Annotated in this window: 197 protein-coding genes and 20 pseudogenes (2 of these 217 cut by a window edge); 98 read left to right on the forward strand and 119 right to left on the reverse strand. The window is 68.0% G+C overall.

The annotated features are described in order from the left end of the window. Both OG381_RS47180 and OG381_RS47185 read right to left on the reverse strand, forming a co-directional pair. Positions 1 to 1,371 carry the 5' portion of an AlbA family DNA-binding domain-containing protein gene (locus OG381_RS47180; protein ID WP_327722144.1) on the reverse strand. 132 nt of this gene lie to the left of the window's left edge, so the window shows 1,371 of its 1,503 coding nt (coding positions 1-1,371); the start codon lies at positions 1,369 to 1,371; its stop codon lies beyond the left edge, outside the window. A gap of 247 nt (positions 1,372 to 1,618) precedes the next feature. After that, positions 1,619 to 1,768, reverse strand: a complete 150-nt coding sequence (locus OG381_RS47185; RefSeq protein ID WP_327722145.1) for a hypothetical protein — start codon at positions 1,766 to 1,768, stop codon at positions 1,619 to 1,621. Positions 1,769 to 2,677: 909 nt separating this feature from the next. Here OG381_RS47185 and OG381_RS47190 point away from each other — a divergent pair. The 3 genes from OG381_RS47190 to fxsT (OG381_RS47200) all read left to right on the forward strand — a co-directional run bounded on the left by OG381_RS47190 (position 2,678) and on the right by fxsT (OG381_RS47200) (position 6,121). Continuing rightward, on the forward strand, positions 2,678 to 2,869 hold the full coding sequence (locus OG381_RS47190) for a hypothetical protein (RefSeq protein WP_327722146.1): 192 nt from the start codon (positions 2,678 to 2,680) through the stop codon (positions 2,867 to 2,869). 424 nt (positions 2,870 to 3,293) lie between these two features. Then, positions 3,294 to 3,455 carry a hypothetical protein gene (locus tag OG381_RS47195; RefSeq protein ID WP_327722147.1) on the forward strand — a complete coding sequence of 54 codons (162 nt, stop codon included), beginning with the start codon at positions 3,294 to 3,296 and terminating at the stop codon, positions 3,453 to 3,455. A 197-nt stretch (positions 3,456 to 3,652) separates the two neighbouring features. Continuing rightward, a complete protein-coding gene (gene fxsT, locus OG381_RS47200) occupies positions 3,653 to 6,121 on the forward strand; it encodes an FxSxx-COOH system tetratricopeptide repeat protein (protein ID WP_327722148.1) in 2,469 nt (822 codons plus the stop codon). Between the two features lie 25 nt (positions 6,122 to 6,146). Here fxsT (OG381_RS47200) and OG381_RS47205 read toward each other — a convergent pair whose 3' ends face one another. After that, positions 6,147 to 6,380 carry a helicase associated domain-containing protein gene (locus tag OG381_RS47205; protein ID WP_443062074.1) on the reverse strand — a complete coding sequence of 78 codons (234 nt, stop codon included), beginning with the start codon at positions 6,378 to 6,380 and terminating at the stop codon, positions 6,147 to 6,149. A 15-nt stretch (positions 6,381 to 6,395) separates the two neighbouring features. Between OG381_RS47205 and OG381_RS47210 the strand changes: the two genes are divergently transcribed. Further along, the gene (locus OG381_RS47210) at positions 6,396 to 6,557 is read left to right on the forward strand and encodes a hypothetical protein (protein WP_327722150.1); all 162 of its coding nucleotides are present in this window, start codon (positions 6,396 to 6,398) and stop codon (positions 6,555 to 6,557) included. 364 nt (positions 6,558 to 6,921) lie between these two features. Continuing rightward, positions 6,922 to 9,249 (forward strand): FxSxx-COOH system tetratricopeptide repeat protein, encoded by a 2,328-nt coding sequence (fxsT, locus tag OG381_RS47215; RefSeq protein WP_327722151.1) that lies wholly within the window; start codon positions 6,922 to 6,924, stop codon positions 9,247 to 9,249. Positions 9,250 to 9,275: 26 nt separating this feature from the next. On the opposite strand, the gene OG381_RS47220 is transcribed toward fxsT (OG381_RS47215), so the two are convergent. Together OG381_RS47220 and OG381_RS47225 are read right to left on the reverse strand one after the other, a co-directional pair. Then, complete coding sequence (locus OG381_RS47220) at positions 9,276 to 9,506, reverse strand: helicase associated domain-containing protein (protein WP_327722152.1); 231 nt, start codon at positions 9,504 to 9,506, stop codon at positions 9,276 to 9,278. Between the two features lie 714 nt (positions 9,507 to 10,220). Further along, positions 10,221 to 11,243, reverse strand: coding sequence for a LacI family DNA-binding transcriptional regulator (locus OG381_RS47225; RefSeq protein ID WP_327722750.1), 1,023 nt, complete (start codon positions 11,241 to 11,243; stop codon positions 10,221 to 10,223). 109 nt (positions 11,244 to 11,352) lie between these two features. On the opposite strand from OG381_RS47225, the gene OG381_RS47230 reads away from it, so the two are divergent. From OG381_RS47230 to OG381_RS47250, 5 genes are all read left to right on the forward strand, one after another. After that, positions 11,353 to 12,531, forward strand: coding sequence for a phytanoyl-CoA dioxygenase family protein (locus OG381_RS47230; protein WP_327722153.1), 1,179 nt, complete (start codon positions 11,353 to 11,355; stop codon positions 12,529 to 12,531). A gap of 16 nt (positions 12,532 to 12,547) precedes the next feature. Next, positions 12,548 to 13,000 (forward strand): hypothetical protein, encoded by a 453-nt coding sequence (locus OG381_RS47235; protein WP_327722154.1) that lies wholly within the window; start codon positions 12,548 to 12,550, stop codon positions 12,998 to 13,000. 48 nt (positions 13,001 to 13,048) lie between these two features. After that, positions 13,049 to 14,017 (forward strand): hypothetical protein, encoded by a 969-nt coding sequence (locus tag OG381_RS47240; protein ID WP_327722155.1) that lies wholly within the window; start codon positions 13,049 to 13,051, stop codon positions 14,015 to 14,017. A 226-nt stretch (positions 14,018 to 14,243) separates the two neighbouring features. Further along, positions 14,244 to 14,672, forward strand: coding sequence for an effector-associated constant component EACC1 (locus OG381_RS47245; RefSeq protein ID WP_327722156.1), 429 nt, complete (start codon positions 14,244 to 14,246; stop codon positions 14,670 to 14,672). A gap of 2 nt (positions 14,673 to 14,674) precedes the next feature. Continuing rightward, positions 14,675 to 19,351 (forward strand): caspase, EACC1-associated type, encoded by a 4,677-nt coding sequence (locus OG381_RS47250; RefSeq protein WP_327722157.1) that lies wholly within the window; start codon positions 14,675 to 14,677, stop codon positions 19,349 to 19,351. A 162-nt stretch (positions 19,352 to 19,513) separates the two neighbouring features. On the opposite strand, the gene OG381_RS47255 is transcribed toward OG381_RS47250, so the two are convergent. Continuing rightward, positions 19,514 to 19,990 carry an rRNA adenine N-6-methyltransferase family protein gene (locus OG381_RS47255; protein WP_327722751.1) on the reverse strand — a complete coding sequence of 159 codons (477 nt, stop codon included), beginning with the start codon at positions 19,988 to 19,990 and terminating at the stop codon, positions 19,514 to 19,516. Positions 19,991 to 20,296: 306 nt separating this feature from the next. On the opposite strand from OG381_RS47255, the gene OG381_RS47260 reads away from it, so the two are divergent. The 3 genes from OG381_RS47260 to OG381_RS47270 all read left to right on the forward strand — a co-directional run bounded on the left by OG381_RS47260 (position 20,297) and on the right by OG381_RS47270 (position 23,768). Continuing rightward, positions 20,297 to 21,619 (forward strand): XRE family transcriptional regulator, encoded by a 1,323-nt coding sequence (locus OG381_RS47260; protein WP_327722158.1) that lies wholly within the window; start codon positions 20,297 to 20,299, stop codon positions 21,617 to 21,619. A gap of 264 nt (positions 21,620 to 21,883) precedes the next feature. After that, entirely contained in the window at positions 21,884 to 22,390 is a 507-nt protein-coding gene (locus OG381_RS47265; protein WP_327722159.1) for a helix-turn-helix domain-containing protein, read from the forward strand. A gap of 133 nt (positions 22,391 to 22,523) precedes the next feature. Further along, positions 22,524 to 23,768 carry an IS256 family transposase gene (locus tag OG381_RS47270; protein WP_327722100.1) on the forward strand — a complete coding sequence of 415 codons (1,245 nt, stop codon included), beginning with the start codon at positions 22,524 to 22,526 and terminating at the stop codon, positions 23,766 to 23,768. 461 nt (positions 23,769 to 24,229) lie between these two features. Here OG381_RS47270 and OG381_RS47275 read toward each other — a convergent pair whose 3' ends face one another. The 11 genes from OG381_RS47275 to OG381_RS47325 form a co-directional block, all read right to left on the reverse strand. Next, a complete protein-coding gene (locus OG381_RS47275; protein WP_327722160.1) occupies positions 24,230 to 24,712 on the reverse strand; it encodes a hypothetical protein in 483 nt (160 codons plus the stop codon). Positions 24,713 to 24,998: 286 nt separating this feature from the next. Further along, positions 24,999 to 26,261, reverse strand: a complete 1,263-nt coding sequence (locus tag OG381_RS47280; protein WP_327722161.1) for an acyl-CoA dehydrogenase family protein — start codon at positions 26,259 to 26,261, stop codon at positions 24,999 to 25,001. Between the two features lie 52 nt (positions 26,262 to 26,313). Further along, positions 26,314 to 26,880: a GAF domain-containing protein gene (locus tag OG381_RS47285; RefSeq protein WP_327722162.1), complete on the reverse strand. Its 567-nt coding sequence runs from the start codon at positions 26,878 to 26,880 to the stop codon at positions 26,314 to 26,316. Between the two features lie 104 nt (positions 26,881 to 26,984). Continuing rightward, on the reverse strand, positions 26,985 to 27,599 hold the full coding sequence (locus OG381_RS47290; RefSeq protein WP_327722163.1) for a GTP-binding protein: 615 nt from the start codon (positions 27,597 to 27,599) through the stop codon (positions 26,985 to 26,987). Then, positions 27,592 to 27,978 carry a DUF742 domain-containing protein gene (locus OG381_RS47295; protein ID WP_327722164.1) on the reverse strand — a complete coding sequence of 129 codons (387 nt, stop codon included), beginning with the start codon at positions 27,976 to 27,978 and terminating at the stop codon, positions 27,592 to 27,594. The genes OG381_RS47290 and OG381_RS47295 overlap by 8 nt, the downstream gene beginning before the upstream one ends. After that, positions 27,975 to 28,469 carry a roadblock/LC7 domain-containing protein gene (locus tag OG381_RS47300; RefSeq protein WP_327722165.1) on the reverse strand — a complete coding sequence of 165 codons (495 nt, stop codon included), beginning with the start codon at positions 28,467 to 28,469 and terminating at the stop codon, positions 27,975 to 27,977. The genes OG381_RS47295 and OG381_RS47300 overlap by 4 nt, the downstream gene beginning before the upstream one ends. 37 nt (positions 28,470 to 28,506) lie before the next feature. Continuing rightward, positions 28,507 to 29,922, reverse strand: coding sequence for an ATP-binding protein (locus OG381_RS47305; protein ID WP_327722166.1), 1,416 nt, complete (start codon positions 29,920 to 29,922; stop codon positions 28,507 to 28,509). Positions 29,923 to 30,058: 136 nt separating this feature from the next. After that, complete coding sequence (locus OG381_RS47310) at positions 30,059 to 30,856, reverse strand: hypothetical protein (RefSeq protein ID WP_327722167.1); 798 nt, start codon at positions 30,854 to 30,856, stop codon at positions 30,059 to 30,061. A 40-nt stretch (positions 30,857 to 30,896) separates the two neighbouring features. Continuing rightward, positions 30,897 to 31,094, reverse strand: a complete 198-nt coding sequence (locus tag OG381_RS47315) for a hypothetical protein (protein ID WP_327722168.1) — start codon at positions 31,092 to 31,094, stop codon at positions 30,897 to 30,899. A gap of 98 nt (positions 31,095 to 31,192) precedes the next feature. Beyond that, on the reverse strand, positions 31,193 to 32,380 hold the full coding sequence (locus tag OG381_RS47320; protein WP_327722169.1) for a helix-turn-helix transcriptional regulator: 1,188 nt from the start codon (positions 32,378 to 32,380) through the stop codon (positions 31,193 to 31,195). Between the two features lie 94 nt (positions 32,381 to 32,474). Further along, complete coding sequence (locus tag OG381_RS47325) at positions 32,475 to 33,128, reverse strand: HAD family hydrolase (RefSeq protein WP_327722170.1); 654 nt, start codon at positions 33,126 to 33,128, stop codon at positions 32,475 to 32,477. Between the two features lie 214 nt (positions 33,129 to 33,342). Here OG381_RS47325 and OG381_RS47330 point away from each other — a divergent pair, with 214 nt between their 5' ends. After that, positions 33,343 to 34,041 (forward strand): hypothetical protein, encoded by a 699-nt coding sequence (locus OG381_RS47330; protein ID WP_327722171.1) that lies wholly within the window; start codon positions 33,343 to 33,345, stop codon positions 34,039 to 34,041. Between the two features lie 422 nt (positions 34,042 to 34,463). Here the strand turns inward: OG381_RS47330 and OG381_RS47335 are convergent, their stop codons facing one another. Both OG381_RS47335 and OG381_RS47340 read right to left on the reverse strand, forming a co-directional pair. Continuing rightward, complete coding sequence (locus OG381_RS47335) at positions 34,464 to 35,153, reverse strand: class I SAM-dependent methyltransferase (protein WP_327722172.1); 690 nt, start codon at positions 35,151 to 35,153, stop codon at positions 34,464 to 34,466. Between the two features lie 104 nt (positions 35,154 to 35,257). Then, positions 35,258 to 35,722 (reverse strand): glycine-rich domain-containing protein, encoded by a 465-nt coding sequence (locus OG381_RS47340; RefSeq protein ID WP_327722173.1) that lies wholly within the window; start codon positions 35,720 to 35,722, stop codon positions 35,258 to 35,260. A gap of 186 nt (positions 35,723 to 35,908) precedes the next feature. On the opposite strand from OG381_RS47340, the gene OG381_RS47345 reads away from it, so the two are divergent. Next, entirely contained in the window at positions 35,909 to 37,201 is a 1,293-nt protein-coding gene (locus OG381_RS47345) for a helix-turn-helix domain-containing protein (RefSeq protein ID WP_327722174.1), read from the forward strand. Positions 37,202 to 37,675: 474 nt separating this feature from the next. After that, positions 37,676 to 38,290 carry a hypothetical protein gene (locus tag OG381_RS47350; RefSeq protein ID WP_327722175.1) on the forward strand — a complete coding sequence of 205 codons (615 nt, stop codon included), beginning with the start codon at positions 37,676 to 37,678 and terminating at the stop codon, positions 38,288 to 38,290. Positions 38,291 to 38,326: 36 nt separating this feature from the next. Here OG381_RS47350 and OG381_RS47355 read toward each other — a convergent pair whose 3' ends face one another. After that, positions 38,327 to 39,577: an MFS transporter gene (locus OG381_RS47355; RefSeq protein WP_327722176.1), complete on the reverse strand. Its 1,251-nt coding sequence runs from the start codon at positions 39,575 to 39,577 to the stop codon at positions 38,327 to 38,329. A gap of 549 nt (positions 39,578 to 40,126) precedes the next feature. Here OG381_RS47355 and OG381_RS47360 point away from each other — a divergent pair. Continuing rightward, positions 40,127 to 41,812: an ATP-dependent nuclease gene (locus OG381_RS47360; RefSeq protein ID WP_327722177.1), complete on the forward strand. Its 1,686-nt coding sequence runs from the start codon at positions 40,127 to 40,129 to the stop codon at positions 41,810 to 41,812. A gap of 511 nt (positions 41,813 to 42,323) precedes the next feature. Here the strand turns inward: OG381_RS47360 and OG381_RS47365 are convergent. Continuing rightward, a pseudogene (locus OG381_RS47365) lies at positions 42,324 to 42,696 on the reverse strand (NAD(P)/FAD-dependent oxidoreductase); the annotation flags it as partial. Between the two features lie 479 nt (positions 42,697 to 43,175). On the opposite strand from OG381_RS47365, the gene OG381_RS47370 reads away from it, so the two are divergent. Next, a complete protein-coding gene (locus tag OG381_RS47370) occupies positions 43,176 to 44,594 on the forward strand; it encodes a NucA/NucB deoxyribonuclease domain-containing protein (RefSeq protein WP_327722178.1) in 1,419 nt (472 codons plus the stop codon). Between the two features lie 40 nt (positions 44,595 to 44,634). On the opposite strand, the gene OG381_RS47375 is transcribed toward OG381_RS47370, so the two are convergent. Then, positions 44,635 to 45,072 carry a hypothetical protein gene (locus tag OG381_RS47375; protein WP_327722179.1) on the reverse strand — a complete coding sequence of 146 codons (438 nt, stop codon included), beginning with the start codon at positions 45,070 to 45,072 and terminating at the stop codon, positions 44,635 to 44,637. Positions 45,073 to 46,292: 1,220 nt separating this feature from the next. Between OG381_RS47375 and OG381_RS47385 the strand changes: the two genes are divergently transcribed. Genes OG381_RS47385 through OG381_RS47400 form a run of 4 tightly spaced genes read left to right on the forward strand, consistent with a single transcriptional unit; the run spans position 46,293 to position 53,133 of the window. Next, a complete protein-coding gene (locus OG381_RS47385) occupies positions 46,293 to 46,694 on the forward strand; it encodes a CU044_2847 family protein (protein ID WP_327722180.1) in 402 nt (133 codons plus the stop codon). Between the two features lie 3 nt (positions 46,695 to 46,697). Further along, positions 46,698 to 48,851 carry a VMAP-C domain-containing protein gene (locus OG381_RS47390; RefSeq protein ID WP_327722181.1) on the forward strand — a complete coding sequence of 718 codons (2,154 nt, stop codon included), beginning with the start codon at positions 46,698 to 46,700 and terminating at the stop codon, positions 48,849 to 48,851. Beyond that, positions 48,848 to 49,798 carry an AAA family ATPase gene (locus OG381_RS47395; protein WP_327722182.1) on the forward strand — a complete coding sequence of 317 codons (951 nt, stop codon included), beginning with the start codon at positions 48,848 to 48,850 and terminating at the stop codon, positions 49,796 to 49,798. The genes OG381_RS47390 and OG381_RS47395 overlap by 4 nt, the downstream gene beginning before the upstream one ends. Positions 49,799 to 49,800: 2 nt before the next feature. Continuing rightward, entirely contained in the window at positions 49,801 to 53,133 is a 3,333-nt protein-coding gene (locus OG381_RS47400; RefSeq protein WP_327722183.1) for an SAV_2336 N-terminal domain-related protein, read from the forward strand. A 332-nt stretch (positions 53,134 to 53,465) separates the two neighbouring features. Here OG381_RS47400 and OG381_RS47405 read toward each other — a convergent pair whose 3' ends face one another. Beyond that, the gene (locus OG381_RS47405) at positions 53,466 to 54,041 is read right to left on the reverse strand and encodes a hypothetical protein (RefSeq protein ID WP_327722184.1); all 576 of its coding nucleotides are present in this window, start codon (positions 54,039 to 54,041) and stop codon (positions 53,466 to 53,468) included. 173 nt (positions 54,042 to 54,214) lie between these two features. On the opposite strand from OG381_RS47405, the pseudogene OG381_RS47410 reads away from it, so the two are divergent. Further along, positions 54,215 to 55,031, forward strand: a pseudogene (locus OG381_RS47410) (IS5 family transposase). A 508-nt stretch (positions 55,032 to 55,539) separates the two neighbouring features. Here the strand turns inward: OG381_RS47410 and OG381_RS47415 are convergent. Then, positions 55,540 to 57,144: a hypothetical protein gene (locus tag OG381_RS47415; protein ID WP_327722185.1), complete on the reverse strand. Its 1,605-nt coding sequence runs from the start codon at positions 57,142 to 57,144 to the stop codon at positions 55,540 to 55,542. A 577-nt stretch (positions 57,145 to 57,721) separates the two neighbouring features. Next, positions 57,722 to 58,192, reverse strand: a complete 471-nt coding sequence (locus tag OG381_RS47420; RefSeq protein WP_327722186.1) for a hypothetical protein — start codon at positions 58,190 to 58,192, stop codon at positions 57,722 to 57,724. A 97-nt stretch (positions 58,193 to 58,289) separates the two neighbouring features. On the opposite strand from OG381_RS47420, the pseudogene OG381_RS49815 reads away from it, so the two are divergent. Then, positions 58,290 to 58,805: pseudogene (locus tag OG381_RS49815) on the forward strand (hypothetical protein); the annotation flags it as partial. A gap of 85 nt (positions 58,806 to 58,890) precedes the next feature. After that, positions 58,891 to 59,190 (forward strand): annotated as a pseudogene (locus tag OG381_RS47425) (hypothetical protein); the annotation flags it as partial. 169 nt (positions 59,191 to 59,359) lie between these two features. Here the strand turns inward: OG381_RS47425 and OG381_RS47430 are convergent. Beyond that, positions 59,360 to 63,172 carry a hypothetical protein gene (locus OG381_RS47430; protein WP_327722187.1) on the reverse strand — a complete coding sequence of 1,271 codons (3,813 nt, stop codon included), beginning with the start codon at positions 63,170 to 63,172 and terminating at the stop codon, positions 59,360 to 59,362. Between the two features lie 1,118 nt (positions 63,173 to 64,290). Here OG381_RS47430 and OG381_RS47440 point away from each other — a divergent pair. Beyond that, a complete protein-coding gene (locus tag OG381_RS47440; RefSeq protein WP_327721961.1) occupies positions 64,291 to 65,535 on the forward strand; it encodes an IS256 family transposase in 1,245 nt (414 codons plus the stop codon). 575 nt (positions 65,536 to 66,110) lie between these two features. Here the strand turns inward: OG381_RS47440 and OG381_RS47445 are convergent. The 3 genes and pseudogenes from OG381_RS47445 to OG381_RS47455 all read right to left on the reverse strand — a co-directional run. After that, the gene (locus OG381_RS47445) at positions 66,111 to 66,761 is read right to left on the reverse strand and encodes an HAD family hydrolase (RefSeq protein ID WP_327722188.1); all 651 of its coding nucleotides are present in this window, start codon (positions 66,759 to 66,761) and stop codon (positions 66,111 to 66,113) included. A 162-nt stretch (positions 66,762 to 66,923) separates the two neighbouring features. Further along, positions 66,924 to 67,070: pseudogene (locus OG381_RS47450) on the reverse strand (transposase); the annotation flags it as partial. A 176-nt stretch (positions 67,071 to 67,246) separates the two neighbouring features. Then, positions 67,247 to 67,358: pseudogene (locus tag OG381_RS47455) on the reverse strand (IS5/IS1182 family transposase); the annotation flags it as partial. Positions 67,359 to 67,553: 195 nt separating this feature from the next. Between OG381_RS47455 and OG381_RS47460 the strand changes: the two are divergent. Continuing rightward, entirely contained in the window at positions 67,554 to 67,853 is a 300-nt protein-coding gene (locus OG381_RS47460; RefSeq protein WP_327722189.1) for a hypothetical protein, read from the forward strand. Positions 67,854 to 67,993: 140 nt separating this feature from the next. Here the strand turns inward: OG381_RS47460 and OG381_RS47465 are convergent. Further along, a protein-coding gene (locus OG381_RS47465) for an IS5 family transposase (protein ID WP_327722190.1) occupies positions 67,994 to 68,802 on the reverse strand; the annotation gives its coding sequence in 2 pieces (ribosomal slippage) (positions 67,994 to 68,482 and positions 68,485 to 68,802; 807 coding nt in all). 180 nt (positions 68,803 to 68,982) lie between these two features. Continuing rightward, entirely contained in the window at positions 68,983 to 69,315 is a 333-nt protein-coding gene (locus OG381_RS47470) for a type II toxin-antitoxin system PemK/MazF family toxin (protein WP_144314455.1), read from the reverse strand. 153 nt (positions 69,316 to 69,468) lie between these two features. Here OG381_RS47470 and OG381_RS47475 point away from each other — a divergent pair. Continuing rightward, a pseudogene (locus OG381_RS47475) lies at positions 69,469 to 69,846 on the forward strand (transposase); the annotation flags it as partial. Here OG381_RS47475 and OG381_RS47480 read toward each other — a convergent pair. Further along, a pseudogene (locus tag OG381_RS47480) lies at positions 69,846 to 70,321 on the reverse strand (ISAzo13 family transposase); the annotation flags it as partial. The pseudogenes OG381_RS47475 and OG381_RS47480 sit on opposite strands and share 1 nt — an antisense overlap. Positions 70,322 to 71,012: 691 nt before the next feature. On the opposite strand from OG381_RS47480, the gene OG381_RS47485 reads away from it, so the two are divergent. Beyond that, the gene (locus OG381_RS47485; RefSeq protein ID WP_327722191.1) at positions 71,013 to 71,549 is read left to right on the forward strand and encodes a hypothetical protein; all 537 of its coding nucleotides are present in this window, start codon (positions 71,013 to 71,015) and stop codon (positions 71,547 to 71,549) included. A gap of 143 nt (positions 71,550 to 71,692) precedes the next feature. Here OG381_RS47485 and OG381_RS47490 read toward each other — a convergent pair whose 3' ends face one another. Both OG381_RS47490 and OG381_RS47495 read right to left on the reverse strand, forming a co-directional pair. Next, entirely contained in the window at positions 71,693 to 72,025 is a 333-nt protein-coding gene (locus OG381_RS47490) for a hypothetical protein (RefSeq protein ID WP_327722192.1), read from the reverse strand. Positions 72,026 to 72,086: 61 nt separating this feature from the next. Beyond that, on the reverse strand, positions 72,087 to 72,305 hold the full coding sequence (locus tag OG381_RS47495) for a hypothetical protein (protein WP_327722193.1): 219 nt from the start codon (positions 72,303 to 72,305) through the stop codon (positions 72,087 to 72,089). A gap of 79 nt (positions 72,306 to 72,384) precedes the next feature. On the opposite strand from OG381_RS47495, the gene OG381_RS47500 reads away from it, so the two are divergent. Together OG381_RS47500 and OG381_RS47505 are read left to right on the forward strand one after the other, a co-directional pair. Continuing rightward, positions 72,385 to 73,080 carry a hypothetical protein gene (locus OG381_RS47500; RefSeq protein WP_327722194.1) on the forward strand — a complete coding sequence of 232 codons (696 nt, stop codon included), beginning with the start codon at positions 72,385 to 72,387 and terminating at the stop codon, positions 73,078 to 73,080. A 238-nt stretch (positions 73,081 to 73,318) separates the two neighbouring features. Beyond that, positions 73,319 to 74,440 carry an IS630 family transposase gene (locus OG381_RS47505; protein WP_327722195.1) on the forward strand — a complete coding sequence of 374 codons (1,122 nt, stop codon included), beginning with the start codon at positions 73,319 to 73,321 and terminating at the stop codon, positions 74,438 to 74,440. Positions 74,441 to 74,470: 30 nt separating this feature from the next. On the opposite strand, the gene OG381_RS47510 is transcribed toward OG381_RS47505, so the two are convergent. The 3 genes and pseudogenes from OG381_RS47510 to OG381_RS47520 all read right to left on the reverse strand — a co-directional run. Then, positions 74,471 to 76,147 carry a RecQ family ATP-dependent DNA helicase gene (locus OG381_RS47510; RefSeq protein ID WP_443062075.1) on the reverse strand — a complete coding sequence of 559 codons (1,677 nt, stop codon included), beginning with the start codon at positions 76,145 to 76,147 and terminating at the stop codon, positions 74,471 to 74,473. Positions 76,148 to 76,671: 524 nt separating this feature from the next. Next, complete coding sequence (locus OG381_RS47515; protein ID WP_443062007.1) at positions 76,672 to 77,937, reverse strand: IS701 family transposase; 1,266 nt, start codon at positions 77,935 to 77,937, stop codon at positions 76,672 to 76,674. A 303-nt stretch (positions 77,938 to 78,240) separates the two neighbouring features. Further along, positions 78,241 to 78,604 (reverse strand): annotated as a pseudogene (locus OG381_RS47520) (3-beta hydroxysteroid dehydrogenase); the annotation flags it as partial. Positions 78,605 to 78,659: 55 nt separating this feature from the next. Here OG381_RS47520 and OG381_RS47525 point away from each other — a divergent pair. Together OG381_RS47525 and OG381_RS47530 are read left to right on the forward strand one after the other, a co-directional pair. After that, positions 78,660 to 79,163, forward strand: coding sequence for a hypothetical protein (locus OG381_RS47525; RefSeq protein ID WP_327722197.1), 504 nt, complete (start codon positions 78,660 to 78,662; stop codon positions 79,161 to 79,163). Between the two features lie 98 nt (positions 79,164 to 79,261). Then, positions 79,262 to 79,807: a hypothetical protein gene (locus OG381_RS47530; RefSeq protein ID WP_327722754.1), complete on the forward strand. Its 546-nt coding sequence runs from the start codon at positions 79,262 to 79,264 to the stop codon at positions 79,805 to 79,807. On the opposite strand, the gene OG381_RS47535 is transcribed toward OG381_RS47530, so the two are convergent. Both OG381_RS47535 and OG381_RS49820 read right to left on the reverse strand, forming a co-directional pair. Further along, a complete protein-coding gene (locus OG381_RS47535; RefSeq protein ID WP_443062008.1) occupies positions 79,755 to 80,399 on the reverse strand; it encodes an IS5 family transposase in 645 nt (214 codons plus the stop codon). The genes OG381_RS47530 and OG381_RS47535 overlap by 53 nt on opposite strands. Positions 80,400 to 80,405: 6 nt before the next feature. Then, the gene (locus OG381_RS49820; protein WP_443062009.1) at positions 80,406 to 80,549 is read right to left on the reverse strand and encodes a transposase; all 144 of its coding nucleotides are present in this window, start codon (positions 80,547 to 80,549) and stop codon (positions 80,406 to 80,408) included. A gap of 333 nt (positions 80,550 to 80,882) precedes the next feature. Between OG381_RS49820 and OG381_RS47540 the strand changes: the two genes are divergently transcribed. Further along, on the forward strand, positions 80,883 to 82,085 hold the full coding sequence (locus OG381_RS47540; RefSeq protein WP_327722198.1) for an IS110 family transposase: 1,203 nt from the start codon (positions 80,883 to 80,885) through the stop codon (positions 82,083 to 82,085). Between the two features lie 281 nt (positions 82,086 to 82,366). Here the strand turns inward: OG381_RS47540 and OG381_RS47545 are convergent, their stop codons facing one another. Further along, positions 82,367 to 82,852, reverse strand: a complete 486-nt coding sequence (locus tag OG381_RS47545) for a WapI family immunity protein (protein WP_327722199.1) — start codon at positions 82,850 to 82,852, stop codon at positions 82,367 to 82,369. A 100-nt stretch (positions 82,853 to 82,952) separates the two neighbouring features. Beyond that, positions 82,953 to 84,347 carry an MFS transporter gene (locus OG381_RS47550; protein ID WP_327722200.1) on the reverse strand — a complete coding sequence of 465 codons (1,395 nt, stop codon included), beginning with the start codon at positions 84,345 to 84,347 and terminating at the stop codon, positions 82,953 to 82,955. Between OG381_RS47550 and OG381_RS47555 the strand changes: the two genes are divergently transcribed. The 4 genes from OG381_RS47555 to OG381_RS47570 all read left to right on the forward strand — a co-directional run bounded on the left by OG381_RS47555 (position 84,348) and on the right by OG381_RS47570 (position 87,150). Further along, entirely contained in the window at positions 84,348 to 85,235 is an 888-nt protein-coding gene (locus tag OG381_RS47555; protein WP_327722201.1) for a transposase, read from the forward strand. A 56-nt stretch (positions 85,236 to 85,291) separates the two neighbouring features. Further along, positions 85,292 to 85,720 (forward strand): DUF4259 domain-containing protein, encoded by a 429-nt coding sequence (locus tag OG381_RS47560; protein WP_327722202.1) that lies wholly within the window; start codon positions 85,292 to 85,294, stop codon positions 85,718 to 85,720. Positions 85,721 to 85,921: 201 nt separating this feature from the next. Then, on the forward strand, positions 85,922 to 86,332 hold the full coding sequence (locus OG381_RS47565; RefSeq protein WP_327722203.1) for a hypothetical protein: 411 nt from the start codon (positions 85,922 to 85,924) through the stop codon (positions 86,330 to 86,332). A 239-nt stretch (positions 86,333 to 86,571) separates the two neighbouring features. Further along, complete coding sequence (locus tag OG381_RS47570) at positions 86,572 to 87,150, forward strand: GNAT family N-acetyltransferase (protein ID WP_327722204.1); 579 nt, start codon at positions 86,572 to 86,574, stop codon at positions 87,148 to 87,150. Between the two features lie 20 nt (positions 87,151 to 87,170). Here OG381_RS47570 and OG381_RS47575 read toward each other — a convergent pair. Further along, positions 87,171 to 87,440 (reverse strand): annotated as a pseudogene (locus tag OG381_RS47575) (ATP-binding protein); the annotation flags it as partial. An 89-nt stretch (positions 87,441 to 87,529) separates the two neighbouring features. After that, entirely contained in the window at positions 87,530 to 88,117 is a 588-nt protein-coding gene (locus tag OG381_RS47580; protein WP_327722205.1) for a DUF4240 domain-containing protein, read from the reverse strand. 287 nt (positions 88,118 to 88,404) lie between these two features. Here OG381_RS47580 and OG381_RS47585 point away from each other — a divergent pair, with 287 nt between their 5' ends. The 5 genes from OG381_RS47585 (at position 88,405) to OG381_RS47600 (ending at position 91,095) form a co-directional block, all read left to right on the forward strand. Next, positions 88,405 to 88,713 (forward strand): immunity 53 family protein, encoded by a 309-nt coding sequence (locus tag OG381_RS47585; protein ID WP_327722206.1) that lies wholly within the window; start codon positions 88,405 to 88,407, stop codon positions 88,711 to 88,713. Positions 88,714 to 89,044: 331 nt separating this feature from the next. Next, the gene (locus tag OG381_RS49825; RefSeq protein ID WP_443062010.1) at positions 89,045 to 89,338 is read left to right on the forward strand and encodes a hypothetical protein; all 294 of its coding nucleotides are present in this window, start codon (positions 89,045 to 89,047) and stop codon (positions 89,336 to 89,338) included. Positions 89,339 to 89,453: 115 nt separating this feature from the next. Further along, a complete protein-coding gene (locus OG381_RS49830) occupies positions 89,454 to 89,855 on the forward strand; it encodes a DUF6896 domain-containing protein (protein WP_443062011.1) in 402 nt (133 codons plus the stop codon). 252 nt (positions 89,856 to 90,107) lie between these two features. Further along, a complete protein-coding gene (locus tag OG381_RS47595) occupies positions 90,108 to 90,401 on the forward strand; it encodes a hypothetical protein (RefSeq protein WP_327722207.1) in 294 nt (97 codons plus the stop codon). 106 nt (positions 90,402 to 90,507) lie between these two features. Then, complete coding sequence (locus OG381_RS47600; RefSeq protein ID WP_327722208.1) at positions 90,508 to 91,095, forward strand: Imm21 family immunity protein; 588 nt, start codon at positions 90,508 to 90,510, stop codon at positions 91,093 to 91,095. Between the two features lie 27 nt (positions 91,096 to 91,122). Here the strand turns inward: OG381_RS47600 and OG381_RS47605 are convergent. The 6 genes and pseudogenes from OG381_RS47605 to OG381_RS47630 all read right to left on the reverse strand — a co-directional run. Then, positions 91,123 to 91,245 (reverse strand): annotated as a pseudogene (locus tag OG381_RS47605) (IS5/IS1182 family transposase); the annotation flags it as partial. Positions 91,246 to 91,748: 503 nt separating this feature from the next. Beyond that, the gene (locus tag OG381_RS47610) at positions 91,749 to 92,144 is read right to left on the reverse strand and encodes a hypothetical protein (RefSeq protein WP_327722209.1); all 396 of its coding nucleotides are present in this window, start codon (positions 92,142 to 92,144) and stop codon (positions 91,749 to 91,751) included. 70 nt (positions 92,145 to 92,214) lie between these two features. Next, the gene (locus OG381_RS47615) at positions 92,215 to 92,772 is read right to left on the reverse strand and encodes a hypothetical protein (RefSeq protein WP_327722210.1); all 558 of its coding nucleotides are present in this window, start codon (positions 92,770 to 92,772) and stop codon (positions 92,215 to 92,217) included. 1,278 nt (positions 92,773 to 94,050) lie between these two features. Next, positions 94,051 to 94,575, reverse strand: coding sequence for a hypothetical protein (locus tag OG381_RS47620; protein WP_327722211.1), 525 nt, complete (start codon positions 94,573 to 94,575; stop codon positions 94,051 to 94,053). Positions 94,576 to 94,634: 59 nt separating this feature from the next. Continuing rightward, a complete protein-coding gene (locus OG381_RS47625) occupies positions 94,635 to 94,826 on the reverse strand; it encodes a hypothetical protein (RefSeq protein ID WP_327722212.1) in 192 nt (63 codons plus the stop codon). Then, positions 94,805 to 94,966 carry a hypothetical protein gene (locus OG381_RS47630; RefSeq protein ID WP_327722213.1) on the reverse strand — a complete coding sequence of 54 codons (162 nt, stop codon included), beginning with the start codon at positions 94,964 to 94,966 and terminating at the stop codon, positions 94,805 to 94,807. The genes OG381_RS47625 and OG381_RS47630 overlap by 22 nt, the downstream gene beginning before the upstream one ends. A 55-nt stretch (positions 94,967 to 95,021) precedes the next feature. On the opposite strand from OG381_RS47630, the gene OG381_RS47635 reads away from it, so the two are divergent. Beyond that, on the forward strand, positions 95,022 to 95,810 hold the full coding sequence (locus OG381_RS47635; RefSeq protein ID WP_327722755.1) for a recombinase family protein: 789 nt from the start codon (positions 95,022 to 95,024) through the stop codon (positions 95,808 to 95,810). Positions 95,811 to 96,085: 275 nt separating this feature from the next. Here OG381_RS47635 and OG381_RS47640 read toward each other — a convergent pair whose 3' ends face one another. Both OG381_RS47640 and OG381_RS47645 read right to left on the reverse strand, forming a co-directional pair. Further along, a complete protein-coding gene (locus OG381_RS47640; RefSeq protein ID WP_327722214.1) occupies positions 96,086 to 96,733 on the reverse strand; it encodes a hypothetical protein in 648 nt (215 codons plus the stop codon). 714 nt (positions 96,734 to 97,447) lie between these two features. Beyond that, positions 97,448 to 98,737: a cellulase-like family protein gene (locus OG381_RS47645; protein ID WP_327722215.1), complete on the reverse strand. Its 1,290-nt coding sequence runs from the start codon at positions 98,735 to 98,737 to the stop codon at positions 97,448 to 97,450. 159 nt (positions 98,738 to 98,896) lie between these two features. Between OG381_RS47645 and OG381_RS47650 the strand changes: the two genes are divergently transcribed. Beyond that, positions 98,897 to 100,945, forward strand: a complete 2,049-nt coding sequence (locus OG381_RS47650) for a glycoside hydrolase family 2 protein (RefSeq protein WP_327722216.1) — start codon at positions 98,897 to 98,899, stop codon at positions 100,943 to 100,945. A gap of 70 nt (positions 100,946 to 101,015) precedes the next feature. Here OG381_RS47650 and OG381_RS47655 read toward each other — a convergent pair whose 3' ends face one another. The 3 genes from OG381_RS47655 to OG381_RS47665 all read right to left on the reverse strand — a co-directional run bounded on the left by OG381_RS47655 (position 101,016) and on the right by OG381_RS47665 (position 104,261). Further along, positions 101,016 to 101,945 (reverse strand): carbohydrate ABC transporter permease, encoded by a 930-nt coding sequence (locus OG381_RS47655; protein ID WP_327722217.1) that lies wholly within the window; start codon positions 101,943 to 101,945, stop codon positions 101,016 to 101,018. Continuing rightward, positions 101,942 to 102,847 carry a carbohydrate ABC transporter permease gene (locus tag OG381_RS47660; RefSeq protein WP_327722218.1) on the reverse strand — a complete coding sequence of 302 codons (906 nt, stop codon included), beginning with the start codon at positions 102,845 to 102,847 and terminating at the stop codon, positions 101,942 to 101,944. The genes OG381_RS47655 and OG381_RS47660 overlap by 4 nt, the downstream gene beginning before the upstream one ends. A 64-nt stretch (positions 102,848 to 102,911) precedes the next feature. After that, complete coding sequence (locus OG381_RS47665) at positions 102,912 to 104,261, reverse strand: ABC transporter substrate-binding protein (protein ID WP_327722219.1); 1,350 nt, start codon at positions 104,259 to 104,261, stop codon at positions 102,912 to 102,914. Positions 104,262 to 104,429: 168 nt separating this feature from the next. On the opposite strand from OG381_RS47665, the gene OG381_RS47670 reads away from it, so the two are divergent. Genes OG381_RS47670 through OG381_RS47695 form a run of 6 tightly spaced genes read left to right on the forward strand, consistent with a single transcriptional unit; the run spans position 104,430 to position 109,598 of the window. Continuing rightward, positions 104,430 to 105,173, forward strand: a complete 744-nt coding sequence (locus OG381_RS47670; protein WP_327722220.1) for an SDR family NAD(P)-dependent oxidoreductase — start codon at positions 104,430 to 104,432, stop codon at positions 105,171 to 105,173. A 43-nt stretch (positions 105,174 to 105,216) separates the two neighbouring features. Beyond that, positions 105,217 to 105,939 (forward strand): FadR/GntR family transcriptional regulator, encoded by a 723-nt coding sequence (locus OG381_RS47675; RefSeq protein WP_327722221.1) that lies wholly within the window; start codon positions 105,217 to 105,219, stop codon positions 105,937 to 105,939. Beyond that, positions 105,936 to 107,081 (forward strand): galactonate dehydratase, encoded by a 1,146-nt coding sequence (gene dgoD, locus OG381_RS47680; protein ID WP_327722222.1) that lies wholly within the window; start codon positions 105,936 to 105,938, stop codon positions 107,079 to 107,081. The genes OG381_RS47675 and dgoD overlap by 4 nt, the downstream gene beginning before the upstream one ends. A 41-nt stretch (positions 107,082 to 107,122) precedes the next feature. Continuing rightward, positions 107,123 to 107,743, forward strand: coding sequence for a bifunctional 4-hydroxy-2-oxoglutarate aldolase/2-dehydro-3-deoxy-phosphogluconate aldolase (locus OG381_RS47685; protein ID WP_327722223.1), 621 nt, complete (start codon positions 107,123 to 107,125; stop codon positions 107,741 to 107,743). A gap of 32 nt (positions 107,744 to 107,775) precedes the next feature. Further along, positions 107,776 to 108,696, forward strand: coding sequence for a sugar kinase (locus OG381_RS47690; protein ID WP_327722756.1), 921 nt, complete (start codon positions 107,776 to 107,778; stop codon positions 108,694 to 108,696). A 14-nt stretch (positions 108,697 to 108,710) separates the two neighbouring features. Beyond that, on the forward strand, positions 108,711 to 109,598 hold the full coding sequence (locus OG381_RS47695; RefSeq protein ID WP_327722224.1) for an SMP-30/gluconolactonase/LRE family protein: 888 nt from the start codon (positions 108,711 to 108,713) through the stop codon (positions 109,596 to 109,598). 25 nt (positions 109,599 to 109,623) lie between these two features. Here the strand turns inward: OG381_RS47695 and OG381_RS47700 are convergent, their stop codons facing one another. Genes OG381_RS47700 through OG381_RS47715 form a run of 4 tightly spaced genes read right to left on the reverse strand, consistent with a single transcriptional unit; the run spans position 109,624 to position 114,897 of the window. Next, positions 109,624 to 111,639: a beta-galactosidase gene (locus OG381_RS47700; RefSeq protein WP_327722225.1), complete on the reverse strand. Its 2,016-nt coding sequence runs from the start codon at positions 111,637 to 111,639 to the stop codon at positions 109,624 to 109,626. Positions 111,640 to 111,686: 47 nt separating this feature from the next. After that, positions 111,687 to 112,571: a carbohydrate ABC transporter permease gene (locus tag OG381_RS47705; RefSeq protein WP_327722226.1), complete on the reverse strand. Its 885-nt coding sequence runs from the start codon at positions 112,569 to 112,571 to the stop codon at positions 111,687 to 111,689. Next, positions 112,568 to 113,548 carry a carbohydrate ABC transporter permease gene (locus OG381_RS47710; RefSeq protein WP_327722227.1) on the reverse strand — a complete coding sequence of 327 codons (981 nt, stop codon included), beginning with the start codon at positions 113,546 to 113,548 and terminating at the stop codon, positions 112,568 to 112,570. The genes OG381_RS47705 and OG381_RS47710 overlap by 4 nt, the downstream gene beginning before the upstream one ends. Before the next feature lie 38 nt (positions 113,549 to 113,586). Continuing rightward, positions 113,587 to 114,897, reverse strand: a complete 1,311-nt coding sequence (locus OG381_RS47715; RefSeq protein WP_327722228.1) for an ABC transporter substrate-binding protein — start codon at positions 114,895 to 114,897, stop codon at positions 113,587 to 113,589. Positions 114,898 to 115,401: 504 nt separating this feature from the next. Here OG381_RS47715 and OG381_RS47720 point away from each other — a divergent pair. Both OG381_RS47720 and OG381_RS47725 read left to right on the forward strand, forming a co-directional pair. Then, positions 115,402 to 116,439, forward strand: coding sequence for a LacI family DNA-binding transcriptional regulator (locus OG381_RS47720; protein WP_327722229.1), 1,038 nt, complete (start codon positions 115,402 to 115,404; stop codon positions 116,437 to 116,439). Between the two features lie 224 nt (positions 116,440 to 116,663). Next, positions 116,664 to 118,724 carry an RICIN domain-containing protein gene (locus tag OG381_RS47725; RefSeq protein WP_327722230.1) on the forward strand — a complete coding sequence of 687 codons (2,061 nt, stop codon included), beginning with the start codon at positions 116,664 to 116,666 and terminating at the stop codon, positions 118,722 to 118,724. A gap of 24 nt (positions 118,725 to 118,748) precedes the next feature. On the opposite strand, the gene OG381_RS47730 is transcribed toward OG381_RS47725, so the two are convergent. After that, positions 118,749 to 120,482 carry a cellulase family glycosylhydrolase gene (locus OG381_RS47730; RefSeq protein ID WP_327722231.1) on the reverse strand — a complete coding sequence of 578 codons (1,734 nt, stop codon included), beginning with the start codon at positions 120,480 to 120,482 and terminating at the stop codon, positions 118,749 to 118,751. Between the two features lie 293 nt (positions 120,483 to 120,775). Between OG381_RS47730 and OG381_RS47735 the strand changes: the two genes are divergently transcribed. The 3 genes from OG381_RS47735 to OG381_RS47745 all read left to right on the forward strand — a co-directional run bounded on the left by OG381_RS47735 (position 120,776) and on the right by OG381_RS47745 (position 122,407). Next, positions 120,776 to 121,804, forward strand: a complete 1,029-nt coding sequence (locus OG381_RS47735) for a LacI family DNA-binding transcriptional regulator (RefSeq protein WP_327722232.1) — start codon at positions 120,776 to 120,778, stop codon at positions 121,802 to 121,804. 163 nt (positions 121,805 to 121,967) lie between these two features. Further along, positions 121,968 to 122,159 (forward strand): hypothetical protein, encoded by a 192-nt coding sequence (locus OG381_RS47740; RefSeq protein WP_327722233.1) that lies wholly within the window; start codon positions 121,968 to 121,970, stop codon positions 122,157 to 122,159. Beyond that, a complete protein-coding gene (locus OG381_RS47745) occupies positions 122,156 to 122,407 on the forward strand; it encodes a hypothetical protein (protein WP_327722234.1) in 252 nt (83 codons plus the stop codon). Before OG381_RS47740 ends, OG381_RS47745 begins: the two co-directional genes overlap by 4 nt. Here the strand turns inward: OG381_RS47745 and OG381_RS47750 are convergent. The 4 genes and pseudogenes from OG381_RS47750 to OG381_RS47765 form a co-directional block, all read right to left on the reverse strand. After that, a pseudogene (locus OG381_RS47750) lies at positions 122,379 to 122,825 on the reverse strand (winged helix-turn-helix domain-containing protein); the annotation flags it as partial. The gene OG381_RS47745 and the pseudogene OG381_RS47750 overlap by 29 nt on opposite strands. Positions 122,826 to 122,968: 143 nt before the next feature. Further along, on the reverse strand, positions 122,969 to 123,340 hold the full coding sequence (locus OG381_RS47755) for a hypothetical protein (RefSeq protein ID WP_327722236.1): 372 nt from the start codon (positions 123,338 to 123,340) through the stop codon (positions 122,969 to 122,971). Between the two features lie 437 nt (positions 123,341 to 123,777). Continuing rightward, positions 123,778 to 124,568 (reverse strand): IS5 family transposase gene (locus OG381_RS47760; protein ID WP_443062076.1). Its coding sequence is split into 2 segments (ribosomal slippage): positions 123,778 to 124,266 and positions 124,269 to 124,568, totalling 789 coding nucleotides; the frame shifts between segments, so codons are not numbered across the junction. A 416-nt stretch (positions 124,569 to 124,984) separates the two neighbouring features. After that, positions 124,985 to 125,419 (reverse strand): LysM peptidoglycan-binding domain-containing protein, encoded by a 435-nt coding sequence (locus OG381_RS47765; protein ID WP_327722238.1) that lies wholly within the window; start codon positions 125,417 to 125,419, stop codon positions 124,985 to 124,987. Between the two features lie 240 nt (positions 125,420 to 125,659). Between OG381_RS47765 and OG381_RS47770 the strand changes: the two genes are divergently transcribed. The 3 genes from OG381_RS47770 to OG381_RS47780 are packed head-to-tail and all read left to right on the forward strand — an operon-like array spanning position 125,660 to position 127,131. Further along, positions 125,660 to 126,001, forward strand: a complete 342-nt coding sequence (locus OG381_RS47770; protein WP_327722239.1) for an ArsR/SmtB family transcription factor — start codon at positions 125,660 to 125,662, stop codon at positions 125,999 to 126,001. Between the two features lie 3 nt (positions 126,002 to 126,004). Continuing rightward, complete coding sequence (locus OG381_RS47775) at positions 126,005 to 126,511, forward strand: SRPBCC family protein (RefSeq protein WP_327722240.1); 507 nt, start codon at positions 126,005 to 126,007, stop codon at positions 126,509 to 126,511. Beyond that, positions 126,511 to 127,131, forward strand: coding sequence for a dihydrofolate reductase family protein (locus OG381_RS47780; protein ID WP_327722241.1), 621 nt, complete (start codon positions 126,511 to 126,513; stop codon positions 127,129 to 127,131). The genes OG381_RS47775 and OG381_RS47780 overlap by 1 nt, the downstream gene beginning before the upstream one ends. Positions 127,132 to 127,717: 586 nt before the next feature. On the opposite strand, the pseudogene OG381_RS47785 reads toward OG381_RS47780, so the two are convergent. Beyond that, positions 127,718 to 128,395, reverse strand: a pseudogene (locus tag OG381_RS47785) (IS701 family transposase); the annotation flags it as partial. A gap of 123 nt (positions 128,396 to 128,518) precedes the next feature. On the opposite strand from OG381_RS47785, the gene OG381_RS47790 reads away from it, so the two are divergent. The 3 genes from OG381_RS47790 (at position 128,519) to OG381_RS47800 (ending at position 131,076) form a co-directional block, all read left to right on the forward strand. Then, positions 128,519 to 128,770 (forward strand): hypothetical protein, encoded by a 252-nt coding sequence (locus OG381_RS47790; RefSeq protein ID WP_327722243.1) that lies wholly within the window; start codon positions 128,519 to 128,521, stop codon positions 128,768 to 128,770. A 108-nt stretch (positions 128,771 to 128,878) separates the two neighbouring features. Then, the gene (locus tag OG381_RS47795) at positions 128,879 to 129,574 is read left to right on the forward strand and encodes a DUF6308 family protein (RefSeq protein WP_327722244.1); all 696 of its coding nucleotides are present in this window, start codon (positions 128,879 to 128,881) and stop codon (positions 129,572 to 129,574) included. 560 nt (positions 129,575 to 130,134) lie between these two features. Next, a complete protein-coding gene (locus tag OG381_RS47800; RefSeq protein WP_327722245.1) occupies positions 130,135 to 131,076 on the forward strand; it encodes a ribosome-inactivating family protein in 942 nt (313 codons plus the stop codon). Between the two features lie 280 nt (positions 131,077 to 131,356). On the opposite strand, the gene OG381_RS47805 is transcribed toward OG381_RS47800, so the two are convergent. The 5 genes from OG381_RS47805 to OG381_RS47825 all read right to left on the reverse strand — a co-directional run bounded on the left by OG381_RS47805 (position 131,357) and on the right by OG381_RS47825 (position 136,582). Continuing rightward, on the reverse strand, positions 131,357 to 132,322 hold the full coding sequence (locus tag OG381_RS47805; RefSeq protein WP_327722246.1) for an alpha/beta fold hydrolase: 966 nt from the start codon (positions 132,320 to 132,322) through the stop codon (positions 131,357 to 131,359). 141 nt (positions 132,323 to 132,463) lie between these two features. Continuing rightward, positions 132,464 to 133,228, reverse strand: coding sequence for a 3-oxoacyl-ACP reductase family protein (locus OG381_RS47810; RefSeq protein ID WP_327722247.1), 765 nt, complete (start codon positions 133,226 to 133,228; stop codon positions 132,464 to 132,466). Positions 133,229 to 133,400: 172 nt separating this feature from the next. Next, entirely contained in the window at positions 133,401 to 134,681 is a 1,281-nt protein-coding gene (locus tag OG381_RS47815) for a glutamate-cysteine ligase family protein (RefSeq protein WP_327722248.1), read from the reverse strand. Positions 134,682 to 134,747: 66 nt separating this feature from the next. Next, a complete protein-coding gene (locus OG381_RS47820) occupies positions 134,748 to 135,665 on the reverse strand; it encodes a hypothetical protein (RefSeq protein ID WP_327722249.1) in 918 nt (305 codons plus the stop codon). Positions 135,666 to 135,772: 107 nt separating this feature from the next. Beyond that, a complete protein-coding gene (locus tag OG381_RS47825; protein WP_327722250.1) occupies positions 135,773 to 136,582 on the reverse strand; it encodes a glutathione S-transferase family protein in 810 nt (269 codons plus the stop codon). Between the two features lie 166 nt (positions 136,583 to 136,748). Here OG381_RS47825 and OG381_RS47830 point away from each other — a divergent pair, with 166 nt between their 5' ends. Continuing rightward, positions 136,749 to 137,342 (forward strand): TetR/AcrR family transcriptional regulator, encoded by a 594-nt coding sequence (locus OG381_RS47830; protein WP_327722251.1) that lies wholly within the window; start codon positions 136,749 to 136,751, stop codon positions 137,340 to 137,342. A 489-nt stretch (positions 137,343 to 137,831) separates the two neighbouring features. Here the strand turns inward: OG381_RS47830 and OG381_RS47835 are convergent, their stop codons facing one another. After that, a complete protein-coding gene (locus OG381_RS47835) occupies positions 137,832 to 138,530 on the reverse strand; it encodes an alpha/beta fold hydrolase (RefSeq protein WP_327722252.1) in 699 nt (232 codons plus the stop codon). Positions 138,531 to 139,177: 647 nt separating this feature from the next. Then, complete coding sequence (locus tag OG381_RS47840; RefSeq protein ID WP_327722253.1) at positions 139,178 to 140,080, reverse strand: AraC family transcriptional regulator; 903 nt, start codon at positions 140,078 to 140,080, stop codon at positions 139,178 to 139,180. 131 nt (positions 140,081 to 140,211) lie between these two features. Between OG381_RS47840 and OG381_RS47845 the strand changes: the two genes are divergently transcribed. The 6 genes and pseudogenes from OG381_RS47845 to OG381_RS47870 all read left to right on the forward strand — a co-directional run bounded on the left by OG381_RS47845 (position 140,212) and on the right by OG381_RS47870 (position 145,769). Further along, positions 140,212 to 140,991, forward strand: coding sequence for an MBL fold metallo-hydrolase (locus OG381_RS47845; protein WP_327722254.1), 780 nt, complete (start codon positions 140,212 to 140,214; stop codon positions 140,989 to 140,991). A gap of 46 nt (positions 140,992 to 141,037) precedes the next feature. Further along, complete coding sequence (locus tag OG381_RS47850) at positions 141,038 to 142,054, forward strand: SMP-30/gluconolactonase/LRE family protein (protein ID WP_327722255.1); 1,017 nt, start codon at positions 141,038 to 141,040, stop codon at positions 142,052 to 142,054. Between the two features lie 32 nt (positions 142,055 to 142,086). Continuing rightward, entirely contained in the window at positions 142,087 to 142,740 is a 654-nt protein-coding gene (locus tag OG381_RS47855; protein WP_327722256.1) for an NADPH-dependent F420 reductase, read from the forward strand. A gap of 449 nt (positions 142,741 to 143,189) precedes the next feature. Further along, a complete protein-coding gene (locus tag OG381_RS47860) occupies positions 143,190 to 144,461 on the forward strand; it encodes a multidrug effflux MFS transporter (protein WP_327722257.1) in 1,272 nt (423 codons plus the stop codon). 577 nt (positions 144,462 to 145,038) lie between these two features. Continuing rightward, positions 145,039 to 145,200 (forward strand): annotated as a pseudogene (locus OG381_RS47865) (NF041680 family putative transposase); the annotation flags it as partial. Between the two features lie 92 nt (positions 145,201 to 145,292). After that, entirely contained in the window at positions 145,293 to 145,769 is a 477-nt protein-coding gene (locus tag OG381_RS47870; protein WP_327722258.1) for a hypothetical protein, read from the forward strand. Between the two features lie 647 nt (positions 145,770 to 146,416). On the opposite strand, the gene OG381_RS47875 is transcribed toward OG381_RS47870, so the two are convergent. The 5 genes and pseudogenes from OG381_RS47875 to OG381_RS47895 all read right to left on the reverse strand — a co-directional run bounded on the left by OG381_RS47875 (position 146,417) and on the right by OG381_RS47895 (position 150,378). After that, on the reverse strand, positions 146,417 to 147,019 hold the full coding sequence (locus tag OG381_RS47875; protein ID WP_327722259.1) for a TetR/AcrR family transcriptional regulator: 603 nt from the start codon (positions 147,017 to 147,019) through the stop codon (positions 146,417 to 146,419). Next, the gene (locus OG381_RS47880) at positions 147,016 to 147,348 is read right to left on the reverse strand and encodes a non-heme iron oxygenase ferredoxin subunit (protein ID WP_327722757.1); all 333 of its coding nucleotides are present in this window, start codon (positions 147,346 to 147,348) and stop codon (positions 147,016 to 147,018) included. The genes OG381_RS47875 and OG381_RS47880 overlap by 4 nt, the downstream gene beginning before the upstream one ends. 308 nt (positions 147,349 to 147,656) lie before the next feature. Next, positions 147,657 to 148,648: pseudogene (locus OG381_RS47885) on the reverse strand (IS5 family transposase). A gap of 46 nt (positions 148,649 to 148,694) precedes the next feature. Further along, positions 148,695 to 148,955 (reverse strand): hypothetical protein, encoded by a 261-nt coding sequence (locus OG381_RS47890; protein ID WP_327722260.1) that lies wholly within the window; start codon positions 148,953 to 148,955, stop codon positions 148,695 to 148,697. Positions 148,956 to 149,523: 568 nt separating this feature from the next. Continuing rightward, on the reverse strand, positions 149,524 to 150,378 hold the full coding sequence (locus OG381_RS47895) for a helix-turn-helix transcriptional regulator (protein WP_327722261.1): 855 nt from the start codon (positions 150,376 to 150,378) through the stop codon (positions 149,524 to 149,526). 101 nt (positions 150,379 to 150,479) lie between these two features. Here OG381_RS47895 and OG381_RS47900 point away from each other — a divergent pair, with 101 nt between their 5' ends. After that, positions 150,480 to 151,058, forward strand: coding sequence for a YceI family protein (locus OG381_RS47900; protein ID WP_327722262.1), 579 nt, complete (start codon positions 150,480 to 150,482; stop codon positions 151,056 to 151,058). 28 nt (positions 151,059 to 151,086) lie between these two features. On the opposite strand, the gene OG381_RS47905 is transcribed toward OG381_RS47900, so the two are convergent. The 4 genes from OG381_RS47905 to OG381_RS47920 all read right to left on the reverse strand — a co-directional run bounded on the left by OG381_RS47905 (position 151,087) and on the right by OG381_RS47920 (position 155,210). Next, positions 151,087 to 151,668 carry an ATP-dependent DNA ligase gene (locus OG381_RS47905; RefSeq protein WP_327722263.1) on the reverse strand — a complete coding sequence of 194 codons (582 nt, stop codon included), beginning with the start codon at positions 151,666 to 151,668 and terminating at the stop codon, positions 151,087 to 151,089. 182 nt (positions 151,669 to 151,850) lie between these two features. Next, positions 151,851 to 153,998: an NACHT domain-containing protein gene (locus OG381_RS47910; RefSeq protein ID WP_327722264.1), complete on the reverse strand. Its 2,148-nt coding sequence runs from the start codon at positions 153,996 to 153,998 to the stop codon at positions 151,851 to 151,853. Between the two features lie 394 nt (positions 153,999 to 154,392). Then, positions 154,393 to 154,518 carry a hypothetical protein gene (locus tag OG381_RS47915; RefSeq protein WP_327722265.1) on the reverse strand — a complete coding sequence of 42 codons (126 nt, stop codon included), beginning with the start codon at positions 154,516 to 154,518 and terminating at the stop codon, positions 154,393 to 154,395. Positions 154,519 to 154,631: 113 nt separating this feature from the next. Next, the gene (locus OG381_RS47920; protein WP_327722266.1) at positions 154,632 to 155,210 is read right to left on the reverse strand and encodes an acyl-CoA dehydrogenase; all 579 of its coding nucleotides are present in this window, start codon (positions 155,208 to 155,210) and stop codon (positions 154,632 to 154,634) included. Between the two features lie 72 nt (positions 155,211 to 155,282). On the opposite strand from OG381_RS47920, the gene OG381_RS47925 reads away from it, so the two are divergent. Beyond that, complete coding sequence (locus OG381_RS47925) at positions 155,283 to 155,435, forward strand: hypothetical protein (RefSeq protein ID WP_327722267.1); 153 nt, start codon at positions 155,283 to 155,285, stop codon at positions 155,433 to 155,435. A 496-nt stretch (positions 155,436 to 155,931) separates the two neighbouring features. Here the strand turns inward: OG381_RS47925 and OG381_RS47930 are convergent, their stop codons facing one another. From OG381_RS47930 to OG381_RS48015, 18 genes are all read right to left on the reverse strand, one after another. Continuing rightward, positions 155,932 to 156,429 (reverse strand): hypothetical protein, encoded by a 498-nt coding sequence (locus OG381_RS47930; protein ID WP_327722268.1) that lies wholly within the window; start codon positions 156,427 to 156,429, stop codon positions 155,932 to 155,934. A gap of 66 nt (positions 156,430 to 156,495) precedes the next feature. Then, positions 156,496 to 157,218, reverse strand: a complete 723-nt coding sequence (locus OG381_RS47935; RefSeq protein WP_327722269.1) for a peptidoglycan-binding domain-containing protein — start codon at positions 157,216 to 157,218, stop codon at positions 156,496 to 156,498. After that, complete coding sequence (locus OG381_RS47940; RefSeq protein WP_327722270.1) at positions 157,215 to 157,877, reverse strand: hypothetical protein; 663 nt, start codon at positions 157,875 to 157,877, stop codon at positions 157,215 to 157,217. The genes OG381_RS47935 and OG381_RS47940 overlap by 4 nt, the downstream gene beginning before the upstream one ends. Then, entirely contained in the window at positions 157,874 to 158,422 is a 549-nt protein-coding gene (locus OG381_RS47945) for a DUF2589 domain-containing protein (RefSeq protein WP_327722271.1), read from the reverse strand. Before OG381_RS47945 ends, OG381_RS47940 begins: the two co-directional genes overlap by 4 nt. A 3-nt stretch (positions 158,423 to 158,425) precedes the next feature. Beyond that, entirely contained in the window at positions 158,426 to 159,139 is a 714-nt protein-coding gene (locus OG381_RS47950; protein ID WP_327722272.1) for a hypothetical protein, read from the reverse strand. Between the two features lie 16 nt (positions 159,140 to 159,155). Further along, positions 159,156 to 159,779, reverse strand: coding sequence for a DUF2589 domain-containing protein (locus OG381_RS47955; protein ID WP_327722273.1), 624 nt, complete (start codon positions 159,777 to 159,779; stop codon positions 159,156 to 159,158). 331 nt (positions 159,780 to 160,110) lie between these two features. Continuing rightward, a complete protein-coding gene (locus OG381_RS47960) occupies positions 160,111 to 163,950 on the reverse strand; it encodes a WD40 repeat domain-containing protein (protein WP_327722274.1) in 3,840 nt (1,279 codons plus the stop codon). After that, entirely contained in the window at positions 163,947 to 164,318 is a 372-nt protein-coding gene (locus OG381_RS47965; RefSeq protein ID WP_327722275.1) for a hypothetical protein, read from the reverse strand. Before OG381_RS47965 ends, OG381_RS47960 begins: the two co-directional genes overlap by 4 nt. Positions 164,319 to 165,007: 689 nt before the next feature. After that, positions 165,008 to 165,811 carry an aminoglycoside phosphotransferase gene (locus tag OG381_RS47970; RefSeq protein ID WP_327722276.1) on the reverse strand — a complete coding sequence of 268 codons (804 nt, stop codon included), beginning with the start codon at positions 165,809 to 165,811 and terminating at the stop codon, positions 165,008 to 165,010. Between the two features lie 71 nt (positions 165,812 to 165,882). Continuing rightward, positions 165,883 to 166,023, reverse strand: coding sequence for a hypothetical protein (locus OG381_RS47975; RefSeq protein WP_327722277.1), 141 nt, complete (start codon positions 166,021 to 166,023; stop codon positions 165,883 to 165,885). A 9-nt stretch (positions 166,024 to 166,032) separates the two neighbouring features. After that, the gene (locus tag OG381_RS47980) at positions 166,033 to 167,133 is read right to left on the reverse strand and encodes a radical SAM protein (RefSeq protein ID WP_327722278.1); all 1,101 of its coding nucleotides are present in this window, start codon (positions 167,131 to 167,133) and stop codon (positions 166,033 to 166,035) included. 264 nt (positions 167,134 to 167,397) lie between these two features. Further along, positions 167,398 to 168,648 (reverse strand): acyl-CoA dehydrogenase family protein, encoded by a 1,251-nt coding sequence (locus OG381_RS47985; protein ID WP_327722279.1) that lies wholly within the window; start codon positions 168,646 to 168,648, stop codon positions 167,398 to 167,400. Between the two features lie 102 nt (positions 168,649 to 168,750). Further along, entirely contained in the window at positions 168,751 to 169,317 is a 567-nt protein-coding gene (locus tag OG381_RS47990) for a GAF domain-containing protein (RefSeq protein WP_327722280.1), read from the reverse strand. Between the two features lie 83 nt (positions 169,318 to 169,400). Continuing rightward, the gene (locus OG381_RS47995; protein WP_327722758.1) at positions 169,401 to 169,949 is read right to left on the reverse strand and encodes a GTP-binding protein; all 549 of its coding nucleotides are present in this window, start codon (positions 169,947 to 169,949) and stop codon (positions 169,401 to 169,403) included. Between the two features lie 76 nt (positions 169,950 to 170,025). Next, a complete protein-coding gene (locus tag OG381_RS48000) occupies positions 170,026 to 170,409 on the reverse strand; it encodes a DUF742 domain-containing protein (RefSeq protein WP_327722281.1) in 384 nt (127 codons plus the stop codon). After that, entirely contained in the window at positions 170,406 to 170,828 is a 423-nt protein-coding gene (locus OG381_RS48005; protein ID WP_327722282.1) for a roadblock/LC7 domain-containing protein, read from the reverse strand. The genes OG381_RS48000 and OG381_RS48005 overlap by 4 nt, the downstream gene beginning before the upstream one ends. Before the next feature lie 112 nt (positions 170,829 to 170,940). Then, on the reverse strand, positions 170,941 to 172,350 hold the full coding sequence (locus OG381_RS48010; RefSeq protein ID WP_327722283.1) for an ATP-binding protein: 1,410 nt from the start codon (positions 172,348 to 172,350) through the stop codon (positions 170,941 to 170,943). 137 nt (positions 172,351 to 172,487) lie between these two features. Beyond that, positions 172,488 to 173,285 (reverse strand): hypothetical protein, encoded by a 798-nt coding sequence (locus OG381_RS48015; RefSeq protein WP_327722284.1) that lies wholly within the window; start codon positions 173,283 to 173,285, stop codon positions 172,488 to 172,490. Positions 173,286 to 173,473: 188 nt separating this feature from the next. Here OG381_RS48015 and OG381_RS48020 point away from each other — a divergent pair, with 188 nt between their 5' ends. Beyond that, positions 173,474 to 174,700 carry a helix-turn-helix transcriptional regulator gene (locus OG381_RS48020; protein WP_327722285.1) on the forward strand — a complete coding sequence of 409 codons (1,227 nt, stop codon included), beginning with the start codon at positions 173,474 to 173,476 and terminating at the stop codon, positions 174,698 to 174,700. Here the strand turns inward: OG381_RS48020 and OG381_RS48025 are convergent. Next, positions 174,681 to 175,343, reverse strand: a complete 663-nt coding sequence (locus OG381_RS48025) for an HAD family hydrolase (RefSeq protein ID WP_327722286.1) — start codon at positions 175,341 to 175,343, stop codon at positions 174,681 to 174,683. The two genes, OG381_RS48020 and OG381_RS48025, sit on opposite strands and share 20 nt — an antisense overlap. A gap of 28 nt (positions 175,344 to 175,371) precedes the next feature. Between OG381_RS48025 and OG381_RS48030 the strand changes: the two genes are divergently transcribed. Together OG381_RS48030 and OG381_RS49835 are read left to right on the forward strand one after the other, a co-directional pair. Beyond that, positions 175,372 to 176,028, forward strand: a complete 657-nt coding sequence (locus OG381_RS48030; RefSeq protein WP_327722287.1) for a DinB/UmuC family translesion DNA polymerase — start codon at positions 175,372 to 175,374, stop codon at positions 176,026 to 176,028. Further along, positions 175,976 to 176,218, forward strand: a pseudogene (locus OG381_RS49835) (hypothetical protein); the annotation flags it as partial. The gene OG381_RS48030 and the pseudogene OG381_RS49835, both read left to right, overlap by 53 nt. Here OG381_RS49835 and OG381_RS48035 read toward each other — a convergent pair. Then, positions 176,149 to 177,249: a serine/threonine-protein kinase gene (locus OG381_RS48035; protein WP_327722288.1), complete on the reverse strand. Its 1,101-nt coding sequence runs from the start codon at positions 177,247 to 177,249 to the stop codon at positions 176,149 to 176,151. The pseudogene OG381_RS49835 and the gene OG381_RS48035 overlap by 70 nt on opposite strands. A gap of 102 nt (positions 177,250 to 177,351) precedes the next feature. Next, a complete protein-coding gene (locus tag OG381_RS48040; protein WP_327722289.1) occupies positions 177,352 to 179,118 on the reverse strand; it encodes a hypothetical protein in 1,767 nt (588 codons plus the stop codon). A gap of 115 nt (positions 179,119 to 179,233) precedes the next feature. Here OG381_RS48040 and OG381_RS48045 point away from each other — a divergent pair, with 115 nt between their 5' ends. The 7 genes and pseudogenes from OG381_RS48045 (at position 179,234) to OG381_RS48075 (ending at position 185,847) form a co-directional block, all read left to right on the forward strand. Continuing rightward, positions 179,234 to 180,013, forward strand: a complete 780-nt coding sequence (locus tag OG381_RS48045; protein ID WP_327722759.1) for an SAVMC3_10250 family protein — start codon at positions 179,234 to 179,236, stop codon at positions 180,011 to 180,013. Positions 180,014 to 180,114: 101 nt separating this feature from the next. Next, positions 180,115 to 180,417, forward strand: a pseudogene (locus OG381_RS48050) (transposase); the annotation flags it as partial. Further along, complete coding sequence (locus OG381_RS48055; RefSeq protein WP_327722290.1) at positions 180,414 to 180,767, forward strand: hypothetical protein; 354 nt, start codon at positions 180,414 to 180,416, stop codon at positions 180,765 to 180,767. The pseudogene OG381_RS48050 and the gene OG381_RS48055, both read left to right, overlap by 4 nt. Before the next feature lie 167 nt (positions 180,768 to 180,934). Beyond that, positions 180,935 to 181,300, forward strand: a complete 366-nt coding sequence (locus OG381_RS48060; RefSeq protein WP_327722291.1) for a hypothetical protein — start codon at positions 180,935 to 180,937, stop codon at positions 181,298 to 181,300. Positions 181,301 to 182,664: 1,364 nt separating this feature from the next. Further along, positions 182,665 to 183,777 carry a hypothetical protein gene (locus OG381_RS48065; RefSeq protein WP_327722292.1) on the forward strand — a complete coding sequence of 371 codons (1,113 nt, stop codon included), beginning with the start codon at positions 182,665 to 182,667 and terminating at the stop codon, positions 183,775 to 183,777. Further along, positions 183,774 to 185,246: a hypothetical protein gene (locus OG381_RS48070; protein WP_327722293.1), complete on the forward strand. Its 1,473-nt coding sequence runs from the start codon at positions 183,774 to 183,776 to the stop codon at positions 185,244 to 185,246. Before OG381_RS48065 ends, OG381_RS48070 begins: the two co-directional genes overlap by 4 nt. Before the next feature lie 115 nt (positions 185,247 to 185,361). Then, positions 185,362 to 185,847, forward strand: coding sequence for a hypothetical protein (locus tag OG381_RS48075; protein ID WP_327722294.1), 486 nt, complete (start codon positions 185,362 to 185,364; stop codon positions 185,845 to 185,847). Between the two features lie 273 nt (positions 185,848 to 186,120). Here the strand turns inward: OG381_RS48075 and OG381_RS48080 are convergent, their stop codons facing one another. The 3 genes from OG381_RS48080 to OG381_RS48090 form a co-directional block, all read right to left on the reverse strand. Further along, positions 186,121 to 188,799, reverse strand: a complete 2,679-nt coding sequence (locus OG381_RS48080; RefSeq protein WP_327722295.1) for a hypothetical protein — start codon at positions 188,797 to 188,799, stop codon at positions 186,121 to 186,123. A 217-nt stretch (positions 188,800 to 189,016) separates the two neighbouring features. Continuing rightward, the gene (locus tag OG381_RS48085) at positions 189,017 to 190,528 is read right to left on the reverse strand and encodes an ISL3 family transposase (protein WP_443062012.1); all 1,512 of its coding nucleotides are present in this window, start codon (positions 190,526 to 190,528) and stop codon (positions 189,017 to 189,019) included. Between the two features lie 308 nt (positions 190,529 to 190,836). Next, a complete protein-coding gene (locus OG381_RS48090; RefSeq protein ID WP_327722296.1) occupies positions 190,837 to 191,796 on the reverse strand; it encodes a hypothetical protein in 960 nt (319 codons plus the stop codon). 637 nt (positions 191,797 to 192,433) lie between these two features. Between OG381_RS48090 and OG381_RS48095 the strand changes: the two genes are divergently transcribed. Then, positions 192,434 to 196,129, forward strand: a complete 3,696-nt coding sequence (locus OG381_RS48095) for a CHAT domain-containing protein (protein ID WP_327722297.1) — start codon at positions 192,434 to 192,436, stop codon at positions 196,127 to 196,129. A gap of 207 nt (positions 196,130 to 196,336) precedes the next feature. Here the strand turns inward: OG381_RS48095 and OG381_RS48100 are convergent, their stop codons facing one another. Continuing rightward, entirely contained in the window at positions 196,337 to 196,594 is a 258-nt protein-coding gene (locus OG381_RS48100) for a DUF397 domain-containing protein (protein WP_327722298.1), read from the reverse strand. Next, positions 196,591 to 196,923: a DUF5753 domain-containing protein gene (locus OG381_RS48105; RefSeq protein ID WP_327722763.1), complete on the reverse strand. Its 333-nt coding sequence runs from the start codon at positions 196,921 to 196,923 to the stop codon at positions 196,591 to 196,593. Before OG381_RS48105 ends, OG381_RS48100 begins: the two co-directional genes overlap by 4 nt. 25 nt (positions 196,924 to 196,948) lie before the next feature. Here OG381_RS48105 and OG381_RS48110 point away from each other — a divergent pair, with 25 nt between their 5' ends. After that, the gene (locus OG381_RS48110; protein WP_327722299.1) at positions 196,949 to 197,443 is read left to right on the forward strand and encodes a DUF6233 domain-containing protein; all 495 of its coding nucleotides are present in this window, start codon (positions 196,949 to 196,951) and stop codon (positions 197,441 to 197,443) included. On the opposite strand, the gene ku is transcribed toward OG381_RS48110, so the two are convergent. Further along, positions 197,444 to 198,355, reverse strand: coding sequence for a non-homologous end joining protein Ku (gene ku / locus OG381_RS48115; protein ID WP_327722300.1), 912 nt, complete (start codon positions 198,353 to 198,355; stop codon positions 197,444 to 197,446). Positions 198,356 to 198,466: 111 nt separating this feature from the next. Between ku and OG381_RS48120 the strand changes: the two genes are divergently transcribed. Further along, positions 198,467 to 198,973 carry a hypothetical protein gene (locus OG381_RS48120; RefSeq protein ID WP_327722301.1) on the forward strand — a complete coding sequence of 169 codons (507 nt, stop codon included), beginning with the start codon at positions 198,467 to 198,469 and terminating at the stop codon, positions 198,971 to 198,973. Positions 198,974 to 199,110: 137 nt separating this feature from the next. Then, entirely contained in the window at positions 199,111 to 199,317 is a 207-nt protein-coding gene (locus OG381_RS48125) for a hypothetical protein (protein ID WP_327722302.1), read from the forward strand. A gap of 82 nt (positions 199,318 to 199,399) precedes the next feature. On the opposite strand, the gene OG381_RS48130 is transcribed toward OG381_RS48125, so the two are convergent. Further along, positions 199,400 to 200,611 carry an IS110 family transposase gene (locus OG381_RS48130; protein ID WP_327722303.1) on the reverse strand — a complete coding sequence of 404 codons (1,212 nt, stop codon included), beginning with the start codon at positions 200,609 to 200,611 and terminating at the stop codon, positions 199,400 to 199,402. Positions 200,612 to 200,989: 378 nt separating this feature from the next. Between OG381_RS48130 and OG381_RS48135 the strand changes: the two genes are divergently transcribed. From OG381_RS48135 to OG381_RS48150, 4 genes are all read left to right on the forward strand, one after another. After that, positions 200,990 to 201,718 (forward strand): hypothetical protein, encoded by a 729-nt coding sequence (locus OG381_RS48135; RefSeq protein ID WP_327722304.1) that lies wholly within the window; start codon positions 200,990 to 200,992, stop codon positions 201,716 to 201,718. A gap of 76 nt (positions 201,719 to 201,794) precedes the next feature. Beyond that, on the forward strand, positions 201,795 to 204,551 hold the full coding sequence (locus OG381_RS48140; RefSeq protein ID WP_327722305.1) for a serine/threonine-protein kinase: 2,757 nt from the start codon (positions 201,795 to 201,797) through the stop codon (positions 204,549 to 204,551). A gap of 105 nt (positions 204,552 to 204,656) precedes the next feature. Beyond that, positions 204,657 to 204,902, forward strand: coding sequence for a hypothetical protein (locus OG381_RS48145; RefSeq protein ID WP_327722306.1), 246 nt, complete (start codon positions 204,657 to 204,659; stop codon positions 204,900 to 204,902). Between the two features lie 392 nt (positions 204,903 to 205,294). Further along, positions 205,295 to 205,900 (forward strand): hypothetical protein, encoded by a 606-nt coding sequence (locus tag OG381_RS48150; RefSeq protein WP_327722307.1) that lies wholly within the window; start codon positions 205,295 to 205,297, stop codon positions 205,898 to 205,900. Positions 205,901 to 206,247: 347 nt separating this feature from the next. On the opposite strand, the gene OG381_RS48155 is transcribed toward OG381_RS48150, so the two are convergent. Next, entirely contained in the window at positions 206,248 to 209,157 is a 2,910-nt protein-coding gene (locus OG381_RS48155) for an ImmA/IrrE family metallo-endopeptidase (protein WP_327722308.1), read from the reverse strand. 106 nt (positions 209,158 to 209,263) lie between these two features. Further along, positions 209,264 to 209,468 (reverse strand): annotated as a pseudogene (locus OG381_RS48160) (3-beta hydroxysteroid dehydrogenase); the annotation flags it as partial. Here OG381_RS48160 and OG381_RS48165 point away from each other — a divergent pair. Further along, positions 209,469 to 209,612, forward strand: a pseudogene (locus tag OG381_RS48165) (IS5/IS1182 family transposase); the annotation flags it as partial. A 20-nt stretch (positions 209,613 to 209,632) separates the two neighbouring features. On the opposite strand, the gene OG381_RS48170 reads toward OG381_RS48165, so the two are convergent. After that, entirely contained in the window at positions 209,633 to 210,649 is a 1,017-nt protein-coding gene (locus OG381_RS48170; protein WP_327722309.1) for a toll/interleukin-1 receptor domain-containing protein, read from the reverse strand. Positions 210,650 to 210,858: 209 nt separating this feature from the next. On the opposite strand from OG381_RS48170, the gene OG381_RS48175 reads away from it, so the two are divergent. Beyond that, a complete protein-coding gene (locus tag OG381_RS48175) occupies positions 210,859 to 211,713 on the forward strand; it encodes an IS5 family transposase (protein ID WP_327722310.1) in 855 nt (284 codons plus the stop codon). Then, positions 211,710 to 212,108 carry a hypothetical protein gene (locus OG381_RS48180; protein ID WP_327722311.1) on the forward strand — a complete coding sequence of 133 codons (399 nt, stop codon included), beginning with the start codon at positions 211,710 to 211,712 and terminating at the stop codon, positions 212,106 to 212,108. The genes OG381_RS48175 and OG381_RS48180 overlap by 4 nt, the downstream gene beginning before the upstream one ends. Positions 212,109 to 212,115: 7 nt before the next feature. On the opposite strand, the gene OG381_RS48185 is transcribed toward OG381_RS48180, so the two are convergent. The 3 genes and pseudogenes from OG381_RS48185 to OG381_RS48195 all read right to left on the reverse strand — a co-directional run bounded on the left by OG381_RS48185 (position 212,116) and on the right by OG381_RS48195 (position 217,283). Then, positions 212,116 to 212,961 (reverse strand): WD40 repeat domain-containing protein, encoded by an 846-nt coding sequence (locus OG381_RS48185; RefSeq protein ID WP_327722312.1) that lies wholly within the window; start codon positions 212,959 to 212,961, stop codon positions 212,116 to 212,118. Then, a pseudogene (locus OG381_RS48190) lies at positions 212,961 to 213,899 on the reverse strand (transposase); the annotation flags it as partial. The pseudogene OG381_RS48190 and the gene OG381_RS48185, both read right to left, overlap by 1 nt. 195 nt (positions 213,900 to 214,094) lie before the next feature. Beyond that, positions 214,095 to 217,283: a hypothetical protein gene (locus tag OG381_RS48195; protein ID WP_327722313.1), complete on the reverse strand. Its 3,189-nt coding sequence runs from the start codon at positions 217,281 to 217,283 to the stop codon at positions 214,095 to 214,097. Positions 217,284 to 218,220: 937 nt separating this feature from the next. Between OG381_RS48195 and OG381_RS48200 the strand changes: the two genes are divergently transcribed. The 3 genes from OG381_RS48200 (at position 218,221) to OG381_RS48210 (ending at position 221,053) form a co-directional block, all read left to right on the forward strand. Further along, positions 218,221 to 218,628: a hypothetical protein gene (locus OG381_RS48200; RefSeq protein WP_327722314.1), complete on the forward strand. Its 408-nt coding sequence runs from the start codon at positions 218,221 to 218,223 to the stop codon at positions 218,626 to 218,628. Between the two features lie 151 nt (positions 218,629 to 218,779). Continuing rightward, positions 218,780 to 219,157 (forward strand): hypothetical protein, encoded by a 378-nt coding sequence (locus OG381_RS48205; RefSeq protein WP_327722315.1) that lies wholly within the window; start codon positions 218,780 to 218,782, stop codon positions 219,155 to 219,157. 525 nt (positions 219,158 to 219,682) lie between these two features. Beyond that, positions 219,683 to 221,053, forward strand: coding sequence for a hypothetical protein (locus OG381_RS48210; protein ID WP_327722316.1), 1,371 nt, complete (start codon positions 219,683 to 219,685; stop codon positions 221,051 to 221,053). 187 nt (positions 221,054 to 221,240) lie between these two features. On the opposite strand, the gene OG381_RS48215 is transcribed toward OG381_RS48210, so the two are convergent. From OG381_RS48215 to OG381_RS48225, 3 genes are all read right to left on the reverse strand, one after another. Then, positions 221,241 to 221,687, reverse strand: a complete 447-nt coding sequence (locus OG381_RS48215; protein WP_327722317.1) for a hypothetical protein — start codon at positions 221,685 to 221,687, stop codon at positions 221,241 to 221,243. 254 nt (positions 221,688 to 221,941) lie between these two features. Further along, positions 221,942 to 222,388, reverse strand: coding sequence for a hypothetical protein (locus tag OG381_RS48220; protein WP_327722318.1), 447 nt, complete (start codon positions 222,386 to 222,388; stop codon positions 221,942 to 221,944). Between the two features lie 152 nt (positions 222,389 to 222,540). Further along, positions 222,541 to 224,115 (reverse strand): hypothetical protein, encoded by a 1,575-nt coding sequence (locus OG381_RS48225; protein ID WP_327722319.1) that lies wholly within the window; start codon positions 224,113 to 224,115, stop codon positions 222,541 to 222,543. Between the two features lie 182 nt (positions 224,116 to 224,297). Here OG381_RS48225 and OG381_RS48230 point away from each other — a divergent pair, with 182 nt between their 5' ends. Beyond that, positions 224,298 to 224,498 (forward strand): hypothetical protein, encoded by a 201-nt coding sequence (locus OG381_RS48230; RefSeq protein ID WP_327722320.1) that lies wholly within the window; start codon positions 224,298 to 224,300, stop codon positions 224,496 to 224,498. Between the two features lie 60 nt (positions 224,499 to 224,558). Here the strand turns inward: OG381_RS48230 and OG381_RS48235 are convergent, their stop codons facing one another. Continuing rightward, positions 224,559 to 225,632 carry a hypothetical protein gene (locus OG381_RS48235; RefSeq protein WP_327722321.1) on the reverse strand — a complete coding sequence of 358 codons (1,074 nt, stop codon included), beginning with the start codon at positions 225,630 to 225,632 and terminating at the stop codon, positions 224,559 to 224,561. Between the two features lie 539 nt (positions 225,633 to 226,171). Here OG381_RS48235 and OG381_RS48240 point away from each other — a divergent pair. Both OG381_RS48240 and OG381_RS48245 read left to right on the forward strand, forming a co-directional pair. Beyond that, complete coding sequence (locus tag OG381_RS48240; RefSeq protein WP_327722322.1) at positions 226,172 to 226,474, forward strand: hypothetical protein; 303 nt, start codon at positions 226,172 to 226,174, stop codon at positions 226,472 to 226,474. Further along, positions 226,471 to 226,842, forward strand: coding sequence for a type II toxin-antitoxin system death-on-curing family toxin (locus OG381_RS48245; RefSeq protein ID WP_327722323.1), 372 nt, complete (start codon positions 226,471 to 226,473; stop codon positions 226,840 to 226,842). Before OG381_RS48240 ends, OG381_RS48245 begins: the two co-directional genes overlap by 4 nt. A gap of 596 nt (positions 226,843 to 227,438) precedes the next feature. On the opposite strand, the gene OG381_RS48250 is transcribed toward OG381_RS48245, so the two are convergent. After that, positions 227,439 to 230,186, reverse strand: partial view of a caspase family protein gene (locus tag OG381_RS48250; protein ID WP_327722324.1) — the 3' portion only. It continues 1,707 nt past the right edge of the window; 2,748 of the gene's 4,455 nt are visible here — the last part of the coding sequence; the start codon falls outside the window, past its right edge; it ends in the stop codon at positions 227,439 to 227,441.

A 230,186-nucleotide genomic window follows, 5' to 3' on the forward strand; every position in this document is an offset into this window, starting at 1 on the left:
GAACAGGGTGATCGCAGGCAGAGACTCTGAGGCGTGGGCACGCAGGTCGACTGGTGGGAAGCGGATGGACAGACCTTCTGCAGACTTGAGGATCTCGGGTCGCTCGGTCACTGGTCGGCGGCTCGCTTCGGCCGTACCCATCAGCGAGCTCAAACCCGGCGTTTTCGGGAAAGCGCCCAACGACATCGGGGTCTTCTCGCCGTAGGCGGGCGGTGGCTCCGGCCAGGGAATCACAACAGGATCGGACACGGTGCTCTTGCGCGCGACGCCCATGACGGGGATCTGGTCCGGACTCAAAGTGGCGATGACCTGCACTTTATGAAGCATCAGGTCTGTTCGGTTGTCGAGACGGAGCAGCAAGGGCGTACCGCGCAACGCCGCTGTGACGCAGAGTGCAGACGGAAGCTGCTGCCGGCACTTCTCGATGTAGGCGTCGACTTCCGCCCGATATTCATCGTGCGACCGCACGTCCCTGGACACCACCAACTGCATGGCCATCGCTGCGATGTCCAGGCGCTCCTGATGCCGGTCGAAAGCCTGCTGCTCCTCATCGGAAAGTGCCTCGCCTTCACGTCTCCGACGTTCCATTTCCTCCAGGTCCTTCACCGACAGGCCGTACTGCCCGCTCAACTTGGCGCGGGGGCGACCATCACGGGATTCGATCCTGATCACCCCGTCTGTGGAAGGCACGCGCCTCGGCGGAGGCAGTGACGACAGCAGCACGCGCCGCTTCGCATCCAGAGTGTCTTCGAGTTGGCGTTCGTCAACGTGAAGATCGAGGACGGCTCCGTCGGCAACGGCAACCTCGATGTCCATCTGCTGCTCGCGATGTATCAGCCTCGCGGAGAGTGCCTCGATGTCGACAGCGCGGGCGGGAATGGTCTGACTCGGCCGCCGGACGAAGATCGTGCCGTTCTGGAAGTCCGCATAGGTCTTCTGCAAGGTATGCAGGGGATCTCCCCACCGTGGAGGGACTACATCAACGAACATGACGTGCGCAGTACCTGATCCAGCGTCAAAGGGAACGTACGTCACGTCGAAGCGCACTGCCTCACCTGCGTATTTACTCAGCCAGGGAAAGAGGTTCGCGCCGTCATGCTGGGGAGTCCCGCAGAGATTGCCCGGCTCTACGCCCACCAGAAGATAGGCATGGCCCTCGGTCCACCTGCTGGCAACGTCCGGCATGCGATTGGCGAAACCGAGGATCGCTTTGGCCACTGTGAACTGCCCATGTGCCTTATCCATCTCAAGCGACGACTTCCACTCCAGCCACTGTGTTTCATCAGCGGCCGATGCACTCAGTACGGCCTTGATCAGGAGCTGCCGCTCGAGCAGGCCCACCACAGCCCGGGAGGAGTCGAAATCGAGCATGCCGTTCTCCGTTCATCGCATGTGAGGCCAGCATGCCCGACCCATGGACCACGTTCATTGCCCTTTTCCCACCTCGTCCTGCGCCGCAGAGAGGCAAGGGGCGGCTGACCAGTCTCGCCGCGCGATCTGTCGCAGGCTCCACGGCCGGACCCGGCGGACCCGAACGCCGAGCGGGGAACAGCCGCTGTCCCAGGACCTTCCTGACAGGGAAGATCGGCTCAGGTCCTGGCAGCGCGCGGTGTGCCGGCTATGGGTGAGGGCTGTCGTCGGTGTCGGGGGGTGGGGTGTGGCCGCGGTGTCGGATGCGGGCCCACAGCCATTGAGTGGTCAGGCTCAGGGTGGTGACGGTGAGGCCGGAGAGGACGTTGGCGGCGAACTCGCGTGCGAAGTCATCCACGGGGGGCCTCCGCCTGTGTGGGAGAGGCCGGGTGAATGTGCCGGATTGAACGCGGAGAGTAGCCGTCGTTGGCCATGCTGGTCTCCTCATGACGTGGTGGGCACCCGAGGTTCGACCCGGTGCGGCACCACTGTTGGAGACCGAAAAATCTTGCACAAGGCTAAATAGATGCAGGTCAGGGGTGAAACAAAGAGGTTGCCTCTGGCGTGTGGTGGGGGAGCGGGATGACCACAGGGTCAGCGGATGGTGTGCCGGGACGGCAGCGGGGGCGGGGCCGGCCGCGGAAAGCACTGGACGGGGCCGATCTGGGGCCGGAGCGGCTGGCGTTCGTCGCAGCGCTGCGCACCGTCTTCTTCGACCGGCTCAAGGACGAGGGAGTGACGTACGCGGAGATCAGCCAGCGGCTGGGCGCGGATTACAGTCTGACGACGCTGAGCCGGATCGCGTCCGGGCGAAAGCTGCCGGAGTACGAGCAGTTGGTCGCGCTGGTGGCGTTGGTGCCGCATCTGGTGGGCCAGCCGCTGACGGAGAAGGCCGAGGAGCATCTCTGGCAGCTGTATCTGCGCGCGGTCGGCGTCAAGAACCCCGAGCACGTGCCGTACTACCAATATCTGCGGGACGTCGCCCGCGCGCGCGAGCGGCAGCAGGCCATGGTCGCGATCCGGGCCTCGCACCCCTTACCCGCAAACGGTGAGGAGGACGACCCCGATGCCGTCCAACTGCGCGACGACGCAGCCGCCCTGCTCCACCAAGTGGCCCGCGCCGGCATCCCGCTACCGCCCCAGCCACTGGTCACCCCGCCTCCCGGCGCGAGCAGGCCCCCCGCCGTGGACGCCCTGCTGGACCAGACCGACCACGCACTGCGCCGCCACCTCGCACCGCTGGAGTCCGAAGGCTTTGTTTCCGCGGATGAAACAGACCCAAGTCCCCCTGAACCGGCCGGGGTATCCCAGCCGGCACCCTCCCCTTCCGGGCCCCTCTGGGGATTCAGCACCGGCGCCGCGGGCCGGGCATCTGCACGCGCAGATCTGGTCGGTGGTCCTGGCGGTCGTCTGCGTCGTGTTCGCGGTGGGCTATCTCCTCGAGCGCCTGCCCCTGTAGCGCGACGACGACCCCCAGGCCGACGCCAGCAGCGCCGCCACCAGCCCCCAGGCTGGGCCGTACCCTGGTGGTACGACAACAGGTGGCAACGGCGGTGGCGTTCAGCCTCAGCCCAGCGAGAAGGCACCGAAAACTGCCGACTCTTCCACCGGTCCCGGCGCCACCCAGACCGACACGGGCCAGCAGTCGCAGACCAGCACCGACCCCACCGTGACCATCACCGATCCCACCACCGACCAGGCAGAAGGCCCGGTCCTGGGCGGCTGGGGCGTGAACGCCTCCCCACGCCTGGACGCGGCAGATTGCTCGCAGCCGATCGTCTTCACCCTCAGCGCGGCCGCCCAGCGCCCGGGCACGGTCGAGTACACGTGGCATCCCGACGACCAGCTGATCGCCCGCGGAGTCCAGGACCGCCACAGGCACGATGACCTTCACCACCACCAACGAGCAGCACGAGGAGTTCACGGTTCAACTGACCGGAACCCAGCCCGGCGAGCGCGTCCAGGGCGGCATGACCGTGGAAGTCACCTCGCCAGACGCCAACCGCGGCACGACCGGCGACGTCTTCGACATCACCTGCACCTGACAGGCCAGCCACACCACGCTTCGCCGTACGCAGCACGGCCCTTGTCCGTTGCCACGGCCAGCCACGATGGTCTCGGATCCGGTGCCGGGGGCGAGTGCACCCCGCCGTGGACGGAGGACCGTGAAGACCAGGTCCCGGCAGGCACGCGGGCCATACGCTGGAACGCAGCACGGGGAGCGTGGTTTCGGGGGGACACGATGAGCGCGATCGATGGGTCCGGCACGGCATCTGACGGCACGTCGGACCGGCAATGGTTCATCAGTCATGCGGGTGCGGACCGGGCATGGGCGGAGTGGGTCGGCTGGCAGCTCCTGGACGCCGGGCACCAGGTCGAGCTGGACTACTGGCACTGGGGTGCGGGCGACAACTTCGTTATGAAGATGAACGCCGCCCTCGAGCGCGGTCGGCTGCTGGCGTTGTTCTCCCCGGCGTACTTTGAGCCGGAGCGGTTCACCACGCCGGAGTGGACCGCGATGGTGGCGACGCGGGAGAAGATCACCCCGCTCCGGGTGACCGCGGTGGAGCCGCCGGCGATCCTGCGCCCGCTGCTCAGCCGGGACCTGTTCGGCCTGAGCCCGGTAGAGGCTCGTCGGGTGTTGCTGGAGGCGGTCGACGGCCCGTCCCGGCCGGATGAGGAGCCGCCCTTCCCTGGCCCGGGTGGGGTGTTGCGGCAGGTCGGAGCCAGCGGCCCGCGTCTGCCCGGGAGTCTTCCCAGAGTGCGGAACCTGCCCGCCCGGAACGCGGCTTTCACTGGCCGCGACAGTCTCCTGGTGCACCTGCGTGAGGCGCTGGCGTCCGGGCAGCGGGTGGCGGTCCAGGCCTTGTACGGCCGGGGCGGGGTGGGCAAAACTCAGCTGGCGGTGGAGTACGCGTACCGGTTCGCTGGCGAGTACGAACTGGCCTGGTGGATTGCCGCGGAAGATCCGGCTTTGATCCCCGACCAGCTTGCCGCTCTCGCCGCCCGGACCGGCGCTGCCCCAGTCGGCACCCTGGCCGCCGCTGCGGTCGAGCTGCTGCTGGGTGAGCTGGGGGAGCGCTCGCGCTGGCTGCTGGTCTTCGACAACGCCGAAGACCCCGACGCCTTGGCCCCGTTCCTGCCCGGCGGCCCCGGGCATGTGCTGATCACCTCCCGCAACCCCCACTGGAACAGTTACGCCGTTCCCCTCGACGTCGACACCCTGTCCCGTACCGAGTCGGTGGCGTTGCTGCGCGCCCAGGGTGCCGTCCTGACCGATGCGGACGCGGACGACATCGCCGCCACCCTGGACGATCTGCCGCTCGCGCTGGCGCAGGCGGCCGCGCTGCTTCTTCGGGGTTTGTCGGCGGCGGATTTGAAGAAGGAGCTGGCGGCGAACCTGGTGGCGGTGATGGCTCAGAGGCATCCGCCCGGCTACCCGGCCGCGCTGGCCGCGCAGGTTCGGCTCACCCGTACCCGCCTGGAAACCGACCATCCCGGAGCGGTCGCGGTGGTGAATGCGCTGGCCCTGCTGGCACCCGAACCCTTCCCCCTCACCACCTGCGCCAGCCACCTCCCCGACCAGGCCTCCACCCTCCTGAAAGAAGTGGTTGATTCACGGTTGGCGGTGGTGGGTGCGGTGGAAGCGGTCGCCCGGCACGGTCTGGCCCGCGTCCAGGGCGGCACCCTCCAACTGCACCGCTTCACCCAGGACATGCTCAAGGGCCAGATGGCCAGCCAGGAGCTCGACCAGGCCGTGGCCGATGCTGAAGCACTCCTGACCGCGGCCGACCCCGGCTGGGCCGGTGAGCCGCGGTTCTGGCCGGCCTGGCAGGTTCTGCTCCCGCACGCCCTGGCCATCGACCCTGCCCGGCTCACCACCAGCCGGGGCCGGGACGTGGTGGGGGTGGCGTGCTGGTATCTGATGGACCGCGGGCAGGCCCGCCCGGCCCGGGAGCGGCTGCAACGGCTGCATGACACCTGGCTGCAACAGCTGGGCCCTGACGACGTGGACACCCTGCGGGCCGCCCACAGCCTGGCCCGCGCCTACGACGACACCCAGGACCACGAACGCGCCCGCGCGCTGGACGAAGACACGCTCGCCCGCCTCCGACGCCTCTACGGCGAGGACCACCCCGACACCCTGGCCAGCGCCCACAACCTTGCCGTCCGGCTGTGGGCGCTGGGACGGTACGAGGAAGCCCTCGCCCTGGACCAGAAGACGTTGGAGACGCGCCGTCAGGTGTTGGGGTCGGAGCATCCGGACACGCTGAACACGGCAGCCGCACTGGCCATCCGGCTAGCGGCTGTGGGTCGGGTGGGGGAGGCGGTGGTGTTGGGGGAGGAGACGCTGGAGGCGCGGCGTCGGGTGTTGGGGTTGGAGCATCCGGACACGTTGATCACGGCGTCGAACCTGGCCATTTGGTTGGCGTCTGTGGGTCGGGTGGGGGAGGCGGTGGTGTTGGGGGAGGAGACGCTGGAGGTGCAGCGTCGGGTGTTGGGGTTGGAGCATCCGAACACGCTGAACACGGCGTCGAACCTGGCCGTCGACCTGGCGGATGCAGGTCGAGTGAGAGAGGCGCGTGTGCTGGGTGAGGAGACGTTGGAGGCGCGGCGTCGGGTGTTGGGGTCGGAGCATCCGCACACGCTGGGCACGGTCGGTCTGCTGGAGTGGCTGGAGCGCCAGCAGGCCGAGGGCGAAGAGTCCTGACCTCGTTGTCCCGGCCTGCGGACGTCTACCAGCGCATCCCCAACGCGTGGAGGGCTTCACGGCGTTCGGGGCTCAGCTTTGCGGCCCTCCTGCGGGCGTTGGCGATGAACGACCCCAGCCCGAGCAGCTCGCCCTCAACAATCTCGCGGTGCTGGCGAGGTACACGCAGGTGTCCTTCGCGGGCGTGGAACTGTCGGGCTGCGGTCATGTTCCGCTCCCACAGTTCGTCCTGCGAGCGCCGCGTCGGCACCACCGGCATGCCGACGCTCTCGGGGTGCAAACCGATCGTCTCAAGCAGGTACTGCTGGACGGGCACGAGCCGGTCCCATCCGGCCACCTGCCCGGCGATCCACACCCCGAGGTCCTCGCCCTGGACGACAACGTCCCCCGGCCCGGCCGGGAGCGCCCCGCCCACCTGCACATGCGCGAGCGCTAGCCGATACGAGGGTGGCCAGCCGATCTCGCACCCCTATGGGCCCACCCGGGTTCGATATCCGGCAGCGCCGTCATAGGTCTTGGTCTCGGCGCGGCTGCGCTGCTCGTTCCGGGAGAGTAGTTGGCCGTTGCGTGCCACACTGTTCGTGCGCCCGCCAGGCTCCCCCGTCCTGGCGGGCGCAGCATTGTCGAGGCGCTCCTCTCTTTCGCGGAGCAACGCGGCGGATCCGCGTCGACGGCATGCAACGCGGGCCCGCCCGAATCCTCCCGGTGCCTGGGATGGATGCTGGTGAACGCGGGGCCGGTCAAGGGCTGCTGGTCATAGGGTGGTTGGTGACGTACGGCGGCACGGTGCGGGGGCACGGATGAGCGATACGGGGGCGTCGGACGGCACGTCGGACCAGGTGTGGTTCATCAGTCACGCCGGGGCGGACCGGGCGTGGGCGGAGTGGATCGCCTGGCAGCTGACGGAGGCCGGGCACCGGGTGGAGCTGGACGACTGGGACTGGGGTGCGGGCGACAACTTCATCCTGAAGATGAACGCCGCCCTGGAGCGGGGCCGGATGCTGGCGTTGTTCTCTCCGGCCTACTTCGAGCTCGAGCGGTTCACCACGTCGGAGTGGACCGCGGTCCTGGCCCGGAAGGAAAAGATCGTCCCGGTCCGCATCGAGGAGGCCACCCCGCCGCCGATCCTGAGTTCCCTCCTGGCCCCGGACCTGTTCGGACTGCACGACCACGAGGCCCGCCAGGCGCTGCTGCGCGCGGTGAACGGCCCCACCAGACCCGGCACATCACCACCGCGCCCGCAGGGAATGCGCGCCCGGGCAGGCGACGAGAGTGGGCCGCGGCTGCCCGGCAGCCTGCCTGAGGTATGGAACCTGCCGGCCCGCAACGCGGCCTTCACCGGCCGCGACACCCTCCTGGCCCATCTTCACCAGCAGCTTGTACCAGCCAGTCGGGTCGCCGTCCACGCCCTCCACGGCCGGGGCGGGGTCGGCAAGACCCAGCTGGCGATCGAGTACGCGCACCGCTTCGCCGGCGCCTACGAATGCGCCTGGTGGATCGCCGCGGAAGACCCCGCCCTGATCCCCGACCAGCTGGCCCGGCTTGCTGCGGACAAAGAACTCGTACCCGCAGCAACACCCGCGGCTGAGGCGATCGCCGCGCTCCTGCGCGAGCTGCGCACCCGGGACCGCTGGCTCCTCATCTTCGACAACGCCGAAAACCCCGACGCCCTCGTCCCGTTCCTGCCCGGCGGAAGGGGCCACGTCCTGATCACCTCCCGCAACCCCCACTGGAACAACTACGCCGTCCCCCTCGACATCGACACCCTCTCCCGCACCGAATCGGTGACCTTGCTGCGCGCCCAGGGCGCCGTCCTCACCGACGCGGACGCCGACCACATCGCCGCCACCCTCGACGATCTCCCGCTGGCGCTGGCGCAGGCGGCCGCGCTGTTGACCCGGGGTTTGTCGGCGGCGGATCTTAAGGAGGAACTGGAGGCGAACCTGGTGCAGGTGATGGCGCAGGGGCATCCGTTCGGCTACCCGGCCGCGCTGGCCGCGCAGGTCCACCTCACTCGCACCCGCCTCAAGACTGACCACCCCAGTGCCGCCACGGTGGTGGATGCGCTGGCCCTGTTGGCACCCGAGCCCTTCCCCCTCACCACCTGCGCCGGCCACCTCCCTGACCAGACCTCTCCGCTACTGAAGGAGACGGTGGGTTCGCGGCTGGAGGCGGTGGGTGCGGTGGAGGTGGTCGCCCGGCATGGTCTGGCCCGCGTCCAGGGCGGCACTCTGCAACTGCACCGCCTGACCCAGGACATGCTGAAGGGGCAGATGACCGGCCAGGAGCACGACCGGGCGGTGGCGGATGCCGAAGCACTCCTGACCGCGGCATACCCCGGCCGGACCGGTGAGCCGCGGTCCTGGCCGGCCTGGCAGGTTCTGCTCCCGCACGCCCTGGCCCTCGACCCCGCCCTGCTCACCACCAGCTGGGGACGGTACGTGGTGGGGGTGGCGTGCTGGTATCTGATGGACCGCGGGCAGGCCCGCCCGGCCCGGGAGCGGCTGCAACGGCTGTATGACACCTGCCTGCAGCAGCTGGACCCGGACCACGACGACACCCTGCATGCCGCCCACAACCTGGCTCGCGCCTACCACGACACCCAAGACCATGAACAGGCCCTCGCTTTGGACGAGGACACCCTCGCCCGCCGCCGACGCCTCTACGGTGACGACCACCCCGACACCCTGGTCAGCGCCCACAGCCTTGCCGTCCGGTTGTGGTCGCTGGGACGGCACGAGGAAGCTCTCGCCCTGGACGAGAAGACGCTGGAGACGCGCAGTCGGGTGTTGGGATCGGAGGATCCGAACACACTGCTCACGTCGACCGCACTGGTTGTCCGATTGGCGGATGTGGGTCGGGTGGATGAGGCGGTGGTGCTGGGGGAGGGGACGTTGGAGGTGCAGCGTCGGGTGTTGGGGTCGGAGCATCCGGGCGCGCTGCTCACGGCGTACAACCTGGCCATCTGTTTGGCGGATGTGGGTCGGGTGGATGAGGCGGTGGCGTTGGGGGAGGAGACGCTGGAGGTGCGCCGTCGGGCGTTGGGCTCGGACCATCCGGACACGCTGAACGCATTCGGTGCGCTGGAGTGGCTGAAGCGGAAGCAGGCTGAGGGCGAAAAGTCCTGACCCCGTTACCCCCGGCCTGTGATCTTCTACCAGCGCATGCCGAGGGCATCGAGATCCGCACGCCGCTCGGCCGGCAGTCTGGCCGCACGGCGCCGCGTGTTGTCCAGGAAGGACCCGAGCCTGATCTCCTCGCCGTCGACGACCTCGACGTGCTCGCGCGCCGGCGGCGAGTGCCGTTCCCGCGCGTGGAACTGACGGGCGGCCGCGAGGTTGGCCGTCCACCGGTCGCTCTGCGAACGCCGTACTGGCACCGCCACGGCCTGGCTCTCGGAATCACACCGAGCGTCTCCAGCAGGTATTGCCGGCCGGGCAGGAGCCGGTCCCACTTGGGAAAGCCGCACCGATCGGAACTCGCGTCCGCGCTCAGGGGCGACGCCCAGGCTCTCCAGGCGGTAGCGCTGGGCCGGTGTCAGCTCGTCCCACCTGGCTACATGCCCTGCCCTTCGAGACCGGTCGGCTTTGCTGCGCCAGCACTGCATCCTCGAGCAATCCACATCACGTCGCCTCCCTTCAGTACCGTCCCAAAGCCCGCTCTCAGCGACCGAGACGGATCCTGAACGGTCCGATGTAAAGGGCCGTGCCCTCAAAGGCGTTCGCCACTTCACGGGGGAAGGAAGCGGGAGGCATGGTGGACTGCTCTACATCGATCAGCGGAAACTGCGCACATCGCACCGGCTTCTCTTCCCCATCGACGAGGACCGTCACCGTGACGGACTGGCCCCGTCGGAGAAGAGCCGGCTTGATGATGAGGCCTCCGCGGTGCCTGCCTCCGGTGCCTGGGATCAGCGTCTGCCATGTTGCTCGCTCGCAGGGACGCCCTTCGGGGTGACAGCCACTGCGACGGCCCTCGATGCCCCGGAGGGCCTGTCACATGGCAGCCGGGAGGCCGCGAACACCGCAGGGCGGTCTGGGAGCCGACTGCCGACTTCTGGCGGCAACACCGGCCCATTCATTCGAGGAACATTCCCCCGTCACGCGGGCGGCAGGTTGAACGGCGTGACCACGTGGATCGCCGAGGGCAGGGGCGGGCCGCCGTCCGGCAGTGCCTTGTTGGCGCGCATGATGGTCTGGCAAGCGCGGCGCACGTCCTGGCGCAGATCGTGGTGGAGCACCGCAGAGAGACGGCGCTCGCGCAGGAGACGGGTGTTGTCGTGATCGAGATCGTGCGCGATGAAGACGGCACACGGCCTGCCCAGCGCGTCGAAGGCGTCCAGCGTGGCAAAGTTGCCCCCTCCCATCGAGTAGACCGCGACGATGTCCTCGTCGCGCTTGAGCGCCTCGAGCACCAGGTCGCGCTGGGTGGCGTCCAGGCCGTCGCTGTCGGTGACCTCCACCAGTGAGCGTCTGGGCTGCGCGAGGCGCATCGCGCTGCGGAATCCCATGTCGCGTTCCTCCTCGCCTCGGAAGGAGCCCCGGCTGATGGTGGTGAGCACATTGCCGGGTCGGCCGCCGAGCCACTGTTCGAGAAGGTAGGCGGCGGTGGCGCCTGCCGCGCGGTTATCGATGCCGACGTAGGCCAGGCGCGCGCTGTGGGGCAGGTCGGTCACCAAGGTGACCACAGGGATGCCGGCCGCGGCCAGTCGCCCTACGGCGGCGGCGACCTCAGGCACGTCGGGAGCCTTGAGGATCACACCCTGCGTGCCACGCTTGGCGATCTTGTCGAGGATGCCGGTCATCTCGCCGGGCGGGCAGGTCTCGCGGAAGTGGAAACGTGAGCGGACGACGGCGGGGTGCAGGGCAGGCAGTTCGGCCTCGAGCGCCTCGCGTACGGCGGCGGAGAACCGCTCCGGTGCCTGCATCACGATGTCGATCATGAAGGTGTGGCCCCCGATGCGGACCTGGGTCTGCTGACGGTCCAGGTCTTTGATCGCTTGATGCACTTCCCTGATCGTGCTTTCGGTGACGCTGCCCCGGTTGTTGAGCACCCGGTCGACCGTCGCGGTGCTCAGTCCGGCCTGCCGGGCGATTTCCCTGATGGGGTAGGGGTGGCGCATGACGGTTCCCTGAAGACGATGATGGACTTTTGATTTATTCGAGAGGATTGATTGATGGGCGTGATCCCTCAAGACTGGCAGAAATGCAGGCACTGCGAAAGGACCCCGCATGTCCCTCACCGCTGCGCGATCACGGACTTGGCTGACCGAGGACGACTGCGATCTCGACGCGTTCCGCTTGCTCGTCGAGCAGGACGCCGACCCGGCCGACCACCCTCTGGCAGAGCGAGTCGAGCAGAATGTTCCCCTCTACGACAGCGACCGGCTCCGTAGCCTGACGGCTACCGCTGACGGCCGACGCGAGGTACAGACCGAGCTGATCAGGGCGCTCCTCGACGGACCCGGCATCGTGCTCTTCAAGGGCGCCTTCCCCGACGCGACGGTCGTGGACCGGGCTTCCGAGGCCTTCACCGCGCTGATTGAGGAGGAGCGCGCGGGCGGCACCGCCCGCGGCGATCACTTCGCCAAGCCGGGCGCCAACGACCGAGTCTGGAATGCACTGGACAAGGTGGCCGTACGGTCCCCCGAGGTGTTCGCCGACTACTACGCCAACGACATGCTGGCGCTGATCTCCGAGGCCTGGCTGGGCCCTGCCTACCAGGTGACCTCCCAGGTCAACGTCGTCAACCCGGGCGGGGCCGCGCAAAGCGTGCACCGCGACTACCACCTCGGTTTCCTCACCCAGGAACGCGTCGCGGCCTATCCGGCGCATGTCCACCGCTTGTCGCCCGTGCTCACCCTCCAGGGCGCCGTCGCCCACTGCGACATGCCCGTCGAGTCCGGCCCGACGCTCTACCTGCCGCACTCGCAGAAGTACGAGCCCGGTTACCTCGCCTGGCGACTCCCGCAGTTCGTCGAGTACTTCGATGCCCACCATGTCCAGCTCCCCTTGGCCAAGGGCGACGCGGCCTTCTTCAACCCCGCGCTCTTCCATGCCGCCGGACACAACCGCTCGCACGCCATCCGGCGCATGGCCAACCTGCTGCAGATCTCCTCCGCATTCGGCCGCGCCATGGAGACAGTGGACCGCGAGGCGATGGCGAACGCGCTCTTCCCGGTGCTGCTGCGGCGCAAGGCCGAGGGGGTTTCGCAGGACTGGCTTCGCCGCGTGGTCGCCGCCACTGCTGAGGGCTACCCCTTCCCCACCAACTTGGACCTCGACCCCCCGGTCGACGGTCTCGCACCGCCCTCCCAGGCGCACACTGTCTGGCAAGCCGTAACCGAGGGCTGGACCCACGACCGACTGCGCCAGGAACTGCAGGCTGGCGCCGAGCGCCGCCGCGGCTGAAAGGGGCACAGCACTCTTGGCACTTCTTCAGAGCAAGATCGTTCTGGTCAACGGTGGCAGCCAGGGCGTCGGAGCCGGCATCGTGCAGGCCGCCGTACGGGAAGGTGCGACCGTCGTCTTCGCCGGCCGCCGGGTCGAGGAGCTCGCCGGATCGATCATGATCGCCGCGCTCACGTTTTCCTTCCTGGCCAGCATCGGGGCGAATCCGGCGGCCCCCGACAGCATGACGAGCCAGGCGACTGTCCAGCTCCAGAGCGGTACACCGTTCCTGTCCGACACCCAGCTGGAGACCGCCCTCAATGAAGCCAACGTGAGCCCGCAGGTGTCCCAGGCGGCACTGGACGCGAACGCCGCCGCCAGGCTCGACGGCCTGAGCGCGGCGCTCGCCATCCTGGCCTTTGCTGCGCTGCTGGCCCTCTTCTTCACCCAGAGGATTCCGTCGGCCCAGCTGCGCTCGAAGGAGCGGTAACCGCTGCTTGCGCATGCGGGAGCCGGTTCGGGCGGCCAGCATGGAGGCATGGCTGTCATCCCGCTGTCACGGACCCGCTCAGCGGCTGTCGCGGCCCTTCTGGCAGCGGCCCTGAGCGCCGTGCCGAGCGGGCCCGCCCACGCCTTCACCGGCGGCAACCACGAGGACATCACTCGGGCCGCACTGCCCTGGGAGCCCGTCACGCTGACCGCGATGGCCGACGCCCGCGACGGGGCGGTCAATGCCAACGACCACCGCCCCTACTTCGACGTTGGTCCCCTGCACTGCGACAACGCCGACTACCTCGACCCCCGCCATGCCCCCGGCTACCCGCGCACCCGGGATGAGGCCACCACCGAGCTCCTTGCGTGCATCCGTACCTCGGTCGCCCGCTTCCGCGGCGCCGTCCGAGCCGCCGACGGCCTCGTCGGCGCGGACGGCACGGTGCGCGCCGACCAGAGCGATCTCTCCTCCCCCTGCACATGGGATGGGAAGGCCGGGCGAGCCAAATGCGCCGTCCTCGAACAGCTGGGCCGCGGCTGGCACCAGATCGAGGACTTCTACTCGCACTCCAACTGGAGCGACCGGGCCGCCCGCGGCCCGATCGGCCTCGACAACCCGCCCGGCCTGGAGCGTACGGGCCTCGCGCCGTTCCTTGACATCCGCCGCTACAGCGCCATGGACGACGCCGATTGGACCCGGGACGCGCGGGCTCGTATCCCCTCGGATCTCGCCACCGGCTGCTACCCAGACTTCGATTCGGCCGGCGTCAAACCGGCCGACTGCGAGGGCCGTGTCTCCCACAACCGTGCCCTGAACAAGGACACCTCCGCCTCCGCCCGCTCGAAGACCGGCGACAACTTCCGCCGCGCGAGGGCCGGGGCCACCGCCGAGGTCACCCGCCAGTGGAACGACTTCAAGGCTGAACTGCTCGCGGCGTACCCCGATCACGGGCGCGGCGCACACATGATCTGCGCGCTCGTCCACGACGACCCGGCCACCGCCTGCCGCTCCTGACCTGCCCGGAGCAGGCGATGAGCTCGTAGAGGCTCCTGCCCACGGTCCACAGCCCGAGGGCGAGGCACGTAAGGACGATCCCCTGCGGACGGGTCGCACGCCCGCCTCGAAGACCATGAAAGCCGTGTCGCCCAACGGCCGTTTCGTTGTGGAACATTGCTCTCGCTCCGGGCTCTGACAGCTACGATATGTATGCGGCTGGTCACAGGTGCGACACGGGGGAAGCATGCGGATCATCATCACCGTGCGGGACGACAATGCTCGGCGTGATGGAGCGGCCCCGTGCGTGCTGCTGCGGCAATGGTTGGACGAGCAGCCCGAGTTACGCGGCCGGACGCGGCGGCAGACGGTCGCGATTCCCCCTCCGGGTGAGATGGGAGTGGCCGCCGACGCCCTGCTCGCACTCCTCGAACCCGGTGGTGTGGCGGCGGCGTTCGCCGGGGCGGTGGTGGCCTGGGCCCAGACCCGCAGGGGCAGTCAGACGATCACGGTCCGGCAGAGTGATGGCCGGGAAGTCACCATCGTGTCCACGCATGTCAGGGGCATGGACGCCGAGCAATCCGCGGATCTGGCACGGCGGTTGGTCGCCGACCTCATGACCCCGACGCAGGAGCCGACCGACACTCCTGGCGTCAGCCTCCAGCCGCCTGAGTGACCGTGAACTGGCCTGCGGACAGGGAGCCGCCGGGGCTCGGCCTCGCTTCACCGGGCGCGTACGCCGTTCTGGTCGGCACCGGGCACCACTGCGAAGGTTCGCAGCTGTCCCGACTGCCCGGAGTCGACACCACGCTCGACGATCTCCAGTCCCTTCTGGCGGACGCCTGCCGGATGGCACCGGAGCGCATTCTCCGGATGCCTGCCGACGCCTCACCGCCGGAGGTCGTTGCGGCCTTGGAGAACACCGTCGAACACGCCGAGGGCCTCGTCCTCTTCTACTACGTCGGCCACGGTTTGCTCGGCCCGAGGGACGATCTCTACTTCGCCACGCACGGCAGCCGCAACGCGGACAGCATCTCTCACGCCGTGCCTTACCGAACTGTCCAGGACCTGCTTGGCAGAGCGGTCGGCGGCAGTGCCGTCATCCTCGACTGTTGCTTCTCCGGCCGTGCCGGCGGTCCGCGAGTCCGACGTACTACGGACCCCTTCGCCTCCGCCCGGCCCGACGGCAGCTTCCTGTTGACCTCCGCGTCCTACTTCGGCGCGTCCTTCGCGCCCATGGGCGCACGGCACACCCTCTTCAGCGGCCGACTGTTGAAGCTGTTGCGCGACGGCGATCCCGGCGGGCCACCCGCGCTCACCCTCGACGACCTGCACGACGCCCTCGTACGAGCCTTCGCTGACGAGCCGGTGACCCCTCGCCAGTGGAGCGAGGGCACGCTCGGCCGCCTCATGGTCGCCGCTAACCGCGCTTACGTCGCAGCAGCCGATCCCTCCCGGACGCCGCCCGCGAAGGTGCCGTGCCCCTATCCCGGTATGAAGCCCTTCGCCGCAGCGGACCACATCCACTTCACCGGCCGCGACGACGCGATCGCGGACCTCGTGACACGGGTGTGCCGGACACCCGCCCCCGGCCCTGTAGTACTGGTGGGGCCGTCGGGTGTTGGGAAATCCTCGCTTCTACGGGCGGGCCTTCTGGCCGAGTTGCAGCTGCGGCACGAAGGCGGCTCCACCCCCTCCGTGCCCTGGCCCGTTCTGCTGCTTCCCGCGCCCGGTGCGATGCCGCTGCAGACGTTGGCACGGCTGTGGTCGGAGGCCGTCGGTCTTCCCTTCGACGACGTGCTCGCCGACTTCGTCAAGGGGTGTTTCCCTGCGCCTGGGGACGGCCGGTCGCCGTGCGGGCTCCTCGTGGTCGACCAGTTCGAGGAGATCTTCACCCGGGCCGCTGATCCCCAGGAGCGCCGGCAGTTCATCCGCCTGCTCTGTGGCCCGGACCCTGAATCCGCGACGACCGGACGACGGCGAGGTCCCCGTGTCGTCATCGGCGTCCGTGCCGATCACTACGGTAGCTGTCTCGCCGAGCCTCCACTGGCCCAGGCCCTCGCCCGCGGGCAGGTCTCCCTCACGCCCATGTCCGCCGAGGCCCTGCGCACGGCGATCGAAGAGCCCGCTCGCCGTGTGGGCCTCACCCTGGAGGCCGGCCTGGTCCAACGGCTCCTGCACGACCTCCGGAAGCGGGACACCGCGGGCAGGGCGCACGGCGCGGTGTCGCCGGAAACCGCACCCGACACGGCCCTGCCCTTCCTGGCCCACGCCCTGCGTGAAACCTGGCTCGCCCGGGACGGCGCCGTCCTAACCCTCGCCGGGTATCAGGCCACCGGCGGCATCTGGCAGTCCGTTGCCACGGCCACGGAACGGTTGTACGCCGAGCTGGATGAACCAGAACGGGCGGCGCTGCGCCCCTTGCTCCTGCGGATGGTGGAGATCACCAGCGGCGGCGAGGTGGTGCGGCGTCCGCTGCGCACCACCGAGGTGGGCGGCACAACGCACGAGCCCTCCGGGCTCACGCCAGGACAGCGGGGCGACGAGAACAGTGGCGCCCCTTCCGAAGCAGGATCGGGGGCGGACACGCCACCACGCCGGTCCGCCCCGGACGCCCGGGTCCTGGACCGTCTGGCCCGCGCCCGTCTGATCACCGTGGACCGCGACAGCGCCCAGATCTCCCACGAGGCCCTGCTGGACACCTGGCCGCGGCTGAACACATGGATCCGGGACGCACAGCACGAACTCCCCGTTCACCAGCAGCTCACCAAGGACGCCGCCCTCTGGCTGCGCCACGGACAAGGCGCCGCCTATCTGTACACGGGAGCCCGGCTCGCCAGCGTCCGGCCGTGGCTGACCTCCGGCTCTCTTCCGGCCATCCCCCTCGGCACCACTGCCCGCGCGTTCCTCGAAGCAAGCGTGTCGGCCAGCAACCAGAAGTCACGGCAAAGGCGCATATACCTCAGCGCCGTGCTGTGCGTGCTGCTGGTCGCTTCGGGGACGTTTGCCGGTCTCTGGAACAGCGCGGCGAAACAGCGCGAACGAGCGGAGGAGCAGCAGCGCAGGTCGGTCGCCCGCAGCCTCGTCTTGCAGGCGAACGCCCTGCGCGACACCCAGGCGGACGACGCCCTGCGGTTCGGCGCGGCCGGCCAGCGGCTCTTCCCCACCCGTGAGGGCCGGGCCGGGCTGGTCTCCACGCTCGTGGAGCGCCATCACGTCACGTTCCTCACCGGCCACACGGGGGCGGTGAAATCGATCGCGTACCGGCCGGACGGACGGGTCCTCGCCACGGCGAGCACCGATCGCACGGTCATCCTGTGGCACGCGCCCAAGACGGTCGGTGCCGGGGCCGCGGCAGGCCGGACTGACCCTCACAGGATCACCCGACTGCCCCGGCAGCAGGCCGCGTTGACAGCCGTGGACTTCAGCACCGACGGACGCACCCTCGCCGTCGGGAGCCAGGATCACTCCGTCACACTGTGGAACGTGGCCGATCCCGGCCGTCCACGCCGCGTCGCCGAACTCCAGGGACTCACCCGCGAGGTGGAAGCCGTCGTTTTCAGCCCGGACCGCCGTTCACTGCTCACCGGCGGGGCGGGGACCGACGCGGTGCTGTGGGACGTGACGAAGCCAGAGTCGCCGCGACGGCTGAGTGTGCTGAAGGGTGGAAGCAGCGGACCGGTCCACGGGGTGGCGTTCAGCCCGGACGGCCGCACGGCCGTGGTGGACGGCGCGGGACCGGCGCCGACGATCTGGTCCCTCGCTGACCGTACGGATCCCGTCAATGTGGGCTTCGTACCGATCCGCGGGAGCGCGCAGACCGAGGTGTTCTCGGTGTCGATCGCCGCCGACGGAGACACCCTCGCGGCCGCCACCAGCGACAACGGCGTGAGCCTGTGGAGCATCGCGCAGCTCGTCAACACCGACGACCAGCAACCCCTGGCCACGCTTTCCGAGCACGCCGGTCCCGCGCGAGGGGTGGCGTTCAGCTGGGACGGCCGACGGCTGGCCACGGTCGGCAATGACGGAGCGGCCCAGTTGTGGGACGTCCACGAGCCGTTCTACCCCCGTCTGCTGACACGCTTCACCGACCACCGGGACACGGCCACGTCGGTCGCCTTCGCGCCAGACGGCCGTACGATCGCTACGTCCTCCGACGACCATCGCGCCGCGGTGTGGGAGCTCGCCGACAGCCTCAACCTGCGCCGGGAGGCGTCAACGTCCGCACCGAACATCCGAGTGCCGGCTGCGGCGTTCACGCCCGACCGGCGCCTGGTCACCCTCACGCAGGCGTACGCCAAGAACGATCTGGACGGCCCGATGCTGCCGGCTGAACTCTGGGACGCGACACGGCCGACTGCTCCCAGGCGGTTGTCGTCTCTCGACATCGAGGACGTCTCCACGGCCGCGTTCAGCCGTGACGTCCGCCTCTTGGCAACCGGCTCCTCGACCGGAACGATCCGGCTGTGGGACATCGCCGATGCCGATGACCCGCACCTATTGGACACGGCGACGACCACGGGCGGCGTCCTCACCCTCGCTTTCAGTGCCGACGGCCACGCCCTGGCAGTGGCGAGTGACGACTTCAAGGGCCGCTACGAGGAGATGGAGCTATGGGACATCGGCCGTCGCGGCGCTCTGCGCCGACTCGCCCGGCTTCCCCTCAGCCAGGTCAACGCCATGACGTTCAGCCCCGTCGGCCCCACTCTGGCCGTGGCGACCGAGGAACAGGGCACGTCGCTGTGGGACATCAGCAGGCCTTCGCACCCACGGCGCCTCGCCTCCCTGGGCGCCCGCGAGGTCTCCGGCGTGACAGTCGAGTTCAGTCTTGACGGCCGCCGCCTGGCGCTGGCGGACGCGAGCCAACAGATCACGTTGTACGGGATCACCGAGCCTACGCGCGCGACGTCGCAGCCCCGGCCGCTGGGCTCCGTCGGCGGGAACATCGGCAAGGCCACCGCGGTCGCCTTCGACTCCACCGGCACGATGCTTGCCGCGTCCACAGGGGGCGAGGGCGACAGAACCCTGCTGTGGGACATCACCGACGCCGCTCGCCCGCTCTCCCTCGCCTCGGTGGCGGGCGACTGGGAGACGATGGGGGAACGCGTTCTCTTCACCCCCGGCCGGAACAGGCTGATCACCGCAGGCGAGGCGACGACCGAGCTCGACTCATCCGAGACAGCGGAGAAGGTGCGCCCGGCACAGCTCGTTCACTGGGACATACGGCACGCCGTGGCCCTCGTCGACGACCCGGTCAGGGCGGCCTGCGCCGTAACGGGACAGGGACTCACTGACGCGGAATGGAACCGGTATGCGGACGGCCTGCCCTGGGAGCGGACCTGCCCCGGAGAGTGACGCGCACGGCCCTCTGACGGACCGACTCAACGACGGTTCGGCCACCATCTCACGGGCTGGGAGATGACGACGACCTACGGATCCTCGCCTACCAGTTGATGGACGCCGCCGGCCTGCAGCGCGGCTGCCTGACCGGACTGTCCCTCAGGGGCGGCCCTTTTTTCAACTCGTTGACCAGGTACGCGGGAAGCAGGCCCACCGGCCGCTGGCTGGGTGGTCCGCCAGTTGCTCGGCGCCGAGGCTCGGCATGACCACCAGGCCGCGCACCAGCAGCGGGGAGCCGAACACATGGCGGACCAGAGCGGCGGCCAGCTCCGAAGCGAACGGCATGATCGACACAAGAGTGCTGCCGGCCTCCAGACCTTGGGAGAGGTCGACGCGGCGGACGTCGGCGATCGTGATCCGGGCGCTGTCGCCGAACTCGCCAAGCTGCTTCTCCAGCGGGCGCCGCAGCCGCGCGTCCTTCTCCACCGCCCAGATGCGGTAGCCCGCCCCGGCGATCGTCGCGGACGGCGGGCCGAGGCCCGCGCCGACCTCGAGGACCTGGGCCCCGCTCGGTATCTCCGCCCGATCCAGGAGCCGGCGGGCTGATTCGGGCGACCGGAGGAAGTGTTGTCCCAGGTCCGCGCGTACCGGCAGCCCGTGGCCGCGAAATCGTCGGCGAGGATCGGGGCCGGGGCAGGGCCGAGGAGTGGTGAGTGCTGCATCACTGAGTTCCCTTCACGATGCATGCGCGCGACGCCGGTGTCCGGCGTACTGGTGATGGAGAGAATTCCGAGCTTGTGGGTGCTGGCCCAGATCGTCTTGAGGGCCGGCACCTGGTCGCTGGGGTGACCGAGTGTCGGCCAACCGTTCGTGCAGCAAAAGGAGTTGACGGTCATCCCCCGGTAATCCCGGTGGGGTCGCGGCTACGCTCAGTGCAGGCACCGGTGATTGGATGACAGCGTGGCCGAGAAGAGGCACCCGCTGGCGCAGGCCCGGATCGCGCGCGGGATGACAGGAGTTGATCTTGCCCGGGAGATCCGCCGGGCCGCCGAACGCCGCGATCTGAGATCGGGTGCGACCAAGCAACGCGTCTACAAGTGGGAGACAGAGGGCGTCATCCCCGATGCCGGCTCGCAGGCCTACATCGCCGAAGTATTCGGCGTTCCTGCCGGAGCGGTGGATCCTCGCTCGTGGCCGCACTGGCTGCCGGGCGTCGGCGGCATGGTGATCCCCCTCGGTCCCAGCCCGGTGCCAGCCCTCCGAGAGGCCTTGCGAACGACTATGGAACGCTCCCGCCGCACCTTCCTGACCGCGATCTCCGGCACTGCTCTGGTCACGCTGGCCAGCACCTGGGCGTCGACCGATATCCAGGCCCTGACGGGCGAGTCGCTGCACGACACCAAAGCGGTCGGGGAGGATCTGGTCGCACTGCTCGAAGACACCAGCGCCCGGCTGACTGTGCAGGCAACCGAACAGCGCCAGCACACCGCACCCTTGATCGACGCGCTCCTCACCACGGTCACGGACCTCATCGATGGCAGCCGGTACAGCCAGCCGGTCAAAGTCCGCCTCCACGCACTCGCCGCAAGCCTGAGCCAGACCGTCGGCTGGCATCGCTTCGACCACGGGCTGCACGACGAGGCGAGCCAGTACTGGATCGCCGGCCTGCACAGCGCTCACACCGGAGGCGACCGAGACATGGGCGCCGCCCTGCTCGGCGACCTTGCTTATCAGGCCTCCTGGCGGGACGACCCGCCCACAGCCGCCGGCATCCTCGAACGAGCGCTTTCCGGGACCCGGCACCCGGCCGCCCAATCCCTTCTCCAGCTCCGGCTCGCGCGGGCCCTGGCGGCACAAGGCGAGCGGCGCGCCACCCTGCGGGCCCTCGGCGCCGCCGAACACCTTCTCGATGTTTCGTCGCGTGACCCTGTACCGGCATGGTGCGCCTGGATGTCCCAAGCCGACCTGGCTGTCGATTCCGGGCAGGCCCTGCTCGACCTCGGGGACACCCGCCGCGCGCACGAGCTCATCCGGCAAGGCCAGAACTTGCTGCCAACCAGCCGCGCCAAAACTCACGGCGTCTTCCTGACCTATCAGGCCAGGAGCCACCTCAACCTGGAGGAGCCCGAACCCGCGGCAGCCGCCGCCCTGGAGGCTCTCCAAGTCGCCCACCGAATCGGCGCGCCCCGGTGCGTCGAGCTGGTGCAAGGACTCATTCCACGTTTCGAGGCTCACGCCGGCGTCGAAGGTGTGCCCGAGCTGTTGGCCCTCGCCGCCGCGTGAGGCACCCGCAGCCTCCGCAAAGGCTGCCAGCCCGACGCGTGCTGCGGATCCCGGGCCAGTGGCAAGTTGACCTGATGCGAGGCGTGCCCAGCGCTTCAAGTACCCGACCTCCCGCGACGACGAGTGAAGGAAGGCCGCTCGCGCGCGCCGACCACGACACAACGTCCGCCAGCTAGCGTCATTGAGCTCTCGCCGGGCAGGACGAGGCGATGGTGAGGGGCACTCACTCCCGTTTTTGCCGAACTCCTGCAGAGGGATGGCACCTTGGAGGGCGAGGAGCGCGGTACGTTCCCCGCTGAAATCACGCATTGGCGCACCGCCCGTGGTCTGTCCAAAAGGGCTTTGGCGGCTCGACTCAACGTTGACCCCTCGTACGTCAGCCATCTCGAGGCCGGTCGCGAGCATGGCAGCGCCCATCTCGCTCGCCGGGCGGATGCGAAACTCGCAGCCGGCGGGGCCTTGTGGGGTGCCTGGCAGCGGACCGACACCTCTTCGACGAAGGCTGAACCTGCCGGGCTTCCCTCCAGCACGGCACAACTGCTGGTACTGGAAGACGATGCGGCTCTGGAGTTCGACGGAAGCACGTTCCACCTGCGGATGCGCCGATTGCTGCGCAATGACGGCGCTGACCCCGTCAGCCGCTACCTCTTACGCATTGCCGTGGACCGCTACCCCGCGGAACCGGAACGCTCCAACGCTCTGTACCGCAGCAACCCTCTGACCTGGGGTGAACTCGGCCTTCTGGCGATGGCGTCCCTTGAAGTGGTGTAGCCGGGCTTGGCCGCGGAACGCGCTGGTGTCTGCCCGGGGCGTGCATCCGCTGACCGTGCATGCTCCCTGAACAAGGGCAGGCCATCGCGTAAGTCTCCCTGGTGAACGGGCAGTTCAACCGGAGGAGCACGCGATGGCCTTGTCCCAGTCTGAGCTGATGCGGCTGCTGGAGTCACTACGTCGGGCCGATGGAGTTGAAGCAATCAGGGTGGTGTGCGAGCGCATCCTGCAGGAGCTCATCGAGGCCGAGGCCACCGAGGTGATCGGTGCCGCCCCGCGTGAGCACTCCGAGTCGCGCACGACCTGGCGCAACGGACACCGCGACCGTCTGCTGACCACCCAGGCCGGCGACCTGGACCTGAAGATCCCGAAGGTGCGGACCGGGTCGTTCTTCCCCTCGCTGCTGGAACGTCGGCGGCGCATCGACCGGGCACTGTTCGCCGTGGTGATGGAGGCATACGTGCACGGCGTCTCCACCCGCAGCGTGGATGACCTGGTCAAAGCACTCGGTGCGGACACCGGGATCTCCAAGTCCGAGGTCTCGCGGATCTGCGGCGAACTCGACGAGGAACTGACCGCGTTCAAGGAACGGCCGCTGGATCACACCGTCTTCCCCTACGTCTTCCTGGACGCCACCTACTGCAAGGCCCGGGTGAACCACCGGATCGCCTCGCAGGCCGTGGTCATCGCCACCGGCATCTCCGCCACCGGACACCGCGAGATCCTCGGCGTGATGGTCGGCGACAGCGAATCGAAGCCGTTCTGGACGAAGTTCCTGCGCTCGCTTCGGGCCCGCGGCCTGGAGAACGTCCAGCTGGTGATCTCCGACAGCCACAGCGGGCTGGTGGCCGCGATCCGCACCGTCTTCCTCGGTGCGGCCTGGCAAAGGTGCCGCGTTCACTTCGTCCGGGACGTCTTCAGCGTGATCGAAAAGGGCTCGGGCGAGATGGTGGCAGCGACCATACGCACCATCTTCGCGCAGACCACCGCCGAGCAGGTGCGCACCCAGCTGGACGTGGTGGCCGACATGCTCGGACGACAGTTCCCGCAGGTCAAGAAGATGCTGCTGGACGCCGCACCGGACATCACGGCGTTCGCGGACTTCCCTCCGACGCACTGGAAGAAGATCTGGTCGACCAACCCGCTGGAACGGCTGAACCGGGAGATCAAACGACGGGCCGACGTCGTCCAGGTCTTCCCCAACCCCGCCGCCCTGGACCGGCTCGCCGCCGCGGTCCTGGCCGAACTCCACGACGAATGGCAGGTCTTCGACCGCCGCTACCTCTCCGAAGCCTCCATGGCCGAACTCCTCACCACCCAGCCCACTCCACCCGAGCCGCAGATCACCCCGCAACCGGAATCGAAACAGCTGCCGTGACTACACCACCCCGCGGGACATGACCCTTCTGGCTCACTGCGGCGACGAGCCGGTGGAGTGGACCGTCAAACACGACCGAGACGCCGTCAAGGAACTCTGGTTGAAGTTCCAGAGCCCCACCCGCCGGATTGGAGGCGCTCCGTCAGCGAGTCGAACCTGGGGCCGGCTTCGTGGCGTATGACAACAGAAGGCATCGTGAGCTGCTTTCACGGGACGAGAGGAACGAATTGACGGAGGGCCTCGCTGCCAGGCGGGGCTGGAACCGCGTGTCCCTGAGACGGGCGTGAGGCCTTGTGCATGGCGAGGCAGCGTCAGGCATGGGCGAACCCTCGGCGGTCATGGCCGTGTTGCGAAACGCGACTTCGTGCGTGGCGGCAAGGCCGTAGTGAGAGGCGACGCCTTGGCGAGTAGCCGTGCTAGAAATCACCTGGGGAGACAGACGGGGCCGAGCCGGACCCCTGTCAGCGGTTGCGGCTGCTTCTGGGGCCACGCCGCCGGATCGTCACTCCGTTCTTTTTCAGTAGCTGCTTTATCGTGAGTCGAGACGGGCCGTAGCGGGCAGAGAGAGTGTCGAGTGTCGTCCCGTTTTCGTACTCCTGAGTCAGGGCGCGGATCCCTTCAGGGGTGCTGATCCGGGCGAGGGGGCTCATGGCGCCCGCGTCCTGCAGCCTTCTCTTCATCGTGTTCGTGCCGACCCCGTACTCGTCGGCGAGGACGGCTGCACTCTCTCCGTTTTCGTACCGGGGCACGATCTCGTCCATCGGCAGGTCCTTCCGCAGGGTGCTTCCGCCCGACTTCCGGCGCTCGTTCTGCGGGATGGCCTTGAGGATTGTCTTGTGCGTGACGCTGTACCGCTCGGCTAACTCGGTCGAGCTGAAGCCATGGGCGTAGAGGGCGCGGACCTCTCTCTCCTGTTTGGCGGTCAGAGCGCGGTGGGCCGGCATGGCGTCCTCCTGTGTGGTGTCTGTCTCCCGGAGAACGCCGAAGGCTCCACCGTGAGGCGAATTCCAGGGTCGCTGCGACACGTGGCGAGTTGATCAAGCCGAGAGCCGATGGTGGTGGCGCCCGGCGCGGGGGCGGGGGCGGCGTCTTCGTAGGGGAGGAGAAGCCGCGCCGTCTTCCCCGCGCCGGGCTGGTGTCTCGCGCTCGGCCACGGGGGATGCCTGGCGTGAGACGGGGGACCCGCGCACGGTCCTTGTAAGCCACGGGGGTGACCGTGCGCGGGCGTTCCTAGACGCCGACTGGCTGGTCGACGATGGGGGGCTGGAAGCGTCGGGCGTGCACCACGGACCACGGGGTGCGTGTACCGGTCTTGTCCTGCTGTTGGAGGAGGTTCTCGGCGAGGCGCCGGCGCTGGACCTCGCCGGTCCCGGCGGGTGCGTAGGTGCTCTGCATGTCGCGCCAGACGCGTTCGATGGGGAAGTCCACGTCCAAGCCGTTGGCGGCATGCAACTGCATGGCGTCGTTGCCGGTTTCGGAGGCGAGATCGTGGCCAAGGGCCTTGGCCGCAAGGAGCTCGTCATCGCAGGGCAGGCCACGATCGAGCATGTCGACCGCGTGATACGCCAGGATCCTGGCCATGAGCAGGCGGGCGGACATCTGGCCGAGCCGGTCCTGTATGACGCTGAGGTCGGCCAGTGTGCCCTGGTAGCGGGGGCGCTGGCTTATGTACTGGGCAGTCAGACAGACGGCCCTCTCGTGCAGCCCCAGGGAGAGGGCGGTCAGGTTGGGCCGCCCGTACAGGATGCTGCTGGACTGGGCGACGTCGAAGCCCTGGCCGACTTCCCCCAGAATGTCATGGGGGGAGATGCGCACGCGGTCGAAGGTGATCTGACCGTAGCTGAAGCCGCGCAGTCCCAGCTTGGCGCTGTGCGGCACGATGTGCACCCCACGCTGATCGCCCTGGACGAGGAACGCCGTCAAGGCGCGCGAGGTGCGCGTGCCGGTGGGGCAGGTGCGGGCGACGACGACGTGCAGATCCGCGAGGTGGCTGTTGCCGACATGGGCCTTGACCCCGGTGAGCACCCAGGCCCGCCCGTCCCACTCGGCAGTCGTCGTCATGCCGCCGAGGTGGCCGCCCTGGTCCGGCTCGGTCACAGCGATCGACATCAGCACACTGCCGTCGGCCACGCCTGGCAGCAGCGCAGCGTGCTGCTCGTCGGTGGCGTAGTACAGCACAGCGGCAACGGGGATCAGGCTGGCTTGGAGGATCGCGGCGGCCGCGCCGGAGACACGGGCGAGACGATGAATCAAGATCGTCTTGGCGACGTGCCCGGCCGCCATGCCGCCGAAGGCCTCGGGCACGGTGACGCCGAACCAGCCGCGACCGGCCAACAGCCGGGCGATCTTCCGGTCCACACGCTGCGCACTTTCCATGCGCTCCACGCGAGGCTGGATTTCTTGGGTGGCGAAGTCGTCGACGGCTTCCCAGAGTGCACGGTGGGCAGGCGTGAGGAACCTGTCGAGGCTGTGGGGTGGGGCGGGCATGGACATGGGCGGGTCCCTCTCCCTGAAGGCTCACCTGACGGCTGCGGCTGGAACGGGATCAGCGGGCTGGCGCTGTGGCGGTCAGGGTCTGCACCACGGTGGTGCCGGTGTCCTTGACGATGTCGAGGAGGTGCTGGGCCTGGGCCAGGGGGCGGGGTTCGGGGTCGATGACACACACCGTCCCCCACGCGACACCAGATTCCGGGTCGATGAGGGGTGCGCCGAAATAGGAGCGGATGCCGAGGGCGTCGGTGACGTGGTTGCCGGCGAAGCGGGGGCTGGCGTACACGTCGGGTAACGGGAGGGCTCGTTGGCGGGCGATGACTTCCGGGCACCAGCCGTGCCGTCGGCTCATGCTGCGGCCCACCGGGATCAGCCCACTGTCCGGGGGCGGCTGATGCAGACCGATGAACGTCTGCTGGGGCCAGAAGATGTTGACGAAACCGTAGGCGAGCCCGGTCCGTTCGGCCATCTGACGCGCGAGCCGGTCCATGCGATCGTCCGGCCCTGGGGCGATGCCGAAGCGTGCGATTGCCTCCTGCCGCGCCTGCTCCACGGCGAGCAGCTGCGCGGTGGCGCCGCTGATCGACGCGGGTTGGTGGGGCAGCAGGCCGGGCGGGGCCATGACCGCCTCCCTAGGGGAGGGCAGTAGGCGAGCTCCGGTGCGCCCGGCGGCTGCGGGGGAGGGCATAAGGGGGTGCTGGTGGGTCATCACATGTCCAACGGGGCTCAGGTGGTGAGGCAGATAAGGGCGTGGTCGACGAGGGTGACCAGGGCGGCGGCGACCTGGGTGGCCTCGCGGGCGTCGCAGCGCACCATCGGGATGTCGGGGGCGAGGTCGAGGGCCTGGCGGACATCCTCGTGAGGGAAGCGGACAGCGCCGTCGAACGGGTTGATCGCGATGATGAACGGCAGTCGGATCTGCTCGAAGAACGACACCGCCAGGAAACTGTCCTCCAGTCGGCGGGTGTCGACGAGGACGATGGCGCCGATGGCTGCGCTGCAGACGTCGTACCAGAGGTGGGAGAACCGCTGTTGGCCGGGCGTGCCGAACAGCAGCAGTTCAAAGGGGTGCGGATCGGTAAAGCCGACGCGGCCGAAGTCGAACGCCACCGTGGTGGTGGTCTTGGAGGCCACGTGGTCGAGGCGGTCGACCGGCACGCTCGCCTCGGTGAGGCGTTCCTCGGTGGTCAGTGCCGGGATGTCGCTGATGGCGCCGACTGCGGTGGTCTTCCCGGCCCCGAACCCACCGGCGATCACCACCTTGAACACGGTGCGGCCTGCGCCGGTCTCGGCGTGCCCGTGCGCTGCGGGACCGTCAGGGCGGCAGGTTGGACTATTCATCGAGCCACTTCATCGTCAGGGCGGCGCGGAGCCGCAGGAGTAGATCTTGGTCGGGGTCGGACGCTGCGTCGGCGGTGCCTGGCACAAGGACGTGGGCGGCCAGGAGGTCGCTGATGAGGATCTTGGCGGGGGTGAGGCCGCAGCCCAGGGTGCCGGCGAGTTCGGCGACGGAGCGCGGCCGGGCGCGGCACAGGGCCGTGATCCGCCCGCACTCCTCCGGCAGCCCGGGGCCCGGGCGGCCGGTGCCGGGGTGCAGCACCGACTCCAGGCGCAGCCGGTATTGCGGCCGGGTACGGCCCCGGGTGAGTGCATACGGTCTGACGAAGGCCGTCGTGTCCGGATCGGCCGCCACCGACAGGCGCCGCGGGGCCGGTGTCATCGTGTGGTGTCGGCGGGGCGGGTACGGGCCGGGGTCAGCATGTGCGGTTCGAACGCCGTGACCAGGCGCCCCATCTCGAAGCCCACGGTGCCGGCGTCGGCCTCCGGTGTGGTGACCACGCACAGCACGGTGTCGACGAACTGTTGCCCGATGCCGTTGTGGCTGTTGAAGGCGGTGCTGCGGCCGGCGAACTGAATGAAGATCAGTGAGTCCGGGCGTTCGATGATGATCTGCCGCGGCAGGTGCTTCTCGTGCCGGGGTCCGGTGATGCTGCCGCCCAGGGACGCCAGCCCGCACACAGCCGCAGCCAGTTCATCCGCCCAGTCCTTGTCGATATCGCTGTCCAGTAAGGCCACGCCGTCACGCGAAGCCAGCACCGCATGAGTGGCACCAGCAACCTCGTTCACGAACTCACGCAACAGCCAGGCCATCGACTCCCGGTGCTCTCCGGTGCCGTCAGAGGTGGGGGCGGTATTGCTGTGCGGAAGCATGCGAGGGACTCCAATCAAGAGGGGGGTGGGGGAGGGGTTAGTGGGATGCCGGAGGCTGGTGCGGCGGCACAGGGGTGGTGGGGCTGGCGGCGCGGTAGGCGCTGCGGAAAGCGCCCGCCAGCCCCGCCGTGGCAGCCCCAGTGGGCGCCGCCGCGGACGTACCCGGAGCAGGCAGGCCTGCCCCCTTCTTCCGCTGCGGCAGCCCGGTCGGACCCACGGCCGCAGTTGAGGCCGCGGCCGCCTCCGTACGGGGCGCGGCGGGAACTGGTGCGGGTCCCGACACAACCTGGGGGACGGGGGTGGGCGTGCTGGGGGCTGCCTGGTCTTCGGCGTCGTCGGGCTGGATGGGGATGAGGAGGCGGCGGGGGATGACGACCAGGGCTGTGGTGCCGCCGAGGACGTTTTCGGACAGGGTGACGGTCAGGCCGTGCCGTTGTGCGATCTTGGCTGCGGTGAGCAGGCCGAAGTGGCCGCGGCGTACCTGGTCGCTGACGTCGATCGTGTCCGGCGCGGCCAGCAGCTGGTTGAGCTGCGCGCGCACCGGTGGCTGCATGCGCAGGGCGCGGTCCTCCACCTCGATGGCCAGCCCCACCGGAACCGGCTGCGCCCGCACCATCACCCGCGTTTCGGGGGCGGAGAACCGGCAGCCGTTCTCGATCAGTTCGGCCAGCAGGTGCGACAGGTCCGGCCCCACCTGCTGCGCCAGCCCGATCGAAACCCCTGCCTGGCCGGCCACCACGTCCACGCGAGGGTAGGCCACCACCTCCGAGACCGCGCCGCGCAGCACCACCGACACTGACACCGGCCGCCTGGTGGCGCGCAGCGACTGTCCTCCCAGCACGCCCGTGCTCTCCACCTGCCGCCGGATCCGGGTCACCAGATGGTCCAACTGGTAGATCCGGTGCAGGAGTTCGGCGTCGTCGGTCGCGCCCTCCAGATCCGACAGCGCCGCCAAAGCCTTCTCCACCAGCGCATGCTCACGCTGCGCCAGGCGGCGCAGCACCTCCAGCAGTACCGCCGACTGACGACTGGCATGCACCTCGGCCAGAGAGCACACCACCCGCTCCTGCAACTCGATCAGCAGCCGCTTCACCTCCGACGTCGCAGGCTCATCGCCCACCGCCGGCACGAACACGAACGGCGAAGGGATCCCCTCCCCGCGCAGCAGCGCATCGACCGCCGCCTGCGTCGCCTTCTCCACGTCGGCGATGGCACCCTGCACGCCCGCCAACTGACCGGCGTAGTGGTGCTGGACGGCCCGGGCCGCTGCCCTCGTACGGCCCCAAGCGATCAGGCCACTCACGCCGAGACCGCAGGCCATCGCGCCGAAGATGGTCCCCGGCGGTACGGGCGCCGTCCACCAGGCCAGGGCGGCGGACCCGAGTAAGGCGCCGTCCACCAATCGTGGCGGTAAGACCGCGGCGCGGATCTGATCGTGCAGGCCGTGGTGCACCGGAGTGCCCCGTCTCCTCCTGTGCCGGCGGGGGGTTGCGGCGGTGGCGGGGGATACGCCGTCAGACATGACAATCCTCAACAACGGGTGCGGATGAATGGCGAGAGGCGGTGCGGTGCGGAAAGCGTTTCGGCGGTCAGGGCGAGGGTGGGAGTACGGCCTGCACGGTCTTGCCGATGACCTCGCCGCCGTCACTGCGCAGCAGATCCCAGGCCAAGTGGCCCTTGGCGTGGGCGACCCACCACAGACCCGTCACCGGCGGATAGCCGTCGGTGCCCTGACCGACGATCTCGTCAAAGCCCGGAAAGTCCGGGAGGGCGTCGTCGACCTCGATGATCAGCTCGCCGTGTCGGCTCGGGCAGATCAGCCGGATGGGCACCATGCGGTCCGGGAAGAGCTTCGCGTGCCGGACCACGTTGTCCATGAGGTGGCCGCAGACCCGCGTGGCGACGTCGATGTTGCCCGGCCAGCGCGCCACCGTCAGCCGCGGCCGCACCCGCAACCGAACATTGGAACCGACGAACTCATCCCCCTTCAACCGGTCCTCCCACCGATACGCGGGCTGACCGCCGAGAGCGCGGCAGTCCTCAAGCGCCGCGCGCAGGGCGCGCGCATCTGTCAGCCAGCCGCCGTCCCCCGGGCAAATCCGCCAGTGCGGGCCCGGGCCGCTCGTGCAGCGCACGGGCGGAATCGCCACCGCGCCCCCACTGCCGATCGCGCGGGTGTGCTCCACCTCCCACTGGCCTGCGGTGCCCGCAGGGACGAAGTAGTACACGACGTTCGCGTGGGGGTCCTCGACGACGGCACCGCAGCGGCCACCCAAGATCGTCATCGCGGCGACGCCGAGCGGCTGCGGCACGCGGATCGCATCCCAGTCCTGGCCGGCGTCGTACAGCGCGAACCCGGCTGCGATCGAGAGAGGATTGGTCAGCATCACGGCTCCCTGGCACTTTGGCATTCAGGGGTTGTGGCGTTCACGCTGCGGCCGCCTTGCTGTGGCAGCCGCACGTGACGACGGGCCAGACGCGGGTGCTGCCGCGGAGCATGATGTGCCCGGCTGCGCGCAGTGCCTTGGCGACGGCCCCGCAGTCGAAGCATGCCTCACCGTGCAGGCGGGCGATGCTCACCTGTCCGTCGATGACCGTCGGCGCGGCTGCGTGTGCGTCGGGCATCTCCGCTTCCCCTCTGCTGGTTTTTGTACGCGTGCAACAGAGGATGGGGGCGAGTAGGCGTCACAAGTACCCCGGGCAGGGGTAGTTGGGCCGTTCGCTCAGGTAGCGGCACACCATTCGGCAAAAGCGGTGAGGGTTTCCGCATCGGACCGTTTGAGCCGGCGCAGGGTTGCGGTGTCCTCTCGGACCCACGGGTGCTCGCGGGTGTGCTGGGGGGCGATGCGCCGGGCGACCTTCAATGATTCGAAGGCGTCGTCCGCGAGCCCGGACCACAGCTGCGCGCGGGCGAGGTCGATGTAGAAGCCGGAGCGTCGTTCGGCCGGCAGACCGGGGGGAGGCTTCCACTCGGCTGCGACGTCGAGGGCGCGGCCGACATGCTCGTCTCCGAGGCTCACCGCTACGGACACCTCGTGGACGCGCACGGAGTCGGGGCCGAACGCGGTGCCGTAGTACACGCCTTCGGTGACGTGGTCTGCCAGGCTGCGGGCCCCGTCGAGGTGAGTGGCTGCGGCGGAGGGATTGCGGTCCCGGCCGGCGATGACTGCGGCGCGCATATGGAGTGCGCCCCGTGCCGCGATCTCGGACGGCTTGGCTGGGGCGGGGGCCGTGTCCAAGGCCTGTTCCAGGGCGCGCAGTCCGGTGGCGTGGGCGTGCGCGGCGAAGAACGTCTCGGTGCGCACGTAGGCGACGGACGCGGCCAGCAGCGGGTCGCCGGTCTCGGGGGTGGCCCACCGCATGAGCTCGATCAGCCGGGCGGACAGGTCGAGGGCACCGAATTTGTAGGCGACGGCATCGGCCGAGCGGTAGGCACGCACCGTCAGCCCGGCCAGTTCCTGACGTTGGTGGCCGGGGGCTTGGTGGTAGGCGCGCGAGAGTTCAGTCAGAAGGTCGGGCAGTTGGCGCACGAGACGCGTGTACTGGGCGCTCAGACGCCAGCCGGCGGCCTGCTCCACAGCCGCGCTGAGCTCGTTGAGAGTCCGTGTCGGGCCGTCCTCGGGCATGTCATAGGCGGCGATCGATGCGGACAGTGCAGGCAGCGCAGCGTGCACAGCGGTGTGTGCGGGGCCGCGGTCAGCGCGCAGCCGGGCAGGGTCAATGCCGATAGCGTTCGCGATGGCTTCGAGGGTGGCGTCGCTGACTCCGCGCTCACCGCGCTCGATCTTGCGGATGGTTCCCAGAGCGACGCAGGCGGCATCGGCTAGCTGCTGCTGCGTCATCTTCGGGCGGACGACGCTGCGGTAATAGGCAATCCGCGCGCCGACGCCACCCTTGACAGGTGCGGGCATGCTGGCTCCCGTTCGGTGCTTCCCTTGCGTACCGTACCCGCGAGGAGACTGTGAGTGGACACGAACGACCGCACCAGCGGCAGTTGGTGGATCCTTATCGGCTCTCTCGGCCCTCGACGATCGATGCCAGCTGCGTAAGGCTGTCGATACGCCAGTCCGCCACCGAGACAACCTCGGGATCATCCGCCCACAGGTGCCCCCACGGTCCGCGCCGGATGTGAGCGACCCGCAGCCCGGCCGCCTTGGCGGGGAACACGTCGTTGGCAGGATGGTCACCTACGTACACAGTCTCGCTCGGCGCGGACTGCGCCACCTCCAACACCCGCTCGAAAAAGCCTGGCTGCGGCTTGGCCACCCCCCACTCCCCGGACGTGACAATCAGGTCAGCGGGCAGATCCAGGCCGCGCAACAGCTCACCGGCGCGGGCCGTCTGGTTCCCAGCGACGACGACACGGATGCCCAGCGTGCGCAGTGCAGCCAACGCCGGGCGAACGTCGCCGTACAGGTCGCCCTCATCCAGATACTCGCCGCACCCCGCGGCCTCACGAGCGGCGTACTCGACAGCGACATCAAGACCGGGACGAAGCAGGCGCAGCGCTTCCGCATTGTCCTGGCCACGGGCGACCACAGCGCCGATCAGCGCAGAGAGGGTATGGCGGGGAACGTCCAGCCAATCGGCCCATGCCTGCCAGTACCGGTCGTCCCGGGTGATCGTCTCGCCGACGTCGAACACGATGGTCTCAATCACCCTGTGAGCCTATGCCGTTGCAGGGAAGCCTCGGACCCATGGTCGTGGCAGGTGTCGAGCAACCGTGCAGGAGGCTGTCAGTCGATCTTCGCCCAAGGCTCACAACCTGCTGACTGGAATGCTTTGTCTCCGTCCTTGATCTTGACGATGGCGGGGCCTTCGGCGCTGCCGTTGGCGATGATGGCGTCGCTTTCGCCCGTGGTGTCGCTCAGGCGTGGCAGGCGCGCCGACCCTTGCGGCGGAGCAGAAAGCGGTGGCACCGGGCAGCCTGAGCCGACAGGATCCAGGTATGTCAGATGAATGGCCCCCGCCCGGGCACTCCTTCTCCTACCGGATGAGCACCCAACTGGACGGTGGACCGTCCTTCGACCTGGACATCACCACCCCCATAGCCCGGTCGAGCGTGGACATCTCCACCTTCAGGGTCGGGCGTCATGGAGGCCCGGACGAAGCCGACCTCGCTTTCCGTGAACGCCTCCACGGGCTGATCGGCGCCATCGTGGTCGCCGGCGGGCATGTCGAGGCGGCCATGAAGCGGCTCATCCTGCTACTGAGAGACGAGCAGGGCGGCTTCTCACTCGTCGACAAAACATGGTCAGACCTCCACAAACTGCTCGTGGCGCAGTCTCGCAGGAGCATTCCACAGGCCGCCGCACTTGCCGAGATCCTTGAGTGGGGCGAGGCCCACGAGCTCAAGCGTCGCCGCGACGATGCCGTTCACGCTTCCTGGTGGAACTGGGACGGCGTGGGCGTCATGCGCTCCCGCTTCTTCAGGAAGCAGGATGGCGCCAACATCGTCTGCACCCTTGAGGACCTCGAGGAGGATGCGAGGCTGCTCTTCGCGTACGCCGAGAAGCTCGACCTGCTTCTCGGGGCGGACTGGCCGCAGGCGAGACTGCCACGCCGGACCTGAGCACCTTCTCCTGCCGGTCCCCGTCGGAACGCGGACGTTGATCAACCTACGGGCACACGACTCTGGGCGGGCGGCGGAGTCCGCCAGCAGGCAATGCGACGTCACCCGGTGTCCCAGGATCGCCTGTTGTTGAGTTCGTGCTGCCGCCGTGGCTGCCGGTGCTTCCACGGTCCTGGGCCAGGCCCGGCCCTGTAGGGAAATCTTTATCGCCGTGATGCACTACGTCCTCGGCGCCAGCGAGGCACTGCACGCATCCCGACTCTTGTTCCCGAACCCGTGCGACACATGTTTTGGCCACGCTTGAACCGGCCGGGAGGCAGCCCAACGGCAGACCGGTGACAGGCTGTTTACACCCGGGTGCGGCTCGCTGGCCGCGTCCGGCATCCGCGCGCAAGGCGTCGCTCTACAGGGAGCGCCGGCGGTCAGGCAGTGCGGTGGGCCGTTACCAGGAGGGTGGCGGCGCAGCGAGGGCCAGCGGTCGGCGAGGGCAGTAGGTCGATGTCGATGCCGGTGAATCCGGCCTCGTCTAGGAGCTTCACCCACACGTGTTCCTGAAGCACCCAGCGGCGCATCGTGGTCTCCTTGCCCTGGGGGGTTCGCGCTGGGATGTCGGCAGCGACGACGTCCGGCTGCGCGGGCCGGCCGCCCAGATAGTGCACCAGAGTGGAGAACACCAAGCGTCCGCCCGGCCGCAGAGCGGCTGCTGCCGCCGGCAGCAGCGAGTGCGGGTCGGTGAAGTCGACAGCGCCGAAGACGCTGTACAGCACGTCGTAGGTGTCAAGATGCGCCGTCAGGTGGCTTACGGCGTCGGATGAGACGATGCGCAGCCGCGGTGCGAGATGGCCGTACAGCGTGGCGGCCATCTCGCACTGGGCGGGTGAGCCGTCGACGGCGACGATGCGGGCGGGGGAGTGGTGAACCGTCAGATGGGCGGCGTGCCGGGCAGACCCGGCACCCAGGTCGCCGACGGTGCGGTCCGTCAATGTGCCGAGGACCTCCGGGCCGGGACCGCCGTCTTGGCTCCAGATCCAGTGGAAGGCCTGCGGGACGGCGCGGTCGCGTTCGGCGCGGACGCGACCGTAGTGATGCCAGAGGTCTGCGGTACTCGTCACCGGCTCATCCTGGCGGCGATGGCCGGCCGTGTGGCCGAGTTCGGGGAATCTCACCCGGACGATGCTGGGGCCCGACCGGAATCCGGCCGGGCCCAAGAGCGGGGTCAGTGCGAGTCGCTGCCCGGGTGGCACGGGCCGCAGTCGGCGGCGTCCTGCCAGAGCGACAGATCGACCTCCCAGCCGTCGGCGGCGACGAAGTGCGCCGTCTTCATCACTGAGCCGTCGTTCTTCATGTCGACCTTGGGCACGTGATGCAGGAAGTGCCCGCCGTTGAAGCGCGCGCACAGTTCGGCGTAGGCCACGGTGTCGAGGATGATCGTGTGCACGCCGATGTCCACGAGCTTGCTCGGGGCCAGGCCCAGGCACTCGCCCCGGTGGGTCATCGCGGTCAGCAGGTAGGCGTAGCCCTGGTCGAGGACCCTGGCCGCCATGATCGTGTCGTATGGGTAGTCCCGCACGAGGAGCTGGACCTGCTTCTCCCACAGCTGGGGCGGGACGACCTCGCGGGCGGAACGGACCGGGCCGAGCACCGAGTTGATGGCCAAAGTGGCCGCGGCTGCGCTTGTCATGATGCCTCCCAGGGACGGGCCCCGCACGGTCGGGGCGCTGCACCCAGCACACCGCGCCGACGCGCCCGGTGGTGGTCAACCATCCTGCTGCGCAAGGCATTTGCACGTCGTGCAAGCCGCCTCGACGGCACCTGCCAGCGCCCGTAGCGTGGGAGGCCCCCGGTCGTGCGGTGTGGGAGGGACCAAGTGCCCGTTGACCCGCTCTGGAACACTCCCAAGGCGCGCGCATTAGCCGCACAGCGGCTGCCCGGCGCGCTGATCCGCCTCGGCCGTGAACACCGCTCCTGGTCTCTTGCCGCCCTCGGCGACCGGCTCGGCTGCTCGGCGGCCACCGTATCCCGGCTGGAGCGGCGCAGCCGGGTCTTCGACCTGACCCTCGTCCACCGTGCTGCGCGCGAAGTGGGGATTCCGCTGCCCATTTTGGTGAGTTCTCTTGCGCCACCGGCCCCGTCGGCACCTGCGGACACTAAAGTGACGGCCAGTCCGCACGCGCAGGAGGACCCGATGCACCGCCGCACGCTGCTCACCGCCACGGCGACCGCCGGGCCCGTCGTCCTGGTGCTCGGCGTGGACCAGGCGCTGGCCGCCACTCCGCCCCCAACCGGCAGGGGATCGCTGGACGCCCGCATGGCCACCGCCCGCGACCTGTACGACCACGGCACACACGCGAAACTGCTCGCCGCCCTGCCCGGACTGATCGCGGACGGACACGCGGCTGCTTCCTCCCGGCGGGAGCTCGACCAGGCGCGGCTCTCCTCCGTGTACAGCCTCGCCGCCTCCGTGCTGAACAAGCTCGGCTCCTACGAGCAGGCCCGGCTCGCCGCCGACCGCGCCCGGACCTGGGCTGAAGTGTCCGGCTCGCCGCTCGCGTCGGCGTCCGCCGCCCGGGCGCTCGCCGTGGTGCTGCGCCACCAAGACCGTACCGAGGAAGCCCAGCACCTGATGATGGCTGCCACCGCGCAGGTCGAGGCGACGGGACTACGGACCGACGCCCTGGCCTCCGCCTACGCACAAATGCTCTGCACCCTCGCCTACACCGCAGCCCGGGGCGGCCGACGCGCCGAGGCCTTGGCGATGACAGAGGAGGCCCGCCGCGCGGCCCGGGCTCTTCCGCACATCGCCCCGGCGGGCCGCCTGTTCCCGATCAGCCCGGCCGGCGTCGACCTCTATGCGGTCGGTGTGCACTGGGCGCTCGGCGACGCAGGCGCCGCACTGGAGGCCGGGAAGAACCTGCGCCCGGATCAGTTCGCGACCGCCGAGCGAAAGGCGAGGCTGGGAACGGACATGGCACGCGCCTGGTGGGCCTGGGGACGGCCCGCGCAGACCGCCAGCGCCCTCCTCGATGCCTACCGGGCGAGCCCCGGAGAGGTACGCGATCGTCCCGCGATCCGCCGCGTGGTCACCGAACTGGCCGAGCGACACCCGCAGACCGCAGGGGTTCGCGACCTGCAGGCTGCCGTGGCGAAGGCCGCAGGCTGACGCCAGCCTGCAGGTTCACCGTGTCGAAGGCCCCAAAAGCTGCGCCCAGGAACGGCGCTGCAGCGCCGTACGGGACACACCCCCGACGGACAACCCCTCGGCGAGCCCCTGGTCAACCTCCGGCACACGCTCGACACCGCGAGCAAGGACGGCATCATCAGCGGGGCGGACACGGCCCGGCTCGGCGGCCTGGCGCGGTCCCTGCACTACAGCTGTCGCTCCTGGACCGCCGTACGCCGCGCCGCACAGCATGACCCGCACCTCGTCGAGGCCGTCGACGCCGTCACCGACCGGTACGCCTGCCGATCCCGGTCGACCGACCTCAAGCACCGCGACGCCGTCGCCGCCCTGCACGCTGCCACCGGCCCCCTGCCCGCGCCGGACACCAGCAGCTGGGCCAACACGCGCTGGCGGACATCGTTCCTTCGGCACTGGACCACCGCCTACACCGTCCGCGACATCGCGGGCGCCGCAGTGCCCTTCCGCGCCGAGCTCCAGCACCAGCAGCTCTACGACCCCGGCTTTCCCGGACGGTGGCGGACCCGCGTCCTGGCCTGGATCACCGCATTGCCCGCCGGGGACGCCGGCATCGAGGCGGCCGCCCTGCGCACGGCGGCCGGGCGCGGCATCACCCCCGACACGCTCACCCGGGACCAGATCCAACACTGGATCACCAAAACCGAGGCCGAACGGTACGACGCCCACGAGCAGTTGCTGCGCCTGCTCGTCCGCTCGGCGCGCATCGACGCCGCCACCCTGGTCTGGCCCTCCACCCGCGACGAAGCCGCGGGCCTGCTCAGCCCCCGCATCGACAGCGGGCAGCACACAGCCGAGGCGTGGCTCCTCAATGGCACGATCGCCCGCTCCGGACCCGGCCGCCAAGTCCACCTCCTCGACACCGCACGGCTGCGCGCGCACCTTGCCGAGACCTGGCAGACCCCGGACGCACCCGGGGAACTCGACGCCACCGCCCGCGACCGCGCGTTCCCCAGCATGGACGCCGCGGTGGAGGCGGCCCGGCCGTTCTACCTCCACGCGATCGGCGCCCGCCGCCTCCTTCCCCGGCCGGTGTCCGCGGCCGCGACCTGACCGGGCGGCAACAGGGCCGGGGGACTTGGCGGCAGGTCAGCGGCGGGCGAGGGTCTTCGCATCGGCTGTCGGCAGGGTGAGCGCACGAATCCGGCGCAGACACAGTGGCGCTCCCGCCGCCACCACGGTGACCACCGCGCACACCGCCAGTCCTGGCCGCACGCCGGTGTGCCCGGCGACGGCACCCGCTACCAGCGCGGTGAGCGGGACTGGTGCGAGCTGGGCGAGCGTGCTGATCGACGACACCCTGCCGTACAGGCCCTCGGGAACCTGCCTTTGCACGAAGGAGATCCACACGGTCGACCCGAGGGTCTGCCCGCACCCGGCGACGGCCGCCCCGGCGACGACCAGGGCCAGCCCGCCGCCCGCCGCCATGGCTGCCATGGGCGCCGCCATCGCCGCTGTCCCTCCGCACACCAGCCATCCGACCCGGCGCGGTGTCCACACCAGCGCCACCGACGCCCCGGCGATCAGCCCGCATGTGAAGCCGGACATCACTAGCCCCCACCCCGGCGCCCCGCCAAGATGCTGCTGCCCATACACCGGCCCGAACGTCTGGTAGGAGACCAGCCAGCACGGCACCACGAGCGCGCTCTGCCCCACCATCAGCCACAGCCACCGGCGTGCGACGAACGCCCGCCAGCCCTCGGCGATCCCCCCGCGCATGCCCGGCGGGCCGACCCTCACCCGCTGCGCGGGCAGCCGCAGACGCGCGTACAGCGCGGCCGCGACCAGATAGGTCAGCGCATCCCAACCGATTGCCCACGCCGGACCGAGAACGGCGACCAGCACGCCGCCGAGCGCGGGCCCACCGGCCTTGACGGTGTTCTGGGCGAGCCGCAGCAGGGCGTTCGCCTGCTGGAGTTCCTCGACCGGCACCACCTCGCGTACCACGCCGGAAGCGGCGGGCCCGCTGAACGCGCTGGTGACACCGCCGACAACGGCCAGGACGACCAGGTGCCACACCTCGGCCCGCCCCGACGCCACGAGCAGTGCCGCCATTGCCTGACCGGTCCCCGCTCCCGCGTTCGCCCACGCCAGTACGCGCGTACGGGAGACCTGGTCGGCGACAGCCCCGCCGATCAGCAGCATGAGCAGGAGCGACCCCATCTCGGCAGCGAGCACCAGGCCCAGACCTCCGGGGCCTCCGCCGATGTGCAGCACAGCGAAGGCCAGCGCCACGGGGGACACGGTGGTGCCGGTCCACGACAGGACACGCGCCGTGACGTGCCGTCGGAACAGGGGAATTCGCAGCGGCCGGCAGGCCGTCACCATGCGGTGGAACAAGGACGGCACCCCACACTCGTGCACCTCGCAGGACACCGATCCCCACGGGATATGCAGCCCCGGAGGTCTCCGAAGGCACACAAGACCCTAGAGGCCCCACGAAGCCGTGGGGCGGAGTCTGGCCGATTCCATCCGATCTCGATTCGTGGGCTCTGTCTCAACCGGGCGTCCTGACGGCGGCTGCACGGACCTGCAACACAGGAATCCACCCGATGAAGCGCCTCGCCGGTTCACCTCCGCTTGCGCGGAGAGCACGCGTTCATCGGCAAGCGCGGCGAGTCGAAGAACGGCTCACCTCCGCTCGGGCGGAGGTGAATCGCGTGTTGGCGTGTGGACAATGACGCAGCCGCAGCCTGCTCTCCGCGGGAGCGGAGGTGAGTGGTGCAGAGGCACCTTCGCCGCGAGTTGTCAGGAGAGTGGCGTCCCTGAAATTCGAGGAATCACTCATCTGGGGAATTTGAATGATGGGGTGTCAGCGCGGCTGCTAGCGTCCACAAACGTCACACGAGGTCTCATATGCCTCGACCGCACCAAACGTTCAGGACGACCGTGAAGATCAAGCGCGTGCGCATCGAGAACTTTTGCTGTCTGCACAAGGTGGACGTGTCCTTCGAGGAAATAACCTCCTTCATCGGCCCGACAGGCGTCGGTAAGTCCACTGTGCTCCGTGCGCTCGACTGGTTCTTCAACGGTGAAAGGGGCGTCGCCCTCAGCGATGACGACATCCACTCGGCGGCCGAGGACGGCCGGATTTCCGTGGAGGTGGAGTTCGACGGGCTCACCGATCATGATCGCCAGACCCTCGGGCGGTATGCCCCCGACGGTGTCGCGAGCGTGAGCGTCTGGCGGACCTGGCAGAACGGCGAGGACAAGATCACAGGCAAGGCACTCGCATACGGGCCTTTCGAGGAGGTGCGCCGGAACGACAAGGCGATGGAACTGCGCCGTGCCTACGACCAGTTGAGGGAGAGCGATCCCAGCTTGGGGCTGCCGTCTGCCGGCACCAAGGACAAGGCCCTGGAGGCGATGCGCACCTGGGAGTTGGACAACCGCGACCGGCTCACCGAGGCAGAGGTCGAGGACACGCACTTCTTCGGCTTCGCCGGGCAGAGCAGGCTGGCTCAGCTGATCGACTTCGTGTTCGTCTCCGCAGATCTGCGGGCGTATGAGGAGGCCGACGACCAGAAGGCGACCGCACTCGGCCGCATCCTCGACCATGCTGTGGACCGATCACAGGCGAGTGAGCAGCTCGGCGAGATCGAGGAGAACGCGCATCTGGCCCGCCAGGAAGTGCACGCCAAAGTGTACGGTCCCGTGTTGGACGAGGTGTCGGCCGCGCTCTCGTTGGAGGTCTCGAAGTTCACCACAGGACGCGAGGTGGTGGTGACCCCCACAGTGCAGACTCCGAGGCCCGCCCGAACCACGTTCCAGGTGAGCATCCGTGACGGTGCCGCTCATACCTCGGTGCACCGGCAGGGACACGGCTTCCAACGCGCCCTGATCATCGCGGCACTGAAGTACTTGGCCGACCGGCGGCGTCCGGCCGATGGGATGCGGACGCTGTGTCTGGCTATCGAGGAGCCCGAGCTGTTCCAGCATCCGCCTCAGGCGCGCACTTTCGCGAAGGTGCTCCGCGAGCTGGTCGCCACCTCGCCGCAGGGGCGTACGCAGGTCATGTATGCGACCCACAACCCGGTCTTCATCGACCCGAAGGGCTACCACCAGATCCGTCGGCTGTGCCGTGCAGCTGGTGAGGCGCATCCGGCCACCGAGGTGTCGCAGGCTACGGAGGAAGACCTCTGTAGGGCCCTCGACGGGCTCGTGGACAAGAGGTCGATCCGGAGCAGGACTGAGGGAGCGCTAGGAGGTGCGCTGGCGGAGGGCTTCTTCGCCCACGCCGTGGTCCTGGTCGAAGGGCGAGGGGACGAGGGAGTGATCACTGGCTGTGCCGAGCGGTCCGGGATCAACCTGGGCGCGGAGGGCATCAGCGTCATCGAGGTCCATGGCAAGGACAACGTCATGATCTCCGATGCGCTCTTCAGTGCTTTGGGCGTGCCCTGCTACGTCGTGTTCGACGGGGACTCCGGCATGGAGGAGCGCAAGCGGGAGTCGGTGCGGCATTTCATCCCGGAGCAGCGGCAGGAAAAGGAGCGGGAGTTCGAGCGGCAGGCGCGGACGAACCGGAGCAAGAACACGAACCTGCTCCAGTATCTGGGTGCGACGCCGACACCTTAGCCCGCCGACGGCTCGACCGGCCGTTACACCGTCTTCGAGGACACCCTGGAGACCTACCTCGATCAGCATTGGCCCACCTGGGAGGAGCGACGGCAGGAGCTCATCCGTGTCGGCGAGGGCATCGACGGGAAGAATGCGGCGACGTATCTCGAGACGACGCGGACGGCCGCTGCGGACCCGCCGTTCCTTCTGCACGCCTTGTTGGAGAACATCCGCGCGATGGCCGGACGACGGTAGTCACACGGTCAATTCGTCGTGCCAGACGCCGCGACCTCGACAGAGGTGCGGTGATCACCATCAAGGCTTGTTCCGTTACGGAACAACAAGGGCGTTCCGTAACGGAACAAGATGGCCGTTCCGAGAAGGAGCAGGCAAGACCGACGCTCGATTCTGGCTTCGCGGCCTTGCGTGTTCACTCACTGAACAACTCCTCCGTTTATTCGGTGAACGGCAGAGCGGTCAGGCCGGGCAGGCGGAGTGGCTCTGTGATCGGGGCCGTTGGAGGTGGAGGTCAGCCGGCCGGTGCAAGGGTCTCCGCCTGCACGTCGGCCGGTGCGGCCAAGTACCGCTCGGCGTCCAGTGCGGCCGCGCAGCCGCTGGCTGCGGCGGTGATGGCCTGGCGGTAGGTGTGGTCGACGACGTCGCCGGCGCCGAAGACGCCCGGGATGTTCGTACGGGTCGACGGCGCTTGCACCTTCAGGTAGCCGGCGTCGCCCCAACTCCAGCTGGCCGGTGAAGAGTTCCGTACGAGGGCTGTGGCCGATGGCGATGAACAGGCCCGTCACGTCCTGGTCGCGGGTCGTGCCGGTGAAGATGTCGCGCAGCACGACGTCGGCGAGCTTGCCGTCCGTTTCCTTGATCTCCGAGATCTCGCTGTCGAAGGCTGCCTGCGACCTGATCGCCGAGCACTACGGCCGCCGCCTCGACCTCGCCTCAGATCCCGCCGGACGACCCTGACGTGTACGCCATGATATCGAGACTCCAGCCGGCCTCGAACGTGGGCCCCTGGTTGTCGGATGGGGAGTCCCTCATCTGCTGCGCCATCCGTATCGGCGGCCAGGCGCTTCTCTGTTACGGCGAGCGGCAGGCATGGGGAAGAACCAGAGATATCAGATCGCGCCCTTGAGTAAGGGACGGCGGAGATCCCGAGGGCATCGCCGTCAAGTTCGATAGAAAGCTGCTCCAGGACCACAGGCACTCACCAAGCTCAGAAGCTATGAACGAACCCCCACACTGAGGGTTTCTGCGGTTACCGGGGCTTCCAGCTTGGTGGGTTGGCTGAGATCTGCGTTGCGCGGGAGGCACTTTCCATGATCAATTCGGTGACGTTCCATCACGGATCCACCACAACCATGGAGATAATGTGCGCCCTAGATCTGCGGCCCAGGCGGCCGCAACTGCTCTTGTTTCCCTGGGGTTGCTCGTCGGAGCAGGGCTGGAGCCTGCCGGTGCGACCGGCCCCTCCGAGGAAGAACTTCAGGTCGTCTCGGCTGTCGGCACTCTGGGCACCTCGTTGCCCAGCCTGAGCGAGCTGCGGCAGGACTGGACCCATCGCCGCACCATCGCTGACGACCACACTCCCAAGGCCTCGCCGACGACTGGGAGAACACCGCTGGAGACGGTCGGCCCGGCGGCGGCGTGGGCATCCGAGTCGGACGAGCCCGCCGCAGTCGCATCGAACGGTTCCGGCGCGCAGCGCCCCCGAACGCTCGCCGCCGACAGCCTGTACGACGAGCCGGCGCACACCATGACGGCGCAGGAGTGCCGTGACGGCCTGGGCTCCGACAAGAAGTTCTTCATCAAGTCGCGTTTCGCCGTGTGCTCCGGAGCCTCGTTCACCCAGGAATGGATCAAGGACAACAAGCCCGTCGGCGCGAGCACGTTCGGTTTCCTGGCGATCGGCACGATCGCCAAGGGAAGCCGCACGATGAACGTGCAGTACCGGTATGTCCAGATGCAGACGATAGGTACGACGGGCGTCTCCACGTTCATGATCACGCCTAGTGTGACCATTCCTTCGATCTGGCCGGCTACGGCCAAGAGCTCCCAGGATGGGAGCATGCCTGCAGCTCAGAGCTTCGCCGCGCTGCAAGCACAGACCGACCCCGGTTTCCAGCACAATCTGACCGTCGCCAGCGGGCAGGGCGACACGCCCGACGACACCGTCTTCGCCGTCTACCAACCCAAGCTGAAGCTACGCGTGGACGGTGGCTGGAAGATGAACGGCGCGCTGTCCGGTGAGCCCTTCTTCCTGGCACCTCGCTGGGACAAGGCCCAGTACGTCAGCGCCAACGACGGCGCGGCTGTCATGAGTTACATGGTGGCGATGCCCTTCAGCACGAAGACCGGCGCTCCCGAGCGGCTCGCAGCCCAGCACATCAAGGACGCCTACGAGAAGCCGGGAACGACCAAGCCGGACAACGCCAGCAAGAACATCCCCGGCCAAACGGCCGACAGACCACTCACGCGTCTGTACAGCGACACGTCCCGACGCAACGCCAACCGCCGTGCCGCGATCGCCACCTGCAAGAGGTACTGGGGCGACAACTACGCCGACGGCGGCAACGAGTGCGACGAGTTCCCGTTCTCCACCACCTATGAAGGTGCGGCGCAAGCGTCCGCCACGTACGACCCGCAGGGCAAAGCCCCCAAGAGTAACTATTCGGCCCGGCCGATCCCGAAGACGGACAACGGGGCGGGCGGCTCCTTGATGTCCCTCTTCTACAAGTACAACCGGATCATCGACGGCCCCAACGACGGATTCCTCATCGAGGTCAGCTGACACGCCCCGACGTGACGGTGCACCACATGGTGATGCACCGTCACACGGGCCAGAACTGCACCAGATAGTGCTCGATCCCCTCCGGGACATCGAGCTCCGCGAGCCTGCGCACCTCTTGCCTGCCGCGCACATGCACCCGCACCCCCCATGTCCGGCCGGGCTGGCCCAGGACAATGTCTTCCTTGGTCATCCCCGCATAGGTCCACAGGCGTACCTGCCCGGCGGGGGCGTCGATCTGCGTCTGTGTCAGCTCTTCCCACGGCCCGGGAACCGCAGGGGGCTTCTCATCCCAGACCTCCGCGCAGAAATCGGCAGTGTGCGTGTGGCCTCCGCTGTGAATCACCACTCGGCCACCGGAAGACGAGCCGAAGGGCTCATCAGGTCTCGGCTCGTCATCGAATGACGCCCCGACGTCCTCCATCCACAAGCCATAGAACATGACTTCGGCGTCGAGATGCTGCCTAGCCAGCAAGCCCATCCTCTCGCTCCTTCACCAGCCGCCAGCGATCGACGGAACTTTCCAGGGGACGTGGCGATCAGCATGACCTCGGTGGCCTGTCGAGGCAACCTGCCCCACGGCAGACGATCACCTGCTACCGATCACGCCACCGACCAGCACGAGCATGATCAGTCACACCAGCCCCATGACCAGCAACTTACGCCCGCGTCCACCGCTCCCACACCGCCCGCTCGTCATCAGACAGCAGCAACGGCTCCAGCTTCGGGCTGAACCGTTCCGGGCTCGGTAGGGGGAGCGGAGTGTCCAGTGAGCGGCCCTGGCTCACTTTCGGTGGTGACAGAAGGTGATGCTCGATACTTGTAGTGATTTGCCCACGTCAGCCTGCAGGTCGACGCCTGAGCAATTAGTTCGCCCCAGGCAGGAAACGAGGTCCTGGGCGAGCAGCCGCATGACTCAACCAGGCGTTTCTTCCATGACTATCCGTCACCACCGGAAGCGAGCCAGGGCCGTCAAATTGACACCCCCGTCGTGCTGACCTGAGTGTGCGGCCGGTCCGAGTTACTTGACAGCGGGGAGTTGTTCCGGTCGAGCCTTTGGGACGAGCGAGTCGCGACCGGCCACCAGCTCCGGGACGTACTTGTAGAGCGTCGTACGGGAGACGCCCCTCACCGTCGGGCTACCGGCCGCCCCGCCGGGGCGCCGCCTTCGGCCGGTCCTGGATCGGAATATCTGAGACCCGCTCGCTCCAAAGCGGGCGCAGCTGGAGGAACAGCCTGCCTGTGCTCGCGAGCCCCTGAAACGCCTGGGGATTGCCTCAGATCGAGCGCTAGCTACAGCCCTACTCCCTGCGCTACGTCGTCCGCCCCTGGCGCGACGTGGTTCGCCGCGAGCATTCACCCAGCCCCTCAGCGGTGTCGTGCCGCAGCGGCCCCTTCGGGGTCGGAGGCAAGTTGCAGGAGCGCGGCACGAGTGTCTGGATGGTCGGGCCAGTGCTTCACGGCGCGTGGTGCTCCCGACGCGGTGCAGCAGCTCGCCCCGCACCGGCCGGGATCGCCTATGTCGCCGATGAGGCCAGGACCGTACAGAAGGTCCGGCAGGTGCTCGTGCGGGAGTTGGGATGGGAGTGCCGGGCGGTGCTGACGAAGCCGTTCTGGGCGCCGGGGAAGTAGGGGCTGGAGTAGCAGATCCGTGACTGTGAACTAGCTGTCCTGCAAAGCGAATTGGTCCACAATGTGATCGTGGCCACTGCACTGCAGTCAGAGTTCAACGACGGTACGCCCGTCAGATTCCTGCTCTCTCCCGTCCCGCCCAGTGGCGCCGCCGGACGGGACGACGATCTCCCCGCGGGGATGGGGACATCGACGCCCGTGGCCGCCGGGCGGCGGGGCGTCGCCGAATTCGCGACCGGTGCCCTGCGCAGTGCCCTGGCACCGCTCGGCGTGCTGCTCCAGGAGGTGCATGGCACCGTCAACGCCGTGCCGGAGCCGCCCAGCGAGATGAGTGTGACGTTCGGAGTGCAGGTAGGGCACGACCTGAAGCTCGGGATCGTGAGCGGCAACGGGCAGGCGCATCTCACAGTGACCGCGACCTGGCAGCCGCCACGGGCCGACGGAGGCACGGCTGCACCGGGCGCGGAGTGACCCATGGGCTGGTTCCTCCTGGCCGAGACGGTCCCCGACGACGACCCCTCCCACCACGTGGTGACCGTACGGCGGACGAACGACGGCCTGACCGCAGGAGCGGGCCTGGTCGTGGGTGTGGACACCGTGCTCACTTGCGCCCACGTCGTCAACGATGCGCTGGGCCGGCCCCTGTTCGACCCCCGTGATCCGGAGCGGCGGCCGCTTCTCGTCCAGCTGCACGGGAAGCTCGGCTCCCGTCAGTACTTCGCGCACGTCGAGCACTGGATCCCACCGCGTTCCGAATCTGGCGGGAGAGTACTGGAGGGAGACACAACCTGGCTCGGCGACCTCGCGGTGCTGCGGCTCCAGGCGGCATCCGGTGAATTGCCCGCACCGCCGCGCAGGACCACGATGTCGCAGCAACAGAAGGTGCAGGCCTGGCACGGCAGCGGGAAGGAGGCGACGTTCGCAGACCTCACCGTCACCCTGCTCGCCGGCCCCATCGGCTACGTCGACGGAGCGCCGACCGGTATGGCGGTGGGCCCCGGTTACAGCGGCAGCCCCTTGTGGTCCCCGCACCACCGGGCTGTGGTCGGACTGGTGGCCGCCGCCTTCCTGCTGCCCGGCCAAGACCCCGACTCCGGTGCCCCGCTCCCGTACCACCCCCAGCAGATGAACCGGCGCGGCTGGGCCATCCCCTGGCAGCGCGTCGAGGCCGAACTGCGGCCGCTGGGTGTCCTGGACGCCCGGTCGCCCGAGCCCGGCGATCCCGAAGACCCCGCGTTCGGGGTGCTCGCGGACCTCGTCGCGGACCTGCTGCCATCGGGGAACAGGCGCGTCGACTTCGGCCGCCGGCTGGCCCGGGCGTGCGGTGTCGGGTACAGCAGCGACGTCACTCCGCCCACGCCCGAGGAGTTCGCCGCGTTCCTGCTCTCGCACCCGCGTGCCGTGGCCGCCCTCACGGCGGTGCTACGCCGCGAGCCCGGCGGCGCCTCCCGGCGCGTCCTGGCCGTCGCCGGTCTGGTCCGCGCCGCCCGGCTGCTGACCCCGCAGGAGTACCTCGAACTCCGCGACCGGCTGCGGATCCTGGACCCCGGTGTGCTCGCCCGGCTGCCCGAGACGGTGCGGGCCGCGCTACCGCACCTCGCCGTTTTCCCGGACGGCACAGATCTGGACGCGCTGCTCGACCAGTTGGAGGCACTGCCGGGTGACGGCCGCTCCGCCGACGGGGAGGCCAGGGTCCCGGCACTGCTGCGGGTCATGGAGTACGTCGCCGCGCTGTGCGTGGAGCCCCGCCAGTCGGAACTGCGCCTGTGGGCGAACAGAGTCGTGGCGCGGCTCGGCGTCCCACAGGCCGCGCTGGCCGAGCGGCGCTGGGACGCACAGGTGTGGGCCCGCTCGGTACGGGACCGGTCCCGGCGCGCGCGGGTCCTGGTAGAGGTGACCCGGGCGGAGCGCGACCGGCACCGGCTGGGCATCTGGTGCGACGAAGGTGCCGGGCCCCGGCGGGTGTCGGCCGAGAGCGTCGGGTCCTACTCGGCCTCCGAGGCGGCCCGGGAGGTCCTGCGGGTGGTCACCTCGCTGACGCCCGACGCCGTGGACGCCCGGCCGCCCCTCGTCGAGGTGCTCGTGGACCGCAAGAGCCTGAACCTGCCCGTCGACGAATGGGAGGCACAGGTACCGGGCGAACTCGTCCCCGGCGTGCTCGGCGTGGAGTTCCCTCTCGTCGTGCACTGTCCCGAACTCCTGCGCAGGCACGGGCGGTTCCTGCCCCACTGGCGCATCAGGTGGAACCGGCTCGACTCGGGGAAGACTTTCGTCATCGACGAGTCCATGGACCCGGACACGCTCTACCCCAAGCTTGTCAACCAACTCGACACGGTGCGCGTCTCCGTGGACGTACCGCCCGGTTCGCCGCGGGACAGCATCGTGCAGACTTGCCTTGTCCTGGGCATTCCGGTGGTGGTGTGGGACCGCGGACCAGACGGCAGGTCCCACGCCGTCAAGCACATGGCGGACGTCGCCACCCGTGAATTGCCCGAGGGAGTACGCGGATACCGCGCGGGCTCCCTGGCCAGTCCGCCCGAGTTCCCCGGGCGGCCTGTCCTGGCCTGGGCCGACGCCGACCGCACCACGCCTCGACTACAGCTGACCGAACCACAGGAGAGCGCATGACTTCGGCTCCCGAGGCGGACTGGCGCCTCTTCCGCGGTGACGGCGTCCCGAGGGCCGTCGCCCTCCCGTCCGCCCCACCGTGGCGCCGCTTCACCCCGGTGCGGACGATGCGCGCCGAACTGCCGTATCTCATTGAGCGGCAGCACGCGGACGTCGTCAACGCCGCGCTGCACCTGCGCCGTCCCCTGCTGGTCACCGGGCCGGCTGGCACCGGCAAGTCGTCGCTGGCCCGGGCGGTCGCGCACGAGTTGCGCCTGGGCGAACTTCTGCGCTGGTCGGTCAACAGCCGCTCCACCGTCAAGGATGCGCTCTACCAATACGATGCGATCGGTCGGCTGCGCGAGACGACACTCAGCCGGGACAGCGGTGAACGCGAGCCGTCTATCGGCACGTTCGTCCGGCTCGGCCCGCTCGGCACCGCCCTGGTCCCGTCGGCCACCCCGCGCTGTCTCCTCGTGGACGAGATGGACAAGGGCGACGTCGACCTCCCCAACGACCTGCTCACCGTCTTCGAGGAAGGGGTCTTCGACATCCCGGAGCTGACCCGACTCCCGGAGGACATGGCCGACGTCGAGGTGCAGACCTACGACCACGGGGGCACGATCCGGGTGCACCAAGGGCTCGTCCAGTGCGCGGAGTTCCCCGTCGTCGTCATCACCAGCAACGGCGAGCGGGACTTCCCGCCCGCATTCCTGCGCCGGTGCATCCGGCTCCAGCTGCCGGTGCCGGACGAGCGGCGGCTGCGGGCCATCGTCGAGGCGCACCTGGGAGCGGACGCGCTGCGGGCGGCCGACGATCTGATCGAGGCGTTCCTGCGCCACCGTGCCCCGGGTGAACTCGCCACCGACCAGTTGCTCAACGCGGTGTTCCTGCGCACCGGCGGGGTCGACCTGAACGCGGAGGGGCTGCTCGACGCCGTACTGCACCGGCTCACCGGGGCGATGTAACCATGCCGGGCGGGGCCCGCGAGCGGTTCGGCGAGATGCTGCAGGTGCTCGCCGCCTGCGGGCACGACCTGGACGCCGATGAGGTCCTCGACGTGTTGTGGCTGGCGCGCCGGCTGCCCGGGGGCGAGGACGCGCCGCTGCACCTGAAACCGTCCGCCGAGCGGCCGCACCCCGCTCCGACGCCAGTCGCCCCACCGGACCCGGCTGCTCCCGAGCCACCGCCGCCCGATCCCGACGACCCGGGACTGCCCGACCTCATCCCGCCGACCCTGTACGCGGCAGCCCGCCAGACCCCGGCCCCGCAACCGCGCTCCGGGTGGCCCGGCGCGGAACACCGCCGGGCCATGTCGGTCAGGGTGCCCGAGAGCAAGGCCCTCGCCGACGGACTCGCCGTCAGCCGGGCGTTGCGGCCTCTCCGGCGCCGTCTGGACAGCCGGCACCGCCTGGAGATCGACGAGGAGCGCACCGCCGCCCGATTCGCCGAGGCCGGGCTGCCCGACATGGTGCTGCGCCCGGCACGGGAGCGGTGGCTGCATCTGGTGCTGCTCGTCGACGACGGTCTGTCCATGCTGCTGTGGCACCGGCTCGGGGCCGAACTGCGGTTCCTGCTGGAGCGGTTGGGCGCCTTCGCTACGATCAGGGTGCTCGGCCTCGACACCCGCGCGGGACGCCGACCTCGGCTGCACGCGGGCCCGTTCCGGCCCGACAGCCCCGAGCTGCCGCTCAGCACCGTCAACGACCCCTCCGGCCGCACACTTGTCCTTGTCGTCAGCGACGGCATGGGCCCCGCCTGGCGGGCGGGCGTGATGCACGAGCTGCTGACCGAACGGGCGGCGCACGGACCCGTCGCGGTGCTGCACACCCTGCCGCCGGAGATGTGGGAAGCGTCCGGCATCGCCGCCGAGCACTGGCAGGTCACCACCCGGCGGATCGGCGGCGCCAACACGTCCTGGGAAATCTCCGACCCCGTGCTCCCGGCGGGGCTGGGCGAGTTCGACGGCGTACCCGTGGCGGTACTGGAGCCGACGGCCGCGTCACTGCGCCCCTGGGCGGACCTGCTCGCCTCGCCTGGTACCTCCGCGGAGTTGCCGCTGCTCACCCGCCCCGGCCGGGCTGGCGCCGTCGCCGCCTCACTCGATCCGGACAGTACCCAGCACTTCCGCGACGCGGCCACTCCGGAGGCCTACCGGCTCGCCGCCCATCTCGCGGCCGTGTCCCCGCTGTCGGTGCCGGTGATGCGGCTCGTGCAGGGCGAGGTGCTGGCGGCGCGGCCCTCGCATCTGGCGGAGGTCTTCCTCGGCGGTCTGGTACGGCCGCATCCGGCACCCGTGCCGGGCCCGCTGCCGGCCAAGCACCGGGTGTTCGACTTCTCGGAGGAGGCCAAGGCAGTGCTCTTGGACGCGGTGCCGCAGGCCGAACTCCTGCGCACCGGGCGACTCATCGGACACCGCCTTGAGGAACTCGCCGGAAACTCCCCCGACTTCCCCGCCTGGCTGGCCCATCCGGACGGCTCCGCACAACTGCCCGCCTCGCAAAAGCCGTTCACCAGCGTCGAGCGACGGCTGCTCGCCCGGTTCGGTGTGTCCTTCGACCGCGTCTCCCCGCTGCCCGGACCTCGGCCTGAGGCGGTGGACGCCGGGAACGCGGACGACTGGGTGCCGCTGACCGCCCAGGACCCCGTCCGGCTCGGTCCGTACGAACTGCGCGGGCGGCGCCGAGGCCGCCGTACGGTGGTCTACCGCGGGGTCACCGCGGACGGCGCGGCGGCCGTGCTGCGGGTGCCGCGGCCGGATCTGCCCGCAGCCAACATCCGGTTGCTGGAGGTGGAGGCAGAGGCGCTGGCCCGGCTCCAGGGACCGTATGTGCCCGCGCTGCTCGCCACCCGGTTCGACGACTCGCCACCCTGGCTGGCGATGGCGCCGATTGCGGACACCGAGGCACCGCGCGCACGGCCTCCGCAACTCGTCGACTTCGTCAACGAGGCGATCCCGACCGGGGCCGCGCCCTTCGACACACTCCGCGGGCTCCTCGTCGCCTACCACCTGGCCAGCGCGCTCGCTCTGTGCCACGCCTCGGGACTGGTCCTCGCGGACCTCAACGCCGACGACGTGTACGTGCTGCGCCGCACCGTCGTCCTCGGCGGCCTCTCGGACTGTGTCGTCGACGGACGTCACCTGGGCTCCGGACCGGTCCCGACGGCCGCGGACAACGTCCGTTCGCTAGGCGGGCTGCTCCAGCTCGTCAGCACCAAGGCGGGGTTGCGCCTGGCGGGCCTGGCCGAGGGCATGCACCTGTGGCAAGGCACCACCTGGGAGCCGCTGCGGAAGCTGGTGCTGCGCTGTCTCGACGACGATCCCGGACTGCGGCCGACGGCGAGCGAGGTCGCTGACCTGCTGGCCCGGTACATCGCCCAGAACCGACTGACCGGCCCACGGAGCGGCGCAGGCGTCGACGGCGGTGTGCGCGCGGCGGCCCGGGTTCACCTCACCCCGCCCCGACGCTCCGGACCACTTTCCCCCGAACCACCCTCGCTGCGGCTGCCCCGTTTCGGCGCGGGCCGCCGGGAGGGCGAGGCCCGGCTGGAGCGGCTACGCGTCCCGCTGAGGTACAGCAGACGGCTGACCTTGGTCGGCGCTTACCACTACAGCGGGCGGGCCACGACGACGGTCGCGCTGGGCTCCCTGCTGGCCGTGGTGCGCGGCGAACCGGTGCTGGCCCTCGATGGTGCCGCCTCGGAGGGGGCGCTCGACGAGTTACTCACTGACCGTAACCCGGCCACCGTGCGGGATCTCGCCGACCTGCCACCGAACCCGTCGTACGCCTCGGTGAGCGCTCTCGCCACGAAGCTCCCGTCCGGTCTTGAGGTGGTCGCCCACCGCGCGGGCCGCTACGGCCCGAACCCCCTGCACGCCCAGGAGTACGCGCGCGTGCTGGAACACACGGCGCCGTACTACCCGTTGGTGCTGACCGACTGGTCGCCCCAGCGTCTGGACCGGTCAGGCGACGTGGTGCTGGACCACACGGACCAGTTGATCCTGTGCTGTGGCACCACCGATTGGTTCCTCGACGCGGCGCTGCGCCTGCTCGACGGAATGCGGGAGGAAGGACGCCGAGAGCTGGCCGACACAGCGATCCTGGTGGCCGGTCAGATCGACGGTTCGTACCCTCCGCGACCGCGCGGCAGCTTCGCCCCGCGACTGGGTATTCGGTCGGACCGGATCGTGCACGTCCCCTTCGACAGCGCGCTGCGCACGCCCCGCTGGGAGGTGGACCAGCTGCGGGTGGCGACGACCAACGCCTTCCTGGATCTGGCGGAACTGGTCGTCACGCCCTGACCCGCGAATGTGGGAATACCCGGCCACTGCTTCGGCGGCCGGGGATCCCGGCGGAACGTCGGACGAGAACGGAAGTGAGATGGGGCCGAGGGTGCGGACCGTCTCGCGCTCCTCCTCCAGGTCCTTCACGGAGGCGTCGAATGCGGTTCTGTGGTCGGGGCGGTGAGGGCCCTGGTCGGGGTGGAGGACTGGCGTTGAATCTCTTTGTGGCAGGGGGGCTTCGGCGTGGTTTGGGCTGGGGGTTGGTCAGCTGAGGATGCCGGTGATTTCTTTGCCGGTGAGTGCTTGGGCGATCTGCCATGGGTGCGGCTCTTCCTGAGTGAGATCGCTGGTCAGGCCAGGGGTTCGTAGTTGCTCTGGTCGGGCTGGGGGTAGAGGCGTTCGCGTTCTCTGTGGGTGTGGAAGGCCCAGTACTGCGGGAAGTCGCCGTTGCTGATGAGGGCCCGGAGGGTCAGGACGGCTTCGGCGCCGGGAACGCTCCATCGGCTGCCGGTGATATCGAGTCGGTCGGCCACGAGGTGACGTGCTGCTCCTTCGACGATGCCGCTGGCGATCGGCCATCCGGCCGCGAGGGCGTGGTCGTAGTAGAGATAGGCGGCGTTGTTCTCCAGGTAGCGGCAGGCCCGGTCGGCTGCGGCCCGTTGATCTGCGGACAGGCCCAGCCGGTCGGCTTGGGCGCGGATGCCGGTGACGGCGCCGAGGGTGTCGCCGGCCAGGATCCGGGCGGCTTTGGCGCCGACCCAGGTCTCGGCATCCGGATCGGTGGCGGTGTGGAAGCAGCGTGAGGCCGCCCAGAGTTTCTCGATCACGTGGACGATGTCGAGGACGACGTGGATGGTGACGCCTCGTCGGGCGGCCTCCGCATGGATCAATTCGAGCTGGTATTCGGCGCCGTCGACCAGGACCACCCAGCACCGGCGGTGCTGGGGATCACGGGCTTGGGCCTGGTCGAACGCGGCGGCAATGACGTGGTCCGCGTCGTGTTGGACCGAGGCGGTGAGCCACTTCGCGCGGGCCTTAGAAGCCCTAACAGAAGCCGATGATCATGTGACTGTCGGTCTGGTCGGTCGTTGCTGTTGTCGTGGGAAAGAGGGAGTCGCGTCCGTGGATTGTCTCGGACGAACTGTGGTCGCTGGTCGAGCCGTTGCTGCCCCAGCCGGGTCCGAAGCTGGTGGAGGCCGGCCGCGGGTCCCGGACCGGCAGGCGTTGTGCGGGATCCTGTTCGTGCTGCACACCGGCATTCAGTGGGAGTACCTGCCCCAGGAGCTGGGCTTCGGCTCCGGCATGACGTGCTGGCGGCGCCTGGCCGCATGGAACGAGGCCGGTGTGTGGGACGAGTTGCACCTCGTGCTGCTGAAGAAGCTGCGGGCCGCGAAGAAACTGGACTGGTCGCGGGCGGTGATCGACTCCTCGCACGTACGGGCCGCTCGGCGCGGCCCAAAAGCGGGCCCAGCCCGGTCGACCGCGCACGGCCGGGCAGCAAGCACCACGTCCTCACCGACGGCCAGGGCATCCCGCTCGCGGTGTCGCTGACCGGCGGGAACCGCAACGACGTCACGCAGTTGCTGCCCCTGCTGGACAAGGTTCCGGCCGTGGCCGGCGTCGTCGGCCGGCCCAGACACCGGCCCGACGCGCTCCTGGCTGACCGCGGCTACGACCACGACAAGTACCGCCGCCTGCTCTGGGCCCGCGGCATCCGGCCGGTCATCGCCGAACGAGGCCAACCACACGGCTCCGGCCTGGGCATCTTCCGCTATGTCGTCGAGAGAACGATCGCCTGGCTGCACGGCTTCCGCCGCCTGCGGATCCGCTGGGAACGACGCGACGACATCCACGAAGCTTTCCTCGGCCTCGCCACCTGCCTCATCACCCACCGGCATGTACAGCGCCTTTGTTAGGACCTCTAAGTCCGAGGATGGAGCCGGACTATTCGTCGCGAGGATTCAGGTGTGGGGTAGAATTCACGCGCTCTGGGTTTGACCGATCGGGTGATGATCGGTCAAACCCAGAGCGCGAATTTTCTGCTCTACAGGGCTCGCTCTGATAGTGGAAACGTGCTTACGGGGTCGGGTACCGCTGCGCCGACTGCACTGCTGCATTGTCCCATTCCGGGTGCAGAAAATTCGCACTTTCGTATCCGTGGACACGGACTGTGCTTGCGCAAGCAGTGAGGTCTTTCAGCGGTACTCACTCTGGAGCGGCAACGCTGAAAGACCTCAATGACTGCGATGGCAGATCAACTACCGGTTCGTCGGCCGTTGTGACGGGGCCTGGTCCTATCGACTGAAGACGTCCAATATCCTTTAGGGCTCTGCGATGCCCGACGTGTTCCTTGGTGTGCCGACGCGCCGTGTAGACGAGCGGCAGTCCCTGCGCTGAACTCCGCGGTTGCTGTGCGTGAGGATTCTATTCATAGGGGTCTTTGAAATCTTCGTTGTTCCTCATCGCCGAGGCATCCCTCATCATTTGAAGCCCCTCACCTCCCATGTAGCACCCAACGTTGACTTCGCTGTCAGTTATTACAGTTTGGAGTTCGGCGTTGCCCCCGAAACTCCGCAGGGATCCGTCAGGGAGTGTCAGGAATAGACTCACTCCAACGAATTTTCCTTCCTTTGCTATTTGAAGGCATAGCGATGCTGCTTCGCGACTTGAGTTGAGCAATCTGTGCGCTTCTTCGATAGCGAAGAAAATGCCGGGAGTGTCACTTTGGGGCGTCTCGTACCCGCCCTTTTCTTTTCTTATTTCGATGATCCGCACAAGGCCGCGCAAAGCAGCTAGCGAGGAATTTAAATTATTGCCTGAAAGGTGATAGGCCACCTTATTGCCCTTGAATGCCTCAAAGTGCTTCTGCTCCGGGGACCAATCAATAAGGAAGAGTGTGTACTTCTGGCTCTGTAGTGCACCAAGAAGGATTAGTAGGAGGTGATTGCTCTTTCCGACCCCTTCCGCTCCTGCGATGATCCCGTGCATCGCTCCTACGCCGGGCTTATGTAGGGGGAAGCCGACTCTCCTTCCATCCCTGTATGCCCCTGTGGAGATATATCCTGTCTCTGGATCGTATAGGGGGACCTCGGGGTTGTAGGTGATTCTACTGGTGTGGAATTCATCTTGGGCTTCCATGTATTGCCAGTAGCGCGCTCTCTTTCGGTCGCCCATCTCTAACGCGATTATCGCAAGGTTTGATGCGGCGCTACCGTTTCCATTTAGAGCGAGTGGTTCCCAGGCTGCTATGGCGTACTCGTTGATCCCGGCCATGTAAGCGCGCATTCCGATGAGCCATCGATCGTCCTCGTCTGGGCATAGTTCCAATGCTTCTTGCCAGATGAAATCAGGGATTTCGCCTCCGCCCTGCTCGTTTCGCTTGGCAGCGTCTGGTAGGTAATCGAAGGCGCGCCAAGTTTCTTCGTATTCACCACGAACCAAGAGGCCAGCTACACCGAACCGAACCTTCGTTGCCCATCTCTTAGCATCATCCCAGCTTTCGGTTATGAGCGTTGGGCTACTTAGATACCTGTGATGCACCTCTTCGAGCACGCTGATGTCGACGGCTTCACTGAACCCGGCTCGCGCAAGATCCACCGCTGCCTGGACTAGCGCTGCTCCTCGTGGATGGCCGTGCACCCGATGCGCTCTCTGCCAGTCCTCCATTAGGGCAGGGCCAGCCGCGAGGTACTCGGATATGCCGTACACAGCGCTATGCGCTATGGCCTCCGTGATTCTCTCATCGTCAGAATCTGAGGCACGCTTGATTTCGCTAGCACTCCATAGTCGGGATATGAAGATCGGTTCCACTGTCCTGAGCAATCGATTCCCGATGCGTCGAGACGCTTCCGAGCTTGGATGAGGGTGTGAATTTGCGTAGACCTCAAAAAGCTCATCTCGCATAGTCGCTACGATCGCAACGCCTAGACTCTCCAGAACCTGAAGTGTCGTCGTATTTAGCCCTCTCTCCCCAAGGAACCCCTCCAGATCGTCCAGCCAGAGAACAAGAGGGTTCACCTCAGAATCCATTAGGTGATCACACAACTGGTCGATTCTAGCTCCGTGCGGCGGGGCGTATATCGTATGACTCGGCATGCATCGCTGAATTGCATGATACGCCGTTCGACTTTTTCCCGAGGTGGAGTCTCCAGTGAGAAGGATCATTCCGCCATTGACTGAAATATGCTTCATTCGCTTCGCGATGTCTTTATCTATGTCGCGAAGAATGTACGGCGGAAGAGTTAAGCGATCTCCTACCGTGCGGGTCCTATGGATGCCTAGTTTGAGAGCATCAACAGCATGAACCTTGGGCCATCGTGTGGAGCTAAGGATAGGTTCACAATTTAGGTCTATGTGTATCTCGGAGTTAGTAAATACTGGTCCCTGAATGTTGCCGCCTGCCGCGACTGAGCCGTCCCCGGATGCGGTTACCTCATTTCGCTGCATTCTCTACCCATCCGCCCTTCGGTATTCGTTGACAGATCAGCGTTAGTTTCACCTGCCGGTAAGAATCGTCTCGATCCTGACTCCGCAGGTAGTGCAACGGCAGTGCCCAACAGGAGTAGTTTGCCCGGTCCGCGCGGTCGGTGGAGTCCTAATGGGCCGGTCAAGCGGTCTGGGCTCGGTCGCTGCTGGGTAGTGCCCATTGGGCGTCCAGGTCCTGGCAGAGGATGCGGATGCTGCCGGTCGTGAGTCTTAGCTCATGGCTGCATCCGGACTCGTGGGGCAGGAGTTCGTCCAGGCGGACGGTGTTGAAGTCGGACAGTTCAGGCACGCCGCCCCCGTCGGCTTCCACCTGGACGCTGGTGACGCCGTAGTAGTGAACTGTCAGCACGTGGTCTTGGCTGGCTGGCCAGGTGAAATGGATCTGGAACTGATCTGCGGCGCTGGCAGTCGGGGGCAGCGCGGTGGGTCTTAGGTCTTTCACACACCGCAGGGCCGAGAAATCGTAGTGCTCAGGGTGTGTGGCAAAAGCGCGCGCCCCGGGCGGGAGGGCCGGTGCGAATCGGGGCAACTCGGCAAGGTATGGGTTGGGATCGTGCCAGTAGATGCCGTGAGCTTGCTGTTCGATGATCACGTATCTCATGCTCTGCCCCCTGTGTCGACGGCTCAAAGTACCCAACTGGTCACCGGATACGGGCAGAGCAAGGCCTGGGATGTCGGCGTACAAGGTCATGCGCAGAGCTCTGTACGGGGTCACGTACAAAGGCCGGGTGCCACTCGTTGGGGGCCGGCTGATAGCTGCCAATTTGGGGCCGGGACGAGTTGTCCAGGGTGGGCGGCGCCCAGCGCGGAGTGCCGCCTTCGACGAGCTTTGCGTTCCAGCACGGACCGCGTGCCCGAGGCCCTGGAGCGACCCGCGCGAACAGGGCGGCCACCCTGACCCTTACATCCCGGTGGGACTGGCCGCCAAGAACACCGCCGACCTGTACGGCATCACCCGCACCGACATCGACGCCTACGCCGCCCGCTCCCACCACCTCACCCAACAGGCCATCGACCAGGGCTTCCACTTCGGCGACATCGTCCCGATCAAGACCCCGGACGGCACCACCACCACAGCCGACGACTGCCCGCACACCGGAGTGACCCAGCAGAGCCTCGCCGCCCTGCCCCCGCGGTTCCGGCCCGACGGCAGCGTCACCGTCGGCAACAGCGCCCCACTGTCCGACGGAGCCGCAGCGGTCGTCGTCATGTCCGAGACCTACGCCCGCGCCCACATCCCGCTCGCATCCGGGCCACCGCCGTCAGCCCGGCACTCCCGGACCGAGGGCCCCCGTCCCCGTCGCCGCTACCCGCGCCGGCGTGGCCCTGGCGGACATCGGCACCGTCGTCGGCAACGAGCCCTTCGCCGCCCAGACCCTGGCCTACTGCACCGAACTGGGCCTGGACCCCGAGCGGATGAACCCGCACGGCGGCTCGATCGCCCTGGGCGAGCCCTACGGCGCGGCCGGCGCCCGACTGACCACCACCGCCCTGACCACTCTGCGCCAGGACGACCTCGACACCGCCCTGATCAGCGTCGTCGCCGCAGACGGCCAGGGCATGGCCATGCTCCTGGAACGCACCATGTAGAACCATCACCCCACACCAGCGATCCCGTACCCGCAAGCCTGGCCGTGCACCCGACGAAAACACCGCGGTACCCAGCGCAACGGTCCAGGTCTGGCCTAGCAGTCCTGCCTTACTCGCGGTGGCGGACGTCCCACTGGCTGTCGGGGTCGGGCACGTCAAGGTGGAGGCCTCAGTACAGGGGCTCGTATTCCAGCAGTTGCTGCCAGCCGCCCTTCCTGCCCTGCGCTCGGCCGTGCAGCCAGTTGCTTCCCCGGAGGCGTTCGCGCAGTTCGTCGGGGGTCTTCGACTCCAGGAAGATGACATCGAGCCACTGTGGCTTGGGATGGAGCTGGGCCGCAACCGACACCACCGGAGCACAGAAGGCCGGCTCGCACATCATGCGGCGCACCCAGCGCTCTTGCTGCGCAGGAGTGAGCTCCAGGCAGAGTCTGCCCAGAAAGGGGGCCCAGGGCCGTGAGATGTCGCGCTTCCATTTGACGTCCTTGGGCTGGATCCTGTGCAGCGCCTTGACGGTGCTCGCGGTCAGTTCCGCCGCCGCTGACGGGTCCGTGAGGATGAGTCGTTCCATGGCGAAGCCGAGGGGCTCGATGATCTGGCTGATTCGCCCGCAGTCTTGTTTGGACGACACCTCGTATCCAGCTTCTTCGGCCAGCGAGATCACGGTCGCGACAAGCTCGTCCGGTCGGTCGAGGGCGCCGAGGTGCGCGTTGGCCATGGCGAGCAGGACCCGCGCGGTGGCTTCGTGATTGATGATCTGCTCGGTGGCCCGTCGGCGGGGCAGACGACGTGCTTCTTGGCCCGCCAGGACGAGGGGGTCGAGGATCACCCGCAGGGAAGCCGGAGCGTCCGCATCCCAGGTGCGCCTGGGGATGGTCAGTTCGACCAGTTCGAGAATCGCGTTGCGGAGGTCCTGGGCTGAGGCGTTGGTCCAGGCTTCGAGGATTTCCTCCAGCGTCGGGAGAGTGTCGATCGCCAACTCCAGGAGGACTTTCCACAGCATGAACCCGTGTTGCCGCATGTGAGGCTTCCGGTGCGAGACCAGCTCCTTGCGGTAGTCCACGAGGCGCTGCCGGTACGGCTGGAATCCCGGCAGGGAAAGTTCGGCAGGGTTTTGCGACGAGCCTTTCAGGGTCCGGTGGAGCACTTCCGGCGCCGCCGCGTTCTTGGCGTAGGCGATCAAATACTCGATTACCTCGGGCTGGTCGGAGAGCGTGTACTGCATGGCTCCTAGGATGTTCTTGGTCGCCGCTTGCCCGGACTCGTCCTGCTGCAGTCGCAGTTGGGTGTCCCGGTCGGCGACGAACGCGTCCAATGCGTCGACTGCTTCCGGCTGGCCGGCGAGGGCCGCAGGAACTGTGAAGACACACAGGCCGAAGCTGTTCAGCCACGGCGAGCTCGCCATGTCGTCGAGGTCGTTGTGTGTGGTGGGCAGCAAACTGAGTAGAACGTCGGGAGCCGGCTTGGCTTCCTGGAGCGCTTTGCGCCAGAGCCAGGCCGAGTTCTTGCCGCCGTCGGGAGAGCTCTCCGCGCAAGGCAGGGAGACGAGAGCTTTCCTGCAGCGACGCCGTGCTTCGAGGGTGAGAGGGTGTTCAGCGGCCGACGGGGAAGGGACCCTGGACGGGGCTCCTTGCAGGTCGCGCTGGAAATTGGAGGACCGGCCGGCCAGCGACTCCGCGAGGACCGCGTAGCAGACGGCTAGCTGGTGCGAGGGAGCGCGCGCGGACATGACGGTGTCGAGGAGTTCCGCGGGATCGACCGGAAGACCCTTGATGATGGCAACGGTATGCATTCTCAGCGTCGCACGGCACACCAGCACACCTGGGAGAGGGGGCGGTTCGGCCCGTCCGGCGGAGTCGTCCTGCTGAGCTGGCGGCAGTCCGAGGACCGAGCGGATCTCCGCGAGCGAGTCCTCCGCCCGGGGCCGACTCAAGAGGAACAGCCGGCACAGAGCTTGCTCGAACGCGATGCTCTCCTGCCGGTCGGGGTGGAGGCCGCCGAGCCCGGACATGAACTCCTTGAGAGTCGTCCGGATGGTCCGGGGACTGAGACCCCAGGTCGACATCTCGATCAGCAGCTCCGTCGGCAGGCTGAGCTGCCCTGTGGTCAGCGCTTTCTCCCAGAAGTACAGGGCATGTTCCAGCATTCCGTCAGGGTCTGCCGAGGCAACCGCGCTCAGCACACGAAGCGGAAGCTTGTCATTGTGATGCCATTCGCTCGGTTCCAGGGATTTAAGCCATTCGAAGCAACCGTGCTTCCGGAGGAAGCGTTCGACGGCGGTCGGGTCGTCGGTGGCAAGACGGACGAGCGCCTCCAGGACATGCTTCCTGATCCTGGTGCTGCTCGGTTCCATGTTCCACACACAGGCCAGGTCCGCCAGCGGTCTGCCGAGATCCGGGTGGGTAACGGAGGGAAGGAGCAGGAGGAACCGGTCGATCACCGAGGGGTTCGCGCCCTTCAACGCCGCCGGCGCATGAGCAAGCACCAAGCGCCCGGGGCATTTGAGCTTCGCATAGACACGCAGGGCCAGCCCGAGGAGGGCTGAATCGGGGGATGCGAGCCAAGAGGCCAACGCCGCGTCGGCCCTTTCCAGCGTGTACGACGCCCCGCGCGTCTCCGAAATTCGGCCGGCCATGAGCAGGACTTCGCTGGCGACTTCACCGAAGTAGAGGTCCCCCGGGTTGCCCGCCACCCGTTCCATCAGCGCGTCTACGGCCGCCCCTCCGCAGGCCAGTACGCCCCGGGCCGCGGCGTGTTCGAAGAAGGTCTGGTGGAAGAACCACAGGTAGCCGGTGAGTTCGCGGATGGAGAGAACACCGCGCGAGCGAAGCATCTCCATGACAGCGTGAACGTCCTCCCGCCCCACGTCGTCCGGACCCGCCCTTCGGGCCAGTTGATGCCGGACACCGCTCTCCAGGTCGGAACGTCTGGCGTCGAGTTGTCCGGAGGCGAGGATGACGCGCGCGGCGGCTCTCGTATGCGGTGAAAGGTCGACAGAGCCATGCGTCGCCGAGGAGTTCCGGGACCGCAGGTCACGGACGATCCGGTCGCTCCAGAACATGTCGTAGAGGTACGGGGTGTCCACGTCCTCTTCTGGCACGTCGGGGGCGTAAAGATCGAACAGCAGCCGCAGGGCGAAGGGATTGGCGCACACTTCTCTCAACGCTCTGCCGCGAGAGGCTGCGTGGGTGACCTTTCTGACGACGGTTTCCAGTGGCGGCGCGTCGGGCAAGCCCTCGTAATAGGCGCGGGCGTAGCTCTCGACTGCCGCACGCCACTCCTGAGCGCTGTAGGCGGAGAGCGTTCTCCGCTTGATCGTCACCTCCGCCGCCTTCGCGGCAGCCATCAGGCGCTGAGCCTCCACCGGTCGGCACGTCAGCAGTGTGGGCATCTGCAGCCGACTGGCTGCGCGTACTGCATCGACCACGAAAGCGATGGCGTCGTCGCTGTGCATGAGCAGGTCGACGGTGTCGATCAGGAGGGCGAAGGGCCGCCCGGTGTGGAAGCACTGCTCCAAGGCAGCCATGGCCGAGTGGGGAGACAGAGCGGCCTGGCCCTGAGCGGCAGCTCCCTCCTGTCCGGCGCGCATGCCCAAGAGCAGCGCGCTGGCTCGCAGGAACAGCGGATACCGTCCCCGGTCCAGAAGCCGACGGTGCATGCTCCACAACAGGCTGGTCTTGCCGAAGCCCGCCTCTCCCACCAGAACGCTGCACCCCGCGGACTCAAGGCCCGACAGGACGTCCCGCTCCACACTCCGTTCCACATACAAACCGCCCGACAGGCGCAACTCGTGACCCGAAGGGTGCAGGCCCACGACGTCGGCATCGGACGCCGCAGCCCGCGAACTCTTCCAGAGGGCCTCCAATTCCGTCGGCAGAGCTGCAAGTGCCGCCGAATCCCCGGCCACCAGGGCCCGGCTAACTGCCCGGCCGGTCTTGGTCCGGGACCTGGACGCCGACCGGGCGCGCTCCAGGGCTTCGGACACGGCCTCCTCGTCAAAGCCCGCGCACCGGCAGCCGATGACTTCGCGCAGGAGACGGAGCCTCTCAAGGTCGGGGTACCTGCCCTCCGTTGTCCGCCAGGCGGACAAGGCCGTGCTGCTCAACTCGGAGCCGGAGCTTCGGGACCGGTCGACGATCTCGGCGAGCGTCCAGCCCGCATGTGTGCCGTCAACAGGGCTCCTCCCTTTAGGTAAGAGGTGGTCCATCACCTGTTGCCAGGACACCTTGCCCGGATCCCACACAACGTCCGCACTCTCCTCGGTGGTCAGCTTCCTCGTCTCCTTCCGCGCGGTGCGGGAATCCCGCCCGATGCCCTGCCCCGACGCCCGTTTCCCGCGCCCGCGTCCCACAATCCCGCGCCGCGGCAGTGCGCTTGGCGGGCGGATTCCCCGCACTGCCAAACCTACTGACGACGGCGCGAACGCCGCGCCGGAATCACTCTGAAGGGGGCCGCCATGGCCTGGGTCTGGCTGCAGCACGCCTGGCTCGTGTATTCGATCGGCGATCTGGTCGTGAAGGGCGTCATGTGGTGGCGACGGCGGGAAGAGAACTGACCGTCGCTCCACCCTCGGCGCGGAGGGAACCACTCGTGATTGCCCGTCAGCCACGTCGCTGACGGGCAATCACGTTCTGTGGTCTGGGCGGCGCGGTGACGGACGTGTCGACCGCCTTGCTCCCGGGGGCTGGCACCACCGACAGAAAGGCGGCGTGGACTGCTCACGTCCAGCTCGGCGCGGATCGGACGGGCCACGGGCGAGCGCCTCGATGACCTACCACAGCAGTTCGTGGAGCTGCCCTGACCACAGGGAACACCTCGAACATGCAGTGGGCGTCCGCGGAAACTCGTGCGCCATTCCCGCCCGCTGAACGTGACCTGCTGCCCGGCGCCGAAGCAGTAGTAGACCATGCAGTCGGTGTGAATCCTTTCTGCCAGAACCTGGATGGATGGCGTCCCTTGAAGTGGTGTAGCCGGGCTTGGCCGCGGAACGCGCGGGTGTCTGCCCGGGGCGTGCATCCGCTGGCGGTGCATGCTCCCTGAACAAGGGCAGGCCATCGCGTAAGTCTCCCTGGTGAACGGGCAGTTCAACCGGAGGAGCACGCGATGGCCTTGTCCCAGTCTGAGCTGATGCGGCTGCTGGAGTCACTACGTCGGGCAGATGGAGTTGAAGCAATCAGGGTGGTGTGCGAGCGCATCCTGCAGGAGCTCATCGAGGCCGAGGCCACCGAGGTGATCGGTGCCGCCCCGCGTGAGCACTCCGAGTCGCGCACGACCTGGCGCAACGGACACCGCGACCGTCTGCTGACCACCCAGGCCGGCGACCTGGACCTGAAGATCCCGAAGGTGCGGACCGGGTCGTTCTTCCCCTCGCTGCTGGAACGTCGGCGGCGCATCGACCGGGCGTTGTTCGCCGTGGTGATGGAGGCATACGTGCACGGCGTCTCCACCCGCAGCGTGGATGACCTGGTCAAAGCACTCGGTGCGGACTCCGGGATCTCCAAGTCCGAGGTCTCGCGGATCTGCGGCGAACTCGACGAGGAGCTGACCGCGTTCAAGGAACGGCCGCTGGATCACACCGTCTTCCCCTACGTCTTCCTGGACGCCACCTACTGCAAGGCCCGGGTGAACCACCGGATCGCCTCGCAGGCCGTGGTCATCGCCACCGGCATCTCCGCCACCGGACACCGCGAGATCCTCGGCGTGATGGTCGGCGACAGCGAATCGAAGCCGTTCTGGACGAAGTTCCTGCGCTCGCTTCGGGCCCGCGGCCTGGAGAACGTCCAGCTGGTGATCTCCGACAGCCACAGCGGGCTGGTGGCCGCGATCCGCACCGTCTTCCTCGGTGCGGCCTGGCAAAGGTGCCGCGTTCACTTCGTCCGGGACGTCTTCAGCGTGATCGAAAAGGGCTCGGGCGAGATGGTGGCAGCGACCATACGCACCATCTTCGCGCAGACCACCGCCGAGCAGGTGCGCACCCAGCTGGACGTGGTGGCCGACATGCTCGGACGACAGTTCCCGCAGGTCAAGAAGATGCTGCTGGACGCCGCACCGGACATCACGGCGTTCGCGGACTTCCCTCCGACGCACTGGAAGAAGATCTGGTCGACCAACCCGCTGGAACGGCTGAACCGGGAGATCAAACGACGGGCCGACGTCGTCCAGGTCTTCCCCAACCCCGCCGCCCTGGACCGGCTCGCCGCCGCGGTCCTGGCCGAACTCCACGACGAATGGCAGGTCTTCGACCGCCGCTACCTCTCCGAAGCCTCCATGGCCGAACTCCTCACCACCCAGCCCACTCCACCCGAGCCGCAGATCACCCCGCAACCGGAATCGAAACAGCTGCCGTGACTACACCACCCCGCGGGACATGACCCCTGGATGCCGCAGCGGTGATCCTCCTAGAGGTTGCGGCAGGGCGTACCGGCGGCCTTGTCGACCGCGAAGTCGGGCGAGGCAGCGAAGGCAGGGTGACGCAGCACAGCCCTATTAGCGGCACCTCACGAAGCACTGCTACAGGCTGGGTGCCTGTGGGTTCCGCAGAGTCAGCGCCTGGCCTGCGGTGTCGGAGGCGGTGCGCACTGCTGCCCGCAGGCCCGCCGCTGATCATGAGCAGTCGGGCCCGGTGGGAGCAGACTTCGCAGACTGGTGCCATGACGGCACCGCTGGTCGCGAGATCCGCTGCTCACCGAGCCGCGGAGTTGCTCGGACCGTGCTCATGATCGCGCGGATTTGCTCACGGAGTCGCGGATCGGAGATGGGTGTAGGTTCCGCGGATTCGTGAGCAGCGCCGGACCTGCGGCTTGCGGTGTTGGTGGTGGTGCGCCGTGTGGGGAGTGGGTGCTGTCGGCGTTCGGTGAGCAGTCGAGGGCTGGTTGATGCCGGCGGGTGTGACGTTGAGTGAGGTGGCGTCTGGGTCGGTGTGGTCATCTTGAGGTGCTGAGGATGTAATCGATGGCGGTTGCGGCGTCGTCAGCGACGTGGGTGGGCTGGTACGCCGCTTCGGTCCAGGGCCGGCCGCCTGACACCCACACGCTTGGGGTGTTGAGTCCCCTCGCGCCGCCGATGTCCGCGTGCGGCGAGTCGCCGATCATCCAGGCCCCGTGGAGGGACGCCCCGACGACTGCCGCTGCCGCGTGGAAGATCTCTGGTGCGGGTTTCTTGTGTCCGATCGCCTCGGAGATCACCCAGCCGTGGACGATCCTGTCGAGCCGGGTGTTGCGGATCTTCGCCTCCTGCTGTGCAACGCGCCCGTTGGTGACAATCGCGCACGTCCATCCATCGGCGATCGCTTTGCCGAGCGCGTCGCGGGTGGCCTCGGGCAGGACGACGCGATCGGCGGCGCCCCGGTCGAGAAGGGTCCGGATGGCACTCTCGGGAAGGGCCTTGCTGTAGCGGTTGGTCATGGCCCGGGCGACGTCCTGTCTGGGTGCGTAGCCGCTGGCGTCAATGGACATCAGCCATGCGAGGTCGTCTTCCGGGAGTGCGTGCGAGGCCAGGAACGTTGTCATCGCGTCCCGGAAGGCGGCATCACGGTCGACCAGGGTGTTGTCGAGGTCGAGCATCAGCAGCGGCATGCCAGGCAGTAGATCATGTCCAGTACGGCTAAAGCAGGTCGGCTTCACCACGCAGATTGAGGCCGTCGACGAGGTGCGGCGCCCCGGTCTCCTGCGGGGATTGTCTCGGCGATCCACAGGATCTCGGTCGCCCCTCGGAGGAAAACGCGGCCGGGTTTTGTGGGCACGGCGTTCGTAGACGGTCTTCCACGGCCCGAGCCGTTCGGGCAGGTCACGCCAGTGAACATCGGTCCGAACCCGGTGTAGATTCCCGTCGATCACCTGCCGATGATCCCGCCATCTGCCGCAACGTCTGTTGTTGACCGGCAGGAACTAGCCACGCGGACAAGGAGCCCCTCGGCGGGCAGGCCGGCACGAGTCGTTCGGGGTTGGCGGTCCTCGCGCGAAGTCTGCTGCTGTGTGTCCTTGCCTTCATGGAACCAGGTGCCCAACCCAGAAACGGATGGCCAAGCAGCGCCCGTCCGGCTGCGCGTGCGGCCAGCCACGCCGCGGCTCGTCCGCGACTTCGCGGCGTACCACGCTCATCAACTTACTGAAGCAGCGAGGGCTCAGCCCGGTGAACGGGGCTATCCAGGAGGGCTCCGACGCCGTGATCACACCACCACACCAAGATCATCTCATCACAACCAACGTGACCGCGCGCACATTGAGCCAGACTTGATGGATGGAGACGAATGCCCCGTGGTCAGTCGCTGGCTGATGCCTGGGACTGGATGGAGGAATGCGCGCGGTCCGACGACGCTACGGTGCGAGGAACAGACTCGTGGGTTCCCCCCCGTCGCAGAGGAGTTGGTGCTGGCCGCCAGGGCGAGCGCGTTGAGCCAGTGGTATCCGTTCACCAGCCACAACTACCTTCGGTTCGTGGACAGCCCGGCGTTGTGGATGCCTGGCACACAAGACGTGAACGAGCTGGCAGGGTCCATCTCCTTCGACGCGGGCGGGACGGAGGGCCGACCCGCCTTCCGTGTCTGGAGCGGCTTCCTGCTCCGGGAGCCCGACCCCGTACTCGTACTCGCCACTCCGAACGCCGTCGAGGCCGTAGACGCACTGGTAGGGCTTTTACCGGCTCACGGCATGGAAAGCCGACCGTAGCGGCATCTTCTCGCACAGCGATTTTCGGGACAGCCCCTCTAGACATCTCTCTCAGCGGCACGGGAGCCCTGACCGTTGCCTACGGTCCCGTCGTCACCCGTCCGGGGCCACCCTGAAAACCCTAAGAGCTCGTAACACGATCATGAGCGGGTCCTTTTGAGGCGTCGCCAGCAGATCAGACTGCAGGCCAGAGCGACGAAAGCGTCGTGGAGTTCGGTGCGGCGTTCCCATCGGACGGCGAGTCGTTTGAAGTGGTGGAGCAGGGCGAAGGTCTGCTCGACGACGTAACGGAGCTTGCCCATGCCCTGGATGTTCGGGGCGCCCTTGCGGGAGATGACAGGCAGGATCCGCCGCTTGCGGAGCTCTTCGCGGTTCGGATTGGAGTCGTAGCCCTTGTCTCCGAGCAGGGCCTCTGGGCGCCTGCGAGGACGGCCGGGGCGGCCGGCGACGGGTGGAATGCCGTCGACCAGGGCGAGGGTCTGGGTGACGTCGTTCACGTTGGCCGCGGTAGTGATCACCTTGAGCGGAGTTCCGCGTCCGTCGCAGATCAGGTGGTGTTTGCTGCCCGTCTTGCGCCGGTCGACCGGCGACGGACCGGTGTCGGCACCCCCTTTTTCGCGCGGACATGGGAGCCGTCCACGCAGGCCCGTGACCAGTCGAGTTGGCCGGCCGCGTGCAGCTCGGCGAGCAGGATGCGGTGCAGTTGGTCGAAGACTCCTGCTTGCTGCCACCGCTCCAGGCGGCGCCAGCAGGTCTGTCCGGAGCCGAACCCCAGCTCCAGCGGCAGGAGTTGCCAGGCTATGTCGTTATAGAGGACGTAGAGGATACTCTGGAGACAGAGCCGATCTGCCACCGGACGCGGACCCGGCGACCGCTCGGGCCAGGGCGGCAACAGCGGTTCGATCAGCGCCCACAAGTCATCGTCCACGATCCACGGTCGAGTACTCACAGCATGACGAACGGCCGAATCATCAGACCGGTCACGCCCAACCAGCGCATCTCAACAAGATCGTGTTATGAGCTCGTAGATCGTGATCTTGTCAGTGGGGGCGCCGCTGATATGGCGCGGCCACCATTGACCATCTCGACGAGACCGGCCGCGCCATCGGCGGCGTCCATCCCTCTCTGCCTACTTGAGTCCACCGAGACGAAGGGCATCCTCGATCTCGCTGAGCTTCGCGGACGGCAGGACGCCCGCCTGCCCGGTCAGGTCTTCCCTGGCCAGGGTGACCAGCCAAGTGCAAGGGATGAGGTCGGGACGTGGAAGTGCGACTCTCAGGACGCCTTCGAGAGGCAGTCCTTCGGGGGCACCTACTGCCACCTCAACGGCCACGCCGCTGAGATCGGTGCCCGCGGGAGCGACGACCTGCATCGCCAAGAAACCGGACGCCTCTTCTCCCGACAGCAGTACGACTGCCCGCTGCTCGTTGAAATCTGCCCACCAGACTTCGCCACGTCGCATATGTCCTCCTGATACGGGACGGTGCGCCTGCGTCGCCCCTTCGACCGCCGCCTACTCCAGGCACAGATCGTAATGTTGGCTGGTCAGGGCCGACGATAAGACGGCTGCGGCCACCGTTGATCATCGTGAGTTGTGTGGACTGACGAAGAGACGGTGGCCGCAGGTCACAGCATAGAACCCGCCCGTTGGCGGGACGCGTTCGAGGGTCTGATTGGCCGGATCGCGGGGCGCTTCGCGCGGGTCGAACCCCGGCGTAGGGCGGCGCGGTTGGTGCTCGGTCTATTGGCCGACCTGCCACGCAAGAACTGCTGGACAATCGCGGAGTGGGCCGGCGAGACCACTCCGGACGGTATGCAGCACCTGTTGGGCCGGGCCAAGTGGGATGCCGATGTGGTACGCGATGACGTACGGGAGTACGTGGTGGAGCATCTGCACGACGACCGGGCGGTACTGGTGGTCGACGAGACCGGGGCCGTGAAGAAGGGCACCAGCACGGTCGGGGTGCAGCGCCAGTACACCGGCACCGCTGGGGCCCGTATTTCAATAACTGTCAGCGACGGGGTTCTGCGGGGGTTGTTCGGGCCTGTAGCTGTTCCAACGTGCGGGCGGGCGATCCGGGTATCGGCGTGACGAGGATCCGGTGCAGGTCCAGGAGCCGTTTTGCGTCCTGGTACTGGATGGACAGGTTGGTGCGGTTGACGCCCAGTAGTTGGGCCAGGAACGTCATGGTCACCGCTCTGCGGCGGCGCAGGATGGCTGCAAGGAGCCGGTGGGTGTGGTCCACGCTGCTGGTCTGTGGGTGGCGGTAGCTGCGCGGGCGATGGAAGCGTCGCTGGAATGCTGCCTCGGCCAAGGCGTCCCAGAAAGGCTCCGAGACCGCCACCAAATACTCGAAAGCGGTCCGTGACATGCCGGTCAGGGCCGGATCGGTGAGCATCGCGGTCAGGGCCGGGTTGGTCCGGTGTGTCGTGGCCGGCGCGACCGGCGCTCGCGGTGGAACGGGAGACGGTCCGATCCAGCAGAGCAGGAAGCGCAGCTGCGCGAAGCAGTGGAGGACATGGATGCGCTGCGCTTCTACACCCTGAGCCCTGATGGCTCGCTGATCGAGCGCGACGGCCTTTAGCTCAGGATCTTTTATCCGAAGCAACTTGGGTGGGGGCTCGACCTTGGGCCCGGGCTGCTCTGAGCTGCTGCGATGGTCCGCCGGTGTGCGTGGACGTTCGCCGCTGTCTGCCTGCGTTGTCCCGCAGGCAGATACTCAGTGCGTCTCGCACGCGGAGCCGTGGCGCGAGCTCCTAGAGGCCGCGTAGCGCCTCGTGCAGGTCGCCGTAGGCGGTCCAACAGTCGACGCTGCCGTTGTCGTACAGGCTGCCCATGTACCAGTCGTCGTCACCCACAGGCTTCACGAGACACAGGCCGTGGAACCCGAGAATGATCTCTGGACGTGGCATTTCGAGGGCCTCGCCGACGCTGACCCACTTCACTGGCCGATCGGGATCCAGGACGACAGCCTCTCGGTCCCCCGATACATCGCGGATCTGCTGCAGAGTCCATCCCTGGGGAAGTCGCGCGTCGGCCATCTACGGATGATCTCACTCGCCCGGTGTAGAGCACCGCTGCAAAGGTCGCTTCTTCTGGTGCCCTTCCGGCTACCGTGCCCGAGGGGACCCTCCATCGGGGTGGAGAAGGGACCGAGGATGGTGGACGAGACATTTGACGCCGTGGGAGAAGCACTGTGTTGCGCCGCAGCCATTCGCCTGGGCGGAGCCGTCCAGGTACTGACGGAGCGATCTGGCCTGCTTGATCACTACATCCCGATCATGGCGGGAGTGGAGAGCATCACGGCGTTTCTTGACGGCCAGGAACTCGACGACGACTTGCTTGGCTCTGCGTTTGCCGAGAGCTGGTCCCTGGGTGCCAGGTACCCGACAGGGCTCGCGGGCCGTGCCTTCGTTAACGACTGGTCGTCTCTGGTGTTCGGCACGGTGGGGCTGACCAAGGCAAAGCAGCAGAACTTCGGGGCAGCTCAGGCGCTGGACTTCGCCTCGCAGGCGGCGGCGGCTTGGCCGTCCGCCGCCCGTATCGGCTCCTTCGACAGCATGGCCCGCTTCGAGCTGGCTTGCCAGCAGGAGGCGGAGGACCGGCTGCGGAAGAACGGTCTGCCCGTTCTGTGGAAACTGGCGGAAGTCAGCTCGAAGCAGTATCGCCAGGCGGCGGAACAGCTCATCGGGTAGTCGGTGAAGCAGCAGCCGCGAACCGGTCTTCCCGGCCAGCGCCGTTGCGACCGTCACGATAATCGCCTGCAGTCCGGGGGTTCGACGCTGGTATCGCACCGTCAGCCGGTGGGCGCACGCCACATCAGAGTGATGCCGGCAGGTCAGGTGTCGTCGGTGATGGGTGTGAGGGTGTCGAGCCAGACGTCGAAGACGAAGCGTGTGCTGTTGGGGCCGCCCTCCAGCCACCAGGTGCTGACCGTGGCGACGTCGTCAGCGATCTCTTCGATCGTGCACTGGATGCTGGTGGGGCAGGGGTAGGGCGCGGTCGGGTGCAGCTCTCCGCCGAAGTAGGCGGTTTTGCAGACGAGTTGGTGGGGGCGGTCGTAGACGTCGGCGAACTCCACCAGGATGATGCCCGGGAACGCGTCGGTGAGCCAGCAGACAGCGGTAGCGGGCAGTTCGCAACCATCACCCTCGCCCAGATTTGTCCCCATGTCCGCACCCTACCCATCGGGTGTCGCACGGCACTACCGGTTTAGCGGCACCAACGAAGCACTACTGCAGGCTGGATGCCGCCGTTGTCCCGGGGGTGTTGAGGAGTTCGCGGATGAGGTCCTCGGTCTCTGCCTCAAGATCGCAGTCGAGTGTCTGGTTGATCTGCTGGATGCGGGTGATGGCGGTGTGCAGGCCGGAGCGGTTCCCGGCCGCGTGCTCGATACGCATCAGGTCCCGGTAGAGCAACTCGGCGCTGTCGTCGGCACTGAGGCCGATCACGGCGGCTCGCCGGGCCGTGCTGAGGTCGTGCAGCGGGCCACGTGGGTACGGCGTTCCGGCCGCCTCGTATGCTGCGAGGATGAGCGATCAGAGGATGCACGCGCCCGTGGCGGGCGGCGTCGGGGACGCGGCCGGGGCCGGAGTGCCCGCTCCAGGTGGGCAGCGCACGGGAAGGAGCGCCGGGGCGTCCGTACTCGCCACGCTCTGGGTGCTGCTGGTCGCCTGGGGGATCGCCGCCGGCAACACCGCACTCGCCTACGTCACGCTGGGCATGGACTTCATCCCGATCGTGGCGGGCGTGCTCGGCTGCCTGGTCTTCGTGATCGTGCTGCGGCTGCTCCACAGGGCGTGGTGGCTCGCCGTCCTGTCCGTGGTCCCCGCGCTCTTCATTCTCGTCGGGTCCGTCCAGTACGCCCCCGAGGCGGCGCTCGACAGGCGTGGCGTCCGCGAGACCGTCCTGATCACCGCGGACAGCGCGGCGGGAACGGCGAGCAAGAACCACCGGTTCACACTGGTCGGGCCGGGCGGTGAACTCGACGAGACCCTCGAGTACCGGGGGAGCAACCCCGGTTACCGGGTGGGCGACCGCATCGAGATCCTCCGCGACCCGGAAGGCGCCGTCCCCCTGGAGGACGCCGTGGACGTCGACCCCGAAGGCAGGCTCGGCGGCCTCGTCACGGGAGTCGCCGCATGGACGGGCATGACGCTGCTCGCGGGCTGGCGCGGCCATGTGCGCCGACGGGAGAACCGCCGGGCGTGGAGCGGCACGATCTAGGAAGGCACGGGCGACCGGGGGCCCCGTGCAGGACAGGGACTTGGGGACGGCGCCGTCGCAGCCCACCTCGCCGGCCTCCACCTGCGCGCCTCGATGATCTGGCTCAGAGAACTCACCCGGACCACCTGGTGATCGCAACCACATACGCTCCCTAGTGCTGTGACGGCGTTGGTTCGCCGGGTCGGTGGTCGTGGCGGTTGGATGTGCGGTGACATCCGATCCGACCGCTGGAGGCACGGTGGCCGAGCCCGTCCATGTGCGCAGACTGACCGACCAGGAGGGGCAGAAGCTGCAGCAGATCGTGCGCCGGGGCAGCACCAGCACGGTGCGTTACCGGCGGGCGATGATGCTGCTGGCCTCGGCCGGCGGGAACCGGGCGCCGGTGATCGCCCAGCTGGTGCAGGCCGACGAGGACACCGTCCGGGACGTGATCCATCGCTTCAACGAGATCGGCCTGGCCTGCCTGGACCCTCAGTGGGCGGGAGGCCGTCCCCGCCAACTCAGCGATGACGATGAGGACTTCGTCATCGCGACGGCCACCACCCGCCCGGTCAAGCTCGGCCAGCCGTTCACCCGCTGGCCACTGCGCAAACTGGTCGCCTACCTGCGGAAAGTCCACGGCCGGGTGATCCGCATCGGCCGCGAGGCATTACGGTGCCTGCTCGCCCGCCGCGGCATCACCTTCCAGCGCACCAAGACGTGGAAGGAGTCCCCGGACCCCGAGCGCGACGCCAAGCTCGACCGCATCGAGGAGGTGCTGGACCGTTTCCCGGACCGGGTCTTCGCCTTCGACGAGTTCGGCCCGCTCGGGATTAGGCCCACTGCGGGCTCGGGCTGGGCCGGACAAGGACATCCCGACCGGCTGCCGGCGACCTATCACCGCACCCATGGAGTCCGGTACTTCCACGGCTGCTACTCGGTCGGCGACGACCGCCTGTGGGGCGTCAACCATCGCAAGAAGGGCGCCGGGAACACGCTGGCCGCGCTGAAGTCGATCCGCGCCGCCCGCCCGGACGGTGCCCCGATCTACGTGATCCTGGACAACCTGTCCGCCCACAAGGGCACCGACATCCGCCGCTGGGCGAGGAAGCACAAGGTCGAGCTGTGCTTCACCCCGACCTACGCCTCCTGGGCGAACCCGATCGAGGCCCACTTCGGGCCGCTGCGGCAGTGCACCATCGCCAACTCGAACTACCCCAACCACACCGTGCAGACCCGGGCCCTGCACGCCTACCTGCGCTGGCGCAACGCCAACGCCCGCCACCCGGGCGTCCTGGCCGCCGAACGCAAGGAACGCGCCCGCATCCGCAGCGAGAAGGGCATCCGCTGGGGCGGGCGCCCCCTCACCACCGCAGCCTGACCAACCCGGCGAACCAACACGGTCACAGCACTAGGAAGCGGCTGTGAGCAGGTTCTTCTCCAGGATCACCGGCAGTGACAGGGTTCGGTAGCCGACCGAGGCGAACAGGACGGTGATCCGGTTCTCCTCCTCGCTGAGGACCTCGCCGTCACCCCACTGCGGGTGGTGGACCGCGGTGCCGGGCGGGAACGGGTGGTCGTGGCGCGTGGGTGAGGCGGTCCGGGGGCGGGACAGGCCAGGGACGGTGCCGGCTGCGGCTTCGGTGCCGGTGGGCCGCTGTTCGCATCGGTCGCAGTTGCCGCAGGGGGAGTTGAGGCGCTCGCCGAAGTAGCCGAGCAGGAAACGCCGTCGGCAGCCGGTGGTCTCGGCCAGGCCGCGCATCATGTCGACCCGGGAGCGTTCCATGCTGTCGTGCGCGGTGCCCAACTCCACCGCCCGCGTGGCGGTTTCCTGCGCATCGGCCCCGGGGACCGGGGCCACCTTTCCGCGTTCCGTGGTGAGGGCTCCGGCACTCTCCAGGAGGTTGAGGACGGCGGTCAGCCGGGCGGCGGACAGGCCGGTCTCCTCCTGGAGTTCAGTGGGTGTCATCGGGGTCGCACGGTCCCGTACGAGGCGGGAGACGTCGGCGATGGTGTCCGCGTCCGGGCGGCCGGTGGAGAAGAACTTCTGCAGGCCCAGGTCCTCGACGCGGTAGTGCAGGATGGCCCGTGACGGCTCGCCGTCCCTGCCCGCCCGGCCTATCTCCTGGTAGTAGGCGTCGAGCGACCCGGGCACCGAGGCGTGCAGCACGAACCGTACGTCGGGCTTGTCGATACCCATGCCGAATGCCGAGGTGGCCACCACCACGTCCAACTCGCCGCCCAGAAAGCGGTCGTGGACCGCGCTGCGGTCGGCCGACCGGCTGCCCGCGTGGTAGGCGGCGGCGCTCAGGCCGAGTTCGCTCAGCTCGGCGGCGTACGCATCGGCGTCCTTGCGCGTGGCGACGTAGACGATGCCCGGCTTGGGCTCGGCCGCAGCCCGCTCCACCACGGCGCGCCGCTTGGCCGCGTTGTCCAGGAAGTGGGTGACCTCCAGGCGGATGTTGGGCCGGTCGAACCCGGCCACCACCTCGAGGGCCTTGCGCATGCCGAGCTGCTCGACGATGTCGGCGCGCACCGGTGCGGCGGCGCTGGCGGTGAGGGCGAGGATGGGAGGGCGCCCGATGCTCTCGGCGGCCTGCCGGAGCCTGAGGTAGTCCGGCCGGAAGTCGTGGCCCCAGGAGGACACGCACTGCGCCTCGTCCACGACGAAGAGGGACGGTCTCAGCGCGGCCAGCCGCTCCAGCACGTCCTGCTTGGCGAGCTGTTCCGGGGCGAGGAAGAGAAACCGGGCCGTTTGGTCGCTCACGCTCTCCCATGCCTGCTCGTTCTGCGCCCTTGACATGGACGAGTTGACGGCGACGGCGGTCTGGCCGCTGCTGCGCTGCAGTCCGGCGATCTGGTCCCGCTGGAGAGCGATCAACGGTGACACGACGAGCGTCGGACCGGGGAGCAGCATGCCCGGCACCTGGTATACCGCCGACTTGCCCGAGCCGGTCGGCATCACCACCATGGCGTCCCTGCGGCGCATGACCGCTTTCATCGCGGTGAGCTGGCCGGGACGCAACTCGTCCCATCCGAAAGCCACCCGCGCGGCTCTGCGGAGACGGCGGGCGACGAACAGACTGATCGGCAAAGGGACTCCCGAAGCGGTTGCGCGCGACCGGACGGAACCGGACGGGCGGTGGTGGGTCTAGTGCCCGCCCCGGCCCGAAGCAGTCCGATCGCCAGGCGCGGACTGCGACGGCACGGTCGCGGCAGGCCCGCGAGCGTCACGACTGCCTTCAGGGGCTTTTGCCTCGACCGTGTTGCCGGACACGGTCAGCACGTCCTTGCCCATCTGCGCGACGCAAGGCGCCCCGGCTGCGGCTTGCGGAGACCGCCCGGGAACGGCATCTCGCCCTGGCGCGGGGCTGGTAGGAGACGCGCGGCTCGTACGAGAGGGGCGCGGTCGAGGAGTTGCGGCGCACGACGGGCGCGCCGGGCCCGGCGGTGCGTGAGGGTGCCAGGCATCCCTCACACACTGTGCCGCACCGGTTCTAGTAGGGCTTGGTCAGGTTCGTAGTGGTGTGGGTATGTCGCGGTGGCAGGTGGGGCAGGCGCCGGTCCAGGTGGTGAGGAGGGTCTGCAGGTCGCGGACGACTTGGTAGAGGCTCAGGCCTGCGTGGCGTCTTTTGGGTCTGGTGTCAGTCGTTGCAGGGTGCAGAAGGCGTGGGCGGCGGAGACGAGGGTGACGTGGTGGTGCCATCCGTTGAAGGTGCGGCCTTCGAAGTGGGCCAGTCCCAGGGCCTGTTTCATCTCGCGGTAGTCGTGCTCGATGCGCCAGCGGAGATTGGCCAGCCGCACCAGTGTGGCCAGTGGCATGCCGGAGGGCAGGTTCGAGAGCCAGAACTGGACCGGCTCGGGCTCGGTCGCGGGCCATTCCGCCAGCAGCCACCGCACGGGTAGTTCAGGATCGTCGGTGGCCTGGCGGATGCCGCGGCCGGCCGGGCGGATGCGCAGGGCGACGAACCGCGAGTACATGCGCTTGAAGCCGCTGTGGCTCTTGCCCGGTCGGGAGCCTTCCCGCCAGGACACCGGCCGTGCGGCCGCCCGGCCGGCGGCGATGACCAGGTCTTTCATGGTCTGTGCGGGCTCGGGGTACTGCATTGTGGGTGGCCGGCCGGTGCCCGCATAGTCGGGCTGGACGGGTTGGGCGTCGGCGGGCTGGGCGGTGTGGCGCGAGGAAATCCCCACCGCGTAGGGCTGCTTGCGTTCCTCCAGGCCCAGCCGGAAGGCGGCGGCATCGCCGTATCCGGCGTCCGCGACGACCAGGGGGACGTCGATGCCCCACGACCGGGTCTCGTCGATCATGTCCAGGGCCAGCTGCCACTTCTCCACATGCCCCACCTGGGCGGGAATCCCGCACCGGCCGCGGCGGGCGATCTTGTCCGGGTCGGCCTCCGGCGCGTCGGGATCCCAGGATGCGGGCAGGAACAGCCGCCAGTCGATCGCGGCGGAGGCGCGGTCGTTGGCCAGGTGCAGCGAGACGCCCACCTGGCAGTTGGTGATCTTGCCTGCGGTTCCGGTGTACTGCCGCGACACACACGCCGAAGCATCCCCGTCCTTCAAAAAGCCGGTGTCGTCCACGATCAGCGCCTCGGGGCTGATCGCCTCGTGCATCTTCCAGGCCAGCCGGGCCCGCACGTGCGCGGGATCCCACGGGCTGGAGGTGATGAAGTGCGCCAGCGCCTGCCGGTTGCCGTCCTCACCCAGCCGGGCCGCCATCGGCTCCACCGACTTGCGCTGCCCGTCCAGCAGCAGGCCGCGCACATACGCCTGCCCCCACCGCCGCTGATCCGCACGAAAGAACCCGTCGAACAACTCCGCCGCAAACGCCTCTAAGTCCCCCCGGACCGAGGCCATCTCCTCAGGTGTCACCCCCCTCCAACGACACACACCCAGCATCAGACACGCATACACGAGTGAAGATGACCAAGCCCTACTAGGTCCTGTCTCGGTCGAGTGGGTGCGGCGTTTGTCCTGCCGCGCGATTGTGCCGCCGCCTGTGGCTGGCCGCGCGGAGGGGTACGTGATCCGGGTGGGCGCGCCCTAGGAGGGCGTTGTACGGCCGCGCATCTTTCGATCTCCCCGCTTCCGCATTCTCGCCCTGCTGTGAGATGCACGGATCAGGGGCGCAGGGGGGCTTCGGTAGGGGGCTTGTGCGATCCTCGTGGTCGCCGGTCAGGGCTGGATGTTTTCCAGGTCCTGCAGGAGGCTGGGGTGTTGGGGCTTCCAGCCGAGCTCTTGGCGGGTGTGGGTGCTGGTGGCGGGCTGGTCGCTTGCGAAGATCGGGCCGAGGGGGCCGAAGGTCTCGGTGGGTACCGGCTGGACGGGCAGGCCCAGCCGTCGTCCGATGACGGTGGCGATGTCGCGGACCTGGTCTCCTTCGTTGGCCACAGCGTGCCAGGAGGTGCCGGGTTTTGGCGTGTTCCAGGGCGAGCCGGAAGAGGACGGCGGCGTCGAGTGCGTGTACGGCCGGCAATGCGGCGAAAGCCCTGCACTGGGCTTGGCCGCAGTTGGGTGAACCACGACGCCTGGTGCGTCGGCACAGACTGATGCGCTGATCGCCTCGTCTGTCGACGGTAGGGCATGCTGTGGCGGTGAGTGATCCTCAACAAGCATGGCAGGAATGGCTGAACAGCCTGGACGCCCCACGGAAGACTGCCGCACAGTCGCTGCGTGCCCAGTACAGCGCCCTCGGCGTGACCGATCCTGTCGACTTGATCAAGTCGGAGGTGATGGAAGGCCTTCCACAGCTCGCGCGATTCGTGCTGCTGCGGAGCCTGTGGCACGGTGCGATCGACGCCTGGGCCGAGCCGGGCGCGCTCGCACAACTGCCGGCCGCGCAACGCCTTCTTGCCGCCGGTGCGGACCGGGCGGACCTGGTGCGCCTGGTCCGAGCCGTTGCCTATGAGGCGGTGTTCGCGACGCTCGACGAACTGGACACCGGCGGTGATGCCAACGTGTCGAGTGTGGGGCCCGGCTGGGTGGTCATGGAGGCGGGCAACGGTGGTGGTCCCACTGGGCGCGCCCTGTCGGGCCTGCACGAAGACCTCCTGACCATGGACCCCATCGGCCGCGACGGAGCTGACCTGTGGCAATGAGAAGCCGTCTCTCAACCGAACTTGATCGTGTGATTCCTGCTGGTCAGGCATGGTCTCGCTCGGGGTGAGGCAGGCATGCGGCGTCTTGTGTCGGCTTGATGGTCGAGGGGTGCGCGGTGGCGTCGGTGCTGGGAATGCTGGAGGAGCGGGAGGCTGCTGCCCGGGTGCGGGTGGAGGGCCTGCGGGAGGAAGTCGCGCGGCTGGCCGGGGTGTTGGAGGCTGCGGAGATCGAGCTGGACCGGAGGGTGATCGCGAGGGAGGAGCTGGTCGAGGCCCTGGCGGTCTCTGCGGCCGGGTCGCCTGCCGTGACCGAGGCCGGGACGGAGCGGGGAGCCGCGTCCTCACCCGTGCCGGGCTCGACGGTGCCGCCCTGGCGGGAGGGGTTGCCAGAGACGGTTCTGGCACCGGACTATCAGCGGCTCCTGGGTGTGCTGGAGGAGGGGCGGTCATCGGGCAGGGACCCGCTGAAGGCCAGGGAGATCGCGGTGGAACTGGGCTTGGAGACGACGCCGGCGAAGGTCGAGGGAGTGCGCTCGAAGGCCCGGCGCCTGGCGGAGCGCGGGTGGCTGGTGCAGGAGTCGTCGGGGGCGTTCAGCGCCGGTCGGCGGCCGGTGGCCGTGCCAGACGCCGGCTCATCCGCGTGATCATCGACCATCGGATCATCGCTTCGCTGGTGGCGGGCAGGGTTTCGTAATCTCTCGCCAGGCGGCGGGAGTTCATCAGCCAGGCGAATGTGCGCTCGGCCACCCAACGCCTGGGGAGCACCACGAAGCCCTTCGTGTCGTCGGTGCGCTTGACGATCTGCAGAGTGAGGGCGAGTTTCTGTCGGCACCAGTCGACCAGGTCGCCTGTGTAGCCGCCGTCGGCCCAGACAAGGCAGATGTCGCGACGCAGACGGCGCAGCCGGGTCAGCAGGCCCGCCGCAGCGTCCCGGTCGCCGATGTTCGCGGCGGTGACCGCGACGACCAGCAGCAGACCGAGCGTATCGGTCACGATGTGCCGCTTGCGGCCCGGCACCTTCTTCCCGCCGTCGTAGCCGCGTGAGGCGGCCGGCACTGTCGCGGCGGCCCGCACCGACTGCGCGTCGATGATCCCCGCCGTGGGCTCGGCCTCCCGGCCCTCACGCTCACGCACCTGTCCGCGCAGCCGGTCATGGAACTCGGCGATCAGCCCGTGCTCACGCCAGCGGCGGAAGAACGCGTAGACCCGGCCCCAATCGGGGAAGTCCGCGGGCATCGCCCGTCAGGCGATCCCGCCCGCGACCAGATACCGGATCGCGTCCAACATCTGGCGGTGGCAGTAGCCCTCCGGCTGCCCGCCCCGCCCCTGAAGCCAGGCCGGCACCGGCAGCAACGACCGGATGGCCGCCCACTCCGCGTCCGTCATGTCCGACGGATACCGCCGCACCCGATCGGGATGATCGGCCGCATTCCCGTACACGTGCGCGAGGCAATCACACGATCGAGAGCCCGAGTTGAGAACTACGGGCGTGAGCGCGTACAACTGCGACAACAGGGCCTCCGTAAGTTGTTGGGCGGCCCGGGAGGGTCGGATGTGGCTGAACAGGGCTTGCCTTCAGTGGTTCCCCAGGAGTGGCCGTCCGGCTCTCTTGGGCACCCTGGCTACTGATTGAAAATTGCGGATTGGTCGCTGTTTACGGAGCTGATGGCGGGGTGTCCCTCGGGCCGACGGAATGTTGCGCGGGACGAGGAGTGGCGAGTGAACCAGCGGCACGACCGAGTGTGGGCCGGCATCGACGCGGGCAAGGGCCATCACTGGGCTGCGGTAGTCGACGAGACCGGTACGACGCTGTGGTCCCAGAAGATCGATAACGACGAGACCCCGATCCTGGCAGCCATCGGCGAAATCCTGAACCTGGCCGAGGAAGTCCACTGGGCAGTGGACATCTCGGGCACCGCCTCCGCCCTGCTGCTCGCTCTGCTCGCCGCGCATGGCCAGCAGGCCGTCTACGTGCCCGGCCGCACCGTCAACCGCATGTCCGGCGCCTACCGGGGGGAGGCCAAGACTGACGCACGCGACGCCTACGTCATTGCCGAAACCGTCCGTCACCGACGGGACTTCACCGCCATCGCGGTGCCTGCTCAGCTCGCCGCAGACCTGGCCCTGATGACCGCCCACCGATCCGATCTGGTCGCCGACCGAGTACGGATGATCAACCGGCTGCGGGACGTGCTGACCGGCATCTTCCCCGCGCTGGAGAGGGCCTTCGACTACTCGGCGCAGAAAGGCGCACTCGTACTGCTGACCGGTTATCAGTACCCGGCCGCGATCCGCCGCCGGGGCCGGGCCCGGCTGACCGCCTGGCTGGCGCACCGCAGCGTGCGCGGCGCGGAAACCGTGGCCGACACCGCCCTGGAAGCCGCTGAGGCCCAGCACACCGCATTGCCCGGCGAGGATGTCGCCGGCCAGATCGTCGCCGACCTGGCGACTCAGATCCTGGCGCTGGACGATCGGATCAAGCACCTCGACAAGCAGATCCGCGAAGCCTTCCGGACGCATCCCCAAGCCGGGATCATCGAGTCGCTGCCCGGCATGGGGCCGGTTCTGGGAGCCGAATTCATCGTCGCCGCCGGGGACATCGCGTCGTTCGCCGATGCCGGGAACCTTGCCTCGGCAGCCGGCCTGGTGCCCGTCCCGCGGGACTCCGGGCGCCGCACCGGCAACCTGCACCGGCCCAAGCGCTATAGCCGCCGCCTGCGGCGAGTGTTCTACCTGTCGGCGCAGACAAGCATCATCCGCGAGGGACCCAACCGCGCCTTCTACCTCAAGAAGCGCGGCGAGGGACTCAAGCACGTCCAGGCGATCATCGCCCTGGCCCGCCGACGAGTGGACGTGCTGTGGGCGCTCCTGCGCGACAACAGGGTCTTCACCCCCGCCCCGCCGATCGCGCAGGCAGCTTGACACAGTCATTGAAACTCCTGGTACTGCTCGGTTCGGTTCGCACCTCCGAGCTACCAAGGGGCCCTGCCCTCATGCACCGACCGTCAGAAGACCACCCCAGCGAGAAGCCTGTTCGACTCGCCCGTTCCATGATCGGTTGAGATACGGCTTCTGAGGGCAGTGCTGTGCGCTGATTGATACAGATCAGGACTGAGACGGGACATCTGCCCGGGTCCGTCCTTCCTCAGGCGACACTGATGTCCGTCGTCAGCCAATCAAGGCGTTTGACACCGAACCAGACGTCAGCGGGAAGGGAAGGACATCAGGGCGAGATCCCACTGGTCAGCTGCGTGGAGCAACGCGGCCGTATCCATGTGCACCTCCACGACGTACTGGTAGACGTCGGCCCCGTCGTTGTCCTGCTGCCAAGGAGGTGACGCCGCCAAGGAAAGGTGAACGCGAATGACCGCGGCCCCGTCTTCGCTTCGGTCAGCGAGGCTGAAGGCCAGGAGCGGTTCGATGAACTCTATGTCCGGAGACAAATCGCCTTCGCTATCGGGCTCGGTTGCAGACACGGTCCCGGCAGCCACCGTGCGCAGCCACGAGGTCACCTGACGAGCTTCATCGGTCAGCAGACACGGATCGGTGAAGGACCAATCACCCTCGGGGGTGGTGACCATGGCATCGATGACCAGCCAGTTGTCGTCGTACGAGTCGCGCCGAACCACAGCGAACTGATAGCGCACCGGGTGGAGTTCGACGCTTCTTACACGATCACTCAAGAGCACTGCGCCAGGATGCCATGCGCAAGCCGGCAGGACGGAACGGTTACCACCCAACCTAGTGCCGCATCCGGCACAGAACAACGTAGGGATCAGTAGGAATCAGTCAGGAAGAGTCTCTGCCCCGCAGCGGGACCTCCCGGATCAGCCAGGACACCGCGAACGTCACGACGCACAGTGCCGCCGTGCCGAGCGCGACACCGTGCAGCCCGTCGATGACGCCGGCCCGGAACGCGTCCTGGACTGGGCTCGGCAGGTCCCGCAGCAGCGCGGGAGTGAGTTCCCCGTCGGTCAGTCGCTGGCCGTCAGCGCCGAGCCGGTCCGTGACAGTGGCGGTGAGACGTTTCGTATAAACGGAACCGAGGACTGCGACGCCGAGCGATCCACCGATGGTGCGCAGCAGTGTCTGGGTGCCGCTGGCCGCGCCCATGTCGCGGAGTTCGGCGCTGTTCATCGTGATCAGCATCATCGGCTGCATCAGGCAGCCGATACCCACGCCGAGCACGAGGGTCAGACCGGAGGCCAGACCCGGGGTCGTGCCGGTGCGGAGCGTCAGCAGGGCCAGCGCACCCACCGTGGCCAACGCGCCGCCCGCGATCGGGTAGTGGCGGTAGCGGCCGCCGTTGCTCACGCGCCGCCCGATGAAGAGCTGCGCGCCGATCATGCCGAGCGTCAGCGGGATGAGCAGCAGGCCGCTCTCTGTGGACGACATGTCCTGCACGAACTGCATGTACTGCGGCAGATAGCTCGCCGTCGCCAGCATGGCCTCACCCGTGACGAAGCTCAGGACCTGCGCCACCGTGAAGTTGCGGTCGCGGAACAATCGGGGCGGGATCACCGGCTCCGGGGCGCGCCGCTCCACGCGCACGAAGGCGGCGAGCGTCGCCACGAACACCACGCCGAGCCCGATGATCTGCGGTGATGTCCAGGCGTACGTGGTCCCTGCCCAGCTCGCGAGCAGTGTCAGGGCGAGGATCGCGACGGTCAGCAGCCCCGCGCCGGCCAGGTCGATCTGCGCCCTGACGCGTTCGCCGCGCAGTCGCACCCCGAAGCTGACGAGGGCGAGTGCCGTGACGCCGACCGGCACATTGACGTAGAACACCCAGCGCCAGTCCCACTGGTCGGTGAGGAATCCCCCGACCAGCGGCCCGCCGATCGTCGCGGCGGGCAGCAGCACCCCGATGAGCGACTGGGCCCGCCCGGCCTCCGCCGGAGCGAGCAGCGTGCCGATGAGGGAGAGAGCTCCCACGAACAGGCCGCCCGCGCCGAGGCCCTGCAGCGCCCGGAAGGCGATCAACTGCTGCATGTCCTGGGCGATTCCGCACAGTACGGAGCCGACGAGGAAGACCGTGATGGACGCGAGGTAGCTGCCTTTGCGGCTGTACAGATCGCCGAGCTTGCTCCATATCGGGGTGGAGACGGCCATGGTGAGCAGATAGGCGGTGAGCAAGGCGCTACTGCCGGGGCACCCCAGGCGACGCAGGTCGCCGACCGTTGGCACTTGTGGCACAACCTCGGGGAAGCCGCCGAGCGGGCTGTCGCCCGACACCGCCAGTGCCTTCGCGTCCTGGTCCCCGATCGCGAGGCGAAGGCCGAACCACCGGCGCCGCCCGAGGAGAAGGCGGACTCTCCATGGCGGAGCGAGCGGTTCGCCAACCGTGTCCGAGCCAGGCACGCCACGGTCCACGCGCTGCTGGAAGCCGGCCACAGCCGCCGTTCCATCGGGCGTCAGCTCCAGATGACCCACCGCACCGTCAAGAGCCTCACCGACGCTGCGAAGCCGGAAGACCTCTTTCGCGGCCAGTGGAAGCACAACAGGACCTCCGTCCTCGACGAGTACAAGGCCTACCTGGACGAACGTTGGGACGAGGGCTGCACCAACGCCTGGAAGCTCTGGAAGGAGATCGTTCCCTTGGGCTATCGCGGCAGCTACGGCCGGGTCAGCGCCTACCTGCGAGAGAAGCGGACCTCGCCACGGCCGGTCGCCGCGCAGCAGCCGGCACCCCGCGTGGTGACGAGATGGATCCTCAGCCGACCCGAGACGCTGACCGAGATCGAACAGCTCCGGCTCAAGACCGTCCTGGCCAACTGCCCTGAACTCGATGCCCTGACCGGTCACGTCCGGTCCTTCGCCCGCATGCTCACCGAGCGCCAGGGTGAACGACTCCCGCAGTGGCTCGACGCCGTCCGCCAGGACGACCTGCCCAGCCTCCACACTCTCGCGGCCAGCATCGACCGAGGCCGCGACGCGGTCATCGCCGGCCTCACGCTGCCCTGGAACTCCGGAGTCATCGAAGGCCTCGTCAATCGGATCAAGATGCTCAAGCGCCAGATGTTCGGCCGCGCAGGCTTCGGCCTTCTTCGCAAACGGGTCCTGCTCGCCCCGTAGTCGTGTTGTCAGTGCCTGATGCGAGGATCCGGGCGACCATACGCAAGGAGATCAGCATGGGCACCTGGGATACCGGTCCCTTCGACAACGACACAGCCGCGGACTTCGCCAACGCCCTCGACGATGCCGAGCCCGAAGCGCGCGAAGCCCTGATCCGAGGCGTCCTCATTCGGACGATCGACGCCACCGGCTATCTCACGGAAGCAGAAGAGGCGGTGGCCGCCGCCTTGATCGCGGCGCAATGTCCCGGAGGCGAACCCGTCGACATGTCCTACGGCCCGGAAACACCCATGCCCGTGTTCCCTTCCGACCTTCGGGCACTCGCCGACGAAGCCCTCGCCCGCATCGCATGCGACGAGGATGGGCCGGACTCAAACTGGGTCGACCCGGAGGACTGGAAGCAGTGGCGGTCCATACTCACGCGCCTTCGCGCAGTGCTTGTTCCGCCGCCACCTTCCATCGCTCTCTTCGACATCCAGCCATAGCGGAGCGTCACTAAGCACGAAAGCTGAGCCAGAACCCGAGTTACGGCGGCAGATATGCACTACTTCGGGAGGTGCCCCGCCCGGGTCGCAGTCGATGTTCACGAGAACGGAAGACACCTCGTGGACCCGCCCGCCCACCGGGTGAAGGCAGGCGTCGACTGGGCCACGCGCCGACGTCACCGCGCCCCGTAGGGTGATCTCATGTTCGATCGTTTGGAGATCAGGGTGTTGCCGCCGGGACCCCGGTTCGCTGCTCAGTTGCGGTTCTGGGTCAACGGCGAGGATCTGGTCGAAGAGGCGGTCGGTGAAGGCGGCCGCGGACCGTACGCGGCTGATGCGCTGCCGGCCGGCCGCCCCAGCCCTCTCCGGGCGACCGGCGAGGCGCGCCGCCTGGAGCTGGGGGAACCAGACTGCACCGGTGGCTGCTGCGGCTTCTTGACCGTGGTTGTGCAGCGGTTCGGAGAGATCGTGCAGTGGTCGAACTGGGAGGTTCCGTCGGAGGCGCACACCCGTGTGCCCAACCCTCCGCCCGGGCTCCACTTCGACGCGAGTCAGTACGACGCCGAAGTGGCTCGCTCTGAGGCGGACCGTTGGTGGCAGATGCACCCGTAGCCCAGCACCGCGTGCCTCCGCCCGGCTGCGGGCTCGTGCCAGCCACGTGTCCTTGGTCAACCGAGAACGCCTCCCCAGGGCCAGGTGCTGTCGAAGCTTTGACGGCATGGAGGGGGTCGTGTGTCGGTGGCCAGAGTGACCGTGCGTTGTCTGACGCAGCTGAGGCGTAGCCGGCGAAAGCGCGCCAGGGAGCCTTCTGGCTCTGGAGTTCGACTCCCTGGCAGGGCAAGATCGGGCGCATGCCCAGCCGAGATGAGATCGTTCTGCCGCCAAGCATTCGGTTATCAGGAGACGGGATACTGCTCAGAGAGTGGGCCGAGTCCGACCTGTCCGCGTTGATTGAGCTCTATGACGATCCCGAGATCGACCGCTGGACTCCAGTGCCCTCTCCGTTTGACTCCAGGGCGGCGCGTGAGTACCTGACCAAGGCTCGCGAAGGCCGCGAGGAAGGGCGCAAGAAAGCGCAATTGGTGATCACTACCGACGGTGAGAAGCCGCGCGGTGAGGTCCTCCTCTTTCGCAGCGCGCTCGACGCGCGGGACATCGAGCTCGCTTATGGCGTCGGCAGCCAACATCGGCGACAGGGCCTGGCCTCACGAGCTGTCACGTTGACGGCTGACTACGCCTGTCGCCAGCTGGACGCAAGGCGCGTGCTGCTGCGCATTGAAACAGGGAACTCCGCGAGTGTGGCTGTCGCTCACGCAACTGGCTTTCAGCTCACCGACGACGAGCCCATCACGCGCGAGGCTAAGGGCCGCCAGGTGACATTGCTTACCTGGTGTTATCAGAACGGCGGAGCAGATTCTCTCTCGACTTGAGCGGCTGGGACGCCTTGCCTTCAGCCCGCCTCGGCATGTTCAGCCCGTGCCAGGGTGCTGGCAAGCCGGTAGGAGTCGGTGCCGGTTTCGATGATGGTGGCGTTGAAGGTGAGGCGGTCGACGATGGCCGCGCAGAGGCGGGGGTCGGTGAAGGTCTTCGTCCAACCGCCGAACGATTCGTTGGAGGCGATGGCGACGCTTTGCTGCGCCTCGCGCTCGGTCAGGACCTGGAACAGCAACGCGGTGCCGTGCCGGTCCAGTTCCATGTATCCGAGTTCGTCGATGCACAAAGATCGACGCGGCCGCAGACCAGGCCGCCAGCCATGCCCCGCTTCAGGCAACGAAGGGAAGTCGACCGGCGGGCGACCCTGCCGCCAGCTCATGGTTGCATTGTGATCGGGAACCTGGAACTCAGCTGCGGCAGCCTACGCGAGGCTTCAACCTCATCTCGCACGTCCCAGCGCTTCCCGAGCGGGTCCCGAACCACTTCGTCGTCACTTTGCAGAGCGTCCACTGCCTCATAGAAGGTGGCGAACTCGTCGGACACCTGGGTCGCCTGTTCGTAGGCCTCGGCCGCGACATAGTCCAGTTCCTCCCACTCCGGCCAGTGATCACCCCACTCACCTCGTGATCGGCCTGCCAAGCGCCCTACCTCAGGCGCCTCGGCCAGAGTGTCGGGATCCTGGACAGCTCGCTCGAACGTGGCCTGGCCCAAGCCGACTGCCCACAGACGGAAGTAGCAGAAGCCGTCATCCGAGCACCAGCCGCCGAAGATCCTGTCGGCGGCAGCCCAAAGGTCCCAGGTGAATGCCTGCTCACACAGACGGTCAAGGCAAACCTGGAACCCCACGATCTCCTTCACGGGCCTTCGCGCGAGTTCGTCCTTCAACCACGCCAGTCGCTCAGCCCTGCCATGAGCCTCCTCCCGGCATTCCTCGATGATCTTCCAGAAGGAGTCGATGTCCACGACGGCACTATCGCAGGTGCCTATGACAGACCAATGGCAGCGAGTGGGAGAGCAGCACGGTCAATGGTCGCGATACCCGCTACCGGCACTCAGTTCGGCAGGCTGCCGCCATGCTGGCCGACGCCACCTCAGTCGGGCTGGAGGAGCTGACAGATCGCTGGACCGCGAGGCTCAGGTCCGCCGACGGGGCCGCCGATTCTGGCAGACACCGACAGAACCCCACTGCGTGAACCATGTCCCCAACTGCGAGGCCGAAGTTGTCTGATGTGGCACTAACATCCCCTGTCATGGGCGATTCGGAGGATGTTCTTGACTGGCTGCAGCGCTGGTACGCCGCGCAGTGCGACGAGGACTGGGAGCACGAGTGGGGCGTGAAGATCGCGACGGTCGACAACCCGGGCTGGGCCGTCACCATCGATTTGGAGGAGACGGACCTGGAGTCCCACGAGTACCCCCGCCAGGACGTCAACCGCAGCGCCCACGACTGGGTCTGGGCATGGACGTCCGAGAAGACCTTTGAGGTCAGATGCGGGCCCGGCAACCTCACCGAAGGCCTCGCCTTGTTCCGCTCCTGGGCAACCGCGAACACTCCCTGAGCAATCGGACAGCGACCCGTGAACCTATGTGGTCACAGCAGTAACTGCGATTGAGCGCAGGGATACGCGGAACGCGTCTGCCCCTTCTCGCCACAGGTCTGGACATCCTCGGTCCTGAGGGGTTTGCGGTGTGCCGACGGGGTCCTCAGGATCGGCGGCGGCGGGAGGCTGTCGGCGGTGTGTGGGGAGCGGGGCTGAGGCTGATGGAGGCTGAGGGAGGCACACGTGGCGGGCAATTGGGCGGCTGCGAACGCGTCGTGGAGTGCTTTCGGGGACTGGGGTGGGGGAGTGCACGCGGTGTTCGTCGACCGGTAACTGGAGGCGGGGCCCGGTGACGGCCGGAGGCGGTGGGCTGGCGACCGGCGCCAGGCTCGCCGAGCTGGTCGGCATGTCCCCCACCGTGTTCTCCCGCACCTGGCGCGAGGTCGTGGAAGCTGGCTGGCTCGAGGAATCCGAGCGGCTCGCGCACATCAGCTTCTACCGGCTCAGCGTGCAGGGCACCGGCGAGGGCGTCGTCGTCCCCCCTGCGCCGCGCAACCTGACCAGGCCCGAGAGCCAGCACTCTGTACGGGAGGTCGACGAGTACAGATCCCTCGGCCGGTACTCGTTGACCTCACGTACATGAGCAGGGTGGCGCGTTTCCGGGCTCACTTACTGATCGTTTCAGAATGCCGTCCCGCGGAGACATTGGCGGCCCATGGAACAATCCCTTCAGTCACGGGCTCAGGGGGGTACGCCGTATGGAACGGGTTGGGGCTGCGCGAGACCTCGTGCTCGGTTACGTCCACGCGCTGAACGCGATTAGCGAGGCCATGAGGGTGGCGATTCCCTCGCGTGAGCCACTGGCAGATGTCCTTGGCCTGGCCCGTTCGCGGCGGATCAGCCGGAGTGGGCACATCGGTACCTACTCCTACACGGTTCATGGGGCGGGATGTCGATTCGTCAGCGGCAACGGCACTGAGGTCGATGTGGACTTCGCAGCCGACGGGAGTGAAGTCTTCGATCTCTGGCGGCTGCGCTGGTATGGGCTGAGCCTGCCGGAGCCTGTTGACGTCACGGATGAGGACCTGCGGTCCGCAGTGCGGTCGCTGCAACCGCTTCTGGCCGAGGTGCGACCGGGGTGGTTCAGCGTTGCTAGCTGATCGCTTCAGGATGATGTCCGCAGACGGCGGAGGCATATGAGGCTGCAGGCCGTTCGAGCAGGCCCTGATGGAGATCGGCGCGTCGCTCGTAGCGCCGTGGGCGACGCCGCGTCGGGCGATCAACGACAGTGTTCTTTCAGAACCGGTCTTTGCAGCCGTCCATTACGGCCTGAAGACCTGGTGACCAAGATTTGGCGATTGTCTGCACCCTCCGACTGATGACTCGGGAGTGCAGTAATGGAACATTGAAGCGTGGAGGAATTGATGGCGGTTACAAAGCGCATCGCGTCCGTGATTGCACAACAGTACGGGAATGACGCGGATACGGTCATCTGGCTAGTCGAGGAGGCTGAGCTGAAGACATTTAAGAAGCCAGCCCATGAGAGGATAGCGGCTGCCGTCATCATTTACGCTGACGGAGACGTGGACCGCCTATTTGGGGCGCTCCGCGAGATGCAGATAGATTGGCGTGATCTGCTTATGATCGCCCATATTGGAAATCCTGGTTGGCAGTCCAGGGTGGACGATTATTTTGGTGCAGGCTGAGGCTGTCCCGGAGCTGCTGGTTGCGGCAGGCGCTGAGCCGTTTTTGGCCCAGGCACCGAAGCACGCGCGGGTCGGCGTTGTCAGTGGGCGAGGGCACACTGACGGCATGAGCGCCTTGTCATCTACCGCAGCCGATGCGTCGCACGCCTCCCCTGTCTGGGTGGAGTCGATGGGCGGCCCTTTGATCGTCATCCCCGTCTCCGAGTTGGCTGCATGGGGTGGATGCACGGAGACCGGGGTCATGGCTGGAGACGCCACCGCTCCAGACGACTACGACCGGGCCTGCGCGGTGGACGATCTGGCCGGTGTGATCACCGTTGGCGACAACGGTGCGCAGGCACTGGTGCTGGCGGACGAGCCAGCCACCAGCTGCTATTTGCCCGAGCGCGGAGCATTCCTGCGGTGGCTTGCGGCCGACTCTGAGGCCGGTCTGAAGGCCGCAGCAGAGGCTGTCCTCGCCGACCCCGCCACCGAGTGGGAGGAGTGCGGCACGTGGACGTCGGAGGGCCCCGCCGTGCTCATGGACTCCGCCGAAGCAGGCGCCGAGCTGAACACCGAGTATCCCGGCGGTGGGATGCCCGAGCAGGCTTCAGTCCCGCTGCCCGCCGGCCGCTGGAAGGTCCGCGCCATCCACACCAAGGTGGACGAGGAAAACTGGGTCGGGTTGGTTCAGATCCTGCCCACCGAATCATGAACGGGCAGCCCCTTCGGCTGAGCGCCGTCACGCGCTGCGCACAAGGCTGTACAGATGGGCAATGCCGAGTATCGCGTGGTGGACGCCCTCGCCCTTCAGTCGGCAGTCGCGGAGGATCTGCCAGGCCTTCATCCGCACGAAGGGCGTCTCGGTCGGCAGATGATGACAGATCTCACCGACCAATTGCACAGCAGCCCGAGCGACACTGCAGAGGTCAGCAGCAGCCAACGAGCCGGCGGCATAGCTGAGTTGCTCCTTCTGTCCGTCTGGGTGTGGTTCTACGTCCTCGCCCAAACGACTTCGTGAGGCCCCGCCAGCACACCTCCTCCCTTACCGGTCCAGGCTCTGCGGAAGGACACGGAAGGAAGGTCTGGACACGGCTGAAGGGGCGGCCGGTCAGATCCCGAGCCGCAGCGCTGCACGCCGCCTGCCAGACGGCCGAGAAATGCGCCCGCCCGCGCAAGGGATGGGGACCGTCGCACACTCCGGATCGCGTAGATGCCCCTTGCGGGCATGGAACTGCCGTGGCGGCTATGTTCCGTTCCCACAGTTCGTCCTGGGAGCGCGCTGTGCGAGGCTCTCCAGGAGGTAGCACCGGACGGTCACCGTGGCCGCGATCCGCCTATGGCGCCGCCCGAAGTGAAGCTCCCCGTTCAGAGATCCTCGGCACCCGGGTAGTGGAGGCGAAGTTCGCTAAGTACGCGCTCGTCGACAGCCCTGACATCCCACAAGGAGCTGTCGAACTCGGTCAGGACAAGCACCAGCTCGTCCCCGGCGAACCCACATACTTCAGCGTCGATCAACTGAAGGAAGGGGGTCGTCAACGACAACAGCGTCAACGTGTCCATGCCGGAGTCTGCGGACCGTCTCTCGATCTCGACACAGCGGGGATCGACGATCTCGTCAAGTTCGACGCGCCAGGTCAGGTCCAGGCCGAAGCTGCCGAGCCGAACCAGCAGCTCGGCCAGGGTCACGTAGTGCTTTCCGCGCCAGGCAGGAAACGTGATCCCTTTCATCCCCGCCTCTGCTTCGGCTGTATAGCGCGACATGCGCTCCCCCTTCGTTCAGCGAACACTAGGTCACAGCCCTGATCGGCTCACACGACCCATCGGACAGTCCCTAGGCCAGACGCCGACCGCCAAGGCCCATCCGTTTGACGCCACGAGGTGAGAAAGTCATCGGCCCTATCCATCCCTGGCGGACGAGGATGATCTGGGAGGGCAGCGGTGACACCGGGTCGACTGCCCTCCCGCGTGCCCAGTTCGCGAATAGCCCCTCGGTCGTCTCGACCGCGGACACCACCATGGTCACCTTCAGATCCCCGTCGCTCCAGGTGTTCCACAGCGCCCAGCCCTCCGGCCTGGGGTCGACACCGATCCGTGCACACACCTCCTCATAGGCTTCCTCCACCCCGGCTGGCATGGCCCCGGGCCTCAGCACCGAGGCGCCGACGAGGCGGACCAGAGGCCGTTCCTCGTCCAGGCAGCCATCGCCCGCGAAGTGGTAGTGGCGCAGAGCCCCAGCAAGCGCCTTCACGCTGCGCTGCAGCGGTGTCGGATCATCCGGGTCCACCTGGAACGAGAGCCATCCTTCGCTGGACGCTTCCACGCTGACACGCTGGGCGAGGCGCTCGATCTCCCGGAGATAGTCCAGGTCACTGAGCTCGGGTGAGGTCATGGCCCGAAGTTTCGCACCATGCCACCGACGCCGACACGGGTTATCGGTCCAGCAGGCGACACCGTGCGCCCCGCACTTGCAAGAAACAGGCTCAGTCCGCCCCCGCCGTGGACGGACGAACGTGAAGACCAGATCCCGGCTGGCTTCCGCCCTCTACGCTGGAACGCGCAGCACGGAAGCGTGGTTTCGGGGGAACACGATGAGCGCGATCGATGGGTCGGCAAGGCACCTGACGGCACGTCAGAGCGGCGATGGTTCATCAGCTACGCCGCAGCGGATCGGGCGTGGGCGGAATGGGTCGCCTGGCAGCTCCAGGATGGTGTCCCGCCAAGTGGCGTAGAGAGCCGGGCCGCTTGAGCCCGGCCGCAGCTCGCCACCGCCTGGGCTGACCAGGGAATGGCGCGTACTACAGTCCCAGCTCGTGACCGATGCTGCGCACCGCACTGCGGCGGACGACGACGCGCTTTTGGAGAGGCTGCACGCACTCGCGTGGGGCTCGGGGGGTGTGCCTGCCTCTCTTGGGTGTCTCCCGGATCAGCCGTTCCCGCCTCTCACGAGCACGGAAGTGGACCTTGCTGAACGCAGCATCGGGTATCCCCTGCCTGGACTGCTCCGCCGCATCTACACCGAGGTCGGCGACGGGGGGTTCGGGGCCGGAAGGCGGACTTGCGTCGCTGACGCCGCGCCGTATTCCGCATTGGCATCTGCCGGACTGGCATTGCGCGACGGCCATCCACGCCAATCGGACGGAATGGGGGCCGCCGACGTCATGGCTCTTCTTGACGGGTGGCGGTTGCACCATGGAGTGGTACGTCTCGCTGATAGCGGTTGATCACCCGGTGCTGCTCTGGGACGCCGACGGCTGGGAACCGGACTGGGCCAGGACCCTCATGACGGCCTGCGTTACGCGGCGCCATCACTGCGCCAGTGGCTGTGGACCTGGGCAGACGGCGGCAATGTCTGGGACGAAGTGCTGGCACTGCCCGATTAGTGAGTAGTGGCAGAGCAGACACATCCTGTTTTGCCGGTCGTCTTGCCCGGCGGGCTTCGTTCACGTGAAGTGGTTCTGGCTCAACTTGTGTGGCGCGGCCACTCTGAGTGACAGCCGGGCACCTTCGAGCCGTACGTGAAGTCGCCCGAGCGGATGCCTGCCCGTCCACTTTGCCGCCCGCCGTTTCGAGGAAGTACTCGGCTGGGCACCGGGCAGCATCCCGACCGAGTCGCGCGAGACGACGGATCTCGAGCGTCCGCCGGACTCCGGCGCTGTCACTGGGTAGGTCATGCGGTCCAGATCGGGTCGTCGGGTGCAGGGCGCCCGGAGAAACGCCGAAGCGGACCTCCGGCAGGCGAGAGCCGGCGGCGCGCGGTGATGATGAAGTCGTTTTGCGCTGACTCCACACTTGAACGCAGAACGAACCAGTTCTCCTCGGGGAGCAGGCCGCGTCTGACCTTGGTGTGGAGGCGCCATATCTGCTCGTCCAGGAGGTGGGCGGCTTCCGCGATCTCCTTGTCAGCGACAAGGTTCACCATGCTCAGGGCTTCATTCCATGGCCGCCAGTCAATGGTGGTCCGGTGGACGACACCTTGAGGGACGGAGCTGGGGCGAGCTGATTCCGCTTCACTGAGGCTCACCAGTAACCCTGACGATTCGCGGAGCAGGCGTGCGCAGGTTGCCGCCAACTGCTCCCGGGCCCAATGTCTGTCTTGCGCTCTCCTACTGACCGTGCTTCCCGCGAAGACACCGATCAGCGTGGTCGCAACGGCACCGGTGGGGGCGGCAAGCAGGCTCCAGAGCGCAGACATGCGACCTAGTCTGAGGCCCACTTGGTCGTCCTGGCCCGCTGAATCGAACAGCGCGCTGCCTAGACCCAGATCTCGTGCTCGTTGCGGTAGTGCGGCCACGGCTGCCCGGCCTGCCGTGCGGCGAGGACGTGTTTGATACCCGCGACCCACATGCCCGGCTGCAGCAACTCCATCAGAGAGCGGTCCAGCTCAGAGCGGCGTATCTGCAATGTCCAGCCCGGCGTCATCGTCACACCGCCCGGCAGTGCCACGGCCCGCAGCTGTTCCTGCTGGTGGACTCCATGATGACCTCGCCCTGCTGGAGGTCTCCCTTGCCCGGCGGGCTGACCCAGCGCGCGTCCAGGCCGGACACCTGCAGCAGGCGGGTCAGCAGAGGACCGGAGGTCTCCACGGTCTCCACGGAGTAGTCGCCGATCCGGGCCGGGACCTCCAGCCGCCTTCACCCGCTGGAGCGGCCGAAGTTCGGCGAGCTGCTGGCGTACGCGCGGCCGGGCGACGCCGTGCACATCTCCGAGATGTTCCGCCTCGTGCGCGGCACCGGCCACATCCTCGACGTGCTCGACGTCCTGCACCGCGACCGCCTCGCCCTGCGCATCCACGACGGCGCGTTCTCCGCGATGGACCTCACCGCCCGCCACCCACGTACCGGGGAGTTGCTGGCCACCGTGAAGTTCATGGTGCAGACCCTCGCCGCCGCCGGCGAACTCCAGCGCGACCTCCAGCGAGAGCTGACCTACGACGGACTGCGCGCCGCCGAGGCGAAGGGCAACAAGGGCGGACGCCGCCCCGCCGTCGCGGCCGACAAGACCGACGCTGTGCGCACCGCGTACCTGGAAGGCCGCTCCATCGCCGCCCTCGCCCGCGACCACCACGTCAGCCGCGGCGCCATCCGAACCGCCGTCGCCGAGCTGCTGCCCGAGTACACCGCCGCCGCCCCGGACGCCCTGACCCCGGAGGTACCGGTCGTGCTCGACATGCCGGGCAAGGTCGCCGACTTTCTCCGCGCGTCCGACCTCGACGCCGCCGAGCGCGCCACGCTCGATCAGGGCGTGACCGTACGGCGCGGCCAGGGCTACACCCTGCGCGTCACCGCCGCGCCCGCGATCCACCGCCGACTCCTTGACCTCTGCCAACCGCTCGATGGCGCCCCTAGGACCTCGGCGGTCCCGGCGCAGCGCAAGGCTCGCCGCGAGTACGAGAACCGCGTCAACGCCCTCGCGACCGACACCCTGTAGCGAACGCCCCGGCCTCCAAGATCATCCCGTGGCGGGTTTCTGGCGTATCTGGGTCATGCCCCAGACCCGTCACGTTGAGACGATGTTCCGCGAGCGCTTCAGGTACTACGAGGTGACGCAGCAGCAGAACTTCAGGCAGATGGAAGTGTTCGAGCTCCTCGGCAAGGTCAATTCAGCACACCAGTTCAAGGTCGACGTCACGCGCATCACGGAGTCGATCCGGGCAACACGCGATGAGGCAACCACTGTCGGGCCTCAAGAGTGGACAGGCCGTCCTATTTCACATCTCCAGCGAAGACTGTCTGTGGTAGATCCGATGAGGGTGTGAACTCGATCTGCAGGTAGCTCTCGTCCTTCGGCATCTCGCATGCCATGGTCGCCTTCGCTGTCCGTCCTGGTCGCAGTCGCAGGTCGGGCAGTCCGTGGAGCCGTTCATCGAAGATCTGCTCGGATTGCTGGCTTTCCTCGCCGTGGAAGCAGCTGAGGTAGCCGGTTTCGACGTCGAAGGCCGACGTGGACCCGTTTTCGATCTTAATGGTGAACGACACGTACGGGGTGTTCGCCGGTGAGGCGTTCGCCGTCGATGTGCCGCGCTGGTAGTCGGACAGGGATACTGCGGTGCCATTCGCGTACACCGCTCGCTCCTGCAGTTTCTTGATCTGCGGATCCGTGTCCTGCGGCGTCGGCTGCTGTTCTTCCTCGGTGTTCAGCGTGGCATCTGATGCTGTGGCGCGCGGTGCCGGGCTGCGGGGACTGTCTTTGTCGTCGCGAGTCTGCACCACGATGATCCCCGTGGCGATGACCGCGGCGATGACCGCTGCAGCCGACCCGATGATGATCAGGTTGGTGCGGTGTCTCTTGGGGGGTGTGGCCAGCGGGCCGGGCGGCGGGGCGGCGGGCGGCGGTGGCTGCTTGTCACTCATGGCTTTCCCCCAGGGACGTGGCGGTGAGCCGGATCGTAGACGCGGCCACCGGGCACGCACGGATGAAAGGCGGGCACTCCCCCATCAGGGGAGCGGAGTTCACTGCCACGCCCTACATATCCGCCTCCTCATCGGCAATCAGTTCCCTTTCCACCGCGGCCCGCGGCGTCAGGCCGAGATGAAACAGCAGGACGACCGGCGAAGCAGCCACGTGCACGCGGGCGGCTCAGCCGGTCATCGGTGTGGGCGGGGGAGTGCGCAGGAGGCCTCGCGCTCTTCTGATGGGACTCTCGGGACCTCGGGCGAGGCCGCCATCACGGACGGTGGATGAGGCGGTGCGCCGATTGCCGGAATGGGCGCACCGCCTTACGCCTGGGAGTGATCAGCACTCAGTGTGCGCCGACGTGGTCTGGCATGCTGCCGGCTCGCCGCGGTCGCTCTGCGAACGCCGCACTGGCACCACCGCCACGGTCTCGCTCTCGGGTTCCACCCCGATCGTCTCCAGCAGTACTGCTGGCCGGGCAAGAGCCGGTCCCACCCGGCCACCTGCCCCGCGATCCACACCCCGAGGTCCTCGCCCTGGACGACGACGTCCCCGGCCCGGCCGGGAGCGTCCCGCCCGCCTGCACGTGCGCGAGCCGCAGCGGCGGCTGACCTCACCGCCGCGCCCTGACCTGCCGATGTGTTGTCGTGCGGGCCGCCTTCGAGTCCCGTTCAGCCCGCGGTGATACGGGAGTTGACGCGCCGCATCCAGTCCGCGTCGGTGTGCCACATGGGGTGGTGCGGGGCCGCGTTGGAGGTCAGGACGACGCCGCGGAAACCGGCATCGAGGCAGCGGTCGACGACGAACTCGGCGATGTCCTTGCCGACGGCGTCCTCCTCGAAGCGGGTCAGGAGCGGGGTGTACCCGACGACGCCTTCACCGAGGACAGCGGGAACACCGCGCCGGCGGGCGAACTCGGCCACCGAGTCGACCCAGGAGGCCAGTGTGTCCCGCATGGCCTGGCGGTGTGCCGCGTAGTTCTCGTAGAGCCACAGGTCCCAGCGGTCGGGGTCCACCCAGTCGTGCGCGTAGAACAGTTCGCGCGGGATCCCGGTGGCCGCCAGCCGCCAGGGTTCGTCCGGCTGGTAGTCGGCGAAGGCGGGCGCGTCGGGGCGCAGCATGGCGGCCAGTTCGGGGGTCGGCCAGGCGGCCGTCTCGGGCGCCGCCTCGGTGCCGTGGCCGAGTCCGACCGCCTCGTACAGCGCGCCGAGCACGCCGTAGACGTAGAAGTGGAAGTGGGCGATCTGCGCCTGCTCGGGCAGGTCCTCGAGCTCGTCGGGCCACGGCTCGCCGAGCGAGTAGGTGACGGGGACGGCGGGGTGGCGTGCCTGCAACAGTTTCACGGCGCGTTCGAGGGGGCCGCGCAGCCGGGCGTAGTGGCCGGGGGTGCCGTCGGCCGGTACCAGGTCGCAGTTGTCGACCTCGTTGTGGACCTCGACGTAGGCGACGGCGTCGGTCAGTCCGCGCTCGTTGAGGAAGTCGAGCAGCCCGGCGAGTCCTTCGGCCACCGCTTCGGCGCGGTCCGGGCCCGGAACTTCGGCCAGGGCGCGGTGCCAGGTGTCGGTGTCGGCGAAGCTGGGGGACTGCTGGTACTCCCAGGAGGACACGATCACCTTGCAGTCGTGCCGGGCCGCGGCTTCGAACAGCTCGGCGAGCCGTCGGCGGCCGTCCAGCGGGTAGCCGCCGCGCACGTCGTACCAGCGGGTGCGCTGTCCGAACTGCTCGCCCAGGCCGCGGACCTGGATGGAGTCCGGGTCGTGGACGCGTCCGGAGAACAGCAGGAAGGGCATGGCGCAGATGCGCACGGTGTTGAAGCCGCGCTCCACCGTCTCGGCGAAGGCGCGGTCGATGTCGGCGAACGGCTCGCCGGGTCCTGCCTGTGTGTACCAGCTGAAGTCCCACAGGGTGATGGCGAGTCGGCCCGTGGTCTCGCCCGGGGTGGGCTGCTGCTGTGCGGTCATGAGGTCACCCGTCGTTCGTGTGCGGTGGGACGCCGTCGGCGGCTCGGCGGCACCACGCTAACTCAATTCATTATTTATGAATAATCCTTGACGAGGGTAACCGGGTTGTCCAGGCTGTGGGGCGGACGAACACGTATGCGCATCGAGGAGCCGCCCGCCATGACCCCATCCATCCATCCGTCCCGGCGCACCGTCGTCACGGCACTCGGCGCCGTCGCAGCCGTCGCTCTGCCGGCCTGGCCGCAGACCGCGCGAGCGGCGGACGGCGAGGCCGTGGCCGCGGCTAACGGCCCGGTGCTCGACACCCACCCGGCCACCGAGCCCTCCGGCACCCATGTGCGTGACGTCGGCGGCACCGATGTCGTCTTCCAGTACGGCACCGTGCTCCCCGCCTTCGACGGCTGGCGCACCCATGAGCCCACCCGCGACTACCTGTCCCTGGACAAGCGCTGGCGTTTCCGCTTCGACCCCGCCGACCAGGGGACCGACGAAGGGTGGCAGTCCCGGCACCATGACGACCGGGCGTGGGACCGCATCGAGGTGCCGGCCGCCTGGGACCTGTTGAACACTCCCGGATTCGGCTCGGAGACCGCCCCCTTCGCCAAGGGCACCGCGTTCACCGACGGCTACGCCTGGTACCGCACCACCGTCGACGTACCCGCGTCCTGGCGTGCCCGGCACGTCCGCATCGCGTTCCTCGCCGTCGGCTACAGCGCCGAGGTCTGGCTCGACGGCGTGCATCTCGGCAAGCACGAGGGGGCCAACTCGCCCTTCGCGCTTCCGGTGGCGGGGGCGCTCCGGCCGGGCACCCGCCAGACGATCGCCGTGCGGGTCTTCCGCCGGGCGAGCTACACCGACTACACGGCCTCGCCCCCGCAGCCGGTCACCGACGACCACGAGATCCCGTACAAGCCGGTCGACTACTGGCCCTACGCGGGGTTGACCCGGTCGGCCTGGATCGAGGCGGTACCGCAGGTCACCGTCGCCAAGCTGCTCGTGGCCGCCGCGGACGGGCACCTGGAGGCGCGTGCGGTCGTCGAGAACCACGGTACGTCCGACTTCGAGGGCTGGCTCACCCTGGATCCCGGCCGGAAGAGCGGTGGCCGGCCCGCCGTGGTCCCCGCCCGGATCGCGGCCCGATCGGCGGGCGTCGTACGCCTTTCGGTGCCCGTGCCCCGCGCCCCGCGATGGAGCCCGGCCGCACCGCACACGCTCACCGCCCGCGCCACCCTGAGCGCCGGCAGGCCGTCAGGCCCACGGGTGGACACACTGTCCACCCGCTATGGAGTGCGTGAACTGACCGTGGCCGACGCACAGTTGCGGTTGAACGGCGATCCTCTCTTCCTGAAGGGCCTCAACTGGCACGAGGAGACGGCCGCGCACGGCAGAGCGATGACACCCGCCGAGTACGACCGGGAACTGGGGCAGCTCAAGGTCCTGGGCGCCAACTTCATCCGCAACTGCGTCTACAACCGTCACCCCTACGTCTACGACTGGGCGGACGAACACGGCGTACTGGTGATGGACGACATCGACACCATGTGGCTCAACACCGCCCAGGAGAAGCTCCAGACCGAGCGCTACGGCCTCGCCCGGGCGCTGGCCCTGACGATGGCGTGGAACCAGCACAACCACCCTTCGGTGATCCTTTGGGGCCTCCAGAACGAGTCGGAGATCGACGCCGCCGGCGCTCCGGTCTACCGGGCCTGGCTCGCCGACCTGAAGGCGGCAGTGAAGGCGGTCGACCTCACCGCCCGTCCCGTCACCTGGGCCTCCAACACCAGCAACGACCCCGCCTTCGACCTCGCGGACGTGATCGGGTTCAACGAGTACTTCGGCTACTTCTACGGCAAGGACGCCGACCTCGGCCCCACGCTCGACGCGGTGCACGCGAAGTACCCCGACAAGCCGATCCTGATCACCGAGAACGGCACCTGGTCCGTCGCCGGCACCCACGGCCCCGACACCACGCAGGGCACGGAGGAGTGGCAGGCGGCGAGCTTCAGCGCGCACTGGGCCCAAGTGACCGCGCGCAGCGCGTTCGTCGCCGGGTTCACCTACTGGGTACTCAAGGACTACAAGGAGCGGGCCGGGTACAACCAGGACTACAACGGGATCTCCGTGATGGGCCTGATGACGTTCGCGGAGGAGCGGCCCAAGCTGGTCTACGACGCCTTCCGGAAGGCGGCGGTGCCGGGCGGCGAGTGAGCAGAGAACGGCTGGAGGGGGGAGGGGCAGACTGCCCCTCCCCCCTCCAGCCGTCGGGCTCTCAGCGACGTCAGCCCTTCACGCTGCCCTCGGTCAGACCGCTGCGCCAGAAGCGCTGCAGGACGACCATGGCGATCATCAGAGGGACGACGGAGACCAAGGCGCCTCCGACGGTCATTTGGTAGAGCTGCGGTTGGCGGTCGGCGAAGGACTGCCACGACGTCAGACCCAGCGTGATGGGGTACAGCTTGGAGTCGGACAGCATGACCAGCGGCAGGAAGTAGTTGTTCCAGATGCCGACGAACTGGAAGAGGAAGATCGTCACCAGGGCGGGCGTCATGATGCGCAGAGCGACGACCGTGAAGATGCGGATCTCTCCCGCGCCGTCGATGCGGGCCGCCTCCAGTACCTCGTCCGGTATGGACGCCGCGGCGTAGATCCGGCACAGGTACACGCCGAAGGGACTGACGAAGCTCGGCAGCAGGACGGCCCAGTAGGTGTTGGCCAGGCCTGCCTCGCTGAACAGCAGGTACATGGGCAGTGCCAGCGCCGTGGCGGGGATCAGGACGCCGCCCAGCACGACGTTGAAGATCGTGTCACGTCCGGCGAAGGAGAACTTGGCCAGCGCGTAGCCGCACATCGCGGCCAGCAGCGTCGCCACGGCGGCGCCGACGCCCGCGTACAGGATGCTGTTGGCGGCCCAGCGCAGGTAGATCGCGTCGTCGTAGGTGACCACCTTGCGCAGGTTGCTCAGGAACTGGGGATGGGAGAACCACAACCCGAAGCTGCCGAACAGGTCGCCGGTGGACTTGGTGGATGCCACCACCAGCCAGTACACCGGGAGCAGGAAGTACCCGGCGGCGGCCACCAGCAGGCCGGTGACCAGGATGCGGCTGCGCGGGGTGACCCCGGTGATGCCGCCGTGCGGCGTCGTGTTCTCGTCGGAGTCCGGCTTCCCGCCCTTCGGCGGGACTGTGCGGGCCGGTGTCTGAAGACTCACGCGTCCCCACCTCTCTTGTTGATCAGCCGCAGGAAACCGAAAGAGAGCACGAACGCGGCGAGCGCGAGCAACACGGCCTCGGCGGCGGCGAGGTGGTAGTTGTCGTTGGTGAACGCCTCGTTGTAGGCGCTGAGGTTGGGTGTGTAGGCGCTGTCGATACTCGAGGAGACGGGCTTGAGCACCAGTGGTTCCGCGAACAGTTGCAGCGTGCCGATGATGGTGAAGACCGTGGTGAGGATGAGCGCCGGGCGCAGCAGCGGCAGTTTGACGTGCCGGACCGTCATCCACGCACTGGCGCCGTCGATGCGGGCGGCCTCGTACAGTTCTGCGGGGATCGTGCGCAGCTGGGCGACGAGGACCAGCACGTTGTAGCCGGCGAACTCCCACGTGACGATGTTCGCGATGGACCACAGCACTGTGTCGCCGCCCAGCAGGTCGACCGACACCCCCAGGTGGCGCATGCCGTCCACGAGGGGGCTGACTCCCGGTACGTACAGGAAGCCCCACAGGATGGACGCGATGACGCCCGGAACGCCGTAGGGCAGGAAGAAGGCGGCGCGGAAGAACCGCACGCCTCTGGCCGAGGCGCTGTCCAGCAGCAGCGCGAGCCCGGCGGACAACGCGACCATCACCGGCACCTGGACGGCCGCGAACAGCAGTACGCGGCCGATGCTGCGGACAAAGGCGTGATCGGACAACGCGTCGGAGTAGTTGCGCAGCCCTGCGAAGACGGTATGGCTGCCGCCGAGCCCCAGGGCTCCGGTGTGTTCGACATCCATGACGCTCTGATAGACGGCGTAGCCGATGGGGAGGGCGAAGGTCAGTAGGAACAGCAGGAGGAACGGCGCGACGAAGACGACGGGCGCCAGGTTTCTGCGGCGGCGGGGCGCTCGGGTGGGCATCAGGGGTCCTTCTGGAGTCCGGAGGGGAGAACGGCGGCGGCCGTGTCGTGCCCTCCGGAGGCGGTCACTGGCCGGTGGAAACCTTCAGACCCTTCTTCTTCAGGTCCTCGACGGTCTGCTTCTGCGCCTGCTTGACCGCGGAGACGAACGAGCCCTTGCCGGCCAGGGCGGCCTGGAAGCCGTCGTTGAGGTGCTGGTACGTGGCGTCGATCGTCGGTATCCACTTCCACGAGTTGTCGATGTTCTTGTCCGCTTCGGCGAAGACCTCGTTGTACTTCTGGCCTGCGAAGAACGGTGACGGCTTGTCCAGCGAGGTGCCCTCGTACCCGTCGGCCGCCGCGGGCCAGCCGTATCCGCCCTGCAGCAGCAGGTCGACGCTCGCCGGGTCGGTGTTGAGCCACTCGGCGAACTTCAGGGCCTCGGGGATGTGCTTGGCCCCCTTGAGGACAGCCGTGGAGGATCCTCCCCAGTTCGCGGACACGTTCGCGCCCTTCGTCCACTGCGGCATGGGTGCGACCGCCCACTTGCCACTGGTCTTAGGAGCGTTTCCGCTGATGATGGCGTCGCCCCACTGGGCGCTGACCCACGAGGTGATGGCACCGCTCTGCAGGTCCTTGTACCAGCCGTTGGCGAAGTCGGGTTCGGTCTTGATGACCTTCTTGCCGCGCAGGTCGTCCCAGAAGGCGGCGACCTTGAGGGTCTGCGGGGAGTCGATGTTCACCGACCAGGTGTCGCCGTTCACGCCGAACCACTTGGCGCCGGCCTGCCAGGCGAGGGCGGTGAACCAGGCGGAGTTGCCGGCGGGGAAGGTGCTGATGTAGGCCTTCGGGTCGGCATCGTGGATCTTCTGCGCGGCCTGGGCGAACTCCTCCCAGGTGGCGGGCGGTTCGATGCCCCACTTCTTGTACAGGTCAGCGCGGTAGAACAGGCCCATCGGACCGGACGCCTGGGGGATCGCGTAGACGGACTTGTCGAAGACCCCCTGCTGCCACTGCCAGTCCACGAACTTCGACCGGTCCTTGTCCGCGCCGTACTGGGACAGGTTCACCAGGCCGTTCTCCAGCAGGAACGAGGGGATCTCCTGGTACTCCACCTGTGCCAGGTCGGGCGCGTTGCCGCTCTTGAGGGCGGCGCGCATCTTGGCGTAGCCACCGCTGCTGCCCGCCGGGATCTTCTCCAGTTTGACGTGGATGTCCGGGTGGGTGGCGTTCCATTTGTCGACGGCCTTGTCGACCCCGGGGACCCATGACCAGAAGCGCAGGTCGACCTTCTGGCCGGGCTTGGCGGGCTCCTGGAGTGCCGGGTCGTCCTTCGAACCGGTCGAACCCCCGCAGGCGGAGATCATCAGGGCGGCGGCGGCAAGGGTCACGGCGAGTGCGCCCCGGCTTCGGTGGCGGGGTGTGGTGCGGCTCATGGGAGGAGGTCCTTCCTAGCTTCGTACGGGAGGTGCCTGGTGCATGCCGGTCAGTTTCGGAGCGGTGTCACCACCCCGTCAAGATATATTCATAATTAATTGAAACAGCTATGGTGGGTGCGTAGACAGTCACGAGGGGAGACACACGCGATGACGGAATGCCGCAGGATGAGCGGCCGCGTGGCGGTGATCACCGGCGCCGCCCACGGGATCGGCGCGGCCACGGCTCACAGACTCGCGGCCGAGGGGGCCCAGGTCGTGGTCACGGACGTGGACGACACCGCGGGCAAGGAGGTCGCGGCCGCCATCACCGGCCAGGGAGGCCGCGCCGAGTACGTACGCTGCGACGTCACCTCCGCCGCCGACTGGGAGCACCTGGCCCGCCACGTCCAGGAGCACCACGGACGCCTGGACGTGCTGCACAGCAACGCCTTCGCCCAGCTCAACAAGCCCGCCGACGAACTGAGCGAGGCCGAGTGGGACGGTCAGATGGCCGTGCTGCTCAAGCCCGCCTGGCGGGCGATGAAGACGTTCGCGGCCATGCTGCGCGAGGCCCGCGGCTCCGTCGTGCTGACCTCCTCGGTGCACGCGGTCATCGGGCTGCCCGGCCATGCCGCCTACGCCGCCGCGAAGGGCGCGCTGTGCTCGCTGGGACGGCAGCTGGCCGTCGAGTACGGTCCGGACATCCGGGTCAACACAGTGCTGCCGGGCCCCATCCTGACCGCCGCTTGGGACGGCATCCCGGAGTCCGACCGCGAGCGCAGTGTCGCGGCCACGGCGGCCCGGCGGTTCGGACAGCCGCAGGAGGTGGCGGCCGCCGTCGCGTTCCTGGCATCGGAGGATGCCTCCTATGTGACCGGCGCCAGCCTCGTGGTCGATGGAGGATGGAGCGTCATGAAGGAGTCCTCGTGAGCGACGCACACCCCGCTTGTGGACCTATACGGAAACGGAGAACGTGGTGACCCATCCCCCCAAGGGGCTGCACGGCCAGGCCGTGGAGGAACTGGGCCGACGCATCATCCGCGGCGACTACCCCCCGGGCTCCGTGGTGGACCCGGTCAGCTTCGAGACGGAACTCGGCGTCAGCAAGACCGTGATCCGCGAGGCCATGCGCGTGCTGGCCTCCAAGGGCCTGCTCGAGTCGAAGCAGAAACGCGGCACGACCATCCGCCCCCGCGCCGACTGGAACCTCCTCGACAGCGACCTGCTGCGCTGGCAGGGCAGCAGCGACCCGACCGACGGCTTCCTGGAGGACCTCGCCGAGGTCCGCGCGATCGTCGAACCCGCAGGAGCCCGGTTCGCGGCGGCCCGCCGCACCCCCTCCGACCTCGAGGCGATGCGGCAGGCGCTGGAGGCGATGGCGGCGGCGGGGACGGACGCCGACGCGATGGTCGAAGCGGACCTCGCCTTCCACCGAGCCCTGCTGGACGCCGCCCACAACGAACTGCTCAGCCGGATGGAGGTCGTCATCGAGGCCGGCCTGCGCGTACGCGACCGGATCGTGCACGGCGCCCGGCACTTCTCCGACTCCATCCCCGTGCACCAGGAACTGCTGGACGCGGTCGAAGCGGGTGATCCCGACGCCGCAGTGGCCGCCGTCGAATCCCTCCTGGCGCAGGCCTCCGACGACCTGGCGGCCGTCCGGGCGACCGACCCGTTGCCGAAGGAACTTCCTTGAAGATAACCGGACTTGAGACGTTCCTGGTGGCTCCGCGCTGGCTGTTCCTGCGCATCGCCACCGACGAGGGCGTCACCGGCTGGGGCGAACCCGTCATCGAGGGCCGCGCCGACACCGTACGCGCCGCCGTCCACGAACTGGCCGACTACCTCATCGGCCGGGACCCGTTGCGCATCGAGGACCACTGGCAGGTGCTCACCAAGGGCGGCTTCTACCGTGGCGGCCCCATCCTCTCCAGCGCGGTCGCCGGCGTCGACCAGGCACTGTGGGACATCGCCGGCAAGACCTACGGCGTCCCCGTCCACCGCCTCCTCGGCGGCCCCGTACGCGACCGCGTGCGGATGTACGCCTGGATCGGCGGCGACCGCCCCAGCGAGGTGGCGGAGCTGGCCGAGGAGCAGATGAAGGCGGGCTTCACCGCGGTCAAGATGAACGGCTCGGCCGAACTCGCCCCGATCGACACCCCGGCGCGCACCGCCGAGGTCGTCGAGCGCGTCGCGGCCGTCCGTGAGGTGCTCGGCGACGAGCGGGACATCGCGGTCGACTTCCACGGCCGGGCCTCCACCGCGATGTCGCGCCGACTGCTCTCCCGACTGGAGCCACTGCACCCGCTGTTCGTCGAGGAACCCGTCGCGCCGGAACACTCGGGCAACCTGCGCAGCCTGGTGGAGTCCACGAGCATTCCCCTCGCGACCGGCGAACGCCTCTACTCCCGCTGGGACTTCCGCGAGGTACTGGCCAGCGGAATCGCCGTTGCCCAGCCCGACCTGTCGCACGCCGGCGGCATCTCCGAGGTGCGCCGCATCGCCGCCATGGCCGAGACGTACGACGTCACGATGGCACCCCACTGCCCCCTCGGCCCGATCGCTCTGGCCGCCAGCCTCCAGATCGCCTTCTCCGTGCCCAACTTCCTCATCCAGGAACAGAGCATGGGCATCCACTACAACCAACAGGCCGACCTGCTGGAGTACGTGATGGACCCCGAACCCTTCCGGTTCCAGAACGGGTACGCCATCGCCTCCACCCGCCCCGGTCTCGGCGTCGACATCGACGAGAAGGCGGTACGCCACGCCGCCGAGACCGGACACCGCTGGCGCAACCCCATCTGGCGAGGCGCCGACGGGGCCTTCACCGAATGGTGACCGCCGCCCGCACACCGCACCCGCAAGGAGAGCCCGCCCCCATGAACCTGGTGGAATCGCTCGGCGCCCACCGCCTGTTGGCGATCGTCCGCGGCAAGGACCCCGCCGCCGCCCTGAACACCGTACGCACCCTCACCGAGGAAGGCATCGCGGCCGTCGAGGTGTCGCTGACCACCGCCGACGCCCTGACCGTCATCCGGCAGGCGCGCGCCGAACTCGGCCCCGACGCGCTGCTCGGCGCAGGCACCGTTCGCTCGGCCGAGGACGCCGCCCGCGCGGTCGACGCCGGCGCCGCGTACCTCGTCACCCCGGCACTGGTCGACGGACTCGAGGCGTACGGCGTACCCGTGCTGATGGGCGCCCTGACACCGAGCGAGGTCGAAGCCGCCCTCGCCCGAGGCGCCGACGCGATCAAACTCTTCCCCGGCTCCTTCGGCGGACCCGCCTATCTGAAGGCCCTGCGCGACCCGTTCCCCGAGGTGCCCTTCGTACCCGTCGGAGGAGTGGACGCACAGGCCGCCCGCGACTACCTCGACCGGGGCGCCCTGGCCGTCGGCGTCGGCTCACCCCTCGTCGGCGACGCGGCCGACGGCGGCGACCTGGAGCAACTGCGCGCCCGCGCGGCCGAGTTCCGTAAGACGGCCGCCGGGGAGCGGCCGTGACAGCACCTGAAGTCGTGACCTTCGGCGAGACGATGGCGGCGCTCCGGGCCAACGGCGCGCTGCGCCTGGGCGGCAGCCTCGGTCTGTCCGTCGCCGGAGCCGAGTCCAATGTCGCGATCGGCCTCGCGCGGCTCGGCCACCGGGTGCGCTGGGCGGGCCGCGTCGGCGCGGACGAACTCGGCGCGCTGGTCCTGCGCACGCTGCGCGCCGAGGGCGTCGACACCGGCCACGCGGTCACCGACGACACCGGTCGGCCCACCGGACTGCTGCTGACCGAACCTCGCCTGGGAACGCTGACCCGCGTCAGCTACTACCGCACGGGTTCCGCGGGTTCAGCGGTCACACCGGACGACGTCCTGTCCGCGCTGGCCCCCGAAACCCGCGTGCTGCACCTGACCGGCATCACGCCGGCGCTCGGCCCGTCGGCGGCCGAGGCGGTCCTGGCCGCTGCCAAGACCGCCCGCGAAAGCGGGGTCACCGTATCCCTCGACGTCAACTACCGCTCCCGGCTGTGGTCATCCGACCGCGCCCGCACCGCACTGCGGCCGATCCTGGACCACACCGACCTGCTCATCGCCTCCGAGGACGAGCTGCCGCTGGTGCGGGAAGCGCGAGGTGCGGGCGAGTCCGAGGCCGTGCACGGCGTGCTGGCGGCAGGCGTCACCGAGGTGGTCGTCAAGCGGGGCGCCCGCGGCGCGACCGTCTTCACCGCCGACGGCGCAACCGACCGTGCTGCGCGAGCAGTTGACGCCGTCGACCTGGTCGGCGCGGGCGACGCCTTCGTGGCCGGATACCTCTCCGGCCTCCTGGACGGCACCGACATTTCCGCCCGGCTGGACCGGGCTGTCACCACCGCGGCCTTCGCCGTCGCCACCCGGGGTGACTGGGAGGGCCTGCCGACACGGGACGAACTCGGCCTGTTCGACGAGCCCGACGGCACGACCATCCGCTGACCGGAGAACTCCTCATGACATCTGCAACTGCGCCGACTGCGGTCGTCGTGGACGGCGCGTACGAACTCGCCGAGGGCGGCCGCTGGGCCGACGGCCGGTACGTGTACGTCGACATCCTCAGCGGCCGGCTCTTCGAACTCTGCGACGGCACCGACCCGGCGGTCCCGCACCAACTGGCCCGGCTCGACGTGTCGTTGGGTGCCGTCGCGCCGGTGGCGGACCGGCCCGGGGCGTGGATCGCCGCCGCGGGCACCGGCATCGCGCTGCTCACCGCGGACGGCGCACTGGAATGGCTGGACTGCCCCGAGGACCGCACCCCTGTCCCCAGCCGCATGAACGACGGTGTCGCGGACCCCGCAGGCCGCTTCTGGGCCGGCAGCATGGCCTACGACGGCACCCCCGGCGCGGGCTCCCTGTACCGAACGGACCACGACGGCACGGTGGTGCGCGTTCTCGACGGCCTGACCATCGCCAACGGCCCGGCCTTCACCGCCGACGGCACGACCATGTACCTCGCCGACACGGCCGTCGGCACCATCCTGCGCTGCCGGGTCGACCCCGCCTCCGGCGACCTCGTCGCCGACCCGGAGACCTTCGCCCGGCTGCGCGACGGCGAAGGCAGCCCCGACGGGATGACCGTCGACGAGGAGGGCTGCCTGTGGGTCGCGATGTGGGGTGCCGGCACAGTCCGCCGCTACCACCCCGACGGTCACCTGCTCCACACCCTGACCGTGCCCGCCCCCCACCCCACGTCGGTGTGTCTGCACCCCGGTGACAACCGCCTCTACGTCACCACGGCCCGCTACGGGGTGCGGAACCCGACCGCGGCCTCGGGCGCGGTGCTGAGCGTTCCCGCACCGGTCGCGGGAACACCGGCCTGCTCCTGGCGGGCCCGGCACTGACCTGCTGGGCGCACCGGCAGGTGGATCAGCGGGGCTCGCGGACCACGGCGACGCCTCCCGGTGGGACGGTGACCGTTCCCTTGACCGGTGTGCCGGTGAGGAGTTCGACCCCTGCGGCAGGTACTTCGGCGCCCTTTCCGGCGTGATCGATGAGGAACAGGAAGTCGGCCTCCGCGCCCCGGCGCCGGACGACCTCGATCCCGGCGGGCGCGTCCTGCTCCGGCGTGACGCCGGCCTCCCGGCGGACGCGGTCGAGCAGGGCGGCGAGCGTGTCCGGGTCGGGACGGGTGGCCAGATACCAGGCGGAGCCGTCGCCGTGCCGGTGGCGGGTGACGGCGGGGTGGCCGGCCAGCGGGCCGTCGGCGTGGGAGACCACGGCCTGCGCGCCGGTCAGCCGGATGCGCTCCGACCACAGATCGGCGGTGGCACCCGGCGCCACGCCGCCGGTCAGGCCGGTCGTCTCGCCGGGCAGCAGAGGGAAGAGCTCGTCGGTGACCACGCCGAGGACATCACGGAATGCGCCGGGGTAGCCGCCCAGGTACACATGGGCGTTCTCGTCGACCATGCCGCTGTGGAAGCCGACAGCCAGCGTGCCCCCGCGTTCGGCGAACCGGGCCAGGTTGGCCGCGGCGGCCTCCGCGACCAGGTACAGCGAGGGTGCCAGGACGAGCTTGTAGCGGTCGAGTCCGGGGTCGTCGGGGCGTACGAAGTCGACGGCGACCCCGGCCCGCCACAGGGGGGTGTACCAGTCCCGGACCAGGTCCTGGTAGCGCAGCTCGCCGCTGGGCTGGGAGGGCAGCTCCAGTGCCCAGCGGGCGTCCCAGTCCCACACGATCGCCACCTGCGCCGTGCTGGTGGAACCCCGCACCTCGGCCAACGCCCCCATTTCCGCGCCGAGTTGGACGACGTCCTGCCAGATCTGGCTGTCGGTGCCGGCGTGCGGCAGCATCGCCGAGTGCCACTGCTCGGCGCCGGCCTTGGCCGCCCGCCACTGGAAGAACGCGATACCGTCGGCGCCGTGGGCCACGTGTGCGAGCGCGTTGCGGCGCATCTCTCCGGGGAGCTTGGCGCGGTTGACGGGCTGCCAGTTGACGGCGCCGGTCGAGTGCTCCATGAGGAACCACGGGCCGCCCGCGAGCGAGCGCATCAGGTCGCCGTGCAGGGCGATGTCGACCTCGGCCTCCGCGTCGTCGGACAGCAGGTAGTGGTCGTTGGAGAGGATGTCCAGCTCCGGTGCCCAGCGCCAGTAGTCGAGGGCATCGATGGTGCGCAGGACCAGGAAGTTGGTGGTCGCGGGGGTGTCCGGAGCGGCCCGGAGCAGTACCTCGCGTTCGGCGGTGCACAGGGAGAGCAGTTCGTCGGAGCAGAAGCGGCGCCAGTCGAGCCGGTGGGTGGGGTTCGGGGGAGCCGAGGTGGCGCGGGGCGGCAGGATCTGGTCCCACGAGTAGTACCACTGGCTCCAGAACGTGGTGCCCCAGGCATGGTTGAGGGCGTCCAGGTCGTCGCCGTAGCGGGCGCGCAGCCAGGTGCGGAAGGCGGCGGCGCTGGTGTCGCAGTAGCAGGCGTCGTTGTGGCAGCCGTATTCGTTGTGGATGTGCCACATGGCGACGGCCGGGTGGTCGGCGTAGCGCTCGGCGAGCGCTCCGGCGATCCGCAGCGCTGCTCGGCGGTAGGCGGGGCTGGACGGGCAGAAGGTCTGGCGGCTGCCGTACGACAGTGTGCGGCCGTCCTTGTCGACCGGCAGCGCCTCCGGGTGCTTGCGGAAGAACCAGGCCGGCGGTGCCGCCGTCGGTGTCGCCAGGTCGGCGGCGATGCCGTTCTCGTGGAGCAGGTCGAGGATCTTGTCCATGCGGGCGAAGTCGTAGACGCCCTCGGCCGGTTCGAGCAGGGCCCAGGAGAAGATGCCGACACTGACCATGCTCACCCCGGCCTCGGCCATCAGACGCATGTCCTCGGCCCAGACCTCTTCGGGCCACTGCTCGGGGTTGTAGTCACCTCCGTAGGCGATTCCGGGAATGCGAAGACGGCGTGCGGTACTCACTGGTGGTACTCCGGAAGGGGTGTAGGGGAGGGGCAAGTAGGGGTGTGTCAGCCCTTGTTGGCGCCCAGAGTGAGGCCGCTGACGAACTGGCGCTGCAGCACGAAGTACACGATCAGGGTGGGGATCGCGGTGAGCAGGGCACCGGCGGCCACCAGGTTGGGGTCGGTGAAGTACGCCCCGGTCAGGTTGTTCAGCGCGGAGGTGATCGGCATGTTCTCGCCGGTGGAGATGAGGACCAGGGCCCAGAAGAAGTCGTTGTAGATCCAGATGGACAACAGCGTGCCCAGCGCGGCCATCGCCGGTCGGCACAGGGGCAGGACGATCTGCCAGTACATGCGCCACACGGAGGCGCCGTCGACGAGGGCGGCCTCGGTGAGCTCGTGCGGGAGCGAGCGCATGTAGTTGGCGAGCACGAAGGCGCAGAAGCCGGACTGGAACGCGACGTGGATGAGGACCAGGCCGAGCGCGGAGTCGTAGAGCTTGCCGGACATGGTGATGCCGGGCAGGTCCACCAGGAGGTACAGGCGGTACAGCGGGGTGATGATGACCTGCTGCGGGAGCAGGTTGCCGGCGGTGAAGACCAGCAGCAGGGCGAGGTTGAGACGGAAGTCGAAGCGGCTGACGTAGAAGGCCACCATCGAGGACAGGAACAGCGTCACGAGCACCGCCGGCACGGCGATGATCATCGTGTTGACGAAGTAGTGCCCCATGTCCGACTGCGTGAACGCGTCCGTGAAGTTGTCGAAGCTCAGCTTGTCGGGCCAGGAGACATAACCCTTCTCACTGGTTTCCGCGTACGGCCGCATCGCCGAGTACATCGCCCACAGCAGCGGTGCGAGCCAGGCCAGCGCCGCGCCCGCGAGGAAGAGGTGCAGCAGGACCCGGGCGGGGCGCACGGGCGTACGGACCTTGGTCATGACGGTGGTGCTCATGCGCGCCGCTCCTTCCGGAAGGTGGACACCAGATACGGGATGATCACAACGAGCGAGATCAGCAGCAGCACGACCGCGATCGCGGAGCCGTAGCCGATGCGGCTGGACTCGCCGATGATGTTGTTGGTGACCAGGATCGACAGCAGCTCGGTGCCCTCGGCGCCCTTGTTGAAGACGAAGACCAGGTCGAAGGCGCGCAGTGCCTCGATGATGGTGACGACGAGGACGACGGTGTTGGTGGGGCGCAGGGTCGGGAAGATGACGTTCTTGAACGTCTGCCACTCGTTGGCGCCGTCCAGCGAGGAGGCTTCGCGCAGGGACGGGTCGACGCCCTTCAGGCCGGCCAGGTAGAGGATCATCATGTAGCCGGTGTGGCGCCAGGACGCGGCGATGAGGATGGCCCAGAGGTTGAGGTCCGGGTCGCCGATCCAGTCGATGTACTTTCCCGGTTCGTTGGCCCCGATGACGCTGTTGATCAGGCCGGTGTCGGGGTTGTAGACGAGCTGCCAGACGAACCCGATGACCGCCATGGACAGCACGACGGGCAGGAAGAAGGCCGTCTGGTAGACCCGGCTGAACCGGATCTTCTTGTCCAGTTGCACGGCCAGGAACAGGCCGAGTGGCGTGGGGATCGCGATCAGGACGACGAACCAGATCACGTTGTGTTGGAGGGCGGGCCAGAACTGCGGGTTCTGCTCGAAGAGCTCCTTGAAGTTCTGGAGCCCGACCCACTGGATGGAGTCGAAGCCGATGCCGTCCCAGGTGGTGAAGGCGAGGGCGATGGAGGCCAGCGCGGTGACCCAGACGAGGGCGACGTGCAGGATCGTCGGAACGCCGGCCATCAGGCCGAGTGTGATCCGGTCGCGGCGGGTCAGCAGGCGCTGGTGGCCCTTGGGGATGCGCCTCTTCGCCGTCGCGGTGCCCGGAGGCGGCACCGCGGCCGCCTCCGGGATCTTCGTGGTCGTTTCGGAGCTCATGGTGTTGGTGTTCATCCGCTTCAGAAGGGGGGTCGGGCTCAGCCGGAGGCGAAGATCGTCTTCTTCTGGCGCTCGATCGAGGACAGCAGGCTGTCGATGCCCTTGGGGTCGCGGATGAACTTCTGGAGCGCTGGCTGCATCACGGTGGAGGTGAAGTCCGGGCGGCTGTCACGGTCCATGAACTGGGTGAGGTGCTTCGCCTGGGTGATCATTTCGTAGCCCTTCTTCTGCAGGGCGCTGTAGCCGGAGGTGTCGGCCTTCGTGGAGGCGGCGATCAGGCTCGGGTCGGCCTTGAGGTAGATCTCCTCGGCCTGGGCGGTGCCCAGGAATTCGAGCAGCTTGACGGCACCGGCGTGGTTCTTGGGCTTCTTGCTGAGCATGATGCCGTCGGTCGGCGCCTCGACGGTGTCCTGGCCGTACGCCGGGTCGATCTCGGGGAAGGGGAAGAAGTCGAGGTCGTCCAGGTCGGCCTTGTTGCTGAACTGCTGGGCCACGAACATGCCAAGCATGTACATACCGGCCTTCTTGGCCACCAGCGTCTGGGCGGCGTCCTGCCAGGTACGGCCGACCGCGCCCTCCTGGTGGTAGGGCAGGGTCTCGGCCCAGGTGTCGAAGACCTTGCGGACCTTCGCGTCGGTCCAGGAGGCCTTGCCCGCCATCAGCTCGACGTGGAAGTCGTAGCCGTTGACCCGGAAGTTGATCTGGTCGAAGGAGCCCATCGCCGGCCAGGCGTCCTTGTCGCCGTACGCGATCGGGACGAGGCCGTCCTTGTTCATCTGCTTGCACAGGGCGACGTACGCGTCCCACGTGGTGGGGACCTCGTAGCCGTACTTCTGGAAGACGCTCTTGCGGTAGAAGACCGCCCACGGGGACGTGGTGAGGGGCACCAGGTAGTACTTGCCGTCCTGGCCCTTGCTGAGGTCGTGCATGGCACTGGGGAAGTTGTCCCCGATCGTCTTCCATACGTCGTCGATCGGGGAGGCGAGGCCCTTGGCCGCGAAGAACTGCATCCGGTAGCCGGCGAACCACTGGAACACGTCGTCCGGCGTGCCTTGCAGATAGGTGTTGATCTGCTCCTGGAAGGTGTTGTGGTCCTTGGTGTTGATGTCGACCGCGATCCCGGACTGCTTGGTGAAGGCCGCGTAGACGTCGCCGTATCCCTTCTTCGGGACGGCGTCGGACGCGTTGGAGCCCACGGTGACGGTCTTGGTGTCCGACGAGGTGGAGCCGCCGGCGCAGGCGCTGAGCAGGGGGATGCCGGCACCCAGGAGCGCGGCTCCGCCGAGTCCGCGGAGCACGGTGCGGCGGCTGGTGGCAGGCATGGGCTGGCCAAGGGATGAATGGTGCATTTTGACTCCTGACAGGGCTGGCGGTACCCAGGCGTGGCGCGTCAGCCGGAGGGGGGTGGCGGAGAGACAGCCGCTGAGTGACCAGAATCAAACACGATCAAACAAGCTCGATCGGTGGATGCCAGGAAGCGTGAACTCTGTGTGTGCTCCCTGTCAAGACTGAGCGTCCGGCAATTCGTGGGGGATGAGGTCCGATCGGAAGCCCGACCTGCGGGCGGCCGACGTGGACGGACAGCGCTGAGATGGTGGGCCGCCGCGTCGTCCCGTATGTAATGAATGCCACTTGAGCTGCTGAAATGCGCTCCGGAGACGCTTCGCCGGACGCCTGCGGCGACTCCCTTTGCCCGGTCACGGCCTTGACGCCCGTTCCCGTCGGAGCCGATTGGCGTTGCGGGAACTCTTGACGTGCGCTCGGTGGATGCGTACACATTGACCGCGCGGTCAGACCGCGCGGTCATGTAAATGACCTCGTTCGATGGAGAACACACGGCCATGGGAGACGTCATGACATCAGGCCTGGAGCGCGGTGCCGGCTCCTCCGCGCCGCGCAGCGAGGACGTGGCCAGGCTGGCCGGCGTCTCACGCAAGACGGTCTCCCGTGTCCTCAACAACGAGCCGTATGTCTCCGAGGAGTCCCGGCGACGTGTCTTGGCGGCCGCCGAGGAACTCGGCTACCGGCTGAACCACGCCGCCAGGGCACTGGCCTCCGGCCGTACCCGCTCCATCGGTGTGGTCGCTCTGGGAACGGCCGGATACGGCACGGCCTCCCTGCTCGTGGGCATCGAACAGGCCGTACGAGACGCCGGCTACGCCCTGCGCGTGCTCAACACCCCCGACGGCAACCCGCAAAGCATCGCCGCCGCCCTGGAATCACTCCTGGAGCAGGGCGTGGACGGCATCGTGGTCTCCGAACCCATCGTCGAAGGTGAAGTCCCGCTCGGCGTCGACGTGCCGGTCCTCTTCCTGGGAGCCCCACCCGCCTTCAGTGCCGCCCGGACGTTGAGCGTCGGCGTCGGCGCCCACCAACTGGCGCGCACGGCCACCGATCACCTCCTGGACCTGGGGCACGCGACCGTCCACCACCTCGCCGGACCGCGCCGCTGGTACGCCACCACGGACCGCATCGAGGGATGGCGGGCGGCACTGGCGGACCGGGGCGCCCACGAACCTCCCGTTCTCAACGGCGACTGGTCGGCGGCATCCGGGTACGCCGCGGGTCGCGAGCTGGCCGCCTACGGCTCGGTGACCGCGGTGTTCGCCGGGGGCGACGAGATGGCCATCGGTCTGATCCATGCCCTGCGGGAAGCGGGCTGCCGGGTGCCGGAGGACATCAGCGTCGTCGGTTTCGACGGAAACCCGGTCTTCGCCTACGTCTCCCCGCCGCTGACCACCGTCCGCCAGCCCTTCGAGGCCGCCTCGAGCGAAGGAATCCGGCTGCTCCTGCACGCCATCGAGAAGCCCGACACCGCCTTGCCGCCGGCCAACGACCCACCCGTCGAACTGATCGTCCGCGGCTCGACGGCGCCGCCGCCCTCCCCCTGACCCACCCCACGCCGTACGACCGCTCCGGCGCACCCACACGCCGGAGCGCTGCACCTCCGCCATTCCGCACTTGGCGCGCAGAGCCCCCCGCGCTCGCGCGCCGCGCCCGGCAGCGTCGCCCCACTGTCCCCGCACGACGCGCCCACGAACTCCGCCGCGTCACTCCGAGCCGTTCCGAGCCGGCGGAACCGAAACACACCTTCCCCCTTCTCCCGGGAGCCGCAATGTCCCCAGCGCAGACAGGCGCCAGATCCGGCGCCGCTCCGCGTTCCCGTCCCCTCTCCCTCCTCTCCCTGGCCTTCGTCCTGCTCGTCGCGGCGATGACCATGGTCATTCCCGCCGGCCGGGCGGACGCCCTGGCCCGTCCCTCGCAGACGATGTACACCCCGCCGTCGGGTGCGCCCTCGCCCGGGTCGCTCTACCCGCGGGCGATGCGCATGCAGCACAACGGCTCCGCCAACGGCACCATCCTCGCGACGTTCGAGCAGTACACCTCCGGCACACCGGTCCTCCCGATCTACCGCAGCACGGACAACGGCAACTCCTGGTCGAAGATCTCCGAGGTCGCCGACACACAGAACGGCTGGGGCATGCGCTGGCAGCCCGAGCTGTACGAACTGCCCACCGCGGTGGGCGGCTTCCCGGCCGGCACCATCCTCGCCGCCGGAGCCTCGGTCCCCGCCGACCGCTCCGCCATCAAGATCGATGTCTACGCCAGCACCAACCGCGGACAGACCTGGACGTTCGTCAGCAACATCGCCACCGGCGGCCCGGCATACGACCAGAGCGGCAACGGCAACACCCCCGTATGGGAGCCCTTCTTCCTCTACGCCAACGGCAAGCTGATCGTCTACTACTCCGACCAGCGTGACCCCGACCACGGCCAGAAGCTCGTGCACCAGGTCACCACGAACCTCACCACGTGGGGTCCGGTCGTGGACGACGTGGCGATGCCCACCTTCAGCCAGCGCCCGGGTATGGCCACCGTCGCGAAGCTGCCCAACGGCAACTACGTCATGACGTACGAGTACGGCGGTTCGCCCTCGGGCAATTTCGCCGTCTACTACAAGATCTCCGCCGACCCGGAGGCGTTCGACTCCGTCACGGGCATTCCCCTGCGGTCGACGGACGGAGCGGTCCCGACCAGTACTCCGTACATCACGTGGCTGCCCACCGGTGGTCCGAACGGCACGCTCGTCGTCGGCGCCTACAGCACCAGTGATCTGTTCCTCAACACCCAGAACGGCGCCGCGAACACCTGGACGCGTATCACCTCCAACGTCGCCAACGGCTACAGCCGCGGCATGGTGCCCCTGTCCGACGGCCACAGTCTGCTCGTGCTCAGCGGCGGGAACGGAGGCCCCGACCTCTCCAACCCCGTCACCTACAGCACCATCGACCTGGGCGGAGGCATCTCGGACGGTGCCACCTACACCGTGTCGAACGCGGGCAGCAATCTCCTGCTGGGCATCGCGGGCGGCTCCACCACCAACGGCACGAGCGCCACCCAGCAGAACGCCGACAACGCCACCGACCAGCAGTGGCGGTTCGTGCAGCAGCCCTCCGGCTACTTCAGGATCCTCAACGTCGCCAGCGGCAAGGTCCTCGGTGTCGAGAACCAGTCCACCGCCGACGGTGCCAAGGTCCTCCAGTGGGACGACAACGGCACTCTGGACCACGAGTGGGCCGTCTCCCCGCACCAGGCCGGCGGGTTCAGCATCACCAACCGTGTGACCGGCAAGTACCTGGAGATCCCGAACGCCTCCACAGTGGCCGGCACCGCCGCCGTCCAGTGGAGCGGCACCAACTGCGCCTGCCAGCGCTGGAACCTCACCCAGACCGCGCTTCCCCCGCTGGGCACCGGGCAGTACGTCCTCGTCAACAAGAACAGCGGAAGGTACCTGGACATCCCGCAGGGCTCCACCGCCACAGGTACGGCCACCCAGCAGTGGCAGAACTCGGCCTGCTTCTGCCAGCTGTTCACCTTCCAGTCCGCCGGCGGTGGAGCCTGGACCATCAAAAACGCCAACAGCAATCTGAACCTGGACATCCGTAATGGCTCCACCACCGCCGGAGCCGCCGTCGTCCAGAACACACCGTCCGCCGCAAACTCGCAGAAGTGGACCCTCACCGACGCGGGCAACGGCTACTACAAACTGAAGAACGTGGGCAGTGCCTTCAACGCCGCCGTCGCCCAGTCCTCCACCAGCAACGGCGCGGGAGTCGTGCAGTGGAACGACCTGAGCATCGACGACCAACTCTGGAAGATCGTCCGCATCAACTGAGTTGATCGTCCGCAGCCGGACGTGTCAGGCGGTCGTACCGGTCACCGAGTTCCCGAACTTGGTGACCTGGTACGTCACCGTGGCACCGCTCCAGAAATGGAAGGTGAGCGTCACCGTCGAGTCGTCCTTGAGCGAGTCGAAGAACGCGGGGGTCAGTTTGATGGCTTCGCCGGTGTAGGCGGAGAAGGCGGCGTCCCATTGCTGGTACGACGTCCAGCTGGCCGGCCCCGCGTTGCTTCCGTCGTCGTACCGGGCTTCCATCGTGGCCAGGAGGTCGCCGCGGAACTGGGTGGGGACGGCGTACGAGTCCGTGGTGCCGGTGGCGTTCGACAGGACCGGAGTGTCGGAGGAGATGACGTCGATCGGCCACGGGACGCCGCGGGAGAACCTGGCCTCCAGCGTCGCCCTGACCCCGTACGCCCGGTCGCCGGCCAGACGGGTGAGGGCGGAGGACGCCAGTGTCAGCTCGTTGCCGGAGAGGGTGTAGTCGGAGCCTTTCGCCAGCTCATGGCCGTCATACCAAAGGCCCTGGAAATTGGTCGTGTTCGGATTGAGGGTGAGCGTCCGGTCGGTGATGGCGCCCGACTTGGGGAGGAAGACCTGGTCGCTGGAGGCGGTTCCGGAGCGGGTGGTCCAGCTCGACTTGATCTGGGCGAAGAGCTGCGGGTCGCGCCATTGCAGGGTGTTGCGGTTGAGGAACTGGCCGGCGTCCCAGAGCATTGTGGTGAGCTTGCGCGTACGGGCGTAGTTCCCCAGGAACTCGAAGTACTTGAGCTGCTCACCGCGCTCGATGATGCCCGGCCGGTTGTGGTCGTAGGCGAGGAGGGCGTACTCGCCGATGATGACCGGGATGCCGTGGGCGACGAAGGTCTCGTACGCGCGGTCGAAGGTGCCGGTGAGATCCTGTTCCGAGGTGGCGTCGAAGCGCGTGTAGCCGGCGATGTTCACGCTGAACGGCCACCATCCGTAGAAGTGGATGGTCGTGGCCACCATGGGGTCGTTCAGGGCGGTCAGTTCGGCGGCCAGGGCGTCCAGCCGCCCCTGGTCGGCGTTGGTGTAGAGGGTGGGGAGCACGAGCAGGCGCGTGGCGTTCTTGCCCCCCGAGGCACGGACGATCCGGTGGAAGTCGCTGTTGAGCTCCTTGAGGAGACGGTAGTTCTCGTCGTCCCCCGAAGTGCCGCTGAACGTCGGCTCGTTGATGCTCTCGAACACGAGTCGCGGCGAGGCGTCCCGGAACGTCGCGGCGATCTGGGCCCACGTCGCGTCGTACCGGGCGAGGACGGTGTCGTGGTCGGTCGCCAGGTTGTTGACCCACATCCATGAGTCGTGGTGCATGTTGAGCAGGACGTACAGACCCTCTGCCTGCGCCCAGTCGGCGACCTGCTTGACCTTCGCCATCCAGGCCGGATCGATGGTGTAGTCCGGCGCCCCGCCTTGGTGGATGCCCCAGGTCACGGGGAGCCGGATGCTCTTGAACCCCTGTGACCTGACCTTCTTCAGCAGCGCCTGGGTCACGGGCGGGTTGCCCCAGGAGGTCTCGTCGGGGATGGCGTCGTAGGTGTTGCCCATGTTCCAGCCCGGCTGCATGGCGGCGACCATGGAGCGTGCGGCGGGGGTGCTGGATGGCGGTGGCGTGTCCGCGTGCGCGGCCATCGGTGTCAGGGGGAGCAGAACGATCGCCAGGGCGAGCGCCGCCAGACGCCGTACGGGCCGCCTAGGTTGGTGTCGCCGGGCCAGGAGTCTTGCCAGTCTCGTCATCGCGTCGGCCTTTCACGGTGGGGAGCGAAGGGCTTGCGGGAGGTGCCGTACTGACGCCGGGGCGGTTCTCGTTCCGGTTCTGAACCGACCGGTGGTGCAGGAAAGTTTCTTGGGATGCGGCGGAGAATGTAACAAGGAGTGGCGCCGGAAGCTACCGCCCTGCTCACGCGAAGTGCCAGAATGCTGCGGTACACGCAGGTGAGTTGTCCGGCCGGCTTTCACCCGCGGTCCGAGCGGGGGAAGCGGGCCGGTGAGGGGGAAGGCAGACCTTGGCGGACCGCGGAGTTGACGGAGTGGCAGATCGCGAACGTCCGCGGGGCGGCGACGGCCCTCGGCCGGTCACCATCGCGTACATCGCCGAGTCGGCGGGTGTGTCGGTCCCCACCGTGTCCAAGGTGATCAACGGCAAGTCAGGGGTGTCTGCGGACACCCGCGCGCGTGTCGAGGAGCTGGTCAACAGGTACGGCTACCGCAAGCCCGCCGGTGCCAACCGGAACAATGTCGTCGAGCTGGTGTTCCGGGAGCTCAAGCACATGTGGGCGGTCGAGATCATCCGGGGCGTCGAGCGGGTGGCCAGGCAGCACGGTGTGGGCGTCATGGTGTCCGAGTTTGGCCTGCACGAAACGGCCTCGGTCACCTGGGACGACACCGTTGCCCGGCGCCCGAACTGCGTCCTGTCCGTGGCCCAGCTCTCCGAGGCAGAGCGCGAGCAACTGACCGCGAAGGGCATCCCGTTCGTCGTCTTCGACCCGGCCACGGAACTGCCGGACGACGTTCCGTTCGTGGGTGCCACCAACTGGTCCGGCGGCCGTGCGGCGACCCGTCACCTCACCGACCTCGGGCACCGCCGTATCGCCATGATCAGCGGCCCCGAGGACCAGCTGTACTGCGCCGCCAGACTGGACGGATACCGCTCCGCGATCCAGGCGGCCGGCCTGCCGGCCGATGCGGAACTCATCGTGCACGCCCTCCTCACCCCGGAGGGCGGGAGCGCGGCCGCGCGTTCCCTGCTGGCGGTGCCCGACCGGCCGACAGCGATCTTCACCGCCAACGACCTTCAGGCGCTCGGCGTCTACCAGGCGGCACGCGAGGCGGGACTGCGGATTCCCGAGGACCTCAGTGTGGTCGGCTTCGACGATCTGCCCGTGGTGGCGTGGGTGGACCCACCGCTGACCACGGTGCATCAGCCGCTCACCGAAATGGCCTCGGCGGCCACGGAGTTGGCGCTCGCCCTCGGCCGTGGCGAGAACTCCGCGCAGGCCCGGCTGGAGATCGGGACGACTCTCACCGTCCGCGCCAGCACCGCGCCGCCGAAGAACTGACCCGTCTCCGCACCGCACTTGAGGAAGAAGTGGCCCGAGAGGCCATTGACCTGTGCCGTGGGTCTCGCTAACTCCCAGAAGAGACTGTCGCACTCAAAGTAGCGAAACTTTCTGTCGCTTCGGCAGACAGTCACCCGGCAGGTCACCCTTCCTGGAGGTGCCCGTGCGCCACCTGATCCGCAAGTACTGCGCCCAGCTGATCGCCTTAGGCGTGGCGGTGCCGCTGCTCGCCTTGGGCATCCCTGCAGCCTCCGCCGCCACCACCGCCTCCGTGTCGATCGACGCGGGCCGGACCCTGGCGACGTTTCCGGAGACCGGCGTCGGCATGAACGTCGCGGTGTACGACGCAACATGAGCCACCCCGCGATCCCTGGGCTGTTGAGCGCTGCCGGCATGAAGGCGGTCCGCTACCCGGGGGGTTCCTACGCGGACATTTACCACTGGCAGACGCACACCACCGAGGGCGGCTACGTCGCGCCCAACACCGGCTTCGACACGTTCATGGGCACCGTGCGTGCCGCCGGGGCGCAACCGATCATCACCGCGAACTACGGCTCGGGCACCCCGGAGGAGGCGGCCTCCTCTCCTTCACCCAGCCGGTGACGGCTTCCTCGTCGCGCTCGATCGCCCGGCGGGCCGAGACCTGATGGCTGAAGCCGTGCCGGTGCAGCATCTGCGCGATCGCCGACAGCGTCATGCTCATGTGGAACCGGCGCCCGATCAGCATCTTGATCCGCGCCAGCGTCCAGGTCTGATCCGGCCAGCCGTGCGCGACCGGCCCCCTGGCCAGCTCCTGCTCGAGCACGGCGAACTGTGCCTCACCCAGCTTTGGCCTGGACGCCGACCCCTTCAACTCCAGGGCCGGTGTTCCGCCGTACTCCCACGCCTGGTGCCACCGCTGTACCGACCGCACGCTGACACGTAACTGCTTGGCGATGGCGGCATTGTCGTGTCCCAGGGCGAATAACTCGGCCGCCTGCATCCGGATGTGCTTGCGAAACGCCTGCCGTTCCGCGGTCAGCCCACCCCCTTGCGGACCTCATGTCACCGACCTACTGCGACAAGCACAACTCGTCGATCCCCACGACATCACGCCAGCAAGGTCAGTAGCCGATGAAGAACCTGCCTGTCGGTGTGGTCAACTCAGACAAGAGGGCTGCACGATCAGTTCGCTGATGACTGCTGCAGAGCGATTCTGATGCCTTCCTTGAAGGCATCCAGATCATCAAATTGGTATCCCCGTTCGCTCGCCATATCTGCGAGCTTCAACAGGTCGTGTTCCTTCCGCGCCCAGAGCCAGATGCCATGGTTAATGTGGTTCCTGGAGTCCTTGCCTGTGAACTTACCGATCAATCCTTGTCCATTGGGGGACCACCACAGTTGGAACGAACCCCACTGGTACCGCTCTCCGGTGTGGTCGTACCACGTGCCGGTCAGGAACGTTTCGTCTTTGAGACTGGCGGTGATCCCGGCTGCTGAGCGCTCAGTGTCCGTGCCCGTCACTCGGCTCCGCAGCCGCTGGAGGTCAAAGGTCATGATCGTCGTAGTGGTCACTCGGGCCGTGGGGGACGACGTCGGGTCGGATTCAACACCCCAGTAGGTCGCCCACTTGCCGGCAATCTCTCTACTGGGTCGACGTATTCGCCCCACGAAGCGAGCTGCCGTGTCCTTGAGGAGATCTTCGAATAGCACAGCCAGGATGAGACCTACCACTGCGCCTGGTAGGGAGGTAAGTATCAAAGTAGTCAAAGGTGCTGCCTTCCGCTTCGTCATGTCCCGCAACGCGCGCAGGCAGCCGCACTATAGGGGCTGGCCGTGGGAAGGGGACGGAGATTTGGTATTTCCTTGAGGCCAGGCGGCGGTAGAGCAGGTTCGAAATGTGCGCGGGTGCTGACCGGCCAGCGGATGCGTTCGACGGCGCGGGTTCCTGCCGGACCAGGCTCTGCGGATGGTGCTTGGAGCTCGTAACCCGATCATGGCCGGGTCTTCTTGAGGCGTCGCCAGCAGATGAGGCTGCAGGCCAATGAGACGAAGGCGTCGTGGAGTTCGAGGCGTCGTTCCCATCGCACGGCCAGGCGTTTGAACTGGTGGAGCAGGGCGAAGGTCTGCTCGACGACGTAGCGGAGTTTGCCCAGGCCCTTGATGTTCGGCGAGCCCTTGCGGGAGATCACCGGCAGGATCCGGCGACGTCGCAGCTCACGGCGCACGGCCTTCGAGTCGTATGCCTTGTCGCCCAGGACGGATTCGGGTCGCTGTCGCGGACGGCCCGGACGTCCGGCCACCGACGGGATGCCGTCGACCAGGTGCAGGGTCTGCGTGATGTCGTTGACGTTGGCCGCGGTCGTGATGACGTGGAGCGGGGTGCCCCTGCCGTCGCAGATCAGATGGTGCTTGCTGCCCGTCTTCCGCCGGTCGACCGGTGACGGGCCGGTCGCGGCACCCCCCTTTTCGCGCGCACGTGGGAGCCGTCCACGCACGCGCGGGTCCAGTCGAGTTCGCCGGCCGCGTTCAGCTCAGCGAGCAGGATCCGGTGGAGTTGCTCGAAGACCCCGGCCTGCTGCCAGCGGTCCAGACGGCGCCAGCAGGTCTGACCGGAGCCGAACCCCAGCTCCAAGGGCAGGAGTTGCCAGGCGATGTCCTGGTGAAGGACGTACAGGATGCCCTGCAGGCACAGCCGGTCGTCCACCGGTCTCGGCCCCGGTGACCGCTCGGGCCAGGGTGGCAGCAACGGTTCGATCAGCGCCCACAAGCCGTCGTCCACGATCCACGGTCGAGTCGTCACACGACGCGAACGGTCGAATCATCACATCGGTCACGCCCGACCAGGACACCTCAACAAGATCCTGTTACGAGCTCTTATGAGGCTATTCGATCGCGTCGGAGTAGCCACGAGGACTGGAGCTCAGCGTCACGCGCCGTCACCGGTGCCGCACAGTCCACTGCCTCAGAACCTGTCCGCCTCTGCCGACCCCCGAGCTCAGCGGCCTCTTACGCGTGGTCGGGAAGTAGCCATCCCTCTACCCCACGCGAGACAACGACGGGACAAGGGAAGGGCGGGGACGGGTGGGGGGTGTGCTTCGGGGGATCGGGGCGCCGTCCTCTGTGTGGCGCGTCGGCGAGGCCTCCGCGCTGGGCGCCGGACACAGCCCCTAGCTCGGGGCGGGCCGAACCTCATGAGGCTCAGGGTGACTCAGTGCCTTTGGCGAGGCGGTGCAGAGTGTCCCATGCCTTGTGCGTGATCCGTGGATCGTCGTCGGGGGCGGGAGATTGCCCCAATAGGTGCTCTCGGTTGAGGCGTGCGACCGCTTGGCAGGTTTGAGGGCCGTAGTGGTCGCTCTCGGTGATGCTCGGGTCGAGGCATCCGGTCTGCTTCAGGAGTCTCTGCAGCCGTCGGGTGTCCGGGTCAATGCGGCCCGGTGCCAGGCGTCGCGGGAACGGCGGAAGCATGAAGCGTCTGCCGTCGGACTGTAGGGGGATGCTCAGGGTTTGCCCCTCGTGGATCGTGTACGGGGCCCGGAGGTTCTTGCCGTCGATGATGCCCGCCGGGCGCACGCCGAAGCGTTTGGCCACGTGCTGGAGGGTTTCGTCAGCCTTGACCAGGTACATCACGTGCATGTGCCGAGATGGCTGGTACTCGGAGCGCTTGCGAGGCCACCAGGGCTCCGGGGCTTTGGGCTGCGTGCGCAGGGTGCGTAACGCTCGCCGACCGCGGCTGGCTGCACAAGCGCCCTGACGGGCGGTTCACCGCGCGTCCATAGCTGGGCAGGGCCGGGGGGTCTGCAATCGTCATCCGACAAGACTCGCCCGATTCCCCACCGCCTTGACGCATTCCGATATAGGCATACGATGGCTGCCATGGCACGAGCAGCGACGACGTCGGACGTCTTCAACGCGATCGCCGAGCCGCAGCGCCGGGACATCCTGGCGCTGCTGCGGGCGGGTGAGCGGCCGGTGACCGACCTGGCCCAGGAGCTGGGGATGAGCCAGCCGGGGGCGTCCAAGCACCTGCGGGTGCTCCGGGAGGTGGGACTGGTGCGGGTCCGCGTTGCGGGCAAGCAGCGCCTCTACGGCCTGGACGCCCGCGGGCTGCGGCCGATCCACGAGTGGGTCGGCGGATTCGAGCGGTACTGGAACGAGAGTTTCGACCGGCTGGACACCTACCTGCAGGACCTCAAGCAGACACGACAGGAGGAATGACCGATGGCAGGGGCAAGGCAAGAACCGCGGCCGGAGCCGGCGACGGCCGACCGGGAGATCGTGATCACCCGGGTCATCGACGCCCCGCGGGAGCTGGTGTTCGAGGCGTTCACCGAGGTCCGGCACCTGTCGCGGTGGTGGGGTCCGGAGGGGTTCACCACCACCACGCGGTCCTTCGAGTTCCGCGAGGGCGGGGAGTGGGACTTCGTGCTGCACGGGCCGGACGGGACCGACTACTCCGAGTGGATCCGCTGGCTGCGGATCGCCCCGCCGGAGCGGATCGCGCTGCTGCACGGTGAGTCCCGCGACGACCCGAACGCCTTCGAGTCGGTCCTGACCTTCGAGTCCGACGGCGCGGCGACCCGGATCGTGATGCGCACGGTGTTCCCCACCAAGGAACTGCGCGACGAGGCGGTCGAGAAGTACCACGCGATCGAGGGCGGCCGGCAAACCCTGAGCAACCTGGCTGCGTACGTCACCGAGACCGTTCGGAAGGGAGCGGAGGGCTGATGGCCGGGAAGGTGTTCTTCAGCGTGTCGATGTCGCTGGACGGGTTCATCGCGCCCGAGTCCCCCGAGGAATTGATGGGGCAGCTATGGATGGAGCTCCAGCAGTGGGCCTTCCCGCTGCGGTTCTTCCGGGAGAACCTGAAGCTGGGCGAGGGCGGCGAGGAGGGCCGCGATAACGACATCGCGCGGGAGACGTTCGAGCGCACCGGCGCAAGCGTCATGGGCAAGCGCATGTTCGACGCCGGCGAGCAGATGTGGCCGCAGGAGGCGCCGTTCCACACGCCGGTCTTCGTCGTGACGCACACCAAGCGTGACCCCTGGGAGCGGCCTGGCGGGACCACCTTCCACTTCGTCAACGACGGCATCGAGACCGCGCTCGACCAGGCCCGCGAGGCCGCCGGCGACCGCGACGTCCGCATCGCAGGCGGCGGCGCGACGATCCTGGAGTACGTGAACGCCGGCCTGATCGATGAGTTCTCGATCGCGCTGTCACCCGTGCTGTTCGGCTCCGGAATCCGCCTGTTCGAGGGCGTGGACGCGTCCAGGGTCGCGCTGGAGCCGGTCCGTTCGGAGCCGTCGTCGCGGGTGACGCACCTGACCTACGCCGTGCACCCACGGTAGCCGCGCCGCCTGCCGTCGATCAGCGCGTGATACGACTCGGCGTTGAAGGCGGCCCGGCAGGCGGCCGCGAAGTGGTGGCGGAGCCCGGCGAGGTCGGCCGTCCGCCAGGCCTGATGGAGATCGGCGGGGCTGCCTACATGCTGCGGGATGTTCGGGGCCCTGCCGCACGAGGATGCGGACTGGCACTACTGCCTGCTCCGACCGACACCACGGCCGTAGTGGCCTTGTGCGCGATCTCGAACCCGAACCCGAGCCCCATGCGGACCCGGACCAGGCCCCTCGACCAGGTCACGCGATGGTCAGTCACTTCCGGCGCCGTTGGAGAAGCGCTCCCGGACCGCCTCCGGCCCTTGGCCCACCACCGGCCGATCCCACCCATCACCGATCCTCAGGATCTCCGGCTGTAGTACTAGTACTCCAGCAGCGGTTCGCTATCTGGCCTGGTCAGAGGCGTCGTCGGGAGTGTAGTTGGCTGATGTTGTATCAGGGGTGGTCTTGACGGACCGCCCCTCCAATGAGTGGATTCGTCGGCGATAGTGGCAGTGGCGGGCGACTGCTTGGCGTCTGCGCCGCCACCGCGACCAGCTCATGGTGTGGATGCGAAGCGGTGGTCGGGGCCGGGTTGGGTGAGTTGCCAGGAGCCGGCGGACCTCCGCCACGGTGAGCGGAACCAGGGTGTCGGAACCGTTTCTGCATCCCCTTTTGTGGCCGCCTGGGCTGTCGTGCCGGCGAGGAAGGCGTGGGCGAGCATGGACAGGGTGACGTGCCGCATCCAGCCGACGTAGCGGCGGACTTCGTACTGGTCCAGGCCGCATTCGTTCTTCGCGGCCTGGAAGCATTCCTCGATTGCCCACCGCCGCCCGGCGACCTGCACCAGTCGGTTGACGTCGGTGTCTGCCGGGGCATAGCCGAGGTAGTAGGCAATCTCGTCGGGTCTGCTGATGCTGCGGCGGGCCGGTGCCCAGCGTTGGTGTGTGGGTCTGTCGCCGTCGAAGTCCTCGATCGTGGGAAGCTGGAGGGCTGCCCAGTGGTAGACGCGCGGGCCCTTGGCGTCGTCGCCGCACGAGCGTTTCTCCCACGCCTCGTTGGGGGCTTGGGTGAAGAGGTGGTCGATGCGGCCGAAGCGCGGCACCTGCTGGGATTTCGGGACGGCCAGGACGTAGCCGATGGCGGTCTCTTCCAGCATGCGGCGAAAACGCCACTCCTGGCCGTAGGCGGCATCCGCGGTCACCCAGGCGATCGGCAGCGGCGAGGCGAGTGCGCGCCACCGTCGCTTCCTGCCGCTGCTCGTGCTGCCGGAGGACTTCCCCGTCAGCCCCATCACCCTGACCGGATCCGTGAACGCGGCCGAAGGAAAGGGCTGTTCACGAAGCCGGACAGGGATCCGGTGGAAATCGTCGACATCGAAGAACTGGAGATGGTCGAAGCCCTACAGGAAGCCTCCGGCCCCAGCCTCCTCGACATCCTGCGCAGCAAGCAGTCCGACAGCTTGCGCAACGCCGCCGTACGCGACCACATCCTGCATGTCATGCGAGTACAGCCCGACGCACCAGCCCGGCACGCTGCGCTGCTGGACAGTGCCCTCAAGCCACTCGTCAACGCCCTGCCGCAGCCGCAGCAGAGCTCCTCCACCAGCTGATGGTCGGTGCCTCTGCGCGACCCATCGACCGATTCGCCGCATGCTTCTCAGACAGGGCATTCTGGTGCCGCTCACCCGCTCACGATCTCGATGAAGGACTGAGTTCTCATGGCCGCTTCTACCGCAGCGTCCGGTGCTTCTGATGGGGTGTTGTCGCCGTTGGGGCAGCGGTTGCGTGTCTTGCTGAGTTCCGAGCGTGTTGCTGGTGATCTGCGGCGCTACTTCGGCATCGGAGGGTCGCCCGGCGGTATGCCGTTCACCGGGAGCCGGTTCGAGCACCTAGCGGGTGGGGGAGACCGGCCGGAGGTCGCTGACCAGATCACGGCGGAGGACCTGGTAGCGGTGCAGACTTTGTCGATCACCGTTCCGGCGCCTGTTGCGCTGGACATTCTGGAGGGCCGCCTCGGCGTGCAGCTGTCCGGTCTGTTGCACGCCATTCCCAGGGACATCGACATGGTTGACGCCGACGCGGTCGTCGTGGCCGACGGCTCGCCAGCGGATCAGGCCTGGAACCTGCTCTGCGAACAATATGGGGTCAACTGGGTCATCGCCGGAAAGGTCCTGGCCCGCAAGCGTCCCCGACTGCTCCCGGTCTACGACCGAATCGTCCGTTGTGCCGTCGGCTGGCCGCCGTCCTTCTGGCTCGCTCTCCATGCCGCGCTGCATGAGGATGAGGCCGCGTTGCACCGCCAACTGCTGAAACTGAGGCAGGCCGCGGGGCTACCCGAGACGGTGAGTGCGCTGCGGGTGTGCGATGTGGCGGTATGGATGAACCACCGGGCCCTCAGCCATGCCTGCCCCTGAGGATGCCTACCGCCAACGTGACCAGAGGGGGCGTTCTGGCCTGTGAGGGTGACGGACTTTACCAACCGTGACGTGTGTGGGACGTTCGCGCGGAGCGGTCTACGGGTGGGGGGACTGCGGGCTGAGATGCCGCTACGAGCGGTTCCCGGCTCGCAGGGGACGGCGTGCGGATGGGTGGCCGGTTGATGGTGGGCGAGTTACGCGTGCAGGAGATCGTCCGCGGGGATGGCCGGGCGGGGCCCACGTAGATCAGCCAGCATCTTGGCGCGAACCTGCCATCGCGGCCAGCAGGCGTTCGGCGCACTGCGCCCGGTTCCATCGGTGTGATCCACGCAGATCTCGGCAGGTGTGCCACGGCGCCGACCCTGTACCGCCGGGAAGCATCCCGAGATTGATTGCCCTGACGAAAGGGCGTGCCAATCAACGTTCCGGTTGCGAATGTCGGCTCGACAGGCCGGATCCCGGCACACTGAGCAACTGGAGAACAGCGCATGTCCGCTACCGATGTCGCAACCGCGAGACCCGGACACGGCACCCGCAAGGTCACTGCCGTTTCCGTCGTGACCACACTCGTCCTGTCCTTCTTCATCGCCCTTCTCGGCCCGCTCGGCGCGACGACCGCGAGCGCGGCGAACCCCATCCGCACCAATGGCCCGCTCTTCCGGGTCGGAGCCATGGACCGCTGGGGCTACTGGGGGTTCATCAACGAGATCCGTCGGCAGGTCAATGTCTCGAACAACGCGGTGCCGGGATCGCACGACACGATTGACCACACACCCATCGCGGACCACGGGGAGTACATCGACGTGCGCATCCAGATGTGGGGCAACGAGCACTACGTCCCCATCCGGCTGCGCCGCTCGGACCTCTACGTCATCGGCTGGTGGTCGAGCGACGGGGTCTACAACCACCTGGACACGGTGGCGGAGTCGTTGACGCCCACCACCAACCTCGACGAGAACGGCCGCGTGATGCGCGACCGCAACGGCAGGGAGATCTTCCGGTACGTGGCCCACCGGCAGACTCCGTTCACCGGGGATTACCCCACCTTGGAGCACGCTGCCCGCGCCACCCGCTCGGAGATCGGCTTCAGTCGCGAGGCTTTGAGCAGCGCGGCCTGGGACCTCTACAACGCCCGTCACCCCGAGGGCCGGCACGCCGCGACGGAGACCCGCCTCCAGGCGCACGCGGTCCTGATGATGACCCAGTTCATCTCGGAGGCGACCCGCTTCAGGGGCGTCGCAAACACCCTGGGCTGGGCGAACGAGGCCAGTGCCGACCAGCCCAACCGTGAGATCCACCTCCCGTGGCAGCTCGTCGGTGAGGAGAACAACTGGGGCCGGCTCAGCTCCCTCTTCAACACCCTGCTGGGCGGCCGCGGAGGCAGCTCCCATCCCGACAGGGCCTACACCGCGGACTACTGGGGCCACCTCGTCACGGTGACGCTCTACACCCTGGCGGACTACGCCCGCGTGCTGAACACGGCCAAGGGGCACCCGTAAGCACAGGGACCCGTACACAAGGGTCACGAGTAAAAAGGGGCCACGTGTGGAGCCCGTGACCTGAAGAAACCGCGGAGCGCGGGCAGCGGCTACGGATGCTGCCCGCGCTCCAGTACGGGTTCCGCCGGGGTTTGGACTCCGTCGGCGTTTCCACGTTCCGCACCAGTAAGACGCGGCTGGGGTGGGCGCCCCCTCTACCCCGGGACCAGCGGTGTCCTGCCCTCGGGCTCAGTTGCCCGAAGGTCGCCTACACCAGCCAGCCAGCCGGACTGGCGGCGCGTCATCCCTGAATCGCAACGGTCGGCCTACCTGGATAGAAGGCGTTGATCTCGGCCAGGACGCGGTCGGGTGCTTCGTGGAGGAGGAAGTGTCCGGCGCCGGGGACGTCGGCGGACGTGGCGTGGGGGGCGGCGTCCTGGAGGGGTGGCAGGACCATGTCGGCGAGGCCGGCCTGGGTGATCATGCGGACCGGGATGGTCAGTGGGGTCTCCTGGAGTTTGGTGTTGTCGGCCTCGTCCTGGGTCTCGGTCCGGTAGAGCTCGAAGCCGGCGTGCAGGACCTGGGGGCGGGAGTACAGCCGGACGAATTCGGCGAGTTCGTCGGCGGAGATGTTCTCGCCGGCGGTCTTCATCCCGTGGAAGAAGTGGGTGAGGAAGGTCTCGACCCGGCCGGTGACCAGTTCCTCCGCGAGGGGACGCTGCTTGTTGAAGGAGAAGTGCCAGAACATCGACTCGATGGCGGCGAACTTGAGGTTCTTGCCGGTCAGGCCGTAGTCCATGAGGAACAGGCCTGCTATCTGCTCGCGGTACTGGGCGGCCAGCGGGTAGGCGACGCTGACGCCGAAGTCGTGGGCGACGACGTGTACGTTCTCGTGGTGGCCGAGGTGGTTGAGCAGCTTGTGGACGTAGGTGGCCAGGACCGTCTTGGCCCTGGAGGTCGGGTTGCCGGTCGAGTCGCCCAGGCCGGGCAGGTCGATGGCGATGACGGTGCGGCCGGGCAGCAGTGAGGGCATGATCTGGCGGTACTCGTACCAGCTCTGCGGCCAGCCGTGCAGCAGCACCATGACCTGAGGGCCGTCGCCGCCGATGACGTAGTGCATCTGCACGTCGTCGATGGTGGTGAAGCCGTGCCGGAAGAGCTTGTTGAACTCGGCGTCGTCCTTGGTCGCCGTGTCGTAGCCGGGGCTGAGCGGCTCTTCCGACGCGACGGCCGCGGCGGTCGCGGGAGCTGTGGTGGAAGCGTTCATGGTGGTGCGTCCTTTGTCATAGGTGGGTGTCGTCGTGCGTGGCGGTGCGGCTGGAGGCCGGTGGCCTGCGGTCGAGATGTCTGCGCCGATTGCGAGCGCCGGGTGGTTCAGGGGAGTGCGGCCGCTCGGGGTGGACGGGGGTCAGACAGCGATGCCGCCGTCGACGTTCCAGTTGGTGCCGGTGATGAAGTGGGCTTCGGGGCCGGCGAGATAGGCGACGGCGCTGGCGATGTCGGCGGGCTCGGCGAAGTGGTCGAGCGCCATGAGCTGCTTGAGGGACTCCGCGTACGGGCCGGAGGCAGGGGTCATGTCCGTGGCGGTGGGGCCGGCCTGCACGTTGTTGACGGTGATGCCGTGCGGACCGAGTTCGCGGGCCAGGCCGCGGGTGAGGCCGGCGACGGCGGCCTTGGTCAGTGCGTAGACGGTTGCGCCGGGGAAGGGGACGCGGTCGACGATGACGCTGCCGATGGTGATGATGCGACCCCCTTGGCCGAGGTGGGGAGTGGCGGCCTGGACGGCGCTGAACACGCCCCGGACGTTGACCGCGATGAGCCGGTCGAACTCCTCCAGGGGGAAGTCCTCGATCGGCGCGGCGTGGGAGATGCCGGCGTTGTTGACGAGGATGTCCAGTCCGCCGAAATGCTTCGTGGTGCGGCTGACCGCGGCCCGGACGGCCTCGTGGTCGGCGCTGTCCGCCTGTATGGCCAGGGCGCCTGTTGCCTCGGCCACGGTGTCGGCCTGTTCCTTGGCGCTGGCGTAGGTGAAGGCGACCCGGGCGCCGTCGGCGGTCAGGCGGCGCACGATGGCGGCACCGATGCCCCGGGATCCGCCCGTGACCAGGGCGGTTTTGCCGTCGAGGGGTCGTACGCCGGATCGGGTGGTGCCGGGGGTGGGCTGGGTGCTCACAGGGAGGTCTCCGACTTCTTCAACACTTCACTTACGAACCGAACCGCTCGGTTACTATATCAACGATGACACTAACCTGAGCAACCACGGGATTCCTTCCGTAGCGGCGAACTTTTTTCGATGAGGCTTTCCGCGTCGCTGCGGGATCTGCAGGCAACTACGAAGAGCCGGTTCAGGTCGTGCAGGCGAGGCCGGGCGCGGTGACGAGAGTCGTGGTCGGTGGCGTGGACGGCGATCGCCGCACGCCGGCGCCGGTCAGGTCGATGGGCAACGGCAACCACGCGCGCGAGCCGGGGGCGAGGTGCCGCGCGGTGAACCTCTCGAGGAACGAGTCGAGCAGGTCGACATGCTCGCGGGTGTCAGCCACCTCCGGCGCGTATGCCGACAGGACGCTCGACAGGATGGTCGCAGCCTCGGCGAGCCGCGGGTGACGCAACCCGTGCCGGGCCGCGTCCAGCCACAGGTCGCTCGTGTCCGGCAGTCGTTCGTGGAGCTCCGCGCGGACGCCTGCCTGACCGATGGTCGCGACCGCCAACGCAGCGGCGGCGCGCTCGGCGCGGGGCAGCGCGTCCAGGACCCGCAGCTCCATCCAGCCTCGGGGGCGGATGGGCGGGAAGAGCGTGGTGAGGTGGTACCGGAAGTCGTCGGTCGTCGGCCACCCCAGCTCGTGTCCGCGGTGCATCCACTGACGGAAGGTCATCGACTCGCTCACACCGGCGCCGCCCGGACGTCCCGGCCCCTCGGTGGGGATGAAGAACACGAGTGCGTCGAGCGCGTAGCGCAGCCAGCTGCCGCTGGGGTCGTCCGACATCGGGACCGGCCGGGTGCGCGTGGGGTCGATGTTCCACCAGATGCCCTGCCGCGCCGATTCCCACGTGGCACCGGAGGCGTCGACGGCGCGGGAGTTCGCGAACATCGCAATCAGCACCGGTGAGGTCAGGTTGAGGACCCGCCACCGGCCGAGCGGGTCCGCGGGGTCGTTGCTGATGTTGACCTGCACCGACGAGGTGTTGGTCATCATCCAGCGGCCCGCGACCCCCTGGCGGTCGAAGTGCTCGTTCATGGCCCGGTATCGGGGCTGGTCGAGAATGCGGACGGGGTCGCGGACGTCCACGGCCCTGCTCTCACCCCGAAGGCCGAGTCGCGACAGCCTCTGCTCGAGCACGGCGGCGTCGGTGTCCACGGCGCGGATCGCGTCCGAGACGGATGGCTGAGGGGCCGAGGACAGCTCGATCTGGCCGCCCGGCTCCACGGTGACACGTCCTGCCTCGGGCAGCGGGGAGTCGGCCAGGGTCAGCAGCCGACCCAGGTCGGGGCGGGTCACCGGGTCCGCCACCGGATGGACCGCCCATTCGGTCTCGAGCCCCAGCAGATCGTCCTTCGTCGCGGCGAACATGGCGTCCGTGACCTCACGCAGCTTCTCGTACGTGATCGAGCGGTGTGCTGCCGGCATGGCCGGCTCCTTTCGGAGTCCATGGTGAATGTCGGGTGTGACGACCTGCTGACGACCGCTGCGCGCCTACGCCGTCTTCTCGATGAGGTCCCAGAGGGCGATCTGAGGCTTCTCGCCGTACAGCTCCTCGATCTGGGAGAACCCCACGGAGGAGGTGATGTTGATCTCGGTGACGTGACCGTCGATGACGTCGATGCCGCAGATGTAGATCCCTCGCTCGACCAGCTTCGGCCCCAGCAGTCGTGCGAGCTCCTCCTCGCGCGGGGTGATCGTGGTCCGGTGGATCGAGCCGCCCTGCGCGATGTTGGCGATGTAGCTGCCGTGCTTCGGGATCCGGACGAAGGCTCCGGCCACGTCGCCACCGATGAAGAAGATGCGCTTGTCGCCCGCCGTGATGCCGGGCAGGAATGCCTGGGACACGAGCGGGGGGCTGCCATCGGCCAGCCGGGCCCTGACGAGCTCCTCGTCGAACGCCGCCGACGTCACCCGCGCGATCCCGCGTCCGCCGTACTCGTAGAGCGGCTTGATGACGACGTCCTGGTGACGATCGGTGAAGTCGCGGATCTCGTCGAGGTCGCGGCTGATCAAGGTGGGCGGCGTGAACGCGAGGAACTCGAGGGGGAAGATCTTCTCCGGGAAGCGGATGATGCTCTCCGGGTCGTTGATGACGAGGACCTTGTCCTTTATCCGGTCCAGCAGGTACAGCGTCGTGAGGTAGGACATGTCGACCGGTGGGTTGGGCCGGAAGTGGATCACGTCCATGTCCTCGAGGTCGATACGGATGTGCTCCTGCCCGTCGGCCGCGTCGGCACCCGTGTACGGGCGCGCCTTGGCGATCAGGCGCCCCTCGACCTGGCTCACATCGGCGGGACAGACCTCGTGGACCGTGTGGCCTCGCACGAGCGCCTCGTCAGCGATCTTGGTCGTGTCCTGCGAAGCGTAGGTCCCCAGCTTCTCGGAGATGACGGCGACGGCGAGCGGCATGGCACCTTCCTGTTCACGGGACACCCGGACGTGTCCGGGGTTCCGGTGGGCCGGCGCGCACATCGCCGTGTTCGTCGGCCCACCGGGACGGTTGAGCTCGTGGCGCCTCAGGCGGGGGCGAAGGCCAGCTTGAGCTCGGGGTACCAGGTCTCCTGGATGTTCTGGATGTAGCGGCCCAGGTTCGGGATCGTCCGCACGAAGTCGGTGATCTCCGGGTGCATGCCGCGGGCCTGGAAGAACGCCTGCGTGAAGCCGAACAGCGTCGCGTCGTAGGAGCTCGGGGCGTCGTTGCCGAGGAGGAAGCGGTTCTCGCCCAGGATGACCGAGATGGCCTCGAAGTCCTTCTTGGCCTTGTCGATGATCTCCGCCGGCGTGTACCGCGCGATGCCCTGGTCGTAGCAGCGCTTGCGGAAGTCGTCGCGGCGCACCTGGATGGCCTCCTGGACTTCGGCCGGCAGCGCCGACGTGTCGCCGAGCGTGTTGCTGACGATGAAGTCGAAGCCCTGCTGGTCGAAGAACTCGAAGTAGATGATGATCCAGTAGAGGTGGTCCTCCAGCGTGCGCTTCACGGCGTGGCCGACGGCCTTCTGCTCCTCGGTGAGGTGCGTGTCGGGATCGGAGACCGTCCGCTTCAGCCAGTCGATGACGAGCTGGGAGTCGGAGATCCTGGTCTCCCCGACGGTGACGTACGGCACCTTCCCGCGCGGCCCGACGTCGGGGACGGGCTCGGCGACGACCTTGTGCTTGACGTCGAAGAGGCGGAAGTACGCCTGCAGCTTCGCGACGTACGGCGACAGGGTCGTCACGTAGGCCGCCAACTCGCTCTCGCCGAGCGTCAGGGCGTGCAGCTCGAACTCGGTGTCGCTGTCAACCTGGAGGTCGTCGTAGGGGTTCGCGTAGAGCGGGTACTGCGTCACTGTCGGCTCCATCAGTAGTGCGCCGGTCTGGGCGGGGTCGGGGACGGGCTGGTGCCCATGAAGAGTTACGAACCGAATCGATCGGTTACTATAACCATGATGACACTAACCTGAGCAACCACGGAAGTCCTTCCGCGGCGGCGCACTGTTTCTCAAGGAGGCTTCGATGCCCAGCACGGGACGGCCCCGGTCCTTCGACACCGACCAGGCACTGGAGGTGGCGATGCGGCTGTTCTGGGCCGAGGGCTACGAGGGCGCCTCGCTCGCCGCACTGACCGAGGCCATGGGAATCAACCGGCGCAGCATCTACGCCGCCTACGGCAACAAGGAGGAACTGTTCCGCAAGGCCGCCGACCGCTACGTGCAGGGCCCGGGAGCCTTCGTGGGCCCGGCTCTTGAGCTGCCCACCGCCCGGCAGGTGGCCGAGGCGATGCTGCACGGAGGCGTCAACGCCCACACCCTCCCCGGCTGCCCGCGCGGCTGCCTGCTGGTGCAGTCCGCGCTGGCCGCTGGCCCCGACAGCGAACCGGTCCGCCGCGACCTGGCCGAACGCCGCGAGGCCGGCGTGGCCGCCCTGCGTAAACGGTTCGAACAGGCCCAGGACGAGGGCGACCTGCCCCCCACCGCCGACCCGGAGACCCTCGCCCGCTATGTGCACACCGTCGGGCAGGGACTCGCCGTGCAGGCCGCCGGCGGCGCCAGTCCAGAAGACTTGCATCGCGTCGCCGACCAGGCGCTCAGTGCGTGGCCGAGCGCCTGATCCGACTATCCGGTCATCAGGTCTTCCCCAAGGGGGCGACGGTGGCACGATGCTGGTCGAGGGGGATTCGTACAGCTCAGCGCTGGTCCCGTTGACGCTGCCAGGTGCAACAGGTGTCGTTGTATCGCATGTTCAGGTGAAGCCCGGCTGCAACTGGCCCGGCAGCTCCTCTTCCGGGTCCGGTAGGACCGTGTGGCGATCTGTCGCCGCGGTTTGTCCATTCATCAGTTGGCTCCGCCCGGCGCAGGGGCCGGGATGCGGGCCCGTCACCAGTGGTGCGCCGTGACCAACACGTCGGTTAACCGGCCGAGGGCCGTCATCGTTCGCGAGGGCGGAGCCGGACAACTGCTTTTGGCGGCGGCCGTCGTTGATGCACGCCCGGCACGGCGGTGGCCGGCGCCGCAGGAGAGGCCGTGCGGCACGACTGACCCCGCAGGCGTGGTGCTGGGGAGGCCTGGAGTCGGCTCGCCCGTCCCGGGCCGCCCGGGGTCAGCCGGCGGTGCCGGCCCGAGCCACCGCTTCGGCGAGGATGGCCGTCACCTCGTCGGTGTGGGACAGGTGCGGGGAGTGCCCGGAGGGGATGCGCGCGCTGTGGGCGGCGCGGGCAGCCCACTGTTCCTGGACGGCGGGCGGCAGCGCCGGGTCCTCGGTGGCCACGATGTACGTGAGCGCAATGTCTGTCGGCGCGGCACCCAGCTTCTCGGTGAAGGCGCGCGTGCCCTGCCAGTTGAGGCGCTTGACGGCCTCGGCGGTCAGGGTGGGCTCGACCCCGCTGAAGATGGACTCTTCCGCGTCGCCTGCCTTGACGGCGAGGCCGTCGGCGGAGCGGATCCAGGTGGGCGGGAAGTCGCCGCCCATCCACTCCATCATCGAGGTGCCGGCCTCCAGTGCGAAGGCGGCGATATACACGAGTTCGGTGACCTGGTCCGCTTCGGCGGCGGCCCAGGTGGCGGGGACACCGCCGTAGGAGTGGGCGGCGAGTACGACGGGGCCGCTGACGGCGTCGATCGCGGCGCGGACCACGGCGACGTCCTCGGCCAGTCCTTGCGCGGCCGCGCTGTCGGGGTTGCTGCTGGGCAGTTGCACTGCCTGTGAGGCGATGCCGCGGGCGGTGAGCTGCTCGCTCAGCGGGGTGAAGATCCACGGGGTGTGCATCGCCCCGTGCACGAGCACGACGGTGGGGTTCATCAGGAGGGTCCTCGGGTGCCGGAGGCGGTCTGGGTAGGGGTGTCCGGGCGTGGGCGGTGCCGACGAATGGTCTGCAGCACGCAATGAGCGCGTCCCGGATCGTGAGGTGGTGTGTGAGGCGGACATCGATCGGTTGTCCGTCGTCTCGTTGCCGCAGTGTACTGGGCCAAGATGACCATGCTCTGTGCATCAACGGCGTAGGTGTCGTGCCAGGGGTTGGCCGAGGCCAGGGGTACGCCTTGTCCGCCTTGATGGTCAGGCGGGATTCCAGGCGCAGCGCGCCGGGAAGTTCGTAGAGCTTTGCCGTGAGGAAGGCTTCGTAGGCGGCTTGGTCGCTCGATAGATCGCGCAGGCCACCAGCCGACCGGAGATGGCGGCGCTCATCGAGTCCTTCGCTGGAGGCGGCGCGGTGCGGGCATGACCAGGGTCCGTGGCGGCGGTGCCACGGACCCTTACCGCGCGCAATTCTGCGGCTCAACGCAGCGACACGTCATTCGAAATCGGTTGACACGGCCGGTTTGTCGGCGGGCGGGTCTGTGCGCAGGCAGCCTCGGCAGCCAGAGCCGCAGAGCAGCCGGGTGGTCTCTGTCCATCATGCCGCGCTGCTCAAGCGCCAGGCCGGCCGGTCGGCGCAGGCTGTCACGGGTTCACTGCTGGCCCTGATGGGCCAGGCGGAAGGCGCCGGGTGTCACACCGGTGTGGCGGGTGAAGAACTTGCCGAAGTTGGTGGGTTCGGGGAAGCCGAGGTGGCGGGCGATGGTCGCCACTGGTTCGTCGGTGTGGGCGAGCAGCCGTTGGGCCTCCAGGGCGACGCGGCCGTCGATGACGTGCTTCACGGGCTGTCCGGTGGCGGCCGTGCAGGCGCGCGTGAGTGTTTTGACGGTGTATCCGAGGCGGTGGGCATAGTCGGCGGCGCGGCGGGTGGTGGCGTAGGAGTGTTCCAGCTCGGTGCGGAAGCGGGTGTAGACCTCCCCGCCGGCGTGCGGGTCGGTGCCGGCGTCGGGGTGGGGGAGTCGGTCGATCTGCAACAGCACGGTGGCGAGCAGGAGTTGGAGGATCTCCGCTGACACGGTCTGTTGCGGCCGGCCGTACTCGGCCCGCAACTGGCCCAGCAGGGTGGCCAGTACGGCGTAGTCGCCGCTGGCCCCCAGTTGCCAGCAGGTCGGCCCGTACCACTCGTTGACCAGCCGGTCGGCGCTGCTGGAGTGGGGCGGGAAGGCCGGCGTGAACAACAGGTGGGTGCCGTTTGCGGTGCCCGGTCGCACAAAGCGTTGCACCTGTCCGGGGCGGATCCACAGCAAGGTGCCCGGGCGGCAGGGGTAGGTCACGAAATCCACGGCGTGTTCGCCGCTGCCCTCGGTGACCAGGGTGAGGGTGTGGAAATCCACCCGGTGCACCGCATCCGGCCGTCTGCGCCGGCGCCGCTCGTGCAGGGTGGCCAGATCGATGATCTCGAAGCCGGGGATCCGCTCCTCGGGTGGGTTGAAGTCCAGCCGGAGGATGCCGCCACCCCGGGAAGGATCAGCCTCGCCAAGAGCCGCGGAGTTCATCACGCCTCTCCTGGATGTCCTCGATTTACCACACCGGGTCTCCAGGCTACCTCGTCTGCCTGTGCTTTTGTGGCCAGAGTGGATGACGTCAGGGCGGCGCACGGCCGCCCCCACCACAAGGGGCAACCTGCATGAACGGCACGGTCACGGTCCTCGACAAGGGCGCCGTCCGCATCCACAGCTACATGTCACCGGCGGGCACCTTCCACACCACCACGCAGCTGATCGAGACCCCGGCGCGGGTCATCGCGGTCGACGCCCAGCTGATGCCCGCCTACGCGGACGAGGCGGTCGCCTATGCCAAGGGGCTCGGCAAGCCGCTGGACCGGCTCATCATCACCCACGCCCACCCGGACCACTACAACGGTGCCGCCCGCTTCGGCGTCCCCGTGCATGCGCTGGCCCAGGTGCGCGAGCAGATCATCGCGCGCGGCGACAGCCGGCTGCCCACCGGCCTGGTCATCCCGGTCACCGACTTCACGCCGAGCGTGGAGATCACCGCCGGCACCGAGGTCGTTGACGGGATCCCGTTCGTCTTCCAGGCCGTCTCCGGTGGCGAGGCCGCCGACGAACTCCTCGTCAAACTCCCCGAGCAGGGCGTCCTGATAGCCCAGGACCTCGTCTACCACGGCGTCCACCTCTACCTGGGCAACAACGACATCGCCGGCTGGCAGCAGGTGGTCGACGCGCTGGCCGCCGAATCCGGCTACGACACGATCCTCGCCGGCCACGGCCTGCCCGCCGGGCCGGAGATCTACGCGGAGGTGCGCCGCTACCTCGCGGACGCCCGAGAGCTGCTCGGCGACGACGGCGAGGCATACAAGAACGCGATCGTGGACCGATACCCCTCCCATGTCGGCCCGTTCATCATCGACATCGCCAACCGGTCCCTCTTCCCCGCCGACCACTGAACCCCGCCCTTCTGCTCCGCAGCGCACGCCTCCAGAAAGACTCGCCATGCCGTCAGCTCGTATCCGCCATGCTCGCGTCGCGGCTGTCGCGGTGGTCTCACTGGCCGTCATAGGCGCAGCCACAGCCCCGGCTCTCGCCACCCCTGACGCGACCGGGAGGCCTGCCGCCTCTGTTCAGCACCGCGCCCACCTGCCCGCCAGCTACTCGATCCCCGGCAGCCGGACCTACCCCGAGGGCATCGCCCGCCAGCACGGCACGCCCTACTTCTACGTCGGCAGCACCAGCGACGGCACCGTGTACCGCGGTGACGTCCACCAGAGCGCGACCGAGGTATTCCTGCCGGGCGGCCAGGACGGGCGCACCTCCGTCGCCGGCATGAAGACCGACCCCGCAGGACGCCTCATCGTCGCGGGCGGCGCCACCGGCAAGGTCTTCGTCTACGACACCCGTACCCGCGCCCTGCTGCACGTGTTCGACACCGGCCGCACCGACGTCTTCCTCAACGACGTAGCCCTCGCCCCGAACGGCGACGCCTATATCTCGGACTCCGTCCACCCGGTGCTGTGGCACATCACGGCCGCGGAGTTGACGAGCAAGCACGTCCAGCAGCCTCTGCACGTCGGTGCGGACCTGGCCAAGTCCCCGATCGACTACAACGCCGGCTTCAACGGCAACGGCCTGGTCGTCACGGACGACGGCCGCTACGTCCTGCTGGCCGACTACAACGACTACGCCTTCTACCGCATCGACACGATCACCCACAAGGTCGTTCCCATCGACCTCGGCGGTGCCAAGGGTGTCTCCGGCGACGGTCTGCTGCTGCGCGGCAACACCTTCACCGCCGTGACCGAACTCGACCATCCCGAGGGCCAGATCACGATCCTGAAACTGAGCCACGACTACACCAGGGCCAAGCTCGTGCGCACTATCCACGGTCACGGCATGCACAGCCCTTCCACGGCGGCCTTCGACGGACGCGACCTGCTGATCGTCAACTTCCAGTTCCAGGTAGCCGACCCACAACTGCCGTTCAACGTGGTGCGAGTCCACGCGAACCGATGACCGGACACAGCACAAAGAAGGACGACAGCAGCATGAAGATCACCATCGTGGGTGCGGGCAACATGGCCCGAGGCATCGCCACCCGTGCCCTGAAGGGCGGCCACGCGGTCACCATCACCGCCAAGGACCCCGGAAAGGCCATAGGACTCGTCGACGAACTGCGCATGCGCGACCATGGCCATGGCCGCATCGGTGCCGCCGACGACTCCGCGGTGGACACCGCGGACATCGTGGTCCTCGCAGTGCCCTTCGACGCGGCCAGGCAGCTCGCCGCCTCCTATGGGGCACGGCTGAGCGGCAAAGTCCTCGTCGACATCAGCAATCCCGTCGACGCCTCACTCGACGCGCTCGTCGTCACCCCGGGCAGCTCGGCCGCCGAACAGATCGCCGGGGCTGTCGCACCGCAGACCCGAGTCGTCAAGGCGTTCAACACCACGTTCGCCGCGACCCTGGTCGCCGGACAGGTGGCCGACACTCCGCTGGACGTCTTCATCGCAGGCGACGACGAAGACGCCCGCAAGCAGGTCGCCGACCTCGTCACCTCCGGCGGGCTGAACCCGGTCGACGTTGGCGCGCTCAAGCACGCGCGCGAGCTGGAGGGCTTCCAACTGCTGCACATGGCCCTGCAGATCCGGGAAGGCGGCCACGGCTGGGCGAGCACGATCAAGATCGTCACCGCCCCCTGAGCCGCGCGGACACCGCCTTCCCTCCCGTGCCGACCGGCAACCCCCGCGGACGGCAGCGGGCCCTCGCTGATCCCCAGCTGGGCCCCGCTCCACCGCCACCGTCGCGACCACCCCGGTCTCGGCACCCGGCATCGCCAACCGCTTCGACCTGGCGGCCCACAGCAGCCCGAGAACGTCACCGTCGACCGCGCCGGATCGGGGTTTCTGACCTTCTCCTTCGCCCGGCAGGTCGTCCGACTCCTCCCGGGCGGCAGGGTGCACGTCCTGGCCACCCTGCCGGCCCGGCGAAGGGCCAGCACCCCCCATCTGGGCAGGGCGTTCGTCGGCGGCATCGCCGAGGGACGTACCTCGCCCGTGCCGGTGGCGTGCCGACAGAGCCGGCACCGGCACGCCGAACGGCAGGAAAGCCGTCCGCACACTCTCCTCGCCATCGACGCCCTGGAACCGACATGTCCGAAACCCCGCAGCCCAGCACCGCCACCACGGACGACGTGCCCCGTACTCCAAGGCAGGGCCACCGCTCCAGCCGTCTGTCCCTCGTCCTGGTCCTGGGCTCCCTGACCGCACTCGGGCCGCTCACCATCGACCTCTACCTGCCGGCCCTGCCCCAGGTCAGCACAGACCTGCACGTCTCTGCGGCCGTCACCCAGCTCACCTTGACCGCCGTCATGCTCGGGATCGCCCTGGGACAGCTGGTCCTTGGCCCGCTCAGCGACACCCTCGGTCGACGCCGGCCTCTTCTGGTCGGCCTGGCGGTGTACGTGGCGGCGAGTGCCGGATGTGCCCTCGCCCCGAACCTTGATGCGCTCATCAGCATGCGCCTGGTCCAGGGCCTGGCGGGCGCCGCCGGCATCGTCATCGCGCGGGCCGTGGTCCGCGACCGGTACGACGGGCTCACCGCCGTCCGCCTGCTGTCCTCGCTGATGCTGATCTCCGGCACGGCACCGATCCTTGCCCCCGTGATCGGCGCCCAGCTACTGCGGCTAACCTCCTGGCGCGGCGTGTTCCTCACCCTCACGTTGCTGGGCCTGGCTATCCTGGCCGCCACCGCCGCTCTGCTGAACGAGACCCTGCCGACCGCACGTCGCCGCTCCGGCGGACTCCCCACCACCCTGCGTACCATGCGCGACCTGCTCCGCGACGGCCACTTCACCGGCTATCTGCTCACCGGCAGCCTCGCCTTCGCCGCCCTGTTCGCCTACATCGCAGGCTCGTCCTTCACCCTGCAACGGCTCTACGGCGCCTCCCCGCAGACCTACAGCCTGCTCTTCGCCCTCAACTCGATCGGCATGGTCGCCACCGGCCAGCTCATCGGCAAACTGCTGCTCGGACGCTTCTCCTCGCACCGCGTACTGGCGACGGGCCTGACCGTGCTCGGCGCCGCGGGAACCGCCTTGGTCCTCCTGGTCACCACGCACGCGGGCCTGCCCTGGATCGCCGCCGCGCTGTTTCTCACCGCCTGCCCGGTCGGCATGATCCTGCCCACGACCACGGCCTTGTGCCTACAGCGGGCCCCGCACGCGGCGGGCAGCGCCTCCGCACTGCTCGGCACCACCCAGTTCCTCATGGGCGCCCTCGCGCCGGCCCTGACCGGTCTCGGCGGCCAGGCCACCGCCCTGCCCATGGCCGCATCGATTCTCGGCCTCGCGCTGGCCGCAGCGTGCTGCTTCCTTGTGCTCTGCCACCCCTGGCGGTCCGCTCCCGACCCGCTGGCCTATTGAGCCAGGGCAGATATCCGCACCGGTGGAATCAAAACTGGGACCACAGTGTCGTACATGGCTGGAGGATCGGTGATGTAGGCAGTCGGAGGGCCGAAGCGGCAGCAGCGTACGGGCCGCGAGATCGGCCCCGACGAGGACGAACGCGTCGGTCAACGCCGAACACACCAGAGGTAGTCGGGGCGCACGGGCCAGCCTCCGGCAAGGTGATCGGTAGGAGACGTCGTCGTTGTCGGCGTGCAGGCGGACGGTGAGCTGGGTGATTTCGAACGGGCGTCGTTGCTGCTGCGCGGGGGCATCGGCGAGATGGGCGGCCAGGCAGGGGAGAGCGTCGAGAAGCTCCGCGAGGGTGTCGGCTGTCGGTGGGAGTGGCGGTACCGAGAGTTCGGAGCGCATTGCAAGCCGGCCTGACCGGCGTCGGTCGCTTTCCGGTCTGCGCTTAGCTTGACGCTTATGGTCCGTAGTCGAACATGGCCTCGAACTTGCTGGCGTTTTCGGCTGGCTGCCGGACGTGAGAGCCGCTTTCGCCTGATCCTGTGCTCCGTCACAGAGGCACTTGACCAGTGCGAAGGCCGTAGCCATGGGTCTGCTGCAGCGGGATGTCCCGCAGGATGCGTCTGCTGAACTGTCATGCTTCCAGATGGAGTTCTATGCCTGCCTGGCCCAGCGACCCGACGCCTTGTTCGAGCTGAGTGACGCCCTGCTCTGTGTGGACGGCCCGGTAAGGACGTTGGTCGAGCTGAAGTCCGGCTGGAGTACCTAGTGCTTTGTTCCGAGGCAGGCTGAGCCGAAAGACCGATCCGTTTCCGTGCGGGCGCTCCTAGGGTGATCTGCATGAGCGACGCAGCGCACAAGACCTCCAGCGACCGCGCGATGGACGTGGTCCGGGGCTACGTGGACCACGACGGCGGCGCGGTCCGTGAGGCGCTGGACAGTCTGGACACGGCCGGCTCCTTGGAGGTGTACGCGATCTTGAACAGCCTGGTGCGCTCCACCATCAGCATCATGGAGCTGACCGGCAGGCCGTTCGGGCTGGAGGACCTGGTTCGGCAGGCCGACGATGTCGCCACAGTTGCCCCGCTCCACTACGAACTCGCCGTGTCTGAGGCGACGCGAGCGTGGGCTCGCGGTGACCAATCGGCGATACGCGCGGTTTCGTGCCGGGACCTGACCGGGGCCGTGCACATCACGGCCGTGGGCGTCGTCGTTCTGGGGCTGGCGCTGTGGGGCAGGACCGGATTCCTTGACGTTCTCGCGGAGTTCCATGAGGCAGCGACCGCGCTCACGGAGGAATGGCCCTCCGGCGCCTGACCGCTCAAAGCGGCGCCCCGGCCTCCAAGATCCTCGTCGGCTTCGTCGTCGGTGCCCACCTGCCTGCGAAGCCGGCGAGAACCTCCACCGAGGACGGAATATGAACCTCGGATCCCCGCTGGCTGCCCTGTTCCCCGGCGCCTCGGGCCCGCTGCTCACTGCCTTCGTCGGCTATCACAGCGCCGACGCGGTGGGGCCGCTGCCTCTCGACGAGCTGTCCAAGAACGACGCGGTGAAGTCGGCCCAGCTGGAAGCGGCACTCTTCCGGCTCGGCCCGCTCGGCCTCGTCGCGCCCAGGCGCAGAGGCCCAGCCACACATCTCGCGCCCGGCCATTCGCCCGGGGCTCCCTACCTCAGCTGGCAGACCTGCGCGACGCTGTCATCGACATGGTCGACAGGCATCCCTCGAACCGGCACCGGACTACCTGGCCGTGAACGGTGCCGTCGTCGAGGGAACAGCCAAGCGTCCCGCGGACGTACTGGAGCTGATCGTCGTACCTCCGCCGACCGCCCAGGCCGACTGGCACGGCGACCTTCGTGATCCACCGCATCGCCCAGGACAATGAAGAGCCAGGACAATGAAGAGGCGGAGGCCATGGGTGAGCCGAACGCCGTGCGCGTCTCCTCGCGTGACAACGGAGGAGCGTTCATCGTTCGTCGGAGCCGGTCACCCGTCGTACCAGATCCGACCATGTGCTCTGTAGGCGGGCGGTGGTGACCTGGTCGTCGTTGCGCAGGTGGTCGAGGGTCTCCAGGTCCACGAAGGCGAGCAGGGCGTGGGCGAGCATGGTGTGGTCGCCCACGACTCCCGCCTCCCGCAGCAGCGAGGTGACGTGGTGGCGGAAGGCCCGGCCGTAGGGCGACGTCCGGCGGCGCTCGATGGGGACCCGACGGCCCAGCGCCGGGCCCAGGTCCGTCTCGTCCGCGACGCGCTCGATCAGAGCACAGCCGAAGGCCGTCAGCCGGTCCTGCGCCGATACTCCCGGCCCCAGAGGGGGCGGACCTGAGGTGTATGCGTCATAGAACTCCGCCTCGACGTCGTCGAGCAGAGCCAGCAGAAGTCCGTCGCGGTCGCCGAACCGGCGGAAGAGCGTGCCCTTGCCCACCCCGGCGACCTGCGCGACCTCGTGCATCGTCACGTGCTCGGCGCCCTGCTCGGCCACCAGCCAGGCAGCCGCTTCCAACAGCCGGGCACGGTTGCGGACGGCGTCGGCACGCTCCCCCTGAAACTCGCCCGACAGCTCGGTCATCTATCGCTCCGCGGTACAACATCGACGTATACGCATCCACCCTCGATCCGCACCGGATACACCGGGACGGGCCGCGTGGCCGGCGGGTCGAGCGGCTTGCCGGTGCGCAGGTCGAAGCGGGAGCCGTGCAGCCAGCACTCGACCGTGCACCCATCCACCTCTCCTTCGGAGAGCGAGACCGCACTGTGCGAGCACACGTCGTGGATCGCGAACACCTCATCCCCGGTCAGGACCAGCGAGACCGGCACGCCCTCCACCTCGAACCGCCGGGCGACGCCCTTCTCCAATACGTCGAACGTGCAGAGATAGGCGTAGCCGTCGGTGGGCATCGAACTCCTCGTGTGCGTCCAAATAGCGATCATCTGCTCCACCGGGGTCATCGGTCGGACATGGAGCGTCACGCGCGTGATCGTGGCTCACCGCCCACGCTAGCGACGTGGCCGGGCGTGGAAACCCGCCCTCGGCCCGATCCGACCTCAGCACATGGACCTAGGGCTGGCCGCATACACTGCTCGGAGGCCGGTGAACTCGGCGCGCCGAGGTGGTGATCCACCCCGCCACCATGGCGCCGCCTCCGCCGCCGTGAGAACCCGACGGCTTTCGGCTGACTACACGACGTTGGCACTAGGGACTGTCTTCAGTTGCGATCAATCGGCTTCAGGAGACTGCTGATCCAGATGGTCGCTGCGCGGAGATGCAGCCCGGCGAGGTAGCTCTCGGGCTTCTTGTCGTAGCGGGTCGCGATACCCCGCCAGTCCTTCATCTTGTTGATGGCCCGCTCGACAGTGTTGCGGTCGCGGTACAGAACGGTGTCGTGGGTGACGGGCCTGCCGCCACGGCTGCCCTTCTTCCTTCGGTTGGCGGCTTGGTCCTTCTTCTCGGGAATGACCGCCTGGATGCGGCGTTTGCGCAGATGGGCGCGATTGGCGCGGGAGGAGTAGGCCTTATCGCCGGCTACGGCGGCCGGCCGGGTGCGGGGACGGCCGACGGGCAGGCGGACCCGCACCTTGTTCAGGACGGGGATGAACTGGGGGCTGTCGGCGGCCTGCCCGGCGGTCAGAAGGAGTGCCATCGGCCGGCAGTGTCGGTCGGCGGCCAGGTGGATCTTGCTGGTCAGCCCGCCGCGGGACCGCCCGAGCAGGGCGGCCTTCAGCCGGGCTCGCCGTCTGCGGCGGACGCGTCGGCGTTCGGCGCGACCCGGATCGCTTTCGCTGTCCTGTCCGCCTTGTTCCTCGGACGGTCCCCTTTTTGCGAGGCCGCCTCCTCCAGCGCTGCCAAGGTCTGTTCACTGACCCGCATGCCGGCCGCATCATGATGAGCCCGTGCGGTGGTGGAGTCCACGCTGACCAGCGACATGTCGATTTCGTCCCGGCGGGCGGCCTCGGCGATCGCCTCCTCCAGCAGGGCCCCAAAGACGCCCGCGTCGCGCCAACGCATGAAGCGGTTGTAGACGGTCTGCCAGGCGCCGAACCGCTCGGGCATCTCCCGCCACTGACTGCCGGTCCGGAACCGCCAGATCACCCCCTCGAACTGCTCGCGCAGCCGCTCGGGGTATGGGCCGAACCTGCCGACCGGCAGATGCGGCCCGATGAACTCCCATTCACTGTCAGTGAGTTGTGCACGCGTCACAACACAGTCCTACCGGACCGACACCCGATCTCGGGCTTGATCACAACTAAAGACAATCCCTAAAGGCGCGCCGGTCCCGGAGGTACAGCAGGTCGGGGTTGTAGACCCTCAGCAGCTCGAGCTCCTCCTCGGTTGCCGGCGCCTCCCAGGCGACGTCGCCCGCGACCTCGACCGGCCAGCCCGTGCGCGACCGAATCAGCGCTATCGCCGCCTCGACGTCGTCGCCCGCGGCCGGCAGCAGCGCGGTGACTACGAAGCGTGTGTCCTGGCGCTCCAGGATGCACAGGTCACTCACGATCGTCGACACCCACTTGCCACACGAGGAATCTCCGAACGTTCGTGACGCCCGAGAGCTGCCCCTGCTCGAACCGGTCGGCAGGTGGGGGCTGGCGAACCGGTGAACTGCCCATGGGGGACCAGCAGTCCGCAGGCCTCACACTGTTGAGGCCCTTCGCGCAGACCACGCCGTAGGCGCGAAGGGCCTCAACTCCCGGCCGCCGGCGAAATCGTATGGGACTCGGACGTCCGCACTGCCAACACTGTCCCCGATCAGCGCGCCTGACCGTCTACAGTTCCACAAGATCTTTCTGTCCATGCAGCTTGAGGCTGGTCCGCGTGGGGTGTCTCGTCCCCGACGAGCGTGCCATGCCGGGCGGGAGGGCGGCCTACGAGCCTGCGGACCTGTATCTTCCGCAGCACAGGGATGAACGAGGGCCGTCTACAGCCTGGCCCGCAGTCCGTGCGAACGCCGACGCCATGTGCGGGCGGCGGCAAGGCAAGTCAATCAAGTCCGCAAGTTTGTGAGCTGGGTGAACGACGGTGCATGTGGCAGACGGCGACGGGGTCAGCGGGCCGACCGGGGCGACCCCGTGACGTCAGCCGCTCACCGCCCGCAGGGCTCCGGGCCTGCGGCCGTTGAGGCGGTCGAGCGCGGTGGCCGTGGCTTCGTCGGCAGGGAAGTGCACCACCAGGCGCTGGCCCTCGTCCGAGAACGTGAGCGTCTCGTACGACAGGCGCAGGCGGCCCGCCTCGGGGTGGTCGACGAGGTCGGTCCCGAATCGGGTGGGCAGGGCCGGGACGGCGAGCCGGTCGCTGAACGGCGCCCCCACCGTCGCGGTCAACTCCTCCGCGAGGGCGGTTACATACGGGTCGTGCGGTGAGGCTTCGTTGCGCAGATGGGCGACCTGCTCGTCGGCCAGCCTGTCCCATCCCGGGTACACCGCGCGGGCCCGGGCATCGGTGAACAGGTACCGCATCATGTTGGGCGGGTCGCCGTCGAGCAGGCCGAGCGGGCGGGCGTACCGCTCGTAGCCCTGAGTGCAGGCCACGATGTCACCGATCCAGTTGAGCAGGACGGCCGGTGCGGGCTCCAGGCGGTCGAGCAGCGCCTGGACGGTGGGGCGCACTGTACGTACCGGCGGTACGGTGACCGACTGACACACCACCTTGGCGTCGCCGTGGTCCTTGGCCAGCCGGTGCAACAGGAGACGGTCCGCGTGCGACAGGCGCAGGGCGTCGCCGAGGGCGCCGAGGACCTGGGGCGAGGGGTTGCGGTCGCGGCCTTGTTCGAGCCGGGTGAGGTACTCGATGCTGATGCCGGCGAGGGTGGCCAGCTCGGCCCGGCGCAGCCCCGGCGTGCGGCGGCGCAGGCCCGCGGGCAAACCCACCTCGGCGGGGGTGACAGCTTCACGGCGGGCGCGCAGGAAGATGCCCAACTCGTTGTCGTTCACCTGCCGAACCGTACAACGCCTGCCGTCGCGGAGGATGGCCCCGTCACTACTACCCTTCGCCCGGCCTCCCTCACCCGCCCCGAAGCTCGCACGATGAAGCCATGAGCAATGAAAACTCCGCGAACACCACCGCCGCTTCCGTCGCCGCGCTGCCCCTCTCCCCGGGCGACTGGGAACTCGACCCCTTCCACTCGGCGGTCAACTTCACCATCCGCCACCTCGGAATCGCCAAGGTGCGCGGCCGGTTCACCGAGTTCAAGACCGGGCTGTCCGTCGGCGAGAGCCTCGACGACGTGCGGGTGAGCGCCGAGATCGCCCTCGCCTCCATCGACACCGGCAACTCCGACCGCGACGCGCACACCCGCTCCGCCGAACTGCTCGACGTGGAGAAGCGGCCGACGATGACGTTCCGCTCAACTCGGGTGTCCGGAGAGGGCGAGGACTGGACGATGGCGGGAGACCTGACCATCGGAGACGTCACCCGCCCGGTCACGCTCGTCGTGGAGTTCGGCGGGGTGGTGGACTCCCCCATGGACCAGAGGAAGCACGCCGGGTTCGAGGCATCGGGCGAGATCCGACGCAGCGACTTCGGACTGGACTTCGGCGCCGGGCTCCTCGGCGATGCCGTCAAGCTTCACCTGGATATGCAGTTCGTCGGACCGCAGGGCCAAAACGGCTGACCGAAGACAAGCCGCGCCTCACTGGGAGTCACCGTGGGCACGGCCCGTCTTCGGTCGGCGTCGTCAGGGCTTGGCACGTTCTGTTCCCGCTCCGGAGCCACGCCGCCGCTTGCTCGGGGTCGGTCGTGGTCGGGCACAGCGACCACGGCGCCGCCAGACCCTCATCGAGGAACAACACCTGAAGCGCGGCGTGCTGTTCGCTGAACGGGCGCCTGGTCAGATCCGAGCCGTGCACGCGCAGCTGGTCGAACGCGACCAGCTGGGCCCGGAACTCGGTCGCCGCGCGGGCCGCGGCCGTGCCGCGGTGGTGCATGCGCTGCTGGTGACGCTCGAACGCGAGCCGGCCCGCCTCCCACACGATGCGCTCGCAGTCGAGTGCCGTATCGTCCGGCAGCCGGCGGACGGCCTCCTCGATCTCCGGGAATGCCCGGGCCAGGTCGCTGCCGTTGCGGCTGCGGACGGCGACGCGGCCATCTGCCCACCGGCCGGCCAGTGCGCGGTAGCCGTCCCACTTGGGCTGCGCCGCCCAGCCCGCGGTCAACGCCGGGTCGTTGACCGGTACGGCGCGCATCGGTTCGGGCAGCGACCATGCGGGGGACGGTGAGGACATAGTCGACCTCTTCCACCACCGCAGCTGCGGCGCTGCATGCCGTCTGCCAGACGGCCGGGAAGTGCGCGCGCCCGCGCGAGGGTTGGAGACCGTCGTGCACGGGTCCTTCGCGGCGGCTATGCGCCAGTGGCAGAGCGGTTCGCCGCCGCTTTCCACTGCAGTACTACGTCGACGCCGGGTGATCAAGCTTGGCGTTCTGCGAGGTGGCGTTGCAGTTCGAGATGGCGGAACTGATATACCGCTCCCACCTGTCGTAGCACGCCTCGTTGTTCGTGGGCATCGGCCAGGAAACTCATGAGACGCCAGGGCACACGCCCCGATAGTGCCAGGGCGACCCGTGCTACCAGGAATTCCAGCCACACAGACCGTGTGAGTCCGAGGATGAGCCCGACCACGAGCCCTGACGCGAGACCGAACGGGAGTCCGAACGTGACCGCGACCGCGAGCCCCATCTTGTTTCCTCCGTTCAAGAGGTCGAGCACGAGTCCGAGCGCAAGTGCGCCAGTGAGGCCGCTTGTGAGCGTCGTGGTCAAGAACGTGCGCCGGTCCCGAGCGAGGACCGCATAGGGTCCCACCGCCTTGTCCAGGTCGGGGGGTAGCGACCTGAGCCCGCCCATCAGCCCGCCCGCGAGTCCCGCCGCGAGCCCGACGGCGAGCCCGTTCGCGAGCCCGGCGGTGAGCCCGAACAGCAGCCCGAAGGCAAGCCCGGCGGTGAGCCCGGTGACAAGCCAGGAGGTCCCTCTCCAGCTCCAGCGGAGCCCTGCACTGGGGTTTCTGTCTCTTCTGAAAAGGGTGATGCATGCTGCTACTACTGCGCACGGGAGTCCGAAGAGGAGACCGAACCAGAACCCGGTACGTGTGAAACCGATCGTGAGCCCGACTCTGTCTCCGCCGCCTGCCATGTAGATGGGCCCGAAGCCGAGCACGTTCGCGAGCCCGAACCCGAAGCCGAACGAGAACTCGAACGCGCACCAGGCTGCGAGTCCGGCTGTGAGCCCCACGGCGAACGCGGATCGGCGTCTGGGGAGAGCTGTGCGGAGGTGCCACCAGGCGAGGTTGGGCGTGCCGTTGAGGCCGTGCTGCAGGTGGCCGGCAAGAAGGGTGAGGGTGCCCTCGGCCTGCTGGGCGCTGTAGAGCGGGGACGGGGGACCGTGAGGGTGGGGGCGGTAGGCGGAGGCAATGAAGGCGGCGAACAGGTGGGTGTCGATGTCCTCCCGGGTGGGGAAGCAGGCTTCGTCGAGGAGTTCGTCGGGGTGGCCGAGGCCGGCCAGGTTCTCGTCGGGGCGGGGGTTGTAGATGGTGCGGGCCAGGAACAGCCCGAGCGGGGTGCTGAGCGCTTGAGCTGCGGGGCTGCCAGTGCCCAGCGAAGCCGTGACCCGGCTCCAGCGGGCCGCGGCTGCAGTACCGGAGCCTCCGGCGTCGCGCTCCAGGTAGGCAGCCGCTTTCGCGGCATCCAGCGGGAGAAGGCGGATGCCGGCAGCTCCGTTGAGGAGGATGCTCGTACCCGCTGGTGGCGTCAGCGCGTGGCGGTACTCGTCGGTGCGGCTGGAGAGCACCAGAGGTTGCCCGGCCGGTAGTACCCGGTTGATGGCATCCAGCGCCTGGGAGCGCACCGCGTCGGGGAGTTCGTCCAGGCCGTCCAGGACGGGCAGGATCAGCCGCTGCTCAAGCAGAGAGCGTGCCTGAGTCCAGGGGCTGTGCCCTGGGGGACTCGCGGGGGCGGGAGTACGCAGCGCGGGGTGGTCTCGCGCGAGCTGGTCGGCCATCCATGGGAACAGATCCTGGTGGGCGGGGTCCCACGACGCCAGCGGGAACAGGACCGGTAAGGGGCCGCCGGGCTGTCGGTGGTCGAGCAGAGCAAGAAGGAAGCGGATCAGCAGCATGGTCTTGCCCGTGCCGGGCTCACCGATGATCACTAGGCGGCGGGTGGGAACGCGCTCGAATACCTGAGCAATCTCGACCCCCTGACCAGCGAGCTCCGTTGGGCAGGCAGCCCACAGGGAGCCGGTGGACGGCTGCCCCGCCCACGTCTGTGCCAACTCGTTTAGGTGGGGCCATGCCTCGACCAGCTCTGCGTCGGCCGCTTCCCATGCCACCGGCAGAGGGAAAGGATCGTTGAGGCGGCGTACCTGCGCCTCGGCCTCCCACTGCTGGCGTACCACTGGGGCGAGTTGGTCGGCCAGCTCTTCCAGCGGGGCTAGCGCCTGTTCTCTCTTGCCGAGGTGGAGCACCGCGATCACTGCGGCGGGCAGCGCCAGCAGACCGGTGAATGCCGACACCACGGTGGCCGGATCCCAGAGCTGGTGCCCACGCGTGATGTACCACGCCAAAAATACTGTTGTCAGGACCACATGCAGCGGTCCAACCCACCTCGGTACACGTCCCACAAGGTGAGCATGCTGGACCGGGGCAGCTTCCCCAGGGTGTTCGCCACGTATCACCCGCAGGGGTTACCCCAAGACGGGTGACAGGCGGCCGCGATGGTCCGCAGCACGCGGCCGTGGCTGGTCAGAAACGTCCACCGGCTGCCCTGATGATCCATGGCGTCAACTGTCCCTTCCCGCCCGAGCGGATAGGTGTTGAGGAATACCGGAAATCCTCATCACCCATTCTGGTAGCCGTGGCCAGTCGTTGCTGTGGATCTGGCCTGCGGGTGCTGACGTGCAGGGACCTTTCCCATCAGGTTCTCGTCGGCGCAGGCACTCCACGACGGTCGCCGGACTATCAGGGGTACCAGTTGTCGTTCCAGGCCGGGTGGAGTTCGTAGGGCAGCGCGAGGGCCTTCATGGACTGGAAGGCAAGGAGCGAGTCCCATGGCCGGTGCGGCCCGAGGTCCTGTTCCCGCGTCATCCTCTGCAGGGCGTGGTTGAGGATCTGGCGGCGCAGGGCGTCGTGGTGGCGGATCCGGGCAGGTCAGGGGCTCGTCACCTGACAGGCTCACAAGGAGAGGACATGCCAAGCGGTTACCCCTTGGGGATGCGCTGGATGGGAGAGTCCTCGGCCAGGCCGTTCGCAGCATGCAACTGCGGCGCGTCGTTGCCGGTTTCGGAGGCGAGGTCGTGGCCGAGGGCTTTGGCGGCGATGAGGTCGTCGTCGCAGGGCAGGCCGCGGTCGAGCATGTCGACGGCGTGATAGGTGAGGATCCTGGCCGTGATCGCCCGGGCGGACATGTGGCCGAGCCGTTCTCGTATGACGCTGAGGTCGGCGAGTGTGCCCTGGTAGCGAGGGCGGCTGCTGACGTATCGGGTTGTCAGGGATACCGCGGCCTCGCGCAACCCGAGGGAGAGCGCGGTGTGGTAGGGCCGCCCGTACAAGATGCTGCTGGACTGGGCGACCTCGAAGCCCTGTCCCACGTCCCCGAGGACGTCGCTGGGCTGGACCCGTACGCGGTCGAAGGCGATCTGGCCGAAGCTGAAGCCGTGCAGCCCGCGTTTGCTGGTGTGTCGCATCACTGTCACGCCGCGCTGGTCGCCCCAGACCAGGAACGCCGTCAGCGCCTGGGAGGTGCGGGTACCAGGCGGCGCGGTCCGGGCGACGACCATGCTGAGCGCCAGCCCCGCTCGCGGAGGACTTCGGCATCGAGGTGCCCGAGACCTGACGCTACGGTGGCCGAGTTGTCACGGCCGCCCGCGTTCGCCGGGGTGCTGGCCTGGAGCGAGCTGGACAACCGGCCCTGGCACCGGGCGCTGCGCGGACTCGGGCTCGCATGGTGGCGGCTGGGCGAGAACACGAAGGCAGCTGCCGTGTTCGGCAACGGCCCTCTATGACCACCCCCGACGACAACCAGAGCATCCGCACCCTGATCGGACCGGTGCTGGCGGGCGCTCCGTGGCACGCTGATGAGCCCTGAGCCCTGAGCCCTGAGCCCTGAGCCCCACGCCCGACACCAGCCCGGCCGAGATCGCACCTGGCTGCACTCTGTTTCAATATCTACGAGTGCCCCGCGCCCAGACAATCTTGGGATGCTGGCACCACGTCCACGGTCTGCTCGAACAGGGCGTGGGCCTACTCGATGCGCCCGCCGCCGGCAACAATGGCATCGGCTCACGGCAGCACCAACTCACTGCAGACCACGGCCTGGGGCTGAATACGGACCGGCACACAACGGTCATCAGGCGGAGCTGTCGGGCCGACAGCCCGTACTGAAGCGCTCCTGTCGGAGCGCCGTGCGCGGGCGCGAGGAGGACTCGGTACCGACACACCGGGGATGCCCTAACAAGTGACCTACGTCCCCTGGCGCGGAGAGGACGCTTCCGGAACCGATTAGGCGGCGCCGCCGGTGCGTTCCTGCGCTCGGAACCGAGAGGAACTGAGGTGGTCGGAGATTGCCTGTGATGCTGGCGGTCCGGCTGCGAGTACGCGGACAGCCTGGCTCTCAGGCTTCTCTGCTCCGGGAGTCCTTCCAAAGGCACGCTTGCCCGCCCCGTAGGCGACGAGCCGCTCGACACGGCCGTTGTACCGCAGCGCGCTCTGGGAGTACTCGATCAGCTTCGCCCGCTGGGCATCTGTCATGTGGTGGATGCTCGGCAGGGCGGCGACCAGCATTTGTGTCGGCAGAGCTGTCGGTGATCTCTCCTCCGCGATCTCCAAGGCCACGGCCAGTTCCATATCGACTGCACGGAGCGCCGCTACCTCGGCGCCCAGCTGCTCCTGCCGGCTCTCGCGTGCCACTCGGCGGAAGGACCAGTAGCCGCCGCCCACGGCGGCCGCGGCACCTATGGCTGCTGATCCCAGCGAGGTCAAGATCTCGACTGTATCCATGACAGCCCTTCTCCTTCCGCCTTTTGGACCGTCCCCGGTTCGAATGGTGACCCCGGACAGTCCGGGCTACTGGCTGAGTTCGATGTGCAGGTGATTGTCATGGCCCGGGAAGTGGCGGACGTCGGTGATCTCCGCGTCGTTGAACAGGATTCTGCGGACCGACCCCTGGGCCAGGAGGGTCTCGACCAAGGTGCGGGTGCTCTCCCGGCTGTAGCGGGGATCGCCGATGGACACCGGGCCGCGGGCGTTGTCGGTACGCAGCGGGCGCAGGTCGACATGACGGCCGGCGCGGTGGGTGCTGTGCGGAGGCATGGTGCCGCCCTGCTGGAAGCTGATGTCGCCGACCCCGACCTCGAGTCCCGCTCGGTGCAGGGCGGCCGTGGTGGACGTCAGCAGCTGGAGCATGGCGTCGGTGCCGTACTGGCGGTCCGGGGAGGAGTACGCGTAGTGGCCGTTACCACGGGCGGGGAATTGGGTGAGGCGGAGGCCATCGGCCGGCCCGGCGGCGGTCGTGGGGTCGCTGCGGGGCGGTCCTGCTCGGTCCCGGGCCGCAGCTTCGAGTCGGCGCAGGGTCTGCCCGCCGGGGTCCACGCGTCCGTCCGGGTTGCGTAGGAAGCCCGCCTGGTAGTCGGTGATGGCCTGGCGTGTGTCCGGGCCGCACACGCCGTCGACGGCCAGACTCGTGTGGGCCGCTCGGTTGAGGAGGTCCTGCACGATACGGACGTCGGCGGGCGCGTTGGTGCCGCCGATGCCGACGCTCGCGGTGAGTGAAGAGGCCGTTGTCGTCATCGGGTACCTCGGGCGGTGCGGGGCGGGGGGCGCCGGGTCGGCTGGGGCGGGGTGAGGAGGTAGCGGCTGTCGTGGCCGGTCCTGCGTACCTGGACGGTCCCATCGTCGGCGAGTCCGGCCAGCACCGCCGCCACCGCCTCGGCGCTGCTGCGCGTCGAGCGGGCCAGCACGGACACGGACGCCGCCCGGCGACCGCGGCGGCGCAGTTCGGTGAGGACGGCCGCGCGGACTGCATCGGTCGCGGGCGTGGCGGGCCTGGGGCCGGGTGGACGGATCGTTGCGGCATCGCGTTCGACCGCGTCCGCCACCGGCACGCCCGGCACGGGCGGGTCCGTGGCACCGGGGGCGAGTGCGGCGAGGCGCCGCATCACCTCGACGTACGGCTGGAGCATCGCGTAGATCCGCCCCGCGCACAGCGCGATCTGTTCGAACCCGGCCATCACCGTCGGATCAACGGCAGGATCGGCGGACTGACCGGCCGGCTGTTCGACGGACAACCGCTGGGCGAACAGCACTTCGGCCATCCGCCGGTAGGCCGCCGTTCCGGCGGGGAAGCCGGCGGTTTCCAGCGCGCGCTCGAGATGGCCTAGCGCCTGTGCCGCGGCACGGGTGCTCTGCGCGATGTTGTCCACGTCGTGCCGGTCCGCCGCCGGCGTCATGGCCGTTTGTTCTTCGCGGGCTGTGTGACCGTCAGTTCCGTGAGATCGAGCAAGCGTTCAAGGCCGAGAGGCAGTTGTGTGCTCTCTACCGTGACCTCCACTTCGACGCCCGCCGTCTCCCGGGTCTCGCGGGTCGTCCGGCTCCGGGGGACGAAGCCCTTGAGGACGACCTGCTGCGGCGCCAGGTCGCCCAGGGGGCGAGCCACGGCGCGCGCGTCCTCCGGCGGCTTCTCGACCGATGTCTCCGTGATGTCGTACCGGAAGGACACCTTGGAGCTGCGCACGGTGAGCGTCGGGATCGCCACCATGGCGAGGAGCGGGACCTCCAGAACGAACTCCGCGGGCTGCTGGTTCTCGTCGAGCTTGGTGTACCGGACGGTCACCGTGCGGAAGCGCTCCTCCCCGTCGTCGCCGTGCACCAGCCCGATCTGTTCGATCAGCGCCAGTGTGCTGGCCGTCGCCTCACGCTGGCCGTTGACGACCGCCGAGAGAAGGGCGCCCAGAAGCTGGTCAAGCCCGAGGGTGGACAGGTCGCGAATGGGCATGGCTCAGGGCTCCGTTCGAGTGGCGAGGTCGATGAACTCCTCGACATCGGCCAGTGAGACGGTCAGTTCAAGCTGCTGCAGCGTCTCCACGGGCCGTTCCTGAAGCCGGTCCGCGCTCACTTCGACCTCGACCCGGGAACGCAACGCCTGTTCGGCCGCGGCCCATTGGCGTACCCGCTCCGCGAACGGGCCTGCCCGCCGGGCGAGTTCCTGGCGTATCTCGTCCTTCCAGCGGATCTTGGCGAGCCGGTCCCGCGCCGCGGGCGGCAGAGCGCCGATCCGCTCGGCTACCTGTGCCAGCGTCGCATCGGCCAAGGGGGTGGTGTCCCCGCCCACCGCACGGTCCAGTTCGGCCTCGCCGACCGGGATCGGGTTTTTGCGGACCGCGTCCTGAAGCAGCCGTACGACCTCCTCCAGACCGGCGTCCGGGTGGGCGGTGCTCAACAGTGGCAGCACGCGATCGCGGATAACGGCGTTCCACAACCGACCGGCCCGGACCCGGTCCGGCCGCACAGGCTCGGGCACCGTGACGTCCGTGACCAGGAACCGCAGCCGTACCGTCAGGTCGGCCACGGTGACCCGCGGCACGGAGAACGACGCGAGCACCGGGTCCTCGCGGTAAGCCTCCACGGCCTGTGCGGTGAGCGCGTCGGCGGCCAGCCGCGCCCGCAGCACATCGGTGAGCAGGCCACCGAGCACTTCTCCCAGCTTGGGCACCGCCCGTCTCCCCGGGCTACGCCGGGCCGGGCTTCGGCTGTTCCTGAATGGCCTGTTCGAGGATGTCGAGCATCCGGGACAGTCCCGCCGGCATCTCGTCCTGCACGGCCCTGACGTGAATCTGCATGGCGTACTCGCGCTGCTGTCGCTCGGTGCTGGCCGCCTTCTGGTTGTATGTCGCCGACACGCGGGCTTCGATCTTGATCGGGCTCCAGAAGGAGCTGTAGCTGCCCTTGACCTCTGTGTCGAGGTTGAAAGTCGAACTCGTCTTCCGCTCGATGGAGTCCGTCAGCTTGGCGTTGAAGTCGATCGTCATCTCGTCGATCCGGATGTACGGGATCGGGGTGATCGCCAGGAACGGCACGGTCAGTGAGAACTCGTCGAGTTCGTCGTTTTCGCCCTTCTTCCGGTAACTGAAGGTCACCGAACGGAGTTCACCGGCGTCCGCGTCCTTGTCGGGGTCGGTGAAGACCAGATCCTGATCGTCGCCGCCGAAGTCGGGCTGTTTGAAGCCGACCTTGTGGATGAACTCGATCGTCGACTGTGCGGCGAGTGCCTGGGCCTCGACGGCAGCCTTCAAAGGGGCGCCGATGAGTTGTGAGAAGGGTATTTGCTGGAGTTCTTCGACAGCGCGAGACATGGATCCCCCGTTTTCTTGCTGTGTACTGCGCAGGTGTGCACGGCATACGTAAGAACGGAGGATGGACGCCGTCAACGCGGACGGAGTGCCTCCCCGGTAAAACCAATGCGCAGGGACCGGCCCGTTCGAGCCATCTGGCGTACCGCGTACAGGCAGCACCAGTGAGCGGTTCCGCAAGGGTTGTCCGAAGTCGGAGGGTGTCCACGGCCGGGGATACTGGCGGCCCTATGGGCCCTTGCAGTCGTACCCAGTTCGCATGACCACACGGACACCATCCACCAAGCTGCGGCACCGGGTGCGGTTGTGCCCGACATCGTTGAGCGGAAGACGTTCAATCTGGCCGTGAGGCCCTCAGGGAGCACGGGGGGGCATACGCGAGCCCTGCGATGTGCTTTTGCCACAGATCGCGGGTCAGGGCGCTCCCGGTTGCTCGGCAGATCCGTTCGACGTTGCGATCGGTGTCCGTGTCCCACAATCGCATGGTGGCGTCGCTGCTGGCGCTCGCGAGGGTGCGTCCGTCGGAGCTGTAGGCCAGGGACTCGACGCTGCCAGTGTGGCCGACGAGCGGTTGTCCTCGAGGTACCGGATGCACAGGATTGGACAGGTCCCACAGCCACACCTCGCCATTATCGCTCCCGCTCGTCAGGGTGTGACCGTCAGGGCTGAAGGCCACGCTCTGGACGGCATCGGTGGGGCCGGTCAGCGGTCCGCCGCGGGCGACGGGGCGGGATATGCCCTTTAGGTCCCACAGGCGCACGGTCCGATCCAGGCCGACGCTGGCGAGGGTGCGTCCGTCCGGGCTGAAGGCGATTTCCTCCACCAGGCCGGTGTGGCCAGTGAGCGGCTTGCCGCGCGCAACCACTTCGGACGGACCGGATACATCCCACACCTGGATGCCCGAGCCTTCGGCGGACACGAGCGTAAGGCCGTCGGGGCTGAAGGCCACGGAAGCCAGGGCGTGGATGGTGTCGATCGGCTCGCGCGCGATGGGGTGGACGGGATCAGCTACGTTCCAGAGATGAAGTCCGCCGTTCAGGCCGCCGCCGGCGAGTGTGTCCCCGTCGGGACTGAACGCCACCGAATAGACCAGCCCTCCCAGGTCGAGGGGTTGGCCGAGGGCGCGTATGCGAGCGGGGTCCGAGACGTCCCACAGTCGCACCGTCCCGCTCGTGCCGCCCGTTGCCAGAACACTGCCGTCGTGGTTGAACGCCAGGGCCTTGACGTTGCTGTCGCCGGTTTCCAAGAGGCGGCCCAGTCGCGCAGGGCGAGTCGAATCGCTGACCCGCCACAATCGAACACCGCCCTGGCCCGCCTCGGCCAGCACGTTGTCGTCCGGGCTGAACGCCACTGCTGTGACCCCTGAGAGGGGACCGCTCACCACGCTCGACGGCAGTTGCCACAGCAGGATCCGGTGATCCTCGCCAGCCGTGGTCAGCGTGCGCCCGTCCGGGCTGAAAGCAACGGCGCTGACCGGCGCGGTGTGCCCGGCGAGGGGCAGACCCAGGGGTCGGGCGTGCGACGGATCGAGCAGGTTCCACAACCGGATCGTTCCGTCGTGGCTGCCACTTGCGAGGGTCTGGCCGTCGGGGGCGAAGGCCAGCGATTGAACGACGCCGGAGTGGCCGGTCAGGGATGATCCCAACTGCTTGGGGCGGGATGGGTCGCGGACATCCCACATGCGGGTGGAGAAGTCCCAGGAGGCGCCGACCAGACGGCGCCCGTCTCGGCTGAAAGCAAGGGCGCCGGCGTAGTCGCCCTCGACGTCCAGCACCTTGATCCGTCGCGGTGAGAGCGGGTCCACGACGTTCCACAGATCAAGGCCGTCGTCCAGACCGAAGGCCAGGGTCCTTCCGTCAGGGCTGAAAGCAACCGACTTCACGAAGGCTTCGGCGCCAGCCTTGAGGCGCCCCATCGGCTGAGGGCCGAGAGTACCGTCGAGCAGCCACAACTGGACCGCGCCGAATCCCGAGACAGCCAGGATCCGCTCGTCCGGGCTGAACGCTACAGCCCCGTACAGCGGGCCGACAGCGTCTTCCAGTAGCGTTCCCACGGCCAGCGGCGCGTCCGGATCGGTGACGTTCCAGAGCCGCACCGTGTTGTCCCAGGCGGCTGTGGCCAGCAGGCGGCCACTCGGGCTGAAGGCCACCGACTGGACCTCGTCGGTGTGGCCGGTCAGAGGGTGCCCGCGGGTCACCGGCCGGGTCGGATCGCTCACGTCCCACAGCCGTACGGATTTGTCGTTGCCGACGCTGGCAAGCGTCTTGCCGTCCGGGCTGTAGGCAATGGAAGTGACGATGTCGGTGTGCCCGGTGAGCGGCGTGTACAAGGGGCGGCCCACGTCGTTCATCAGATGCATCTCGACGGTGCGGTCGTCCGGCTTCATACGCGTGGCGACCAGGTCGAGTTGAGCTCCGACGGAAATCTCCGTACTCCTCATCCGGTCGGCTTCGGCCGTGATCTGCTTGTACAACGCCGCATTGCGCTGCGTCTGTGCTGTACCCCGTTGTTGGAAGGCGACGACAGCGGCGGAGGAGGCTGCCGCGAGCATCACCAGCAGGACGGCGATCACTGCACGCTTCAGGCGTACAGCGCGACGTGCGTGACGGCGCGAGGTGTTGAGGAACTCGGTAGCGACAGAGGTCAGTTCGGGCCGGCCGCGGCTTCCGGCCCAGGCGTTCGACGCGGCCAGCCTGCTTCCGCGATACAGCATGCCAGTATCGCGGTGAGCCCGGTCCCAGTCAGCGGCTGCCTCTTCGAGCTCCTGGCGGACGAGGTGGGTGGCGCGGTCCGTATCGATCCACTGGCGTAATCGTGGCCAGGCCCGCAGCAGTACTTCGTGGGTAATCGCGATCGTGTCCGCTTCTTGGGTCAGCAGACGGCCATCGGTGAAGATGTCGATGATTGCGGCGGTGGCGGGGGACGCCGCGCCGTGGTCCACCAGGTCACCGTAGGACAGTCGACGGCGGGTGTCGTCGGTGCCGTCACCGATTCTGATCAGGCGCAGGAAGAGGGAGCGTGCCGCTTCCTGGCCAGCGGGGTCGAGGTCGGCGAACCGGCGCTCCGCGGTGGTGGCGACGGCGTGGGCGATCCCCCCAGTGGCCTGGTAGCCCCCCACGGTGAGGAAGCCCCCCTGCCTCTGCTGCCAGGTGGCCCGCAGGGCGTGCGCCAGCAAAGGCAGCCGCCCGGCCTCGTATGCGCTCGTAGTGCTGCTCTCGGAGGGCACGGCGCCGTTCGACGTCCGACCACCGATGGATCCTCCCAGGTCCCGCAGCAGTACGTCGACCAGCCCCGGCTCGACCTCCAGGCCCACCGACTGCGCCGGATAGAGGATCGCCTCGCGTATCTCGGTGACCGACATGGGCCCCACAACGATGTGGCTGTCCCGCAGCGCGGCGAGTAGCTGGGGGTAGTTCGTGCACGGTGTGTAGAAGTCCGATCGCAGGCCGAAGACGAGCACGGCGATCAGTCCTTCATGGGACAGCCCCGACAGGAGAGCGAGGAAGGAGAGGCGTTCCTCCTCGCTCGTGCACAAGGTGAACAGCTCCTCCAACTGGTCGACCACGATCACGAACCGTCCGGGCGTCCCGTGCCCGCTCCAGGGCGGTGACGTCATGACTTGGTGCAGCAACGCGCCGCATGCAGCCGGCCCGGCCCGCAGGGTCTCCATCATGCGGCCAGGTCGGACACCGGTACTCGCGGTGAGTGCTGTCGCCAGGGCTGTCACCGGGTGGGCCGTGGGGGTGAGGAGCAGCCGCGGCCAGTGCGCCGCCCCCGGTAGGGCGCCGCGGGCGATTGCGGCCAGCAGTCCGGCTCTGAGCAGGGACGACTTACCCGCGCCCGATGGAGCGATCACGGCGAGTGGATCACCACCCGGCAACCGCTCGTCCAGCCGGACGAGCAGTTCCGCGATCAGCGCGTCGCGTCCGAAAAACCACCGGGCCTGCTGCGGACCGAATGCGACCAACCCCGGATAAGGGCATTCGTCCGAGACTGCTTTGCTCTCCGCACGTCGGGCCGAGCGCACCCCGTCCACGTAGTGGATGTGCAGATCCCGTTCCGAGACGTACAAGTCCCTGCGAGCCTGATAGATCCGCGACTCGCCGGCCGCTTCGGCACGCAGGTGAACCTGTTCACTCCCCGCGTTCGCGCGAGGGTCGCGGGGCAGGGTCATCGCTCCGTGATGTGCTGGTCCCGGCCAGCCTGGTAGACCCGCCCGCTGCCGGAGGCCTTGGCCTTCATCACCAGCGCCTCGACTCGCGTCTGTTCCACCTGGGCGAGCGCCGGGGTGAGCCGGTCGTCCAGCAGGGCCCGCAGTTCTTCCGCCACAGCCGGGTTCGCTTGCATCAGCGACTGCAGGCGGATCTGCCAGTCCGCCACCATGACCTGCTCGGTGTCATCGTCTCCGGCCTGACGGGCGGCCAGCAACTGGGGACGAGCCTCGACGAGCTCCGTGTCGATCACCTCGGCCTGCTCCGGACGCGCTCTGCGCCAGAGGCTGACCAGAGTGTTCCTGGCTTCCTGCCAGACATCGGTGGCCATCGCTCCCACCAAAGCCGTACCCGCTGCCAATGCGAGTGGATCCATCGCACGCCCCCTGCCGCACAGACTTTGCCGAGCAAGCTAGCGGCACGTGTCCGGGCCCGGCGGTTGCGGTACTTAAGTCCATCTCCGGGTGCGCATACCTACATACGGCATCATGGCGCGGTTCCGTAGGCGGCGTACGGAGTACTGGCGAGTCTGTGCGCTGCTCCCGACACGGCGCAACCGCACAATGACTACGCCCCGTAGCGGTCGCCTCGGGGCTACCTCGACGACCCGGCGTGTGGCACGTCCGTGTTGGGCGATGACTTCGCCGCACAACTCGGCGTCCTTGTGGCCGCGGCCGCCAGCGCGTGGCGAGAACTGGGCCCGCCCCTGTCCGAGGGCGCAGGGGTGGTCGCGGTAAGGGGAGAGGACCACTTTCGTGAGTGGTTGTGCGAAGCGGTTGCGGTTCCGGCGGCCGAGCGGGGCGCCCGGGCGCGAACGGCCACGCTGCTGTTCTCTGGGCGGTGCGCGGGCAGCGACTCATGATCAGGACGACGACGTGGTCGAGTAGTTCCTAGTGGCGGCCCGGCCGACCAGAAGGTAAGGCACCCGCCAGAAACCGACCAGCGCGGCCACCGCCACGGCGCCCCGCAGCCACGAGCCCCGGAACCGCGGTGGTGGTCACGGGGCGGGGGAGGGTGGGGTCAGGGTTGTGTTTGGCGGTGTTGGTGCCAGGCGGTGGTGGCGTGTTGCATGGGGGTGGCCCAGTCGTCGGGGCTTTGGGCGGCGATGGAGTCCCACAGTCGGTGCTGGGCGCGGGCGAGAGCATTGAGGCCCTGAGGTGGGGCGTGTTTCCAGGCGGGGTGGGTGGCGGCTGCTGTTTCGGCTTGCTGGCAGGTGTGGCCGTGGGTGATGAGCCAGAGTAGCCAGAGGGCGGGGTCGATCCAGGGGGCGCCGGTGGAGGCCCATCCCCAGTCAACCAGGAGCGCTCCGCTGGTGGTGATGAGGAGGTTGTGGGGGTTCCAGTCGGTGTGCAGGAGGCTGTTGCCGGCGAACCAGGTGAGGTCTGCGGGGTCGTCCACGTAGGTCCTGAGCCGGTGCGTCATGGACTTCAGTTCGAGGGGCGGCGCGGGTAGCGCGGCCAGCCGGGTCATGGTGGCCGTGATGGCGGGCAGGTCGGGGGAGGCGGGCGTGTAGTCGGCGTGGTGGCCTTGGACGTATTCGAAGCCGAGGAGGCTCCAGCCGTCTTCTTCGATGTGCCAGTGCAGTGCCGGCGCGATGCCCTTCAGATGCGGGCTGAGGTGTGCTTCGCGCTGTTGGGTCCACACGCGCGGGTGGTCCAGGGGCAGGCCTTTGACGAACAGGGTGCGGTCGGTGGTTTGTACGCGGGCGGCGATGGCGCTGTTGAGGCCGGCGCTGATGGTCCCGGTGTCGATGACGGGGCCGCTGATCTTCTCGATCAGCCGCAGCACGGTGTCCGGGAGTTGGGTAAGCCGCTGCGTGGGCAAGCGCTTCTCCTCTGCGGGGCGGGGCGGGCGGGGCGGGGTGGTGGCGGGGCCGTGTGGCCCCGGCGGGCGGTTCAGTTGTAGGGGTTGTCTTCTCCGCAGCCCGGCAGGGTGGGGGCGGTCAGTTCTTCCACGTCGGCGACGAAGATGATCTGGTCCGGGTCTTGCGTGTCGGGTTCCGGTTTGTGGGTCAGTTCGATCATGACAGCGGGCATGTGGCTACCTCATTTTCCGTGTTGGCAGTAGTGCTTCAGTGGTGCCTTCGCCTCCTGGAGGACTTTCGCCATCGGCCGGCAGACCCGGCAGGTGCCGGACAGGGTGCAGCCGTTGCATCCTCCGGTGCGAAGCATGAGGGAGTCGGCGATTTGGCCGAGCCGTGCGAGGCCTTCCACGCCCTCGGTGATCAGGTCGATGTTCGGTTCGCGGCCGACCTTGCAGATCGAGGCCCGTCCGAACGGGTCGGCGTGGAAGAACGTCACGCCCGCGGGGCAGCCGGTGAACGGCTGCCGGTTCGTCAGGTGCTCGGGGGACTGCTGCGGCAACGGCTCGGCAGTGCCGTGGATCGTCGGCGAGATGTTGGCGTACTCGCGAAACGCCACCCCGAGGCGGCGCGCCCAGGTGCGCATGGCGTCTGCTTCGTGTGCGTTGTCCCGGACGATGAGCAGGCTCAGGTCGATGTTCAGGCCCGCCGCGAGCGCCTTCTCCAGGCCGCGGGTGAAGCGGTCGAATCCGCCGCGGCGGCGCGTCACCCGGTCATAGGTAGCGGCGGTCGCGCCGTACAGACTCAGTGTCAGCTTGGCCGGCGGGTATTCGCGCAGGAGGTGGAGGATGCGGTCGTTGTGGAGCCGGGATCCGTTGGACAGGATCTCCAGTTGCATGCCGAGCTCGTAGGCGAGTCGGTAGGCCGGCGGGAAGTCGGGGTCGATCAGCGGCTCCCCGCCGGTCATCTGCAGCCAGACCACGCCCGCGTCGCGCATCACGGTCAACAGCGTGCGCTTGCCGTCGATGTCCAGGCCCTCGAAGCGTTTCTGGCCCAGGTAGCACATCACGCAGTCGTAGTCGCAGCCCAGGTTGAGCTCCCAGGTGGCGCGGCTGAACGCGTACGGCCCGGCCTCGCGCAGCAGAACAACATCTGCGACGTGCCGGCCGGTCAGGTTCAGGTCCCATTGCGTACGGACCGCATCCGCGAGCCAGGCCGGCACGAGGACGGCCCCAGGCGCGCGCAGTTCCTCAAACCGGGCCGCGGGCAGCTGCAAGGCCTTGGGGCTGCCCGGCCGCAGAATCAGGTGCCGGTTACCGAACGGTGTGGCGATGAGTTCGTGCATATCGGTTTCCCTTGGTCACCGGAGCGTCGCCCGCGGTGCCGGACCGTTCGGGGGGAGACGGTCCGGCACCGGGTTGATCCCGGCGCTGGGCGGGCTACAGGCCATCCAGCGCCGGGCGTTGGCCCTTGTCCCCTGGTCACCGTCTGGCCGGGGGACAAGGGTGTGGGGCCCCTGGCGCCGGCCGTGGGGGAACGGGATCGACGCCAGGGGCGTTGGGCCCGTGCGCGGCAGGGGAGTGGCGACCGGGGTGCCGCGCACGGGAGTTCATGCGGCGGCAGGCTGGCCTCTCGCCGCTGGGCTGGGGGTGGCCGCCATCTGCTGGGACCAGTCGGTGGTGGGGAGGCCGAGGGCGGTGTTGGCGAGGTGGATGCGCTGGAACTCGCCGGGCCCGGCGGGTGCGTAGGTGTGCTGGACATCGCGGAAGAGGCGCTGAAGCACATAGTCGCCGTCGAGTGCGTGGGCCCCGTGCAGTTCCATGGCGTCGCGTCCGGTGGCTGCGGCAAGCTCATGCCCGGCGTGTTTCGCGCCGATCAACACGCTGTCGCATGGCACACCTTGGTCGAGGAGGTGTACGGCGTGGTAGGCGGTGCAGGTGGCTTCCTGGAGGCGTGCCTGCATGGCGCCGAGGCGGTCGCAGACGACGGGGAGGTCGGCGAGGTGGGCGCCGTAGCGCGGGCGGGTGCTCAGCCATCTTGCGGTGGTGGCGACGAAGGCTTCGTGCAGGCCGAGGCTGAGGGCGGTGAGGTTGGGACGCCCGTAGACGATGCTGCTGCTCTGCGCCACGTGCAGGCCCTGGCCCAGTTCGCCGAGCATCGCTGCAGCGGGGACCCGCACTCGGTCGAGGATGAGGCGGCCGGCGCTGAAGCCGTGCAGGCCCAGGCGGGCCCGGTGCGGGGCCAGACTCACCCCCTTGCGGTCGTGCTCGACCAGGAACGCGGTCAGCGCCTTCGAGGCGGTGGTGTCGGCCGGGGCGGTGCGGGCGACGACGACGTGCAGGCCGGCGAGATGACTGTTGCCGATGTGCAGCTTCTCGCCGCTGATCACCCACTCGCCCTGTCCTGCGGGGACGGCAATCGTCTCGATGCCGCCGATGTGCCCGCCGATGTGCGGCTCGGTGACCGCGATCGACAGCAACACTGAGCCCTCGGCAGCGGTGGGCAGCCACTGCGCCTGCTGCTCGGGGGTGCCCCAGTGGCACAGGGCGCCGATGGGGATCAGGCCGGCTTGCAGGATGGCGGCCGCGGCAGCGGAGACCACGGTCAGGCGGTGGACCAGAACCGTCCGTGCGACATGCCCGGCACCCCTGCCGCCGTATTCGGCCGGGACGGTGATGCCGAACCAGCCCAGCTTGGCCATGAGCTCGGGCAGCTTGCCCTCCACCTGGTGTGGGGCGGCCTCCATGCGCTCCACGCGCGCGGCGGCCTCGCCGGTCGCGAACGCGTCGGCCTGCTCCCACAGTTCCAGGTGGGCAGCCGTCAGGAAGGGCACCAGTGAGGCGGGTGGGGTGGTAGGCATGTCGTCTCCCTGTCCTGAGCGAGGTCGCCGAGTACGGTGCGCCCGGCGTCCCGGGCGGCCGGCGGGGGGTGAGGATGAGGCTGAGGAGGGGTTGGCGCCGGCTCAGTGCGCGGGCGCTCTGGCAGCCAGGGCCTGCATCACCGTGGTGCCGGTGTCCTTGACGATGTCGAGGAGGTGCTGGGCCTGGGCCAGGGGGCGGGGTTCGGGGTCGATGACACACACCGTTCCCCACGCGACACCAGAGTCCGGGTCGATGAGGGGTGCGCCGAAGTACGAGCGGATGCCGAGTGCGTCGGTTACGTGGTTGCCGGCGAAGCGGGGGCTGGCGTACACGTCGGGTAACGGCAGTGCTCGTTGGCGGGCGATGACTTCCGGGCACCAGCCGTGGCGGCGGCTCATGCTGCGGCCCACCGGGATCAGCCCGCTGTCCGGGGGCGGCTGATGCAGACCAATAAAGGTCTGCTGAGGCCAGAAGATGTTGACGAAGCCGTAGGCGAGTCCGGTCCGTTCGGCCATCTCCCGCGCGAGCTGGTCCATGCGATCGTGCGCTGCTGGGGCGATGCCGAAGCGTGCGATCACCTCCTGCCGCGCCTGCTCCACGGCGAGCAGCTGCGCGGTAGCGGCGCTGATCGATGCGGGTTGGTGGGGCAGCAGGCCGGGCGGCGCCATTACCGCCTCCCCGGGGGAAGCCAGCGGGCGAGCGCCGGTGAGCCCGGCGGCTGCGGGGGAGTGCACGAGGGGATGGTGGGTCATCACATGTCCAAGGGGTCTGGGGTGGTGAGGCAGGTGAGGGCGTGGTCGACGAGGGTGACCAGGGCCGCCGCGACCTGGGTGGCCTCGCGGGCGTCGCAGCGCACCATCGGGATGTCGGGGGCGATGTCGAGGGCCTGGCGGACATCCTCGTGAGGGAAAAGGCGGGCGCCGTCGAACGGATTGATCGCGATGATGAACGGCAGTCGGATCTGTTCGAAGAACGACACCGCCAGAAAGCTGTCCTCGAGGCGGCGGGTGTCGATCAGCACGACGGCGCCTACTGCTCCGCTGCACACGTCGTACCAGAGGTGGGAGAACCGCTGTTGGCCGGGCGTGCCGAACAACAGCAGCTCGAATGGGTGGGGGTCCTGGAAGCCGACGCGGCCGAAGTCGAACGCCACCGTCGTGGTCGTCTTGGAGGCCACGTGGTCGAGGCTGTCGACCGGCAGGCTCGCTTCGGTGAGGCGTTCTTCGGTGGTCAGCGGCGGAATGTCGCTGATGGCGCCGACCGCGGTGGTCTTCCCGGCCCCGAACCCACCAGCGATCACCACCTTGAACACCGTGCGGCCTGCACCGGTCTCGGCGTGCCCGTGCGCTGCGGGACCGTCAGGGCGGCAGGTTGGACTATTCATCGAGCCACTTCATCGTCAGCGCGGCGCGCAGCCGCAGGAGCAGATCTTGGTCGGGATCGGACGCTCCGCCGGCGGCGGGGATGAGGACGTGGGCGGCCAGGAGGTCGCTGATGAGGATCTTGGCGGGGGTCAGGCCGCAGCCCAGGGTGCCTGCCAGTTCGGCGACCGATCGCGGCCGGGCCCGGCACAGGGCCGTGATCCGCCCGCACTCCTCCGGCAAGCCTGGTCCCGGGCGGCCGGTGCCGGGGTGCAGCACCGACTCCAGGCGCAGCCGGTATCGCGGCCGGGTGCGGCCTCGAGTGAGCGCATACGGTCTGACGAAGGCCGTCGTGTCCGGATCGGCCGCCACCGAAGGGCGCCGCGCGGCGGGTGTCATCGTGTGGTGTCGGCGGGGAGGGTACGGGCCGGGGTCAGCATGTGGGGTTCGAACGCCGTCACCAGGCGCCCCATTTCGAAGCCCACGGTGCCGGCGTCGGCCTCCGGGGTGGTCACCACGCAGAGCACGGTGTCGACGAACTGCTGCCCGATCCCGTTGTGACTGCCGAAGGCGGTGCTGCGGCCGGCGAACTGAATGAAGATTAGCGAGTCCGGGCGCTCGATGATGATCTGCCGCGGCAGGTGCTTCTCGTGCCGGGGCCCGGTGATGCTGCCGCCCAAGGAGGCCAGCCCGCACACGGCCGCCGCCAGTTCATCCGCCCAGTCTCTGTCGATGTCACTGTCCAGTAAGGCGACGCCGTCACGCGAGGCCAGCACCGCATGGGTGGCACCGGCGACCTCGTTCACGAACTCGCGCAACAGCCAGGCCATCGACTCCCGGTGCTCCCCGGGGCCGTCAGAAGTGGATACGGGATCACTGTGCGGAAACATGCGGAGGACTCCAAGAAGAGAAGAGAGGGTGGGGGAGGGGTTAGTGGGATGCCGGGGGCTGGTGCGGCAGCGCGGTGGTGGTGGGGCCAGCGGCGCGGTAGGCGTTGCGGAAAGCGCCCGCCAGCCCCGCCGTGGCAGTCCCGGTGGGCACCGCCGCGGCCGTACCTGGAGGCGGCAGACCGGCCCCCTTCTTCCGCTGCGGCAGCCCGGTCGGCCCCACGGCCGTGGCCGGAGCCGGGTCGGGACGGCGTGGAGCGGGAACTGGTGCGGGTCCTGACGCGGCCGGTGGCACGGGGGCCGGCGCGCTGGCGGCTGTCAGGTCTTCGACGTCGTTGGGCTGGATGGGGACGAGGAGGCGGCGGGGGATGACGACCAGGGCCGTGGTGCCGCCCAGCACGTTCTCGGACAAGGTGGCGGTCAGGCCGTGCCGTTGTGCGATTTTGGCTGCGGTGAGCAGGCCGAAGTGGCCGCGGCGTACCTGGTCGCTGACGTCGATCGTGTCCGGCGCGGCCAGCAGCTGGTTGAGCTGCGCGCGCACCGATGGCTGCATACGCAGGGCGCGGTCCTCCACCTCGATGGCCAACCCCACCGGAACCGGCTGCGCCCGCACCATCACCCGGGTCTCGGGGGCGGAGAAGCGGCAGCCGTTCTCGATCAGCTCGGCCAGCAGATGGGACAGGTCCGGCCCCACCTGCTGCGCCAGCCCAATCGCAGCCCCGGCCTGGCCGGCCACCACGTCCACGCGGGGATAGGCCACCACCTCCGAGACCGCGCCGCGCAGCACCACCGACAACGACACCGGCCGCCTCGTGGCCCGCAGCGACTGGCCTCCCAGCACACCCGTGCTTTCCACCTGCCGCCTAATCCGGGTCACCAGATGGTCCAACTGGTAGATGCGGTGCAGGAGTTCGGCGTCGTCGGTCGCGCCCTCCAGATCCGACAGCGCGGCCAAGGCCTTCTCCACCAGCGCATGTTCACGCTGCGCCAGGCGGCGCAGCACCTCAAGCAGCACCGCCGACTGCCGACTGGCATGCACTTCAGCCAGCGAGCACACCACCCGCTCCTGAAGCTCGCCCAGCAGCCGTTTCACCTCCGACGTCGCAGGCTCATCGCCCACCGCCTGCACGAACACGAACGGGGAGGGGATCCCCTCCCCGCGCAGCAGCGCATCGACCGCCGCCTGCGTTGCCTTCTCCACGTCAGCGATGGCGTCCTGCACGCCCGCCAACTGGCCATCGAAGTGGTGCTGGACGGTCCGGGCCGCTGTCCTCGTACGGCCCCAAGCGATCAGACCGTTCACTCCGAGGCCGCAGGCCATCGCGCCGAAGATGGTCCCCGGCGGTACCGGCAGGGTCCACCAGGCCAGGGCGGCGGAGCCGAGTAACGCGCCGTCCACCAGCCGCGGCGGTAAGACCGCGGTGCGGATCTGACCGTGCAGGCCGCGGTGCACCGGAGCGCCCCGTCTCCTCCTGTGCCGACGGGGGGTTGCGGCGGTGGCGGGGGATACGCCGTCAGACATGACAATCCTCAACAACGAGTGCGGATGAATGGCGAGAGCGCGGTGCAGTGCGGAAGGCGTCTCGGCGGTCAGGGCGATGGCGGGAGTACGGCCTTGACGGTCTTGCCGATGACCTCGCCGGCGTCGCTGCGCAGCAGCTCCCAGGCCAACTGGCCCTTGGCGTGGGCGACCCACCACAGCCCCGTCACCGGCGGGTAGCCGTCGGTGCCCTGACTGACGATCTCCTCAAAGCCCGGAAAGTCCGGGAGGGCGTCGTCGACCTCGATGATCAGCTCACCCTGTCGGCTCGGGCAGATCAGCCGGATGGGAACCATGCGGTCCGGGAAGAGCTTCGCGTGCCGCACTACGTTGTCCATGAGGTGGCCGCAGACGCGGGTCGCGATGTCGATGTTGCCCGGCCAGCGAGCCACCGTCAGCCGCGGCCGCACCCGCAACCGCACGTTGGAACCGACGAACTCATCCCCCTTCAACCGGTCCTCCCACCGATAGGCGGGCTGAGCGCCGAGATCGCGGCAGTCCTCGAGCGCTGCGCGCAGGGCACGTGCATCGGTGAGCCAGCCGCCGTCCCCCGGACAGATGCGCCAGTGCGGGCCCGGGCCGTTGGTGTAGCGCACTGGCGGAATCGCCACTGTGCCTCCACCGCCGATCGCGCGGGTGTGCTCGACCTCCCACTGGGCTGAGGTGCCTGCGGGGACGAAGTAGTAGACGACGTTCGTGTGGGGGTCCTCGGCGACGGCTCCGCAGCGGCCGCCCAAGATCGTCATCGCGGCGACGCCGAGCGGCTGTGGCACGCGGATCGCATCCCAGTCCTGACCGGCGTCGTGCAGCGCGAATCCGGCTGCGATCGATAAAGGGTTGGTCGGCATCACGGCTCCTTGAAGCGCCGACGAGTAGGTGGGCTCCAGCGTGGCCGTCGTGGGCGTCGCAAACGAGGGCTTTGAGAGGTCTTTCAAGTGCCTCTAATGGGACTTTTGTTGGGCTAACGAGGTGATGACTAGCCAGATAGAGGGCCTGAGGTGACACTGACTGCAGTGTTCGAGATGGAGGTGCAGCAGTGCCACGGCCCACAGGCAACAATCGACTCAAGGCGGCCCGGGTGGCGGCCGGTTTCAGTTCACAGCAGGCCCTCGCCGACGCACTCGGCGTCGGGGTCCGCCAAGTACGGCGCTGGGAATCCGACAACCCGCCGTGGCCGCAGCCGGAGCAGGCGCAGGCTCTCACGCGTGAACTTGGCCAAGAGCTGGAAGCGTTGGGGTTCGCCGCACCGCACAGCCTCCAGCCCGACCGCGGTCGTCGCACCGTCTTGGCTGCGACGGCGGCAGCAGTCGGGCTCGCGGCCGTCCCCACGCAGTCGGTCGCTACTCAACCCGCCACCGTGGCTGCGGACTTTGAGGCTGTCACCCGCTCTCATCGGCATCTCTACTGGTCCGTCGCCCTCGCTATCTTGCACCCCTCCACCGTTGCCCACGCCGCACTCGGGTGCGCACTGCTCACCGAAACCGTAGGCAAGACCAGGCGGTCGGTGGCTGCAGCACTGGCCGAGACCTACCTGCTCGCCGGGCGCATTGAGTTCTTCGACATGCGCGAGCCCGATCGTGCAGGACAAACCCTGCTGCGCGCGCTGCAGGCCGCCGGCGAAGCCGATGACTCCTTGCTGGGTGCGGCAACCCTCGCCCACGCGGCGTTCGTGCCCGGCTGGGAAGGGCGTCGTGACGACGCTGTCGAACGCATGGTGGCTGCGCGCACCTATGCGCGGCGCGGTCCCGCGTCCGCCGAGTTGCTGGCGTGGCTGGATGCGGTTGAAGCGGAGTGCGAAACCCGGTGCGGCAACACCCGCACCGCACTCCATCTGATCGGGCACGCCGAAGACGTGCTGGCCGCCGGCTCTCAGAACCAGAGCCCACCGTGGCTGGACTGGTTCAGCCCGGTCCGGCTGGCGGCTTTCAAAGGCAACACGCAGTTGAAGGCTGGGCACTTGCCGCAGGCGCGCGACACGCTGCTGGGTGTTCTGTCGGCCCTGGAACCGGGCGAGGAGAAGCAACTGACCGTTGTCCTCGGGGACCTCGCTGCAGTCGAGGCGGCCGCGGGCCGGCCGGAAGAGGCGTGCGCGTATGCGCTCCGAGCTCTCGACCAGCTCGAGCGGACCTGGTACGCGACAGGCATGGACCGGGTTCGGGAGGTGCGGCGCACGCTAGCGCCGCACCAGCACGAACGATGTGTACGGGATCTCGACGACCGGTTGTACGGCTGGTCGACGACCGTCAGCGCGTTGAGCCGTTGAACTTCTTGATCAGACCGGACAGCTCCGAGAGGCTCTCGACACGGAACGCCGGGAGCCTTTCGGCTTCCTCACTCCGCCACTGAATCGTCGCCCACGGACCCCGGTGGACCAAAGCAGTGTGCATCCCCGCGGCCACTGCCGGCCGCAAGTCGTTGTCGACACGGTCGCCCACGTACAGAATCTCGTCGTTGCTGAAGGGCACGACCTTGGCAACACGCCGAAAGAACTCGAGGTCCGGCTTACTGGCACCCCAGTCGTCCGAGGTGCCGATCAGATCGACGTCGGCCGAGAACAGCTCCCGCAGGAGCTGGCCGGCCCGGATGGTCTGGTTACCCGCGATGCCCAGCCACAAGCCGTCCGCGCGCAGCTGCGCCAGCGCCGGGCGAACGTCGTCGTACAGGTCGTCCTCGCCGAACGTCTCCGGTTGCCCAGCGGCTGCCCGCTGCTCGCGTTCCTCGTACAGATCGAAGCCAGGCCGAAACTCCTGGAACACCTCGCGGTAGTCGCGCCCCTGCGCGATGACCGCGCCGAACATCGCGTGGAAGGTGTGCCGGGGCACGTCGAGCCAGTCAGCCCATGTCCCGTACTCCCGGGTCTCGTCCACCAGGCACTCACCGACATCGAACACCACTGCACGAATCATGACGGCAGGGTAGCGGGGCAGCGTAAAGGTGTCTCCGGGCGGTGGAGGACGACGGCGTCTTCGTCTTCAAGACCATCCAGGAGAGCTAGACCTGGGCCTGCTCCAGCTGGAGTCGCCGCACTGCCAGGGGTCGGCCGCACGACGGCGGAAGCCCTTCAGAACAGGCAGCGCATCTGATCGCGGACCGCGTGTTGGGGCGGACTGCGTTGACCCCGCTCAACATCACCGTACGGTTCTGGGACTTGCCGGCCCGAGCGGCCAACGCCTGCGCGGTGCAAGCCAGATCGCGAGCCGACTATCCCTCATGGTGCGGTACGCCGACCGCAGCTCCACCACGCGTACGCGCAGCCTGCCGGAGCCCACCAATGACTCGCCCGCACTCGCCGCCGGACGCGCTGAGCCTGCTGACCGGTCGGATTCCAGCGAGCGAGAGTACGTGCGTTCGCGATCTACGCAGACAACCTACTGCCAACTGGGAGGGGCTATCGCCATCTCGGGCCCGGTGATTCCCGCCCGAGCGGCTCAATGCGCCGCAGACCAGGCCTGTCGGCGCTCCGGGCCGGATGTTATAGGGGGAAAGCAGCTCCGTGCGGTGGCCAGCAGGGGTGGTCAGGCGGGCGGCGCGAGAGACCTTGATCATTACCAGCAACCGGGCGCCCAGCGACTGGTATCCCCTCTTCTCTAACCCCGTCGTCGCCGAGTCCCTCCTGGACCGGCTCATCAACACCAGCCACTGGAAGCCGGCGTGTAGGGCAGATTCGCTCGGCTGGGCCAAACCTGGCGCCAAGATCCACCATCTTGCTCTTCAGTTGGCTCGCACCGCGCCGTTCCACCGGGCGAGGCCTTCGAAAGCGTCTAGCGTACGGACGTCGTAGGGGCCGAACAACTCCCGGCAGTCACGGGCGAGTCGGTCGTATAGGGCGGCTGCTCCGCGGGTGTCGCCTGACTGGCCGGTGAGTTCCGCGTGTTCGGTGCGCGCGTCGATCAGAGGTTGGTCGCCACGGTCGTGAAGGATTTCTAGTTCGAAGATGCGCAAGTCCAGGGCCTCGATGTGCTGCGAGAGGCTGGTGCTGCTGTCGGGCGTGTCGGGTACTTCGGACCGTTCGATGGTGTCGTCTGTTGCGTCCAAAAGATGCGACAGTTCGATTACTGCGCGTTCGGCCGCGCGGACGTTCTTGGGACGGTCGGCTGGGTCCTTTGCCAAGAGAATCCGGACGAGGCTGTCGAACTGGGCGGGAATTCCGGGGCGGTGGTCGCTCGGAAGCGCTGGCGTATCGTCCTGGTGCATCCGGCCCACGGTCATCGGGTCGTCGTGGGGGCTGCCGAAGGGCGGGTGCCCTGTCAGCATCTCGTAAAGAACGCAGCCGACGGAGTACAGGTCGCTGCGTTCGCTTCCGGTATCGCCGTGCCACCGCTCGGGGGCCTTGTAGAGGGGGGTGCCGGCAACGGTGTGCGTCTGGGTGATGCCGGCTAAGTAGGCCAGCCCGAAGTCGACAAGCTTCACGTCTCCCTTCCGGGTGATCATGATGTTGTCGGGTTTGATGTCGCGGTGAATGACCTTGGCGTCGTGTGCAGCGCCGAGGCCTTCGCAGATCTGGCGTGTCCAGCGCACGGTGCGCTCGAGCGGAAGCTTAGGCCCGGTCCTGAGGTGCTCGGCGAGAGATTCTCCCTCGACATACTCCATGACGATGTAGACGTCGCCCTCGTGTTCGTCACTGTCGTAGAGGTGGGCGACGCGTGAACTATTTATCCGAGCCATGGCCCGGGCTTCCCGCTGGAACATTCTCGCGGTCGACTCGGCAAAATCCGTGGGGGCGCCCTGTTGCATGAGACGGCGGTGTGCGAGGAACTTCATGGCCACGATGCGGTCCAGCTTCGTGTCCTCGGCAAGCCACACATCTCCCATGGCGCCACTGGTGGGCCCGCCCCTTCGCCTGTAACGGCCACCGATCAGCGTTGAAGTGGTCACTCCTCGCCCCTCCTGCTTGTCCGGTCGCCTCGCCGGTGGTCAGTGCTGCTCGAAGTGCCCGCCCCAGCGGGTGAGGGCTTCCCGGCCCTGCATGCCCTCGTGCCATTCTGTGAAGAAGTCCTCCCGTTGCTGCAGTGCCCTTGCCAGCGTTGCGACGGCAGCATGACGCATCTGGTCGCCCTGCTCACGCACGTGCCTCTTCCGTATAGAAACGCCGCATATTTCCCATAGAACCCATATGGCGGCAATGAAGGTGAGAAGGAGGAACAGATACTGCGATGCACCGTCGAGAAACGGCACCACGAGTGTCCCGGTGACGATTCCGAACAGCAGAGCGATGCAGACACGGGGCCAGCGACGCACCACGGCGTCGGACCGAGCCTGCGTATCATGCTCTAGGCGCGCGGCGAGGTCGTCAACGAGCGGGCCCGGCTCCACGGTCTGCTGTGGGTGCGTTGGCAGAGTCCATGAGTAGCCCGCGATGCTCAGCGTGATTCGGCTGGGGAGGTAATTCCGTGACTCTGTGACGACTCGATCGGCGGCTTTCTCTAGACTTGGCCAGATGGCGCGGAGGGCCATGCGGCGGGCCGGAGTGCCCAGCGGTGCGGTGTCCGGGGCGAAGACGGCCTGGTCGAGGAGCGTCATGAAGGGCACCGGCTCGGTTTCCGGGCCCAGAGGTGACTCGTGTGCCTGTGCGGCTGCATCCAGGTCTCCCCCGTGTTCGATGATGCGTTCGAGCTGACGCATTTGCTCATGCAGGTGCGCCTCGTCGGGTTCGAGTTGGTTGATGAGGCGTTCGAGGGCGGTTTCGACGTAGCGGCCATCGCTGACAGGCCGGTCGACTCCATACGGGCCGTCGGGGAAAGTCAGGCGGAGGTAGGCGAGGGTTCTCTCGGGTACGGTAGCGAGTTCCCAGCCATACTTAAGGTCGTTCCACTGGTCCGCGCATGTCTCGCGCAGTGCCGTGTACTCCTTGTCGGGCAGCTGTTGGCGCAGATTGCGCAGCCGGGTCCCCCATTGAGTGCCGCCGACAAGCGTGCGGTGCTTGCTCTGGTTCCAGCCCGCCATGGCCTGCCGGGTGTAACTGAGCGCGTCTTCCCCTAGCTCGTTGCTTGCGATGGCGTCCAGGACGACACAAAAGTCCTGACCGAGTTCCTCAGGATTGAGCGACTGGAGATAGGTGTCCATCCATGCAGCTGCCTCGGCCTCATTTCCGAGGCGGGAAGCAGTCAGGGCGAAGAACAGGTTGGCCTTGGCCGCGTCCAGGGTGCAGGCGTGAGCCTGAGCGCGCTCGCCCGGCGCGGCTTCGTCACGGAAGTTGGCAGCCACCGCCATGATCGCCGGGGCCAGCCAGTAGGTCGGTTCGAGGAGCAGCCGTTCCTCGACGCAGGACCGTACCGTGCTTTTGTTGACCAAGTTCCTGCGCACAGCGTGTGCGGTAAGGGTATGTACCAGCCCGCGGGCCAGGGTGCGGGTCTGCTTGCGTTGGGCGAAGTCCGCGTGGAAAACGGTGGTCAGGCGGGCCAGCTCGGCCTGCGCCCGGGCCACCTCGCGATCGCGGCCGTACTGCTCGATGAAGGTGTCCAAGACCTGTCGGGTGTCGCTGACCGCGCTCTCGAGTCCCGCCACCTTCTGTTTGACTTCGGTGATGCCATTCCGTAGTTGGACTACGTCGGCGTGTACGCCGTGCAGACCGACCTCGAAGGCATTCAACCTTCCGCCATGACGGACCTGCTCTTCTCCCACACCCTCCAGCCGTTCGGTGATCCGGTCCAGGGCTGAGCCCGTCTCACTCCGGTCCTCCATGACGTCCCCCCATGGTCATCGCGGCCCTGACGTTCTCACTCATTATTGAGTGCGTGCATACTTTGCACGCTCAACTGGCCTAAAATGTACGGTGGTTGGTCACGGACCGCCGGTGGTGAAGGGTGCGAAATGGCAGTATGACCTGTCGAAGCCAGTACACGGACGGGGACGAGCCTTGCGTGAGATCGCTTACCTATCAGAGGGAAAACTGCGGCAGTTCGTGGCTGCACCCCGACGTATACCGCGCACGAGTGCCCTTCGCGTGACCACACCCCTCGGCGGTATCGACATAGACACGCCAACCGCGGACGGCGAGCTCGGGCAGCAGCGGCACCTGCAGCAGGTGTACCGACACTTGGAGATCGTTGCGGAGTGGTACACCGCACCAGAGCTGCGTCCCGGCCAGTGGGTACAGTTCGAAGCCCCGCTACGGTGCGTGACGCTCAGCGGCGCCCACCAGGACCTCGTGCTGTTCGTAGACTCGGCGCGGGAGCAGCACGCGAACCCCGCGACAGCCGGGGACTGCCGGCTACTGATGCACGGATCGGCCCGGCATTTGCGGGGCTGGACGCCGACGCCGGTGGACGGCCCCGAGCTTGAGGTGGTGAACTCCGCATCCAGTCTGGGCGCGTCCTTCGTCACCCGAGCCGGACAGGTAGTCCAGGAACTCACCCGGCACCGTGAGCCGATGCCCGAGGGCCAGCCGACAGCCGCCGACCTGCACAGGCGTGGCGTTCAGGCATTGCTGCATGCCCTGGACGAGGAGGAAATCGGCATCGACACAGCCACAGTGATGACCGGGTATGCGCGTGTCACTGGGCTTCTTCCTGGCACTGACACTACCTCCCGATGCCTGGTGGCAAGTCCTCTCGTCGTGGAGTATGCGGCAGTTTGAACCGCCCCGGCTTTGATCGAGACTCTAGGTTGCGGCTGTGAGCTGGGACTTTGTGATTCTACCGGTAGTGGTTGGTCTCGTATTCGGCGAGTGGGATGGTCGTCGCGAAGATCACCGACGACGCCGAGGAGCTGCTGGCGTTCTACGACTTCCCGGCCGAGCACTGGATCCACCTGCGGACCACGAACCCCATCGAATCGACGTTCTCCACCGTCAAGCTCCGCGCCAAGGTCACCCGTGGCGCCGGCAGCCCGGCCGCTGCCCTGGCGACGGTGTTCAAGCTCGTCGAGTCCGCCCAGGCCCGGTGGCGCGCGGTCACCGGAGCCCACCTCGTCGCCCTGGTCCGCACCGGGGCCCGGTTCGAGAACGGCATCCTGATCGAGCGACAGGAGCAGGCAGCGTGAACACGGTGAAGGACTACGGCAGCTGCCAGATCTACCTGCGGGGCGGCAATCGCGAGTCCGTGACCGCGCTCGTCGCGGCAACCCTCGGAGCATCCGCCGACGATCACTACGCGGTTCGATCAGGCCGGATGGTCTTCGAGATCCGGCACAACCCGGACGACGGGCTGGCCGCCGACTTCATCGGGTGGCCGTTCACGATCGAGGCGGAAGCCGACGACCCCGACCCCGTCCTCGTCGAAGCAGTGTCACGCGTGCTCAAAGCAGTCTGGAACCGCGGCCTCGACGCCGTTGCCGCCTGCGACTTCGAGGACGAGCTCCTGGACCTCGGCGGACTCCCGCGCTATCGCTGAACCACGCCGAATCCACAGGTCTTGACTATTCCTCCCTGTGCAGTCGGCCTCGTACATCACCGCGCTCGACCAGGAATACCGGCCCCCGGCCCTGCTCGAGACCGCTCTGCGACGTCGTCCCGCCGAGCCCCGGTCGGCGGGCCTGAACCCCCGGGGGCCCGGCAGCAGTGGGCCCGGGGACGTGGCCCGGTTCCTGGCACACCGCGGGCAGGTGCACGCACGCCCACACCGACAACACCGTCCCCGAGTCCAGGAAGGACGCCGACGCGCTCTACGCCGCGGCCGGGAAGCGGACGGGTGCGGCGGTTGCCGCGGGTCTCGGTATCACCGCGCAGTCGCCCCGGACCTGGCTGCGCAAGGACGAGACCCAGGCCGCGCCCGAGGACGGCGATGGCAGCGTGAGCGCGGCGGGGGAGCTGGCCCGGCTGCGGGCGGACAACGCCCGGCTGTTGTATGGCAAAGGAGCTGCGCTCAGCTCGACACTGCCCCACCCGCGAAGCCGACTGCAAGGTCTCCCAGTACGTCGCAAGTAGTGCCTGCCCACTGCTTCATCCTGCTCGAGTTCGGTTCATCAGCCATGCGGTTCTCCTCACGCTCGTTCGTCTCCATGTCCTGGTTGTTGCTCAATTTCGATGCCAGGATCTTGCAGATAACGGCTACCGCGAAGAGGGACAGTGCGAGACTCGGCAATGCCGAGCTCAGCGCAGCTCCAAGGCGAGTCTAGCTTGCGCACGCAGCTGACGGAGTTTCAATCTCGGGCTCAGCGGCCGAGTTCCAGGGGCAGGGTCAGGCCGGCGATGACGGTGTCCAGGTCTCGTTCCAGTCCTGTGGCGAGGGGATGCGGAGGCTGGGAAGCCGTTCTGTCGGACGGCGTCGAGAGCCAGTCCGGCAGGCCTTTCACTCTGGGGCTCGGTCAGGATGGTCGCAAAGGGGCTGACGTGGCGGGTGAGGGCGGGTATCTCGGGGCAGTTGGTCGAGACGGTCTTAAGCGGGAGCTCTTCGGACTTGGTGAGGTTCTCGGGGCGGCGGAGGGGCCATCCGGCGACTCAGCGTCGTGAGCGCTTGCGAGTGCCTGGCCTGCGGTGTCGGAGGAGGTGAGCACTGCTGCCCGCAGAGCCCGCTGCTGATCATGAGCAGTCCGGCCCAGTGAGAGCAGACTTCGCAGACTGGTGCCATGACGACACCGCTGGGCGCGAGCTCCGCTACTCACCGAACGGCGGGTTCGGAGAGTGCTCATGATCACGCGGAATTCAGCCGAGCTCACGGCAGAGGGGGCACACCGGACCAGTTCGGCGATACTTCTTCATCCGTCGGGCGCCGCCGACAGCAGGCCCGAAGTGTTGGAGTTGCCGCGAGTGGACTCTTTTTCGTCCCTCATGACTTTCATGCCACTCGCATCTGGAGAGGAGGCGAGTTGGAGTGGTTTCCGTGTGCAGGCAGCGGCGGCTCCCCTACAGTCGTAGCACTCACTGCGACGGGGAAAGCCGGAGCATGGCGCGCGGCGCTTGGGGGCGTAGTCATGAGTGAGCCGTGGGCACCACCAGAGGACGCGGCCGTGGAGGCACCAACTGGAGCTGAACCGGCGATCTCCCCAGCCCGCCTGGTCAAGGTTCAGGCTGGGTCAGCACAGGGCTGGGTGGAGAGCAGCGGGCTGTGGATTGCGGGACCGCTGGTGCTGGTCCCCGGCCGGGTCGCCCCTCAGGACGGCAGTCGACCTCAGATCTTCGTGCGTCACAGGGACTCGAATTACACCTGCTGGGCAAGGGCGGTCTGGCATGGAGGCCAGCAGTTAGATGCCGCACTGTTGTCCGTCGACTTCCCCGAATGGGAAATGGATCTGTGGTCAGTGCGATCCGCACCGCTTCGTTGGGGGGCGCCCCGCCGGGACGGAACGTGGGTGGATGCCAAGCTCTCTGGCTATCACTTCTCCCGGGACATCCGACTTGGGATCGAGCCGCTGCCGGGGCACGGAATCGGCTTGATCGAGAATCAGCGCGCGCCCAAACCACGCCCTTGGATGGCTTCTGGTGGTGGGAGCACTGGTCCATCGATGGAACGTTCCCTGGGAGCCGTGGTGACGTGCGGAGATCTGGTCTGCGGGATCGCCGTCGGTGACATGTACGGGGTCGGCACTCATCGACGGGCCATCACTTTCGTCCCTGCTCAACTGCTGGCCCGCGACGTTGAGTTTCGTCACGCTGTTGTGCAGGCCAGTGGGGAACCTCTCCAGTTGGAGCCCATTGGCCTGCGGCAGTCCTTGCTGCGTGACGACAGCGGATACCGTGTTACGGCCCAGGACCTCGAGTATCTGTCCATTTCCCGGGGCTCCATCGACAGCTTGCTCTCTGGTGACCTTCCCCTTGGCTTCTCAGCCATCAGTTACGAAGCCTTCGTTGATGACCTTGGGCAGGCTCTCCGAGACGACGGAATCGACCCTCGGGAGGTCGACGTCCGGCTCAAGGGGAGTTCCACGGCATTCTTCGCCGGCAGACACAAGACCTTGCCCGAGACCCGCTCTGAGATCATCAATTCGTTCCGACAGCTGCGAGGCAGACTTCCCCAAGTCTTCGAGATCCGCGAGATCGAACGCCGCTTCAACGAACGATGGCCATCTCGCCCGCGTCCCCTTCGCCGTCCGTTCGACGTGATGTACACCGTGGGCATCGACCGGGTACCAAGCGACTATGACCTGCAGCTGTCGAGCGATGCCGTTGTGGCGAAATGCGAGAAGTACGCCGAGCAGGTCGGACTCGTACTCACTCGCGAGACAACCCACCACGACGTGTACAACTACATCCGCTCCGACCTGATCCAAGCCACCATGCCCCACGTGACGCGCTTCGCATCCCTCATGTCGGACGCCTTGCGCCGTGACGTCAGCATCGCGGTCTTCGAGTCTTGCGGGCCACCTGACCTGTCGGCAGAGGTCGCCGACCTGTCCTCCCATTTCCAGGGCGGAGACTGGACCATCACCTGCCCTGGTACCACTGACGAAAGCGGGCAGCCGTGAACGCAACCGCTTCAGACTGGGGCACGCTGTGGGAGCGCCGCCTGTTCAACGAACTGGACGACCGTTTCGCGGACATCTTGATGCAGCAGCTTCACCTCAGGGTTCGATCGTTTGACTCCGTTTCCGAGCGCGTCATTGGGCTACGTACGGTGGAGCTAGAGGAAGGCTTCGCCTTCCTGTCACTTGTAGGGGATTCTTCGGGGCTGCTGTTGCGACTGGCCGGTCCCACCGGACAGCAGGGCGATGCACTGCGGAGCATTGTGGTCGATCTTGAGAGGGCCGTGGGCCGGGCCAACGCTCAAGCTGAGCTCGCGCGCTATCCAGGCCCCAGTCTTGTCGGAAGTCCCGTGTGGGTGCCGCTCTTGGCCTCCGAAACGTCAACGGTCACCCAGTTTCTGCGCAGTAACTGGCCTGCTCCGTGGTCGGATTTGACCTGGCCATCAACACTTCCTGATCTCTACAGGGAGGCCGGCCACCGCGCGCCATCCTGCCTGGGTATCGTCGTTTCTTCGCTCGTCGAGAGCATCAGTACTGCCATCGAGGCGGGCGGCGTACTGTTGTCCCAGACGTGGGAAGTCAATGCGTCCGCCGTGGTGGACGATCCCGCATGGCTTCATCCAACAGATGAGGGCAGCAAGTGCGCCTTGGTGGAGGATCCCGCGCACCATCCGCTCCTGCTGTGGCAGCTACCGCACAACATGCACGTCATGCCGGCCCGAGTCGACTTCGCAACTGATCAGATCGACCACATGGCCGAGTTCTACCACCGCGTCGCCGGATGGGAGACGCAAGTCCTGCCCAAAGACGGAAAGATCAACGCGCTGCTCACCCACGCCGATCAGCCTGTGGGCATCTTGAGGGAAGGACCAGCCGAAGGACAGAGGCTCTTCCTACTCATCGACCATCCGAGCGACACTGTATGGAAGGCCTGGAAAGAGAGCGAATTAACTGTCGGAAGTCTGCGACAGCGGCCTCTGCTGGGAAGGCAATGGCGGATCAACGATGCGGATGGCAACGAGGTGTTTCTCCGCGGGGACATTGAGGTGGGGCCCCCCGCTATCAGGTGGACACCCTGGGCGTACCTCCCGGAGCCGTTCCGTTCAGCCTTCGATGACCTCGAGCTCTCACTCGATTTCCTTGAAGAGGCTCAGTGGCAGAATCACCAACTGCCGCCCAAGGAGGAGCAGGTTGACACCCTCCTGACTGTGCTGGAAGACGCTGTCATACCGGCCGCACGGACCTGTGCAATGCACCTCCGGCCCTTCTCGCCAGACAACCCGATTTTTGAAGCGCTCAGCGAATTGCGCACGCTTGTGACCCTATTGCTCCCACCTCTTGCCCTGACTGTGCAGTCTCTCCACGACGACGCCCTAAGCGCGGTGTTCGCTATGGCCAGGCGGGACCTTGTGCGTGCACACCTGCTACCGGAAAGGACTGATGAGCTTCAGGGGCAGCACGTCTCTGCCTGACGTCGGACACCTCCAGGGCGTGGGGAATGCCGCCGCAGGTCTCCCCTCCCGGGCTGATGCACGCGAGTCCCCTCGGTAATCAGGGGATCCGGAGCCGTAGAAGGACAGGAGATCGATGCCTCCACCACCCTCAGTTGTGGAACTGGAACGGCTGGACCGAGATGCCGCATACAGCGCCCAGGCGTATTTCGAGGCAGCGAAGGCCACCGCCTTCTGGACTAGAACCGCCGTGTTCTTCCCCGCTCTAGTGGCCGCCGTGGCCGGTATCGTCTCGGCGCTCTACTCTGCGCAAGTCGGTGGCTCAATCTCTGCAGTGGCGGGTGCCGTCGCCGCGACGGCGGCGTTCCTCGGGCCAGGGGGTAAGACCGAGGCGTACCGGGAGTCGGCGAGACGCTATACGAACCTTCGCCATGCGACACGCCTGGAAGTGGCGATGGCCGGCTCGCGAAACGAACAGGAGTTAGAAGCGATCCTGCGGCGGCTCTGCCAGGAGCGAGCGGCGATCGTCCTCACTGACGAGCCTGTGCCCAACCGGGTCTACCGGGCTTCCCGACGGATCGCTGCCGGTGTCCTCTCCTACGATTCCGACCGCAGCCCCTGACGTTGCAAACCACACGGCGGGCAGGCTCCTGACCGGCTACGTCGGTCCCGCCTGCCGTGTACACACTCAGATCTCACATGAAGCTGCGTTGATTGCCAGCAGCCTTCGCCGGCAGAGGCGCACTACATCCCTACTTACCGAGGGATCCCGATCAGTTCGCCATGCTCCTGGCGACAACGCCGGTCGCGGATCCCTGACACCATCGTCTTGAGGCGTCGGCGTTGTCCGGCAAGACGCGCCCAAACCGACCAGACCTTGCACGCGGCCTGCAGATCAAGGGATGGGAGTCGGGCTTGCGCTGACCGACGGGCTCTCCTCGGGTACCGGAGCCGTTTCCGGAGTGATCCACACACCCACCATTGCTGTGGCCAGCGCGGTGGCTGCAGCGACCAGCACTGTGGTGACCGGAACAGCCGTTGCGGACAACGATCGGAAGTTTCGGATCTGGCCCCAGGCCAGACCAGCTGCCCGAGCCAGCCGTATTTCCCAGTAGAGGCCTAGAACGAGATGGACAGCGAGGCAGTTTCCCGTCGTGAGTAGTATGGAGCTAGCGAACTCCCCTGGTTCAAGCTCCTGTTGCAGGAGCTGTGAGAGTTCGATGGGCAGCACGACCGCCAGGAGACACAGCGCCTTTCCGAGGGGGCTGCTTCCGCGCAGCCAGGAATACGCGTATCCGTAGATGAAGCCTGGCACCGCCCACCGCAGGCCGTACAACCACGCCTGAGCTTGATCGAGAGTGCCGTAGTCCAAGGTGTCGGTGATCAGCGGTGGAACGGTGAACGCTGACCACGGCAGGGTCAGAATCATCAGTGCTACCGACCCCGCCAGCCCGTTCCGCCAGCCGCTGCGACCACCCGAGGTACTCAGGGCCGTACGCCGGAGCGCGGCCGAGCGCTGAGGCGCGTTGCTACGAGCACCGAGGGCCCCCAGCTTGTCCCACTGGGGCTTCCACTCCTTCTGCGTTAGTTCACCAGCAGCCAAAGCGGAGCGTGCAGTGGTCAGGAACTCTCGGCGGCCAGCGAGCAGGCTCTGGTCTCTCAGCAAGGTGTGCATCAAGTGGTTGTGCACACGGGAGCGCACTCTGTGCAGCTTTACTGCCCGGTCCTTGACCGACACCGGCATTAGCCAGGAGTATCCCAACGCCGCAAGCACTAGGGCGAAGTAGGGTCCACTACTCCATACCATGTCGAAGGAAGTGAAACCGCTCACCCCTAGTCCGCTCCCAGCAGCGACTAAGCCCAGACCGAGCAGAGCGGTGCGCGTGTGCGGCGGCCAGACCGGACGCTCCAATCCCCTACCGTGCCGCTGCAAGTAGGTCAAAACTCCGGCGATCAGCAGGAATACAACATTTACAAGGAACCAGTCCGCGACTGACGTCGAGTCCAGGTCCACGGAGAACCAAATTCCCGGCTCGCTGAACCACGTGTCCCCCCACCCATACCCTGTGGCTCCAGTCAGTGTTGCGAGTGAGGCCAGAGCGACGGCAAACCACAACAGTTTCCTGCGAGCCTGGAGCGCGGCAAGGACAACCCACACGATGCTCAACCACCCCCAGGCCAGAGCGGGTAGCGTCAACGCATTTGCCACCGGCCAGGAGCCGGTGGACCGGCCTTCGTCGGCGTGCAGACCGGTGCCAGGGCCAGCTGCGAGCACCATCAGTAAGACACCAGCAGCGACGGTGGCTGCCCATCGGCGCCCAACAGGCCCCCACGCTCCTTTGGACAAGACCACCAGCACGCCCAGCGCCGCAGAGACGGCGAGAACGATGGGCAGAAGAGGAACCAGCGTCCAACCCGTTTTACAGAGGACCGCGACCGGTGCCAGTAGGAGGCTGCTCGGCAGCACGAGTCCCAGCAGTTCCTTCCAAGTGGGTAGGCGGAGTGCGATAGCCCGAATCGTGAAGGCAGCCACGAGGAAGGGCAGCAGTACCCACAGCCAGACGACCAGAAGAGTCGCGCGTCCGTCGTACTGCCACTGCGACCAAGGAGGCACCATGGCATCTCCTGCCAGACAGTACAGAAGCAGGATTCCTGTCACAGCACAGCCGGCTAGGGCGGCTATTCTCCAGCGTCGCCGCGTGGTTGAAGGTGCCCATTCCTGTATGAACGGCAAGATCCAGAACCGGGTCACCGCCGCAACTGCTGCCATCAACCAGAATGCGTTCCACCCAGGTCCCGGACTGTCCTGCAACATTACGGCGAGTTGGGCTGGCCCACTGAGGTCTGGTCCACCTGGAAACTCGTCAGTCTCCAGCACCACGGTGACCACTGTTGCGCGCTCTGTCAGCAGCAGGGATAGCTGGTGTGCTCCTTGACTGATGACAGTGGTGGCTCCTCTGACCTCGACAAGAGCGTGATCAGGGGCATCGATCGTGACCGTCCACTCGCCGTAGATACCGTATGGACCCAGCCGGTCATCTATGACGCTGATGTACAGCACCGTCTGAGGTCCGCACTCCCGAGGGTCGCCGCCCCAGACCGCCTCCTCGACACGGGTTACACGAACAGGATCTGCCTTCTTCTTTTGCTCAAGGCCAAGAGGGATATCGGGGTTCGCGAAGCTCTGCTCGGCACAGGAATACGAGTCACCTTCTTCCGTTGAATCTGTCCAGAGGACCAGCGGCTTCCAGTTCTCAAAGCTCTCGGCGTTCGTGCGGAGGTCCGCAATCATTGGATCACTGGCGTCCAAGGTCACTGTGTGACTCGCGCGGGCGTGCCACGTCCGTTCGTCAGCCTGTGGGGTGACCCGCACCCGGGTGATGCCCGTCCGCGGTAAATGACCTGCTTCTCTGTAACGCTTTTCAGCGTCATCGGCTATTTCCGAGGCAGAGGGGGACTCCCCCGCCTCGGTGACAAGGCTGCTTTCGTCAGAATCCACAGTTACAGGTATGTGAGCCTGATCAACCGCCCACACCCAGATCACATGTGCGGCAACGGCCATCAGCAGGACCACTGCGGCGCGGCTCCCCCGACTGATTCCTCGTCGGACACGGACAAATCTCTCTGCCATAGCGCAGCCCCCATCCCCCAAGGCCGCCAGGGTAGACCTCATGCGGCGCGGAGCACCCTCGTTTGTAGCCGAAACAGCGGCGGGGCCTCTCGCCTGATACGAGAGGGGGAGTGTAAATCTAACGGCCCTGTCTCACATTCGGTGGTGACGGAGCGTGCCGCTATCCGCGGAGGATGCGGTGGCGGAGGAGGGTGAAGCCTGCCCGTCCGTGCATCTGGCGGGCGATCCGCTTGGTCTTGGTGTTGACGCCCTCGGTGGGGCCGTTGCTGTACGGAAGTGTGAGGGCGGCGTTTACGGCGTCGCGGTCTCGTTCCAGACCTCGGGCGAAGGCATGCAGGTGGGGCAGGTCGGCGCCGCGGACCTGGACGATCCAACGTGAGAGCGCGTCGGCATTGGCGGCGTGAGGTGCAAGGAGCGGGGCGAAATCCCTGACAACTGCCGCCAGTTGGATCATCTCGGGGCAGGCGGCGGTGAGCTTGGCCAGGAGCTGGTGTTGCTCGGCATTGAGGTTGTCGGGCCTGGTCAGCAGCACTCGGGCGAGCCGGCGCGGGGAGATATGGCTGCGGTCGGCGTCCGCGCGGCCTTGGTTGATGTACTTGTGCAGGAGGTTCAGGCAACCCGTGAAGCCCAGGGCTTTGATCTCTTCGAAGAGGTGCACGACGGGGACACCAGGGTCCTCGGCCCGGCGTTTTCGCAGGTGCTCGCGGTAGGGGTCGACCAGGCTCGCACGGTACTTGGGGACGCGGAGCATCCGCTCGGGCCGGTCCGCACGGGCGTAGCGTTTTTTAACGGTATTCAGGGCCAGTTGCAGGCGGCGGGCGCATTTGAGCAGGCCCACACCCTGGTCGAGCAGACCGTGAACCTGGTGCCAGCGTTCCAGGGTGGTCTGGGCGCGGGGCCCGTCGTAAATAGGTGCGTCCAGTACGGTGGCCCAGCAGGTGCTGTGTGCCTTCACCTCGCCGAGGGCGGCTTCACACAGGTTCTTCCACAAATGCCACCGATCACCGACCTGCGTCGCGCGGGGCAGAGCGCGGCGGATGGCCTCGGCGTAGGTCGCCGAGCCGTCACGGCACACGACCTCGACGCCCGGACGTTCGCGCAGCCACGCTTCCAGGGTGTCGGCCGTGCGATCGGGCAGCACGGCGATCCGCTCGTGGGTCTCGGCGTCGATGATCACGGTGGCGTAGCGGTGGCGCCGGCGCAGAGCGAAGTCGTCGACGCCGATCACGCGGGGTGTCCGCGCTGCGGGCAGCGGGATGCGCATCAGGGTCCGCAGAGCCGTATGACGCGAGACGCCCGCCGCGAGTATCGCCAGCAAACGTGCCCCCGCCCGGCCCGCTAACTCCTTGACCACGGCCTTGACTTGCCTGGTCAGACGACTGGTGCGCCGCTGGTACCGGTCGAGCACTCCGGGCACCTGCTCGCGGAAGGTATGACGGCAGCCGCGCGTGGGGCACACCAGACGCCGCACCCGCACACGGACCACCACCCGCCTCCCGTCGACCGGCACGTCAGCCACAGTCCGCCAGTGGTAGCCATGCACCCGCCCCGACGACACCCCGCACACTGGGCACGGCGCCATGTCCTGCGGCGTCCGCGCTCGCACCACGATCCGCTCACCCTCATCGACCACGTCGTCTATGACCAGCGGGCACAGGCCCGAAAACACCATCTGGACAAGCTCGTTGACATCCCTCACACCAATGTCAACGACGCGTCACGACGCTCCGTCACCACCGAATGTGAGACAGGGCCGTTAAATTGGCCCTGTCTCACATTCGGTGGTAACGGAAAGGCATGAGAAGAACGCCTGGTTTGAGCGCGTGGATGCCAGCCCGAGACCTCGTTGCCCTGCCTGTGACGAGCCCATGGCTCCGCCGTCGACGTGCAGTCTGAGCTGCGTAGATCGCTACAGGTAACGAGCATCACTGCCTGCTACCACCGGAAGTGAGCCAGGGCCGTTAAATTGACACACCCTTTTCAGGCACCGATGACAGGGGTGTCATCCGGTGGCAGGGGAGGCGGGCTGGGGGTCAGGTGGCGTGTAAGGGCGCCGCCGGATTCGTGGGTAAAGGGGCCGGTAGGATCCAGGCCGAGGTGGTCGGCGAGGTCGCGGGCGTGGAGGCGGGCGGCGGCCTCCAGCAAGGTGGCGTAAGTGTCGGCGGCACAGCAGGTGCGGCGCCAGCTGGTGACTGCGAGGACTGCCGTGATGGTGATGGCGGGCCACCACCATGCGGCTAGAGGGAGGTAGAGCAGGGCCCAGGCGGTCAGGGTCGTGGCCCGCGTGAGGGCCTGGCGGGCGGCAGTGATCTCAGTGCGGACGGTGTCGGGCATGACCAGCCACAGGTGCGGCCACAGGGCGGCCAGATCGAGGTGGTAGTCGCGCTCTAGGCGTACGGCTACGGCGTGGATGCGGTCGCCGCTCCAGGTGGGGCGTTCGGGGCGTTCGAGGGAGATGCGGGTCATCGTCGCACGGGCGGCGTGCCGTGTGGCGGGGTCGACCCGCGGGCCGCGGGCGCGGGCGCGGGCGGCTTCGTCCCGGTGGTGGCGCCAGGCTTCGGCGGCTGCCCCCCAGCGGGTTTGGCGCCGTGCGGTGGCCTGGCGTGCCAGGCTGCGGGCCCCGGCGGGCCAGGTGCGCCAGTCGGCGGCGAGGTGGAGTTGTTCGGCCAGGGAACCGAGACCTTGTGCGACCAGTCCCACCGCGGCGGCGCCGCCCAGCACAGAGGCCAGCAGCACCACCTGGCCTCCGGCGCTTCCGGCGGCGGGGGCGTTGGCCCACTCGGTGATCTGGCCGGTGAGCCGGTGCAAGTCGAAGGGGTGGCTATGGCCGAGAGCGCGGGCGGTGGCGGCGACGGCCAGGTAGAGGGCGCCGGGCAGGACCAGCAGGGACAGCCACCGTTCGGCGAGCTTCTTGCCGAGTTCCGCCAGCATCCCGCCCATCGGCTACAACCGGTCCCGGCGCAGCGTGTCCCCGCTGATCGCGCAGTGGGGCACGGGGACGGGTCCCTGTGGCCACCAAAAGCGTGCGCACCGCCCGGCCGGACACAAGTACACCGGCTCAGCCGGGCATTCGTGGTCGACGCCCGCGGGATGAACACTATGAACACCGCGATCCGCCGTACGCCCGTTGTCGCTGTAGGCGTAGAGACCCTGGGCATCGCCGAGAGCCTGCAACACGGCGTGCAGCTCGCCCACAGGGCCAGCCATCTCCCCCTCGCCGAGCGCTGCGGTCAGCACTTCCTCGAGAACGGTGTCGTCGCCTGCCGGGTAACCGCGCAGACGCCTACGGATGTCCTCCACATTCGCGCAAACGATTGCCAGGCTGCTTCGCACCGACTCATCAGAATCAACCACACATTCACCCCACCCTCTGGCCCCCTCTGGCCACCGTTACTGCTCGCGCTGTTCGGACCGCCCAGGCAATCGTGAGCGTAACCGGGTAACTCCCTACATTTCACTGATTGTGCTACAACCAATGCAGTAAGTGAATGGTCGGGGGGGCTGTGTGCGTGATCAACGACTGGCTGCAGTGTGGACACGACTGCGGCGGATCAATGAGAGTCATGATCTATCACCCGTGCTGGAACCCGAAGCCGTCCGCGAAGCCCAGGAACTTGCGGACAACCACGGCGAGGGAGATTTGGAAGCCCAGTTCCTGCTCGGCTGGTTCCACTTGTACCGCCATCAAGCGCTACCTGAAGGCGACCACCAGGCAGCCCTGAGTGTCGCCACGGAAGCATTCGCCTCATGTTTCATTGCTGGCGTCGCTGGTCTGCCGGAACGCCTGCTGCCCGTGCTCTCCGATGCCGCAGTCCCGCTAGCTTTCCGGATGCTCCAGTACGCAGAGGTCTCACCTGACGTTTACCGACTCTCCGTTGCGGCAGATCTGTGGCAGCGCATCGTGCAAGCCACTCCCGCTGGCCACCCCGGACGCTGCCAAAGGCTGGCCAAACTCGGATCCGCCCTGCAGTTGCGGTTCGGGCGGACCGGCAGGTTGGAGGATCTGGACGCTGCCATCGTCCATCTCCGGGAGGCGGTGGCCACCACCCCCGCCGACCACCCCGACCGCGCCTGGATGTTGGCCGGCCTTGGAGCCTCTCTGCAGTTCCGGTTCGGGCGGACCGGCAGGCTGGAGGACCTGGAGACCGCCATCACGGTCGGGCGGGAGGCGGTGGCTACTATGCGCGCCGGCCACCCGGACCACGCCGGGACGCTGTCCAACCTCGTGGCCGCCCTGCAGGCTCGGTTCGAGCGGACCGGCAAGCTCGAGGACTTGGACGCTGCCATCGTCCATCTCCGGGAGGCGGTGGCCACCACCCCCGCCGACCACCCCAACCGCGCCACCATGCTGTCCCACCTTGGAGCCGACCTACAGGCCCGGTTCGAGCGGACCGGCAGGCTGGAGGACCTGAAGACCGCCGTCACGGTAAGGCAGGAGGCAGTAACCACCACCCCCGCCGACCACCCCGAACTTGCTATGAGGCTGTCCAACCTCGGAGCCGCCCTCCAGTTGCGGTTCAGGCAGACCGGCAGGCTGGAGGACTTGGACGCTGCCATCGTCCTTCTCCGGGAGGCGGTGGCCACCACCCCCGCCGACCACCCCAACCGCGCCACCATGCTGTCCAACCTCGGAGCCGCCGTGCGGCTCCGGTTCGGGCGGACCGGCAGGCTGGAGGACCTGGAGACCGCCGTCACGGTCGGGCGGGAAGCGGTGGCCACCACTCCAGCCGGCCACCCGGACCGCGCCCGGATGCTGTCCAACCTCGGGGACGCGCTCCAGGCCAGGTTCGAGCGGACCGGCAGGCTGGAGGACATAGAGACCGCCGTCACGGTCGGGCGGGAAGCGGTGGCCACCACTCCAGCCGGCCACCCCCAGCGCGCCTGGATGCTGTCCACCCTCGGGAACGCCCTACAGGTCCGATTCGAGCGGACCGGCATGGTGGAGGACATGGACACCGCCGTCAAGGTCGGGCGGGAGGCGGTGGCCATCACCGTCGGCACCCCCGATCACGCCATAATGCTGGCCGCCCTCGGGCTCGCCCTGCAGGCCCGGTTCGAGCGGACCGGCGTGCTGGAGGATCTGGACGCTGCCATCGTCCATCTCCGGGAGGCGGTGGACACCACCCCCGCTGATCACCCCGACCGCGCTATGAGGCTGTCCAACCTCGGGGTCGCCCTGCGCGCCAGGTTCGGGCGGACCGGCACGCTGGAGGACCTGGACATCGCCGTCACGGTAGGGCAGGAGGCAGTAGACGCCACCCCCGCTGATCACCCCGACCGCGCTATGAGGCTGTCCAACCTCGGGGTCGCCCTGCGCGCCAGGTTCGAGCGGACCGGCACGCTGGAGGACCTGGACATCGCCGTCACGGTAGGGCAGGAGGCAGTAGACGCCACCCCCGGCGACCACCCCGAATGCGCCAAGTGGCTGGCTAACCTCGGGGTTGCCCTGCGCGCCAGGTTCGAGCGGACCGGCAGGCGGGAGGACCTGGATACAGCCGTGTCTCGTTTGCTGGAAGCGTCGGAGGTGAGTACAGCACCCCCATCGCTCCGAGTCCGGGAAGGGGGTAGGGCGGCTGGACTGCTGGCGCAGTCCGGTGATGTGGGGCGGGCAGCAGAGGTGGCGGAGGCGGCAGTGCGACTGCTGCCACAAGTGGCCCCGCGCCGTCTGGAGCGCGGGGATCAGCAGCATGCGGTCGGCGGGTTTGCGGGATTCGCCGGTAAGGCCGCTGCCTTGTCGCTCTCTGCCCCCGGCGGAACCCCTTCCAGCCGGGCGGAGCGGGCTTTGTCGTTATTGGAGGCAGGCCGGGCTGTGCTGCTCAGTCAGGCACTGGAAACCCGCAGCGATCTGACCGATCTGCGTGAACACCATCCCGGGCTGGCACTCAAGTTCGCCGAGCTGAGGGAACAGCTTGATGCGTCCACGAGCACCGTGGGCCCCACCGAAGCAAGCACCGAAACTGACGGCCTGAGTCTGCAGCAGGACCGCCTGATGCGGGACAGGCACCAGCTGGCGGAGGAGTTCACCGTCCTCCTGACCGAGATCCGCAGCCTGGACGGCTTTCGCTCCTTCGCCCTGCCGCCCACCACGGACGAACTCCTTGCTCAGGCATCCCAGGGCCCGGTGGTGGTGTTCAATATCAGCGATCTCCGCAGCGATGCCCTGCTGCTCACCACCGAGGGCATCACCAGTCTGAAACTGCCCCAGCTCACCCCCGACAAGGTGATCGACCAGATCAACACCTTCCGGTGGGCGCTGCATCTGGCTACGGCCGGGGCTGACTCGTCCCAGCGGGAAAAGGCTCAGGCCACACTCGTAGAGGTCCTTCAGTGGCTTTGGGATGCGGCCGCAGGCCCTGTGCTCATCGAGTTGGGATATGACGGTGCGCCCGCAGTAGGGGGCTGGAGCGGCGAGGAGAAATGGCCGCGGGTGTGGTGGGCACCGGGCGGACTGCTGAGCCTGCTGCCACTACATGCGGCGGGCCACCACACTGACTCGGCTGACGATCCGCACCGGCGTACGGTGATGGACCGGGTCATCTCCTCGTACACCCCCACCGTGCGCGCGCTGCGCTACGCCCGCGAGCGCACCCTGTCCCCCGCAGCGGTGCGAAGTCTGATCGTCGCAATGCCGACCACACCCGGGCTACCCAACCACGGCCGGTTGCGCTTCGTTGAGGCCGAAGCCACGATGGTGCAGACCCGCCTGCTCGCCCCAGTGCTACTCCGGGAACCGGCCCCCACCGACGGGTTTCTGGATCCGACTAGGTCCATGCCGACAAAAGCCAATGTGCTGGAGCACATGCCGGAATGTGCGATCGTGCACTTTGCCTGCCACGGTGCCAGCGACCCCACCGATCCTTCGAAGAGCCATCTGTTGCTCCACGACCACAGGGACGATCCGCTGACCGTTGCCAGCCTCGCACCCGTCGTACTCGGCCGGGCCAGACTGGCTTACCTGTCCGCCTGCCGCACTGCGGCCATTGACACGTCCGACCTACTCGACGAGGCCATCCACCTCACCTCCGCCTTCCAACTCGCCGGGTTCCCCCATGTGGTCGGCACCCTGTGGGAGATCGACGACCAGATCGCCGTCACCATCGCTGACCTGTTCTATACCGACCTACAGACCGACTCCCGTCTGGATCCTGCCCAGGCGGCCCACGCTCTCCATAGCGCCGTACGCAAGGTACGCGACGGTCACGGCCTGCGAGCCCCCTTCGACCGGAGACGAGCCCCCCTACTGTGGGCCGCCTACCTGCATGCTGGCGCGTGAACACCAGGACCTCGAGCTGGGGGCACCAACGCCTGGAAACTATGGGAGGAGATCAAGGAACTCGGCCTTGCCGTTGCCGCACTGGGCAACCACAGCATTCGACTTGGTTCCGGGGTTTGCTCCGGTATCGGGTTCGTGCCCGCGGAGATGAACGGTTATTGACTGATCTTCGGTGACCACGACGACCGACACGCTATCCTTCCGCGCTCAGCTTTGGCGCTCACCAATTGCCCCGTAGGCGATCCCGCTGACCAGCGCTCGTATCGCCGCCTTTGAGAACACCAACGGGCGATGGTTGATGTTCTTCGAGTCGCGTACTGCGGTGTGTTCGTCCAGTTCCGCGATTTCTACGCAGTCGTTGGCGCCCCCGCTGTAGGAGCTCTTCCGCCACCGCGCGTGCGTGAGATCGACGCCGTTAGGGGTTGTCGTGGCGTCGTGCGGGGCGGCCGTGTTGGGCGTGCTCACTCTTCGAGCTCCTTGCTGATGCGTGCTATGCGGGTGCGGGTCTGCGACGGGTTGAGGGCAGTGCCCTTCAACTGGTCGAAGATGTGCGTGTAGTTGCCCACGTCTGACGGGGACTCGAGATACACGGAGTTCTTGGGATTCTCCAGCCACACCAGGTCCGGCGTGGGGGGCGGGAAGGTCAGGATGACGAACGGACCGTACAGCCCGGGATGCGCGCCGAGTGAGAACGGCAGCAGCTGCAGGGTGACGTTCGGCTGCTCGCTCGCTTCCACGAGTTTTCGCATCTGGTCGCGCATCCGAGCTGCCCTCCCCGCAGGCGGCGCAGCGATACGCGGGACGGGCGGTGATCCGGGCGTGCACCTGCTGGTCGGTGGGGGAGTCGGGCGGCGGCAGCAAGCCGACGTCGGCGTCGGCCTGTTTGAGCAGCTCGTCGAGGCTGATGCGGTCCACGGTGCCTCCTGGTCTGCCTGGGGTGCGCGGGTCAGGCTAGCGCCTATAATCGAACGTGTGCACGATTCAAGTCCGTCGAAGCTGGTCTTGCTCCGTTTCCTGGAGCGGGTGCAGGAGCGGGATCTGGCCCGTACCCGGCGGTGGATCGTCGATGAGGAACGCCGTGAGGCCGAACGCCGGCGCGGCATCGAGGCCCGGCCGCCGGTGCCGGACTGGCTGATCGAGCAGAGCATCGGCCATCACGCCCCGCCGGTGTACGTACATGTCGGCGGCTGTCACATGGCGGGCAAGCGGTCCAAAGGCGCGACGCGGGATGCCGCGTCGCGGGCGCTCGCGGAAGGCGTGGATGCGTGCCCGCGCTGCCGCCCCGACACTGACCTCGGCTACATCGACGGGTGATCAGGCGCTCTTTCGGGGCTTGCGGGCTGCCTTCTTCGCCGGAGCCTTTTTGGCTGCGGTCTTCTTCGCCGCAGTCTTCTTCGCAGCCGGCTTCCTCCTTTTCGGCAGCTGGTGTACGTCGGCGTCCTCGCCCCGGGATGCCTGCGCTTTTTGCACGGACTCCTGCAGGGCGGCCATCAGGTCCAGTACCTGCCCGGGCTGCTCCGTCTCTGGCGCCTTGGGGAGGGGTTTGTCTGCGCGCTTGGCCTCGATGACTTTGGCGAGGGCCTCGGTGTAGTGGTCGCGGAAGGCGGGGCCGGTGAGGTCGTCGACGGCCATGGTGTCCAGCAGGGCGAGCGCGCCCTCGATCTCGTCGTCCGTCAGCTCGGCCGTGGGCGGGTCGACGACGGACGGGTCGCGGATCTCGTCCGGCCAGCGCATCGCATGCAGCACGATCACGTCGTCTTTCACGCGCAGCAGGCCGAGCCTCTCCCGGCCGGACCAGGCGTACTTGGCGATCGCCACCTGTGACGACCTGCCCAGGGCCTGCCCGAGCAGCTTGTACGGCTTGCCGGCCACGGCGCCGTCCGGGGCGAGGTAGTAGCCCTCGCCGATCCGGATCGGATCAATGCTGGCCAGCGGCACGAACGCGGCGATCTCGATGGCCTTGGCCGTCGGCAGCGGCAGATTGCTCAGGTCCTCGTCCGTGACCGGCACGACCTGGTCGCGGGCGTACTCGTAGCCTTTGCCGATCTCCGACTGGGTGACCTCGCGGTCCTCCAGCTCGCATACCTTCCGCACCCGTACCCGGCCCATGTCCTGCAGGTGGTACTGGTGGAACTGGATGTTGTGGTTCTCGGTAGCCGACTGCACATGAACAGGCACCGTGACCAGGCCGAAGCTAATCGCGCCAGACCAGATGGTTCGGGGCATGGGGGACCTCCACAACAGCCTCGAGCAGGAACAGCCTACGTCCGACAGAGCGCCCCAGCATGCGGGCTGGCTACGCCAAGAGCACCCTGATCGCACGGCAAGGCGTCAAGGGTGGAGCTGATGGTGACCAGAGGATGCAGGAATCGCCCGCGAGACATCCAGGTCCTCGAGAAGGCTGTCGAAGACGGCGTCCGCTACATGGAGGCCCAGTCGGACAACCTCGTCGAGATCCGCACTCGTTCTATGCAGCTGCTGCAGGTCATCCTGGTCGCAGAATCGATCGCGTTCAGCGTCGTACTGGCTCGCGGGGTCGAAATCGTTCCCTGGGCGATCGGGATGCTCCTTGGCACCTTGGCAGCTTCGCTCGGCGTCGCGGTGTACATCGCCCATCCTGTCCCCGACTGGGAGATCCCCGGCGAGATGACACTCGGCTTCAAGTCGTACCGCGAAGGCGTCACTCTCAAAGAGCACCTTGGGGACCTAGTCCAGGCCATGGAGAAGGGCGCGAAGCACAACAGCAGCGTCCTGGACAAGCGCTTCAAGGCGTTCGAACGCCTCCTCTACTTCCTGATCACGCTCCTAGCGGCGGCTGTCATCACCTACCTCGCCACCAGGTGACGAGCACTGTCAGCTCTCTCGGACGACAAGGACCCGCCGACACAGGGGAGTTCGGCGGGGCCTCCGGTCAGCGTGGCACGAGGGGCGGGCTGAAGGGCGGAGGGAACACTTCGCCGAAATGGACTTACCGTCCAATCATGAGCACTCCGAAGACCATCTACAGCCAGTCCGAAGCCCAACGACTCCGCGCCCACCCGTGCAGGCACTGCGGCAAAAGCAGCCGCGTCGACAAGCGCGTCCAAGGCGACCTGGGCGGAGGCGTCAACCCGGACGTGTCCGTGATCTGGTACTGCCCCGGCACGCTCTGCGTCGGGCGGGACGGGTTCTGGACCGAGGAGGAGTAGGCCTCAGAATCCGATGACGAAGTCGCCCCGACTGTTCCCCCCGGGGGGGGTCTATCTCTTTGGTCAAGGTCTGCGGGCTTGGTCAGGCTGCTTGTTCGTGCCCGGGCTGGTAGGGGGTGCGGTGCTTGAGCATGGCGTGCAGGACGTCGACGCGGCGGCGGGTGAGGCAGATGAGGGCGGCGTTGTGGCGCTTGCTTTCCGCCCGTTTCCTGTCGTAGTAGGCCCGCGATTCGGGACTGCTCAGCGAGGCGAACGAGGCCAGGAACAGGGCCCGTTTGAGCGTCTTGTTGCCGCCGCGGGGCGGTCCTTCGCCGCGGATGGAGGTCCCGGAACGACGTGTGGTGGGGGTCAGTCCCGCGTAGGAGGCCAGGTGGGCGGCGGTGGGGAACGCGCTGGCGTCGCCGACCTCGGCCAGGATGCGGGCACCGGTCCTGACCGCGACCCCGGGCATGGAGATCAGGACCTTCGCGAGAGGGTGGGCCTGCAGCAGGGCCGTCATGCGGGTCTCCAGGATCTCGCGGCGCTTGAGGAGCACGGCGAGGGACTCGGCCAGACCGGAGATGATCTCGCCGGCCGAGCCGGTGCCGGGGACCTGGGCGCTCTGCTCAGCCAGGGCGGCATGGATCTGTCCGGCCAGCTCCCGTGGGGTCCGCATCCGTGGGGCGGCGTTGGTCATGACCTCGATGAGCTCCTCGGTGCGGGCTTGAGCCAGTTGGGCCGGCGAGCCGAAGGTCTGCAGCAGGGCCAGGACCGCCGGGTGACGCAGCCGCGGTCCCAGGACGCGCTCCAGGGCCGGAGGGATCGAGGTGAGCAGTCCGCGCAGCCGGTTGGAGGTGCGGGTGGCGTCCTGGGCGAGGTCGTCGTCGTAGCCCAGGACCATGGTCAGTTCGGCCCGCACGCCCTCGGCGGGGTCGATGGAGTGCAGCAGGTGGGGCATGGTGCGGGCGGCATCGGCGATGACGTAGGCGTCGCGGGCGTCGGTCTTGCCGGTGCCGGGATGGCAGTCCGCCAGCCGGCGCATGGACAGGCCGGGCAGGTAGGCCACCTCGCATCCGCTGGCGCGGGCCACGGCCATCGCCAAGGGCCCCACGGACGCAGGCTGGTCGACCACGACCAGGACTTTCCCCCGCCGTCCCAGGCGTGCGAACAGCTCCCGCAGCTGGGGCTCGCCGTTGGGCAGCGGCTTGTCGAAGACGGTACGGCCATCGGCCAGCAGGGCCGTGCCGTGATCGGCGGACTTGCCCACGTCCAAGGCGCAGAACACATCGATCGACGTGAAGTCGTTGCTGGTCACCGGGCTTTCCCTCCCCGGAGTCACCGCCGGTGGCCCGACCGGCACCGGAGATCGGCCGCCACATTACGCAGCCCTGCCTGTCGGCGGACACGCTTCCATCAGCGACCATCCGGTGCCGCCAGGACCGGCGACAGCACCCCCCGGATCATCAAGGACAGGGGCAACGAGTCATACCGGCCCCGAGGGCCACGAGCCCGGACCGGGCTCTACAACGAAGGTAATGGGCAGTGCATCGCCTACTCGCTGGCCGCCTCACTCTGAAGGATCCTGCCATGAACAGGCACCCGTCGACCGAACGCCGCGAGCGGGCCCGCCCGGACGGAGTGGACGCGGCTCTTTCCTCTGCGGACACGGCACAGTGGCTACTACGGTGACCGGGTGACCACCGTACTGCCTGATGTCTCCCGGCTGCCTGCCGACCCGTCGTTGATCAGCCTTACCTACCGCCACGAACACCCTGTGCAGGCCTTCGAGTTCGACGACGCCCTGGAGATCTGGAAGGTGACCGCGCGGATCGACGCGGACGTCCTGGCCGAGGACTTGGCCGCGCACAGTGACGTCGACGAGGAGACACTGGATGCGGTGGAGGACGTGGCCGTGGGCCGGATGTCCTTCGCGCGGGTGAGGATGTTCGGCCCGGACGATCCGTTCGAGGCGATGGACTCTCACAGCCAGGATCTCTGCCGCATCGGCGAGACCGTCCTCGACGTCGCCTGCGGGCAATGGGACGCAGCATGCGAAGAAGCCCTCGCCCACCCCGTGGGCGATCTGCTCGTCATGGACCGGGTCATCCTCGAACCGGCCTGGCGTGGCTTCCGGCTGGGGCTCATCTTGGCGGGCGCAGCCATCCGCCGCCTGTCCTCCGGGTGCACGGCGGTGGCCTGCGAACCGGGCTCCGCCGACGGCCGAGAGATGAGCCAGGCCCAACATCGTGAGGCCGCCGCCGAACTGGGCCAGATGTGGTCGGCCATCGGCTTCGAACCCTTCCAGTCCGGCGTGTACCTCCTGGACTGCCACCTGCAGCGGCCCCAGGACCTTCTGACAGAGCGACAGAAGGAGTTCACCGCCCTGTGCAGCGCCTGGCGACAGATCCATTCTCTCCCATAGCCACCAGCCACCATCCAGTCAGTGCAGAACAGCCGCGCCTACGGCAGGCGCCGGCCCACGAACGGGGGAGTAGCCCATGGACGATGTGCAGGATGTGCTGACCCGATACGGCCAGTGGCGCCGAGACGACACCGCCTCGTACGACGACCGGACCGAGCAGCTCGCCGACCTCGTGGCGAGGCTCCTGCGTCGGACCGTACCCGGCGACACCCTCCAGCGATTCGACAACGCGGACGCCTTGGGGCTCATGTACGAGTTCGAGGGTTGGAACTACCTCCTCACGCTCCGCGGGCAGAAGTACGGGTTCGGGTTTCCGCCGAAGGGCACTCCGATTCCGGGCTCTGGCAGCCAGCGAGGCGAGCGATTCGCAGGCCTGCACTGGCTCGATGAACCGCTCGACATGAACTGGGTGGCCGAGTTCAACGAGCGCGGTGCGGTGATCCTGGACCGGAGCCATCTGGAAGCCGCCGCTGCCGGAATGTGCTCCCTGGCCGAACTCGTCCGTGACCACTTCCACAGGCGGCAGCCGCATCTGTCGCTGGCGTCCCTGTATACGACCGTTGAAGCTGCCGCAGACGCGCGCGCGATGACGCCGGCCACGCGGTTGACGTCGCCACCCAGTGTGAAGACCCAGACCTGGGCAGGTGTGACCGCGGAGCTCCTGCTCGTCGGACAGAAACAACAAGACCGGCCGACCGGGATGGCACTGCTACCTGACCGGGCAGTCCTAGTGACCGTTCCTGACGGTCTGCTCGCCGTCGACACCGTCCGAGGGCACGCCCACTGGCACCTCGCCCTACCCGGCTGCCACGGCGCACCGGTCGTCCGGGAGGACGGCACTGTCCTGGTGCTCTGCGGCTCGGCTCTGCTGCGCTGGCACGACGGGCAGCTCAACGCCGTCGCCGGAGGCTTCGACCACGGCGCAGTCCTCCTTCCCGGGCCGGAGGGGGAGCCGTGGGTGCTGTCCGGCTCCGGCGTCACCCTCGGCACCGGCCAAGGAACCCTGGCACTCACTCGCGCCGGCGACCAGGTCGGCGACCAGGTCAGCTATCCGATCACCTTCAACGCCTCTGTCCGCTCGGCACTCTGGCTCGGCCGGCGCCGCTTCTTCCTCGCCGCCTCCGGACACAGCGCCGTCGTCGACCTCGCCCGCACCACGGACGCCGGACAGCGCGACGACTGGATCCCCACCCCCGTCTCCTACCCAGGACACATCCTGCGCGCCGACCCCAACAGCGTGGTCAGCGCATCCCCCGACGGCACCGGCATCGGCGTGATTCTGCACCGAACCGACCTCACCACGCGCGCCAGCGAGGCCCTGCTGCACACCCAGCTCGGCGAGATCCTCGGCCTCACCCAGGAACCCGGCGACGGACCCGCCTACCTGCTCGCCACCCTGCCCGACAACGACCACACCCACGTCCGTCCCGTCCTGATGCGGCTCACCGGCCACCGCCCGACCGCACCCCAGACACCCCCGGCCCCCGCCGTCTCATCCGAGGGCTACGACGCGGTCAGCCATTCAGCCCGGGGCGAACGCCGGGCCTACCGGCTCGAAACACGGCCCCTGGCCCGCGAAGGCCAAGCCGAGGTCTTCCGCGCCGAACACAAAGACACCGGCACCATCGTGGCCTTCAAAAAGCGCATCGGCCAAGGCGCCCGGGACGTACGGCGCATGCGCCGCGAAGTAGAGGCCGCCCTGCGATTCGGCGGCAACCCGCACGTCATGCCCGTCCTCGACTTCAGCCCCGCCTACGACTGGTTCGTCATGCCGCTCGCCGAAGCCACCGTCGAGGACAGACGCACCGAACTCCAGGACCCCACCCAACTGCACACCCTCGTGGGCGCCATTGCCGCCGGACTTGCCGACGCACACCGCAACGACTGGATCCACCGGGACATCAAACCCTCCAACATCCTGCTCCTGGACGGCCGCTGGACGGTCGCGGACTGGGGCATCGTGCGCCGCGCCCGAGGCGAGACCAGCACCGCCGGCCTCCTCACCCGCGCCGGCATCGGCACCGAAGGCTTCGCTGCACCCGAACTGTCCATCGACGGCCACGACATCACCCCCGCCAGCGACATCTACAGCCTCGGACAACTCATCGGCTGGATCTTCACTGGCACCTGGCCACAAGCAAACAGACCCCTGCTGCCCCCACCCGGACCGTGGTTCGGCGTCGTACGCCAAGCCACCCAGCTCGATCCCGAGCACCGGCCTCAGGACATCGCCACCTTCCTCGCCCTCGTCGAACGCGAGACGGGGTCGCAGGACGAACTCCCCATCATCCGCGCCGCACGCCTGCTCGAGGACGCCAACGAGCGCGACGACACCGCTGCAGCCGCCCAGCTCCTCTCCCTCGCCGCCGACCAGCCCGACTCCTACGAGCTCTACCTGGCCGCTGTTACCAAGCTCGATGTCCGCGCGGCAGAGACAGCCCTGCTCGCCAATCCTCAGCAGACGACCGCCGTCATCACTGCACTGACCGGACACTCGGTCGGCGACCGGGGCGACTGGGTCACCGACCAAGAGGCCACCCGAGCCATCTGGTGGCTCCTCAAGGTCGCTCGCCTCGCCGCAGAGGAGGAGCAATGGACCATGCTCGACGCCGCAGTCCAGGGGATGTGCGACTGGGACGGCCGCTGGGACCGGTGGGACCCGCGCAACAGCATCCGGGACTGGCTGGTCACCTTGACCGGGCACGCCGCCGCCACCGTCGCCTCCGCACTCCGCGCCCAACCGCACGGCGCCCGCTACTACTACGAAGTACTAGACAATCGCCACGCCGACACCGCCATCCGAAGCGCCATCCACGCTGCTCAACGCGCCTGAGCAACAGTTGCGCCTTCCGCAGAACCCGAGTTATCCACAGGCCGAAACGCGGGCGAAACCTCCCTCGTACGCTACTGCCGAGTCGATCACACGGAGGTATGCGGGATGCGGTACGGCGTGGTGGTGGAAGACCTCGCGGTCGAGGTCATGGCCCAACTGCCGGACGACCAGGCCCGGCTAGAGGTGATGGACCTCATGGAAGTCGCGCGCATGGACCCGCGGGCCTGGCCCGACGTGCGAGACCCAGGCTCCGTCGAGGAAATCCGGGAGGCTTTCGGACGCCGCTGCTGGATCCACTACATGCCGCACGCCGGAGCGATCGAGATCCGTGACATCGGCTGGGCGGGCTGAGCGGCAGGCCCGTCCTGCCGAGGATCGGCGCATGCGTGCATGGAATCAGAGCTTGCCTTCGTCGACACGAGTAGAAGCGCCGTCGCAGGCGCCCGCCCGGAGATGCCCGTTCTCTCAGCGGCTCTCCAACCAGCCTGCTTCCTAAAACGGGCCAGGATCGGGTAGACCCTCCCAGTCGGCCTCCTTGCAGTCCAACATCTCGTACGCCACAGCCGGGCCGATACAGCGTAGGCGCGGCGGTGGGGCCGGCCCGGCTCGCTGCACTACGAACAGAAGCGTTCGAATCGTTGCGAAATGGTCCCCTGGTCAGGGCTGGAGCGGCAGGATGGTCCGGTATGGGACGTGGGGGGCCGGGTCAGGCAACGCAGCCTGTAGGAGCGCGGGTTCTGCTGTTGTTCGTGCTGGCCGTGGGCGTGGCTCTGGTGCTGGCCTGGTACTTCGATGCGGGGGCGGCTGCGACGGCAGTGGCGGTGCTGATCGGCCTGCCAGCGGCCTATCTTGCCTGGGCGGCATTTCGTGCGGACCGGATGGAGGCGGCCGCCGTTGATGTGGAGGCAGTCGTGGGGCAGCTGGCCGTGGCGGTCAGGGCGCAGTGGGAGCAGGAGGCTGCCTTTCGCCGGGTCAACGACCCCTATCCGCTGCCGGTGGCCTGGCGGACTGCGCATGAAGGGCTGGGAGAGCCGTGGCCGCTACTGAAGGATCTGGCTCGGGCCTGGCCAGGCGGGCCGCCTGGTGACCCCGCGCGGTGGCCGCAGGATGTCGCTGGGCTGGTGGGCCAGGACGCCGAGATTGGCGAGGTGTTCGCTGACCGGATACCCACCAGGCGCCTGGTGATCCTCGGTGATCCCGGAGCCGGCAAGAGTGTGCTTCTCATTCGGCTGCTCCTGGACCTCATCGACCGCCGTGCTGACGGCGCCCCGGTGCCGGTGCTGTTCTCCATGGCCTCCTGGAATCCGCGCCAGCCGCTGAAGGTATGGCTGGCCGAACAACTGCGATGAGCCCATCCCGGCCTGCGTCGTGCCGCTCTGGGGCAGGCCACGGCTTCGCATGGTCTCGGTGACCTGGCCCAGGCGCTGCTGGACGCCGGACGCGTCCTGCCCCTGCTCGACGGCTTCGACGAACTGCCACCCGCGCTACTCCAGGTGGCACTTGACGCACTGAACCGGGCGCTGCCCGCCAAATGGCCCCTGACGGCGGCCCAGGGTCTCATGCCGTCTCCGCCGGTGCGGTGGGCTTCGTCCGGTTTACCGATCAGGGCGGTGTAGGTGTTGCTGCCGACCTGCTCTTTGAGTGGTGGTGTGTGTTTGCAGCGTTCGCACTGATTTCGCGATAGCTATGGAGTCTTTCAGCCGTCGATGTCGTCGAAGATGCTTCGGTCGCGTGAGTGCTCGTGGCCTGCGAGGTTTGTGCGGCCTCTGATGTCCGGATGCTCGTCCGGACCAGGCTCATAGTCGTTGGAACGTGAGAAATCGATTGTTTCATTGACTTCGGCCATGGCCTGGTCGAGGGCGTCTGTGACTTCGGTGTCCTGCTCGAATGCCTCGCGGTACGTGCGCAGCTGTTCTTGCAGGATGCCGTAGTACTGAGCCGGTTCCTCGTCGGATGGGTAGTTGTTTCTCCATACGTCCAAGACCCAGTCGAGGTCGGGAATCAGATCCTCGCGTACGCGCTGAAGAAGGTACTGTTGGTCGCTTTCGGAGAAAAGGATCTGCCATTCAGGCTCCCGTAGCCATGCGGCGTCAGGGGTCTCGACGGCCAGTGTTGCGACTCTCTCCCGGATCCGGCTGTGCTCTTCTGTACTGAGAAGGCTGGCTTGGTGTAGGCGCGCGAGGGCTTTCGGCTCGTGGATGACGTCCAGGAAAGAGATGAACTTAGTAAGTTGGGGCACAAATTGGGAATCGGCCTCGGTATAGAGCTTCAAAAACGTGTCGGAGCAGCGCGTGGCGAAGAAGTTGTACCACTCTGCTGGGTAGCCGTGGCCAGCCCTCCCTGGTGATTCGCCAGTGAGTAGGCGTTTGATGACATCTGAGTAAAGGGCCGGAGGGACGCGGAGAAGCGTGCCGCGTTGTTGTTCGGTGCCACAGTCGATGCGAGTGAGAAGCGTTCGCCAGTTCAAGCCGTTGATGAAGATACCCAACAGGTTGGGATCGGCTGCCATGAATTCGGCAAAGCTTTCCTGCAGGGTGGGGTGGCGGAAAGACCACCCTGTTGTTGAGTCGCTGCCGGGTGTTGAGGCGAGACGCAGGAAGGTTCCAGTTAGGGCCACCAAGGCGCGGTTGACGCCTGCAGGGGTGCTGCCGACCCGGTTGATGACATCATCTTGCGACGCATCCCAGTGCACCGGCGCAGGGAGCTGCTCGCCTGCTTGGTAGGTCAGGGCGAGGGCGGCTTTTTCGTCGGGGCCTAGTTCGGCGTAGACGTCGCGGAGGAATGCCGTGGGGCGGGCCATGAAGTCGGTGATGCCCTGTTCGGTCGGTTCGAGATGACGTGTAAAGGCCTGTTGCCCGAGGCGCCGTGCCACCTCGGGGTGGAACGGCTCTGTTGCGGCCGCCGCGTCAAGGTGCGGTTTCATCTCCGCGCGGACCTCGCGCGGCTGATCGCCGAGTTTAATGTGGTTGTAGAGGATCTGGCGCCGTTCGTGCAGGGGCAGTTGAGCTACGTCGACAACGACCTGTTGTTCGTGCAGCAGGGGGTAGGCGTATTCCTTCAGGTAAGGGCGTGCGTCGCGGTAGATGTAGTCGCGCGAGGTGAGGACGACTTTGGCTCCGCCGCGGACGGCGGTCATGACGTGTCGCATGTGGCGGGACCAGCTGTCGGTGAGCTGCTGTTCGTGGCGCACGGCGCCGAAGGCGTCGTCGATCCAGAAGAACTGGTTCGACTCGTGCGGATTCCAGTGCCGCACCAGTCCCTCTGCATCGTGGGTGTTGACGGTCAGGCAGCCCCAAGCATCGAGGGCAGTCATGGCCAAGGTCGCGGCAATAACGGATTTGCCAACGGCGGGCTCACCGAGGAGCAGGACGAAGCCGTGGTCTTGTACAGCTTGGACGGCATGCTTGTAGGCGTCGGTGACCACGAAGGTGGCCAGTTCCTCTCGCAGATAGCCGAGCAGGACCTGTGCTTGGGTGTAGGCGCGTTCGTCGAGGATGTGGGAGAGGTCGCCGAGTCCGTAGACGCGGGGGACGAGGGTCCGCAGGCGCTGGCGGGTGGCGATGGTGTCGCAGATCCACTGGCCATCGAGGACCAGCGGGTACCCGACACCGGCATCAAGCAGTCGTTGTCGGATGGTGGCTTCCGAGGTGCCGCTGACTCGTGCGTTGGTGAGTAGGACGTAGCTGCCGCATAGGCCCCGTTCCACCAGAGTCTGGACTTTGGCGAATTCGTCGTCGAGTTCCGAGGGGGCGAGGGTGGTATCGGCCTTCTTGGTGTGTTTGCACTGGAGGACGAATGGGCCATCGGGCAGGTCCTGGACGCCGATCGGGTCTGGTGGCTGTTGCCAGGTGCCGTAGAAGGCGCCGTCGCGTCCGCCGTCGTTGGAGTCGGCGAAGGTGTGCACGGACTGCGCCCACACTTCGCGGAGTACGGCAGCGCACAGGTCCTGGAATGCGCGCCAGCCCAGGGTGTGCAGGGCGAAGTCGTGGGAGCCCGGTGCTGCGACGGTGCCTTTGCGGGGGTGGTCGGTCACGGTGGCGGGTCCTCGGCGGGGCCGTTGTGGGGGAAGCGGACGGGGCGTTGAGGTTGTTGCGTGGGTCCAGGACAGGGCGCCGTCGTGCTGGAGGCGGCCGACGACGATGCCGGGGGCGATGCCGGCCTTGTGGGCGAAGGTCTTGATGTTGTCGAAGGGCATGGGCCTGCGGGCGAGGCGGCGGTATGCGGCGTTGTGCTCGGCCGGGATGAGGGTCTGGGCGGCGAAGGCGTCGGCTTCTTCTTCGCTGCGGTCGCCTTCGGGTGTGCGTTCGTCGGCGCGGTCAGTGTTGTCGAGGAAGGTCAGTCTCTTGCCGTGCAGGAGGGTGTGGCCGATCTCGTGGAAGACGGTGAACCAGAAGTGGTCGTCTTTTTTGAACCGGTCGCTGAGGGCTGTGCATCGATCAGGACAGCGAGGTGGCGCTCTGGCTGCGGTCGATCGCGAGCGATCTCGGGGGTCGTCTTGCCGCGCGGTTGTGCCGCCGCCTGCGGCTGGCTGCGCAGTTCCCGGTGTCGTGGAAGGGTACGTGATCCGGGTGGACGCGCCCCGAGAGGGCGTTGTCCGGCCACGCATCGTTCGACCTCCCCGCATCCGCATTCGCGCCTCGCTGGGAGGTGCACGGATCAGCGGCCCAGGGGGTGCTTCGGCAGGGGGCTGGCGCGATCCTCGCGGTCGCCGGTCAGGGCTGGACGATCTCCAGGTCCTGCAGGAGGCTGGGGTGTTGGGGCTTCCAGCCGAGTTCCTGGCGGGCTGGTCGCTTGCGAAGATCGGGCCGAGGGCCGAAGGTCTGGGTGGGCACCGGTGGGTACCGGCTCGACCGGCAGGCCCAGTCGTCGGCCGGTGACGGTGGCGATGTCGCGGACCTGGTCTCCCTCGTCGGCCACGCCCGGCTACGGGCTCCCGGCAAACGCGCCTTTGCGCAGCTGAGGTCCTGGCGACTCTTACGGCGAGCCCGGTGTTCCACACGGTGTATCGGTACCGCCGTCCAAGCCATCCACACACTTTTGACCTGCGACTATTCAGGATGAAAAGGGTTCAATTACCGCATTCATTCCTGTTCGACCAATCTCCGAATGCCGAGATCGAGAAACTCGCGAGAGTTTCCTTTGAGTCGGAGCAGAGTGGCTGCCTGTAGTGGAGTTTCCATTTCGTCCAGTTCGATGAGAGCTACCCGTGATGGCCGTCCTGACTTCTGTGATTCAAGTGCGAATTGAAGTTCAGAAGGGCACCACGTGCTGGTGTGGTAATTTCTACTCCAGAGGGCGACGAAGGTGTCCGCTTCTTGTATTGAGGCTTCCAGTTGATCGGGTAGACGATGTCCGATCTTGACTTTTTCTTCGTCTCTGAATATAGCCCGCCCGAGCCTCCTGAGGAGTACCTCAACGTGGTCTGCCGTGGCGCAGTCACCCCAAGAGTAACTAAGGAAGTATGAATGAACGCTGCCGCTGCCCCGTGCTGCTAGTTTGGTGGCGAAGGCAACCATCCGCTGCGCGGATTCTCTAGTGGGTATCTTCCCCAGACGCGGGACTGCCTCATGATAGGTGTGCTGTGCAAGGGGAAAGACTTCGACCGAAGTCCCACCATATTCTCTGATAGCGAGAGTCGGAATATGATTCGACGCAGCATAGCTCCCTAGGATGCGTGTGCTCACGCCCCCGCCGAGCACAACGAGAAGATCTGCTGTGCGGAGAGCAGCGAAGTGCGAAACAATCCAATGATGCCGACTGCTTGCATCAGCGTAGTTTTCCACCTTGATTATATGCAGGTTATCTGGAGCATCCGAAAATTCGGGTTCATATCCAGCATTGGCCTGATCGACCGGAAATTGAACCTCGATGTGGCACTGAGAATCAGGGTGAGAGCGGCAAAACTCCGAATAGCCCTCGAAAATATAAGGATCGATTGTCCGGCGGGATGAACTTCCAATGACTGCTCTGTGGCCATCGGCGGCGAGAGCCCAGCCTAATTTTCTTCCGGCCTCAAAAAGAGGTGCATGGTCCGACAGGATTGGTTGGTCAAGGCCGGGGACATGATTGGGTAATGATCCCACGATGAATACGCGCATGGATGCTCCAAAGTGTCGCAACGCTCACCTGACCACAGAGCGATGGTCTCAGCTTGTAGGGGGTGACGGCTACTGTAACCGTGAGATTGAGGGCGCTCTGCACTCTCAGTGGACGTTAAGTCCGATCTTTCTCGGTTCGTGATCGCTCGATCGAGGTACTGATCGTCGGGCCGGCCATCCGCTGGGCATGTGCATGCTGAGATGCGGGCATGGAGCGAGGGCCGTACCCCAGCGACTTAGCGGACGAGCAATGGGCGTTGATCGAGCCGATGATCACGGCCTGGAAACTGGACCGGGTGGCACGGTCAGCGACCGGAGATCCCGGATCCTGCGATCTGCGGGAGGTCGTGAACGCGATCTTCCACCAGAACCGGACGGGCTGCCAGTGGCGCTACCTGCCCCATGACCTGCCAGCCTGGTCGGCGGTGTTCTACTACTTCGGCCTGTGGCGCCAGGACGGCCTTGACCAGCGGATTCAGGAACTCCTGCGCTGCCAGGTACGGGAGAAGGCCCGGCGATTAGAGGACCCGTCCCTCGTGATCCTCGATACCCAGTCCGTGCGCGCGGCCGCGGGTGTCCCGAAGACCACGACGGGACTGGACGCCAACAAGAAGGTGTCGGGCCGCAAGCGGGGCCTGGCCGTCGACGTTCTGGGGCTGATCATCGGCGTTGTCGTGCTGGCCGCTTCGGCCCACGACAACGCCGCCGGCACCGCCCTGCTCGACCAGGCGGCCGAGCGGTGCGGGATGCGCCTGGAGAAGGCCCTGGTGGACCAGGGCTTCAAGGGCGAGGTCCTCATCCACGGAGCCCTGCTCGACATCGACGTCGAGGTGGTCCGCCGCAACCCCGATGACCAGGGCAAAGGCTTCGTCCCGCAGCCCAAACGGTGGATCGTGGAGCAGGTCAACGGCACGTTGATGCTGCATCGCCGCCTGGCTCGCGAGTACGACCACCGACCCGACACCTCCGCCTCGCGCGTCTACTGGGCCTCCATCGCGAACATGACCCGCCGCCTCACCGCGCCCGCCCCGGCCTGGCGCGACACCCTCGGGCTGGCCGCGTGAACGTCACCGAGCTCCTGGCGGACCTCCAGGCCCAGCACGACGAGACCGCCGCCCGGACCGGTGAACTACGCGACCAGATCGAGCACTTGACCGCCGCGCTGGCCGAGACCGAAGCGCGACTCGCGGACCTGGTCACCGCCCGGAAGGTCATCGCCGAACTCGCACCGGTAGGAGGCGAACCCGATCGACCCGAGACGAACACCACCTACCAGACCATCGTGAATGCCTTCACTCAGCACCCCGACCAAGAGTTCCGAGCCCGTGAGCTGCACGAACTCCTCGGCATGCCCACCGACGAGGCGTCCGTCAACATCACCCGCAGCCGCCTCGGACGCCTCACCCGCCAAGGCTTCCTCACTCAAACCGGACGAGGCCGCTACGAGAAGCGGACTTAACGTCCGCTTATGAGGTGCACATGGGACTTGGTGACTCACCGGGGAGGTAGGTCGCCCATTCCTCGGCGGTGAGATCACGGCGGACAGCGAGGCATAGCTTCTTGATTGTGTTTGCTTGGTCAGAGGTCGCGACGTTCCACAGTCGCACCGTGTTGTCGCTGCTGCCGGTGGCTAGCGTGCGGCCGTCCGGACTGAACACCGCCGCCCATATTGTCCCGGTGTGGCCAGCGAGGGAGGCACGCTGCGCTTGGGCGTCGACGTTCCACAGTCGCACTGTGTTGTCGTCGCTGCCGGTGGCCAGCGTGTGGCCGTCCGGACTGAATGCCACCGCCGACACGGGGCGGGTGTGACCGTTGAGGGTGGCGCGGTTCTTTCCCGTGGTGACGTTCCACAGTCGCACCGTGCTGTCAACACCGCCGGTGGCCAGCGTGCTGCCATCCGGACTGAACACCATCGCCCACACACGGTTGTTGTGGCCGGTGAGGGTGGCGCGGTTCTTTCCCGTGGCGACGTTCCACAGTCGCACCGTGCCGTCGGCGCTGCCGGTGGCCAGAGTGCTGCTGTCCGGACTGAACGCCATTCTCGACATTTCAACCTCATGGATGTGTCCAACGAGGACGGCACGCTCCGCTTTTGAGGTCACGTCCCATAAGTGCACCATAGGCTCGTCATCGTTAGCGGTGGCCAGGGTGCGCCCGTCGGGGCTGAACACCATCACCGAGGGTTGGGCGGGGCGGGCGGTGTGGCTGACGAGGATGGCACGCCTCTTGCCCGAGGCAATGTCCCACAGTTCCACCGTGCCATCTTCGCCTTCGGCGGCCAGAGTGCGGCCGTTGGGGCTTAGCTTGATCATTAACCTCGCTGCTGTTTCAGGCGGACGTGTTCGGTGAGGGTTTCGACTCGTTTCACGGTCTTCCCCGGCTCGTGACGCGGGGCTGGCCTGCGGTTCTTCGAGCCGGGTGGGCGTCCGGGGCCGGGCTTGGAGGGTCTGGGCACGTCGGCGGGACGGGCTGTCTTCACGCGGAGGTGGCGAAACCCCCGGCGGACCCGGGCGGGGGTAAGTCGGCGCGGCTCGGCGGGCCGTTCCCAGGGGCGGCGGAGGTCCTCGGCGAGGGGCCGGGCGAGGCGGAGTTGTGTGTGGGCGGCGATGATCAGCCAGGTCCACAGGTCGGCCGTGTGTGGATCACGGACCTTGGGGACGGTCCAGCCCAGGGTCTGTTTGAACAGCCGGAAGGTGTGTTCAAGATCGAATCTGCGGAGGAACGCCTGCCACCGCAGGTCGACGTCCTGTCCGGTCATTCCGGTGCGCGAGGACCACAGCCACACCGGCTTGGGGTCGCGGTCGCCGGGCAGGTGCCCGACCTTCAGCCGGATCAACGTGCCGTGGATTAAAGGGAGTTCACCGCAGTGGTCGAGCCAGGGGCCACGGGCCTGCAAGCGGGGGTGCATCCGGTCCCAGGCGAGGGCTTCGGCCTGGCCGTAGCGGGTGGTGTCGCACATCGTGGCCTGTTCAGGGGTGTGCCACGACTCCGGCTTGGAGAAGGTGAGGACGCCGCCGTGCTTGCGGGGCTGTCCGCCGCGTGGGGTGGAGCGGCGTGGGCCGGCGTCCCGGAGCATGACGCGGTCCGAGCGGAGCCGGCCGACCAGCTCGACGGGCAGGTCGGCCAGGACGTAGGCGAGGCGGGTGACATCGTAGCCGGTGTCCATGACGACGAGGATGTCCGCGTCGCCCGGCCGCCACTGCCCGGCATGCACCAGCCGGGTGACCACCCGCCCCAGCGGCGATCCGCTGGCGGATCAGCATCTGCAGCTGGGCCCCGCCGCGATCGGATGCGGCTGCAGCGACCGCGAGATCGCCACCCGCGCCAGGATGCCCCGCCAGCCGGTCCAGGCGCTGCGCGACGACCTGGTCGCTGGGGCGGCCCGCCAGCGCCAGCAACATGTCACCAAAGTACTAATTTGCCATCTTCTGGGGTCTGCGCCGGTTCAGTCCATGTCGTTCCACGTCCACGCAGGTGCAGCGCTCCCGTCAGGTTCACGTCCAAGTCGGAACTGCTCCCGGTTTCCTCCGAGGTCGATGAACAGATCGAAGTGCCCCGCAGCAGGAAGCCGCTCGATCAACGCGGTGATCTGCTCGTTCGCCCCGGTCTCCCGCAGCTCCCCCAACAGCAGGCCGACGGCGTGCGAGTTGTTGAGGGTGACGTGTGCGGCGGGGTTGCGGGCGAGCAGCACGGTGATCTGCTCGTCCGCACCTGCCTCCCGCAGCTCTCCCAGCAGCGTGGCGACGGCGTACGGGTTGTCGAGGCTGACGTGTGTGGCGGGGTTGCGGGCCAGCAGCACGGTGACTTGCTCGTCCGCGCCGGCCTCCCGCAGCTCCCGCAGAACCAGGCCGACGGCGTGCGAGTTGTTGAGGGTGACGTTCGCGGCGGGGTCTCGGGCCAGAAGCACGGTGACCTGCTCGTCCGCACCGGCCTTCCGCAGCTCCCGCAGCAGCGTGGCGACGGCGTGCGGGTTGTCAAGGGCGAGGTGCATGGCGGGGTCTCGGGCCAGAAGCACGGTGACCTGCTCGTCCGCACCTGCCTCCCGCAGCACATACAACAGCACGCCCACGCCGGCCGGGTTGTCGACCGTGACGTGTGCCGCGGGGTCGCGGGCCAGCAGCGCGGTGATCTGCTCGTCCGCCCCGGCCTTCCGCAGCATCTGCAAAAGGGCGCCGACCGCGTACGGGTCGTCGAGGGCGACATGCGCGACGACCCGCTCGGCCAGGGCGTTGACCTGCTCGTCGGCCCCGGCGGCCTCGCGCAACTCCCCCAACAGCAGGCCGACGGCATACGGGTTGTCGAGGCTGACGTGTGCGGCGGGGTCGCGGGCCAGCAGCGCGGTGACCTGTTCGTCCGCCCCAGCCTCCCGCAACTCCTGCAACAGAAAGGCGGCGGTGTGCGGGTCGTCGAGGGCGACGTGCGCGACGACCCGCTCGGTCAGGGTGTTGACCTGCTCGTCGGCCCCGGCTTCCCGCAACACCCCCAACAGCAAGCCGACCGCATTCAACTGCATAGCGACGGTGTGCCGGTTTTCGAGGGTGACGTGTGCGGCGAGGTCTCGGGCCAGCAGCACAGTGACCTGCTCGTCCGCCCCAGTTTCCCGCAACTCCCGCAACAGTGACCAGACGTCATGAGGGTCATCGAGGGTGACGTGTGCGGCGGGGTCGCGGGCCAGCAGCGCGGCGACCTGCCCATCTGCACCGGCCTCCCGCAGGGACTCCAGCAACCTCCTGACGGTGTGCGGGTCGTCGAGGGCGACGTGCGCAACGACCCGCTCGGACAGGGTGTTGACCTGCTCGTCCGCCCTTGCCCACCGCAGGTCCCCCAACAGTGAGCAGACGTCGTACGGGTCGTCGAGAGCGACGTGTGCGGCGGGGTTGCGGGCCAGCAGCACGGTGACCTGCTCGTCCGCCCCAGCCTCCCGCAACTCCTGCAACAGAAGGCTGACGGTGTGCGGGTCGTCGAGAGCGACGTGCGCGACGACCCATTGGGCGGGGTGGTGGTCGGTGGGGTGCAGGATGTGGAGACGGCGGACGAGGGCAAGCGCGGCGTCGGAGTCGCCGTGGGTGGTGGCATGTTTGTGGAGTTGGACGGCGTCTCGGTACAGGCCACGGTCCCAGGCAGCATTGCCGAGTCCGGTCAGGTCGGCGGGGTGTGCGTGGTGGGCGGCCGCGGTCCAAAAGTCGACGGGAGGAACGGTCTCGGCGCGGTGGCGACGGCCGTGCTGCTCAAGGTAGTCGGCCAGCAAGTACCGAGGCCCCTGCGGACTGGGGGCGGGCCAGTCGGCGGGGATCCCGCTCGCGGCGGGCCGCCGGTAGGTGCGCTGGTTGCGTGGGCCGCTGGTGGTGACGAGGGTGAGGATGCCGGGGATGCCGTTGCAGGGCGTGGTGACGTAGGCGAGGGCCTGGGTCAGCCAGTTGCTGTCGAGCGTGTAGTACTCGTCGTCGTCAAGATAGCCGGGGGCGGCGTCGGCGAGCCAGTCCAGCGGGAGGTGAAGGCCGGCACCCAGGCGGCGGGCGTCCATCGCGGCGTGGATGAGGGCCAGGGTGGCTCCCCGGGCTGCGTCGTAGCGGTCCATCAGATGGGGCACGCCAGCCAGATACTGAGTGATCTGTGTGCCCTTTGCGTGCTGGGCGGCCTGCGCAAGGCGGGGGTCGGTGGCATCGAGTGCGGTCAGGTCGGCTGGGGTGAAGGCGTCCGGGACGTCGATCTTGTGCCCGCTGAGTAGTTCGCGGGCGCTGGCGCGCCGGTCGGGGCTGGCGCGGGTGGTGAGGGTGTCCCAGTGCTCGGTCCACAGGGTGCCCAGGACCAGCACGGGGGCCCGTGAGGGATCGTTCAGCAGTTCCCGCAGTCCCGCCGCGACCTGCTCTCCGAGCGGGTCCGGGTCCAGGTAGTGCTGGGCCTCGTTGAGCCACACCACGGTCTTCGGGGCGATGTCTGTCAGTGCGGCCAGGGCCGCCGCAGGGGCGGTGGGGCTGAGGGGATGCCACAGTCGCCAGCCGTCCGGCAACTCGCCGACGGCCTCCCACAACGCGCGGGTCTTGCCCGTGGATGATCCTCCGACCAGGACCGTGATCCCGCTGTGCCCGGCTTTTGCCGCGTCGACCGCCTCCTTCAGGCGCGCGTCGTGGTTCCGCGGGATATAGGCGGGCAGGTCCCCGAGCCGGTCGCGGGCACCGCCGGTGTCCAGCGCCGGGTGGATCCCCAGGCCTCCGTCCAGGACGAGCCGGACATCGCCGCGGAGTTCGCTGATCGGGCGTCCCGCCCCCTTCGCCATTCCAGCTTGCACCCACAGTTCACGTACCCGCCCCGCCAGATCCGGTGCATCCCAGGCGGCCCGGCGGGCCAGCACCGTGGCCACGGCCGCCACATCGGCCTGCTGCCCGGGCCGTTCGTCGGTGATGATGCGATGGATCGTGTCCCGGCTAGGTGACCCCGTCAGGCCGTCGTCGTCGGCGATGTCCCCGGTGATCTCATCCAAGCTGGGGGCGCCCGCAGCCAGATACACCTCGCACAGCAGCTCCTTGAGCTGGCGCAGCGCTGGCGGCCATCCCACGCGCGCCCGCTTCAGCGGCCGCTGCCGCTTCGGATTCTCCTTCGGGCCCGGTCGCCCGCCCCCGGTGTCGCCACTCATCGCACCATCGTCGCCGCTCGGGCCCTCCGCCACGGTGTGAACAGCACTAATCCCGGGGTCTGTTGAGGGCACGTCGCAACTCGGAGGCGATCTCCTCGGGGGTCTCAGTGTGGACAGCAAGCCGGCCGGCTGTCCCATCCGCCCACCACACTGTCTGTGGAGGACTTCATGTCCCGCCCGCGTTTGACCCGCCGTGAACGCCTCGCCCTGGCCGGAGCAGCCCTGTCCGGTGCCGTCTCCGGCATCGTCCGCCCCGTCGTCACCTGGCTCCTGGAACACCTCACCTGAGCCCACACCCCGACCGCACGTACGTCAGGCCATAGCCCGTGAACTTCACGGGCTATGGCCTGACGTACGGCATACATGCCTGTCCCTGCACCCGCATTACCCTCTTGAACTGCTAGAACTCCCAAAAACGCTAATGCCGGCGCTCCGGGAGCCTTCGGCGAGCGGGTGCGACGCAAGGCCAAGCGGCTCGCCGACGAGTATGACCGGCGTACCCGTCAGCGTCGGTCCGGCTCGGCGCCGTCGCAGTGACCGCGCGCCCCGACCCGACCCACTTCTTCTTCCTTGCGCCATCATGAGGGGGCCCTCGGTCAGACTCAGGTCGCCGTCCTGCTGCCGTCACGGCATCGGACGGATGGACATACTCCTGGGCATGAGGATGCACTTGCCGGCACAAGAGCCAGACGAGGGGACTGAGGCGTAATGGTCGTGCGCATCTCCTGGCGACACTTGGTGAATGTGATCGCTATGAGGAACACCGTACGGTCGCTTGAGCGGCTGCGGGAAACGCGTGAGGGCCTTGCTCGAGCACGTGAAGCCGAGAGGGCAGTCCTGTCGGAGCGTGCGCGGCTGGAGCAAGTGCGCGAACGGATGCGAAACAGCCCTGGAGCGCTGCCACCGCCGGCAGAGCAACAGGACTGATTCCGACACGGTGACCGGCGAAGCCTGCGAAATCGACATCCTCAAGGAGATCTTCCACAGACCTCCCACACTCACGGACGCCGGGCCCACCCTGTCCAGGGACGACGCCGTCGGGCTGAAGGTCCGCGCCCTGCACGACCGCGGCTTCCCCCGCGATGTCATCGACGTCTTCAGCGCCCGCGAGCTGTACACGATCGGGGAGCTCGAGCGTCTGGGTGCGCAGCACGACGAGGAGTTCGACCTGGAGGAACTGCACGGCCGGCTCGAAGCGGTCGACTTCACCTCCGACCGCGAGTACGCCGCGTACGGCATGAGCCCTGAGCAGATCATCGAACTGCGGGCGTGGGTGCAAGACTGGCTGGATGACCTCGGTCTGCGTCTGGCCGAGCCGTACGACGAGGATGAGGACAGCGGCTGACGGTTCCCGCGCGGACGTGCCACTGTCGCCGCCACCGACCCCAGGGTGAGGGCTGGGCCGCGGGCGGGCTCACCTCGGCGGCGCGGACAAGATTCGGCCGGACCAGGCTCTCCGGGCATCAACCTCCTTGCTGCGTGGGCAGGATGCGCTCATGACCTTCGACTGGAAGACGCCGCCGTGGCACCGGAGCGAGGACTGTACGCATATGGCGGTGATGCTCACCCATGCCGGCGGTGGACAAGTCGGTGTCACCACGGAGAGCGTGCGCGGTGACAACGCCACCGAGGCACTCGCCGACCTCCTCATGGGCCCGGGGGGAGTGCTGCTGCCCGGCCTGGTCGCTGTAGTCGTCCGGCGCGGCATCGACGTGATGTGGATGGCACAGCCGCCCATCCAGATAACGGCAGCAGGCGACGGCCAGTGGAACATCGCCGTCGAGGGGGCGAAAGAGGGTGAAGTGACCGCATTCTCCGCTGACGACGTGCACGACTTGCTCACCCGCCTGCAGGCTGCATACCCCGCCGGGTAACCCCGCCGACGAGAGCATCCTCGGGCCCTCGTACAGGAAGATGTACGAGGGCCCGAGCCGCGGGCACCGATCTCGGCATAGGGACGCACGAAGTCCCCGCCGCCCAGGTGCGCGAGGGCGACAGCGCTGAGGACGCCCCGTGCGGCTCGGCTCTTGACCGCGTGAATGACCATGATGGGGGCGCCGATCCAGACGCCGCCAATGTCCTCAGGCTTCGTCGCGTTCGTCGGCCATCCCGGCTCCCTTCGGGTTCGTCGCCGTCGCCCGCCCGGTTCCGCTCGAGATCTCCTTCGACCCCTGACGTGTCGTCCTCCAGGTCCACGAACCGGGTCTCGCCGTGGCCGGAAGCGAGGAACGCGTCGACCGCAGGAGCGGCGCCGCGGGCCTGCCGACCGGTTGGCCGTCTTGTTTCAGGCGGAGCGTGGGTGCTGGCCCGCGGGGCGGGGCAAGGTGAAGGTGGTGCGCGATCCCAGGTGTTGATCGGCCTGGGCGGGGCCGTGCCAAGGACCCTGGGGAGGGACGGACGTGGGGCTGTTCACGCAGAGCACAGCGGACGGCGACAACGAGGGCGCGCGGGGGCCATGGCTTGAGCAGGCCGCTGGGATCGGGGAAGCCGACTTCGACCAGGCGGAGTTCGTCGATGGCTATGCGGTGCTGCGGTGGGAGACCGGCCAGGGCGGCGTCGGGCTGGTGCACTCGCTGGTCGACGGCAACGCCAGCCCTCAGACGGTCATACATGCCTTGCGCCGACGTCATGGCGAGCGCCTTGCGGATTGGTACGCGTGTGTGGTGGCGGCGCAGACCAGCACGCAGGTGACACAACCGTACGTGCCCCAGCTCCTTGCCTACGACATCGACGGGGGCGGCAAGCAGTACGAGACGACATGGGCTCAGCTGGCGACGGTGCTCGGGCAGCGGGCGCCGTACTGGTTTCACGCGGTGCGCGACCGCGACGCGATTGCCGCCTGGCGCCCGGGCGTCCCGCCGGCGGTCGTGCCCGCACGCGACATTGTCACCCCGGTCGCGGCGCTCGCGGAGCTTGCCGCCGACGAACCGGACGGCTCACCGGCTGCGGAGGTGTGCTGGTACTTGGCCCGGGAGGTCCGCCGCCGGGGGTATACCTCGGCCACTCGAAACATCGCCGAGCTGCGCAAGAACGCCGCCGACGGCGGGGACGGCGCCCACCTCGTGCTCGGTGCGGTGCCGGCCCCGGTCCTCCGGCCTGAGCCGCAGGAGCCGTCGGAGGTGGTCCGTCGCGCGGGCTGGCTGAGTGTCACTGAGCGCCGGGATGTCCTCGCGCACCGGGTCGCGGAGTTCGCCCGGGGTTGGGATGGCGGCCAGGACTGGCACACCGGTGCCGTGGCCAGCGTGCGCCCGCAGTCCTGCAACACCGCTGGCGAGTGGGCTCAGCGCCTGGTCCCCGCCGACTCCGGCCAGTCTCCCACCGTGCTGGAGAAGATCCTGCTGCACAACGGCCGCGACGCCGACACGGACGTCCTCCTCCACGATCCTGTCGCGGCTCTCCCGGTCCTGAGTCGCGCGCCGGGTTCGCGTAATGCCAGCCTGTTCACGTACACCCTGCAGCGGCTGCCTACCCGCTCGCCGCTCGCCGAGCTCATCTTGAGCAGCAACATCTGCTGGGTGCGCACCCAGGACGGCGCCCTGTGGCTGGCACCTGAGAGGGACGGCTGGGGAATCGGTTTCGGTTACTCGGGCAACGGCTGCCACACTCTGGCCCGCCTGATAGACGTCCTCCTGGACGACATTTCCGCCCCTGCGGTCAAACCTGAGGACCCCGCAGCACCGCAGGGCCTGTTCCAACTGCTACAGGGCACTCCCCGTGACGGCACGACTACGTACACCCGGGCCCAGTTGCAGGCCGCTCGTGCTGCATAACCGGAACGCTCCGTCGGCGGGATCCTGGCGGTCCAGATCCTGTTCTCGAGGCTGCAGCAGCGTTCCGGACGTGAAGGTCCCCTGCGGTGGTGCCGGATGGCGGGTTGCCTGGAAGGGGTGGGTCCTCGCGTGTTAGCCCGCGGAATGCGCCGCGAGCTCACCGTGAGCGCGGTACCCGTGGCTGGTTTCATGGGCCGAGCAGCGCGAAGTACCGGTCGCGGGCTTCTTGCTCCAGGTCGCGCTCGATGGTGCGGACCACGTTCAATGCGGCGTTTTCCACCGCGGCCGTGTCGATGTGTCCGAACGAGGCTTCCCCTCCGAGCGCGATGTCCAGGCCCTTTAGCTGGCGCAGGGCGCTCCCCTTCTGGCCGGTGGGCGCCGGTGACTCAGCTCGCTCATCAACAAACACAGCGTCCACGAGATGTTCCAGGGCGTTGCGCACCGTGCGCAGCAGCGGATGCCCGACTTCGGGCTCGACCCCTCGTTCCGTCTGTAGGCGGGCGCGCCACTGCTCCAGCTGGAAGGCAGCCCAGACCAGCGTGTGCTCGGAGGCCCACTGCTCGCGGAAGTCGCGGGCCAGGTCCTCCTCCGTGGGGCTCCACTCCTCCATACGCTCGTAGTTGCGGTCGTTCACCGCCGCCCGCTCGCGGACGTCCCGGTACGGCTTCGGCCCAGACCCGGACGAAGAACAGCGCGTGCTCCTCGTTCTGGCGGGTGGCTGCTGAGAAGGATGAGAATTCGACCATGTACGAACTGCCGCTCATCCCACGGCCCGCGGGCGGCAGGTTTTTTGAGGCACTACTCCGCGGGGAGTGCGCACTGCGACGAGTGGTGGCAGGGCGACATGGGGCCCCGCTCACCTCGAGTGCGAGGGCTTCGGCCTTACCGTCACCCCATCGCTGCGTAGTCCTGCGGTGCCTGGCGAAGGATCTCGACCATCTGGTCTTCGGCATTCGTCCGAACGGCCACCGCCGACGCACTCGCGATCTTCTGGAACAGGACGTCGGCGGGGATCGGCGGCAGGCCAGCGAAGAGAGGATGATGGTCTGCACCAGCTCCTTCGCTGAACTCGCGGTGCAGCAGCCACACCGCCTCGGCGAACATGCCGTAACTGCTCTGGTGTTTGCTCCACAGGCACCGCAGCGCGTCGCCCCCGAAGTCCCGCTTGATGAATCCCCAGTGGTAAGCCATCTCAGCTGTCTTGTCCGGGAAATTGCCGTCGTTGAGGTACCTGATCCAGTCGTTCAGGATGTCCCAGCGCAACGCGTTGACGATTACCCCGGTCGGCGCTTCGCTCAGGCGTAAGTCGGCCAGGAACTCACCATCGGTTGTCATACAGCGACGGTAGCGAGAAATGCGGCCGCCCCGCCATGGCGCCTGTCCCTTGGCCGACTTCCGCTCGACTCTGTATGCCCCATGTCTGGGGGAGGGGAAGGCAGGCTGCGCAGTTCCGGGCAGCCCGCCCCAAGGGGGCAGTTACCACGGAGTCAGAGGGTCTCGAGTAGCGCGCTCTCGTGTTCGGGACGGCCCGCGCGCCGCAGCGCAAGGACCAGATCGTGGCGTTTACTCACCGCGAGTACGGTGCGTGCCGCCTTGAGGACGTGCAGCGTCTCGTGCTCGCTCAGCCCTCCGAGAACGGGGGGAATGCGATCTGGCGGGCGCAGATAACTCACGTCGATCAGGAGCTGATCGGCCTGGAAGGGAGACACCTTGCGCAGGATCTGTACGACCTGAAGCAGGCTCTCCGCAGGGCGATGGGTAGCGATCTTCTGCAGCAACATGCGAGGCAGGCTCAGGCCGTTCCAGGCGTCCATGACGGCAGGGATGTCGGCGGCGTTCGTCACCGTGCCCACGAGGTTGAGCAGGTCGTCGGCGTCGGCGTCCTTCCCGCACCAGTAGAGCAGCTCGACCAGGTTCGCCACGAGCTCGGGCTCGCTGGCGCGGATGATTTCCTCGAACGTGTCCGGATGCTCGCGTGCGGCGTAGAAGACGTCCAGGACCTCTTTGCGAAGCGCAGCAGCGTGCGCCTCCCGGTCGTACGGTTCGTTCGTCGCGGTGCCGCTGTGTGCGGAGTTGTCCGTCAGCGCGCTGCTGGTGGCGGGGTTGTCCGGCGAGTTGTCCCGGTGCATTTCCCCGGCGAGTCGGTCGAGCCGGTCGGCTCCGTCGTCCAGGCGCCGGGAGGCCTTGGCCAGGGCCTGGTCGATATCGTCCAGCCCCGCCCCCGGCCCGCCGTGCGTGGTCTGTTCCTGCTCGAGTACAGGAAGGGTGCCGGCGTTTGTGTCGGAGGATGTGCCACGGAGTTGATCGAGTGCCGCCTGCAGGACGCGGACCTGTTCGGCGGCCTCCTCTGCGAGGCGGTCGGCCCGGTGGCGTTCCGCACGGGCCCGCTCCAGCTCCGCCTCGGCTGCCTTGCGCTGCTCCTCGCTGCGGGTGAGCTCGGCCCGAACCTGGTCGAGCGGCCGCAGCGCGGCAGAACGGGCAAGGGGCCGGTCGCGTTCGGCCTGCAGGGTTTCGACGTCGCGCCGGAGCCTTTCCACCATCGTCAGCAGGACCAGGACCAGCTGATTGGCGCTGGCCCGCGCGTTTTCCAGCTCGGTCGCCCGTTCCAGGGCGCGAACGAGCTGGCCCTGCGTGGCGAGATGCTGTCGCTGCACAGCCACCAGTCCCGCCGTGTTCTCGGATGGTGCACCGCGCTCGGAGAGCTGCTCAGATGGCGACGGGGCCGCCCCGTCGGCCGACGGGGGACTACCGCGGCCCGACGTCAGGGCGCGGGCCTCGAGCAGCAGACGATCCCGTCCGGCAGCATCTGTTGAGCACACATCGGCGATCGCCTCGACGAACTCGTCGTCCAGGGCAACACCGGCCAGCCGCGCCGACACTGTCGTGCGGCTGGGAACGCGGCCGCTGGTGAAGTGCTCTCTGGTCAGTCCTTTAAGCACGTCGTCAAGGCGCAGGTCTCGGCGGTTCAACCAGCCGCGCAGCAACCGCGCCCGATCGTTGGCCTGCGGCGTGGGTCCCTTCAGCGGCCCCCACGGACGGGTGCGCCGACGCCCTTCGATCAACGTGTACTCCTCGGCAACTCACGGACAACCGGCCCTTGTTCGCACTTGTCCGCACCGGAACGCGAACAAGTAGACCGGCTCATCTCAGCAGATGCAGCGTTACGGCACACACCGTCACCCCGACGCATCCGTTGGCCAGGACCGTGCACCACCAATGCCTACATATTCTGGAGGCTCCGCCCATGCCTGAACCCCTGGATCGTGCTGTCGCCCTCATCGCCGAGGGGCTGCTGACCCAGTTGCCCGCACAGCTGATCACCGCGGTCGTCATCGCTGGGGCTGGCGTATGGGTGCGGCGCCGCACGCGAACCCCAGTGAATCCGGCCGCGCGCAGCGGCGAAGACCCCGGCCGCCAGCGTGCACGACGGCAGGACGATCAGTAGTCCGCACGCGCTTCCTGGGCGCGTGCGCCAACCGTGACACAGAACGAGGTTGAGCAGCGGCTACGCGTCGCCTTCTTCGTCGTCGGGGTGCTCGAGGTCCTGGTTCAGCACACGCAGCAGGGCGTGAGCCAGGAGGATCGCTGGCAGAACAAACTCCGGACGATAGGTGTCGGGCGACGCCTCGTGCGCTCCCAGGTGGCGGTTGAAGGTGTCCTGGGTGGCGCCGGGCCCGAAGGCGTTCCGCATGCCCGCCAGCACGAGGTAGGGCTTGAACTGCAGGAGCTTGAGGTCGCCCCAGTCGTCCGCGTCATCCAGAGCACTGCTGATAGTGCCGTGATGGCTTCCCTTCAGGTACGCGACCTGGGGGAAGGAACGCCGGATCCAGGCGTTGCCGTGCCTCTTCATCGTGGTCTCGAGCACATTGCCCGCCAGGGCCTGGGCTCCCTCGCTGAAACCGGCCCGCGCGGTGTGAGAGGCAGAGCTCAGGAGTGTGACCAAGTCGGTGAGCTCGGGGTGGGTGATGATCTTGAGGCTGGCATCGATGTCGTCGAGAACGTCGTCGCGGCGTTCGCAGAGGAGGGCGTGGCGCTCTGTGCGCGTGCCGAGGGGTAGCAGGGCCTTCACAATCTCGGTCCGGGGTGCCCATGCCAGGGACAGTCCGTCATCCGCGCCCATGTCCAGGACCGTGGAGAGGTCCCCAGTGTCGAGGCCGCTGAGGTTCGCCGGCAGGAAGAACGCCGCTGCCGCCGCGAGCTGGTCCAGCAGCGTGCGAGGGAGCGACACACTGCGCACGACGTCGTTGATGCGACCGTGCCAGTCGGAGATCGCGTTGAGATCGCCTGGGAGGGCGAGGACAGGCCCGGCGATCTCCTGGTACCGGCGTTGGGCATCCAGGGCAGCCTGATACGCCCCGGTGGTCAGTCCCATCGAGCGACGAGTGGACTCAAGCCAGCGAGTCTGGCGAAGGAGCGGCGCCCACTTCCTATCGATGGAGTTGAGGACAGCCGCGGTCCGCGCGGCCGACTTCATGAAGCCGGGCAGACCGATGCTGGAAGCGGAGCCTTTCCGCGCTTCCGCTTCTTGATCGAAGTCTTCTGCTCTGTCTTCGGCGCCCGAGGGGGCCTCGTCGTTCATGCGGGCATGATCCCCGTTCCGCCACAGCAGGGCACCCCCATTTGTGGCTGCGGGCCCCAGCTGCAACCACAACCAGCGCCCGCACCGCGTAGCCACGGCAGCCGTTTCGACTCAGCTGACAGGAGCCGGGGTGATCGTCAACACCTCCGGACAACCAGGTCCCGGATGCCCCGACCCAGTCAGTACTGCTGCGCTCGCCCACTGAACTTCTCCCTTCTCCCGGCTGGCCTGGTGCCAGGCCCGGGCGCCCAGGGCCCAGCGGCACGGCGGAAGCCGGTCAATGCCTCGTAGGACGATCAGTGGCCACGTTAGCCAGCCCCCTGTGACCGGAGAACAGCATGTCTTCAGCTGGAAGGCTGATAGATCGTCCTCACTCCGGAGTTTCCGTAGACGGCGGGATGTCACGGCACTGTTCCTTGCACCGCCAGCGGCCTGGCCGACAGACCGGGGCCCTACGTCGAGTCCTCACGGTGAACCCTTCGGGTACCGGGCAGGCAGACCCTCGGCCAAGGGGTGGTGCCGCTGGTACCGTCGCTCGTATGGACCAGAACGGATCGCCTGTGCCGTCCTTCGGGCCGGAGGAGTACGCGCGCGTCGCGGCAGCCGCCGACCTCGTCGGCAAATCCCCCCAGGACTTCGTCCGCGAAGCGGCGCTCAAGGCTGCCGAGGACCCGTTCCTCAAGGCCCTCGGCAAGACCCGCGACCGCGTCCCGCAGCTCGCCGACGTCTTCGCCACCCAGGACACCCCCGCCGCCGACACCAGCACGGACGCGTGGCCCGACCCCGCGCCCATGGGCAGCCGCGACCTGCACGAGTCCCAGCGGCACGGTCACGCCGCGTGACCCGGTTCCTCACCCCGCAAGAGCTCCTGCAGATCGCGCAGACCCTCCCGGGCGACCCGGCCTGTCTCGACCTGGGCGTGCTCGACGGCGCTTGCGCTCGAGTCGAGGCCCACTACATGGGCCGTGACGTGTACGCGAGCGACTGGCTGAAGGCTGCGGCCATGCTGGAGAGCATCGCGCTGCACGAGCCGCTCGAGGCGAAGAACGAGTTCTTCGCCTGGCTGATCGCCGAGACGTTCCTCAACACCAACGGCGTCACCCTGGACTACGAGCCGGAAGAAGCCCTCGCGCTCGTCATGCGCGCCAAGCACAAGGGCGCCCGGGTCCAGGAGATCGCCGCGCAGCTGCGCGCCTGGTCCGCCAGCTGAAGTCGCGAGCGCAGCCGGGTCTACCCCTTCTCGCCATCATCGGGCACCGCGAGAGCGATGGCCTGCTCGTCCTCCGCCTTACCGCAGCACTCAGTCGCTCGATAAGAGCGCCGTGTCCGCAGCGGCGCCGCCCGCGAGGCGGTTCTCCTGCGCAGCCAAGGTGGGTGCGAGAGCCCCGACTGCCTGCTCGCCGTCCTGCCCTACCGCACTGGAGCAGGACGGCCCTTGCTGGAGATCGATCACATCGAGACCACGCCCAGGGCAGCCGCGACCACCCAAGCTCCATGATCGCACTGTGCCCCAACTGCCATGCCACAAGACCCGCGGTGCGGACCGTAGCGCACTGCGGGAGCTACTGAGGAGCGTGGCAAGGGCCCTGGACGCTGTCGTGATGCAGCAGGCGCAGGACAGTCCACGCCTGCCTGTTTGCTCCTGCAGTGACGTCTTCGACCGTCAGGCGGGTTCAAGGAGATCGACAACGGAAAGCCCGGTCTCCGCCAAGCGAGTTCCGGCATCAAGTCCTGCTGCCTGATCACCCACTGACAACTCGGCTCATTGTGATTGGTGTGGGACAGGCGCAGGCGCCGAAATTCTCACTACTCCTGCGCTCGCTCAAGGACCACAATCTCGCTTGTCATCCCCAAGATAGCGGTGCGGTCGTGCACATCAAGCGCGGAAACCGGCAACGGTGTGTAGGCCACTGCTATGGAACGTGCTGAAACCAGGTCCCATAGCCGCACCGTGCGGTCGAAGCTGGTGGTGACGGCGTGCGGGCGGCCGTCGATCTGCGCGACCACCACCGCGTTCACCGAGTCGGTGTGGCCGGTCAGGGTGGCGCGTTCGGTTCCCGCCTCCAAGTCCCACACCCGCACCGTGCGGTCGAAGCTGGCGGTGACGGCGTGCGGGCGGCCGTCGATCTGCACCACCACCACCGCGTACACCGGACCGGTGTGGCCGGTGAGGACGGCGCGTTCGGTTCCCGCCTCCACATCCCACACCCGCACCATGCCGTCGTCGCTCGTGGTGACGGCGTGCGGGCGGCCGTCGATCTGCGCCACCACCACCGCGTACACCGAGCCGGTGAGGGTGGCGCGTTCGGTCCCCGCCTCCACATCCCACACCCGCACCGTGTCGTCGCTGCTGGCGGTGACGGCGTGGCTGCGGCCGCCGATCTGCGCCACCACCACCGCGTACACCGGACCGGTGTGGCCGGTCAGGGTGGCGCGTTCGGTTCCCGCCTCCAAGTCCCACACCCGCACCGTACGGTCCTTGCTGGCGCTGACAGCGTGCGGGCGGCCGTCGATCTGCGCCACCACCACCGCGTACACCGAGTCGGTGTGGCCGGTCAGGGTGGCGCGTTCGGTTCCCGCCTCCACATCCCACACCCCCACCGTGTCGTCGCTGCTGGCGGTGACGGCGTGCGGGCGGCCGTCGATCTGCACCACCACCCCGTTCACGGGTCCGGTGTGACCGGTCAGGGCGGCGTGTTCGGTTCCCGCCTCCACATCCCACACCCGCACCGTGTCGTCGCTGCTGGCGGTGACGGCGTGCGGGCGGCCGTCGATCTGCGCGACCACCACCGCGTTCACCGAGTCGGTGTGGCCGGTCAGGGTGGCGTGTTCGGTTTCCACCTCCAAGTCCCACACCCGCACCGTGTCGTCGCTGCTGGCGGTGACGGCGTGCGGGCGGCCGTCGATCTGCGCGACCACCACCGCGTTCACCGAGTCGGTGTGGCCGGTCAGGGTGGCGTGTTCGGTTCCCGCCTCCAAGTCCCACACCCGCACCGTGCGGTCGTCGCTGGCGGTGACGGCGTGCGGGCGGCCGTCGATCTGCGCGACCACCACCGCGTTCACCGAGTCGGTGTGGCCGGTCAGGGTGGCGCGTTCGGTTCCCGCCTCCAAGTCCCACACCCGCACCGTGCGGTCGTCGCTGGCGGTGACGGCGTGCGGGCGGCCGTCGATCTGCGCGACCACCACCGCGTTCACCGAGTCGGTGTGGCCGGTCAGGGTGGCGCGTTCGGTTCCCGCCTCCACATCCCACACCCGCACCGTGTCGTCGCTGCTGGTGGTGACGGCGTGGCTGCGGCCGCCGATCTGCGCCACCACCACCGCGTACACCGGACCGGTGTGGCCGGTCAGGGTGGCGCGTTCGGTTCCCGCCTCCAAGTCCCACACCCGCACCGTACGGTCCTTGCTGGCGCTGACAGCGTGCGGGCGGCCGTCGATCTGCGCCACCACCACCGCGTACACCGAGTCGGTGTGGCCGGTCAGGGTGGCGCGTTCGGTTCCCGCCTCCACATCCCACACCCGCACCGTGTCGTCGCTGCTGGTGGTGACGGCGTGGCTGCGGCCGCCGATCTGCGCCACCACCACCGCGTACACCGGACCGGTGAGGGTGGCGCGTTCGGTTCCCGCCTCCAAGTCCCACACCCGCACCATGCCGTCGTCGCTCGTGGTGACGGCGTGCGGGCGGCCGTCGATCTGCGCCACCGCCATCGCGTACACCGAGCCGGTGAGGGTGGCGCGTTCGGTTCCCGCCTCCACATCCCACACCCGCATCGTGCCGTCTCTGCTGGTGGTGACGGCGTGCGGGCGGCCGTCGATCTGCACCACCACCACCGCGTACACCGGTGCGGTATGGCCGGTGAGGGTGGCATGGTGTGCGGGGTTGACGAGGGTGCCGGTGGCCCAGCGTGGTGTCCAGGGGCGGCTTCGCGACAGGCAGGCGGCGAGGTGGCGTTGCTGGTAGCGGGCGGCGTCGATGGCGAGGATGTCACGGCGCTGGTTGAGGGTGAGGGTGATGTGGATGTTGGCGGAAGCGCGGTAGATGGCGGCGGCGAGGCGGGCGTCGGCCGTTTGCATGGCCGGAGTGTGCAGGGCGAACGCGTTCAGGAGGTGAGCGGGGTAAGCGTGGACGAGGTACTCGGCGTCTCGTACGAAGTCGTTGAGGATGTCTCCTGCGGCGGCGTGGGTGGCGAGGTGGCGGGGGATGTAGGGGTGGGCCGCGGGCCAGTCGGTGAGGTTGGTTGCTGGGTCGGTGGGGACGAGGCGGGCGAGGGTGCGGGCGATGAGGGCATGGTCGTCGGCTTCGCGACCGGGGCGGCGCAGGTGTTCGGCCATGGTCTCGTGGAAGAGGCGGTAGGCAGATCCGTCAGGTGAGGAGGTTTCGGTGATGTAGGCGCCGGCGTGGGTGTGGAGCCAGTCGAGGTCGTCGTTGGAACACGACACGCCGGAGAGGGCTTCGGCGAGCGGTGCCCAGAGGGTGGACCAGGGCAGCCCGGCGCCCTGGGCGTAGGCGAGTGGGCGCAGGAGCCGTTCGGCTTTGGGACGCGCGGGGCCAAAGCG

It is taken from the genome of Streptomyces sp. NBC_00490 (genome assembly GCF_036013645.1).
GTDB lineage: Bacteria > Actinomycetota > Actinomycetes > Streptomycetales > Streptomycetaceae > Streptomyces > Streptomyces canus_F.

What these genes read in the sequence shown, in the direction of transcription:
- OG381_RS47755 (WP_327722236.1), bottom strand. Translation starts at nt 123,340, where the DNA reads ATGACCTTTGACCTCCAGCGGCTGCGGAGCCGAGTGACGGGCACGGAC.
- OG381_RS48000 (WP_327722281.1), bottom strand. Translation starts at nt 170,409, where the DNA reads ATGACACCCGCCGCGCGGCGCCCTTCGGTGGCGGCCGATCCGGACACG.
- OG381_RS48085 (WP_443062012.1), bottom strand. Translation starts at nt 190,528, where the DNA reads ATGGTGTTTTCGGGCCTGTGCCCGCTGGTCATAGACGACGTGGTCGAT.
- OG381_RS47315 (WP_327722168.1), bottom strand. Translation starts at nt 31,094, where the DNA reads ATGCCCGACGCACACGCAGCCGCGCCGACGGTCATCGACGGACAGGTG.
- OG381_RS47930 (WP_327722268.1), bottom strand. Translation starts at nt 156,429, where the DNA reads ATGGATACAGTCGAGATCTTGACCTCGCTGGGATCAGCAGCCATAGGT.
- OG381_RS47840 (WP_327722253.1), bottom strand. Translation starts at nt 140,080, where the DNA reads ATGAACTCCGCGGCTCTTGGCGAGGCTGATCCTTCCCGGGGTGGCGGC.
- OG381_RS47440 (WP_327721961.1), top strand. Translation starts at nt 64,291, where the DNA reads ATGGCCTTGTCCCAGTCTGAGCTGATGCGGCTGCTGGAGTCACTACGT.
- OG381_RS48140 (WP_327722305.1), top strand. Translation starts at nt 201,795, where the DNA reads ATGGACGATGTGCAGGATGTGCTGACCCGATACGGCCAGTGGCGCCGA.
- OG381_RS47225 (WP_327722750.1), bottom strand. Translation starts at nt 11,243, where the DNA reads ATGCGCCACCCCTACCCCATCAGGGAAATCGCCCGGCAGGCCGGACTG.
- OG381_RS47805 (WP_327722246.1), bottom strand. Translation starts at nt 132,322, where the DNA reads ATGAACGCTTCCACCACAGCTCCCGCGACCGCCGCGGCCGTCGCGTCG.
- OG381_RS48025 (WP_327722286.1), bottom strand. Translation starts at nt 175,343, where the DNA reads ATGATTCGTGCAGTGGTGTTCGATGTCGGTGAGTGCCTGGTGGACGAG.
- OG381_RS47650 (WP_327722216.1), top strand. Translation starts at nt 98,897, where the DNA reads ATGACCCCATCCATCCATCCGTCCCGGCGCACCGTCGTCACGGCACTC.
- OG381_RS48235 (WP_327722321.1), bottom strand. Translation starts at nt 225,632, where the DNA reads ATGAACGACGAGGCCCCCTCGGGCGCCGAAGACAGAGCAGAAGACTTC.
- OG381_RS47275 (WP_327722160.1), bottom strand. Translation starts at nt 24,712, where the DNA reads ATGCCGGCCCACCGCGCTCTGACCGCCAAACAGGAGAGAGAGGTCCGC.
- OG381_RS47530 (WP_327722754.1), top strand. Translation starts at nt 79,262, where the DNA reads ATGGTCGAGGGGTGCGCGGTGGCGTCGGTGCTGGGAATGCTGGAGGAG.
- OG381_RS47485 (WP_327722191.1), top strand. Translation starts at nt 71,013, where the DNA reads ATGGTGGACGAGACATTTGACGCCGTGGGAGAAGCACTGTGTTGCGCC.
- fxsT (WP_327722151.1), top strand. Translation starts at nt 6,922, where the DNA reads ATGAGCGATACGGGGGCGTCGGACGGCACGTCGGACCAGGTGTGGTTC.
- OG381_RS47400 (WP_327722183.1), top strand. Translation starts at nt 49,801, where the DNA reads ATGCCGGGCGGGGCCCGCGAGCGGTTCGGCGAGATGCTGCAGGTGCTC.
- OG381_RS47855 (WP_327722256.1), top strand. Translation starts at nt 142,087, where the DNA reads ATGAAGATCACCATCGTGGGTGCGGGCAACATGGCCCGAGGCATCGCC.
- OG381_RS47645 (WP_327722215.1), bottom strand. Translation starts at nt 98,737, where the DNA reads ATGACCGCACAGCAGCAGCCCACCCCGGGCGAGACCACGGGCCGACTC.
- OG381_RS49830 (WP_443062011.1), top strand. Translation starts at nt 89,454, where the DNA reads ATGGAACGGGTTGGGGCTGCGCGAGACCTCGTGCTCGGTTACGTCCAC.
- OG381_RS47535 (WP_443062008.1), bottom strand. Translation starts at nt 80,399, where the DNA reads ATGCCCGCGGACTTCCCCGATTGGGGCCGGGTCTACGCGTTCTTCCGC.
- OG381_RS48240 (WP_327722322.1), top strand. Translation starts at nt 226,172, where the DNA reads ATGGACCAGAACGGATCGCCTGTGCCGTCCTTCGGGCCGGAGGAGTAC.
- OG381_RS47775 (WP_327722240.1), top strand. Translation starts at nt 126,005, where the DNA reads ATGGCAGGGGCAAGGCAAGAACCGCGGCCGGAGCCGGCGACGGCCGAC.
- OG381_RS47880 (WP_327722757.1), bottom strand. Translation starts at nt 147,348, where the DNA reads ATGCCCACCGACGGCTACGCCTATCTCTGCACGTTCGACGTATTGGAG.
- OG381_RS47695 (WP_327722224.1), top strand. Translation starts at nt 108,711, where the DNA reads ATGACATCTGCAACTGCGCCGACTGCGGTCGTCGTGGACGGCGCGTAC.
- OG381_RS47375 (WP_327722179.1), bottom strand. Translation starts at nt 45,072, where the DNA reads ATGGGCTTGCTGGCTAGGCAGCATCTCGACGCCGAAGTCATGTTCTAT.
- OG381_RS47920 (WP_327722266.1), bottom strand. Translation starts at nt 155,210, where the DNA reads ATGGTCGTCGCCCGGACCGCGCCGCCTGGTACCCGCACCTCCCAGGCG.
- OG381_RS47905 (WP_327722263.1), bottom strand. Translation starts at nt 151,668, where the DNA reads ATGTCCTCACCGTCCCCCGCATGGTCGCTGCCCGAACCGATGCGCGCC.
- OG381_RS47565 (WP_327722203.1), top strand. Translation starts at nt 85,922, where the DNA reads ATGTTCGATCGTTTGGAGATCAGGGTGTTGCCGCCGGGACCCCGGTTC.
- OG381_RS47765 (WP_327722238.1), bottom strand. Translation starts at nt 125,419, where the DNA reads ATGCACGTGATGTACCTGGTCAAGGCTGACGAAACCCTCCAGCACGTG.
- OG381_RS47445 (WP_327722188.1), bottom strand. Translation starts at nt 66,761, where the DNA reads ATGCCGCTGCTGATGCTCGACCTCGACAACACCCTGGTCGACCGTGAT.
- OG381_RS47685 (WP_327722223.1), top strand. Translation starts at nt 107,123, where the DNA reads ATGAACCTGGTGGAATCGCTCGGCGCCCACCGCCTGTTGGCGATCGTC.
- OG381_RS47665 (WP_327722219.1), bottom strand. Translation starts at nt 104,261, where the DNA reads ATGAGCCGCACCACACCCCGCCACCGAAGCCGGGGCGCACTCGCCGTG.
- OG381_RS47390 (WP_327722181.1), top strand. Translation starts at nt 46,698, where the DNA reads ATGGGCTGGTTCCTCCTGGCCGAGACGGTCCCCGACGACGACCCCTCC.
- OG381_RS47955 (WP_327722273.1), bottom strand. Translation starts at nt 159,779, where the DNA reads ATGTCTCGCGCTGTCGAAGAACTCCAGCAAATACCCTTCTCACAACTC.
- OG381_RS47610 (WP_327722209.1), bottom strand. Translation starts at nt 92,144, where the DNA reads ATGTCGCGCTATACAGCCGAAGCAGAGGCGGGGATGAAAGGGATCACG.
- OG381_RS48125 (WP_327722302.1), top strand. Translation starts at nt 199,111, where the DNA reads ATGAGCACTCCGAAGACCATCTACAGCCAGTCCGAAGCCCAACGACTC.
- OG381_RS47270 (WP_327722100.1), top strand. Translation starts at nt 22,524, where the DNA reads ATGGCCTTGTCCCAGTCTGAGCTGATGCGGCTGCTGGAGTCACTACGT.
- OG381_RS48175 (WP_327722310.1), top strand. Translation starts at nt 210,859, where the DNA reads ATGGAGCGAGGGCCGTACCCCAGCGACTTAGCGGACGAGCAATGGGCG.
- OG381_RS47710 (WP_327722227.1), bottom strand. Translation starts at nt 113,548, where the DNA reads ATGAGCTCCGAAACGACCACGAAGATCCCGGAGGCGGCCGCGGTGCCG.
- OG381_RS47640 (WP_327722214.1), bottom strand. Translation starts at nt 96,733, where the DNA reads ATGAGTGACAAGCAGCCACCGCCGCCCGCCGCCCCGCCGCCCGGCCCG.
- OG381_RS47300 (WP_327722165.1), bottom strand. Translation starts at nt 28,469, where the DNA reads ATGCTTCCGCACAGCAATACCGCCCCCACCTCTGACGGCACCGGAGAG.
- OG381_RS47280 (WP_327722161.1), bottom strand. Translation starts at nt 26,261, where the DNA reads ATGTCCATGCCCGCCCCACCCCACAGCCTCGACAGGTTCCTCACGCCT.
- fxsT (WP_327722148.1), top strand. Translation starts at nt 3,653, where the DNA reads ATGAGCGCGATCGATGGGTCCGGCACGGCATCTGACGGCACGTCGGAC.
- OG381_RS47745 (WP_327722234.1), top strand. Translation starts at nt 122,156, where the DNA reads ATGAGCCACCCCGCGATCCCTGGGCTGTTGAGCGCTGCCGGCATGAAG.
- OG381_RS47190 (WP_327722146.1), top strand. Translation starts at nt 2,678, where the DNA reads ATGAAACAGACCCAAGTCCCCCTGAACCGGCCGGGGTATCCCAGCCGG.
- OG381_RS47715 (WP_327722228.1), bottom strand. Translation starts at nt 114,897, where the DNA reads ATGCACCATTCATCCCTTGGCCAGCCCATGCCTGCCACCAGCCGCCGC.
- OG381_RS48040 (WP_327722289.1), bottom strand. Translation starts at nt 179,118, where the DNA reads ATGGAGGACCGGAGTGAGACGGGCTCAGCCCTGGACCGGATCACCGAA.
- OG381_RS48230 (WP_327722320.1), top strand. Translation starts at nt 224,298, where the DNA reads ATGCCTGAACCCCTGGATCGTGCTGTCGCCCTCATCGCCGAGGGGCTG.
- OG381_RS48015 (WP_327722284.1), bottom strand. Translation starts at nt 173,285, where the DNA reads ATGCCGACCAACCCTTTATCGATCGCAGCCGGATTCGCGCTGCACGAC.
- OG381_RS47320 (WP_327722169.1), bottom strand. Translation starts at nt 32,380, where the DNA reads ATGCCCGCACCTGTCAAGGGTGGCGTCGGCGCGCGGATTGCCTATTAC.
- OG381_RS47870 (WP_327722258.1), top strand. Translation starts at nt 145,293, where the DNA reads ATGAGCGACGCAGCGCACAAGACCTCCAGCGACCGCGCGATGGACGTG.
- OG381_RS47945 (WP_327722271.1), bottom strand. Translation starts at nt 158,422, where the DNA reads ATGCCCATTCGCGACCTGTCCACCCTCGGGCTTGACCAGCTTCTGGGC.
- OG381_RS47415 (WP_327722185.1), bottom strand. Translation starts at nt 57,144, where the DNA reads ATGGATTCTGAGGTGAACCCTCTTGTTCTCTGGCTGGACGATCTGGAG.
- OG381_RS47620 (WP_327722211.1), bottom strand. Translation starts at nt 94,575, where the DNA reads ATGTCTGCGCTCTGGAGCCTGCTTGCCGCCCCCACCGGTGCCGTTGCG.
- OG381_RS47730 (WP_327722231.1), bottom strand. Translation starts at nt 120,482, where the DNA reads ATGACGAGACTGGCAAGACTCCTGGCCCGGCGACACCAACCTAGGCGG.
- OG381_RS47850 (WP_327722255.1), top strand. Translation starts at nt 141,038, where the DNA reads ATGCCGTCAGCTCGTATCCGCCATGCTCGCGTCGCGGCTGTCGCGGTG.
- OG381_RS47560 (WP_327722202.1), top strand. Translation starts at nt 85,292, where the DNA reads ATGGGCACCTGGGATACCGGTCCCTTCGACAACGACACAGCCGCGGAC.
- OG381_RS47770 (WP_327722239.1), top strand. Translation starts at nt 125,660, where the DNA reads ATGGCACGAGCAGCGACGACGTCGGACGTCTTCAACGCGATCGCCGAG.
- OG381_RS47780 (WP_327722241.1), top strand. Translation starts at nt 126,511, where the DNA reads ATGGCCGGGAAGGTGTTCTTCAGCGTGTCGATGTCGCTGGACGGGTTC.
- OG381_RS47980 (WP_327722278.1), bottom strand. Translation starts at nt 167,133, where the DNA reads ATGCACGAACTCATCGCCACACCGTTCGGTAACCGGCACCTGATTCTG.
- OG381_RS47585 (WP_327722206.1), top strand. Translation starts at nt 88,405, where the DNA reads ATGGGCGATTCGGAGGATGTTCTTGACTGGCTGCAGCGCTGGTACGCC.
- OG381_RS47295 (WP_327722164.1), bottom strand. Translation starts at nt 27,978, where the DNA reads ATGACACCGGCCCCGCGGCGCCTGTCGGTGGCGGCCGATCCGGACACG.
- OG381_RS47245 (WP_327722156.1), top strand. Translation starts at nt 14,244, where the DNA reads ATGCGGATCATCATCACCGTGCGGGACGACAATGCTCGGCGTGATGGA.
- OG381_RS48195 (WP_327722313.1), bottom strand. Translation starts at nt 217,283, where the DNA reads ATGAGTGGCGACACCGGGGGCGGGCGACCGGGCCCGAAGGAGAATCCG.
- OG381_RS47670 (WP_327722220.1), top strand. Translation starts at nt 104,430, where the DNA reads ATGAGCGGCCGCGTGGCGGTGATCACCGGCGCCGCCCACGGGATCGGC.
- OG381_RS48145 (WP_327722306.1), top strand. Translation starts at nt 204,657, where the DNA reads ATGCGGTACGGCGTGGTGGTGGAAGACCTCGCGGTCGAGGTCATGGCC.
- OG381_RS47940 (WP_327722270.1), bottom strand. Translation starts at nt 157,877, where the DNA reads ATGACGCCGGCGGCGGACCGGCACGACGTGGACAACATCGCGCAGAGC.
- OG381_RS47990 (WP_327722280.1), bottom strand. Translation starts at nt 169,317, where the DNA reads ATGGCGCCGCCCGGCCTGCTGCCCCACCAACCCGCATCGATCAGCGCC.
- OG381_RS47965 (WP_327722275.1), bottom strand. Translation starts at nt 164,318, where the DNA reads ATGGCCACCGATGTCTGGCAGGAAGCCAGGAACACTCTGGTCAGCCTC.
- OG381_RS47205 (WP_443062074.1), bottom strand. Translation starts at nt 6,380, where the DNA reads ATGCCGGTGGTGCCGACGCGGCGCTCGCAGGACGAACTGTGGGAGCGG.
- OG381_RS48170 (WP_327722309.1), bottom strand. Translation starts at nt 210,649, where the DNA reads ATGCGCGTATTCATCGTGGGATCATTACCCAATCATGTCCCCGGCCTT.
- OG381_RS47240 (WP_327722155.1), top strand. Translation starts at nt 13,049, where the DNA reads ATGGCTGTCATCCCGCTGTCACGGACCCGCTCAGCGGCTGTCGCGGCC.
- OG381_RS47490 (WP_327722192.1), bottom strand. Translation starts at nt 72,025, where the DNA reads ATGGGGACAAATCTGGGCGAGGGTGATGGTTGCGAACTGCCCGCTACC.
- OG381_RS48220 (WP_327722318.1), bottom strand. Translation starts at nt 222,388, where the DNA reads ATGACAACCGATGGTGAGTTCCTGGCCGACTTACGCCTGAGCGAAGCG.
- OG381_RS47285 (WP_327722162.1), bottom strand. Translation starts at nt 26,880, where the DNA reads ATGGCCCCGCCCGGCCTGCTGCCCCACCAACCCGCGTCGATCAGCGGC.
- OG381_RS48185 (WP_327722312.1), bottom strand. Translation starts at nt 212,961, where the DNA reads ATGATCAAGCTAAGCCCCAACGGCCGCACTCTGGCCGCCGAAGGCGAA.
- OG381_RS47900 (WP_327722262.1), top strand. Translation starts at nt 150,480, where the DNA reads ATGAGCAATGAAAACTCCGCGAACACCACCGCCGCTTCCGTCGCCGCG.
- OG381_RS47195 (WP_327722147.1), top strand. Translation starts at nt 3,294, where the DNA reads ATGACCTTCACCACCACCAACGAGCAGCACGAGGAGTTCACGGTTCAA.
- OG381_RS48075 (WP_327722294.1), top strand. Translation starts at nt 185,362, where the DNA reads ATGCCTCCACCACCCTCAGTTGTGGAACTGGAACGGCTGGACCGAGAT.
- OG381_RS48090 (WP_327722296.1), bottom strand. Translation starts at nt 191,796, where the DNA reads ATGGGCGGGATGCTGGCGGAACTCGGCAAGAAGCTCGCCGAACGGTGG.
- OG381_RS47795 (WP_327722244.1), top strand. Translation starts at nt 128,879, where the DNA reads ATGGCCGCTTCTACCGCAGCGTCCGGTGCTTCTGATGGGGTGTTGTCG.
- OG381_RS47875 (WP_327722259.1), bottom strand. Translation starts at nt 147,019, where the DNA reads ATGACCGAGCTGTCGGGCGAGTTTCAGGGGGAGCGTGCCGACGCCGTC.
- OG381_RS48155 (WP_327722308.1), bottom strand. Translation starts at nt 209,157, where the DNA reads ATGCGTGGCCGGACAACGCCCTCTCGGGGCGCGTCCACCCGGATCACG.
- OG381_RS47570 (WP_327722204.1), top strand. Translation starts at nt 86,572, where the DNA reads ATGCCCAGCCGAGATGAGATCGTTCTGCCGCCAAGCATTCGGTTATCA.
- OG381_RS47835 (WP_327722252.1), bottom strand. Translation starts at nt 138,530, where the DNA reads ATGAACCCCACCGTCGTGCTCGTGCACGGGGCGATGCACACCCCGTGG.
- OG381_RS48035 (WP_327722288.1), bottom strand. Translation starts at nt 177,249, where the DNA reads ATGGGAGATGTGTGGCTTGCCGAGGACACGAAGCTGGACCGCATCGTG.
- OG381_RS47960 (WP_327722274.1), bottom strand. Translation starts at nt 163,950, where the DNA reads ATGACCCTGCCCCGCGACCCTCGCGCGAACGCGGGGAGTGAACAGGTT.
- OG381_RS47705 (WP_327722226.1), bottom strand. Translation starts at nt 112,571, where the DNA reads ATGAGCACCACCGTCATGACCAAGGTCCGTACGCCCGTGCGCCCCGCC.
- OG381_RS47815 (WP_327722248.1), bottom strand. Translation starts at nt 134,681, where the DNA reads ATGCCGGCAGCACACCGCTCGATCACGTACGAGAAGCTGCGTGAGGTC.
- OG381_RS47340 (WP_327722173.1), bottom strand. Translation starts at nt 35,722, where the DNA reads ATGACAAGCGCAGCCGCGGCCACTTTGGCCATCAACTCGGTGCTCGGC.
- OG381_RS47230 (WP_327722153.1), top strand. Translation starts at nt 11,353, where the DNA reads ATGTCCCTCACCGCTGCGCGATCACGGACTTGGCTGACCGAGGACGAC.
- OG381_RS47985 (WP_327722279.1), bottom strand. Translation starts at nt 168,648, where the DNA reads ATGCCTACCACCCCACCCGCCTCACTGGTGCCCTTCCTGACGGCTGCC.
- OG381_RS47820 (WP_327722249.1), bottom strand. Translation starts at nt 135,665, where the DNA reads ATGCCGCTCGCCGTCGCCGTCATCTCCGAGAAGCTGGGGACCTACGCT.
- OG381_RS47290 (WP_327722163.1), bottom strand. Translation starts at nt 27,599, where the DNA reads ATGAATAGTCCAACCTGCCGCCCTGACGGTCCCGCAGCGCACGGGCAC.
- OG381_RS47720 (WP_327722229.1), top strand. Translation starts at nt 115,402, where the DNA reads ATGACATCAGGCCTGGAGCGCGGTGCCGGCTCCTCCGCGCCGCGCAGC.
- OG381_RS47975 (WP_327722277.1), bottom strand. Translation starts at nt 166,023, where the DNA reads ATGCCCGCTGTCATGATCGAACTGACCCACAAACCGGAACCCGACACG.
- OG381_RS47725 (WP_327722230.1), top strand. Translation starts at nt 116,664, where the DNA reads ATGTCCCCAGCGCAGACAGGCGCCAGATCCGGCGCCGCTCCGCGTTCC.
- OG381_RS47470 (WP_144314455.1), bottom strand. Translation starts at nt 69,315, where the DNA reads ATGCGACGTGGCGAAGTCTGGTGGGCAGATTTCAACGAGCAGCGGGCA.
- OG381_RS49820 (WP_443062009.1), bottom strand. Translation starts at nt 80,549, where the DNA reads ATGACGGACGCGGAGTGGGCGGCCATCCGGTCGTTGCTGCCGGTGCCG.
- OG381_RS47845 (WP_327722254.1), top strand. Translation starts at nt 140,212, where the DNA reads ATGAACGGCACGGTCACGGTCCTCGACAAGGGCGCCGTCCGCATCCAC.
- OG381_RS47935 (WP_327722269.1), bottom strand. Translation starts at nt 157,218, where the DNA reads ATGACGACAACGGCCTCTTCACTCACCGCGAGCGTCGGCATCGGCGGC.
- OG381_RS47690 (WP_327722756.1), top strand. Translation starts at nt 107,776, where the DNA reads ATGGCGGCGCTCCGGGCCAACGGCGCGCTGCGCCTGGGCGGCAGCCTC.
- OG381_RS47860 (WP_327722257.1), top strand. Translation starts at nt 143,190, where the DNA reads ATGTCCGAAACCCCGCAGCCCAGCACCGCCACCACGGACGACGTGCCC.
- OG381_RS47915 (WP_327722265.1), bottom strand. Translation starts at nt 154,518, where the DNA reads ATGACGCGGGAACAGGACCTCGGGCCGCACCGGCCATGGGACTCGCTC.
- OG381_RS47660 (WP_327722218.1), bottom strand. Translation starts at nt 102,847, where the DNA reads ATGCCCACCCGAGCGCCCCGCCGCCGCAGAAACCTGGCGCCCGTCGTC.
- OG381_RS47310 (WP_327722167.1), bottom strand. Translation starts at nt 30,856, where the DNA reads ATGCTGACCAATCCTCTCTCGATCGCAGCCGGGTTCGCGCTGTACGAC.
- OG381_RS48205 (WP_327722315.1), top strand. Translation starts at nt 218,780, where the DNA reads ATGACCTTCGACTGGAAGACGCCGCCGTGGCACCGGAGCGAGGACTGT.
- OG381_RS47600 (WP_327722208.1), top strand. Translation starts at nt 90,508, where the DNA reads ATGAGCGCCTTGTCATCTACCGCAGCCGATGCGTCGCACGCCTCCCCT.
- OG381_RS47395 (WP_327722182.1), top strand. Translation starts at nt 48,848, where the DNA reads ATGACTTCGGCTCCCGAGGCGGACTGGCGCCTCTTCCGCGGTGACGGC.
- OG381_RS47615 (WP_327722210.1), bottom strand. Translation starts at nt 92,772, where the DNA reads ATGACCTCACCCGAGCTCAGTGACCTGGACTATCTCCGGGAGATCGAG.
- OG381_RS47500 (WP_327722194.1), top strand. Translation starts at nt 72,385, where the DNA reads ATGAGCGATCAGAGGATGCACGCGCCCGTGGCGGGCGGCGTCGGGGAC.
- OG381_RS47830 (WP_327722251.1), top strand. Translation starts at nt 136,749, where the DNA reads ATGCCCAGCACGGGACGGCCCCGGTCCTTCGACACCGACCAGGCACTG.
- ku (WP_327722300.1), bottom strand. Translation starts at nt 198,355, where the DNA reads ATGCCCCGAACCATCTGGTCTGGCGCGATTAGCTTCGGCCTGGTCACG.